The 223987-nt window shown below is 72.4% G+C and carries 213 protein-coding genes, 9 tRNA genes, 1 other RNA gene and 1 pseudogene (2 of these 224 cut by a window edge); 78 read left to right on the forward strand and 146 right to left on the reverse strand.

What is annotated here, in order from left to right:
- The 5 genes in view from carA to pyrR are tightly spaced (at most 5 nt apart) and all read right to left on the reverse strand, a layout consistent with a single transcriptional unit that may run on beyond the window.
- Positions 1–633, reverse strand: partial view of a glutamine-hydrolyzing carbamoyl-phosphate synthase small subunit gene (carA, locus tag N3K63_RS08010; RefSeq protein ID WP_261579632.1) — the 5' portion only. 519 nt of this gene lie to the left of the window's left edge; only the first 633 of its 1152 coding nucleotides appear in the window; its start codon is at positions 631–633; the stop codon falls past the left edge of the window.
- Entirely contained in the window at positions 630–1139 is a 510-nt protein-coding gene (locus tag N3K63_RS08015; protein WP_261579633.1) for a PH-like domain-containing protein, read from the reverse strand. Before N3K63_RS08015 ends, carA begins: the two co-directional genes overlap by 4 nt.
- Positions 1136–2437 carry a dihydroorotase gene (locus N3K63_RS08020; RefSeq protein WP_261579634.1) on the reverse strand — a complete coding sequence of 434 codons (1302 nt, stop codon included), beginning with the start codon at positions 2435–2437 and terminating at the stop codon, positions 1136–1138. The genes N3K63_RS08015 and N3K63_RS08020 overlap by 4 nt, the downstream gene beginning before the upstream one ends.
- Positions 2434–3399 carry an aspartate carbamoyltransferase catalytic subunit gene (locus N3K63_RS08025; RefSeq protein WP_261580071.1) on the reverse strand — a complete coding sequence of 322 codons (966 nt, stop codon included), beginning with the start codon at positions 3397–3399 and terminating at the stop codon, positions 2434–2436. The genes N3K63_RS08020 and N3K63_RS08025 overlap by 4 nt, the downstream gene beginning before the upstream one ends.
- Before the next feature lie 5 nt (positions 3400–3404).
- Entirely contained in the window at positions 3405–3938 is a 534-nt protein-coding gene (pyrR, locus tag N3K63_RS08030; RefSeq protein WP_261579635.1) for a bifunctional pyr operon transcriptional regulator/uracil phosphoribosyltransferase PyrR, read from the reverse strand.
- A 191-nt stretch (positions 3939–4129) separates the two neighbouring features.
- Here pyrR and mvk point away from each other — a divergent pair, with 191 nt between their 5' ends.
- The 6 genes from mvk to N3K63_RS08060 are packed head-to-tail and all read left to right on the forward strand — an operon-like array spanning position 4130 to position 10534.
- Positions 4130–5176: a mevalonate kinase gene (mvk, locus tag N3K63_RS08035; protein ID WP_261579636.1), complete on the forward strand. Its 1047-nt coding sequence runs from the start codon at positions 4130–4132 to the stop codon at positions 5174–5176.
- Positions 5173–6132 carry a diphosphomevalonate decarboxylase gene (gene mvaD / locus N3K63_RS08040; RefSeq protein ID WP_261579637.1) on the forward strand — a complete coding sequence of 320 codons (960 nt, stop codon included), beginning with the start codon at positions 5173–5175 and terminating at the stop codon, positions 6130–6132. Before mvk ends, mvaD begins: the two co-directional genes overlap by 4 nt.
- A complete protein-coding gene (locus tag N3K63_RS08045) occupies positions 6129–7232 on the forward strand; it encodes a phosphomevalonate kinase (RefSeq protein ID WP_261579638.1) in 1104 nt (367 codons plus the stop codon). The genes mvaD and N3K63_RS08045 overlap by 4 nt, the downstream gene beginning before the upstream one ends.
- Positions 7222–8325, forward strand: coding sequence for a type 2 isopentenyl-diphosphate Delta-isomerase (fni, locus tag N3K63_RS08050; protein WP_261579639.1), 1104 nt, complete (start codon positions 7222–7224; stop codon positions 8323–8325). The genes N3K63_RS08045 and fni overlap by 11 nt, the downstream gene beginning before the upstream one ends.
- On the forward strand, positions 8322–9371 hold the full coding sequence (locus N3K63_RS08055) for a hydroxymethylglutaryl-CoA reductase (RefSeq protein ID WP_261579640.1): 1050 nt from the start codon (positions 8322–8324) through the stop codon (positions 9369–9371). The genes fni and N3K63_RS08055 overlap by 4 nt, the downstream gene beginning before the upstream one ends.
- The gene (locus N3K63_RS08060; RefSeq protein WP_261579641.1) at positions 9368–10534 is read left to right on the forward strand and encodes a hydroxymethylglutaryl-CoA synthase; all 1167 of its coding nucleotides are present in this window, start codon (positions 9368–9370) and stop codon (positions 10532–10534) included. The genes N3K63_RS08055 and N3K63_RS08060 overlap by 4 nt, the downstream gene beginning before the upstream one ends.
- A 94-nt stretch (positions 10535–10628) precedes the next feature.
- On the opposite strand, the gene N3K63_RS08065 is transcribed toward N3K63_RS08060, so the two are convergent.
- The 12 genes from N3K63_RS08065 to N3K63_RS08120 form a co-directional block, all read right to left on the reverse strand.
- A complete protein-coding gene (locus tag N3K63_RS08065) occupies positions 10629–12209 on the reverse strand; it encodes a Rieske 2Fe-2S domain-containing protein (protein ID WP_261579642.1) in 1581 nt (526 codons plus the stop codon).
- A gap of 89 nt (positions 12210–12298) precedes the next feature.
- Complete coding sequence (locus tag N3K63_RS08070) at positions 12299–15214, reverse strand: DEAD/DEAH box helicase (protein ID WP_261579643.1); 2916 nt, start codon at positions 15212–15214, stop codon at positions 12299–12301.
- Positions 15215–15258: 44 nt separating this feature from the next.
- A complete protein-coding gene (gene nusB / locus N3K63_RS08075; protein ID WP_261579644.1) occupies positions 15259–15669 on the reverse strand; it encodes a transcription antitermination factor NusB in 411 nt (136 codons plus the stop codon).
- A gap of 18 nt (positions 15670–15687) precedes the next feature.
- Positions 15688–16248 (reverse strand): elongation factor P, encoded by a 561-nt coding sequence (gene efp / locus N3K63_RS08080; protein WP_261579645.1) that lies wholly within the window; start codon positions 16246–16248, stop codon positions 15688–15690.
- A 90-nt stretch (positions 16249–16338) separates the two neighbouring features.
- Positions 16339–16797: a type II 3-dehydroquinate dehydratase gene (locus N3K63_RS08085; protein ID WP_261579646.1), complete on the reverse strand. Its 459-nt coding sequence runs from the start codon at positions 16795–16797 to the stop codon at positions 16339–16341.
- 623 nt (positions 16798–17420) lie between these two features.
- Positions 17421–17987, reverse strand: coding sequence for a dihydrofolate reductase family protein (locus tag N3K63_RS08090; RefSeq protein ID WP_261579647.1), 567 nt, complete (start codon positions 17985–17987; stop codon positions 17421–17423).
- A gap of 69 nt (positions 17988–18056) precedes the next feature.
- Positions 18057–19181, reverse strand: coding sequence for an epoxide hydrolase family protein (locus tag N3K63_RS08095; RefSeq protein WP_261579648.1), 1125 nt, complete (start codon positions 19179–19181; stop codon positions 18057–18059).
- Between the two features lie 86 nt (positions 19182–19267).
- Entirely contained in the window at positions 19268–20536 is a 1269-nt protein-coding gene (clpX, locus tag N3K63_RS08100) for an ATP-dependent Clp protease ATP-binding subunit ClpX (RefSeq protein ID WP_261579649.1), read from the reverse strand.
- Between the two features lie 162 nt (positions 20537–20698).
- Positions 20699–21364, reverse strand: a complete 666-nt coding sequence (locus tag N3K63_RS08105) for an ATP-dependent Clp protease proteolytic subunit (protein WP_261579650.1) — start codon at positions 21362–21364, stop codon at positions 20699–20701.
- 18 nt (positions 21365–21382) lie between these two features.
- Complete coding sequence (locus N3K63_RS08110) at positions 21383–21967, reverse strand: ATP-dependent Clp protease proteolytic subunit (RefSeq protein WP_261579651.1); 585 nt, start codon at positions 21965–21967, stop codon at positions 21383–21385.
- A 153-nt stretch (positions 21968–22120) separates the two neighbouring features.
- On the reverse strand, positions 22121–23686 hold the full coding sequence (gene tig / locus N3K63_RS08115) for a trigger factor (RefSeq protein ID WP_261579652.1): 1566 nt from the start codon (positions 23684–23686) through the stop codon (positions 22121–22123).
- A gap of 70 nt (positions 23687–23756) precedes the next feature.
- Positions 23757–23833, reverse strand: a tRNA-Pro gene (locus N3K63_RS08120).
- Positions 23834–23926: 93 nt separating this feature from the next.
- Between N3K63_RS08120 and N3K63_RS08125 the strand changes: the two genes are divergently transcribed.
- Both N3K63_RS08125 and N3K63_RS08130 read left to right on the forward strand, forming a co-directional pair.
- Positions 23927–24000: transfer RNA gene (locus N3K63_RS08125), tRNA-Gly, on the forward strand.
- A gap of 234 nt (positions 24001–24234) precedes the next feature.
- Complete coding sequence (locus tag N3K63_RS08130; RefSeq protein ID WP_261579653.1) at positions 24235–24552, forward strand: PASTA domain-containing protein; 318 nt, start codon at positions 24235–24237, stop codon at positions 24550–24552.
- A gap of 54 nt (positions 24553–24606) precedes the next feature.
- Here N3K63_RS08130 and N3K63_RS08135 read toward each other — a convergent pair whose 3' ends face one another.
- Positions 24607–25143: a gamma carbonic anhydrase family protein gene (locus N3K63_RS08135; protein ID WP_261579654.1), complete on the reverse strand. Its 537-nt coding sequence runs from the start codon at positions 25141–25143 to the stop codon at positions 24607–24609.
- 141 nt (positions 25144–25284) lie between these two features.
- On the opposite strand from N3K63_RS08135, the gene N3K63_RS08140 reads away from it, so the two are divergent.
- A complete protein-coding gene (locus N3K63_RS08140) occupies positions 25285–25767 on the forward strand; it encodes a Dps family protein (RefSeq protein WP_261579655.1) in 483 nt (160 codons plus the stop codon).
- A 70-nt stretch (positions 25768–25837) separates the two neighbouring features.
- Here the strand turns inward: N3K63_RS08140 and N3K63_RS08145 are convergent, their stop codons facing one another.
- Genes N3K63_RS08145 through N3K63_RS08160 form a run of 4 tightly spaced genes read right to left on the reverse strand, consistent with a single transcriptional unit; the run spans position 25838 to position 29544 of the window.
- On the reverse strand, positions 25838–27334 hold the full coding sequence (locus N3K63_RS08145) for an amidohydrolase (RefSeq protein WP_261579656.1): 1497 nt from the start codon (positions 27332–27334) through the stop codon (positions 25838–25840).
- The gene (locus N3K63_RS08150) at positions 27331–27981 is read right to left on the reverse strand and encodes an FMN-binding negative transcriptional regulator (protein WP_261579657.1); all 651 of its coding nucleotides are present in this window, start codon (positions 27979–27981) and stop codon (positions 27331–27333) included. The genes N3K63_RS08145 and N3K63_RS08150 overlap by 4 nt, the downstream gene beginning before the upstream one ends.
- Before the next feature lie 46 nt (positions 27982–28027).
- Positions 28028–29032, reverse strand: coding sequence for an Fpg/Nei family DNA glycosylase (locus N3K63_RS08155; RefSeq protein WP_261579658.1), 1005 nt, complete (start codon positions 29030–29032; stop codon positions 28028–28030).
- The gene (locus tag N3K63_RS08160; RefSeq protein WP_261579659.1) at positions 29032–29544 is read right to left on the reverse strand and encodes a ribose-5-phosphate isomerase; all 513 of its coding nucleotides are present in this window, start codon (positions 29542–29544) and stop codon (positions 29032–29034) included. The genes N3K63_RS08155 and N3K63_RS08160 overlap by 1 nt, the downstream gene beginning before the upstream one ends.
- A gap of 166 nt (positions 29545–29710) precedes the next feature.
- Between N3K63_RS08160 and pepN the strand changes: the two genes are divergently transcribed.
- The 6 genes from pepN (at position 29711) to N3K63_RS08190 (ending at position 37422) form a co-directional block, all read left to right on the forward strand.
- Positions 29711–32257: an aminopeptidase N gene (pepN, locus tag N3K63_RS08165; RefSeq protein WP_261579660.1), complete on the forward strand. Its 2547-nt coding sequence runs from the start codon at positions 29711–29713 to the stop codon at positions 32255–32257.
- Between the two features lie 96 nt (positions 32258–32353).
- Positions 32354–33265 carry an ABC transporter ATP-binding protein gene (locus N3K63_RS08170; RefSeq protein ID WP_261579661.1) on the forward strand — a complete coding sequence of 304 codons (912 nt, stop codon included), beginning with the start codon at positions 32354–32356 and terminating at the stop codon, positions 33263–33265.
- Positions 33262–34065 carry an ABC transporter permease gene (locus tag N3K63_RS08175; protein ID WP_261579662.1) on the forward strand — a complete coding sequence of 268 codons (804 nt, stop codon included), beginning with the start codon at positions 33262–33264 and terminating at the stop codon, positions 34063–34065. Before N3K63_RS08170 ends, N3K63_RS08175 begins: the two co-directional genes overlap by 4 nt.
- A 69-nt stretch (positions 34066–34134) precedes the next feature.
- Entirely contained in the window at positions 34135–35241 is a 1107-nt protein-coding gene (locus N3K63_RS08180; protein WP_261579663.1) for a mechanosensitive ion channel family protein, read from the forward strand.
- A gap of 1 nt (position 35242) precedes the next feature.
- The gene (locus N3K63_RS08185) at positions 35243–35737 is read left to right on the forward strand and encodes a globin (RefSeq protein ID WP_261579664.1); all 495 of its coding nucleotides are present in this window, start codon (positions 35243–35245) and stop codon (positions 35735–35737) included.
- A complete protein-coding gene (locus N3K63_RS08190; protein ID WP_261579665.1) occupies positions 35737–37422 on the forward strand; it encodes an FAD-binding dehydrogenase in 1686 nt (561 codons plus the stop codon). The genes N3K63_RS08185 and N3K63_RS08190 overlap by 1 nt, the downstream gene beginning before the upstream one ends.
- 40 nt (positions 37423–37462) lie before the next feature.
- On the opposite strand, the gene N3K63_RS08195 is transcribed toward N3K63_RS08190, so the two are convergent.
- A complete protein-coding gene (locus N3K63_RS08195; protein ID WP_261579666.1) occupies positions 37463–38470 on the reverse strand; it encodes a magnesium and cobalt transport protein CorA in 1008 nt (335 codons plus the stop codon).
- Positions 38471–38505: 35 nt separating this feature from the next.
- On the reverse strand, positions 38506–39177 hold the full coding sequence (locus tag N3K63_RS08200) for a hypothetical protein (RefSeq protein ID WP_261579667.1): 672 nt from the start codon (positions 39175–39177) through the stop codon (positions 38506–38508).
- A 95-nt stretch (positions 39178–39272) separates the two neighbouring features.
- Here N3K63_RS08200 and N3K63_RS08205 point away from each other — a divergent pair, with 95 nt between their 5' ends.
- Positions 39273–40112: an acyl-CoA thioesterase gene (locus N3K63_RS08205; RefSeq protein WP_261580072.1), complete on the forward strand. Its 840-nt coding sequence runs from the start codon at positions 39273–39275 to the stop codon at positions 40110–40112.
- 40 nt (positions 40113–40152) lie between these two features.
- On the opposite strand, the gene N3K63_RS08210 is transcribed toward N3K63_RS08205, so the two are convergent.
- The 4 genes from N3K63_RS08210 to ssb all read right to left on the reverse strand — a co-directional run bounded on the left by N3K63_RS08210 (position 40153) and on the right by ssb (position 43417).
- Positions 40153–40629 (reverse strand): acyl-CoA thioesterase, encoded by a 477-nt coding sequence (locus tag N3K63_RS08210; protein ID WP_261579668.1) that lies wholly within the window; start codon positions 40627–40629, stop codon positions 40153–40155.
- The gene (gene ettA, locus N3K63_RS08215) at positions 40622–42301 is read right to left on the reverse strand and encodes an energy-dependent translational throttle protein EttA (RefSeq protein ID WP_261579669.1); all 1680 of its coding nucleotides are present in this window, start codon (positions 42299–42301) and stop codon (positions 40622–40624) included. Before ettA ends, N3K63_RS08210 begins: the two co-directional genes overlap by 8 nt.
- Before the next feature lie 74 nt (positions 42302–42375).
- Entirely contained in the window at positions 42376–42858 is a 483-nt protein-coding gene (locus N3K63_RS08220; RefSeq protein ID WP_261579670.1) for a DUF6993 domain-containing protein, read from the reverse strand.
- A gap of 19 nt (positions 42859–42877) precedes the next feature.
- Entirely contained in the window at positions 42878–43417 is a 540-nt protein-coding gene (gene ssb / locus N3K63_RS08225) for a single-stranded DNA-binding protein (protein WP_261579671.1), read from the reverse strand.
- Between the two features lie 230 nt (positions 43418–43647).
- Here ssb and N3K63_RS08230 point away from each other — a divergent pair, with 230 nt between their 5' ends.
- Positions 43648–43899 carry a hypothetical protein gene (locus N3K63_RS08230; protein WP_261579672.1) on the forward strand — a complete coding sequence of 84 codons (252 nt, stop codon included), beginning with the start codon at positions 43648–43650 and terminating at the stop codon, positions 43897–43899.
- Positions 43900–43952: 53 nt separating this feature from the next.
- Here the strand turns inward: N3K63_RS08230 and yczR are convergent, their stop codons facing one another.
- Positions 43953–45386: a MocR-like transcription factor YczR gene (gene yczR, locus N3K63_RS08235; protein ID WP_261579673.1), complete on the reverse strand. Its 1434-nt coding sequence runs from the start codon at positions 45384–45386 to the stop codon at positions 43953–43955.
- Positions 45387–45447: 61 nt separating this feature from the next.
- Between yczR and yczE the strand changes: the two genes are divergently transcribed.
- Complete coding sequence (yczE, locus tag N3K63_RS08240; RefSeq protein ID WP_261579674.1) at positions 45448–46044, forward strand: membrane protein YczE; 597 nt, start codon at positions 45448–45450, stop codon at positions 46042–46044.
- A 9-nt stretch (positions 46045–46053) separates the two neighbouring features.
- On the opposite strand, the gene N3K63_RS08245 is transcribed toward yczE, so the two are convergent.
- Both N3K63_RS08245 and N3K63_RS08250 read right to left on the reverse strand, forming a co-directional pair.
- Positions 46054–46263, reverse strand: a complete 210-nt coding sequence (locus tag N3K63_RS08245) for a methyltransferase (protein WP_261579675.1) — start codon at positions 46261–46263, stop codon at positions 46054–46056.
- Between the two features lie 99 nt (positions 46264–46362).
- Positions 46363–46435, reverse strand: a tRNA-Arg gene (locus N3K63_RS08250).
- A 61-nt stretch (positions 46436–46496) separates the two neighbouring features.
- On the opposite strand from N3K63_RS08250, the gene orn reads away from it, so the two are divergent.
- From orn to N3K63_RS08275, 5 genes are all read left to right on the forward strand, one after another.
- Positions 46497–47120, forward strand: coding sequence for an oligoribonuclease (gene orn, locus N3K63_RS08255; RefSeq protein WP_261579676.1), 624 nt, complete (start codon positions 46497–46499; stop codon positions 47118–47120).
- A gap of 34 nt (positions 47121–47154) precedes the next feature.
- A tRNA-His gene (locus N3K63_RS08260) sits at positions 47155–47230 on the forward strand.
- A gap of 25 nt (positions 47231–47255) precedes the next feature.
- Positions 47256–47606 carry a metallopeptidase family protein gene (locus N3K63_RS08265; RefSeq protein WP_261579677.1) on the forward strand — a complete coding sequence of 117 codons (351 nt, stop codon included), beginning with the start codon at positions 47256–47258 and terminating at the stop codon, positions 47604–47606.
- Complete coding sequence (gene clpS / locus N3K63_RS08270; RefSeq protein ID WP_261579678.1) at positions 47603–47893, forward strand: ATP-dependent Clp protease adapter ClpS; 291 nt, start codon at positions 47603–47605, stop codon at positions 47891–47893. Before N3K63_RS08265 ends, clpS begins: the two co-directional genes overlap by 4 nt.
- On the forward strand, positions 47890–48378 hold the full coding sequence (locus N3K63_RS08275) for a DUF2017 domain-containing protein (protein ID WP_261579679.1): 489 nt from the start codon (positions 47890–47892) through the stop codon (positions 48376–48378). Before clpS ends, N3K63_RS08275 begins: the two co-directional genes overlap by 4 nt.
- Positions 48379–48417: 39 nt before the next feature.
- Here the strand turns inward: N3K63_RS08275 and N3K63_RS08280 are convergent, their stop codons facing one another.
- The 6 genes from N3K63_RS08280 to gatC all read right to left on the reverse strand — a co-directional run bounded on the left by N3K63_RS08280 (position 48418) and on the right by gatC (position 54091).
- On the reverse strand, positions 48418–48987 hold the full coding sequence (locus tag N3K63_RS08280; protein ID WP_261579680.1) for a hypothetical protein: 570 nt from the start codon (positions 48985–48987) through the stop codon (positions 48418–48420).
- Positions 48971–49291 (reverse strand): hypothetical protein, encoded by a 321-nt coding sequence (locus N3K63_RS08285; protein ID WP_261579681.1) that lies wholly within the window; start codon positions 49289–49291, stop codon positions 48971–48973. Before N3K63_RS08285 ends, N3K63_RS08280 begins: the two co-directional genes overlap by 17 nt.
- 85 nt (positions 49292–49376) lie before the next feature.
- A complete protein-coding gene (locus N3K63_RS08290; RefSeq protein WP_261579682.1) occupies positions 49377–50630 on the reverse strand; it encodes a DNA polymerase IV in 1254 nt (417 codons plus the stop codon).
- Between the two features lie 139 nt (positions 50631–50769).
- Complete coding sequence (gene gatB, locus N3K63_RS08295; RefSeq protein WP_261579683.1) at positions 50770–52284, reverse strand: Asp-tRNA(Asn)/Glu-tRNA(Gln) amidotransferase subunit GatB; 1515 nt, start codon at positions 52282–52284, stop codon at positions 50770–50772.
- Positions 52284–53795, reverse strand: coding sequence for an Asp-tRNA(Asn)/Glu-tRNA(Gln) amidotransferase subunit GatA (gatA, locus tag N3K63_RS08300; RefSeq protein ID WP_261579684.1), 1512 nt, complete (start codon positions 53793–53795; stop codon positions 52284–52286). Before gatA ends, gatB begins: the two co-directional genes overlap by 1 nt.
- Positions 53792–54091: an Asp-tRNA(Asn)/Glu-tRNA(Gln) amidotransferase subunit GatC gene (gatC, locus tag N3K63_RS08305; protein ID WP_261579685.1), complete on the reverse strand. Its 300-nt coding sequence runs from the start codon at positions 54089–54091 to the stop codon at positions 53792–53794. Before gatC ends, gatA begins: the two co-directional genes overlap by 4 nt.
- Positions 54092–54147: 56 nt before the next feature.
- Between gatC and N3K63_RS08310 the strand changes: the two genes are divergently transcribed.
- Positions 54148–55848: a long-chain-fatty-acid--CoA ligase gene (locus N3K63_RS08310; protein ID WP_261579686.1), complete on the forward strand. Its 1701-nt coding sequence runs from the start codon at positions 54148–54150 to the stop codon at positions 55846–55848.
- 914 nt (positions 55849–56762) lie between these two features.
- Here N3K63_RS08310 and ligA read toward each other — a convergent pair.
- The 3 genes from ligA to N3K63_RS08325 form a co-directional block, all read right to left on the reverse strand.
- Positions 56763–58922: an NAD-dependent DNA ligase LigA gene (gene ligA, locus N3K63_RS08315; protein WP_390895156.1), complete on the reverse strand. Its 2160-nt coding sequence runs from the start codon at positions 58920–58922 to the stop codon at positions 56763–56765.
- A gap of 208 nt (positions 58923–59130) precedes the next feature.
- Positions 59131–60228, reverse strand: a complete 1098-nt coding sequence (gene mnmA / locus N3K63_RS08320) for a tRNA 2-thiouridine(34) synthase MnmA (protein WP_261579688.1) — start codon at positions 60226–60228, stop codon at positions 59131–59133.
- A 9-nt stretch (positions 60229–60237) separates the two neighbouring features.
- Positions 60238–61425, reverse strand: coding sequence for a cysteine desulfurase family protein (locus tag N3K63_RS08325; protein WP_261579689.1), 1188 nt, complete (start codon positions 61423–61425; stop codon positions 60238–60240).
- 112 nt (positions 61426–61537) lie between these two features.
- On the opposite strand from N3K63_RS08325, the gene glgX reads away from it, so the two are divergent.
- From glgX to glgB, 3 genes are all read left to right on the forward strand, one after another.
- The gene (glgX, locus tag N3K63_RS08330; protein WP_261579690.1) at positions 61538–63601 is read left to right on the forward strand and encodes a glycogen debranching protein GlgX; all 2064 of its coding nucleotides are present in this window, start codon (positions 61538–61540) and stop codon (positions 63599–63601) included.
- Positions 63602–63790: 189 nt separating this feature from the next.
- Complete coding sequence (locus N3K63_RS08335; protein ID WP_261580073.1) at positions 63791–65758, forward strand: maltotransferase domain-containing protein; 1968 nt, start codon at positions 63791–63793, stop codon at positions 65756–65758.
- Entirely contained in the window at positions 65755–67890 is a 2136-nt protein-coding gene (gene glgB / locus N3K63_RS08340; RefSeq protein ID WP_261579691.1) for a 1,4-alpha-glucan branching protein GlgB, read from the forward strand. The genes N3K63_RS08335 and glgB overlap by 4 nt, the downstream gene beginning before the upstream one ends.
- A 94-nt stretch (positions 67891–67984) precedes the next feature.
- Here the strand turns inward: glgB and N3K63_RS08345 are convergent, their stop codons facing one another.
- Both N3K63_RS08345 and N3K63_RS08350 read right to left on the reverse strand, forming a co-directional pair.
- The gene (locus N3K63_RS08345) at positions 67985–68929 is read right to left on the reverse strand and encodes a tetratricopeptide repeat protein (protein WP_261579692.1); all 945 of its coding nucleotides are present in this window, start codon (positions 68927–68929) and stop codon (positions 67985–67987) included.
- The gene (locus N3K63_RS08350; protein WP_261579693.1) at positions 68929–70710 is read right to left on the reverse strand and encodes a glycosyl transferase; all 1782 of its coding nucleotides are present in this window, start codon (positions 70708–70710) and stop codon (positions 68929–68931) included. Before N3K63_RS08350 ends, N3K63_RS08345 begins: the two co-directional genes overlap by 1 nt.
- A gap of 180 nt (positions 70711–70890) precedes the next feature.
- Here N3K63_RS08350 and N3K63_RS08355 point away from each other — a divergent pair, with 180 nt between their 5' ends.
- Positions 70891–71970 carry an AI-2E family transporter gene (locus N3K63_RS08355; protein WP_261579694.1) on the forward strand — a complete coding sequence of 360 codons (1080 nt, stop codon included), beginning with the start codon at positions 70891–70893 and terminating at the stop codon, positions 71968–71970.
- 9 nt (positions 71971–71979) lie between these two features.
- On the opposite strand, the gene N3K63_RS08360 is transcribed toward N3K63_RS08355, so the two are convergent.
- The 9 genes from N3K63_RS08360 to rpsB all read right to left on the reverse strand — a co-directional run bounded on the left by N3K63_RS08360 (position 71980) and on the right by rpsB (position 78697).
- On the reverse strand, positions 71980–72699 hold the full coding sequence (locus tag N3K63_RS08360; RefSeq protein WP_261579695.1) for an alpha/beta hydrolase: 720 nt from the start codon (positions 72697–72699) through the stop codon (positions 71980–71982).
- A 50-nt stretch (positions 72700–72749) separates the two neighbouring features.
- Positions 72750–73031, reverse strand: coding sequence for a hypothetical protein (locus tag N3K63_RS08365; RefSeq protein WP_261579696.1), 282 nt, complete (start codon positions 73029–73031; stop codon positions 72750–72752).
- A 4-nt stretch (positions 73032–73035) separates the two neighbouring features.
- Positions 73036–73770 carry an aggregation-promoting factor C-terminal-like domain-containing protein gene (locus tag N3K63_RS08370; RefSeq protein ID WP_261579697.1) on the reverse strand — a complete coding sequence of 245 codons (735 nt, stop codon included), beginning with the start codon at positions 73768–73770 and terminating at the stop codon, positions 73036–73038.
- A 91-nt stretch (positions 73771–73861) separates the two neighbouring features.
- Positions 73862–74419 carry a DivIVA domain-containing protein gene (locus N3K63_RS08375; RefSeq protein ID WP_261579698.1) on the reverse strand — a complete coding sequence of 186 codons (558 nt, stop codon included), beginning with the start codon at positions 74417–74419 and terminating at the stop codon, positions 73862–73864.
- The gene (locus tag N3K63_RS08380) at positions 74416–75447 is read right to left on the reverse strand and encodes a phosphatidate cytidylyltransferase (RefSeq protein ID WP_261579699.1); all 1032 of its coding nucleotides are present in this window, start codon (positions 75445–75447) and stop codon (positions 74416–74418) included. The genes N3K63_RS08375 and N3K63_RS08380 overlap by 4 nt, the downstream gene beginning before the upstream one ends.
- Before the next feature lie 22 nt (positions 75448–75469).
- On the reverse strand, positions 75470–76024 hold the full coding sequence (frr, locus tag N3K63_RS08385) for a ribosome recycling factor (RefSeq protein ID WP_261579700.1): 555 nt from the start codon (positions 76022–76024) through the stop codon (positions 75470–75472).
- A gap of 55 nt (positions 76025–76079) precedes the next feature.
- Entirely contained in the window at positions 76080–76799 is a 720-nt protein-coding gene (gene pyrH / locus N3K63_RS08390; RefSeq protein ID WP_261579701.1) for a UMP kinase, read from the reverse strand.
- Positions 76800–76890: 91 nt separating this feature from the next.
- On the reverse strand, positions 76891–77718 hold the full coding sequence (gene tsf / locus N3K63_RS08395) for a translation elongation factor Ts (protein WP_261579702.1): 828 nt from the start codon (positions 77716–77718) through the stop codon (positions 76891–76893).
- 94 nt (positions 77719–77812) lie between these two features.
- Positions 77813–78697, reverse strand: a complete 885-nt coding sequence (rpsB, locus tag N3K63_RS08400) for a 30S ribosomal protein S2 (RefSeq protein WP_261579703.1) — start codon at positions 78695–78697, stop codon at positions 77813–77815.
- Positions 78698–79086: 389 nt separating this feature from the next.
- On the opposite strand from rpsB, the pseudogene N3K63_RS08405 reads away from it, so the two are divergent.
- Positions 79087–79377, forward strand: a pseudogene (locus N3K63_RS08405) (peptidoglycan DD-metalloendopeptidase family protein); the annotation flags it as partial.
- A 117-nt stretch (positions 79378–79494) separates the two neighbouring features.
- On the opposite strand, the gene N3K63_RS08410 reads toward N3K63_RS08405, so the two are convergent.
- From N3K63_RS08410 to N3K63_RS08455, 10 genes are all read right to left on the reverse strand, one after another.
- Positions 79495–80064: a hypothetical protein gene (locus N3K63_RS08410; protein WP_261580094.1), complete on the reverse strand. Its 570-nt coding sequence runs from the start codon at positions 80062–80064 to the stop codon at positions 79495–79497.
- A 77-nt stretch (positions 80065–80141) separates the two neighbouring features.
- Positions 80142–81044, reverse strand: a complete 903-nt coding sequence (locus tag N3K63_RS08415) for a tyrosine recombinase XerC (RefSeq protein WP_261579704.1) — start codon at positions 81042–81044, stop codon at positions 80142–80144.
- Between the two features lie 149 nt (positions 81045–81193).
- Entirely contained in the window at positions 81194–82333 is a 1140-nt protein-coding gene (dprA, locus tag N3K63_RS08420; RefSeq protein ID WP_261579705.1) for a DNA-processing protein DprA, read from the reverse strand.
- Positions 82330–83871, reverse strand: a complete 1542-nt coding sequence (locus N3K63_RS08425) for a YifB family Mg chelatase-like AAA ATPase (protein WP_261579706.1) — start codon at positions 83869–83871, stop codon at positions 82330–82332. The genes dprA and N3K63_RS08425 overlap by 4 nt, the downstream gene beginning before the upstream one ends.
- Complete coding sequence (locus tag N3K63_RS08430) at positions 83868–84230, reverse strand: YraN family protein (RefSeq protein ID WP_261579707.1); 363 nt, start codon at positions 84228–84230, stop codon at positions 83868–83870. Before N3K63_RS08430 ends, N3K63_RS08425 begins: the two co-directional genes overlap by 4 nt.
- A gap of 95 nt (positions 84231–84325) precedes the next feature.
- Positions 84326–84649 (reverse strand): DUF2469 domain-containing protein, encoded by a 324-nt coding sequence (locus N3K63_RS08435; protein ID WP_261579708.1) that lies wholly within the window; start codon positions 84647–84649, stop codon positions 84326–84328.
- Positions 84650–84672: 23 nt separating this feature from the next.
- Positions 84673–85332, reverse strand: a complete 660-nt coding sequence (locus tag N3K63_RS08440; RefSeq protein ID WP_261579709.1) for a ribonuclease HII — start codon at positions 85330–85332, stop codon at positions 84673–84675.
- Positions 85329–86084, reverse strand: a complete 756-nt coding sequence (gene lepB / locus N3K63_RS08445; RefSeq protein WP_261579710.1) for a signal peptidase I — start codon at positions 86082–86084, stop codon at positions 85329–85331. The genes N3K63_RS08440 and lepB overlap by 4 nt, the downstream gene beginning before the upstream one ends.
- 146 nt (positions 86085–86230) lie before the next feature.
- A complete protein-coding gene (rplS, locus tag N3K63_RS08450) occupies positions 86231–86578 on the reverse strand; it encodes a 50S ribosomal protein L19 (protein WP_261579711.1) in 348 nt (115 codons plus the stop codon).
- A 176-nt stretch (positions 86579–86754) separates the two neighbouring features.
- A complete protein-coding gene (locus N3K63_RS08455; protein ID WP_261579712.1) occupies positions 86755–87246 on the reverse strand; it encodes an MFS transporter permease in 492 nt (163 codons plus the stop codon).
- Positions 87247–87298: 52 nt separating this feature from the next.
- Between N3K63_RS08455 and map the strand changes: the two genes are divergently transcribed.
- The gene (gene map, locus N3K63_RS08460) at positions 87299–88081 is read left to right on the forward strand and encodes a type I methionyl aminopeptidase (protein ID WP_261579713.1); all 783 of its coding nucleotides are present in this window, start codon (positions 87299–87301) and stop codon (positions 88079–88081) included.
- Positions 88082–88096: 15 nt separating this feature from the next.
- Here map and trmD read toward each other — a convergent pair whose 3' ends face one another.
- Positions 88097–88783 (reverse strand): tRNA (guanosine(37)-N1)-methyltransferase TrmD, encoded by a 687-nt coding sequence (gene trmD, locus N3K63_RS08465; protein ID WP_261579714.1) that lies wholly within the window; start codon positions 88781–88783, stop codon positions 88097–88099.
- Positions 88784–88963: 180 nt separating this feature from the next.
- On the opposite strand from trmD, the gene N3K63_RS08470 reads away from it, so the two are divergent.
- Positions 88964–90379 carry an MFS transporter gene (locus N3K63_RS08470; protein ID WP_261579715.1) on the forward strand — a complete coding sequence of 472 codons (1416 nt, stop codon included), beginning with the start codon at positions 88964–88966 and terminating at the stop codon, positions 90377–90379.
- Positions 90380–90482: 103 nt separating this feature from the next.
- Here N3K63_RS08470 and N3K63_RS08475 read toward each other — a convergent pair whose 3' ends face one another.
- From N3K63_RS08475 to rpsP, 4 genes are all read right to left on the reverse strand, one after another.
- Positions 90483–94628, reverse strand: coding sequence for a bifunctional nitrate reductase/sulfite reductase flavoprotein subunit alpha (locus N3K63_RS08475; RefSeq protein WP_261579716.1), 4146 nt, complete (start codon positions 94626–94628; stop codon positions 90483–90485).
- 100 nt (positions 94629–94728) lie between these two features.
- Positions 94729–95346: a ribosome maturation factor RimM gene (gene rimM / locus N3K63_RS08480; RefSeq protein ID WP_261579717.1), complete on the reverse strand. Its 618-nt coding sequence runs from the start codon at positions 95344–95346 to the stop codon at positions 94729–94731.
- Positions 95346–95576 (reverse strand): RNA-binding protein, encoded by a 231-nt coding sequence (locus tag N3K63_RS08485; protein WP_121058496.1) that lies wholly within the window; start codon positions 95574–95576, stop codon positions 95346–95348. Before N3K63_RS08485 ends, rimM begins: the two co-directional genes overlap by 1 nt.
- A 4-nt stretch (positions 95577–95580) precedes the next feature.
- Positions 95581–96003: a 30S ribosomal protein S16 gene (gene rpsP, locus N3K63_RS08490; protein ID WP_261579718.1), complete on the reverse strand. Its 423-nt coding sequence runs from the start codon at positions 96001–96003 to the stop codon at positions 95581–95583.
- Between the two features lie 186 nt (positions 96004–96189).
- Between rpsP and N3K63_RS08495 the strand changes: the two genes are divergently transcribed.
- Positions 96190–97344 carry a glutamate--cysteine ligase gene (locus N3K63_RS08495; protein WP_261579719.1) on the forward strand — a complete coding sequence of 385 codons (1155 nt, stop codon included), beginning with the start codon at positions 96190–96192 and terminating at the stop codon, positions 97342–97344.
- 47 nt (positions 97345–97391) lie between these two features.
- On the opposite strand, the gene ffh is transcribed toward N3K63_RS08495, so the two are convergent.
- From ffh to N3K63_RS08515, 4 genes are all read right to left on the reverse strand, one after another.
- Positions 97392–98945 carry a signal recognition particle protein gene (gene ffh, locus N3K63_RS08500; RefSeq protein ID WP_261579720.1) on the reverse strand — a complete coding sequence of 518 codons (1554 nt, stop codon included), beginning with the start codon at positions 98943–98945 and terminating at the stop codon, positions 97392–97394.
- Positions 98946–98988: 43 nt separating this feature from the next.
- Positions 98989–99483, reverse strand: a complete 495-nt coding sequence (locus N3K63_RS08505) for an RNA polymerase sigma factor (protein WP_261579721.1) — start codon at positions 99481–99483, stop codon at positions 98989–98991.
- Positions 99480–100157 (reverse strand): hypothetical protein, encoded by a 678-nt coding sequence (locus tag N3K63_RS08510; RefSeq protein ID WP_261579722.1) that lies wholly within the window; start codon positions 100155–100157, stop codon positions 99480–99482. Before N3K63_RS08510 ends, N3K63_RS08505 begins: the two co-directional genes overlap by 4 nt.
- Before the next feature lie 76 nt (positions 100158–100233).
- Complete coding sequence (locus tag N3K63_RS08515) at positions 100234–100842, reverse strand: TetR/AcrR family transcriptional regulator (RefSeq protein ID WP_261579723.1); 609 nt, start codon at positions 100840–100842, stop codon at positions 100234–100236.
- Positions 100843–100911: 69 nt separating this feature from the next.
- Between N3K63_RS08515 and lipB the strand changes: the two genes are divergently transcribed.
- Both lipB and lipA read left to right on the forward strand, forming a co-directional pair.
- Positions 100912–101553, forward strand: coding sequence for a lipoyl(octanoyl) transferase LipB (gene lipB / locus N3K63_RS08520; RefSeq protein WP_261579724.1), 642 nt, complete (start codon positions 100912–100914; stop codon positions 101551–101553).
- Positions 101550–102587, forward strand: a complete 1038-nt coding sequence (lipA, locus tag N3K63_RS08525; protein WP_261579725.1) for a lipoyl synthase — start codon at positions 101550–101552, stop codon at positions 102585–102587. The genes lipB and lipA overlap by 4 nt, the downstream gene beginning before the upstream one ends.
- Positions 102588–102594: 7 nt before the next feature.
- Here lipA and N3K63_RS08530 read toward each other — a convergent pair whose 3' ends face one another.
- The 3 genes from N3K63_RS08530 to smc all read right to left on the reverse strand — a co-directional run bounded on the left by N3K63_RS08530 (position 102595) and on the right by smc (position 107551).
- Positions 102595–103095: a DUF2004 domain-containing protein gene (locus N3K63_RS08530; RefSeq protein WP_261579726.1), complete on the reverse strand. Its 501-nt coding sequence runs from the start codon at positions 103093–103095 to the stop codon at positions 102595–102597.
- A 72-nt stretch (positions 103096–103167) separates the two neighbouring features.
- Positions 103168–104040 carry a signal recognition particle-docking protein FtsY gene (gene ftsY, locus N3K63_RS08535; RefSeq protein ID WP_261579727.1) on the reverse strand — a complete coding sequence of 291 codons (873 nt, stop codon included), beginning with the start codon at positions 104038–104040 and terminating at the stop codon, positions 103168–103170.
- A gap of 19 nt (positions 104041–104059) precedes the next feature.
- Positions 104060–107551 (reverse strand): chromosome segregation protein SMC, encoded by a 3492-nt coding sequence (smc, locus tag N3K63_RS08540; protein WP_261579728.1) that lies wholly within the window; start codon positions 107549–107551, stop codon positions 104060–104062.
- 406 nt (positions 107552–107957) lie between these two features.
- Here smc and N3K63_RS08545 point away from each other — a divergent pair, with 406 nt between their 5' ends.
- Positions 107958–108212, forward strand: coding sequence for a hypothetical protein (locus N3K63_RS08545; protein WP_261579729.1), 255 nt, complete (start codon positions 107958–107960; stop codon positions 108210–108212).
- A gap of 67 nt (positions 108213–108279) precedes the next feature.
- Positions 108280–109359 (forward strand): GNAT family N-acetyltransferase, encoded by a 1080-nt coding sequence (locus tag N3K63_RS08550; protein ID WP_261579730.1) that lies wholly within the window; start codon positions 108280–108282, stop codon positions 109357–109359.
- A gap of 6 nt (positions 109360–109365) precedes the next feature.
- On the opposite strand, the gene mutM is transcribed toward N3K63_RS08550, so the two are convergent.
- The 6 genes from mutM to N3K63_RS08580 are packed head-to-tail and all read right to left on the reverse strand — an operon-like array spanning position 109366 to position 114532.
- Positions 109366–110298 (reverse strand): bifunctional DNA-formamidopyrimidine glycosylase/DNA-(apurinic or apyrimidinic site) lyase, encoded by a 933-nt coding sequence (mutM, locus tag N3K63_RS08555; RefSeq protein WP_261579731.1) that lies wholly within the window; start codon positions 110296–110298, stop codon positions 109366–109368.
- 23 nt (positions 110299–110321) lie between these two features.
- Entirely contained in the window at positions 110322–111014 is a 693-nt protein-coding gene (gene rnc, locus N3K63_RS08560) for a ribonuclease III (RefSeq protein ID WP_261579732.1), read from the reverse strand.
- Positions 111015–111026: 12 nt separating this feature from the next.
- Complete coding sequence (gene rpmF, locus N3K63_RS08565; RefSeq protein WP_018188062.1) at positions 111027–111236, reverse strand: 50S ribosomal protein L32; 210 nt, start codon at positions 111234–111236, stop codon at positions 111027–111029.
- A 2-nt stretch (positions 111237–111238) separates the two neighbouring features.
- The gene (locus tag N3K63_RS08570; protein WP_261580074.1) at positions 111239–111787 is read right to left on the reverse strand and encodes a YceD family protein; all 549 of its coding nucleotides are present in this window, start codon (positions 111785–111787) and stop codon (positions 111239–111241) included.
- A gap of 24 nt (positions 111788–111811) precedes the next feature.
- Positions 111812–112312, reverse strand: coding sequence for a pantetheine-phosphate adenylyltransferase (gene coaD / locus N3K63_RS08575; RefSeq protein WP_261579733.1), 501 nt, complete (start codon positions 112310–112312; stop codon positions 111812–111814).
- Positions 112313–112354: 42 nt separating this feature from the next.
- Positions 112355–114532: an ATP-dependent DNA helicase RecG gene (locus N3K63_RS08580; RefSeq protein ID WP_261579734.1), complete on the reverse strand. Its 2178-nt coding sequence runs from the start codon at positions 114530–114532 to the stop codon at positions 112355–112357.
- A 60-nt stretch (positions 114533–114592) separates the two neighbouring features.
- On the opposite strand from N3K63_RS08580, the gene N3K63_RS08585 reads away from it, so the two are divergent.
- Positions 114593–115174, forward strand: coding sequence for a 1-acyl-sn-glycerol-3-phosphate acyltransferase (locus N3K63_RS08585; protein ID WP_261579735.1), 582 nt, complete (start codon positions 114593–114595; stop codon positions 115172–115174).
- A gap of 22 nt (positions 115175–115196) precedes the next feature.
- Entirely contained in the window at positions 115197–115751 is a 555-nt protein-coding gene (gene rsmD, locus N3K63_RS08590) for a 16S rRNA (guanine(966)-N(2))-methyltransferase RsmD (RefSeq protein ID WP_261579736.1), read from the forward strand.
- A 13-nt stretch (positions 115752–115764) separates the two neighbouring features.
- Here rsmD and thiL read toward each other — a convergent pair whose 3' ends face one another.
- Positions 115765–116760, reverse strand: coding sequence for a thiamine-phosphate kinase (thiL, locus tag N3K63_RS08595; protein WP_261579737.1), 996 nt, complete (start codon positions 116758–116760; stop codon positions 115765–115767).
- Between the two features lie 22 nt (positions 116761–116782).
- Here thiL and N3K63_RS08600 point away from each other — a divergent pair, with 22 nt between their 5' ends.
- Entirely contained in the window at positions 116783–117271 is a 489-nt protein-coding gene (locus tag N3K63_RS08600; RefSeq protein ID WP_261579738.1) for a DUF3515 domain-containing protein, read from the forward strand.
- 18 nt (positions 117272–117289) lie between these two features.
- Here N3K63_RS08600 and N3K63_RS08605 read toward each other — a convergent pair whose 3' ends face one another.
- From N3K63_RS08605 to N3K63_RS08635, 7 genes are all read right to left on the reverse strand, one after another.
- Positions 117290–118372 (reverse strand): D-alanine--D-alanine ligase family protein, encoded by a 1083-nt coding sequence (locus N3K63_RS08605; RefSeq protein ID WP_261579739.1) that lies wholly within the window; start codon positions 118370–118372, stop codon positions 117290–117292.
- On the reverse strand, positions 118278–119405 hold the full coding sequence (locus N3K63_RS08610) for an NAD(P)H-dependent glycerol-3-phosphate dehydrogenase (RefSeq protein ID WP_261579740.1): 1128 nt from the start codon (positions 119403–119405) through the stop codon (positions 118278–118280). The genes N3K63_RS08605 and N3K63_RS08610 overlap by 95 nt, the downstream gene beginning before the upstream one ends.
- The gene (locus N3K63_RS08615) at positions 119395–120153 is read right to left on the reverse strand and encodes a lysophospholipid acyltransferase family protein (protein WP_261579741.1); all 759 of its coding nucleotides are present in this window, start codon (positions 120151–120153) and stop codon (positions 119395–119397) included. Before N3K63_RS08615 ends, N3K63_RS08610 begins: the two co-directional genes overlap by 11 nt.
- 8 nt (positions 120154–120161) lie before the next feature.
- Positions 120162–121523, reverse strand: a complete 1362-nt coding sequence (gene murA / locus N3K63_RS08620; protein ID WP_261579742.1) for a UDP-N-acetylglucosamine 1-carboxyvinyltransferase — start codon at positions 121521–121523, stop codon at positions 120162–120164.
- Between the two features lie 69 nt (positions 121524–121592).
- Complete coding sequence (gene leuD / locus N3K63_RS08625) at positions 121593–122189, reverse strand: 3-isopropylmalate dehydratase small subunit (RefSeq protein WP_261579743.1); 597 nt, start codon at positions 122187–122189, stop codon at positions 121593–121595.
- 1 nt (position 122190) lies between these two features.
- Positions 122191–123672, reverse strand: coding sequence for a 3-isopropylmalate dehydratase large subunit (leuC, locus tag N3K63_RS08630; protein ID WP_261579744.1), 1482 nt, complete (start codon positions 123670–123672; stop codon positions 122191–122193).
- Between the two features lie 240 nt (positions 123673–123912).
- Complete coding sequence (locus N3K63_RS08635) at positions 123913–125064, reverse strand: TerC family protein (protein ID WP_261579745.1); 1152 nt, start codon at positions 125062–125064, stop codon at positions 123913–123915.
- A 311-nt stretch (positions 125065–125375) separates the two neighbouring features.
- Between N3K63_RS08635 and N3K63_RS08640 the strand changes: the two genes are divergently transcribed.
- Together N3K63_RS08640 and N3K63_RS08645 are read left to right on the forward strand one after the other, a co-directional pair.
- Positions 125376–125954 carry an RNA polymerase sigma factor gene (locus N3K63_RS08640; protein ID WP_261579746.1) on the forward strand — a complete coding sequence of 193 codons (579 nt, stop codon included), beginning with the start codon at positions 125376–125378 and terminating at the stop codon, positions 125952–125954.
- Entirely contained in the window at positions 125951–127099 is a 1149-nt protein-coding gene (locus tag N3K63_RS08645; RefSeq protein WP_261579747.1) for a DUF4349 domain-containing protein, read from the forward strand. The genes N3K63_RS08640 and N3K63_RS08645 overlap by 4 nt, the downstream gene beginning before the upstream one ends.
- 60 nt (positions 127100–127159) lie before the next feature.
- Here N3K63_RS08645 and N3K63_RS08650 read toward each other — a convergent pair.
- Positions 127160–127235: transfer RNA gene (locus N3K63_RS08650), tRNA-Glu, on the reverse strand.
- 123 nt (positions 127236–127358) lie between these two features.
- Between N3K63_RS08650 and N3K63_RS08655 the strand changes: the two genes are divergently transcribed.
- Complete coding sequence (locus N3K63_RS08655; protein ID WP_261579748.1) at positions 127359–128009, forward strand: MBL fold metallo-hydrolase; 651 nt, start codon at positions 127359–127361, stop codon at positions 128007–128009.
- A 93-nt stretch (positions 128010–128102) separates the two neighbouring features.
- On the opposite strand, the gene N3K63_RS08660 is transcribed toward N3K63_RS08655, so the two are convergent.
- Genes N3K63_RS08660 through N3K63_RS08675 form a run of 4 tightly spaced genes read right to left on the reverse strand, consistent with a single transcriptional unit; the run spans position 128103 to position 132220 of the window.
- Complete coding sequence (locus N3K63_RS08660; RefSeq protein ID WP_261579749.1) at positions 128103–128375, reverse strand: HPr family phosphocarrier protein; 273 nt, start codon at positions 128373–128375, stop codon at positions 128103–128105.
- A gap of 54 nt (positions 128376–128429) precedes the next feature.
- Positions 128430–130466 carry a PTS fructose transporter subunit IIABC gene (locus tag N3K63_RS08665; protein ID WP_261579750.1) on the reverse strand — a complete coding sequence of 679 codons (2037 nt, stop codon included), beginning with the start codon at positions 130464–130466 and terminating at the stop codon, positions 128430–128432.
- Between the two features lie 24 nt (positions 130467–130490).
- Positions 130491–131441 (reverse strand): 1-phosphofructokinase family hexose kinase, encoded by a 951-nt coding sequence (locus N3K63_RS08670; RefSeq protein ID WP_261579751.1) that lies wholly within the window; start codon positions 131439–131441, stop codon positions 130491–130493.
- A complete protein-coding gene (locus tag N3K63_RS08675; RefSeq protein ID WP_261579752.1) occupies positions 131438–132220 on the reverse strand; it encodes a DeoR/GlpR family DNA-binding transcription regulator in 783 nt (260 codons plus the stop codon). Before N3K63_RS08675 ends, N3K63_RS08670 begins: the two co-directional genes overlap by 4 nt.
- A gap of 298 nt (positions 132221–132518) precedes the next feature.
- On the opposite strand from N3K63_RS08675, the gene N3K63_RS08680 reads away from it, so the two are divergent.
- On the forward strand, positions 132519–134045 hold the full coding sequence (locus tag N3K63_RS08680) for a hypothetical protein (RefSeq protein ID WP_261579753.1): 1527 nt from the start codon (positions 132519–132521) through the stop codon (positions 134043–134045).
- A 69-nt stretch (positions 134046–134114) separates the two neighbouring features.
- Here the strand turns inward: N3K63_RS08680 and N3K63_RS08685 are convergent, their stop codons facing one another.
- The gene (locus N3K63_RS08685; protein WP_261579754.1) at positions 134115–134888 is read right to left on the reverse strand and encodes a hypothetical protein; all 774 of its coding nucleotides are present in this window, start codon (positions 134886–134888) and stop codon (positions 134115–134117) included.
- A gap of 122 nt (positions 134889–135010) precedes the next feature.
- Between N3K63_RS08685 and N3K63_RS08690 the strand changes: the two genes are divergently transcribed.
- Positions 135011–137053, forward strand: coding sequence for a DUF262 domain-containing protein (locus N3K63_RS08690; RefSeq protein ID WP_261579755.1), 2043 nt, complete (start codon positions 135011–135013; stop codon positions 137051–137053).
- A 4-nt stretch (positions 137054–137057) separates the two neighbouring features.
- On the opposite strand, the gene N3K63_RS08695 is transcribed toward N3K63_RS08690, so the two are convergent.
- The 5 genes from N3K63_RS08695 to N3K63_RS08715 all read right to left on the reverse strand — a co-directional run bounded on the left by N3K63_RS08695 (position 137058) and on the right by N3K63_RS08715 (position 142103).
- Positions 137058–138728, reverse strand: coding sequence for an ABC1 kinase family protein (locus N3K63_RS08695; RefSeq protein WP_261579756.1), 1671 nt, complete (start codon positions 138726–138728; stop codon positions 137058–137060).
- Between the two features lie 38 nt (positions 138729–138766).
- Positions 138767–139336 carry a PadR family transcriptional regulator gene (locus N3K63_RS08700; protein ID WP_261579757.1) on the reverse strand — a complete coding sequence of 190 codons (570 nt, stop codon included), beginning with the start codon at positions 139334–139336 and terminating at the stop codon, positions 138767–138769.
- A gap of 121 nt (positions 139337–139457) precedes the next feature.
- Positions 139458–139529: transfer RNA gene (locus N3K63_RS08705), tRNA-Gln, on the reverse strand.
- Between the two features lie 107 nt (positions 139530–139636).
- Entirely contained in the window at positions 139637–141151 is a 1515-nt protein-coding gene (gene gltX, locus N3K63_RS08710) for a glutamate--tRNA ligase (protein ID WP_261579758.1), read from the reverse strand.
- A gap of 10 nt (positions 141152–141161) precedes the next feature.
- A complete protein-coding gene (locus N3K63_RS08715; protein ID WP_261579759.1) occupies positions 141162–142103 on the reverse strand; it encodes a LysR family transcriptional regulator in 942 nt (313 codons plus the stop codon).
- 80 nt (positions 142104–142183) lie between these two features.
- On the opposite strand from N3K63_RS08715, the gene N3K63_RS08720 reads away from it, so the two are divergent.
- The 4 genes from N3K63_RS08720 to N3K63_RS08735 are packed head-to-tail and all read left to right on the forward strand — an operon-like array spanning position 142184 to position 146535.
- Complete coding sequence (locus N3K63_RS08720; protein WP_261579760.1) at positions 142184–143239, forward strand: aminotransferase class V-fold PLP-dependent enzyme; 1056 nt, start codon at positions 142184–142186, stop codon at positions 143237–143239.
- A gap of 56 nt (positions 143240–143295) precedes the next feature.
- Positions 143296–144912: an N-acyl-D-amino-acid deacylase family protein gene (locus N3K63_RS08725; protein WP_261579761.1), complete on the forward strand. Its 1617-nt coding sequence runs from the start codon at positions 143296–143298 to the stop codon at positions 144910–144912.
- A gap of 22 nt (positions 144913–144934) precedes the next feature.
- Positions 144935–145321: a RidA family protein gene (locus tag N3K63_RS08730; protein WP_261579762.1), complete on the forward strand. Its 387-nt coding sequence runs from the start codon at positions 144935–144937 to the stop codon at positions 145319–145321.
- Positions 145322–145323: 2 nt separating this feature from the next.
- On the forward strand, positions 145324–146535 hold the full coding sequence (locus N3K63_RS08735) for an amino acid aldolase (RefSeq protein WP_261579763.1): 1212 nt from the start codon (positions 145324–145326) through the stop codon (positions 146533–146535).
- 27 nt (positions 146536–146562) lie between these two features.
- Here N3K63_RS08735 and N3K63_RS08740 read toward each other — a convergent pair whose 3' ends face one another.
- From N3K63_RS08740 to N3K63_RS08760, 5 genes are all read right to left on the reverse strand, one after another.
- Positions 146563–147834 carry an MFS transporter gene (locus N3K63_RS08740; RefSeq protein WP_390895137.1) on the reverse strand — a complete coding sequence of 424 codons (1272 nt, stop codon included), beginning with the start codon at positions 147832–147834 and terminating at the stop codon, positions 146563–146565.
- A gap of 18 nt (positions 147835–147852) precedes the next feature.
- Positions 147853–148620 (reverse strand): fumarylacetoacetate hydrolase family protein, encoded by a 768-nt coding sequence (locus N3K63_RS08745; protein WP_261579764.1) that lies wholly within the window; start codon positions 148618–148620, stop codon positions 147853–147855.
- Positions 148617–149738, reverse strand: coding sequence for a branched-chain amino acid aminotransferase (locus N3K63_RS08750; protein WP_261579765.1), 1122 nt, complete (start codon positions 149736–149738; stop codon positions 148617–148619). Before N3K63_RS08750 ends, N3K63_RS08745 begins: the two co-directional genes overlap by 4 nt.
- 63 nt (positions 149739–149801) lie before the next feature.
- A complete protein-coding gene (locus tag N3K63_RS08755; RefSeq protein WP_261579766.1) occupies positions 149802–150854 on the reverse strand; it encodes a 3-isopropylmalate dehydrogenase in 1053 nt (350 codons plus the stop codon).
- Between the two features lie 28 nt (positions 150855–150882).
- Positions 150883–152436 carry an MFS transporter gene (locus N3K63_RS08760; protein WP_261579767.1) on the reverse strand — a complete coding sequence of 518 codons (1554 nt, stop codon included), beginning with the start codon at positions 152434–152436 and terminating at the stop codon, positions 150883–150885.
- Positions 152437–152498: 62 nt separating this feature from the next.
- On the opposite strand from N3K63_RS08760, the gene N3K63_RS08765 reads away from it, so the two are divergent.
- Complete coding sequence (locus tag N3K63_RS08765) at positions 152499–153098, forward strand: TetR/AcrR family transcriptional regulator (protein WP_315943085.1); 600 nt, start codon at positions 152499–152501, stop codon at positions 153096–153098.
- Here the strand turns inward: N3K63_RS08765 and serA are convergent.
- From serA to N3K63_RS08815, 10 genes are all read right to left on the reverse strand, one after another.
- Positions 153074–154678 carry a phosphoglycerate dehydrogenase gene (gene serA, locus N3K63_RS08770; RefSeq protein WP_261579768.1) on the reverse strand — a complete coding sequence of 535 codons (1605 nt, stop codon included), beginning with the start codon at positions 154676–154678 and terminating at the stop codon, positions 153074–153076. The genes N3K63_RS08765 and serA overlap by 25 nt on opposite strands.
- A 147-nt stretch (positions 154679–154825) precedes the next feature.
- Complete coding sequence (locus N3K63_RS08775) at positions 154826–155197, reverse strand: bacitracin resistance protein (RefSeq protein ID WP_261579769.1); 372 nt, start codon at positions 155195–155197, stop codon at positions 154826–154828.
- Positions 155194–155706 carry a DNA polymerase III subunit gamma/tau gene (locus N3K63_RS08780; protein WP_261579770.1) on the reverse strand — a complete coding sequence of 171 codons (513 nt, stop codon included), beginning with the start codon at positions 155704–155706 and terminating at the stop codon, positions 155194–155196. The genes N3K63_RS08775 and N3K63_RS08780 overlap by 4 nt, the downstream gene beginning before the upstream one ends.
- 80 nt (positions 155707–155786) lie before the next feature.
- The gene (locus tag N3K63_RS08785) at positions 155787–156500 is read right to left on the reverse strand and encodes a copper homeostasis protein CutC (protein WP_261579771.1); all 714 of its coding nucleotides are present in this window, start codon (positions 156498–156500) and stop codon (positions 155787–155789) included.
- Positions 156501–156677: 177 nt separating this feature from the next.
- A complete protein-coding gene (ilvC, locus tag N3K63_RS08790; protein ID WP_261579772.1) occupies positions 156678–157703 on the reverse strand; it encodes a ketol-acid reductoisomerase in 1026 nt (341 codons plus the stop codon).
- A 47-nt stretch (positions 157704–157750) separates the two neighbouring features.
- The gene (ilvN, locus tag N3K63_RS08795; protein ID WP_261579773.1) at positions 157751–158260 is read right to left on the reverse strand and encodes an acetolactate synthase small subunit; all 510 of its coding nucleotides are present in this window, start codon (positions 158258–158260) and stop codon (positions 157751–157753) included.
- Between the two features lies 1 nt (position 158261).
- A complete protein-coding gene (locus N3K63_RS08800) occupies positions 158262–160070 on the reverse strand; it encodes an acetolactate synthase large subunit (protein WP_261579774.1) in 1809 nt (602 codons plus the stop codon).
- 38 nt (positions 160071–160108) lie between these two features.
- Entirely contained in the window at positions 160109–161815 is a 1707-nt protein-coding gene (gene ilvD / locus N3K63_RS08805; protein WP_261579775.1) for a dihydroxy-acid dehydratase, read from the reverse strand.
- 9 nt (positions 161816–161824) lie between these two features.
- Entirely contained in the window at positions 161825–162583 is a 759-nt protein-coding gene (gene otsB / locus N3K63_RS08810) for a trehalose-phosphatase (RefSeq protein WP_261579776.1), read from the reverse strand.
- Positions 162580–163986 (reverse strand): alpha,alpha-trehalose-phosphate synthase (UDP-forming), encoded by a 1407-nt coding sequence (locus tag N3K63_RS08815; RefSeq protein ID WP_261579777.1) that lies wholly within the window; start codon positions 163984–163986, stop codon positions 162580–162582. The genes otsB and N3K63_RS08815 overlap by 4 nt, the downstream gene beginning before the upstream one ends.
- A 92-nt stretch (positions 163987–164078) precedes the next feature.
- Here N3K63_RS08815 and N3K63_RS08820 point away from each other — a divergent pair, with 92 nt between their 5' ends.
- The 3 genes from N3K63_RS08820 to N3K63_RS08830 all read left to right on the forward strand — a co-directional run bounded on the left by N3K63_RS08820 (position 164079) and on the right by N3K63_RS08830 (position 166080).
- On the forward strand, positions 164079–164336 hold the full coding sequence (locus N3K63_RS08820) for a hypothetical protein (RefSeq protein ID WP_261579778.1): 258 nt from the start codon (positions 164079–164081) through the stop codon (positions 164334–164336).
- Positions 164337–164398: 62 nt separating this feature from the next.
- Positions 164399–164830 (forward strand): MarR family winged helix-turn-helix transcriptional regulator, encoded by a 432-nt coding sequence (locus N3K63_RS08825; RefSeq protein WP_261579779.1) that lies wholly within the window; start codon positions 164399–164401, stop codon positions 164828–164830.
- Positions 164827–166080: an MFS transporter gene (locus tag N3K63_RS08830; protein WP_261579780.1), complete on the forward strand. Its 1254-nt coding sequence runs from the start codon at positions 164827–164829 to the stop codon at positions 166078–166080. Before N3K63_RS08825 ends, N3K63_RS08830 begins: the two co-directional genes overlap by 4 nt.
- Before the next feature lie 100 nt (positions 166081–166180).
- On the opposite strand, the gene N3K63_RS08835 is transcribed toward N3K63_RS08830, so the two are convergent.
- Positions 166181–166253, reverse strand: a tRNA-Lys gene (locus N3K63_RS08835).
- A gap of 93 nt (positions 166254–166346) precedes the next feature.
- On the opposite strand from N3K63_RS08835, the gene N3K63_RS08840 reads away from it, so the two are divergent.
- From N3K63_RS08840 to N3K63_RS08850, 3 genes are read left to right on the forward strand one after another with little or no spacing between them, the layout of a single operon-like run.
- Positions 166347–167177, forward strand: coding sequence for an inositol monophosphatase family protein (locus N3K63_RS08840; protein WP_261579781.1), 831 nt, complete (start codon positions 166347–166349; stop codon positions 167175–167177).
- Positions 167178–167194: 17 nt separating this feature from the next.
- Complete coding sequence (locus N3K63_RS08845) at positions 167195–167794, forward strand: hypothetical protein (protein WP_261579782.1); 600 nt, start codon at positions 167195–167197, stop codon at positions 167792–167794.
- Positions 167794–168333, forward strand: a complete 540-nt coding sequence (locus N3K63_RS08850; protein WP_261579783.1) for a YaeQ family protein — start codon at positions 167794–167796, stop codon at positions 168331–168333. Before N3K63_RS08845 ends, N3K63_RS08850 begins: the two co-directional genes overlap by 1 nt.
- A 231-nt stretch (positions 168334–168564) precedes the next feature.
- On the opposite strand, the gene ssrA is transcribed toward N3K63_RS08850, so the two are convergent.
- Positions 168565–168936: a transfer-messenger RNA gene (ssrA, locus tag N3K63_RS08855) on the reverse strand.
- Positions 168937–169076: 140 nt separating this feature from the next.
- On the opposite strand from ssrA, the gene N3K63_RS08860 reads away from it, so the two are divergent.
- Positions 169077–169727, forward strand: a complete 651-nt coding sequence (locus N3K63_RS08860; protein ID WP_261579784.1) for an SIMPL domain-containing protein — start codon at positions 169077–169079, stop codon at positions 169725–169727.
- 27 nt (positions 169728–169754) lie between these two features.
- Here N3K63_RS08860 and smpB read toward each other — a convergent pair whose 3' ends face one another.
- From smpB to prfB, 4 genes are read right to left on the reverse strand one after another with little or no spacing between them, the layout of a single operon-like run.
- Positions 169755–170231, reverse strand: coding sequence for an SsrA-binding protein SmpB (gene smpB, locus N3K63_RS08865; RefSeq protein WP_261579785.1), 477 nt, complete (start codon positions 170229–170231; stop codon positions 169755–169757).
- A gap of 50 nt (positions 170232–170281) precedes the next feature.
- Positions 170282–171196, reverse strand: a complete 915-nt coding sequence (gene ftsX / locus N3K63_RS08870; RefSeq protein WP_261579786.1) for a permease-like cell division protein FtsX — start codon at positions 171194–171196, stop codon at positions 170282–170284.
- Complete coding sequence (gene ftsE, locus N3K63_RS08875) at positions 171193–172299, reverse strand: cell division ATP-binding protein FtsE (RefSeq protein WP_261579787.1); 1107 nt, start codon at positions 172297–172299, stop codon at positions 171193–171195. The genes ftsX and ftsE overlap by 4 nt, the downstream gene beginning before the upstream one ends.
- A 47-nt stretch (positions 172300–172346) precedes the next feature.
- Complete coding sequence (gene prfB / locus N3K63_RS08880) at positions 172347–173456, reverse strand: peptide chain release factor 2 (RefSeq protein ID WP_261579788.1); 1110 nt, start codon at positions 173454–173456, stop codon at positions 172347–172349.
- 61 nt (positions 173457–173517) lie between these two features.
- Between prfB and N3K63_RS08885 the strand changes: the two genes are divergently transcribed.
- Entirely contained in the window at positions 173518–174762 is a 1245-nt protein-coding gene (locus N3K63_RS08885; protein ID WP_261580077.1) for an MFS transporter, read from the forward strand.
- Between the two features lie 65 nt (positions 174763–174827).
- Here N3K63_RS08885 and N3K63_RS08890 read toward each other — a convergent pair whose 3' ends face one another.
- From N3K63_RS08890 to N3K63_RS08920, 7 genes are read right to left on the reverse strand one after another with little or no spacing between them, the layout of a single operon-like run.
- Entirely contained in the window at positions 174828–175259 is a 432-nt protein-coding gene (locus N3K63_RS08890; protein WP_261579789.1) for a pilus assembly protein TadG-related protein, read from the reverse strand.
- Positions 175256–175729, reverse strand: a complete 474-nt coding sequence (locus N3K63_RS08895) for a TadE/TadG family type IV pilus assembly protein (protein WP_261579790.1) — start codon at positions 175727–175729, stop codon at positions 175256–175258. The genes N3K63_RS08890 and N3K63_RS08895 overlap by 4 nt, the downstream gene beginning before the upstream one ends.
- Complete coding sequence (locus tag N3K63_RS08900; RefSeq protein ID WP_261579791.1) at positions 175704–176108, reverse strand: TadE family protein; 405 nt, start codon at positions 176106–176108, stop codon at positions 175704–175706. The genes N3K63_RS08895 and N3K63_RS08900 overlap by 26 nt, the downstream gene beginning before the upstream one ends.
- 28 nt (positions 176109–176136) lie before the next feature.
- Complete coding sequence (locus N3K63_RS08905; RefSeq protein ID WP_261579792.1) at positions 176137–176331, reverse strand: hypothetical protein; 195 nt, start codon at positions 176329–176331, stop codon at positions 176137–176139.
- Between the two features lie 46 nt (positions 176332–176377).
- Entirely contained in the window at positions 176378–177292 is a 915-nt protein-coding gene (locus N3K63_RS08910) for a type II secretion system F family protein (protein WP_261579793.1), read from the reverse strand.
- Positions 177289–178146: a type II secretion system F family protein gene (locus tag N3K63_RS08915; RefSeq protein ID WP_261579794.1), complete on the reverse strand. Its 858-nt coding sequence runs from the start codon at positions 178144–178146 to the stop codon at positions 177289–177291. The genes N3K63_RS08910 and N3K63_RS08915 overlap by 4 nt, the downstream gene beginning before the upstream one ends.
- A complete protein-coding gene (locus N3K63_RS08920) occupies positions 178143–179306 on the reverse strand; it encodes a CpaF family protein (RefSeq protein ID WP_261579795.1) in 1164 nt (387 codons plus the stop codon). The genes N3K63_RS08915 and N3K63_RS08920 overlap by 4 nt, the downstream gene beginning before the upstream one ends.
- 128 nt (positions 179307–179434) lie before the next feature.
- Here N3K63_RS08920 and N3K63_RS08925 point away from each other — a divergent pair, with 128 nt between their 5' ends.
- The 3 genes from N3K63_RS08925 (at position 179435) to N3K63_RS08935 (ending at position 181183) form a co-directional block, all read left to right on the forward strand.
- Positions 179435–180262 (forward strand): formate/nitrite transporter family protein, encoded by an 828-nt coding sequence (locus N3K63_RS08925; protein ID WP_261579796.1) that lies wholly within the window; start codon positions 179435–179437, stop codon positions 180260–180262.
- A gap of 12 nt (positions 180263–180274) precedes the next feature.
- Positions 180275–180356 (forward strand) — tRNA-Leu (locus N3K63_RS08930).
- A 35-nt stretch (positions 180357–180391) separates the two neighbouring features.
- Entirely contained in the window at positions 180392–181183 is a 792-nt protein-coding gene (locus N3K63_RS08935; RefSeq protein WP_261579797.1) for a DedA family protein, read from the forward strand.
- A 23-nt stretch (positions 181184–181206) separates the two neighbouring features.
- Here N3K63_RS08935 and ku read toward each other — a convergent pair whose 3' ends face one another.
- Positions 181207–182124: a non-homologous end joining protein Ku gene (gene ku / locus N3K63_RS08940; RefSeq protein WP_261579798.1), complete on the reverse strand. Its 918-nt coding sequence runs from the start codon at positions 182122–182124 to the stop codon at positions 181207–181209.
- Between the two features lie 57 nt (positions 182125–182181).
- On the opposite strand from ku, the gene N3K63_RS08945 reads away from it, so the two are divergent.
- Positions 182182–184596 carry an ATP-dependent DNA ligase gene (locus tag N3K63_RS08945; RefSeq protein WP_261579799.1) on the forward strand — a complete coding sequence of 805 codons (2415 nt, stop codon included), beginning with the start codon at positions 182182–182184 and terminating at the stop codon, positions 184594–184596.
- Positions 184597–184602: 6 nt separating this feature from the next.
- Here N3K63_RS08945 and N3K63_RS08950 read toward each other — a convergent pair whose 3' ends face one another.
- From N3K63_RS08950 to murI, 4 genes are all read right to left on the reverse strand, one after another.
- Positions 184603–185511: a cation diffusion facilitator family transporter gene (locus N3K63_RS08950; RefSeq protein ID WP_261579800.1), complete on the reverse strand. Its 909-nt coding sequence runs from the start codon at positions 185509–185511 to the stop codon at positions 184603–184605.
- Positions 185512–185587: 76 nt separating this feature from the next.
- Entirely contained in the window at positions 185588–186187 is a 600-nt protein-coding gene (gene rdgB, locus N3K63_RS08955; protein WP_261579801.1) for an RdgB/HAM1 family non-canonical purine NTP pyrophosphatase, read from the reverse strand.
- 73 nt (positions 186188–186260) lie between these two features.
- On the reverse strand, positions 186261–186998 hold the full coding sequence (gene rph, locus N3K63_RS08960) for a ribonuclease PH (RefSeq protein WP_261579802.1): 738 nt from the start codon (positions 186996–186998) through the stop codon (positions 186261–186263).
- Positions 186995–187822, reverse strand: a complete 828-nt coding sequence (murI, locus tag N3K63_RS08965) for a glutamate racemase (RefSeq protein ID WP_261579803.1) — start codon at positions 187820–187822, stop codon at positions 186995–186997. Before murI ends, rph begins: the two co-directional genes overlap by 4 nt.
- A gap of 49 nt (positions 187823–187871) precedes the next feature.
- Between murI and N3K63_RS08970 the strand changes: the two genes are divergently transcribed.
- Positions 187872–189233 (forward strand): nicotinate phosphoribosyltransferase, encoded by a 1362-nt coding sequence (locus N3K63_RS08970; RefSeq protein ID WP_261579804.1) that lies wholly within the window; start codon positions 187872–187874, stop codon positions 189231–189233.
- Between the two features lie 22 nt (positions 189234–189255).
- Here the strand turns inward: N3K63_RS08970 and N3K63_RS08975 are convergent, their stop codons facing one another.
- From N3K63_RS08975 to N3K63_RS15185, 3 genes are read right to left on the reverse strand one after another with little or no spacing between them, the layout of a single operon-like run.
- Positions 189256–189522: a DUF3039 domain-containing protein gene (locus N3K63_RS08975; protein ID WP_261579805.1), complete on the reverse strand. Its 267-nt coding sequence runs from the start codon at positions 189520–189522 to the stop codon at positions 189256–189258.
- A gap of 35 nt (positions 189523–189557) precedes the next feature.
- A complete protein-coding gene (locus N3K63_RS08980; RefSeq protein WP_261579806.1) occupies positions 189558–191120 on the reverse strand; it encodes a hypothetical protein in 1563 nt (520 codons plus the stop codon).
- Positions 191096–192967: an ATP-binding cassette domain-containing protein gene (locus N3K63_RS15185; protein WP_315943086.1), complete on the reverse strand. Its 1872-nt coding sequence runs from the start codon at positions 192965–192967 to the stop codon at positions 191096–191098. Before N3K63_RS15185 ends, N3K63_RS08980 begins: the two co-directional genes overlap by 25 nt.
- A 196-nt stretch (positions 192968–193163) precedes the next feature.
- On the opposite strand from N3K63_RS15185, the gene N3K63_RS08990 reads away from it, so the two are divergent.
- From N3K63_RS08990 to N3K63_RS09005, 4 genes are all read left to right on the forward strand, one after another.
- Positions 193164–193856: a phosphocholine cytidylyltransferase family protein gene (locus tag N3K63_RS08990; protein WP_261579807.1), complete on the forward strand. Its 693-nt coding sequence runs from the start codon at positions 193164–193166 to the stop codon at positions 193854–193856.
- An 81-nt stretch (positions 193857–193937) separates the two neighbouring features.
- Positions 193938–194873, forward strand: coding sequence for a hypothetical protein (locus N3K63_RS08995; protein ID WP_261579808.1), 936 nt, complete (start codon positions 193938–193940; stop codon positions 194871–194873).
- Positions 194874–194948: 75 nt separating this feature from the next.
- Positions 194949–195236 (forward strand): hypothetical protein, encoded by a 288-nt coding sequence (locus N3K63_RS09000; RefSeq protein ID WP_261579809.1) that lies wholly within the window; start codon positions 194949–194951, stop codon positions 195234–195236.
- Positions 195237–195292: 56 nt separating this feature from the next.
- A complete protein-coding gene (locus tag N3K63_RS09005) occupies positions 195293–196579 on the forward strand; it encodes a maltokinase N-terminal cap-like domain-containing protein (RefSeq protein WP_261579810.1) in 1287 nt (428 codons plus the stop codon).
- A gap of 11 nt (positions 196580–196590) precedes the next feature.
- Here N3K63_RS09005 and N3K63_RS09010 read toward each other — a convergent pair whose 3' ends face one another.
- The gene (locus N3K63_RS09010) at positions 196591–197862 is read right to left on the reverse strand and encodes a CDP-glycerol glycerophosphotransferase family protein (protein ID WP_261579811.1); all 1272 of its coding nucleotides are present in this window, start codon (positions 197860–197862) and stop codon (positions 196591–196593) included.
- A 54-nt stretch (positions 197863–197916) separates the two neighbouring features.
- Here N3K63_RS09010 and N3K63_RS09015 point away from each other — a divergent pair, with 54 nt between their 5' ends.
- Positions 197917–199008: a glycosyltransferase family 2 protein gene (locus N3K63_RS09015; protein ID WP_261579812.1), complete on the forward strand. Its 1092-nt coding sequence runs from the start codon at positions 197917–197919 to the stop codon at positions 199006–199008.
- Positions 199009–199083: 75 nt separating this feature from the next.
- Here the strand turns inward: N3K63_RS09015 and N3K63_RS09020 are convergent, their stop codons facing one another.
- From N3K63_RS09020 to N3K63_RS09030, 3 genes are all read right to left on the reverse strand, one after another.
- Positions 199084–200586 carry a CDP-glycerol glycerophosphotransferase family protein gene (locus tag N3K63_RS09020; RefSeq protein ID WP_261579813.1) on the reverse strand — a complete coding sequence of 501 codons (1503 nt, stop codon included), beginning with the start codon at positions 200584–200586 and terminating at the stop codon, positions 199084–199086.
- The gene (locus tag N3K63_RS09025; RefSeq protein WP_261579814.1) at positions 200583–201824 is read right to left on the reverse strand and encodes a CDP-glycerol glycerophosphotransferase family protein; all 1242 of its coding nucleotides are present in this window, start codon (positions 201822–201824) and stop codon (positions 200583–200585) included. Before N3K63_RS09025 ends, N3K63_RS09020 begins: the two co-directional genes overlap by 4 nt.
- 68 nt (positions 201825–201892) lie before the next feature.
- A complete protein-coding gene (locus N3K63_RS09030) occupies positions 201893–203431 on the reverse strand; it encodes a S1C family serine protease (RefSeq protein ID WP_261579815.1) in 1539 nt (512 codons plus the stop codon).
- A 97-nt stretch (positions 203432–203528) separates the two neighbouring features.
- Here N3K63_RS09030 and N3K63_RS09035 point away from each other — a divergent pair, with 97 nt between their 5' ends.
- The gene (locus tag N3K63_RS09035; RefSeq protein WP_261579816.1) at positions 203529–204737 is read left to right on the forward strand and encodes an aminotransferase class I/II-fold pyridoxal phosphate-dependent enzyme; all 1209 of its coding nucleotides are present in this window, start codon (positions 203529–203531) and stop codon (positions 204735–204737) included.
- Positions 204738–204794: 57 nt separating this feature from the next.
- Here the strand turns inward: N3K63_RS09035 and N3K63_RS09040 are convergent, their stop codons facing one another.
- Positions 204795–205616, reverse strand: coding sequence for a carbon-nitrogen hydrolase family protein (locus N3K63_RS09040; protein ID WP_261579817.1), 822 nt, complete (start codon positions 205614–205616; stop codon positions 204795–204797).
- Complete coding sequence (locus N3K63_RS09045) at positions 205613–206140, reverse strand: DUF6328 family protein (RefSeq protein ID WP_261579818.1); 528 nt, start codon at positions 206138–206140, stop codon at positions 205613–205615. Before N3K63_RS09045 ends, N3K63_RS09040 begins: the two co-directional genes overlap by 4 nt.
- A gap of 71 nt (positions 206141–206211) precedes the next feature.
- On the opposite strand from N3K63_RS09045, the gene N3K63_RS09050 reads away from it, so the two are divergent.
- Positions 206212–206285, forward strand: a tRNA-Met gene (locus N3K63_RS09050).
- A 100-nt stretch (positions 206286–206385) separates the two neighbouring features.
- On the opposite strand, the gene N3K63_RS09055 is transcribed toward N3K63_RS09050, so the two are convergent.
- Entirely contained in the window at positions 206386–206883 is a 498-nt protein-coding gene (locus N3K63_RS09055) for a MarR family winged helix-turn-helix transcriptional regulator (RefSeq protein WP_261579819.1), read from the reverse strand.
- Between the two features lie 133 nt (positions 206884–207016).
- On the opposite strand from N3K63_RS09055, the gene idi reads away from it, so the two are divergent.
- The 7 genes from idi to N3K63_RS09090 are packed head-to-tail and all read left to right on the forward strand — an operon-like array spanning position 207017 to position 212532.
- On the forward strand, positions 207017–207547 hold the full coding sequence (idi, locus tag N3K63_RS09060) for an isopentenyl-diphosphate Delta-isomerase (RefSeq protein ID WP_261579820.1): 531 nt from the start codon (positions 207017–207019) through the stop codon (positions 207545–207547).
- Positions 207544–208599 carry a polyprenyl synthetase family protein gene (locus tag N3K63_RS09065; protein ID WP_261579821.1) on the forward strand — a complete coding sequence of 352 codons (1056 nt, stop codon included), beginning with the start codon at positions 207544–207546 and terminating at the stop codon, positions 208597–208599. The genes idi and N3K63_RS09065 overlap by 4 nt, the downstream gene beginning before the upstream one ends.
- The gene (locus tag N3K63_RS09070) at positions 208596–209450 is read left to right on the forward strand and encodes a phytoene/squalene synthase family protein (RefSeq protein ID WP_261579822.1); all 855 of its coding nucleotides are present in this window, start codon (positions 208596–208598) and stop codon (positions 209448–209450) included. Before N3K63_RS09065 ends, N3K63_RS09070 begins: the two co-directional genes overlap by 4 nt.
- Positions 209447–210988, forward strand: coding sequence for a phytoene desaturase family protein (gene crtI, locus N3K63_RS09075; RefSeq protein ID WP_261579823.1), 1542 nt, complete (start codon positions 209447–209449; stop codon positions 210986–210988). Before N3K63_RS09070 ends, crtI begins: the two co-directional genes overlap by 4 nt.
- 1 nt (position 210989) lies before the next feature.
- On the forward strand, positions 210990–211337 hold the full coding sequence (locus tag N3K63_RS09080) for a lycopene cyclase domain-containing protein (RefSeq protein ID WP_261579824.1): 348 nt from the start codon (positions 210990–210992) through the stop codon (positions 211335–211337).
- Positions 211334–211672, forward strand: a complete 339-nt coding sequence (locus tag N3K63_RS09085; RefSeq protein WP_261579825.1) for a lycopene cyclase domain-containing protein — start codon at positions 211334–211336, stop codon at positions 211670–211672. The genes N3K63_RS09080 and N3K63_RS09085 overlap by 4 nt, the downstream gene beginning before the upstream one ends.
- Positions 211669–212532 carry a prenyltransferase gene (locus N3K63_RS09090; protein WP_261579826.1) on the forward strand — a complete coding sequence of 288 codons (864 nt, stop codon included), beginning with the start codon at positions 211669–211671 and terminating at the stop codon, positions 212530–212532. The genes N3K63_RS09085 and N3K63_RS09090 overlap by 4 nt, the downstream gene beginning before the upstream one ends.
- A gap of 75 nt (positions 212533–212607) precedes the next feature.
- Here the strand turns inward: N3K63_RS09090 and N3K63_RS09095 are convergent, their stop codons facing one another.
- Positions 212608–215526, reverse strand: coding sequence for a UPF0182 family membrane protein (locus tag N3K63_RS09095; protein WP_261579827.1), 2919 nt, complete (start codon positions 215524–215526; stop codon positions 212608–212610).
- Positions 215527–215588: 62 nt separating this feature from the next.
- On the reverse strand, positions 215589–216710 hold the full coding sequence (locus N3K63_RS09100) for a YlbL family protein (protein WP_261579828.1): 1122 nt from the start codon (positions 216708–216710) through the stop codon (positions 215589–215591).
- 134 nt (positions 216711–216844) lie between these two features.
- Here N3K63_RS09100 and N3K63_RS09105 point away from each other — a divergent pair, with 134 nt between their 5' ends.
- The gene (locus N3K63_RS09105) at positions 216845–218287 is read left to right on the forward strand and encodes a zinc-dependent metalloprotease (protein ID WP_261579829.1); all 1443 of its coding nucleotides are present in this window, start codon (positions 216845–216847) and stop codon (positions 218285–218287) included.
- A 763-nt stretch (positions 218288–219050) separates the two neighbouring features.
- Here the strand turns inward: N3K63_RS09105 and N3K63_RS09110 are convergent.
- On the reverse strand, positions 219051–220763 hold the full coding sequence (locus N3K63_RS09110; protein ID WP_261579830.1) for an ATP-dependent helicase: 1713 nt from the start codon (positions 220761–220763) through the stop codon (positions 219051–219053).
- The gene (gene nudC, locus N3K63_RS09115) at positions 220760–221683 is read right to left on the reverse strand and encodes an NAD(+) diphosphatase (protein ID WP_261579831.1); all 924 of its coding nucleotides are present in this window, start codon (positions 221681–221683) and stop codon (positions 220760–220762) included. The genes N3K63_RS09110 and nudC overlap by 4 nt, the downstream gene beginning before the upstream one ends.
- Before the next feature lie 64 nt (positions 221684–221747).
- On the opposite strand from nudC, the gene N3K63_RS09120 reads away from it, so the two are divergent.
- Complete coding sequence (locus N3K63_RS09120) at positions 221748–222992, forward strand: phosphotransferase (protein ID WP_261579832.1); 1245 nt, start codon at positions 221748–221750, stop codon at positions 222990–222992.
- A 118-nt stretch (positions 222993–223110) separates the two neighbouring features.
- Here the strand turns inward: N3K63_RS09120 and N3K63_RS09125 are convergent, their stop codons facing one another.
- A protein-coding gene (locus tag N3K63_RS09125; protein ID WP_261579833.1) for an ATP-dependent DNA helicase crosses the window boundary here: on the reverse strand, positions 223111–223987 show its end. The gene runs 2369 nt beyond the window's last position; the window shows 877 of its 3246 coding nt (coding positions 2370–3246); the start codon falls outside the window, past its right edge — the gene reads right to left on this strand; its stop codon occupies positions 223111–223113.

The raw sequence follows: 223987 nt of genomic DNA on the forward strand, positions 1-223987 counted from the left end.
CACGTGCACGTCGAACCCGCGGGCGGCGAGGTTGTCGACGGTGGCCTGCTTGACGCCGAGGTCGAGCACGGCGAGGTTGCCGATGCGCTCGGCGGTGGCGGGGGTGACCTCGGCGGCCGACACGGAGACCTGCGCCGAGAGGTTCTGGCCGGCCATGAGCGGGGCCTCCCGCACGATGCGCAGCTGCTCCTCGGCATCCAGGTCGGCGGCCTCGCCCGAGAAGATGCCGCCGCGCATCGATCCGGCCGAGCGCAGCACGCGGGTGACGGCGCGGGTGTCGATGCCGGAGATGCCGACGATGCCGTCGCGCTCGAGGGCGTCGTCGAGCGACTCCTCGGAGCGCCAGTTCGACACCACCCGCGAGGGGTCGCGCACGATGTAGCCGGCCACCCAGATGCGTCGCGACTCGACGTCTTCGCTGTTCATGCCGGTGTTGCCGATGTGCGGCGCGGTCTGCAGCACGATCTGGCCGGCGTAGGACGGGTCGGTGAGGGTCTCCTGGTAGCCGGTCATGCCGGTGGAGAAGACGACCTCGCCGAGGGTCGTGCCGCGGGCGCCGTAGGCGCGGCCGGGGTGGCGGGTGCCGTCTTCGAGGACGAGCACGGCGGGGTCGAGGGACAGGGTGAAGGTCATGCGTCGGTTCCCGTCGGGGTCGGAGCGGGCAGGATCTCGGCGATGGCGGCCACGAGGGCGCCGGTGGAGATGTCCTGCGGTCGGAGGTAGGTGTCGACGACGGTGTCGCCGATGCGCCAGACCAGGCGCGCGAGGCCGTCCTTCTCCACGACCCGGTCGATCGCGACGGTGGCGCGGTCGACGGCGAGGAGGTCGGAGGCGGGGACGAACATGCGCGGCTGGCCGGTGAGGTCGAGCGCCATGCCGCGGTCGGTGAGCACCACGTCGGCCTTCGAGCGGAACCCGAGGCCGCGGATGGCGAGCCGCTCGAGCGGCTCGTCGTGGCGGGTGGTGGCGACGTAGAGCACGCTGTGCACCGACAGCTCCGCGGCGCCGGCGGGCGCTTCGCCCACGGGGGCGACGAGGCCGCCGTCGCGGCGCGTGCGGCGGCGCCAGGCCAGCAGCCCGAGGGCCACCAGCACCACGGCCACGCCCGCCATCACCAGCAGTGCACCCTCGCGGGTCATGCGTGCACCTCGTCGACGACGTCGCCCTCGGCGACGGTCACGCGGCCGCGGAAGAGCGTCCAGCGCACCTCGCCGGGCAGCTCCCGGCCGAGGTAGGGCGAGTTCACGCTGCGGCCGCGCAGGTCGGCGACCGAGAACGACCGGGTGGGTGCCGGGTCGTAGAGGGTCAGCGACGCGGGGCGTCCGACCGTCAGCGGCGTGCCGGCGTCGTCGAGGCGGCCGATGCGGGCCGGGGCGGCCGACATGACCCGGGCCACGTCGTCCCAGCCGAGCAGTCCGGTGTCGACCATCGCCTGCTGCACGACGCGCAGCGCCGACTCCAGGCCGACCATGCCGTTGGCGGCGGCCTGCCACTCGCACGACTTCGCCTCGGCGGGGTGCGGGGCGTGGTCGGTGGCGACGATGTCGATCGTGCCGTCGGCGAGCCCCTCGCGCACCGCCTGCACGTCCTCGTCGCGGCGCAGCGGCGGGTTGACCTTGAAGCGGGCGTCGTAGCCGCGCACCAGCTCTTCGCTCAGCAGCAGGTGGTGCGGGGTGACCTCCGCGGTGACGTTGACGCCGCGGCGCTTGGCCCAGCGGATGATGTCGACCGACCCGGCGGTGGAAAGGTGGCACACGTGCAGGCGCGAGCCGACGTGCTCGGCCAGCAGCACGTCGCGGGCGATGATCGACTCCTCCGCGACGGCGGGCCAGCCGGCCAGTCCGAGCTCGGCCGAGACGGTGCCCTCGTTCATCTGGGCGCCCTCGGTGAGGCGCGGGTCCTGCGCGTGCTGGGCCACGACACCGTCGAAGGCCTTCACGTACTCCAGCGCCCGGCGCATGATGAGCGGGTCGAAGACGCAGAACCCGTCGTCGCTGAACACCCGCACGCGCGCCCGTGACGAGGCCATCGCGCCCAGCTCGGCCAGGCGCTCGCCCTTCTGCCCGACGGTGACGGCGCCGATGGGCTGCACGTGCACGAACCCCGCGGCCTCGCCGAGCGCGAGCTCCTGCTCGACGACCCCGGCGGTGTCGGCCACCGGCGAGGTGTTGGGCATGGCGAACACGGTGGTGTAGCCGCCGGCGGCGGCGGCGCGCGATCCGGTGAGGATCGTCTCGGATGCCTCGTAGCCGGGCTCGCGCAGGTGCGTGTGCAGGTCGACGAGGCCGGGCAGGGCGAGGAGGCCGTCGGCGTCGACGACGCGGGCGCCGGCCCGCGAGAGGCCGCTGCCGGTCTCGACGATGACGCCGTCCTCGACGATCAGGTCGGTCGCCTGGCCGCCGGCGATCTGCGCGCCGCGGATGAGGGTCGTGCTCACCGGTGGTCCTCCTCGTTCGTGTCGCGCTCCCCCGCCAGCAGCAGGTACAGCGCCGCCATGCGCACCGAGACACCGTTGGCGACCTGCTCCAGCACGGTCGAACGCGGTGAGTCGGCGGCGTCGGCAGAGATCTCCAGCCCCCGGTTCATGGGGCCGGGGTGCATCACAATGCTATCGGCCGGCAGCGCGGCCAGCCGCGCGGCATCCAGCCCCCAGCGGCGGGAATACTCCCGCTCAGTGGGGAAATACGCCGCGTTCATGCGCTCCAGCTGGATGCGCAGCATCATGAGCGCATCCGGACCGGCCGCCACGGCCTCGTCGAGGTCGTAGACGATGTGGGCCGGCCATGCGCTGACATCCTGCGGCACGAGGGTGGGCGGGGCGACGAGGGTGACGTCGGCGCCGAGGGTGTGCAGCAGCCACACGTTGGAGCGCGCGACCCGCGAGTGCAGCACGTCGCCGACGATGGTGACCGCCATGCCGCTGAGGTCGCGGCCGCGGCTGTCGTCGCCGAAGCGGCGCTTGCGCATCGTGAACGCGTCCAGCAGTGCCTGGGTCGGATGCTCGTGCGTGCCGTCGCCGGCGTTGACCACGCCCGCGGTGATCCAGCCGCTGGTGGCGAGGGTCTGCGGGGCGCCGGACGCGCCGTGGCGGATGACGACGGCATCCGCGCCCATCGCCTGCAGGGTCTGGGCGGTGTCTTGGAGAGACTCCCCCTTGCTCACCGACGAGCCCTTCGCGGAGAAGTTGATGACGTCGGCCGAGAGGCGCTTGGCGGCGGCCTCGAACGAGATGCGGGTGCGGGTGGAGTCTTCGAAGAACAGGTTGACGACGGTCTTGCCGCGCAGCGTCGGCAGCTTCTTCACCTCGCGCGACTGCGTGTCGCGCATGTCTTCGGCGACGTCGAGGATGCGGAGGGCGTCGGCGCGGGTGAGCGTCTTGGTGTCGAGCAGATGCCGCATGCCGCTCACCGCCCCTCGATCGTGACGGCGTCCTGGCCGTCGACCTCGCGCAGCAGCACGTTGACGCGCTCGTCGCGGGCGCTGGGGAGGTTCTTGCCGATGAAGTCGGGGCGGATCGGCAGTTCGCGGTGACCACGGTCGACGAGGATCGCCAGGCGCACGGCGGCGGGGCGGCCGATGTCCTGCAGCGCGTCGAGGGCGGCGCGGATCGACCGGCCGGAGAAGAGCACGTCGTCCACCAGCACCACGGTGCGCCCGTCGATGCCGCCGGGCGGGATCTGGGTGGGCCGCGGGGTGCGGGTGGGGTTGCGGTGCAGGTCGTCGCGGTACATCGTCACATCGAGTGCGCCGACCGGCACGGGCCGGCCGCCGAAGTCGGAGACGAGTGCGGCGATGCGTTCGGCGAGGGCGACCCCGCGGGTGGGGATCCCGAGGACGACCAGATCGTCGGGCCCCTTCTCGGACTCGAGGATCTCGTGGGAGATCCGAGTCAACGCTCGGGCGATGTCGGGCTCGTGCAGCACGGTTCGCGTGCTCATCCGCCGCTCCCTTCTCCGCCTCACGGGACGGGGTTAAAGGTTGCTGTGATTGCGGTGCCACTCTACCGGATCGCCCCGCCCGGATCGGGCCGTCCGCCCGCGTCGAGGTGATTCGCAGGTGGAGGTGATGAGGTATCCGATGGGCCATCGCCGTGCCCGTTCCGGTCTACGCCCGATACGCTCCAACCTGCATGACTTCTTCAGCTTCCCTTGATGCGCCCGCGCCTGCGCGCGGCTTCGCGCACCCCGCGATCGGCCGCGCGGGCGGCAAGGCGATCCTGTTCGGCGAACATTCCGTGGTCTACGGCCACCCCGCCATCGCGGTGCCGCTGCCCGAGGTGGCCGTGCGCGCCGCGGTGCAGCTGACCACGGGTGCCGGGCGCCTGCGCAGTGCGCTCTACACCGGGCCGCTCACCCGCGCCCCGCAGCGTCTGCTGCCCACCGTGACCGCCCTGGATGCCGCGCTGAGCGCGCTCTGCCCGCCGGGCACGTCGGCGCTGCTCGAGGTCGAGAGCGACATCCCCGCCGAGCGGGGGCTCGGCTCCAGCGCCGCCGTCGCCGCCGCCGTGATCTCGGCGGTGGCCGAGGCCGCGGGCGTCGCCCTCAGCCGCGACGAGCGCTTCGAGCTCATCCAGATCGCCGAGCGGGCCGCCCACGGCCGCCCCAGCGGACTGGACGCCCGCGCGGTATGCGCCACCCAGCCGCTGTGGTTCCAGGCCGGCGCCGTGCGCGATCTGCCCCTGGGCGCGCCCCTGCACCTCGTCGTCGCCGACACCGGCGTGCGCGGCCGCACCGGCGAGGCCGTCGCCGCCGTGCGCGAGCGGCTCGCCGCCGACCCCCACGACACCGGCGCCCAGCTGGGCGAGCTCGGTGCCCTCGCCGACGCCGCCGGCGCGCAGCTGCGGGTGGGAGACCTCCCCGCCGTCGGCGCCGCGATGGACCGGGCCCACGCCGTGCTCGACCTGCTGGGTGTCAGCGACCCCGCCCTCGACCGGCTCGCCTCGGCGGCCCGACAGGCCGGCGCGCTGGGCGCCAAGCTCACCGGCGGAGGTCGCGGCGGCTGCGTCGTGGCCCTCGCCCCCGGCCGGGACGAGGCCGACCGCATCGCCGGTGCGCTGCGCCGCACCGGCGCAGCGGCCGTGTGGACCACCACCGTCCCCAGGGCGGCCGAGGTCTCCGGCACCGGGGCCGCAGAGCACACCGACAGCGCAGAACGAGCCGTGGAGGCCACCGCATGAGCGTCGCGACCGCCGTCGCCCATCCCAACATCGCCCTGGTCAAGTATTGGGGCAAGGCGGATGCCGCCCTGAACCTGCCTGCCACCGGCAGCCTGTCGATGACCCTCGACGTCTACCCCACCACCACCACGGTGCGCGTCGACCCCGACGCCACCGCCGACACGCTGCGCCTCAACGGCTCGGAGCGCGACGAGCAGGCCACCGGACGGGTGACCCGCTTCCTCGACGTCGTGCGGGAGCTCGCCGGCAGCACGCACCGCGCCCACGTCGACTCGGTCAACACGGTGCCCTCTGCGGCGGGCCTGGCCTCATCGGCGTCGGGCTTCGCGGCACTGGCCGGTGCGGCTGCGGCCGCCTACGGCCTCGACCTCGACGCCCGCGCCCTCAGCCGCCTGGCCCGCCGCGGCTCCGGATCGGCGTCGCGGTCGATCATCCCCGGGTTCGCGGTCTGGCACGCCGGCACCGACGAGGAGTCGTTCGCCGAGCCCCTGCCCGCACCCGACCTGGCGATGGTCATCGCCGTCGTCGACAGCGGCCACAAGCCGGTCTCCAGCCGCGAGGGCATGCGCCGCACCGTGCTCACGTCGCCGTTCTACCCGGCGTGGGTCACCTCCACCGCCGAGACCCTGACCGCCGCCGTCACCGCGTGCCGGGAGGGCGACGTCGACCGGCTGGGCCGCATCACCGAGACCAACGCGCTGCGCATGCACGCCGTCATCCAGGCATCCGACCCGCCCCTGCGCTACCTCACCGCCACGAGCCACGAGATCTTCGACCGCGTCGAGCGGCTGCGCGCCGACGGCGTGGGCGCGTGGGCGACCGCCGACGCCGGACCCAACGTGGTCGTGCTGTGCCGGGCGGCCGACGCCGAGACGGTGCGCGCCGCCCTGGCGGGACTCGTCGAGCTCGTCGTGGCCCACCCGGGCCCGGGCATGCGTGTCGTGGAGCGCGCATGAGCCCCGAGACCATCCAGACCCGCGCCCCCGGCAAGCTGTTCGTCGCCGGCGAGTACGCGGTGGTCACCCCTGGCGAGCCGGCGGTGCTGGTGGCCGTCGACCGCTACATCACCGTGCGGCTGACGGCGGCCCAGGATGCCGGACGCATCCACTCCCCCGAGTTCGGGCGTGCACCGCTGCTGTGGCGCCGCGACGCCGACGGCCTGACCATCGACCGCGACCGACATCCGTACGACTACGTGCTGGCGGCCGTCACCCTCTGCGAACGGCTCCGCGCCGAGCGCGGTCTCGCGCCCCGGTTCTACGACCTGCACATCGACAGCGGCCTCGACGACGTGACCGGCCGCAAGTTCGGGCTCGGCTCGTCGGCGGCGGTGACCGTGGCCGCCGTGCGCGCCATCGACGCGTTCTACGACTTCGGCCTGGACGGGCTCGAGATCTTCCGGCTGTCGCTGCTGGCCACCGTGCAGGTCGCCCCGCAGGCCTCCGGCGGCGACGTGGCCGCCTCGGCGTTCGGCGGCTGGATCGGCTACCGCTCCCCCGACCGCGCCCTGCTGCGGGCCCGGTCGGAACAGGGCCCCATCGACGGCCTGCTGCACTCCGACGCCTGGGCCGGGAGCGAGGTCACCCGCCTGCCGCCGCCCGACGCGCTGCGCTTCCTCGTGGGCTGGACCGGGTCGCCCGCCTCCACCGTGCGCCTCGTCGACGACGTCTCGCGGCAGGTGCGCAGCGGCGAATCGGCCCACGACACCTTCCTGCTGCGCTCGCGCGCCGTCGTCGACGACCTCTGGCGGGGCCTCCAGCAGGGCGATGACGCGGCCGCGCTGACCGCGGTGCGCGACGCGCGCCGGCTGCTGCAGGGACTCGGTGCGTCGGCCGGGGTCGCCATCGAGACCGAGCGCCTCGCCGCACTGTGCGACATCGCCGAGGCCGCCGGCGCGGCCGCCAAGCCCTCGGGTGCCGGCGGCGGCGACTGCGGCATCGTGCTCGCCCCGCCGTCCGCCGACGTCAGCGGCATCCTGCGCGCCTGGGAGGCGCATGACATCCGTCACCTCACCATCGCCGTCCACCCGCCCCGAGGAGGCGTCCATGAGCAGTGAGGGTGCCGCCGCCCGCAAGGACGACCACCTGCGCCTGGCCGCCGGCCAGCAGGAGGGTGGTCCGCGCCGCAACGCCTTCGACGACGTCGCCTTCGTGCACCACGCGCTGGCGGGCATCGACGCGGCCGGGGTCGACCTCGGCGTGGAGGTGGCAGGCGCGCACTGGCCGCTGCCCTTCTACATCAACGCCATGACCGGCGGCAGCGCGCGCACCGCCCAGGTCAACCGCGACCTCGCCGTCGCCGCCCGCGAGACCGGTGTCGCCATCGCGTCGGGCTCGATGAGCGTCGCACTCGACGATCCCGCGGCCCTGCCGTCGTTCCAGGTCATCCGCGACGAGAACCCCGGCGGGTTCGTCATGGCCAACATCGGCGTCGAACGCAGCGCCGACGACGCCCGCCGCGCCGTGGCCGCCCTCGGCGCCGATGCCCTGCAGGTGCACCTCAACAGCATGCAGGAGACGGTGATGCCCGAAGGCAGCCGCGCCTTCTCGTCGTGGCCCGCGTCGCTGGAGGCGATCCTCGACGCCGCCGAGGTGCCGGTGATCGTCAAGGAGGTCGGCTTCGGCCTCAGCCGCCGCACCCTGCACACCCTCGCCGCACTCGGCGTCGCCTGGGCCGACGTGTCGGGCACCGGCGGCACCGACTTCGTGCGCGTCGAGAACGACCGCCGCGCCGCCGGCGACCTGGACTACCTCGTCGGGTGGGGGCAGTCGGCCGTGGCGAGCCTGATCGACGCCCCGCGCGACCCCGGCGCCTCGCCGGCGCTGCTGGGCTCGGGCGGCGTGCGCACCCCGCTCGACGTCGCCCGCGCGCTCGCGCTGGGCGCCCGCGGCGTGGGCGTTTCGGGCTCGTTCCTGGCCGTCGTGCTCGACGGCGGCGCCGAGGCCCTCATCGAACGCATCACCACCTGGCGCGAGCACCTGACGGCCCTGCTGGCCGTGCTCGGCGCCCACGACCCCGCCGCCCTGCAGGCCTGCGACGTGGTCGTCACCGGCGGCACCGCGCAGTTCGCCGGCGCCCGCGGCATCGACGTCACCCCCCTGGCCCGGCGCTCCGACGCCCTGCCCCTCCCCGGAAGGAGCCGGTCATGACCGCCGGAACCGTCACCCCCATCCCCACCCGCTGGGTGGGCCCGCTGCACCTCACCGGCGACGTCGTCGGCGCCCAAGAGGTGCCGCTGGCCACCTACGAGTCGCCGCTGTGGCCCTCGGTCGGGCGCGGCGCGCGAGTCTCGCGCCTGGTGCCCGACGGCATCCGGGTCACCGTGGTCGACGAGCGGATGACGCGCTCGTCGCTGTTCGTGGCGCAGACCGCCGCCGAGGCCGTGGCCGCCGGACGCGACCTCGAGGCGCGCATCGACGAGCTCGGCGAGGCGGTGACCGCCCGCAGCCGGCACGCCCGTCTCATCGAGGTGCACACCGAGGTCGTCGGCAACCTGCTGTTCGTGCGGTTCGCACTGACCACCGGCGACGCCTCCGGTCACAACATGGTCACCCTCGCCGCCGAAGGCCTCATGGAGCGCGTCCTGACGTGGCATCCCGAGCTGGAGTACGGCTCGATCTCGGGCAACTACTGCTCCGACAAGAAGGCCACCGCCGTCAACGGCATCCTCGGGCGCGGCCGTTCGGTCATCGCCGAGATCCTCATCCCCGCGGCCCTCGTCGACGAGCAGCTGCGCTCGACCGCGGCCCGCATCGTGGAGCTGAACACGCGCAAGAACCTCGTCGGCTCGACCATCGCCGGCGCGCTGCGGTCGGCCAACGCGCACTACGCCAACATGCTGCTCGCCTTCTACCTGGCCACCGGCCAGGATGCCGCGAACATCGTCGAGGGCTCGCAGGGCATCACCTACGCCGAGGTGCGCGGCGACGGCGACCTGTACTTCTCGTGCAGCCTGCCCAACCTCATCGTCGGCACGGTCGGCAACGGCAAGGACCTGCCGTTCGTCGACGAGACGCTGGAGCGCCTCGGCTGCCGCGAGGAGCGCGAGCCCGGCGGCAACGCCCGGCGCCTGGCCGCCCTGATCGCGGCCACCGTGCTGTGCGGCGAACTGTCGCTGCTGGCCGCCCAGACCAACCCGGGCGAGCTGATGCAATCCCACATGCTGCTGGAGCGGCGGAACGGAGAGACCCGATGAGCGCGGTGCGTGTCGGCATCCACGACCTCTCGGTCGCCACGGCGGGTCACGTGCTCGCCCTCGATGACCTGGCCGCCTACGACGGCACCGACCCGGCGAAGTACCGGGTCGGCCTCGGGCAGGAACAGATGAGCGTCCCGGGCCCCGACGAGGACATCGTCACCATGGGCGCCGCCGCCGCGCTGCCCATCCTGCACACGCACGGTGCCGACGGCATCCGCACGCTCTTCTTCGCCACCGAGTCGGGCGTCGACCAGTCCAAGTCGGCGGGCGTGTTCGTGCACGAGCTGCTGGGTCTGCCGGCCACCTGCCGCGTCGTAGAGCTCAAGCAGGCGTGCTACTCGGCGACGGCGGCCCTGCAGGCCGCCGCCGGCCTCGTGGCCCGCAACCCCGCCGAGAAGGTGCTCGTCATCGCCAGCGACGTGGCCCGCTACGAGCTCGACTCCGCCGCCGAGGCCACCCAGGGCGCCGGCGCCGTGGCGATGCTCGTCACCGCCGACCCCGCCCTCGCGGAGATCGAGCCGGTCAGCGGCGTGCACACCGCCGACGTCGACGACTTCTGGCGCCCGAACGACAGCGTCAACGCCGTCGTCGACGGCAAGCTCTCGATCGTGGCCTACCTCGACGGGGTCATCGGCGCGTGGGAGGACTTCCGGGCCCGTGGCGGGGCGCCGCTGGGCGAGATCGACCGGTTCTGCCACCACCAGCCCTTCACCCGCATGGCCGTTAAGGCGCACCGGCGCCTCGCCGAGCACGAGGGCGTCGCACTCGACGAGGAGCTGCTGGCGGTGACCACGGGCTACAACCGCCGCATCGGCAACTCGTACACCGCCTCGCTCTACCTGGCGCTGGCCGCCCTCATCGACGCCGACGACGACCTCGCCGGGCGCCGCATCGGCATGTTCAGCTACGGGTCGGGGTCGGTCACCGAGCTGTTCACCCTCGTCGTGCAGCCGGGCTACCGCGCGCACACCCGCGGCGCCGAGACCGAGCGCGCCCTCGCGGCGCGCACGCCCCTCGACATCGCCCGCTACCGCGAGCTGCACGCCGCGACTCACCTCGACAGCCACGCCGATCTGCAGACCGCGCACGAGTCGTCGGGGCCGTTCCGCTTCACCGGCCTCACCGGCCGCGCCCGCCGCTACGCACGTACCGACGCCTGACCGCTCTGCCTCGCTCGCGCAAGATGGCGCACCATCTCGCGCGAGACGGGCGCGCAGCTGCGCCGCGCTGCGCTGAACGCGGGTGCAGCGGGGCTCAGGCGGAGGCGGCGGGGGCGCCGGTCTCGATGATCGCGCCCTCACCGGCGCGGGTGGCTCGGATCGGGTGACCGGGGCTGGTGAGGCACTTGCCGGTGGCGAGGTCCCACTTCCAGTCGTGCAGCGCGCACGTGAGCACGCCGTCCTCGATCTTGCCGGTCTTGGTGAGGTCGGCGCGCAGATGCGGGCAGCGGCGCTGCACGGTCCAGTCGCCGATCTCGGCATCCTCGGTCTGGTCGGACTGCTCGGCGTACCAGTTCTCGACGTACTCGATGCGGTCGCGCGAGAGGCACTTCAGGAACGTGGTGAGGAACTCGTTGAACTTGCCCGAGCGGCCCACCTCGAACTGCATCGACAGGAAGATCGAGTTCGACCAGTCGATCTCGTGGTCGGCGATGTTCGTCGAGACGAGGTCGGCGGGGATCGTGTACCAGTAGATGCACTCCTCCCCCGCGTACTCGCGCACCTTGGCCTTGGGGAAGTCGACGACCATGTCGAGCTCGCCGATGCGGAAGCGCACGTTGCCGCCCACCCCGTTGCGGATGGTGCGGGCCCGGCGCAGCAGCGGCTCCCACCACTCCTTGATCGCGGCGAGGATCTCCTCCGGGGGCAGCACCGGCGCCCGCGAGATCACCTCGGCCTGCACCTCGGCCTGCCGACTGTCGCGCTGCTCGGCCAGATAGGCCCACTTGTCACCGAAGATGCGGGCGATCTCGGCATCCGTGTAGAGGGTCTGGGTGATCTCGATCTCGCCGCCGGCGAGGTCGATCTGCGTGCCCGGCACGAACAGGTAGCCCTTCTGGTCGGGGCTCTCGGCGGCCATGTGCTCGAGGAACTGCGCCTGATCGGTGAAGATCGAGTCGTCTTCCAGCCCCCAGCCGTTGAAGCGGAAGAGGTCTTCGCGCAGGAACATCGGCGGGCCGGCCATCGGGAACACGTGCGGGGCCTGCACCTTGTCGATGTAGTACATCGCGCGCTTGTTCTGCGCGTCGCGCTTGAGCTGGGCGAAGTTCTGCTTCGCGTCCTGCGGCAGGTCGTAGACCATCGGCCACCAGATGGCGCCGGACACCTGCGTGAAGTACGCGTCGGGCGCCGAGAACGACAGCAGCTTCTCGAGGTCGAGCGGATGCGAGTCGTTCTGGTTGAGGACGGATGCCGTGCCGTCGTCGACCGACAGCGAGGAGTCGCCGATCGGTCCGTCGCTGGGCGCGCGCAGCGGGGTCACCATGACGCTCACCCCGCCGAGGTCGAGGGGCACGCCCGCCTGCGTGTAGACGATGTTCTCGTAGCCGAGCCGGCGCAGGTCCTGCTCGAGGTCGTCGGTGGGGTACTCGGGCAGCAGCACCGGGATGTCGGCGCGCACGTGGCGGCGCAGCAACGCCGGGTCGAAGTGGTCGCGGTGGCGGTGCGAGATGTAGAGGTAGTCCGCGGCGCCGAAACGCTCCCAGTCGAGGGAGCGGTTGTCGGGGAAGGGGAACCAGGAGCCGAAGAAGCTCGGTCCGACGACCGGGTCGCAGAGGATGCTGCCGCCCGCCGTCTCGATGAACATCCCCGCGTGGCCCAAGCCCGTGATCCGCATGAAAACCTCCTGTCGAGCCCGACGAGTCTACGCGAGGGGTCCCGGCAGTCCGCCGTGACGGGCCGCACGCCCCGCAGCGCGGGCGGGCGTCAGCCGAGGAGCTCGCGGATGTCGTCGGCGCTGAGGGCCGCCGAGAACGCGCCGTCGGCGTCGAGCACCGCGCTGAACAGCCGCGCCTTGCGCTGCTGGAGCTCCCGCACCTTCTCTTCGATGGTGCCCGACGCGATCAGCCGGTACACGGTGACGGGCCGAGTCTGCCCGATGCGGTGCGTGCGGTCGACGGCCTGCTGCTCGGCAGCCGGGTTCCACCACGGGTCGAGGAGGAACACGTAGTCGGCCTCGGTGAGGGTGAGGCCGACGCCTCCCGCCTTGAGGCTGATGAGGAACACCGGGTCGTCGCCGGAGCGGAACCGCTCGATGACCTCGGGGCGGCGCGCGGTCGAACCGTCGAGGCGCACCACCCCCATGCCGTGGGTGCGCAGATCCTGCTCGACGATGTCGAGGTAGGAGGTGAACTGGCTGAACACCAGGGCGCGGTGCCCCTCGGCGGCCAGCTCGGTGAGGCGGTCGCGCAGCGCGTCGAGCTTGCTGGAGCCGAGGCCGGGGCCGCCGGCATCCACCAGCGCCGGCGCGAGGGCCAGCATCCGCAGCAGCGTCAGCGAGCGGAAGACGATGAACCGGTGACTGTCGAGATCGTCGAGCAGTCCCAGCACCTTGCGCCGCTCGCGCTGCAGCACCCGCTCGTACACGGCGCGGTGGCCGCTGCTGAGCTCGACACGCAGGTCCTGCTCCTGCCGCGGCGGCAGGTCGGCGGCCACCAGGTCTTTCGTGCGGCGCAGCAGGAACGGGCGGATGCGGCGGCGCAGCCTCGACAGCCGGCGTTCCCGGAACGGCCCGCCCTCGGCGTTCTCGGGCACCTTGCCGTGCTCGATGGGCTTGACGTACTCGTCGCGGAACCGCCGTGCCGACGGGAACAGCCCCGGGCAGGTGAGGGCGAGGATCGCCCACAGGTCGGTGAGGCTGTTCTCCAGCGGGGTGCCGGTGACGGCGAACACCGCGCGCGCCCGCAGCGCCTGCGCCGCGCGGTGCACGCGGGTGCGCGGGTTCTTCACCGCCTGGGCCTCGTCGAGCACGACCACCGACCACGCGCGGGCGGCGAAGGCCGCCTCGTCGAGGCGCAGCACCGCGTAGGAGGTCACGACCACATCGACGTCGAGGTCGGCGGGGCGGTGCCCGGTGGCGCCGACGATCTGCACGCGCAGGCCGGGGGCGTGACGGGCGGCCTCGTCGCGCCAGGCCGACAGCACCGAGGTGGGGGCCACCACGAGCGCGGGGGCGGTCTCGCCGGCGTCGCGGACGTGCTGCAGCAGCGTCAGCACCTGCACGGTCTTGCCGAGCCCCATGTCGTCGGCCAGCACGCCGCCCAGTCCCGCCTGCCACAGCGTCGCCAGGCGGCGGAACCCGTCGACCTGGTAGGGGCGCAGCGTCGCGGTGATGCCCGCGGGAACAGCCGGGGGCGCCGCGCCGGTGCCGCCGGGTGCGCTGGAAAGCGCGGCGGCCGCCTCCCGCCATGCGACGGCCGGCGCAGCCTGGTCGGCGAGGTCTTCGAAGTCCTCCCAGAACTCGACGTGGTGCCGGCTGATGCGGGGGCCGGCCTCCCACTCGACGAGGTCCCGGGAGTCGTCGATGAGCTCCCGCAGCCGGTCGAGTGCCGCGTGCGCCAGCGAGAAGTAGGCGCCGTCGGAGAGCAGGATCTTCTTCCGCCGCTGCGCGAGCGCGGTGAACAGCGGCGTGAACGGGATGCGGCGGCCGTCGACTTCGACGATGACGCCCAGGTCGAACCAGTCGGCGTCGGTGGTCTCCACCGTCGTCACGGTGATGCGCGGGTCGCCGGTGAGCTCGCGATAGTCGCGTCGGATGCCGGACAGCTCGATGCGCGCGCCGTCGATCTCGCCGACGGTGGGGAGCACCCGGGTGGTGAACTCGGCCGCGGCGACGCCGGTGAGCCGGCCCGCCGGCGCGAACGGCTCATCGATCGCGCTCTCCCAGGCATGTTCGAGCGCGGTGCGCAGCATCCGGCGGTCGTCGTCGGTCTCGGCATCGGTGCTGAGCGCCACCCGTCCGGTGCCGGGCACCTGCCACGAGAACGCGTAGTCGAGCACGTCGCGCGGCTGCTGGTCGACCGCGAGCACGAGCGCGGTGCGCGCCGGCGGCGGCAGCCGCACCCCGCGGGCGGGGGCGAGGGCCGCCTCGCGCACGAGGCGCGGGTACGCGTCGCGGTAGAAGTCGTCGACGTCGTCGCGCGGGATGGTGAGCGCCCCGGCCAGCAGGGTGCGCACGGCGTCGCCGAGGGTCGCCGGGGCCAGCCGCACGTGCAGCGACTCCCCCTCCCGGTCGACGGTGTAGACCCCGACGTGCCCGATGGGCCGGGCCAGGCCCGCCGGCGATCCCCCGTCGATGCGCACGCTCGCCGAGAGGCGCAGCGCCCCGGCGGGCGCCTCCACCGGCACGGTGACCTCGGCGGCTCCCCCGAGGGTGACGCGCTGATCGGGGCGGGTGGACACGAGCGGGATGCCGAGGGCCGCGGCGGCTCGCAGGTGCGGCCAGAGCAGCTCCGAGTCGACGCCGTCGAGGGTGAGCCAGTCGGAGTCGCCGAAGCCGCCGAACACGCGCACGTCGTGGGCGATGCCGTAGAGGGTCGTGAACCAGCGCAGGCGCGCCGGGTCGGTGCGCCAGGCGCCGCGGCGCAGCGACTCCCACGTAGCGTCGGACTGCACCCACTCCCCGCTGGCGGCGCTGCGGCCGAGGGGGCGCACGGCCAGGCGCAGGTCGGCGGAGCCGGTGGCCACGCTGCGCGCGGTGGCGGGCTGGATGCGACGGGGCCCCCAGTGCGCGTCGTCGCCGCCCTCGCGCTGTCGCAGCTGCACGCCGAGCGCGAGAGGCTCGCCGTCGCCGGCCGGGGCGGCCAGCAGTGCGCGCCAGGAGGAGGTGCGATCAGCCGTCACGGCTTCGATCCTGCCCGCAGGTTCCGACGTCGGCGTCGCCGACGTCAGCTGGAGCGGGCGATGCGGGCCAGGACGCCGTGGATGAACGAGCCCGACTCGTCGGTGGAGAACTCCTTGGCGAGCTCCACCGCCTCGTCGATGGCGACCGCGGTGGGCACCTGCTCGTTGTGGAGGATCTCCCAGACGCCGATGCGGAGGATGGCGCGGTCGACGGCCGGCATCCGCTCGATCTTCCAGTCGCGCGCGTGCGTGACGATCTGCTCGTCGATCTCGTCGCGGGTGTCGATGACACCGTCGACGATCTCGCGGGCGTACAGCCACGAGGCCTCGCGGGCCGGTTCGCTGGCGGCGCGCTTGGCTTCGGCGGCGAGCGTCACGGCGAGGTCATCGCCGCGCACGTCGCTCTGGAAGAGGATGTCGAGGGCGCGCTTGCGCGCTTTGGAGCGGGCGCTCATAGGATCCGGCGCCCCGCGTCAGTTGACGCGGCCGAGGTAGTCGCCCGTGCGGGTGTCGACCTTGACCTTGGTGCCGGTCTCGAGGAATAGGGGCACCTGGATCTCGTAGCCGGTCTCGACGGTGGCCGACTTCGTGCCCGCCGACGAGCGGTCGCCCTGCAGGCCGGGCTCGGTGTAGGTGATCTCGAGCACGACGGAGGCGGGCATCTCGACGTAGAGCGGGTTGCCGTTGTTGAGCGCGATCTGCACCTGCTGGTTCTCGAGCAGGAAGTTCGCCGCGTCGCCCACGGTGGCGGCGCCGACCGTGATCTGGTCGTAGTCGGCCACATCCATGAAGACGAAGCCGTCGCCGTCGTTGTACAGGTAGGTGAAGTCGCGACGGTCGACGTTCTCGGTCTCGATCTTCGCGCCGGCGTTGAACGTCTTGTCGACGACCTTGCCGCTGAGGACGTTCTTCAGCTTGGTGCGCACGAACGCGCCGCCCTTGCCGGGCTTCACGTGCTGGAACTCCACGACGCTCCAGAGCTGTCCGTCGATGTTGAGGACGACGCCGTTCTTGATGTCTGCGGTGGATGCCATGAGTGTGGAGTTTCCGTTCGTCTGGGGTGCGGAGCGCGGCGCCGACAGCGTCCAGCGCGGGCCGACAGTCGATTCTACGTGATGAGGGTCTCAGCCGTCGGCGCGGCCGCTGATCACGTCGAGGAGCAGTCGCGTCGCGCGGGCGTAGCCGGCGACCCCTTCGCCGACGACGTGGATGACGGCTACGTCGCGCACGTACGAGAAGTGCCGGAACTGCTCGCGCTGGGTCACGTCGGAGATGTGCACCTCGGCGACGGGCAGGGCGACCGCGCTGAGCGCGTCGCGCAGCGCCACCGAGGTGTGGGTGAACCCGCCGGGGTTGATGACGATGCCGGCGCAGTCCTCGCGCGCGTCGTGGATCGCGTCGATGAGCACGCCCTCGTGGTTGGACTGCAGGGCGCGCACCTCGTACCCGGCGCCCGCGGCGGTGTCGGTGACGAGCACCTCGACGTCGTGCAGGGTCTCGGTGCCGTAGATGTCGGGCTCGCGCAGGCCCAGGAGGTTGAGGTTCGGTCCGTTGACGAGCAGTAGGCGGCGGGGCGAGGTCACGTGAGCACCCTACCGTCGCGCCCGGCCTGCTCCCGCCGGGAGCGCGGGCCGCGCTGCCGCCCGGCGCCCTGTTCGCTAGCTCCCTGTTCGCTCGCGCCGTGTCAGCTCGCGCCCTGTTGCGGCCTAGCGGCCTGTTCGCTCGCGCCCTGTTGCGGCCTCGCGGCCCGGCATCCTGCATCTGGGCGCCAGCGAACGGGTCGAGGGGCCGCGTAGGCGCACACGGGCTCAGGGCGGCGCGGTCGGAGGTCGGGGTGGCCCGGCCCGTTCGCTCGCGCCTTGTGGTGGCTTCCTGGGGCGGTGAGGGGCAACTGGGCACCAGTGAACCGGGATGGGCCTGGCTGTCCCGATGTTCCCGATCGGCACGCCTCGAACCTCGACCTCACGATCCGCTCGCCCGTGAGCGTCTGCGCAGTCAGCCGGTTCGCCGCTTGCGGACAGTCGCGAGGAGCATCCCGGGCCGGTCACGGTCGGCGCCGCAGATCGAGGATCGCCCCGGCTCCCGGCAGCACTCTGAGCGTCGCGGGCTGACGAACGAGCACACCGCCGGATCGTGGCACGCTGCCGACGCCCGGAGGACCCACCGAACTGTCGCGCCGAACGCGGAGAAGGCGCGCGGGAGCTGATCAGGGCGTCGCGGCGGGGAGCACCTCGTAGACGAGCCGGGCGAACTGGCCGACGGCCCGCGCTGAGACCAGACGCAACCGGTCGGACTCGAGCCGACGGGGCAGCAGCGGCGCTCCCCCGGTGAGCAGCACGGGGGCGATCGACACGGCGATCTCGTCGAGGACCCCGGCGTCGAGGAACTGGCCGGCGAGCTCTCCCCCGCCCACCACCCAGATGTCGCTGTCGCCCGCTGCGGCCCGCAGCTGCGGCACGATGTCGGCCACGGGCCCCGACACGAAGGTGACGTCGGCGCCGTCGGGCACCGGCAGGTCGCGCGTGGTGAACACGAACGTCGGCCGCTCGCCGTGGAACTCCCGCCACTTCTCGGGGTGCGCGAGGATGTCGGACTCGTCGAGCACCCATTCGTACGTCGTCGACCCCTCGACCAGCACGCCGGCGTTCTGCGGCAGCACCTCGGCGTCGGGCGTGGTGCCGCCGTCGACGGCGAACAGCCAGGCCAGTGAGTTCTGCTCGTCGGCGATCCAGCCGTTGAGCGTGGTCGCCGTGTCGAAGATGATCCGTCCCATGCGCGCGACGCTACCTGAGGCCCCCGACATCACGACAGGTCATGCCCCGCTGCAGCAGCCCGGCGACGCTCACGCCGGCGCGAGCAGCCCCAGCTCTCGCGCGAAGCGGCGCACGTGGTCGGCCAGCTGCTCGGGCACCTCGGCGGCGGCGAAGTGTCCACCCACCGGCATCCGCTCGAAGCCGCGCAGATCGCGGTAGAACGCCCGCGCCACCGACTCGGGGTAGTCGGCCTCGTGCCGCTGGATCGCCACGAACGCCGGCACCGCGGTCGGGGCGATGCCGCCCGGCTGGTCGGCGCCCTCGTAGTAGGGCCGGAACGACGTGCCGATCGACTGGGTGACCCAGTAGATCATCGCTTCGGTCAGCAGCCGGTCGCGCCCGATCAGACGCTCGAGGTCGGCGGGGTCGTCGGTCTCGGCGTCGCTCCACTCGACGAGCTTCTCGACGAGCCAGACCAGGAGCCCCGCGGGCGAGTCGTTGAGCGCGGTCGCGAGAGTGTCGGGACGCGTGGCCTGCACGTGCCCGTAGGCACCGTCGGCCTCGTGGTCGGCGGCCAGCCGTGCGAAGAAGGCGACCTCGTCGGGGGCGGTGAGCTCGGCGCGCTCGGCGCGGGTCGGGAAGTGCGCATGGGTGGCGATGATGCCCTGCACGTGCTGCGGGTGGCGGGAGGCGAGCAGGTCGCTGACATTGGCCGACACGTCTTCGCCATAGGTGAGGTAGCGCGAGTACCCGAGCGTCTCGGTCATGAGCAGGTGCATCGTGCGGGCCAGTTCGTCTTCGCTGACGGGACGGTCGGGGTAGGCGGGCGAGAAGGCGAAGCCGGGCAGGCTCGGGACGACGACGTGGACGTCGGGCAGGGCCGCAGCCAGCTCGAGCTGCAGGGCGAATGTGTGGGGCCAGCCGTGCATGATCAGCAGCGCAGGGGCGTCGGCGCGCGCGGCGCGCCGGTGCGCGAGATGCACGGTGGTGCCGTCGACCTCGGCGAGGAACTGCGGCACGGCGTTCAGTCGCCGCTCCTGGGCGCGCCAGTCGAGCGCGCGCCACGAGGCGAGCAGCTCGTCTCGATAGGCGGCCGTCATCCCCGACCGCGGCCGGCGCGGCGCGTCGGGCAGGGTGCGGGTGCGGGTCAGGCGCTCGTGCAGATCGTGCAGCACGGCGTCGTCGACGTGGATCTCGAAGGGCCGGATGCTCATGCGGCCACGCTAGGCGCGGCCTCCGACATCGACCCGATCGGACCGGACGCCGGCCTCCAGCCGCGCCGGCCCCGGGAGCCCCGCCCTCAGGCGCTCTTGCGCTTCTGGCGCAGCACCAGAGTGGGCGCGGCCCGCTCGACGACGCTCGCGCGCGTGACGACGACCTTGTCGACGTCTTCCATCGACGGGATCTCGAACATGATCGGTCCGAGCACGTCTTCGAGGATGGCGCGCAGGCCACGGGCGCCGGTCTTGCGCGCGACGGCGAGGTCGGCGATGGCCAGCAGTGCCTCGTCGTCGAACTCGAGCTCGACACCGTCGAGCTGGAACATGCGCTGGTACTGCTTGACGAAGGCGTTCTTCGGCCCGGTGAGGATCTCGACGAGCGCGTCCTGGTCGAGCGGGGCGACCGAGGTGACGACGGGCAGGCGGCCGATGAACTCGGGGATGAGGCCGAACTTGTGCAGGTCTTCGGGCTCGACGTCCTTGAACAGGTCGAGGTCCTGACCCTTGTCATGCAGCGGGGCGCCGAAGCCGACACCGTGCTTGCCCACGCGCGAGGAGATGATCTCTTCGAGCCCGGCGAACGCACCCGCCACGATGAACAGCACGTTCGTCGTGTCGATCTGGATGAACTCCTGGTGCGGGTGCTTGCGCCCGCCCTGCGGCGGCACCGAGGCCACCGTGCCCTCGAGGATCTTCAGCAGCGCCTGCTGCACGCCCTCGCCCGACACGTCGCGGGTGATCGACGGGTTCTCGGCCTTGCGGGCGATCTTGTCGACCTCGTCGATGTAGATGATGCCCGTCTCGGCGCGCTTCACGTCGAAGTCGGCGGCCTGCAGCAGCTTCAGGAGGATGTTCTCCACGTCTTCGCCGACGTAGCCGGCCTCGGTCAGCGCGGTGGCGTCGGCGACGGCGAACGGCACGTTCAGGCGCTTGGCGAGGGTCTGGGCCAGGTAGGTCTTGCCGCAGCCGGTGGGGCCCAGCAGCAGGATGTTGCTCTTGGCGATCTCCACCTCATCGGCACGCTGCTCGGCCGACTGGAGCGTGCCGTGCGCGCGGGTGCGCTTGTAGTGGTTGTAGACCGCGACGGCCAGCGCGCGCTTGGCGGGCTCCTGGCCGACGACGTACTCCTCGAGGAAGGAGAAGATCTCGCGCGGCTTGGGCAGATCGAAGTCGGCGACCTCGCCCTCGCCGGACTCGGCCATGCGCTCTTCGATGATCTCGTTGCACAGCTCGACGCATTCGTCGCAGATGTACACGCCGGGACCGGCGATCAGCTGCTGGACCTGCTTCTGGCTCTTGCCACAGAAGGAGCACTTGAAGAGGTCGGCACTCTCACCGATGCGAGCCATGGCCCTTCTCCTTGATCTGGGGACGAGACTGTTCGAGCCTAACCGGTCGCGGGGACATCGCGGCGGATTGGGTCACCGCGTGTGGACGGCGACGGGGAGGGAGCACGAGAGCCCCGGCGGCCGAAACGCGCCGGGGCTCTCGTGATCGCAGGATCGGGCCGGTCAGGCCGTGATCGCGGCGGGCGTGCGCTTGCGCGAGGTGAGCACCTGGTCGACCACGCCGTACTCGAGCGCCTCCTGGGCGGAGAGGATCTTGTCGCGGTCGATGTCCTTGTGCACCTGCTCGGCGCTGCGGTTGGTGTGCACGGCCATCGTCTCTTCGAGCCAGGTGCGCATGCGGAGGATCTCCGCCGCCTGGATCTCGATGTCCGACGCCTGCCCGTGACCGGCCTCGCCGACGGCGGGCTGGTGCATGAGGATGCGGGCGTTGGGCAGGGCCAGACGCTTGCCGGGCGCGCCGGCGGCCAGCAGCACGGATGCCGCGGAGGCGGCCTGACCCAGCACGACGGTCTGGATCTGCGGCGACACGTACTGCATCGTGTCGTAGATGGCCGTCATCGCCGTGAACGAGCCACCGGGCGAGTTGATGTACATGATGATGTCGCGGTCGGGATCCTGGGATTCCAGCACGAGCAGCTGCGCCATCACGTCGTCGGCCGACGCGTCGTCGACCTGCACGCCGAGGAAGATCACGCGGTCTTCGAAGAGCTTGTTGTACGGGTCCTGGCGCTTGTAGCCGTAGGCCGTGCGCTCTTCGAACTGGGGCAGGATGTAGCGGCTCGAGGGCATCGCGACGCCGGGGACGCTGCCGAAGGCGGGGGTGTTCATTCTCGTGTTCCTCCGGTGTCAGTTCTCGGTGCCGCCGCCGCCGATGACGTCGGAGGCCGATTCGCGGATGTGGTCGACGAAGCCGTACTCGAGGGCCTCCTCGGCGGTGAACCAGCGGTCGCGGTCACCGTCGGCATTGACCTGCTCGACCGACTTGCCGGTCTGGGCGGCCGTGATCTCGGCGAGGCGCTTCTTCATGTCGAGGATGAGCTGCGCCTGGGTCTGGATGTCGCTCGAGGTGCCGCCGAAGCCGCCGTGCGGCTGGTGCAGCAGCACGCGGGCGTTGGGCGTGATGTAGCGCTTGCCCTTGGTGCCCGCCGTCAGCAGCAGCTGCCCCATCGAGGCGGCCATGCCGATGCCGACGGTGACGATGTCGTTCGGCACGAACTGCATCGTGTCGTAGATCGCCATGCCGGCCGTGATCGAGCCACCGGGCGAGTTGATGTAGAGGTAGATGTCCCGCTCGGAATCCTCCGCTGCGAGGAGCAGGATCTTGGCGCAGATCTCGTTGGCGTTCTCATCACGCACCTCCGAGCCCAGCCAGATGATGCGGTCCCGCAGCAGCCTGTCGAAGACACTCTGTGCGACAAGCGGTTCAGCCATGTTCACTCCTGTGTTGGTCGTGGTTCGAATCTACCGACGACAACGCGCCACCCCGGCCGTGTTCGCCGTCGGCATAGCGCCGTGGCGCGCGTCGCCCGCAGACGACGAAGGGGCGGATGTCGTGGCATCCGCCCCTTCGCAGGTGCAGTGGTCTTACTCTGCGTCGGCCTTGGCCGCGGGCGCCTTCTTGGCGGCGGGCTTCTTGGCGGGGGCCTTCTTGGCGGCCGGCTTCTCGTCGGCCTCGGCGGCCTCGGCGGCGGGCGCCTTCTTGGCGGCGGGCTTCTTGGCCGGAGCCTTCTTCGCGGCCGGCTTCTCGTCGGCCTCGGCGTCGTCGGCCTTGGCGGCGGCGGCCTTCTTGGCCGGAGCCTTCTTGGCCGGGACCTTCTTGGCGGGAGCCTTCTCGGCCGCCTCGTCGGCGGTCTCGTCAGCGGCATCCTCGTCGTCCACGGCCACGAAGCCGGTCAGGTCGACGGCGGCACCGTTGGTGTCGACGACGGTGACCTTGCCGAGGGCGATCGCGAGCGCCTTGTTGCGGGCGACCTCGCCGACCATCGCGGGCAGCTGGTTGCCCTGCTGCAGCGCGTCGACGAACTCCTGCGGCGCCATGCCGTACTGCGCGGCCGACTGGATGAGGTACTGGGTGAGCTCCTCCTGGGAGACCTGCACCTCGTGCGCCTCGGCCAGCTTGTCGAGCACCATCTGGGTGCGGAACTGCTTCTGGCTGGCCTCGGTGACCTCGGCGCGGTGCACGTCGTCCTCCAGGCGACCCTCTCCCTCGAGGTGCGCGTGCACCTCGTCCTCGACGAGCTGCTCGGGCACGGGGATCTCGATGGTCTCGATCAGGGTCTCGACGAGCTTGTCGCGCGCCGCGGCGCCCTGCGTGAACACCGACTGCTCGGCGACGCGGGCCACGAGGCTCTCGCGCAGCTCGGCGATGGTGTCGAACTCGCTGGCCATCTGGGCGAAGTCGTCGTCGGCCTCGGGGAGCTCGCGCTCCTTGACGGCGGTGACCGAGACGGAGACCTCGGCCTCTTCGCCGGCGTGGTCGCCGCCGACGAGCTTCGAGCGGAACGTGGTGTCCTCACCGGCGGTGAGCGACTCGACGGCCTCGTCGATGCCCTCGAGCAGCTCGCCCGAGCCGAGCTCGTACGACACGCCCTGGGCGCGGTCGATCTCGGTGCCGTCGATGGTGGCGACGAGGTCGAGCTCGACGAAGTCGCCGGTGGCGGCGGGGCGCTCGACGGTGGTCAGGGTGCCGAAACGGCCGCGCAGGCGGTCGAGCTCGGCGTCGACGGCGGCGTCATCGGTCTCGACGGCGTCGATCTCGACGGTGATGCCCGAGAGCTCCGGCAGGTCGAACTCGGGTCGCACGTCGACCTCGACCTCGACCTTGAGGTCGCCCGAGAAGTCCTTCTCGTTGGGCCATTCGACGATCTCGGCGGCCGGGCGGCCGACGATGCGCACCTCGTTGGCGGTGACGGCCTCGCGGTAGAACGCGTCGAGACCCTCGCTGACGGCGTGCTCGAGCACGGCCGTGCGGCCGATGCGCTGGTCGATGATCGGCGCCGGCACCTTGCCCTTGCGGAAGCCGGGGATCTGCACGTCCTGGGCGATGTGCTCGTACGCGTGGGCGATGCTGGGCTTGAGCTCGTCCGGGGTGACCGTGATGTGCAGCTTCACCCGGGTCGGGCCGAGCTTCTCGACGGTGCTGGTGACCATGCCTGTTCGTTCTCCTCAGTGTCCGGTCGCGCACATGCGCGTCCGTTGTCGGTCTGGGTCTGTGGGGCCGTGGTCGGGGCGACAGGATTTGAACCTGCGGCCTCCCGCTCCCAAAGCGGGCGCTCTACCAAACTGAGCTACGCCCCGGGGAGGGCGCAGCGCGTGCGCCGAAACCGGCCGCGTCGAGTCTAGCCGACATCGCCCTGTAGACTGTCAGGGTTGCCGCGGCCACGCCGCTGCGGGGATGTAGCTCAATGGTAGAGCCTCAGTCTTCCAAACTGATGGTGCGGGTTCGATTCCCGTCATCCCCTCCAAAGCCCCGACGATCCGCGCGTTGCGCGGGCACGGGGCTTTCCGATGGGTGACGGCGCCTCTCGATGCGCCCGCCGTCGGATTGGTCCGGAGACCGGCGCCTCTCGCCCGGCCCGCGCGGAGGGATCCCCGATCCCGCCGCCGTAACCGTTCCCTGTCGCACATGACACGCGCGCTGCGCGTGACCTCGTCGCGCCCCGCGTGCGGCGGGTCGGCCCGATCGAAAGGAATCCCCCATGTTCAAGCGCCTCACCGCCGGTGCCGGCATCGTCCTGCTCGCCCTCACCGTCTCTGCCTGCGCCACCCCCGCCGGCTCGTCGGTGGAGACCACCCCCAGTGCTACGGCCACCACCGCCGCCGACCGCGTCGAGATGCCCGACGTCGTGGGCAAGACCCTCGCCGAGGCCGAGACCACCCTCGCCGACGCCGGCCTGGTCGCCACCTACCCGAACGGCGTCGACATGACCCGCATCGTCGAGTCGCAGGGCATCACCGCGGGCCTGCAGGTGCGCATCGACACCGAGGTCTTCCTCTCCCCCGCCACCCATGGCTGAGGTGGGGTCCGCCCGGCCCGCGTGGTCGGGCGGACACTCCTGTCGACGGACCCCTCACTCCTCCAGCGCGGCCGCGTGCGCCGCGCTGTGGTCCAGATAGACGCGGGCATTGCGCCGGATGCCGTCCCGCTCGGCCTCGGTGAGCGCACGGCGCACCTTCGCGGGCACCCCCGCCACGAGCGAACCCGGCGGCACCTCGGTGCCCTCGAGCACCACCGCCCCCGCCGCCACGAGGGAGCCGGCCCCGATGACGGCGCCGCTCAGCACCACCGCGCCCATCCCGATCAGCGCGCCGTCGCCCACCGTGCAGCCGTGCACGACGGCATTGTGGCCGACCGAGACGTCGGCGCCCAGCACGACCGGACTCCCGGCATCCACGTGCACGGCCACCCCGTCTTGCAGGTTGCTGCGCTCCCCGACGACGATCGTCGCATTCTCGGCGCGCAGCACCGCGTTGTACCAGACGCTCGTCTGCGCGCCCAGGGTCACCGCCCCGACGATGCGCGCTCCGGCGGCCACGAACGCCGACGGCGCGATCTGCGGGATGTGGTCGCCCACGCGGTGGATGCCGGCCTCGTCGCTGATGGTCATGGCCCGACGTTACCGGCCCCGTCGCGGCCACGCGGGCGCGGGTAAGCCCAGCCTGGTCTTGCTTGCGGAATAGTCCAGCGTGAGTAGCGTTTGAGCAGACGCGGGCCGTGCATGCCCGCGACGGAAGCAGAGGAGCAGAACATGAGCAAGACGCAGACCATCCCCATGACCGCCGCCGGCCCCGAGGCCGCTGCCGGCACTGCCCAGTTCCTCACCCCTGTCGTCCTGGGCCTGCAGGCTCTCGCCGTCAACGGCAAGCAGGCGCACTGGAACGTGCGCGGCGCGAACTTCATCGCGATCCACGAGCTGCTCGACCAGGTCGTCGCCTCGGCGCAGGCCTCGGCCGACCTCGCCGCGGAGCGGATCGTCGCCCTCGGGCTGCCGGTCGACGCGCGCGTGAGCACGGTCGCAGCCAAGACCAGCTCGGGTGTGCCGGCCGGCTTCGCGCAGTGGCAGGACGAGATCACCGCGGTCGTCGCCGACATGGACGTCGTGATCGCCGATGTGCAGGCCGCCATCGACGGACTCGACGAGGTCGACCTCACCAGCCAGGACGTCGCGATCGCCATCAAGGCCGACCTCGAGAAGCAGCGCTGGTTCCTCTCGGCGCACCTCGCCGCCTGAGGCTCCCGCACCACGACACGGCCCCGGATGCTCGCATCCGGGGCCGTTCGTCATGTCGGGGTGCGCCCGCTCACACGTGGGTGAGTCGGCCCTCGATCATCGTCGCGGCCACGCGTGCCCCGCGCAGCGCCGTCTCCCCCGCCGTCAGCGGGTCGACGTCGACGACGACGAGGTCGGCGATGTCGCCGGGCATCAGCGCGGCACCGGTCGCCGACCCGCCGGCGGTCGAGGCCGCCAGTGCGGTCGCGGCATCAAGCCCCTGCTCGGGGCGCCAGGCGGGCCGGCCGTCGCGGGTGCGGTGCACGGCGGCCGCCATCGCCGCCCACGGATCCAGCGGCGAGACCGGCGCGTCGGAGCCGAACAGCAGGTTCGCCCCGGCATCGGCCAGCGCGCGCAGCGGATAGGGCACGGCCGTCTGGGTGCCCCAGATGGTGTCGGTCATGTCGCGGTCGTCGACGGCGTGTTCGGGCTGCACGCTCGCAGCCACCCCGAGTCGCGCGAAGCGCGGGACGTCGGCGTGGGCGACCAGTTGCGCGTGCTCGATCGTGCCGGTGGCCCCGGTCGCCGCGAACGCGTCGAGGGCATGGCTGCCGGCGACGTCGCCGATGGCGTGCACGGCGCAGGCGAGTCCCCCGCCGGTGGCCCGGGTCATCAGCTCCCGCAGTTCGTCGGGGGCGATGGTGAGCACGCCGAAGTTGAGCGGGTCGCCCGGATAGGAGTGCGAGCACGCCGCCGTGCGGGTGCCCAGCGAGCCATCGGTGATGACCTTCAGCGGTCCCATCCGCACGAGGCCGGCCGCGTCGAGGGCGTCGCCGGTGGCCAGCCCCTCGTCGAGGGCACGGCCGAGGAGTGCGGGGTAGACCCCGAACGACACGCGCGTCGTGTCGAAGCCCGCGGCCAGCCGCCGCGCCCATGCTTCGGCGTTCCACGCCATGTCGAGGTCGACGATGCCGGTGATGCCGCGGGCGGCGGCATCCTGCAATGCCCGCCCCACCCGCACGTCCGACGCGGACGGGTCGACGGCGTTCAGGCGGCGCGAGATCTCGAACGCCGGCTCTTCGCGCAGCAGTCCGTCACCGGTGGCGGGGAACCCCTCCCGGCGCAGCGCAGCGGAGTTGAGCCACACGCTGTGCACGTCGGCGTTGATGAGATAGGTCGGGATGTCGCCGGTGGCCGCATCGAGCAGCGCGAGGCTCGGCGTGTCGGGCCAGAGCGCGTCGCGGAAGCCGGTGCCCACGCGCCGTCCGTCGGCCAGCACCGGCGCCGTCGACATCGCTGCGGCCGCCGCTGCGGCATCGGCGGCACCGCCCAGCGGCACCCGCTCGGCCACGAGCGCCCACTGCACCGTGTGCACGTGGTGGTCCCACAGGCCCGGGATCACCCAGCCGCCGCCCGCGTCGAGCACGGCGCCGCGGCGGGGCAGGGCCTTGGCCGGGGCGATGTCGACGATGCGGCCGCCCCGCAGATGCAGGTCGACCGGGTCGTCGCCGAACGGGTCGAGCCGGTCGGCGCCGGTCAGGCGGGCATCGGCGATGACGGCGACGTGCTCGCCGCGCGCCAGGCTCATCTGCCGCCTCGAGCGGTGCGCAGCGCGTCGTGCGCCCGGCGCATCTCGGCGGGAAGCCGCGGGTCGGCGTAGGGACCGGGCCCCGCCTCCAGTGCGGCGATGACGGTGTCCACGACCTCGTCGGGCCGGTTCTGGCTGAGCTTGCGCTTGGCGGTGACCCGCGTCGGGGTGAGCCGGAAGCCGACCGTGCCGCGTTCGAGGCGGCTGATGAACTCCTCGTCGTTGGGGGGCGTCCACATCAGGCGGGGCTGCGGCATCGTCCCCTCGAAGCGGGCCACGAGGCGTTCGAGCACGACGAGGTTCTCCTCGCGGGAGAGGACCTCGGGGACACCGCTCAGGTGCACGGCCACGAAGTTCCAGGTGGGCACCTCCGGCCCCGGCGGGTACCAGCCGGGCGAGATGTATCCGTGCGGGCCCTGCACGACCACGAGCAGTTCGCGCTCCCCCAGGCCGAGGATGGCATCGTCGGGGCGGCCGACGTGCCCGACGATCGTGAGGTCGTCGCGGTCTTCATCGAGGAGCACCGCGTAGTGGGACGCGACCATGCCGTCATCGCCGGCGGCGACGAGCGTGACCCACGGGTTCTCGTCGATCACGCGGCGCAGCTCCGCCAGGTCGGTCATCGTGAAGCTGGGGTTCTGTCTCACGGCATCCTCTTCTCGGGACGGGTCTCGGCGGCGCGTGCGGGGCCGGTCAGCGCTGGCAGGACGGGCACCAGTAGAGCTTCCGCGACGCCATCTCCTCGAGCACGATCGCCGTGCCGCACACGCGGCACGGAAGCCCGGCCCGGTGGTAGACCCAGTGCCGGTCGTCACGGTGCGCCATCGCCCGGCGGTACGCCTCGGGGTCGAGATCGTCCATCGTCATCATCTGACCGGTCTCCACCCCGATCGCCAGCAGACGCACCCAGTCGCGCCAGAGGCCGCGCACGACCTCCTCGGGGACCTCCCGCCCGGGGGTGTGCGGGTCGAGGCGCGCGCGGAACAGCAGTTCGGCGCGGTAGACGTTGCCGATGCCGCTGACGACGGCCTGATCCATCAGCAGCAGGCCGATCGGGGTGGGCTTGCGCCGCACCACCGCGGTGAAGCGCTCCTCGCCCGTGTCGGGGTCGTCCACGAGCGGGTCGGGCCCGAGGCCGGCGACGGTGGCCGCCATCTCGTCGGGGGTCTGCAGCGCGCACGCCGTCGGTCCGCGCAGGTCGGCGCAGGTCGCCGCCGTCAGCAGCCGCAGCCGCACCTGTCCGACCACCGGCGGCGGCCACTGGTCGAGCTCGTCGTCGTCGCCGCCGAGCCCCCGTGTCTGCTCGCTCATGCGCACGTGCACGCGCGCGCGCCGGGGCGCCCCGATGGAGCTGAGGGAGTTCTCACCGGCGCTGTCGAAGACCGGGTCGACCACGGTGCCGCGCTGGTTGGTCTGCCCCATGCGCCCGTTGGCGGCGGCGATCGTGGGGTCGACGACGATCTCGCCGGCGAAGTCCCACGCGCCGTACATGCCCAGGTGCACGCGCAGCCAGATGTCGTCGTCGAACTCGAGGAACATCTGCTTGCCCACGGCCCGCACCTGCGTGGGCGTGCGCCCGTCGAGCACGGCGGCGCCCTCGGCGAAACGGCCCTGCGGGCTGGACGCGCTCACCTGCCGTCCCACGATGTTGCGGGCGAACTGCCGCGCGATGCGGTGGACGGAATGCCCTTCGGGCATCAGCCCGCTTCCGGGTCGAACGAGGAGACCTCGCGCGGGTCGGGCAGCAGCGAACCGGCCGTCTCGTATGCGGCGAGCTGGGCGATGCGGCGGGCGTGGCGCTCCTCGCCGCTGAAAGGCGTGGCGATGAAGCGGTCGATGAAGGAGACCGCCTCGTCGAAGGTGTGCTGGCGGGCGCCGATGGCGATGACGTTCGCGTCGTTGTGCTCGCGGGCGAGCTCGGCGGTCGCGATGCTCCACACCAGGGCCGCGCGGATGCCGTGCACCTTGTTGGCCGCGATCTGCTCGCCGTTGCCCGAACCGCCGAAGACGACACCGAGCGTCTCGATGCCGGCGGCCTGGTCGGCGGCGACGGCCTGGGCGGCGCGGATGCAGAAGGCGGGGTAGTCATCGAGCGGGTCGTACTCGATGGGGCCGTGGTCTTCCACGTCGTGGCCCTGGGCGGCCAGATGGTGCTGCAGCTGGGTCGAGAACTCGAGACCCGCGTGGTCGGTCGCGATGTGGATGCGCATGCTCACATCCTAGAGTCGGGGCGCGCCCTCGTTCCGAGGCGGCATCCGGCCCCCACGCGCGTAGGCTGGTGGGGTTGTCGCGGGCGCCAGCAGCGCCGCGATGGCCGTCGGGATGCGGCATCCGCCCGTCCCCGCCATCCCACCCACACCCACGGGAGCAGCCGCAGTGCCTGGAGAGAACCTCACCCGCATCGAGGCGCAGGAGCGCCGCGCGATCGTCGACACCGACGCCTACGACATCGCGCTCGACCTCACGAAGGGTGCCGAGGTCTTCCGCTCGCGCACCGTCATCCGCTTCTCGGCCACGGCCGGCGCCTCGACGTTCATCGATCTCATCGCGCGCGACGTGCACGAGATCACCCTCAACGGCGTCGCCCTCGACCCCGCGGCGGTCTTCGCCGACTCGCGCATCGCCCTGGAGGGGCTGGCCGAGTCCAACGAGCTGATCGTCGACGCCGACTGCCTCTACACCAACACCGGCGAGGGGCTGCACCGCTTCGTCGACCCCGTCGACGGCGAGGTCTACCTCTACTCGCAGTTCGAGGTGCCCGACTCGCGGCGTGTGTTCGCCGTGTTCGAGCAGCCCGACCTGAAGGCCACCTTCCGCTTCACCGTCACCGCCCCGGCGGCGTGGAAGGTCGTCTCCAACTCCCCCACCCCCGAGCCGGTGCCGGCGGGCGAGGGCACCGCGACGTGGAGCTTCGAGCCCACCCCGCGCATCTCCTCCTACATCACCGCGCTGGTCGCCGGTCCGTACGAGGCCACCTTCTCCGAGCTCACCAGCGCCTCGGGCCGCGTGGTGCCGCTGGGCGTCTACGGTCGCAAGAGCCTGTGGCAGCACCTCGACGCCGACTACATCTTCGACAAGACCCGCGAGGGCTTCGCCTACTTCGAGTCGAAGTTCGACGTGCCCTACCCCTTCGCCAAGTACGACCAGCTGTTCGTGCCGGAGTTCAACGCCGGCGCCATGGAGAACGCGGGCGCCGTCACCTTCACCGAGACCTACGTCTTCCGCAGCAAGGTGACCGACGCCGTCAAGGAGCGTCGCGTCGTCACGATCCTGCACGAGCTCGCCCACATGTGGTTCGGCGACCTCGTCACCATGAAGTGGTGGAACGACCTGTGGCTGAACGAGTCGTTCGCCGAATGGGCCTCCACGATCGCGACCGCCGAGGCCACCGAGTGGACCGAGGCGTGGACGACCTTCAACGCGATGGAGAAGACCTGGGCCTACCGCCAGGACCAGCTGCCGTCGACGCACCCCGTCGTGGCCACCATCAACGACCTCGAAGACGTGCAGGTCAACTTCGACGGCATCACCTACGCCAAGGGCGGGTCGGTGCTCAAGCAGCTGGCCGCCTGGGTGGGCATCGAGGAGTTCTTCGCGGGTGTCTCGGCCTACTTCAAGAAGCACGCGTGGGGCAACACCGAGGTGGGCGACCTGCTCGCCGAGCTCGAGGCCACCAGCGGCCGCGACCTGTCGACGTGGGCCAAGAAGTGGCTCGAGACGGCGGGAGTGAACACCCTCTCCCCCGAGCTGCGCGTCGACGGCGCCGGCGTCATCAGCCGGTTCGCCATCGTGCAGACCGCGCCCGCCGACTACCCCACCATCCGGCCGCACCGGCTGGGCGTGGGCTTCTACTCGCTCGAGGGCGACGCGCTGGTGCGCACGCACCACGTCGAGATCGACGTCGACGGCGACCTCACCGAGGTGCCCGAGCTCGCCGGCATCGCCCAGCCCGACCTCATCCTCCTCAACGACGAAGACCTCGCCTACGCGAAGATCCGTCTCGACCCGCGCTCCCTGCAGACCGCGATCGCCCACCTCGGCAAGATCTCCGACCCGCTGGCCCGTTCCCTGGTGTGGGGTGCGGCGTGGGATCAGACCCGCGACGCCGAAGCCTCGGCATCCGACTACGTCGACCTGGTGCTCGGCAACATCGGCGGCGAGACCGAGTCGACCACGGTGCGCACGACCCTCGCGCAGCTGCAGCTCGCGGCGAGCTCGTACGTCGCCCCCGAGCGGCGCAGCGCCACCCGCGAGAAGGTCGCCGACGCCCTGTGGGCTCTCGCCCAGGCCGCCGAAGGCGGCAGCGACAGCCAGCTGCAGTTCGTCACGGCCTTCGCCTCGGCGGCGGCCACCGCGCCGCAGTGGGAGCAGGTGCGCAGCCTCCGTGACGGGCGCACCCAGCTGGACGGGCTGGAGATCGACGCCGACCTGTCGTGGGCGCTGCTGGTGTCCCTCGCCGCCGGCGGCGTGGTCTCCGCCGACGAGATCGACGAGGCGCTGGCCGCCGACAACACCGCCAAGGGCGGGGAGTTCGCCGCGCAGGCCAAGGCCGCGCTGCCGGATGCCGCGGCCAAGCGCCTGGCCTGGGCCTCGCTCATCGACAGCGCCGACCTGCCCAACACGGTCGTGCGCTCGGCGGCGGCCGGGTTCGTGCACCCCGCGGGTGTGGCGGCGCTCGAGGAGTTCATCGCCCCGTACTTCGAGATGCTGCTGCCGATCTGGGAGTCGCGCACGTACCAGATCGCGAACTACCTGATCACGGGGCTCTACCCGGCGCCGCTGGCGTCGGCGCAGCTGCGCGACGCCACGCGCGGCTGGCTCGACGTGCACACCGACGCGCCGCCGGCGCTGCGTCGCCTGGTCAACGAGAACCTCGCGGGCGTCGAGCGCGCCCTCGCGGTGCAGGAGGCCGACGCGCAGTAGTCACGCTGCAGCTCATCCTTTCGGGGGATGCGGGGACGCCGGATCTACGACTTCCGGTCGATTCCGCGCATCCCCCTTCCGCGTAGCGTGGGACGCATGATCGTTGCAGAAGGCCTCACGAAGAGGTACGGAGACAAGACCGCGGTGACCGATGCCACCTTCACGGTGCAGACCGGCAAGGTGACCGGCTTCCTCGGGCCCAACGGCGCCGGCAAGTCCACCACGATGCGCATGATCGTCGGGCTCGACAAGCCCACGGTCGGCCGCGTCACCATCGACGGCCGCGACTACCGCTCGCTGCGCTCCCCGCTGACCGAGGTCGGCGCGCTGCTGGACGCGAAGGCGGTGCACACCGGGCGCTCGGCCCGCGACCACCTGCGCGTCATGGCCGCCACCCACGGCATCCCCCGCTCGCGCGTGGACGAGGTGATCGAACTGGCCGGCCTCACCGCCGTCGCCGGCAAGCGCGCCGGCAAGTTCTCGCTCGGCATGGGGCAGCGCCTCGGCATCGCCAGCGCGCTGCTCGGCGACCCGCACACCCTGATCCTCGACGAGCCCGTCAACGGCCTCGACCCCGAGGGCGTGCGCTGGGTGCGCAGCTTCGTGCGCCACCTGGCATCCGAAGGGCGCACCGTGCTGCTGTCGAGCCACCTGATGAGCGAGATGGCGCAGACCGCCGACCACGTCATCGTGCTCGGTCGCGGCCGCGTGCTCGCCGACGCCCCCCTCGACGACCTCGTGCGCGACTGGACCCAGCGCGGCGTGACCGTCGCCTCGCCCCGGCTCACCGAGCTGGTCGACCTCCTCCGCGGCCCGGACGTCACCGTCGCCGCCACCGCCCCCGGCACCGCCCACGTGACCGGCCTCGGCGCCCCCGCCATCGGCGACCTCGCCGCTGTGCACGGCATCCCCCTCCACGCGCTGGTCGAGACGACCGGCTCGCTCGAGGACGCCTACATGGCCCTCACCGCGGACGCCGTCGAATACTCCTCGAAGGAACTCGCATGACCGCCGTCACCGCCCCCGCCACCCGCACCCGGACCGCCCCGGCGGCACCGGCCCATCACCTGAGCTTCCTGCGCGTGCTGCGCGCCGAGTTCCTCAAGCTGCTGACGCTGCGCTCCACCTGGTGGTCGCTGATCATCACCGCTCTGCTGACCGTCGGCATGGCCCTGCTCATCACCTCCGCCTCCAGCGGTGGCCTGCAGCCGGTGTCTGCGGCCGTGCTGCCGATGCAGTTCACGATGCTGCTGGCCGGCATCCTCGGCGCGATCGCCGTCAGCGGCGAGTACTCGACCGGCATGATCCGCTCGACCCTCACCGCCGAGCCCCGCCGCGGCGCGGTGCTGCTGACCAAGGCCCTGGCCGTGGCGCTCACCGTGTTCGTCGCGACCCTCATCACCTTCGCCGCCGCCGCGCTGGTCTCCGCCGCCGTCTCGGGCGCGAGCATCCCGTGGGACGACGCCGCGCAGTCGTGGCTGCCGCTGGTCAGCGCCGCCGCCGCGATGGCCGTCTTCGCCCTCATCGGCGTCGGCTTCGGGTTCATCCTGCGCAACGGTCCCGCCGCCATCGCGGCGACGGTGGGCGTGCTGTTCGTCCTGCCGATCGTTGCCTCGATCTTCAGCACCGTCGCCGCCGGCTGGCAGTGGATCGGCGACCTCGCCCAGTACCTGCCGATGAGCGCCGCCCAGGCCTTCATCCTCCCCGGCGGAAGCCTGGACCAGGGCGTGGCCGGCCTCACCCTCGTGGGCTGGATCGTCGCGGCGCTCGGCACCGCCTGGCTGGTGCTGCGCTCGCGCGACGCGTGACCTGCACGACCCGCCGACAGACCGCCGATGCCCAGGGAGGGCATCGGCGGTCTCGGTAGGATCGGGACGATGATCGCTCCCTTCGAACCGACCGACCCGGCCCCCGCCTCCGCCTGGAGCGAGCTGGGCGAGGAAGCCCTCCGCTTCCTCGGCACGGTCGGCCTCACGGTCGGCAGCATCGCCCTCATCATCGCCGCCGCGTTCGTGCTGTCGTGGCTGATGCGGCGCCTCATCCGCCGCGTCGTCGACCGCATCGTGAAGGGTGCGAAGTCGCGGGCAGCCACCGACGACACCCGCGCGATCGACAACTCCCCGCTCGCGCAGGTGCGCATCATCCAGCGCACCCGCACACTCGGCTCGATCCTCACCAACGTGGTCAACACCACGATCGTGATCGTCGCCCTCATCCTCGTCGTCTTCACCATCAACGCCGACGTGCTGGGCTCGTTCACCCTGCTGACCGCCGCAATCGGCGCCGGCCTCGGCTTCGGGGCGCAGAACATCGTCAAAGACGTGCTCAACGGCATCTTCATCGTCGCCGAAGACCAGGTCGGCATCGGTGACGTGGTCGATCTCGGCCTGGCCACCGGCATCGTCGAGTACGTGAGCGTGCGGGTCACCCACGTGCGCGATGTCAACGGCACCCTCTGGTACGTGCGCAACGGCGAGATCACCCGCATCGGCAACATGTCGCAGGGCTGGTCACGGGTCATCATCGACCTCGCCGTGCCCGCCGACGCCGACATCGCCGCCGTCGAGAAGGCGATGCTCGAGACCGCCAAGGGGCTCAGCAAGGATGCCAAGTGGCGCTCGCGCATCATCGAGCAGCCCGAGATGTGGGGTCTGGAGTCCATCAGCGGCGACGCCCTGGTCATCCGGCTCGTGCAGAAGACCCGCGCCAACGCGAAGGACGACGTGGCCCGGGAGCTGCGGATGCGCCTCAAGCATGCGATGGACGAACTCGACATCACGCTGCCGCAGCTCAACTCGATCGTGCTGTCGGGCATCGACGGCGCGCAGCGCGTGCGCGGCGCCAACCCGCCCAAGACCAAGCCCACCCCGGTGGCGCCGGAGATCGTGAAGCCGGTGTGGAAGCCGCGGCGCACGTCGAAGAAGTCGCACACCGCCCCCGAGCCGCCCGCCGGGGATGCGGCCGCCGCCGGCCCCGAGGAGTGACATGACCGACCCCACCCCGGACAGCTCGTTCTACGACCAGATCGGCGGCCACGACACCTTCGTGCGCCTCGTCGACACGTTCTACCGCGGCGTCGCCGACGACGAGGTGCTGCGGCCGATGTATCCCGAGGAAGACCTGGGGCCGGCCGCCGTGCGCCTCACGATGTTCCTCGAGCAGTACTGGGGAGGCCCTGCCACCTACAGCGCGCAGCGCGGCCACCCCCGGCTGCGGATGCGGCACGCACCCTTCCACGTCAACCCCGACGCGCGGGAGCGGTGGCTGCGGCACATGCGCGTCGCGGTCGACGATCTCGGCCTGTCGTCGCTGCATGAGGCCACCCTGTGGGATTATCTGGAGCGGGCCGCCCACGCGATGGTGAACACCTTTGAGCCGACCGGTATCGGCCCGGAGCGCGCGGCCCCCGCCGTCTCGCTCCCGGTGCACCCCCGCATGCCGGAACCCGATCCGGTGGAGACCTCGACGAAGGAGTCGTGATGACCGCATCCCCCCACGCCCGATCCGCGCAGACCCATGCCGCAGACGTCCTCGTGATCGGATGGGGGTTGGCGGGGCTCGTGGCCGCCGCCGAGGCGGTCGCCGCCGGCAAGAACGTCGTCATCGTCGACCAGGAGCCGCGCACGAATCTCGGTGGCCAGGCGCACTGGTCGTTCGGCGGGCTGTTCTTCATCGACTCCCCCGAGCAGCGGCGGATGGGCATCCGCGACACCTACGAGCTCGCCCGCCAGGACTGGTTCGCCACCGCGGGCTTCGACCGCGACGACGACGCGTGGGCGCGGCAGTGGGCCGAGGCCTACCTGCAGTTCGCGCACCAGGAGAAGCGGGCGTGGCTGCGCGAGAAGGGCGTCGGCTTCTTCCCCGTGGTCGGCTGGGCCGAGCGCGGCGGCTACACCGCCACCGGCCCCGGCAACTCGGTCCCCCGTTTCCACATCACGTGGGGCACCGGTCCCGGCATCGTGGCACCGTTCCAGGCGGCCGTCGAGCAGGGCGAGCTGGCCGGCCTGGTGCGGGTGCTCCCCCGCCACAAGGTCACCTCCCTCCTCACCGTCGACGGCACGGTCGTCGGCGCCGCCGGCGACGTGCTCGCCCCCTCCGGCACCGCGCGCGGCGTCGCATCCGGTCGCGAGGTGGTCGGAGCGTGGGAGGTGCGCGCCGGTGCGACGGTGGTCTCCTCGGGCGGCATCGGCGGCAACCACGACCTCGTGCGCGCGCAGTGGCCCGAGCGGCTCGGCACGCCGCCGCAGACCATGATCAGCGGCGTCCCCGCCTTCGTCGACGGGTCGATGCAGCCGATCGTCGCCGGCGCCGGTGCGCGGCTGGTCAACGGCGACCGCATGTGGCATTACGTCGAGGGCATCCAGAACTGGAACCCGATCTGGCCGCAGCACGGCATCCGCATCCTCCCCGGCCCGTCCTCGATCTGGCTCGACGCGACCGGCCGCCGACTGCCGGTGCCGCTGTTCCCCGGGTTCGACACGCTCGGCACCCTCGCCCACCTGCGCGAGACCGGCTACGACCACTCCTGGTTCGTGCTGTCGCAGTCCATCGTCGAGAAGGAGTTCACCCTCTCCGGCAGCGAGCAGAACCCCGACCTCACCGGCAAGGACGTGCCGCTGCTGCTCAAGTCGCGGCTCGGCAAGGGCGCGGCGGGGCCCGTGCAGGCCTTCCTCGACCACGGTGTCGACTTCGTCGTGCGCCCCACCCTCGACGAGCTGATCGCCGGGATGCAGGCCCTCCCCGGCGGCGACGCACTCGACGCCGAACTCGTGCGCACCGAGGTCGAGGCGCGCGACCGCGAGATGGACAACGACTTCACCAAGGACGCCCAGATCGCGATGCTGCGTTCGGCGCGCGCCTACCGCGGCGACAAGCTGATCCGCACCGCCGCGCCCCACCGCATCCTCGACCCGGAGCAGGGACCGCTCATCGCCGTGAAGCTGCACGTGCTGACGCGCAAGTCGCTCGGCGGCGTGCAGACCGATCTGGCCGGTCGGGCCCTCGGCGCGGGCGGCGAGCCGGTGCCGGGCCTGTACGCGGCCGGCGAGGCCGCCGGGTTCGGTGGCGGCGGGGTGCACGGCTACCGCGCGCTGGAGGGCACCTTCCTCGGCGGATGCCTGTTCTCCGGGCGCACCGCCGGGCGCAGCGCCGCCGCTGCGGTCTGAGGCGCGCGCCGCGGGGGATGCGCGCCGCGGCGGCTGCGCGCTACAGCCAGCTCTTGGAGCGGAAGACGAAGAACAGGGCGAGGGCGAACGCGAGCATCGCCCCGAGGGCGAGCGGGTAGCCGATCGGCCATTCCAGTTCGGGCATATGGGTGAAGTTCATCCCGTAGATGCCGGTGATCAGCGACGGCGCGAAGATGATCGCCGCCCAGCTGGAGATGCGCTTGGTCTGCTCGGACTGGGCCAGGCTCGTCTCCGCCTGCCGCTGGGCGACGAGGGTCGCGTGCACCGTCAGGGCGTTCTGCAGGGTGTCGCGGTATTCGTCGACCTGCTGCACGATGCCGATCACGTGGTCGAGCACGTCGCGGAACGAACGGCGCAGCTCGAGCAGGTCGGCATCCTCGGCGTCGTCGGACTCCAGCTCGGCGCGCAGTGACGCGATCATCCCCTGCAGCGGCCGTACGGCGCGCTGGATCTCCATCACCTCGCCGGACAGGTCGTAGATGCGCTTGGTGACGGCGGGGTCGCCGCTGAACAGCTGCGCCTCGATCTCGTCGATGTCGTTCTCCAGACCCGACACGACCGGCGCGTAGTCGTCGACGACCTGGTCGAGCACCGCGTAGAGCACCCCCAGCGTGCCGCGGCGCAGCAGTTCGGGTGCCGCTTCCAGGCGGCCGCGCACCGCGGCGAGGTCGGGCGACTCGGCGTGGCGCACCCCGATGACGAAGTCGTCGCCCACGAACAGCGCGATCTCGCCGAACTCGACCGTCTCCTCGGCATCCAGGTAGCGTGCCGGGCGCAGCACGAGGAAGCGGGTCTGCCCGTAATGCTCGAGCTTGGCCCGCTGATGGCCGAGCAGCGCGTCTTCGACGGCGAGCGGATGCAGATCGAACTGCCGGGCGAGGATGGCCAGCTGCACCGGGTCGGGCCGGTACAGGCCGATCCACGCGAAGCCGCCGGCGGTCTGCAGGGCCGCGGCCGTCTGGGAGAGGGTCGTCGGCGAGGCGACCCGCCGACCGTCCACGTAGATCGCGTTGTCGATGACCGTCACCGGCCCAGTGTGGCACCGCCGCCCGGTGCTCCCCCTCAGGCGCTGCGGCCGGTCGTGCGAACCGCCGTCATACCCACGCGCGAGGTCTCGCGGGTGATGACGTGACCGCGGGCGAGCGACAGGCGCGTCCACGGGCCGCACCGGCGCACCGCGGCCGTCTCCTCGCCTCCGATGAAGCCCAGCGCGAAGGCCGCGAAGGCGACGCCGCGCGGCAGGCCGAGCAGTGCATCGTCGGGGACGCCCCACACGTGCGCGCGCACCGCCTGCACGGCCTCGGCACCGGCGTCGGTGGGAACCGCTTCGGCGACCGCCGCGATCCCCCACTGCGCGCGGGCGGCCAGGGTCGCCGCCGCGACCTCGCCGGCGGGCTCCCACCCCGACCGGGGCGGCGAGATGCCCGCCCACGACGCGGTGACGGCGGCCTCGGGAAGTCCCACCCAGGTCGGCTCGTCACCGGGGGTCAGCGCATCCGCCGTGACGACGAGGTCGCACACGAGTTCGGGGTCGACCGGAAGGAAGCGCATCGCGAGGATCGTCGGAGTGTCATCAAGCAGTCCGTCGGCGGCCAGGACGGACGCCGTCATCGCCAGCACGCCGCCCTCGGCGCGCAGCCGCACCGCCCCGTCGCCGGCGCGACCGGCGCGCTGCGCGAACGTGAGGGCGTCGGCGGCGGCGGGGGCATGCGGGAACAGCAGGCGCGGGGACATCCGCCCTAAACTACCAAGGTGGATGCGGAGAGCGCGTGAGCGGCGACGAGAACGCGGTCGGGACGACGCCGGCGGACACCGACCCGGTCGGGCAGATGCTGCGGGTGCTGGACCTCGCCGACAGCCGGGCCCGCACGACCGAGGACATCTTCCTCGGCGCCTCGCATCCGATGCCCGGCGGGCGCATCTTCGGCGGGCAGGTGCTGGGGCAGGCGATCATCGCGGCCGAGCGCACCACCGACGACGACCGGGTGCCGCACTCGATGCACGGCTACTTCCTGCGGCCCGGCGACTCGGCCCGGGGGCTGACCCTCTCGGTGGATCGCATCCACGACGGCCGCTCGTTCTCGACGCGTCGCACGCAGGCCTACCAGGACGGCGTCCCGATCTTCTCGATGATCGCCTCCTTCGAGCACGAGACCCCGGGACTGGCCCATCAGGCGCAGATGCCGACGGGGATCGCCGATCCCGACGAGATCGTCGCCGCCGCCGAGGGCTCCCATCCGCTGTCGAGCCGGCTGCTGGCCGACAGCCCCATCGAGGTGCTGCACGCCGAAGGCCCGCTCTACCGCTCGGCGCCCGAACCGCACGTGGCCCGTCAGCACGTCTGGGTGCGCACGCGCCGTCGCATCGGCGACGATCCCGCCCTCCACCGCGCCGTGCTCGCCTACCTCAGCGACCTCACCATCCAGGAGTCGGTGCTGCGCGCGCACGGCGTGCCGTGGGCGCTGCCGGGACTGAAGGTCGCCAGCCTCGACCACGCGATGTGGTGGCATCGGCCGGCGCGTGTGGACGAGTGGCTGCTGTACGCCCAGGAGTCCCCGTCGGCCGGCGGCGGCAGAGGACTCTCGACCGGCCGCATCTTCACCCGCGACGGTGTGCTGGTCGCCTCGGTGGCGCAGGAGATCATGGTGCGCGCCGCCGGCGCCCACTGACCGGGGTCCGCCGCGCGGTGCGCTCAGCGGCGCGTGAACGTCAGCGGCGTGTGAACGTCAGCGGCGCACCGACGTACGGCTGCCAGGCCGCGCGCATGCGCGGTGACAGCCGCACGGGGCGGAACGTCTCGGCATCCACCATCACCAGCGTCGACGCCGCACGTGCATAGAGTGTCTGCGGGATCACGCCCAGCGGGCTGAACACCTCGTAGCAGATCTCCACGCTCGAGCCGCCGAGCCGTCCGAACCACATCTGCACGTCGAGCGGCTCGCGCCGGTACGGGACCGGCGCGAGGTACTCGATCTCCTGACGGGCGATGAGCGAGAGCTCGCCCGCGGCGAACCCGGCATCCATCACCGCGGTGTCGGGAGCGTGCTCGCCCGCCTCCGGCGTCCAGAAGACGCGGATGCGGGCCTCTTCGAGCAGCTTGAGCATCGTCGCGTTGTTGACATGGTTGAACGCGTCGAGGTCGCCCCATCGCAGATGGATGGGAACGTGGATGCGGGTGTCAGTCACGCGTGAGCTTGCGGTAGGTCGACTTGGCGGGGTTGGCCGCGTCGGCTCCCAGTCGCTCGACCTTGTTCGCCTCGTAGGCGTCGAAGTTGCCCTCGAACCAGTACCAGCGGTCGGGGTTCTCGGCCGTCCCCTCGTAGGCGAGGATGTGCGTGGCGATGCGGTCGAGGAACCACCGGTCGTGGGTGATCACCACGGCGCAGCCCGGGAACTCGAGCAGGGCGTTCTCCAGCGACGACAGCGTCTCGACGTCGAGGTCGTTGGTGGGCTCGTCGAGCAGCAGCAGGTTGCCGCCCTCCTTGAGGGTGAGGGCCAGGTTCAGTCGGTTGCGCTCACCACCGGAGAGTACGCCCGCCTTCTTCTGCTGGTCGGGACCCTTGAAGCCGAACTTCGACACGTAGGCGCGCGAGGGGATCTCGGTCTTGCCGACGGTGATGATGTCGAGGCCGTCGCTGACGACCTCCCACAGCGTCTTGGTCGGGTCGATGTTGGAGCGCGACTGGTCGACGTAGCTGATCTTGACCGTCTCGCCGATCTTCAGGTCGCCGCCGTCGAGGGGCTCGAGGCCGACGATCGTCTTGAAGAGCGTGGTCTTGCCGACGCCGTTGGGGCCGATGACGCCGACGATGCCGTTCGGCGGCAGGCTGAAGGTGAGCCCGTCGATGAGCGAGCGGCCGTCGAAGCCCTTCTGCAGCTTCTTGGCCTCGATCACGACGTTGCCCAGGCGCGGCCCCGGCGGGATCGTGATCTCTTCGAAGTCGAGCTTGCGGGTGCGGTCGGCCTCGGCCGCCATCTCCTCGTAGCGGGCCAGACGCGCCTTCGACTTGGTCTGGCGGCCCTTCGCGCTGCTGCGGACCCACTCCAGTTCGTCCTTGAGGCGCTTGGCGAGCTTGGCGTCCTTCTTGCCCTGGATGTCGAGGCGCTCGGCCTTCTTCTCCAGGTAGGTCGAGTAGTTGCCCTCGTAGCCGATGAGCCGGCCGCGGTCGACCTCGGCGATCCACTCCGCGACGTTGTCGAGGAAGTACCGGTCGTGGGTGATCGCGATGACCGCGCCCTTGTAGGCCTGGAGGTGCTGCTCGAGCCAGAGCACGCTCTCGGCGTCGAGGTGGTTGGTGGGCTCGTCCAGCAGCAGCAGGTCGGGCTTCTGCAGCAGGAGCTTCGCCAGCGCGACGCGACGGCGCTCACCACCGGAGAGCGGGGCGATCGCGGCGTCGGCCGGCGGGGTGCGCAGGGCGTCCATCGCTTGCGACAGCTGCGAGTCGAGGTCCCAGCCGTCGGCGGCGTCGATCTCCTCCTGCAGCGTGCCCATCTCGGCCAGCAGCGCGTCGAAGTCGGCGTCGGGGTCGGCCATCTGCGCCGAGATCTCGTTGAAGCGGTCGAGCTTGGGCTTGATCGCCACACCGTCCTGGATGTTCTCCAGCACCGTCTTGGACTCGTCGAGCTCGGGCTCTTGCATGAGGATGCCGACGGTGAACCCGGGCGAGAGCTTGGCTTCGCCGTTGGACGGCGTGTCCAGGCCCGCCATGATCTTGAGGATCGTCGACTTGCCGGCGCCGTTCGGGCCGACCATGCCGATCTTGGCACCGGGGAGGAAAGCCATCGTGACGTCGTCGAGAATGAGCTTCTCGCCGACCGCCTTGCGGGCGCGGACCATGGAGTAGATGTATTCGGCCATAACCCGTCAAGTCTACGGGGCCGCTCCGCCCGCCCGGCGCCGATCCGAGGAGGGCGGTGGCAACGGCGGCGCGCTCACCAGTCGATCGCGCGCGTGTTCCCGATGAGGCAGTCGCCGGCAGGCAGCTCCGGCATCACCAGCGCCGTCGGCGCCGGCGTGGACGGACCCACCTGGCCGACGAGGCATTCGCCGGCCCACACCACCGAGAACTGGATGCTGTCGGCGGGGTTTCCCACGCTCGTCGCGTCGTTGGTCACCTGCATCGCCGTCTTCGGAAAACCGGCGGCGACGAGCGCGTCGACGTAGGCCCGGCCCTGCACCCGCGCATCGGTGGCCCACACGTCGTTCATCACGGTGGTGAACAGCGGCAGGTTGTCGGTGGCCGAACCCTCGGGCACCAGCACCGGTCCGGTGGGCGTCGGCGTGGGAGTCGAGGTGACCGTCGCCGACGGGGTCGTGGGCTCGGGGGCGGGGGCCTGCGTGCACCCGGCCAGCAGCAGGGCGCCGGCGCCGACGAGTCCGAGCGCGGTGAGGGTTCGGAGACGGTTCAGGCGCACCCGTCGAGTCTACGGGCGCTTAGAACGGCACCGGATCCTTCTCCGCCTCCGCCTCGGCCTCCGCCTCGGTGGGGGCCGGTGACGGGAGGTCGGGCTGGTCCGCCGGCGACGGCGCCAGCGACGGAGCCCAGTCCTGCGCGGCCGCGGGCGCACCGGTGCCCGACCCGGGCGCCTCGCCACCGGCGGCTGCGTACGTCGCGGGCGACTGGGACCGCTGGAACGAGCTGGTGCCCCAGCGCAGGTCGTGGCCGAGGGCGCTGGCGTCGACGTCGGCGGCGGTGCCGTGACGGTTGCCGCTCTCCCACGTGCGCACGCGCAGCGATCCGGTGACGATGACCCGCTCCCCCAGCCGCAGCGAGGCGAGGGCGTGCTCTGCCAGGGCGCGGTAGGCCGACACCGAGTAGAAGCTCGTGTGGCCGTCGACCCAGGCGCGGGACTGCTCGTCGAACTTGCGCTCGGAACAGGCGATCCGGAAGTTCGCGATGGGGATGCCGGCCGCGGTGGTGCGCCGCTCGGGCGTGGTGGCGATGTTGCCGACGAGGGTGATCTGCTCGCTCATGACTGCTCCCTTCCGCCGGCCGGTCCTTCCGGCCGGCGATGCTTCGGCATCCGCGTGCCGAACGGATGCCGAAGCCCTCACAGACTCGCGCTCGGCGCACGGGCGCGGCGGCCCGGACCGTCGATCTGGGGACGGATGCGCGCAGCGGCGGGCTGGGGAGGAAGTGATGAGCGGGCGTTCGTCAGCGTGTCGGAGGTCGAAGATATGTTCGCCTCAGAAGGGGGAAAGACATGGAGACGAGGTTCGATTCACCGCCCGCACCGGCACTGCCGGGAGGACTGCGCCCGATCGCCGTGGGGGCGCGGCTCTGGCGGGTGCTCGACGGCGCCGGCCGCGCACTCGGCCACCTGGAGGTGCGCGGCGACGGCCCGCAGCGCCGATACGTCGCGCGGCGCTTCCACGCCGCATCCGGCACCCTGCGCGCGCTCGGCGCGTTCTGGTCGGCCGACGAGGCCGCCGACTGCCTGCGCTGGAGTCGGTGAGACGCAGGCGCCGGCCGCGTGCGCGGGCGCGGAGGGCGTCGAACGCGGCCCGGTCAGATCACCGCGTCGACGAACTCGGTCACCGCGGTGGGCGCGGCGGAGCGCACCCGCGGCCAGGCGTCCGCGAGGATCTCCACGGCCCGGCGCAGCTGCTCTGGGGGCGCGGTGAAGGGCAGGCGCAGGCGCCGGTCGTGACCGCCGTCGACCGCGAAGCGCGCTCCCGGCGAGAGGTACAGGCCCTCTGCGCGCACAGCCATCACCAGGGCGGAGCTCAGCGGCGCATCGAGTTCGGCCCAGAGCGCCACGCCCCCGGCGGGAGCGGGAACGCCCCATTCCGGCAGGTGCGCGTGCAGCCCCCGCACCAGGGCGTCGCGTCCCACCCGCAGCAGGTCGGAGCGTTGGGCGAGGATCTCCGGCATCCGCGCCAGCAGACGGGTCGCCACCTGCTGCTCGAACTCCGGCGTCCCGAGGTCGCGCGGGGCGCGGGCGGCGACCAGGCGTCGGATCACGTCGGCGTCGGCGCGGATCCATCCCACCCGCAGGCCGCCCCACACGGTCTTGCCCAGTGAGCCGATGTGGATGACCTCGGCATGCGGGTCGCGGAACGCGGCCACCTCCCTCGCCCCGCCCGCGGTGGTCTCGATGTCGAGCTCGGCGGTCGTCTCATCGATGATGAGCACCGTGCCGGCGCGGGCCGCCGCGTGCAGGACGACGTCCTGATCGAGGGCGGTCATCGACCGCCCTGTCGGGTTCTGGAACGTCGGCATGAGGTAAGCCGCCACCGGACGGGTGCGCTCGAACGCCTGCACCGCCCGATCGAGGTCCCACCCGGTCGCGGTGTCGACGGGCACGCCCACCAGCCGCGCGCCGGCCCCGCGCAGCGCCTCGGCGGCGTGCGGATAGGTCGGCGTCTCGATGAGCACCCGTTCACCCCGGCGCACGAGTGTGGCGGCGAGCAGGTGGATCGCGCTCTGGGCGCCCGTGGTGACGATCACCTCGTCGGGCGCGGTCGGGATGCCGCGGGCGGTGTAGCGGTCGGCGATCGCCGCGCGCAGGGCGGGGTTGCCGACGACGTCGTAACCGGCGCGGGCGACGAGGGCCGCCGCATCCTGGGCGACCTCCGAGATCACCCCCGCCAGCCCCGGCCACGCTGCCGGACTGGCCTGCTGCAGGTCGATGTCGTCGTCGGCGACGTGACTGCGGGCGAAGGCGCGGCGTCCGAGCGGAAGGGTCACGGTGCCCGACCCGCGCAGACTCTCGACGTGCCCCGTGCCCCGCAGGCTGCGGTAGGCGGCGGCGATCGTGGCGCGACTGAGTCCGAGTGCGGCCGCCAGCTCGCGCTCGGCCGGAAGCGTGGTGCGCGGGGCGAGACGGTTGTCGAGGCAGAGCAAACGGATGCCGTCGGCCAATGCCTCGTAGGCCGGCTCGCGCGTGCGCCATCCGCCGAGAGCGACCGACAGCGCCCGGGCGGTGATCCGAGAGTCCATCAGGCCACCTTAGAGGGATTGGACCGGTGCGCGCAGTCCAATCATGCGGTCAAATGGTGACATGACGATGCGTGTGGTGCAGCTGCTGGTCGGACTCGTGGTGTTCGGCGCGGGCTGTGGACTCATGATCCAGGCCGGACTGGGCCTGGACCCGTGGACGGTGCTCGCCGAGGGCGTCTCCCTGCACACCGGCATCGGCATCGGGTGGGTCGCCAACATCCTCGGCTTCCTCGTGCTGCTGCTGTGGATCCCGCTGCGTCAGCGACCGGGGCTCGGGACCGTGATGAACATCCTGCTCGTGGGCACGAGCATCCAGGTGACGATCTCGGTGATCCCGCCGGTCAGCGGGTTCCTGCTGCAGCTGGCCACGCTCCTCGCGGGCATCGCGGTGGTGGCGGTGGCCTCCGGCCTCTACATCGGCGCGAACTTCGGTCCGGGGCCCCGTGACGGCCTCATGACCGGCATCCACAACCGCTTCGGCACGCCGCTGTGGGCGGCCCGCCTCGCGGTGGAGGCGACGGTGCTGCTGATCGGGTGGCTCCTCGGGGGCACGGTCGGTCTCGGCACGGTGCTGTTCGCAGCCCTCATCGGCCCCGCGGTGCACCGCACGCTGCCGTGGTTCGACCGCAGCCGCCGGGTGGCGATGCGGACGGCGTGAGCGCCGGGCTCAGTGCTCGACGAACCGGGGCCAGTCGGCGCCCGGAGTGAGGTGACTGTGCAGTGCGTTCTTGGCGACGTCCATCGTCGGGTACGTCCCGACCGACGCATCGGCTCCGGCGATGGTGACGGTGTAGCCGTCTCCGTCTTTGCGGATGCTGCCGACGACGTTGCCTTCGGCTCCCTGTGCGACCCAGAGGGTCGAAGCGGTGGTGCTCATGGGCGTTCCCCTTCCGACGTCTCGACGCTACGCCGGTCGTCGGTGCACCGCCAGACCCGGTGTCATCGGGGGACGCGTCGCGATCTTCGCGACACGGAGTGCCCCCGGCAGGATTCGAACCTGCGACCCACGGATTAGAAGGCCGTCGCTCTATCCACTGAGCTACGGGGGCGCGGCATCCAGCGTAGTCGGCCCGCCCTCGGGGTGTCGTACCCGACCGATACGATGGCGGGATGGTGTCAGCTGCAGAGAACGACCGACTCGTCTGGATCGATTGCGAGATGACGGGTCTCGATCTCGGGGTCGACGAACTGGTCGAGATCGCGATCGTCGTGACCGACTTCGAGTTGCGCGTGCTCGACCCGGGCTTCCAGATCGTGATCAAGCCGCACGACAGCGCCCTCGAGAACATGGGCGAGTTCGTCACCCGCATGCACCAGAGCTCCGGGCTGCTCGACGAGATCCCCCATGGCGTCAGTGTCGAAGAGGCGGAGTTCCAGGCGCTGGCCTACATCCAGCGCTTCGTGCCCGAGGGCAAGGCGCCGCTCGCGGGCAACACCATCGGAACCGACCGCATGTTCCTCGCGCGGTACATGCCGCTGGTCGACCGCTGGCTGCACTACCGCAACGTCGACGTGTCGAGCATCAAGGAGCTGTCGCGCCGCTGGTACCCGCGCGCCTACTTCAACGCTCCCGCCAAAGACGGCGGCCACCGTGCCCTCGCCGACATCCTCGAGTCGATCCGTGAGCTCGCCTACTACCGTCAGGCGGTGTTCGTGCCCGAGCCGGGTCCGACCAGCGACGAGGCCAAAGACGCCGCGTCCTCGGCGGTGTCGTCATATGCTTCCGGACTGTAATACAATCGGATGGTTGCCCGGAAACGGGAACATGGTGGCTATAGCTCAGTTGGTAGAGCACCGCGTTGTGGTCGCGGGGGTCGCGGGTTCAAGTCCCGTTAGCCACCCCACTTCTCCCCCGGTCGAGGTCTCCCGATGATCGACATGGACGCTGATGCGTTCGAGGATCTCGTCGCCGACGAGCTCGACCGTCTTCCCGACGACATGGTCGCCGGGCTCGACAACGTGATCTTCGTCGTCGAGGACCGCCCCGAAGACGGCTCCCTCGATCTGCTCGGGCTCTACGACGGGCTCGCCCTCACCGAGCGTGACCGGTACGGCATGGGAGAACTGCCCGACCGCATCATGGTCTACCGCGAGCCGCACCTGCACGCCTGCGACTCCGAGGACGAATTGCGCGACGAGGTGCACACGACCCTCGTCCACGAGATCGCGCACTTCTACGGCATCGACGACGCCCGTCTGCACGAGCTGGGGTGGGCATGAGCATCGCGCTCCCGCAGGAGGACATCGACCTTCACCTGGATGCCACATCGGCGGGCCCGTGGCAGGCGGTGGTCTGGAACGACCCGGTCAACCTCATGAGCTACGTGTCCTACGTCTTCCGCACGTACTTCGGCTACACCGCGGAGCGCGCGCAGCAGCTGATGCTCGCCGTGCACCACGAGGGTCACGCCGTGGTCGCCGAGGGCGCGCGGGAGCAGATGGAGCTGCACGTGCAGGCGATGCACGACTACGGCCTCTGGGCGACTGTGCGAGAGTCAGCCGCATGACCGAGCGCACCGTCGTCGTCGACCTGGCGCTCATCGAAGCGGCCCACCTCTCCGACCTCACCGCCCAGTTCGTCGAGCTGCTGGAAGGTTCTCCCGCCGTCGATCCCGCGATCGCGCGCCTCGTGCCCGATGCGTATCCGTCGGATGCCGAGGCCGGCACCGAGTTCCGCCGGCTCACCGAAGGCGACCTGCTGGGGCGGCGCCGCTCCGACGCCGACGCGATGCTCGCGACCCTGCGGGGCGAGCGGGAGCGGCTCGCACCGGGCGATGTCGCCGACGACGAGGCGACCGACCGGGTCACCCTCACGCTCAGCCTCGCGCAGGCGATGTCGTGGCTGCGCACCCTCAGCGCCGTGCGCCTCGTGCTGGCCACCCGGCTGGGCATCGTCGACGAGGACGACCACGACCTCGACGACCCGCGCTTCGGCGTGTACGACTGGCTCGGCTATCGCCTCGACGGACTGGTGCAGGCCCTCGACGCCTGAACCTCACACCCCCGGAGTGCCATGCGCTCCTGGAGGGGGTCAGCGCACCTCGAACGGCAGTGTGGCCAGAGTCGCCGGGTCGTGACGGGCGATGTGGTCGTCTTCTTGGGCCGCCCATCGGTCCCAGAAGGGCCGGTAGGTCTCGCCGTCGCGGGTGAGCGCGCGGTGACGCCGCACGTCGGTGGGGCACGACAGCCACACCCGCACGGGGGCCAGCGGTGCGCTCTGGGCGGTGAGCACCCCTGCGCCCTCCACGATCAGCGGACGATCCGGGTCGACGGTGTGCGCTTCGGCCCTCGCGTGCGCGGCCCAGTCCCACCGGTGCCAGCGCGACGGCATCCCCGCCGCGAACGGCGCGATCACGTCGCGCCGGGCGATCTCCGCGCCGTCGCGGAGCCCGTCCCATCCCGGATAGATGTCATCGAGCGCGACGATCTGGGGCTCGCCGTCCAGCCGCCGCGCGACCAACGCCGCGAGGGTGGTCTTGCCCGAACCGGATCGTCCGTCGATCAGCACGAGGGCGCGACCCCCGGCCGACTGCGCGTCTCCGGTGGCGGCGACGATCGCGTCGGCCGCCGCCGTCAGTGCGCGTTCAGCGCTTGAGCGCACGGATGATGCGCACGAACACGCGACCGGCGACCCACACGAGCGGGATCGCGACCGCGGCCAGCGAGACGAGGTTCGGCTCGAAGCGCAGATCGTCGCCCTTGCGGATGTATGCGCCGACCGGGATGGCGTAGCCGCCCCCGCCGCCGCCGGCGTTGCCGGTGGCGTCTTCGCCGCCGCCGAAGCCCGACCACGTGAGGGCGACGGGGATGAGACGGAGGCCGTCGACATCCTGCTGCTCGCCGTACACGCTCTTGACACCGAGGGAGGCGACCTGCTTGCCGAGGTCGAGCACGAAGTTGGCCATGCCCCCACCGTACCCCGCCGAGGCGCGCCCCGCCCAGGGTGGCGTGCAGCGCGGCATCCGTCGGCGCGGTGCGAACCGGCGGCGATCAGTCCCGGGGCAGTCGCGGAGCCGTCGGCAGCGCATCGACGTCGCGTCGCGGCCCCAGCACGCTGGCCCGGGTCACGGCGCCGCGTCCGAACCGGGCGCGCGCGTCGTCGAGGGCGTCGTCGACACGGCGCCAGTCTTCGTCGTCGTCCCACAGCGCCATCGCTCCCCCGGCGGCGCGCAGCTTCTCGCCGCGCACGCCGATCAGGCGCACCGCCTGGTCGAGCGGCAGCTGACCGAGCAGACCGATGGCGACCTCGCCGATGCGATGGCCGACGTTGGTGGGCTCGGGGAGCGTAGACGAGCGCGAAACAGTCGTGAAGTCGGCGTAGCGCAGCTTCAGGGCGACGGTCGCCGCCTCCCATCCGCCGCTGCGCAGGCGCGACGCGACGTTGTCGGAGAGTCGTCGCAGCTCGCTGCGGAGCACTGCGACGTCGGTGACGTCGACCATGAACGTCTCCTCGTGGCCGACGCTCTTCTCGACGCGCTCGGTGTCGACGCGGCGCGGGTCGACGCCATGGGCCAGCTGCCACACCTGTGCGCCGCCGGCCGGCCCCAGCGCGCGCTCGATCACCGCGCGCGGCGCGGCGAGGATGTCGCCGACGAGACGGATGCCGCGCCCTTCGAGCGCTTCGGCTGCCTTGGGACCCACACCCCACAGCGCGCGCACCGGAAGGCCCGCCAGGAAGGAGGCCATCTCGGGCTCGCTGACGATGAGGAGCCCGTCGGGCTTGGACAAGGTCGAGGCGATCTTCGCGACGTGCTTGGTGGGGGCCACCCCGATGCTGCAGGTCAGCCCCGTCTGCGCGCGCACCGTGCGGCGCAGCGTGCGCGCGATCTCGCCCGGCGACCCCCAGAGCCGGCGGGCGCCCGACACGTCGAGGAAGGCCTCGTCGATGGACAGCGGCTCGACCAGCGGCGTCACCTCGTGGAAGAGATCCATGACCTGCCGCGACAGCGCGACGTAGCGCTCGAAGTGCGGTGGGACGACGATCGCCTGCGGGCACAGCCGCAGGGCCTGAGCCACCGCCATCGCCGAGCGCACGCCGTAGCGACGGGCCTCGTAGGAGGCGCTCGAGACGACCCCGCGGCCCTCGACACCACCGACGATCAGCGGCTTGCCGGCCAACGTGGGGTCGTCGAGCACCTCGACGGCGGCGTAGAAGGCATCCATGTCGACGTGCAGGATGCGCGTGCCGGTGTCGTCGGCATCGGGCGCCGACACCCGCCGCCCTCGCCCGTCACCCCGACCCATCCCCCTATTGTCCCCCGCGGCGCCGACACTGCGGCATCCGGAACGCGACGGGATTCCGCGCCCACGGCCGGGTAACGGAACCGGCGCACCGGAGCGGCATCTGCCGTCTCGGTGCGCCGGAATTCCGTACGCGCGGGGGTCAGCCGGCGGCGCGCTCGAGCACCAGCTCGCGCACGCGCGCGGCGTCGGCCTGCCCGCGCATCGCCTTCATCACGGCACCGATCACGGCGCCGGCGGCCTGCACCTTGCCGTCGCGGATCTTGGCGAGCACATCGGGCTGGGCGGCCAGCGCCTCGTCGATCGCCGCGATGAGAGCGCCATCGTCGGAGACCACCGCGAGCCCGCGGGCGTCGACGATCTGCTGCGGCGTGCCCTCGCCGGCGATCATGCCCTCGAGCACCTGGCGGGCCAGCTTGTCGGTGAGCGTGCCGGCATCCACGAGCTTCTGCAGCTCGGCGACGGCGGCCGGCTCCACCAGCGACGACGCCTCGACGCCCTGCGCATTGGCCAGGCGCGTGATCTCGCCGGTCCACCACTTGCGGGCGGCCGCGGCGGGGGCCCCGGCGGCGACGGTGGCCTCGACCTCGGCGAGCAGGCCGCCGTTGGCGACGTCCTGGAACTCGAGGTCGGTGAAGCCCCAGTCCGTCTTCAGGCGCCGGCGGCGCACCGCGGGAGCCTCGGGGAGTTCGCTGCGCAGCTGCTCGATGAGTTCGTCGGAGGGGACGACGGGCAGCAGGTCGGGCTCGGGGAAGTACCGGTAGTCGTCGGCATCCGACTTCGGACGGCCCGGCGAGGTGCGCCCGGTGTCTTCGTGCCAGTGCCGCGTCTCCTGCGTGATCGAGCCGCCGGCGGCGAGGATCGCGGCCTGCCGCTGGATCTCGTAACGCACGGCACGCTCGACCGAGCGCATCGAGTTGACGTTCTTGGTCTCGGTGCGGGTGCCGAGCTTCTCCTGGCCGCGAGGCCGCAGCGACACGTTGGCGTCGCAGCGCAGGTTGCCGCGCTCCATGCGCGCCTCCGAGATGCCGAGCGAGAGCACGATGTCGCGGATCGCGGCGACGTAGGCCTTCGCGACCTCGGGAGCGCGGTGCTCGGTGCCGAAGATCGGCTTGGTGACGATCTCCACCAGCGGCACGCCGGCGCGGTTGTAGTCGACGAGCGAGTACTCGGCACCCTGGATGCGACCGGTCGCGCCTCCCATGTGGGTGAGCTTGCCGGCGTCCTCCTCCATGTGCGCGCGCTCGATGGGCACCTCGATCAGGGTGCCGTCGGCCAGTTCGATCTCGACCTGCCCCTCGAAGGCGATCGGCTCGTCGTACTGCGAGATCTGGTAGTTCTTGCCGAGGTCGGGGTAGAAGTAGTTCTTCCGCGCGAACCGGCTTGACGGCGCGATCGAGCAGCCGAGGGCCAGGCCCAGGCTGATCGAGTACCGCACCGCGGTCTCGTTGACCACCGGCAGCGACCCGGGCAGGCCCATGTCGACGGGGGCGACGAGCGTGTTCGGCGCCGCACCGTGGTTGCTCTCGTGGGCGGGGTTACCGGCGCCCGAGAACATCTTGGTCTCGGTGTTCAGCTCGACGTGCACCTCGAAGCCGAGCACGGGCTCGTACAGCTCGAGGGCCTTATCGAAGTCCATCAGCGCATCCTTGGCCATCAGCGGGTCCCTCCCAGAGCCGGAGCCTTCGCGAGCAGCGGCTCGCCCCATTCGTCCAGCAGCAGCGCCTCGACGGCCGCGCCGACCCGGTAGAGCCGGGCGTCTTCGCGAGCGGGCGCGATGAACTGGATGCCGACCGGCAGGCCGTCTTCGGCCGCGAGGCCCGACGGGATGGAGATGCCGGGAACGCCGGCGAGGTTCACCGGGATCGTGGTGACGTCGTTGAGGTACATCTGCAGCGGGTCGTCGATCTTCTCGCCGAGGCGGAAGGCCGTGGTCGGCGCCGACGGCGTGGCGATGACGTCGACCTGCGCGAACGCCTGGTCGAAGTCGCGCTGGATGAGCGTGCGCACCTTCTGGGCGCTGCCGTAGTAGGCGTCGTAGTAACCGGCCGACAGCGCGTAGGTGCCGAGGATGACGCGGCGCTTGACCTCGTCGCCGAAGCCGGCGTCGCGGGTGGCCGCCATCACGTCCTCGACGGTGCCGCCGGGCACCTCGACCCGCATGCCGAAGCGCACCGAGTCGAACTTGGCGAGGTTGCTCGAGGCCTCCGCGGGCAGGATCAGGTAGTACGCGGCGACGCCGTACTCGAAGTGCGGGGCGCTGATCTCCACGATCTCGGCGCCCTGGGCCTGCATCTTGTCGAGCGCGGCGCGGAACGACGCCGACACGCCGGCCTGGAAGCCGCTGTCGGGGAGCTCCCGGATGACGCCGACCTTCAGGCCCTTCAGCACCTGACCGGTCGCGCCCTCGCGGGCGGCGGCGGCGAAGGAGGGCCAGCGGTCGGTGAGGGAGGTGGCGTCGTTGGCGTCGTGGCCGCCGATCACGTCGTGCAGCAGCGCCGAATCCAGCACCGTGCGCGAGACCGGACCGACCTGGTCGAGCGAGGAGGCCAGCGCGATCGCGCCGTAGCGGCTGACGCCGCCGTAGGTCGGCTTCATGCCGACGGTGCCGGTGACATGCGCGGGCTGACGGATCGAGCCGCCGGTGTCGGAGCCGAGCGCCAGCGGTGCCTCGAAGGCGGCGACGGCAGCCGCCGACCCGCCGCCCGAGCCGCCGGGGATGCGGTCGAGGTCCCACGGGTTGTGGGTGGGGCCGTAGGCGGAGTGCTCGGTGGAGGAGCCCATCGCGAACTCGTCCATGTTGGTCTTGCCCAGCGGCACGAGGCCGGCGGCGCGTGCACGGGCGACCACGGTGGCGTCGTAGGGCGACATGTAGCCCTCGAGGATCTTCGATCCGCTCGTGGAGGGCATGTCGGTGGTGACCAGCACGTCCTTGATCGCCAGCGGCACGCCGGCCAGGGCGCCCAGCTGCTCGCCGGCGGCGCGGCGGCGGTCGATGTCGGCGGCGACGTCCAACGCGTGGTCGCTGACGTGCAGGAACGCGTGCACGTCGCCGTCCACGTCGGCGATGCGGTCGAGGTGGGCCTGCGTGGCCTCCACCGACGACACCTCGCCGGCGGCGAGACGGTCGGCGAGGTCGGCTGCGGTCAGCCGGATGATGTCGCTCACTGCTCCTCCCCCAGGATCGCGGTCACCTTGAAACGGTCCTCCGTGGCATCCGGAGCGTTCTGCAGCACCTGCTCGACGGTCAGCATCGCGCCGACCTCGTCGGTGCGGAACACGTTCTGCAGGGCGATGGGGTGGCTCGTGGCGGGCACGTCGGGGGTGGCGACCTCGGAGACCTTCGCGATGTTGTCGACGATGACCGACAGCTGACCGGTCAGGCGGGTCACCTCGTCATCGTCCAGTCGGATCCGGGCGAGCACACCGAGATGGCGCACGAGTTCGGGGGTGATTTCAGACACCCGCACAGTCTAGTTGCGCCCCCTCGCGCGCGACGCCCGCGGGCTAGGCTGGCCGCGTGACGACGTATGACCCGCCGCGCCCCTGGATCGCCAGCTATGCCGATGGCGTCCCCGCCGACCTCGAACCGGTGACCGGTTCGCTCTGGGACATCGTCCTCGCCTCGGCGCGCGACTATCCCGACGCCCCGGCGCTGCAGTTCTTCGGCCGCACGACCTCGTACCGCGAACTGCAGGATGCCGTCGAGCGGGCCGCCGCCGGTCTCGCCGCCCTCGGCGTCGGCGCCGGCGACCGCGTCGCGATCGTGCTGCCCAACTGCCCCCAGCACATCGTGGCGTTCTACGCGATCCTGCGGCTGGGCGCCGTCGCCGTGGAGCACAACCCGCTCTACACGCCGCGCGAGCTGCGCAAGCAGTTCGAGGACCACGGCGCGAAGACGGCGATCGTGTGGAGCAAGGTCGTGCGCACGGTGCAGGAGTTCCCCGCCGACCTGACCGTCCCCAACCTCATCTCCGTGGACATCACCACCGCGATGCCGGTGTCGATGCGAATGGCGCTGCGCCTCCCCATCGCCAAGGCCCGCGAGTCGCGCGCCGCGCTCACCGAGCGCGTCAGCCGCGCCACCGCGTGGAACGACCTGCTGCGCGCCGAGCCGCTCCCGGCATCCGCCCCCAGCCCGTCGACCGACGACCTCGCGATCATCCAGTACACCAGCGGCACCACCGGCACCCCGAAGGGCGCCCTGCTCACCCACCGCAACCTGCTCGCCAACGCCCGGCAGTCGCAGGCCTGGGTGCCGTCGATCCAGCGCGGCAAGGGATGCGTGGTCTACGCCGTGCTGCCCATGTTCCACGCCTACGGCCTCACGCTCTGCCTGACCTTCGCGATGTCGATGGGGGCGCGGCTGGTGCTCTTCCCGCGGTTCGAGCCGGCCATGGTGCTGGCGGTCACCAAGAAGCACCCCGCCACGTTCCTCCCGCTCGTGCCGCCCATCGCCGACCGGCTGCTGCAGGCGGCCCGGGCCGAGGGCGTGTCGCTGGCGGGCACCGAGGTCGCCATCTCGGGGGCCATGGCCCTGCCGCACGAGCTCGTCGTGCCGTTCGAGGAGGCCACCGGCGGTTACCTCGTCGAGGGGTACGGCCTGTCGGAGTGCTCCCCCGTGCTCATGGCCAACCCCGTCGCCGAGCACCGCAAGGCCGGCACCATCGGCCTGCCGCTGCCCGGCACCGAGTGCCGCGTGGTCGACCCCGACGATCCGCGCACCGACGTTCCCGACGGTGAGCGCGGCGAGCTGCTCGTGCGCGGCCCGCAGGTGTTCCAGGGCTACTACGGCAAGCCCGAAGAGACGGCATCCGTCTTCGTCGACGGGTGGTTCCGCACCGGCGACATCGTCACGATCGACGAGGACGGGTTCGTCCGCATCGTCGATCGCATCAAGGAACTCATCATCACCGGCGGCTTCAACGTGGCCCCCACCGAGGTCGAGAACGTGCTGCGACAGCATCCGCGCGTCGTCGACGCCGCCGTCGTCGGACTCCCCCACGAGCACTCCGGCGAGGAGGTCGTCGCGGCCGTCGTGCTCGACGGCTCCGGCGACGTCGACGTCGAGGCGATCCGCGAGTTCAGCCGCGGCATCCTCACCCCCTACAAGGTGCCGCGCCGCATCTATGTCGTCGACGAGCTGCCCAAGTCGCTCATCGGCAAGGTGCTGCGCCGTCAGGTGCGCGAGTCGCTTCTGCAGCTGACCCAGGGCGGCTGAGCCGGGAGTTTCGGGCGGTGGTGTCTGGGGCGGGGGCGCTGGCTGGGGCGGGGCGCTGGTCGCCTGGGGCTTGGCGCGGGTCGCTGGTGGGACGCGGGTGTGAGGCGGGTCCCGTGATGTGCGGGTGCGTGAGCCTGACGTCGCTGTTCGCGTGACCTGCGCGAGGAGCGCGTCCCGCATCCGGTGGGTGCAGCGGCCGCAACCCGTCGGTTGAGGGACATGCCAGGGACGCACGTCCCCCGATCCGCGGATGATCACGGATGCCGCAAGGAGGCCCGCAGAATGCGGGACGTGCCGCCGGTCGGTGTCCCGGAGTTGGTGGGTGATGGGGCCAACACTCACAGGTCGCGGGACGTGCCCGGAGTCGGTATCCCGGAGTTGGTGGGTGGTGGGGTGACGACCCGCAGGTTGCGGGACGTGCCGGAGTCGGTGTCCCGGAGTTGGTGGGTGGTGGGGTGACGACCCGCAGGTTGCGGGACGCGGAGTCGGTGTCCCGGAGTTCGTGGGTGGCGGGGACAACACTCACAGGTTGCGGGACGTGCCGGGCCCATGCCTCGGAGACGGCGGAGGCGCGGCCTCAACGCTCCGCTTGCGGGACCTCCTCAGCCACCTAGTCACACGATGATCGGCTACCAGCCTGCCGAACCCGCACATAGCGGGACATGCCCGGCCACCGCGTCCCGCGAACAGCGGGTGCCGCCGCCCGAAGCCGCATATAGCGGGACCTGCCCGGCCACCGCGTCACACGAACTGTGGGTGCCGCCCCCCGAACCCGCACATAGCGGGACATCCCCAGGCGGCGCGTCACACGAACCGCGGATGCCGCAGCACCGCGCGCGACGCCACCACCGCGCACCGCACGACCACGCGTACCGCAGCACACGCGCGCCCGGCGCGCCGAACCGCGCACCCCGTCAGGCGTCGAGCGCGGCGGGGCCCTGTTCGACGAGGATGCGGAACTGGGCGGCGTCGATGATGCGCACGCCGAGGTCTTCGGCCTTGGCGAGTTTGGAGCCGGCGCCGGGGCCGGCGGCGACGAAGTCGGTTTTCTTCGAGACGCTCGAGGCGGCTTTCCCGCCCGCGGCGAGGATGGCCTCCTGCGCCCCCTCGCGGGTGTAGCCCTCGAGTGTTCCCGTGGCGACGACGGTGATGCCGACGAGCACGCCGCCCGCCGCGGCGGCGGCGCCGGGGCCGGGGTGTCCGGGGATCTCGAGGCGGGCGCCCGCGGCCTCCCAGCGGTCGATGATCTCGCGGTGCCAGTCGACCTCGAACCACTCGATGAGGGAATCCGCGATGATGCCGCCGACGCCCTCGACCGCGGCCAGCTCGTCGCGCGAGGCCGCGCGGATGGCGGTGAGCGATCCGAACCACTGTGCGAGAGCGCGGGCGGCGACCGGTCCGACGTGACGGATGCTGAGGGCGACGAGGAACCGCCAGAGGTCTTTCGTCTTGGCCTTCTCGAGCTCGTCGAGCAGCGTGAGCGCCTGCGCGGACGGCTGCGGACCGGTGAGCCCGGCCTTGCGCTCGGCGGCGGAGGGGTTGCGACGGAAGGGGGCGCGGGTCTTCACGACGCCGTCGTCGTCCTCCCGCGGGAGCCCGGTCTCGGCATCGCGTACGACCACCTCGATGGGCACCAGCTGGTCGAGGCCGAGCTCGAACAGCCCGGCCTCGGTGGACAGCGGCGGCTCAGCGGGCGACGACGGCTGGGTGAGCGCGGCGGCGGTGACCTCGCCGAGCGCCTCGATGTCGAGCGCGCCGCGCGAGCCGATGTGCTCGACGCGCCCGCGCACCTGTGCGGGGCACGCGCGCGTGTTCGGGCACCGCAGGTCGATGTCGCCTTCCTTCGCGGGCGCCAGCGGCGCGCCGCACTCGGGGCAGGCGTGGGGCATGACGAAGGCGCGCTCCGAGCCGTCGCGCAGCTCGACGACGGGGCCGAGCACCTCGGGGATGACATCTCCCGCCTTGCGCAGCACGACCGTGTCGCCGATGAGCACGCCCTTGGCCTTCACGACGTCTTGGTTGTGGAGGGTGGCCTGGCGCACGACGGATCCGGCCACGAGCGCGGGCGCCATCACGGCGAAGGGCGTGGCCCGTCCGGTGCGCCCCACCGACACGACGATGTCGAGCAGCTTCGTGTTCACCTGCTCGGGCGGGTACTTGTAGGCGATCGCCCACCGCGGGGCGCGGCTGGTGGCGCCGAGCTCGTCGTGCAGGGCCAGCTCGTCGACCTTGACGACCACCCCGTCGATCTCGTGCTCGACGTCGTGACGGTGCTCGCCGTGGTGGCTCACGTAGTCGACCACGCCGTCGATGCTCTCCGTGGTGGCGAAGTACGGGCTCGTGGGCAGACCCCACTCGGCCAGCAGCGCGTAGACCTCGCTCTGCGAGTCGACCGGCGGGTCGGGCCACGCGCCGATGCCGTGCACATAGAGACGCAGCGACGACAAGCGGGCGCGCCCGGCTTCGAGCTCGAGACCGCTCTTCTTGTCGAGCTGCTGACGCAGGCCGCCGCTGGCGGCGTTGCGGGGGTTCGCGAACGCCGGGAACCGCCGGGCGGCGCTGCGCGTGGCCTTCTCGTCGTCGACGCCGCGATCACGCGCCTCGTCGACGACGCGCTCGCGCAGCCGCGCCTGCAGGGCGTTGAGCTCGTCGAACGCGGCGACGGGGATGAACACCTCGCCGCGCACCTCGACCAGCGCCGGGTGGCCGGAGCCGGTGAGCCGCTCGGGGATGCCGGCGACCTGCAGGGCGTTGTGCGTGACGTCTTCACCCACCCGTCCGTCGCCGCGCGTGGCGGCGGAGGTGAGCACGCCGTTCTCGTACCGCAGGCTGATGGCGAGGCCGTCGATCTTCAGCTCGGTGAGCCACCGCACGGCACGGCCGGCGCCGGCTGCGGTCTTGGCGCACCAGTCGCGCAGTTCGTCGGGGCTGAACACGTTGTCGAGGCTCAGCATGCGCTCGGCGTGGGTGACCGGCGCGAACATCGTGCTCTGGGCGGCCCCGACACTGAGCGTCGGCGAGTCCTGGCCCTGCAGCACCGGGTGGGCCCGCTCGATCTCTTCGAGGCGGCGCATCCACCCGTCGTAGGTGGCGTCGTCGACCAGCTCGGCGTCGGCGCCGTAGTAGGCGTCGCGCGCGTCGACGATGAGTGCGGTGAGACGCTCGGCCTCGAGGCGTGCCTCGTCGAGGGTCAGCGGGAGGATCTCGTCGGGTGCGCTCACCCGGCCAGTGTAGGACGCGCCACCGACACGACCGCGGCGCCCACCCGGGCGCCCACCGGCCTCAGACCGGCGCGGGAACGGCGGACACGGTGCGATCGACCGTGAACTGGCCGAGCACCCGGGTGCCGATGTACAGCACCGCCGTCTGCCCGGGCGCGACGCCGTCGAAGGGGCGGTCGGGGGTCACCGTGATGCGTCCGTCGGCCACGACGGCGTGCGCGGCCACCGGATCGGCGTGCGCGCGGATCTGCACCTCGCACGCGAACGCGGCATCCGTCGGCGCCGCACCCGCCCAGCTGTGGCGCTCTCCGGAGATCTCGGCGGTCGCCAGCGCCTCTTTCGGGCCGACGACGACCGTGTTGGTCACCGGTCGCACCTCGAGCACGAACCGCGGCTTGCCGTCGGCGGCGGGCACGCCCAGCTTGAGGCCGCGGCGCTGCCCCACGGTGAAGGCGTGGGCTCCCTCGTGGGTGCCCACCACGGCGCCGCCGCGGTCGACGACCTCGCCGGTGGCGGTGCCGACCTTCTCGGCCAGCCAGCCGCGGGTGTCGCCGTCGGGGATGAAGCAGATGTCGTGGCTGTCGGGTTTCTGCGCCACGCTCAGCCCGCGCTCGGCGGCCTCGGCGCGCACCAGCGCCTTGGACGGGGTCTCCCCCAGCGGGAAGTAGGTGTGGGCGAGCTGCTCGGCGGTGAGCACTCCCAGCACGTAGGACTGGTCTTTGGCGGCGTCGGAGGCGCGGTGCAGCTCACGCCCGCCCGCACCGTCGACGAGGATCGCGTAGTGGCCGGTGCAGACGGCGTCGAAACCGAGCTCGACGGCGCGCTCGAGCAGCGCGGCGAACTTGATCTTCTCGTTGCACCGCATGCACGGGTTGGGGGTGCGCCCGGCCTGGTACTCGGCGATGAAGTCGTCGATGACGTCGTCGCGGAACCGCTCGGAGAAGTCCCACACGTAGAACGGGATGCCGAGGAGGTCGGCCGCCCGCCGCGCGTCGAGCGCGTCTTCGATGGTGCAGCAGCCGCGGCTGCCGGTGCGCAGGGTGCCGCCGGCCCGCGAGAGCGCCAGGTGCACGCCCACGACGTCATGTCCGGCATCGACCGCCCGGGCCGCCGCCACGGCGGAATCGACGCCACCGCTCATCGCCGCCAGGATCCGCATGGTCCCAGTCTACGAAGCCCCGCCTGACCGGGCGCCGGATGCGACGGCCCGCTCGTACGCGCCGGGGAGCGCGGCGAGCAGGGCGTCGACGTCGGCCGCGGTGGTGGTGCGGCCGAGTGTGATGCGCAGCACCGAGCGCGCCGCACGCTCGTCGCGGCCGAGCGCCCGCACCACGTGCGAGGGCTCGGTGACCCCCGCCTGGCAGGCGGCCCCGGTGGACACGTCGATGCCCGCCATGTCGAGGAGGAACAGGAGCGTCTCCCCCGCGGCATCCGGAAAGAGCAGGTGCACGTTGCCGGGGAGGCGCCGCACGGGATCGCCCAGCAGCTCGGCCGCCGGCACCCCCTGCCCGACACCGGCGACGAGGCGCTCGCGCAGCGACTGCAGCCGCGCGGCCTCTCCCTCGCGCTCGGCGACGGCGGCGCGCAGCGCGGCGGCGAAGGCGACCGCCCCCGCGACGTCCTGCGTGCCCGGGCGGATGCCGCGCTGCTGCCCGCCACCGTGCAGCAGGGGCGTGAGACGGGCGTGCCGCGACACCACGAGCACGCCTGTGCCGACCGGCGCCCCCACCTTGTGACCCGAGACGCTGAGGGCGACGAGGCCGGTGGCGGGTTCGGCGGGGGCGCCCCGCCAGGCGGCGAAGGCGACCGGCAGGATGCCGGCGGCACCGACCGCGTCGAGGTGCAACGGCGCCCCGGCGGCCGCGGCGGCCGCGGCCATCCCGGCGGCGTCGTTGACGGTGCCGACCTCGTTGTTCGCGATCAGGGCGGTGGCCAGCGCCGCGCCCGGCAGTGCGGAGGCGAAGGTCTCGGCGGGCACGGAGCCCGCGGCGTCGAGGGCCACGCGGCGCAGCTGCGCGCCGCGGCCGGAGGACAGCCACTCCGCGGTCTCGGTGGTGGCGTGGTGCTCGCCGTCGGGCAGCACGATCGCGTCGCGACCGTCGGCCCGGGCCTCCCACAGACCGCGGATGGCGAGGTTGATGGATTCGGTGCCGCCCGAGGTGAACACGACCTCGATGGGGTCGCATCCGAGGGCGGCCGCAACGTCTTCGCGTGCCTGCTCGAGCAGCCGCCGGGCGCCCTGGCCGGCGCCGTGCACCGACGAGGCGTTGCCGACCGTCTCGGTCGCGGCCAGCCACGCGGCCCGGGCCTCGGCGCGCAACGGCGTGGTCGCGGCGTGGTCGAGGTACACCCGCATGCCGCTCCCCGTCTCCCGTGGGCGTTCCGCGCCCGTTCCGCGAGCGTTGCCGCCCGTTTGCCCCGCCCGCCGCTGCCGAGGGCCGGTGCGGCGCCTTACTACTGTAGATCGCATGCCCGACACCCCTCCGCTGCTTCTCTCGCCGCACCTGGACGACCTCGGGGTGACCCTGGGCGAGGGCGCCGCCACACTGCGGGTGTGGTCGGAGCGCGCCACCAGCGTGACCCTCGTGCTCTTCGACGAAGAGGACCTCGACTGGATCATCGACGAGCTGGAACTGGAGCCCGTCGGCGGCGGCGTCTGGAGCGTGACGACCCCGCGGCTGCGCGTGGGCACGCCCTATGCCGTGCGGGTCGACGGCCCCACCCGCGCCGGGAGCACCTTCAATGCGGCGACGCTGCTGCTGGACCCGTACGGCCGCGGCATCGTCTCGGGCCGCATCGGCGATGTGCGATCGGTGGTCGTCGACGACGCCTTCGACTGGGAGGGCGTCGAGCGCCCGCAGGTGCCGCTGGACCGCACGGTCGTCTACGAGGCGCACCTGAAGGGCCTCACCAAGCGCCACCCCGACATCCCGCCCGCGCTGCACGGCACCTACGCCGGACTCGGCCACCCCGCGATGATCGCGCACCTCACGCGGCTCGGGGTCACCGCGGTCGAGCTGCTGCCGATCCACGCGTTCGAGACCGAGCCGCGGCTGCTGCACCTGGGGCTCACGAACTACTGGGGCTACAACACGCTGGGCTTCTTCGCCCCGCACGCCGACTACGCCACCGCCGCGGCCCGCACCGCCGGTGCGACCGCGGTGCTGCGCGAGGTCAAGCAGATGGTCAAAGCGCTGCACGCCGCCGGCATCGAGGTGATCCTCGACGTCGTCTACAACCACACCTCCGAGCTCGAACTCGGCGGGCCCCGCTCGAGCCTGCGCGGCATCGACAACCGCGCCTACTACCGCCAGCACGACGACGGCGCCTACATCGACGTGACCGGATGCGGCAACTCGGTGAACACCGCCACCCCCGCCGCCGCCCGGCTCGTGCTCGACTCGCTGCGCTACTGGGCGCAGGAGCTGCACATCGACGGCTTCCGCTTCGACCTGGCCGCCACCCTCGGCCGCGACGCCGGCCACGGCTTCGACCCGCAGCATCCGCTGCTGCGCGCCATCGTCGACGACCCCGCGCTGGCGGGCGTGAAGAAGATCGCCGAGCCGTGGGACGTCGGGATGGGCGGCTGGCAGACCGGCAACTTCGGCGACGGCTGGCACGAATGGAACGACCGCTACCGCGATCGGGTGCGCAACTTCTGGCTGAGCGACGTCGACTACGCGCGCCGCGCCTCGCACTCCCCCGCCGGCATCGGCGGCTTCGCCACACGCCTGGCCGGGTCGTCGAACACCTTCAGCACGGAGCGCGGACCGCTGGCCGGCATCAACTTCGTCACCGCCCACGACGGCTTCACCCTGCGCGACCTCGTCTCGTACGACGTGAAGCACAACATGGGCAACGGTGAGCACGGCCGCGACGGCGCCGACACCAACCGCTCGTTCAACCACGGCGTCGAGGGCCCCACCGACGACGAGCGCATCCTCGCGCGGCGCCGCAAGGCGATGCGCAACCTGCTCGGCACCCTGCTGCTGTCGGCGGGGGTGCCGATGATCACCGCCGGTGACGAGTTCGGGCGCACCCAGCGCGGCAACAACAACGCCTACTGCCATGACTCCGCGCTCACGTGGGCCTCGTGGGAGCATGCGCCCTGGCAGCGCGACCTGCAGGCGCACGTGGAACGGCTCATCGCCCTCCGCCGCGACAACCCGGCGCTGCGCCCCGCACGGTTCGCCCATGCCGCGCAGGACGTGCCCTCGGCCTCGGCGATCGACTGGTACGACCGCCACGGGCACACGATGACCATCGAGCGGTGGAACGACGCGGCCAACCGCACCCTGCAGTACGCCGCGCGCTCCACGCCCGAGAGCGAGGACGCGAACGGCGTGCTGCTGATCGTGCACGGCAACGAGACCCACGTCGATGTGCGCCTGCCCGAGATCGCGGGGGTCAGCCGCTTCGTGTCGCTGTGGTCGAGTGTCGACGAGCGCCCCGCCACCGACGAGACGACGTACGCACCGGGTGAGATCGTGTCGATCCCCGACACCGGAATGCACTTGTTCCGGATGGAGTGAGTGTCCGCGCTCCGCTGCGCGGGGTAGGTTCGGAACGTGGCCACGAAGAAGCGCACGCCCACCGTCCGTCCCGCCGCCGAGGCACCCGCCGCCACCGCGGCACCCTCGGTCCGCAGCACCGCCGAGATCCCCTGTCGTCCGGTGACGGCGTGGACCCCCAGCGCCGCGACGCGCAACGGCCGACTGCCGCTGTCGGGCGCGCGCCCGAGCGTTCCCGGGGGCCGGTTCCCGGCCTCGGCGTTCGTCGGCGAGGCGGTGCCGTTCCAGGTGACGGCCTTCCGCGAGGGCCACGATCTCATCGGCGTGCACGTGCGGCTCACCTCGCCCAGCGGGGCGCAGACGCTGCACCGGCTGACGCCGCTCGGCGACGGCTTCGACCGCTGGCGGGTGCTGGTGGCGCCGCTGGAGCAGGGACTGTGGACGTTCCGCTTCGAGGCCTTCGCCGATGACGTGGCCACCTGGGAGCACGCCGCCGACCTGAAGATCGCCGCGGGGGTCGACACCGCCCTCATGCGCGAGAGCGGCGCCCTGCTGTTCGACCGCGCCGTGGCGGAGCCCTCGCGACCGGATGCCGAGAAGGCGGCGCTCACCGCCGCCGCCGAACGCCTGCGCTCGGACGCCGTCAGCGACGCCGCCGCGCTCGAGATCGTGCGCGACCCGGCCCTGGCCGCCGTCTTCGCGGCGCGGCCGCTGCAGTCGCTGGTGACCATCGGCGACGAGCAGCAGCTGCTGGTGGAGCGCGAGCGCGCCGGCGTCGGCGCCTGGTACGAGTTCTTCCCCCGTTCCGAGGGCGCCCGCCGCTCCGCCGACGGCACGATCGTCAGCGGCACGTTCCGCACCGCCGCCCGCCGCCTGCCCGAGGTCGCGGCGATGGGGTTCGACGTGCTCTACCTGCCGCCGATCCACCCCATCGGCGTGACCAACCGCAAGGGCCCCAACAACACCCTCGTCGCCGGCGCCGCCGACCCCGGCTCGCCCTGGGCGATCGGAGCCGCCGCCGGCGGTCACGACGCGGTGCACCCCGACCTCGGCACCCTCGCTGACTTCCGCGCCTTCGTGCGGGCGGCCACGGCGGCAGGGCTCGAGGTGGCGCTCGACCTCGCGCTGCAGGCCTCCCCCGACCACCCCTGGGTGAGCGCGCACCCCGAGTGGTTCACGACCCTTCCCGACGGCACGATCGCCTTCGCCGAGAACCCGCCGAAGAAGTACCAGGACATCTACCCGATCAACTTCGACAACGACCCCGAGGGCATCTGCGCCGAGGTGCTGCGGATCGTGCGCCACTGGATCGCGCAGGGCGTGAAGATCTTCCGGGTCGACAACCCGCACACCAAGCCGCTGTGGTTCTGGGAGTGGCTCATCGCCGAAGTGAACCGCGTCGACCCCGACGTGGTCTTCCTCGCCGAGGCCTTCACCCGTCCCGCCGCGCTGCAGGCCCTCGCATGGAGCGGGTTCCAGCAGAGCTACTCCTACTTCACCTGGCGCAACACCAAGGCCGAGCTCGAGGAGTTCCTCGGATGGGTCAGCGACGAGACCGCCGACTTCATGCGGCCCAACCTGTTCGTGAACACCCCCGACATCCTCACCGAGTACCTGCAGTACGGCGGGCGCCCGGCCTACCGCATCCGCGCCGCGATCGCCGCGACCGCCGGCGCCAGCTACGGCGTCTACGCCGGCTACGAGCTGTACGAGAACGTGGCGCGCCCGGGGTCGGAAGAGAACATCGACAACGAGAAGTACGAGTACAAGGTGCGCGACTGGGCGGATGCCGAGGCTCGCGGCGATTCGCTCGCGCCCTACCTGCGGCGGCTCAACGAGATCCGCCGCGCCCATCCGGCGCTGCGGCAGCTGCGGGGCCTCACGCTGCACTGGAGCGACGACGAGGCGATCCTCGTCTACGCCAAGCATCTGCCCGCCGCCGTGTCGCCCGACGGCGTCGCCGACACGATCCTGGTGGTCGTCAACGTCGACCCGCACTCGATGCGCCAGACCACCGTGCACATCGACAGCACGGTGTTCGGCATCGCACGCGGGGCCGACTACGAGGTCGAAGACCTCCTCACCGGCGCGCGGTGGACCTGGAACCAGGACAACTTCGTGCGGCTGGACGCCTTCCACGAGCCCGTGCACATCCTGCACGTGAAGGGAACCCGATGACCGCTCTCTCCGACCAGGTGCTCGACACCGTCGCCACCGGCTCGTACCACGCCCCGCACGACGTGCTCGGCCCGCACCAGACCGCCGACGGGTGGGTGATCCGCACGCGCCGTCCGATGGCCGGCACCGTCTCGGCGATCTTCGCCGACGGCACCTCCGCCGACTTCGCGCACCTGCGCGCCGGTGTCTGGGAGGCGGCCGTGCCCGCCCAGCCGGGCGCGTACACCGTGCACACCACCTATCCGAGCGGCCCCGACTTCGTCGCCGACGACCCCTACCGGTTCCTGCCGACGGTCGGCGAGCTCGACCTGCACCTCATCCGCGAGGGGCGCCACGAGCAGCTGTGGGACGTGCTCGGCGCGCACGTGCGCGACCTCGGCGGCGTCGTCGGGGTCTCGTTCTCGGTGTGGGCGCCCAACGCGCGCGCCGTCCGCGTGGCCGGCGACTTCAACTCGTGGGACGGGCAGGGGCACTCGCTGCGCTCGCTCGGATCCAGCGGCGTCTGGGAGCTGTTCGTTCCGGGGCTCGGCACCGGCTCGGTGTACAAGTTCGAGCTGCTCACCGGCGACGGCCGCTGGATCATGAAGGCCGACCCCATGGCGCGGGCCGCCGAGGTGCCGCCGGCGACCGGGTCGGTGGTCACGGCATCCGACTACACCTGGCAGGACGCGGAGTGGATGACCGCGCGCGCCGGGCGGTCCCCGCTCGACCAGCCGATGTCGACCTACGAGATCCATCTCGGCTCGTGGCGACCGGGACTGGGCTATCGCGACGCCGCCGACCCGCTGGTGGACTACCTCACCGCGCTCGGCTACACGCACGTCGAGTTCCTGCCGCTCTCGGAGCACCCCTTCGGGGGCTCGTGGGGCTACCAGGTGACCGGGTACTACGCGCCCACCAGCCGGTTCGGCTCCCCCGACGACCTGCGCTACCTGATCGACCGCCTGCACCAGGCGGGCATCGGCGTGATCATGGACTGGGTGCCCGGACACTTCCCCAAGGACCAGTTCGCCCTGGCCCGCTTCGACGGTCAGGCGCTGTACGAGCACCCCGACCCGCGGCGCGGCGAGCACAAGGACTGGGGCACCCTGATCTTCGACTACGGCCGGCGCGAGGTGCGCAACTTCCTCGTCGCCAACGCGCTGTACTGGATCGAGGAGTTCCACGTCGACGGGCTGCGGGTGGATGCCGTCGCCTCGATGCTCTACCTCGACTACTCCCGCGAGGCCGGCGAGTGGGAGCCCAACATCCACGGCGGCCGCGAGAACCTGGAGGCCATCGGCTTCCTGCAGGAGGTCAACGCGACCGCGTACAAGCGCAACGCCGGCATCGCGATGATCGCCGAGGAGTCCACGAGCTACCCGGGGGTCACCGCCCCCACCGATCAGGGCGGTCTCGGCTTCGGGTTCAAGTGGAACATGGGCTGGATGAACGACTCGCTCGAATACATCAAGCGCGACCCCATGTACCGCGGCTGGCACGAGGGCGAGCTGTCGTTCTCGTTCGTCTACGCGTTCAGCGAGAACTTCGTGCTCCCCATCAGCCACGACGAGGTCGTCCACGGCAAGGGGACGCTGTTCACCCGCATGCCTGGCGACCACTGGCAGAAGCTCGCCAACATGCGCACCTACCTCGCCTACATGTGGGGGCACCCGGGCAAGCAGCTGCTGTTCATGGGCCAGGAGTTCGGCCAGATGTCGGAGTGGTCGGAGGGACGGGGCCTGGACTGGTGGATCCTCGACCAGCCCGCCCACCGCGAGCTGCACGACTTCGTCGGCACCCTCAACCACACCTACCGCGGCCTGTCGCCGCTGTGGGCGCGCGACTCGGACGGCGAGGCGTTCACGCGCCTGGGCGGTCCGGCGTGGAACCCGACCGTCGTCGCCTTCGCCCGCCGCGACCACCACGGCGGCACGGTCGTGGTGATCAGCAACTTCTCGGGCAACCCGGTCTACGACTACGAGCTCGACCTGCCCGAGCGCGGCGAGTGGGCCGAGGTGCTCAATTCGGATGCCGTCGAGTACGGCGGCTCGGGCGTGGGCAACTTCGGCGCGGTGCACACCGACGACAGCGGTCGGGCCCGCATGACGGTGCCGCCGCTGGGCACGCTCTGGCTGCAGCACCGCCGTTGAGTCCCACGCGCACGCGATGAGAGCGGGCCGACGAAGACATGGTCTCCGTCGGCCCGCTCTCGTGGCATGGGCGCCCCGTGCGGGGCCGCGGGGCTCAGAACAGCAGGCTCGCCAGCCGCCCGCGGGCACGGCCCACGCGGGGGTCGGCGTCGCCGACCAGGCCGAACAGCTCCAGTAGCCGCTCGCGCACCGGACCACGCTCGTCGGCGGGGAGGGCGGCGAACAGATCGAGCAGGCGCTCGAACGCGTCGTCGACGTGACCGCCGGCGAGGTCGAGATCGGCGACGGCCAGCTGCGCGTCCACGTCGAGGGGCGCCGCGGCGGCGGCGGCGCGGGCGGCGGCGAGGTCGGCGCCGTCGACGCGCAGCAGCAGCCGCACCTGGCCGAGGCCGGCGCGGGCCTGCTCGTCGCGGGGGTTCTCAGCGAGGGCGCGCTCGTAGGCGCTGACCGCGGCGGCGTAGTCGGCGGCCTCGATCGCGTCGAAGGCCTCCTGGTGCAGCGGCGGCAGGGGCGGCTCCGCGGGCTCCTGCGCCTCCTCGCCGGGCGCGCCGACCGGCACGGTGCCGGTGACGCCGTGCTGGGCGGCCAGCTGCAGCAGCTGGGTGAACACCTCGCGCACCTGCTGCTCGGGCACGGCGCCGTTGAACAGCGGCACCGGCTGGCCGGCGACGAGTGCCACGACCATCGGGATCGACTGCGCGCGGAAGCCCTGGGCCAGCTGCGGATTCGCGTCGACGTCGACCTTGGCCAGCACCAGGCGTCCGCCGAGCTCTTCGACGAGCTTCTCGAGGATGGGGCTCAGCTGCTTGCAGGGGCCGCACCACTCGGCCCAGAGGTCGACGACCACGGGCACGGTGCGCGAGAGCTCGAGCACCTGCGGGAAGGTGGCATCCGTCGCGTCGAACACGAGCGGCAGGGCGCCGTCGGCTGCGCCCGGCGCGGTCGCGGTGGCCGCACCGGCGGGAGCGGCGGGACGGGAGCGCAGCGACGACAGGTCGACTGCACCTCTCAAGACGGCACCGGGAGCCTGATCGCTCATCACTGCTTCACTTTCGCTTCGAGGATGTTGGACGAATAGCCGAGGAACTCGATGCGCTCGCTCGAGCTCTGGGCGGGGACGAAGAAGAACAGCTGGTCGGAGTAGGTCGTCGTGAACCCGCTGGCCGACTGGGTCTGCCCGGTGAGCGTCTTCACGACGGCGTTGTCATCGACCTTGATCACCGCGTCGGTGGTGGTCGGTGCGACCGTCTCGGTCTCGTTCACCGTCACGGCCACGATCGCCCCGCTGTCGAGGGTCGCCAGCGACAGCGGCGGCTGCGTGCCCGCCGACGCGTCGAAGCTGATCGTGCCGGTGCTGGCACCGGTCTGATCGAAGGTCTGCTTCTGGCTGTCGCGGTTGGCGATGACCTGGGCGCGGAAGCTGTCGTCGGCGAAGAGGCCGGCGTACTGGCTGGCGTCGCCGTTGTCGATGACGTCGGCGTAGGCGGCGGCGAGCTCTTGCGGGGCGATCATCAGGAACGGCGAGTCGGGCTGCACCTGCTGCGCGCCGATGTAGGCGGGGGCGACGTTGCGCGCGGCCTCGGTGACGAGGTCGGCGATCGACGAGAGCTTGTAGTTCGACCAGGGATCGGCCTGGGTGACGGCCATCACCTTGTCGGTGCCGGTGGTGGCATCGGCGACGACGGCGAAGAAGCTGCGCGGCCAGCCGGCGTAGGCCTCCGGCAGCAGCAGCTTGATGTCGGAGTCGGGGATCGCGGTGGGAGCGGCGTACTCGGGGATCTGGCTGCGCAGCGTGTAGTTGGTCGTGCGCGCGGCCAGCTCCGGTCCGTCGAGCCGCGTCGCGGCCAGGTCGGCGTCGTTGGCCTCGTCGGCGGAGGCGACCTGCTCGGCGATCTTGCCGATGATGCGCGCCGCCTGCTGCTCGGTGACCGCCGGCGGGGCGTCCTGGCCCTCGGGAACGACGACCGTGGCCGTCGGGCTGGGGCTCTCGGCGGCGGGCAGCTGCGGCCAGGCGTCGGCCGAGCAGCCGCTGGCCAGCAGGCCCACGACGGCGACGACCGGCAGGATGACCATCTTGCGGTTGCGGGGGGTGAGCTGGCGACGGCTCGGCGAGGCGCTGATGACGCCCTTGTCGGCGCCGTCGCCGCCGGCGACGGCGATGGGCTCGGTCACCGGCATCGGCAGACCGCGGCGGCGCGGGCCGCGCGAGCGGCGCACATGGCGCACGGCCAGCACATAGAGCACGAGTCCGACGGCCATGAGGATGGCGCCGCCGAGGATCAGGGGGCCCGCCCACGGCGTCGTCTGCGTGATCGGCCAGGTGACCGACATCGTCTGGGGTGCGTCCTCGACGCCGTCGGTGGCCACGAGCAGGCTCATGTCGGCGGGGAGGCTCACCGAGGCGATGAGCACGTCGTCCTGCTGGAACTGGTCGAGCCAGAGGTCGGACTCCAGCGGGCTCAGCGGCACCGGGGCGCCGTCTTCACCGATGACCGGCTCGTCGGCATTCACGTGCGCGGTCGTGACCTCGGTGCCGTCCATCGACACCTCGGCGTAGTCGGTGCGAGCCAGCCACGCCTTCAGGTCGTCGGTGCGTCCGTAGGCGGCGAAGATCGTGCCGTCGGCGGTGGCACGGAAGGTCTGGGCGCCGGCCTGGCTGCTGAGCACCGCGCCGTCGACGAGCACGTACGGCGCCGAGTCTTCGACGGAGATCGCCTGGGTCTGCGACGTCGGACCCTGCATCACGGTGCGCTGGGCGATGCCGGCCCCGATCATCAGGGTCGCGAGCACGAACGCGACCACCGCCCATACGAAACGCACGAAACGAAACCTCTCTCCGCTCCCCGCGCTCGGCGTGGCCGCCGCGGCGCACGCGGGGGAAGCACATTCGACGTTCCAGACTAGCGAAATCGCCTGAATGTCGCCCGGGAGGGGCCTGTCGCGCGGTCCGGGGCGCGCGGCGTGGCTATTGTCGAAGAACCGAGGGAAGGCAAGGCTCGCGTGAAACTCCAGCATCCGTTCCGCACCGCTCTGGTGGCCACCCTCGGGGTGGGCGTCGGGGTGCTGCTGATCAACAGCGTCAACTCCCTGTCGACGATCCTGCTGTACGTGGGCACGGCGCTGTTCCTGTCACTCGGACTCGACCCGCTGGTCACCTGGCTCACCCGACGCGGTCTGCCGCGCTGGGCGGCGCTGCTGGTGACCTTCGTGTTCGTGCTCGGCGTGTTCGCGGCGATCATCCTCATCGTCGTGCCGGTGATCGTGCAGCAGATCGGTCAGCTCGTGCAGCAGATCCAGACGCTGATCGAGAACGTCGTCGAGGGCGACTTCGACCCCGTCGAGACGCTGCGGCAGTGGCTGACCGACACCTTCCCGATGCTCAACGTCGACGAGGTCTTCCGCTACATCTCCGACTGGTACGCGAGCCTCGACCTCGCCCAGGTCGGCACCGCCGCCGGCGGCGCGATCATCAGCATCGGCGCGGCGATCGCGGCCGGGTTCACCGGCGCGCTGATCGTGCTGATCCTCACGATCTACTTCACCTCCTCCACCCCGTCGCTGAAGGCGTCGGTGTACCAGCTGGTGCCCGCCTCCAAGCGGGAGCGGTTCATCGACCTCTCGGAGCAGATCACCGCATCGGTCGGCTACTACGTCATGGGTCAGGTCACCCTCGGCGTCATCAATGGCGTGTTGAGCGCGATCTTCCTCACGATCATCCAGGCGCCCTTCCCCGCGGTGCTGGCCGTCATCGCCTTCTTCTTCTCGCTGATCCCGCTGGTGGGTACCCTCACCGGCTCGGCGATCATCGTGCTGGTCTGCCTCATCCCGGGCCTCGGGTCGCCGCTGACGGCGCTCGTGGCCCTCATCTGGTACGTCGTCTACATGCAGGTGGAGGCGTACTTCCTGTCGCCGCGCATCATGAACCGCGCCGTCTCGGTGCCCGGCGCGGTCGTCGTGATCGCGGCGCTGGCCGGCGGCTCGCTGCTGGGCCTGCTGGGCGCGCTCATCGCCATCCCGGTGGCCGCGAGCATCCTGATCATCTACCGCCAGGTGCTGATCCCGCGGCAGAACGAGCTCTGACCCGGGCGGTCAGGCCGGCTCGCCGTCCCATTCCTGCGGCAGCGGGAGAGCGTCGGGGTTCACCGCGGCGACGATCTCGGTGAGCACGCGGCGGGTCTGGTTCTCGCCGACCCAGAGGTGCTTGCCGCCCTCGACGGCGATGACCTGGGCGTGCGGCACGGCGGCGAACCGCTCGCGCGCCTCGTCGGGGCGCAGGTAGTCGTCGAACTCGGGCACGAGCACGATCAGGGGGCGGGTGTCCCCCGCCCACGCCGCGACCTCCTCGGCGGTGGCGCGGTGCAGCGGCGGCGACAGCAGGATGATCCCCGCCACGTCGTGGTCGCGGCCGTACTTCAGCGCGAGCTCGGTGCCGAAGGACCATCCCACCAGCCACGGCCGCGGCAGTCCGCGCTCCCGCGCGAAGTCGACGGCCGCCGCGACATCGAGCGCCTCGGACGCGCCCCCGTCGAAGGTCCCCTGGCTGGTGCCCCGGGGCGAGGTGGTGCCACGGGTGTTGAAGCGCAGCACGGCCAGGTCGGCGAGGGCGGGAAGACGCCCCGCGGCCTTGCGCAGGATGTGGGAGTCCATGAACCCGCCCGCCGTGGGCAGCGGGTGCAGCGTCACGAGCGTCGCGACCGGGTCGCGGTCGACGGGCAGGGCCAGTTCGCCCACGAGGGTGAGGTCGTCGAGGGTGTGCAGCTCGATGTCTTCACGGCGTGCGGGCAGCAGCACCGGTCCACGGATCTCCATGGGTCTCCCGTCGAGGTTGGGGTGGGGCGGCGGGTCGGGCGCCCGCGTCGTCAGGCGGTCTTCCAGCAGGCGGCGTGCCAGTGGCGTCGCGCGGCGAGGTCGGCGGTGTCGCCGAGCACGCCGTCGGCGCGCCACACCACCACGTGGGCGGTGCCGGGACCGATCGTGCGCGCGCATCCCGGGCAGATGTAGTCCTTCTGCGCCTGCGCCGCCGAGACCGGCTGCACGGTCCACTCGCGCCCGCGGCGGGTCTCGGTGCGCTTCCAGCCGCTCAGCAGGCGCTCGAACGACTCGTCGCCGCCGGAAGGCCGGCGACGGTTCGCGCGAGGCATGAGGTCAGTACCAGCCCTTGCGCTGGGAGTGGTCCCACGCGCCGCAGGGGGTGCCGTAACGTCCGCCGACATATCCCAGACCCCACGAGATCTGCGTGGCCGGGTTGGTCTCCCAGTCGGCGCCGGCGGAGGCCATCTTGCTGCCGGGAAGGGCCTGCGGGATGCCGTAGGCGCCGCTGCCCTTGTTGTAGGCGTTGACGCGCCAGCCCGATTCCTTCTTCCACAGCGCGACGAGGCAGGCGAACTGGTCGTCGCCCCAGCCGCGGGCGCGCACCATCTCGTAGGCGATGGCCTGCGCGCTGCCCGGGTCGGGCGAGACGAACGGCGGGGCCCAGCCCGACGAACCGGACGAACCCGACGAGGTCGACTTCTTCGCCGCCGCGACAGGGGTCGGGGTGGGGGTCGGCTTGGGGGTGACGTACACGGTGTAGCTGAGGGCGTCGCGCTGCAGGGTGGTGTCGGGTTCGTCGGATGCCGCGACGAGGGCCTGCGCGTCGGCGATCGTGCTCGCATAGAGCGAGATCGGCTCGAGCTCGGCGGCGTGCGCCTGCGACGTGACGGCGCCCAGCGGCGCGATCGCGGACGCGGCGAAACCGGCCACGGCGACGGCGGCGAACACACCCAGCACACCGCGGCGACGCGACCAGCGCTGCCTCGTGCGCACCGGCGGACGCGCGGCGGAGCGACGGGCGGGGGCCGTCGACGAGGAGGCGGGAGTCAGCTCGTTTCCGGAAGTCACAGTCGGGCCAGTCTAGCGGGAGGGGCGGACGCTGTCATCGGTGGCGTCTCGGCGCGTCTCGCCGCGGCGCTGGAGCGGTGGGACACGGGGGTCATCCGACGGCGAGCATGACCTCGACGACGGCATCCAGCACCGCGTCGACCTGCGTCTCGTCGTAGCCGCGCCGCTGCATACGGAAGGCGACGCTGCGGATCTGGTCGGGGGTGAGGGGCTCGCCCGACTCGAGGTGGGCGGCGATGCGATCGGCGACGATGTCGACCTCGTCGATGCGGTAGCCGAAGTGCAGGAAGCCCGCCCGACGGAACCGGTGCCGCTCGGGACGGCTCACCCGGTCGAGGATCTCCTGGGCGAGCTTGCGCGACTGACCGACCCAGGCCCGTGCGCCCGCACGCGAGAGAGCGCCCTCGCGCTCGCGCGCGGCGAACGCGTCTTCCAGACGGCCGAGGGCGGCGTCCACGGCTCCCACGTCGTACCCGCGGCGCACCAGCCGGAACGCCGTGCGACGGATCTCCGCGGAGGTGAGCTCCCCCTCGCGCGCCTCGAACGCGTCGCGCGCCCGCAGCAGGAACGCATCGACCGCCTCGGGGTCGTATCCCTTCTGCCGGCCCGGGGCCAGCGGGAAGGTCGTCGTCGGGCTCTCCAGGGTCATGCCACCACCATCGGGAAGAACAGGATGTACAGGCCGAGCGCCACCGGCGCCGACGGGAGGATGCTGTCGAGCCGGTCGAGCACGCCGCCGTGGCCGGGGAGCCACGAGCTCATGTCCTTGATGCCCATGTCGCGTTTGATCATCGACTCGCCCAGGTCGCCGATGGTCGCCGTCACCAGCACGAGCACGCCGAAGACCGCGCCGGCCCAGATGGGCAGGTGCAGCAGGAAGACGCTCATGAGGATCGCGGCGATCAGCGAGGCGGCCAGTGCACCGGCGAAGCCCTCCCAGGTCTTCTTCGGGCTGATCTTGGGGGCCATCGGATGCCGGCCGAAGGCCAGCCCGCTGGCGTAGGCGCCCGTGTCGGCGGCGACGACGACGACCAGCATGGTCAGCACCCACAGCTCGCCCTGCTCCTGACGCAGCAGCACGAGGGCAAGGCTCGCCAGGAACGGGACGTACATCGGGATGAGACCGGCCACGAGCACGTCGGAGAGCACGTCGGCGTAGCGGCGACCGTCCTGCGTCGCCATCTGGGCGATCATGCGCCAGATCACGACGATCGCCACGGCGGCGAAGGTGAGCACCCAATGGGTCCAGTGGCCGAGGAAGGCCGCGCTCAGCATGATCACCGCACCGACGGCCAGCTGCGCCCACACGTCGACCTTGCGCCCCGCGCCCTGCAGCGCGCGGGCGAACTCGAACACCCCGAGCAGGCACAGCGGGATGGCGAACACCAGGAACAGCCACTTGATCCACAGCAGCGACCCGAGCACCAGCAGCCCGATGCCCACGCCGATCGCGGTGGCGAGGAACAGGTTGCGGCCGGTGCGGGCGTTGATGCGCTCGTTGGCGTGCTCGAAGTCGGCGCGGGCGCGGTCGATCTGCTGCTCGAACTCTGAGCGCGCCGCCCGCACGTGCGACTGGAACGATGACGACGCGGCGGCGTCGCCGGCGCGTCGCGCCTCGGCACGCGTGAGAGGGACGTCGCCTTCGGGCGACGTCCCGTCCGCGGGATCCGGTGTCATCGGTGAACCTGGGTCATGGGTGTCAGACCTCGAGGAGCTCGGCCTCTTTGCGCTTGAGCGCCTCGTCCACCTCGTCCACGTGCACGCGGGTGAGCCCGTCGAGCTCCTTCTCCGCACGCACCAGCTCGTCCTCGCCGACGTCGCTCTTGAGCGCGTCGAGCTCGTCCTTGGCCTTGCGACGGATGCCGCGCAGGTGCACCTTGGCATCCTCGCCCTTGGAGCGCACGAGCTTCACGTACTCCTTGCGGCGCTCCTCGGTCAGCTCGGGCAGCGTCACGCGCACGATGTTGCCGTCGTTGGTCGGGTTGGCGCCGAGGTTCGGCGTGTCGCGGATGGCCTGCTCGATCGCCTTCAGGGCGGACTTGTCGTAGGGCGTCACGACGATGGTGCGCGCCTCCGGGTTGTTGAGCGAGGCGAGCTGTGCCAGCGGCGTGGGCGTGCCGTAGTAGTCGACCAGGATCTTCTGGAACATCTGCGGGTTCGCGCGTCCGGTGCGGACGGTCGCGAAGTCTTCCTTCGCCGCCTCCACGGCCCGGGCCATGCGCGTTTTCGTGTCGGCCAGGATGTCGGCGATCACGGTCACTCCATTCGTCGTAGCGTCGGTCAAGTCTAGTGGGCGGGCCTGCGCCGCCTCAGATGGTGACCAGCGTGCCGATGCGCTCGCCCAGCAGTGCCCGGGTGACGTTGCCGGCCGGCTCCATGCCGAACACGCGCATGTCGATGCCGTTGTCCATGCACAGGCTGAACGCGGTCGAGTCGACGACCTTGAGGCCCTGCTGCAGCGCGTCGCTGTAGGTGATGCGGTCGATGCGGGTGGCCGTCGGATCCTTCTTCGGATCGGCGGTGTAGACCCCGTCGACGCCGTTCTTGGCGACCAGCACCTCGTCGGCGCCGATCTCGAGGGCGCGCTGGGCGGCGACGGTGTCGGTGGAGAAGTAGGGCAGGCCCGCACCGGCGCCGAAGATGACGACGCGGCCCTTCTCCATGTGACGCTCGGCGCGCCGCGGGATGTAGGGCTCGGCGACCTGGGTCATCGAGATGGCCGACTGCACGCGGGTCGCGGCGCCGGCCTGCTCGAGGAAGTCCTGCAGCGCGAGGGCGTTCATGACGGTGCCGAGCATCCCCATGTAGTCGGCGCGGCCGCGGTCCATGCCGCGCTGGCTCAGCTCGGCGCCGCGGAAGAAGTTGCCGCCACCGACGACGATCGAGATCTCGACCTCGTCGGCCGCTGCGGCGATCTCGCGCGCGATCTGACCGACGACATCGGGATTGACCCCGAGTGCGCCACCCCCGAAGGCCTCACCGGACAGCTTCAACAGGACGCGACGGCGTCCGGTGTTCTCATCGATCACTCAGGGGTTCCTCTCGTCGGTTGCACATTAGCGGAAGGCGGGCATGGAAAAGGGGCCCGCATCACGGATGCGATGCGGGCCCCTGAACGACTTACGCGCCGACCTTGAAGCGGGCGAAGTCGGTGATGGTGATACCGGCGGCCTCGGCGACCTTGGCGACGGACAGCTTGTTGTCCTTCGCGTAGTCCTGGTCGAGCAGGGCGACCTGCTTGTAGAACGCGCCGACACGGCCTTCGACGATCTTCGGCAGGGCGGCCTCGGGCTTGCCCTCGTTGCGCGAGATCTCGGTGACGAGCTGGCGCTCCTTCTCGACCTCGTCGGCGGGGACGTCCTCGCGCGTGAGGTAGGTGGGGTTGGCGAACGAGATGTGCTGCGCGATGCTGCGCGCCGTCTCGGCGTCGTCACCCGTGTAGGCCAGGACCACGCCGACCTGCGGGGGCAGGTCCTTGCTGGTCTTGTGCAGGTAGATCTCGAACTTCTCGCCGGAGATGGTGCGCACGCGGCGCAGTTCCACCTTCTCGCCGATGATGGCGGCCTCGTCCGAGATGAGCTGCGAGACGGGCTGGCCGTCGGCGTCGGCGACGAGCGCCTCGTCGACCGACGCGGCCGAAGCGGCAGCGGCGGCGGCGAGCACCTTGTCGGCCAGCGCGATGAAGCGCTCGTTCTTGGCGACGAAGTCGGTCTCGGTGTTCAGCTCGAGCAGCGTGACGGCGCCGCCGTGCTCCTTGGCGGCGACCAGGCCCTCGCTCGTGGAGCGGTCGGCGCGCTTCGCGTTGCCCTTGGCGCCCTTCAGGCGCAGGATCTCGACGGCCTTCTCGAGGTCGCCGTCGGCCTCCTCGAGCGCCTTCTTGGTGTCGACCATGCCCGTGCCCAGCTGCTCGCGCAGGGCCTTGATGTCGGCGATGGTGAAGTTGGCCATTCTGTTGGCTCCCTTGGTGTCGTGTCTCGTGGATGACAGGCGTGGGCCGGGGTGGTGGCCCCGGCCCACGCCGGGCAGAAAGAGGTGGTCGGGCTTACTCCGCGGCCTTCTCGGCCTCGGTGGCGGCCTCGGCGCCGGCGACGTCGGCGTCCGACTCGGTGGCGACGGTCTCGACCTCGGCGACGTCGGTGACGACGGGCTCCTCGGCGGCGGCCTCAGCCGGCGTCTCGAGCAGCTCGCGCTCCCAGTCGGCCAGCGGCTCAGCCTCGGCCGACTCGTCGGTCGGGTTGTGGCGCTGGATGAGGCCCTCGGCGGCGGCGTCGGCGATGATGCGGGTGAGCAGGCCCACCGAGCGGATCGCGTCGTCGTTGCCGGGGATCGGGAACTGGAACTCGTCGGGGTCGGCGTTGGTGTCGAGGATGCCGATCACCGGGATGCCGAGCTTCTTGGCCTCGTCGATGGCGAGGTGCTCGCGCTTGGCGTCGACGACCCAGATGGCCGACGGGGTCTTCTGCAGGTTGCGGATACCGCCGAGCGACTTGTGCAGCTTGTCGAGCTCGCGCTTCTTGAGCAGGAGCTCCTTCTTGGTGAAGCCGCTGGCAGCCGGGTTCTCGAAGTCGAGCTCCTCGAGCTCCTTCATGCGGGCGAGGCGCTTGCTCACCGTCGAGAAGTTGGTGAGGAGGCCACCCAGCCAGCGCTGGTTGACGTAGGGCTGGCCGACGCGGGTCGCCTGCTCGGCGATGACTTCCTGGGCCTGCTTCTTGGTGCCGACGAACAGCACGGTGCCGCCGTGGGCGACCGTCTCGCGCACGTACTCGTACGCCTTGTCGATGTACGACAGCGACTGCTGCAGGTCGATGATGTGGATGCCGGAGCGCTCGGTGAGGATGAAGCGCTTGACTTTCGGGTTCCACCGGCGGGTCTGGTGTCCGAAGTGGACGCCGCTGTCGAGCAGCTGGCGAATGGTGACGACGGCCATGGTCGTACTCCTGATTCTGTTGCGGTTGATCTCGCCGCACCGAAGGGTGCGGCGTGCCTGGTACCCGGCACACACACCGCTCGTCGTCACGGGATCGTGGGACGAGACCTGGGATGTGGATGCCGCACCGGACGCGGGGCGCCGCGGTGCTCTGGGCACGCGTAGTCACCCCGACCTGCGAGGTGCTCCTCCAGTGTAGCAGTGGCGGGGCTTCCTCCCCCGCGGCGTGTCCGGCCGATTCCTCCACCGTTGCGCCCCTCCGCCGCCCACCCGCGGCGCCGGCGGCGCACACTCGGGGCATGCGCCCCGTCATGATGCTCACCTGGGTCCTGCTGCTGTTCGCGACGCCGGCGTCCGCGGCATCCGAACCGCGGCCGGCCCCCTGGACGATGCCGCTGGCGGGCGGGGTGATCGTGGCGCCCTATCGCGAGCCCGCGCACGAGTACGGCCCGGGTCACCGCGGCGTCGACATCGCGGGGCCGCAGCCGGCGGGGGCGGTGCCGGTGCTCTCCCCCGCGCCCGGCACGGTGGCCTTCGCCGGGGCGGTCGCCGGCCGCGGCGTGGTCACGATCGCCCACGACGGCGGACTCGTCTCGACGCTCGAGCCGGTGGACCCGGCGGTCGCCGCCGGCTCGAGGGTGGCGGCGGGCTCCCCTGTCGGCACGCTGTCCACGGGCGGTCACGCCGCCGCGGGAACCGTGCACCTCGGGGTGCGCCAGGACGGCCGCTACCTCGATCCCACTCCGCTGCTCAGGGAGCGGGTGCGGGCGGTGCTGCTGCCGTGCTGCGAGGCGCGCTCAGCGCGAGCCGATGATGTTCCCGTCGCCGTTGTCGGTCACGCTGCCGACCTGGCCGGCCTGGATGCTGTTGGTGTTGCCGTTGACGGTGACGAACGACAGCGCCTGGTCGACGATGGCCTGATTGGCGTTGCCGCGCACCTCGAGCGTGCCGATCGAGACGGCATCCACGGTGTTGCGCTGGCCCTCGATGATCACCTGCGAGGGGTCGGCGACCTCGACGGTGTTGCCGTCGCCGCGCACGATGACCTCGCCGATCTCCACGCCCGCGGCGGCCACCTCCACGTCGGCGCCGGAGACCTCGAGGCGGGGGCAGTCGGCGGTGACGGCGAAGACCTGGGAGGAGGCCCCGATGCGCACCACGCCGTCGATGCATCCGGGCACGACACCCGGCCCCGCCGCGTCGGTGGACGCGTCATCGGCGTCGGTGGCGCCGGGACGCGGCACCTCGGGCGTGGCGGTCAGCCGCGGGCCCACGGGGGCGGGCTCGGGTGCGCAGCCGGCGAGGGCCATGCTCCCGGCCAGGGTGGTGAGGGCGAGCAGACACGAGGCGAGGCGGCGACGGGACATGCGTTCCACGTTACGGCCCCGCTGCGCGCGCGGCGACCGCCCGACGGATGCGGTCGGCCGGGGGCGCGGGGAGGCCGTCAGGCGCGGGGGTGGGCGAGGCGGTAGGCCGCCTGGAGCTTCTCGGCCGAGACGTGGGTGTAGATCTGGGTGGTGCCCAGGCTCGCGTGGCCGAGCAACTCCTGCACCGTGCGCAGGTCGGCCCCGCCGTCGAGCAGGTGCGTGGCCGCGGAGTGGCGCAGCGCGTGGGGGCCGACGCGCTCCTCGCCGATCGCGGGGGCGACCCGGGCCGAGACGACGTCGTAGACGGCGCGGGTGCCGAGCCGGGCGCCCCGGACGCCGAGGAACAGCGCCGGGGTGGGCGCCGCGGCGCGGGCCGCCAGCGCGGGTCTGCCGCGCACGAGCCAGTGGTCGAGCGCGGTGGCCGCCGGGCCGCCGTAGGGGACCACGCGCTCCTTGTCGCCCTTGCCGACGACGCGCACGGTGCGTGCGGCGGGGTCGAGGTCGTCGATGTCGACGCCGCAGATCTCCGACACGCGCAGCCCGGCGGCGTAGAGCAGCTCCAGCACGGCGGCGTCGCGCAGAGCGATCGGGTCGCCCTCGTCGGCGGCGGTCCGGGCGTCGTCGAGCAGGTGCGCCATCGTGTCGGCGGCGGCCACCTTCGGCAGTGAACGCCCGCGCTTGGGCGCGACCAGGCGCAGCGACGGGTCGCCGTCGATGATGCCCTCGGCATCGGCCCAGGCGAACAGCCCGCGCACGCAGGCAGTGCGCCGGGCCAGGGTGCTGCGGGCCAGTCCCCGCTGCGTGGCCACCCACAGCCACTCCCGCAGCGACTCGAGGTCGACGTCGCCCGCGTCCGGGTCGCCGAGCGTGGCGGCGAGGTCGTCGAGGTCGGAGCGGTAGGCCCGCACCGTCGCCGCCGACAGCCGACGGACCTCGCGCAGGTGCGCCGTGTAGCGCTGCGCCGCCTCGGAGATCCGCATGGTCCCAGCATGCGACACGGTGGCCGCGGCCGGCGCGCGGCGCACCGGTGACGGGGCGTGGCGAGGACGCGACGGGGCGGGGCGCAGCGGTGACGGGGCGCAGCGCGATGCGGTCTCGGTGGCGGGGCGCAGCCGCGACGGGGTCGGGTTCACCCCGCCGCGGAGACCGCCGTCCATCCGGCATCCGCGCGTCGCGCCGCGCCGGTGAGGGCGAGGAGGCCGAGGACGGACTGCACGGCGCCCGCCGACAGCCCGCTGCGCCGTGCGATCTCGTCGACCGAGCGCGCCGTGCGCACACTCAGCGCGTCGCGCACCCGCGTCTGGTCGCCGCCCGGCTCCGGCCCCGCGGGGACTGCCGCTGTCGCGGTGCTCTCGCCGATGAGCTCGAGCACGTCGTCGGCGCCGGTGATGCACACCGCGTCGTGGGTGCGCAGCAGCCGGTGGCAGCCCGCCGAGGCGCTGCTGGTGATGGGGCCGGGCACCGCGCCGAGGGGCCGGCCGAGCGCGGCCGCGTGCGACGCCGTGTTGAGCGACCCGCTGCGCCACCCGGCCTCGACGACGACGGTGGCGTCGGAGGCGGCGGCGATCACGCGGTTGCGCGCCAGGAACCGCCACTTGGTCGGTGCCGAGCCGCACGGCACCTCCGAGACCACCGCGCCGTGTGCGCAGATGCGTCGCAGCAGCTCCTGGTGACCGGCGGGATAGGCGCGGTCCACTCCCCCGGCGAGGAAGGCCACGGTCGAGCCGCCGGAGCCGAGGGTCGCATGGTGTGCGGCCCCGTCGATGCCGTAGGCCGCCCCGGAGACCACCGTGATCCCGGCCGCCGCCAGCGCGGCGGCGAGCTCGCCGGCGACGTGCTCGCCGTAACCGGTCGCCGCGCGGGCTCCGACGACGGCGACCGCGGCGGGGGCGACGAGGGCGGCCGTGTCGCCGCGCACCCACAGGCACAGCGGCGCATGCGGGCCGAGGTCGTCGACCCGTCGCGGCCAGTGCGGATGATCCGGCGTGACGAGGGCGGCGCCCACGCGCGCGGCATCGGCGAGGGCCGCCCCGAGGTCGCCGCGGCGCGGCTGCCAGCGGCGCCGCCCGTCGGCGAGGGCGGCGCCGTCGAGGCCGGCGGCGTGCGCCTCGGAGGGCAGCGGCGCGCTCCCGAGGGCGAGCTCGAGCGCGCGCGGGGCTCCGAGCGCACCCACCATTGCGCCGAGCGCGCCGTCGCCGGGTTCGCCGAGCACGCTCAGGTGAGCCCGCGCCTCGGCGTCGGCAGAGGGCGCGGCCGGGGCGGGGCTCATGCGTAGCCGCCCTTCTTGAGGAACAGCGCCCGCCCGACGTCGTCGACCTCGAGGCTGCCGCGTTCGGCCATGTCGGCGAGGGTCCACGCCACCCGCAGCACGCGGTCGTAGCCGCGCAAGGTGAGTGCGCCCCGGCTGAGCGCCGCGTCCAGCGGTCCGCGCACGGCCGGCGGCGGGGCGCCCGGGCCGGTGCGCAGCCACGTGCCGCTCACCTCGGCATTGGTGCGCCAGGGCGTGCCCCGCAGGCGGGCCGCGGCGTGGGCGCGGGCCCGGGCGACGCGCTCGCGCGCCTCGCCCGTGGCCATCGCGGTGCGGGTGCTGTGCAGCTGGGCCAGCGACACCCGCCGCAGGGCGAGTTCGATGTCGACGCGATCGCGCAGCGGCCCGCTGAGCCGCCCGAGGTAGCGGCGCACCGCCGCGGGCGGGCACACGCACTCCCCGCCCGGCACGCCGTGGTTGCCGCAGGGGCAGGGGTTGGTGGCCAGCACGAGCTGGAACCGTGCCGGGAAGCTCGCCCGGAACCCGGCGCGGTGGATCTCGATGCACCCCTGCTCCAGCGGCTGGCGGAGCGCATCGAGCGCGTGGGCGGCGAACTCCCCCGCCTCGTCGAGGAAGAGCACCCCGCCGCTGGCCCGGGCGATGGCGCCCGGACGAACCACGCGGCTGCCGCCGCCGACGAGCGAGGCCACGCTCGCGCTGTGATGGGGCGCCTCGAACGGCGGCGTGCGTCGCAGGCGATCGACCGGCAGCCCCGACAGCGACCGGATGGCCGCGGCCTGCAGCGCCTCGTCGTCGTCCAGCGGTGGCAGGATCCCCGGCATCCGACGGGCGAGCATGGTCTTGCCGGCCCCCGGCGGGCCGCTCATCAGCAGGTGGTGGCCGCCGGCGGCGGCGATGACGAGAGCCTCGACCGCGTCGCGCTGCCCGACGACGTCACCGAGGTCGGGTATCTCGCTCTCCTCGACCACCTCCCCCGCCGTCGGCGGCGGTACCGACTCGTCGACGGCGGGGTCGTCGCCGTCGAGGGCGAGGCCGTGTCGGCGGGCGACCTCACGCAGGGTGCGCGCCCCGACGACCTCGATACGGTCGACGAGTGCCGCTTCGGCGGCGCACTCGGCGGGCACCACGACGCGCTCGTACCCGGCCCGTGCGGCCGCCATGACCGCGGGCAGCACACCGGGCACCGGTCGCAGCCGCCCGTCGAGACCCAGCTCGCCCAGGTGCACCGTGCGCGCGATCGACCGTTGGTCGAGGGGGTGCTCGGTGGCGACGGCGGCCACGGCGATGCCGACGTCGAGGATCGACCCGTGCTTGGGCAGGCTCGCCGGTGACAGGTTCACGGTGAGGCGGCGGCGGCCGAGCCGCAGCCCGCTGTTGGCGCAGGCGTTGGACACCCGCTGCTGCGCCTCTCCGACGGCCCGGTCGCCGAGACCGATGATGCGGAAGTCGGGGGTGTGACTGGAGAGGTCGGCCTCGATCTCGACGAGGTCGCCGACGAGCCCGGTGAGCACGACCGACCAGGTGCGCCCGATGGTCACCGCAGGTCCTCGAGGTGCTCGAGCGCGGCGACGGCGGGGTCGTCGCCGATGATGCCGATCAGGTCGAGCCGCAGCACGCGGGCGTGGGCGAGGTCGGGGTGGGCGAGGCACCACGCCCGCGCGAGCTTCCACAGCCGCCGGCGCTTGCGCTCGTCCACTGCCGCGAACGGATGCCCGTAGGCCTCGCTCCGCCGCGTCTTCACCTCCACGACGATGAGGTCGCGGCCCTGCTCGGCGACGATGTCGATCTCGCCGATCGGGCAGCGCCAGTTGCGGTCGAGGATCCGCCACCCGCGGGCGTGCAGGTGCGCCGCCGCGCGGTCTTCGCCGGCGCGCCCGCGCTCGTCTTTGTCAGCCATCCCCCGATGGTGGCCACCGGGGTGCGCGCGTGGGAGACGGATGCGGCGATCGGGGGACGGATCCCCGGATCAGCCGCCTGTGGAGGAGGCTGTGCTCAGGAGTCGAGCGAGAGCTCGTCGGGCAGCTGGAAGTCGCGACGCTGCAGTTCTTCGACGTTGACGTCCTTGAACGTCAGCACGCGCACCGACTTGACGAAGCGGTCGGCGCGGTAGATGTCCCAGACCCACACGTCGGTCATGGAGATCTCGAAGTAGAAGTCGTGCTCGGTGTCGCGGCGCACGACGTTGACGTCGTTGGCCAGATAGAACCGGCGCTCGGTCTCGATGACGTACTGGAACTGCGACACGACGTCGCGATACTCCTTGTACAGCGCCAGCTCGAGCTCGCGGTCGTAGTCCTCGAATACTTCGTCGTCCATGGTGTTCCCAGTCTAGGCGCGGGTCAGAACAGCGTCGGTGCGTCTGCGATCGCCCACGACGAACGGTGGTGGGCGCTGAGCCCGTGCGAGCGGATGGCGGCGCGGTGCTCGGCGCTGGCGTAGCCCTTGTTGCGCGACCACTCGTACACCGGCGCGTCGTCGTGGAGGCGCACCATCAGATCGTCGCGGGCGACTTTGGCCACCACGGAGGCGGCGGCCGCCGAGGCGCAGTCGCGGTCGGCCTTGATGATCGGACGCACGGTGAGCCCCGGCCCGGCGATCGGGGTGATGTAGTCGTGGTTGCCGTCGAGGATGACGATCGCGTCCTCGGGCACGATGCCCACGGCGCGCAGCTCGGCGATGGCACGGGTGGCGGCGGTGCCGAGCGCCCGGATGATGCCGATCCGGTCGATCTCGTCGGCGGAGCACCAGCCCACGGCGGTGGCCATCGCCCACGCCGCGGCGCGGTCGGCGACGGCGGGCCGCTTGGCGGCGGCGACGAGCTTGGAGTCGCGGAGCCCCTCGGGCACCCGGCGCCGCGCCCGCGCGGCATCCACGGCGGCCACGCCGACCGCGACGGGGCCGGCGAGAGCCCCGCGCCCCACCTCGTCGCAGGCGATCACGAGCGCGTGCTCGCGCAGCAGCCGGCGCTCGACGGTGAGGCGGGGCTCGACGACGGTCACTGGGTGTCCGGCTCGGGCACTCCCGAGAACACGTCGTGGTGGAAGTCGATGAGTCCGAAGCGGGCCACCGGCCAGGTGATGATGAAGGCGCGCCCCACGACGTTGTCCAGGGGCACGAACCCCTTCGAGGGCTGCTCCATGTTGTAGCGGGAGTCGCGCGAGTGGTCGCGGTTGTCGCCCATCACCCACAGCGCGTCGTCGGGCACGGTCACGTCGTAGGGCACCGGTTCGGGTGCGTTCTGACCGGGCTCCAGGTTGAGGTAGGGCGTCTCGTCGATGGGCACGCCGTTGACGGTGGTCTTTCCGAGGGCGTCGCAGCACACCACGTGGTCGCCGGGCACGCCGATGATGCGCTTGATGAGGTGCTCATCGCTGTCGGATGCCGAGATGCCGACCATCGACAGCACCCAGTCCACGGCCTCGACGATCACCGACCGCTCCGGCTCGGGCGGGGTGTCCAGCCATCCGCCCGGGTCGCGGAAGACGACGACGTCGCCGCGTTCGTAGCCGGTGAAGTGCGGGGTCAGCTCGTCGACGAGGATGCGGTCGTCCTTCTGCAGCGTCTGCTCCATCGACCCCGACGGGATGTAGAACGAGCGCACGAGGAAGGCCTTGACGACCACCGAGACGACGACGGCGATGAGGAGGATGACCAGCACGTCGCGCACGAGCGGCCAGAGGCCGCGGCGGGCGACCGAGCGGCGCGGCACCGGGGAGGGATGATCCGCCGGGGCGGGGGTGGTCGAACTCATTGCATCCTTCTCTACGGCGGGGCGTCTGCGAAGCGCGCGCGTCGACTCTCAAGGGTCGCACACGCGCCGGGCGCATGCGTCGCGCACCGCCCGGAAAACGACGGATGCCCCGGGGTTCTCCCCGGGGCATCCGTCTGAGTCGCGCGTCAGTTGTCGCGCTTCTCCTTGATCTTGGCCTTCTTGCCACGCAGCTCGCGCAGGTAGTAGAGCTTCGCGCGGCGCACGTCACCGCGGGTGACGACCTCGATGTGGTCGATCACCGGGCTGTGCACCGGGAAGGTGCGCTCCACGCCCACCTGGAAGCTGATCTTGCGCACCGTGAAGGTCTCGCGCACGCCGTCGCCGGAGCGACCGATGACGACACCCTGGAACACCTGGATGCGCGAGCGGTTGCCTTCGGTGATGTTGACGTGCACCTTGACGGTGTCGCCGGCGTTGAAGGAGGGGATGTCGGAGCGCAGGGATGCTGCGTCGACGGAGTCGAGGATCTGCATGATCGTCACTTCCTGCGACCGCCACAGGTCGATCGCGAGAGGGTGGATGAAAGGATGTGGTGTGCCCGGGCGCCGGAGGCCGACGCCGTGCTCCCCTGAGGCAGAGACCTGTCAGGGCACAAACAGCTATTCTGCCACGGATACGGGGCCGCTCCAAACCACCGGCCCGCGCGAGCTCAGCGCTGGTCGTCGCGTTCGGTGATGATGAACACGCCCGGGTCCGCGTCGCGGCGGGGCGCCTGCTGCTGCGGCGGGATGTAGGCCACGCCCTCGGAGGTGCGTCGCACGACGGCGACCGACCCGCGCGCCTCGAGCCACAGCTGCCGGAAGCCCATCCACAGCAGCGCCACGCCCACGGCCATCGTCAGGCCGAACACGGCCCACCACGCCGGGTTGTCGAAGAAGCCGAGCGCGATGATGAGCACGTGCCACGCGCCCATGAGACCGACGTCGGTCCACGAGACCGCACGGTCGGTGCGCACCGTGCCGCGGGCGCGCACGAGGAGGGTGAGGATGAGCTGGCCGACGAAGACGATCGGCGCCGACAGCAGGACCCACAGCAGCGTCCAGGGGTTGGATCCGGTGGCGATCCACGCGATGACCAGCCACAGCGGCAGAACGAAGGCGGCCGGGATCAGCCAGAGGAAGAATGCGCGTCGCAGCCACATGACTTCGATGCTACGCCGGTCGGGGAGAATGGAACCTGAAGAAGGGATCAGGATGATCGAGTTGCGCACCCCTGCCGAGATCGAGGCCATGCGCCCCGCGGGCCGTTTCGTCGCCGAGACGCTGGCGACCCTGCGTGCCGAGACGAAGGTGGGCACGAACCTGCTCACGATCGACAAGCGCGCCCACGAGATGATCCGTCGGGCCGGAGCGGAGTCGTGCTACATCGACTACCACCCGTCGTTCGGGGCGAGCCCGTTCGGCAAGGTGATCTGCACGTCGGTCAACGACGCGGTGCTGCACGGCCTGCCCTTCGACTACACGCTGCGCGACGGCGACCTCGTCTCGCTCGACTTCGCCGTCTCGGTCGACGGCTGGGTGGCCGATTCGGCCGTCTCGTTCGTGGTCGGCACGCCGCGCGACGAAGACCTGCAGCTCATCGACACGACCCAGCGCGCGCTGGATGCCGCGATCGCCGCGGCCGTGGTGGGCGGGCGCGTGGGCGACATCTCGCACGCGATCGCCGAGGTCTCCCGCGGCGGCGGGTACGAGATCAACACCGACTTCGGTGGGCACGGGGTGGGACGCATCATGCACGGCGACCCGCACATCCCCAACGACGGCAAGCCCGGTCGCGGCTACCCGCTGCGCGCCGGTCTGGTCGTCGCACTCGAGCCGTGGCTGCTGCAGACCACCGACGAGCTGATCACCGACCCCGACGGGTGGACGCTGCGCAGCGCCGACGGTTCGCGCGGAGCGCACTCCGAGCACACCGTCGCCCTCACCGCCGACGGCCCGATCATCCTGACCGACCGCTCGTTCCTCGGCGTCGACTGACGACGCCGCCCGCGGTCAGTCCGCGAGCAGGTCGGGGCGACGCTCGCGCGTGCGCTCGACCTGCTGGTCGTGCCGCCACTGCGACACCCGCCCGTGATGGCCGCTGAGCAGCACGTCGGGCACGTCGTAGCCGCGCCATGAGGCCGGCTTCGTGTACGAGGGGTACTCGAGCAGCCCCGCCTCGTGGGACTCCTCGACCAGGCTCTCGGGGTTGCCCACGACACCGGGGACGAGACGGCCGACGGCCTCGATCATCGCCATCGCGGCGACCTCTCCCCCGTTGAGCACATAGTCGCCGAGGCTCATCAGCCGCACGCGCCCGCGGGTGGCCGCGTAGGAGAAGACGCGCTCGTCGATGCCCTCGTACCGACCGCATCCGAAGACCAGGTGACGCTCCTGGGCGAGCTCGCGCGCGGTGGCCTGGGTGAAGACCTCGCCGGCGGGCGAGGGGAAGATGAACACCGGGTCGTCGGCATCGGCGGCGATGGCGTCGATCGCCTCGCCCCACGGCTCGGGCTTCATGACCATGCCCGCCCCGCCGCCGTAGGGGGTGTCGTCGACGGTGCGGTGGCGGTCGTGGGTGTGGTCGCGCAGATCGTGCACGCGGATGTCGAGCAGACCGTTGCCCCGGGCACGCCCCAGCAGCGAGACCTCCAGGACATCGAAGAACGAGGGGAAGATCGAGACGACGTCGATACGCACCCGAGAAGTCTAGGCAACCGGGGCGTGTTTCCGATCTGTGACGGGACGCTAACCACCCTCCTCGGCGCGGCGTGACCGTGGCGTCTTCGAGAGGTAACCGCGGCGGCGGTGCTGCCGAAACACGCGATCCCTAGCGTGGGCCGGGCAGTCACCCATCCTTTCCCCCACCCGGGAGGCGTCATGACCACCGAACTCACCCCGCCCGCGACCGGCATCGCGCCCCCGCCGTCGTCGTCCACCGTGCTCACCCGTCGTCCCGGCCGGTGGATCGACGGCTGGAACGCCGAAGACCCGGCCTTCTGGGCCGGCGAGGGGCGTCCGGTCGCCCGGCGCAACCTCGGGTGGTCGATCTTCGCCGAGTTCCTCGGCTTCATCGTCTGGCAGCTGTGGAGCATCGTGGTCGTGATGCTGCCGGGCGCCGGCTTCACCCTGTCGAGCTCGGAGTCGTTCTGGCTCATCTCGCTGCCGAGCCTCGTGGGCGCCACGCTGCGCTTCCCCTACACGTTCATGGTCGCCCTCGTCGGCGGTCGCAACTGGACGATCATCTCGGCCGCGCTGCTGCTGATCCCGACCACGCTCCTCGGCTTCGCGGTGCAGAACCCCGAGACCCCGTTCGGCGTGCTCCTGCTCATCGCGGCGCTGGGCGGTGTGGGTGGCGGCAACTTCGCGAGCTCCATGGCCAACATCACCTACTTCTTCCCGCAGAAGGAGAAGGGGTGGGCGCTCGGGCTCAACGCCGCCGGCGGGAACCTGGGCACCGCCGTCGCCCAGCTCGCGGTGCCGCTGGCGGTCACCATCGGCGCCGGGGCGACCCACAACATCGCCCTCGCCGGCTGGATGTGGATCCCGCTGATCCTGCTCGCCATGTGGGGCGCGTGGCGCTACATGGACAACCTGTCGTCGGCCAAGGCCGACTTCGCCGGCTCGGCGGCGGCGCTGCGCGAGCCGCACCTGTGGCTGATGGCACTGCTCTACATCGGCACGTTCGGCTCGTTCATCGGCTTCGCGAGCGTGTTCCCCAAGCTCATCGCCGACCAGTTCCCCGAGTTCGCCACCTTCCAGGTCGGCCAGGCCGCGATCACCCTCGCCTTCCTGGGGGCGCTGCTGGGATCGCTCGCCCGACCCTACGGCGGCCGGATGGCCGACCGCATCGGCGGGGCCCGCATGACCGTGATGGCTTTCGCGGTGATGGCGCTGGGCGCGCTCGCACTGATCTGGACCCTCCCCCTGCAGAACTTCTGGGTGTTCCTGGCCTGCTTCCTGGTGCTGTTCACCGCGACCGGCTTCGGCAACGGCGCGACCTACCGCATGATCCCGAGCATCTTCGCGGCGCGGGCGGCGGCCCAGGGCATCGAGGCGGGCACGCCGGCGGCGGCCCGGATGCAGCGCAAGTCCGCCGCGGCCCTGGGCATCATCTCGGCCATCGGCGCCTACGGCGGCTTCCTCATCCCGCAGGTGCTCAACGCCTCGCAGCTGGCCACCGGCGCCTACACGGCCGCCTTCTACGGGTTCGTCGCCGCCTACGCGGTGCTGCTGGTGATCACCGCGGTGGTCTACATCGTGCCGCGTCCCTCGCTGGCCGGGCACCGCATCTGACGGCATCCGCACCCCACGACGGGGCCGCTTCACCCGGGGAGCGGCCCCGTCGTCGTGCGCGGCTGCGTCGCGGGGATGGTGAGGGCGGGCGGTGCCCGGCGCGTCAGTAGACGTCGCGGACGTAGCGGCCCTCCTGGGCCAGCATCCGCTTGTACTCCAGCGCGGCCTCCTCGCCCATGCCGCCGTGCTGGCGCACCACGGCCACCAGGGTGGCGTCGACGTCGGATGCCATGCGGCCGGCGTCGCCGCACACGTACAGGTGCGCGCCGCGCTCGAGCCATTGCCAGAGCACCGCGCCGTGCTCGACCATGCGGTCCTGCACGTAGATCTTGGCGCGCTGGTCGCGCGAGAAGGCGAGGTCGAGTCGGGTGAGGAAGCCGTCGTCGCGCATACCGAGCAGCTCGTCACGGTAGTAGAAGTCGGTGGCCTCGTGCTGTTCGCCGAAGAAGAGCCAGTTGGCGCCGGTGTGGCCGTCGGCGCGGCGGTCGTGGAGGAACGCGCGGAACGGGGCGATGCCGGTGCCGGGACCGATCATGATCATCGGCGCGGCGGGGTCGCGCGGCGGCCGGAAATGGGCAGAGCGCTGCAGGAAGATCGGCGCCGCCGAGGCCTCGGCGACCTCGCGGGTCGGCATGCCCGTCGGGTGTGCCAGCGCATCGGCGAGGAAGGTGGACCCCACCCCGCCGCGGCGGGCGCCGCCCTCGCCGTCGAAGCGCACCACCGAGACGGTCAGCTGCACCTCGTCGGGCGAGGTCTTCGGACTCGACGAGATCGAGTACTGCCGCGGCTGCAGGCGCCCGAGCACGCCGATCCACTCGGCGGCGGTGGCGCGCACCGGGAAGCGCTGCAGCAGGTCGACGGCCTGCATGCCCCACAGGTACTGCGCGAGGCGCTGGGCGGCATCGCGCCGCAGCAACGCGTGCAGCTCGGGGTCGGGGTTGCGCTCGGCGAGGAAGGCCAGCAGCGCGGGCGTCACCCGGGTGATGTCGAGCTTGCGGCGCAGCGCGTCGCCCAGGTAGCGCTCCTGGCCGTCGAGCTCGACCACGGCACGGGCCGACAGCCCCGTGAGGGCGAGCCACTCGGCCACCAGCGGCGCCCGGTTCACGCACACGACTCCCAGCGAGTCGCCCGCCTCATAGCGGGCGGCGGTGTCGGTGAGGTCGAAGCCGAAGCGGCGCACCTCCTTGGCCGATCCCGGCCCCGACAGCAGTTCGTCGGTCACCAGCGGCGCCAGCACCGGGTTGCCGCGGGTGAAGAGCCGCTTGGTGGCAGCCGGCGCCGCAGCGGCCGTCGGGGCCGACCCGGCCGGTGACAGCGCCGCCGTGACGGCGTCGATCCACGCGGCCGCCGGTGCGTCGTAGTCGGGCTCGCAGTCCACCCGCGGCAGCAGCACGGTGGCGCCGAGCGCGTGCAGACGCTCGTGGATGCCGCGGCCGTGGCCGCAGAAGTCGTCGTAGCTCGGGTCGCCGATGGCGAAGACGGCGAAGGTGAGGCCCGCCAGGTGCGGCGCCTCATCGCCGCGCAGCTGCTCCCACAGATCGGCCGCGTTGTCGGGCGGTCCCCCGTCGCCGAAGGTGGAGGTGATGACCAGCACGCGTTCCAGGGCCGGGAGGTCGGCGGCGGCCGTGGTGGCCATGCTGCGCGTGCGCGCGGGCAGGCCACGGGCGGTGAGGGTGGCGGCGGTGAGTTCGGCGAGCTCTTCGGCGGTGCCCGTCTGCGACCCCCACAGCACCGTGATCGGAGAGCCGCCGGGGGCCTCGGCGGCCCGTGCGGCGAGCCCCGCGAGCACGCCGTCGAACCAGCCGCGCACCACCGCGCGCAGCGGTGCGCCCGGCGGCAGCACCGGCACCGTGCCCGCCGCCGGCGGTGCCGCGTCGAGGGCGGCGGCGATGCCCGCGAGGAAGGCGGACTCCGTGTCGTCGAGCTCGGGGGCGCCGGCTGCACCCAGGGCCCGCCGGAGCGCGTCGCCGGTGAGGGCCCCGGCCGTCAGCGCGGTCGCACCGAGGGGGGTCGTGCCGTCGGCATCCGCTGCGGTGGCCGTGGCGGCGGGCGCCGGGCCGATCCGCCGCAGCGACACCGCCGCGAACTTGAACTCGGGCTGCAGCGACGCCGGGTCGACGGCGTCGCTGGTGACCGCGTTGACCGTGACGTACTCGCCGTGCTCGTCGTTCCAGTGGAACGGCGCGAACAGGGTGCCCGCGGCCATCCGGTCGGTCACCGCCGCCGGCACGACGAGGCGGCCGCGCCGGGAGGCGACCTCCACGAGATCGCCGTCGTCGATGCTCAGCGCCACCGCATCCTCGGTGTTCACCTCGACGAACGGACCTCCGCTCAGCCGCAGCAGCTTGTCGATGCGCCCGGTCTTGGTCATCGTGTGCCACTGGTGCGGCAGCCGCCCGGTGGTCAGCACGAGCGGGTAGTCGTCGTCGGGGCTCTCGGCGGGACCGCCGTGCGGACGGGGAAGGAACTGCGCGCGCCGCGTGGGCGTGGGGAACGCCAGCCGCGGTGTCGTGCCGTCGGGGTCGATGTGCAGGCTCTGGCTGACGCCGTCGTTGAGGTAGCGGATGGGGTGGCGCGGCTCGGTGTCGCCGGCCGGGGCCGGCCACTGCACGGGGCCGCCGCGCAGCCGCTCGTGGCTGACGCCGCGCACATCCCAGCCCGTCGCCGGGTTCCAGAACCGGCGCAGTTCGTCGAACACCGCCGCCGCGTCGGGGAAGTCGAACCCCTCGTCGAAGCCCATGGCCTGCGCCATGCGGCAGATGAGCCACCAATCGGGGGCGGCCTCCCCCGGGGCCGTCGCGATGCGGGGCACGAGGGTCATGGTGCGGTCGCTGCCGACCATCACACCCTCCGCCTCCACCCACAGCGTCGCCGGCAGCATGATGTCGGCGTAGGCGTTGGTCGCCGTGTCGGTGTAGACGTCCTGCGTGATGACGAGCTCGGCGCGCTCGAGTGCCGCGATCACCTCGCGACGGTTGGCGACCGAGGCCACCGGGTTGGTGCAGATGATCCAGGCCGCCTTGATCTCGCCGTCGGCCATGGCCCGGTACATGTCGATGGTGCCGGTGCCGCCCTCGGCGCGGATGCTGCCCGGCGCCAGCCCCCACAGCGTCTCGGCGACGGCTCGATCGTCGGGGACGAACACCGAGCGCTGTCCCGGCAGGCCCGGGCCCATGTAGCCCATCTCGCGCCCGCCCATCGCGTTGGGCTGCCCGGTGAGCGAGAAGGGCCCGCTCCCGGGGCGGCAGATCGCGCCGGTGGCCAAGTGCAGGTTGCAGATCGCGTTGGTGTTCCAGGTGCCCTGCGTGGACTGGTTGAGGCCCATCGTCCACAGCGTCATCCACTCGCCGGCCTCGGCGATCCACCGCGCAGCGGTGCGGATGTCCTCCTCGGCGATGCCGGTGATCTGGGCCACGCGGTGCGGCGGATAGTCGGCGAGGAAGGCCGGCATCGCCTCCCAGCCGTCGGTGTGGGCGGCGATGAACGCGTCGTCGATCGCCCCGGCCGCCACGAGCACGTGCAGCAGCCCGTTGAGGAGGGCGAGGTCGGTGCCGGGCCGGATCTGCAGAAACAGGTCGGCGCGCTCGGCGGTCGCGGTGCGCCGCGGGTCGACGACGATGAGCCGCGCGCCCTGCTTGAGACGGTCGGCCATCCGCAGGAACAGGATGGGGTGGCAGTCGGCGGTGTTCGAGCCGATCACGAAGAACAGGTCGGTCCGCTCGAAGTCCTCGTAGGATCCTGGCGGACCGTCGGCGCCGAGCGACTGCTTGTAGCCCGTGCCCGCCGAGGCCATGCACAGCCGCGAGTTCGACTCGATGTGCTTGCCCCGCAGATAGCCCTTCACGAGCTTGTTCGACAGGTACTGCGCTTCGATGGACATCTGTCCCGACACGTAGAGCGCGACGGCATCCGGACCGTGCTCGTCGACCAGGGCGCGCAGTCGCGCGCCCGCCTCGGCGATGGCGGCGTCGAGGGCGACCGGGACGGCGGCCTCGCCGCGCGCCGGGCGGCGCAGCGCGGTGGTCATGCGCCCCGGCGCGGCCATCAGCTCGACGTGGGTGGCGCCCTTCGTGCACAGCCGGCCGGCGTTGGTGGGGTGCGCGCGGTCGCCGGTCGCCTTGGCGAGCGCGCCGTCGGCGTCGGAGGTCACCGAGATGCCGCAGCCCACGCCGCAGTACGAGCACACCGTGCGCGTGGTCGTGGTGCCCACGACGGTGCGCTCTGCGCGTGCTTCGACGATCGGACCCATGTCCCGATGATCGCCGACCGATGTTCCGCGGTCGCTCCCGGCGTGTTACCGGGGGATCACACCGCATTCACGGCGCCGCCGCGTCGGGTGTGAGGGGGCGTCAGGACGCGGCGTCCTCGTCGGCGGACTCGTGCGCCGGTGCCGCGTCGGCCTCGTCTGCGCTGTCATCGGGCAGCGCCTCGAACAGGCCGGCGGGCGGGGTGACCACGACACGGCCGGCGGCCACGTCGACCTCGGGCACGATCGCCTTCACGAAGGGGACCAGCACCTCGTCGTCGGTGCCGGCGAGGCGCACGATCAGCAGGTCCTGCGAGGGCAGGTGGTCCACGCGGGCGACACGGCCGACCACATCGCCGCCGCGCACCACGTCGAGTCCGACCAGCTGGTGGTCGTACCAGGCGTCGTCTTCGGGAGCGTCGGTCTCGTCCTGGTCGATCCACAGGATCGCCCGCACCAGACCCTCGGCGGCCTCGCGGTCGTCGATGTCCTGCAGGAAGACGACCGGATGCGAGTTCATCCAGCGGAAATCGCGCACGGTGACGGTCTTGCCGTGCCACGGAGATGCCTCGGGCACCTGCAACGTGAACACGGCACCCGGGGTGAACCGGCCGTCGGGGTCATCGGTGTACAGCTCGAGCTTCAGCGCGCCCTTGAGGCCGTGCGCTTTGACGAGACGCCCGACGCGCAGCTGCGCACGGGCGGCGGCGGAGCCTGCCATCAGTCGTCCGCGACGTCGACGCGCACGCGGCGGCCGTCGGCGAGGGCGGTCACGACGGTGCGCAGGGCCCGAGCCGTGCGGCCGCCGCGCCCGATCACACGTCCCCGATCCTCGGGGTGCACGCGCACCTCGAGGACGTCACCGCGAGGCGACGTGGAGGAACGGATGACGACGTCGTCGGGGTGATCGACGATCCCCTTGACGACGTGCTCGAGCGCAGCGGCAAGCACGGTCTTACTCGGCCTCGACGGCGTCGGCCTCGGGAGCCTCGGTCTCGGCAGCGGCGGCGGGCTCTTCAGCCTTCTTCTCCGCCTTGGGCTGGACGACCGACTTCTTGTCGGCCGGCGCGACGAACTCGGCCTTGGCCTCGCGGGTCTTCACGGTCGAGACGGCGTTCTTGTCGCCCTTGAAGGTGCCCCAGTCGCCGGTGAGCTTGAGGATCGCGGTGACCTGCTCGGTCGGCTGCGCGCCGACGGAGAGCCAGTACTGCGCGCGCTCGGAGTCGACCTCGATGAACGAGGGCTCCTCGGTCGGGTGGTACTTGCCGATCTCCTCGATGACGCGACCGTCGCGCTTGGTGCGCGAGTCGGCGACGACGATGCGGTAGTAGGGCGCGCGGATCTTGCCGAGGCGCTTGAGACGGATCTTGACAGCCACAATTCTCCTGAATGGTGTGAATGAAGTGATGAACGTCGCCTGGAGCGTGGGGTGCACACCCGGCGGAAGCTCTGATGGTGGGTGCCGCGCCGGATAGAGGGTCGAGCGCAGCGGTCCAACCATCAATTCTGCCAGATCGTGACCGCCCTCGCGAACCGGGCGCGCGCGCCGTGTCAGACTGTGCCCATGACGGTGCCCTTCGCGACATCCGCCCGTTCGTCCGTGGGTCTGGAGTGGGAGCTCATGCTCGCCGACGAAGAGACCGGCGACCTGGCCCCCCGCGCCCCCGAACTGCTCGAGGCCCTCGGCTCCGACGCCGACCACGAACGGCACACGATCACCGGCGAGCTGCTGACCAACACCATCGAGGTCACCAGCGGCATCGGCGACACCGTCGGGGCCGCCGTCGACGACATCGCCGACGCGATCGCCCAGCTGCGCGAGCTCTCCGACCCCCGCGGCATCGGCCTGCTGTGCGCGGGCAGCCACCCGTTCGCCCAGTGGTACGACCAGCAGGTCACCGACAAGACCCGCTACCACAAGCTCATCGAGCGCACCCAGTGGTGGGGGCGCAACATGATGATCTGGGGCATCCACGTGCATGTCGGCGTCGACGACGTCAACAAGGTCTTCCCCATCATCAACGCCCTGGCGATCTACCTGCCGCATCTGCAGGCCCTCTCCGCCTCCAGCCCGTTCTGGGCCGGTGAGCGCACCGGGTACGCCTCCAACCGGGCCCTCGTCTTCCAGCAGCTGCCCACCGCGGGCCTGCCGTGGCCGCTGACCGACTGGGCCCAGTTCGAGGGGTACCTCGACGACATGGTGCGCACCGGCGTCATGGAGGACGCGAGCGAGGTGCGCTGGGACATCCGCCCCGCGCCGCGCTGGGGCACCATCGAGGTGCGCGCGTGCGACGGGATGTCGACGATCACCGAGCTGGCAGCGATCGCGGCGCTCGTGCAGACCCTCGTGGAGTACTTCTCGCGGGAGCTGGACGAGGGGCGGCAGCTTCCCAGTGTGCAGCCCTGGTTCGTGCGCGAGAACAAGTGGCGCGCCGCCCGCTACGGCCTGCAGGCGCGGGTGATCGTCGACGACAAGGGCACGCAGCGCCTGGTCACCGAGCACCTGCGCGAGATGCTCGAGGTGCTGGCCCCCATCGCGGAGGACCTGCACTGCGTGCGAGAGTTCGCCGGCATCGAGACGATCCTCGCCGGCGGCGCCTCCTACGCGCGCCAGCTGGCCGTCGCCGACGCCGCGGAGGGCGATCTGCACGCGGTGGTGCATCACCTGCTGCGCGAGTTCCGCACCGGACCGGCGCGCACCCTCGACCTCGCGCCCTGAGCCGCCCTGAGCAACCCTGCGGCGGTCTGAGCCGGAGGCGGGGCGGATCAGCCCTTGCCGAAGAGCTTCTGGATCTCGGCGAGGTCGGCCTCGCTCGGTGCGCCCGCACCGGCGCCGAGGCCGAAGCCCGAGCCGGTCGGGGCTGCGGGGGCCGTGGCGATCCCCGCGTTCTCGGCGGCGCGCTTGGCGGGGTTGCCCGACCGCGAGCCGGACTTGGCCTTCTGCTTGCCGCCGCGCTTGCTCGACGCGCCGGGCTTGCCGCCCATGGGCCCCATGCCGGGGATGTTGGGCACGCCGCCGCGGGCGACGGTCTTCATCATCTTGGCGGCCTGCTCGAAGCGCTGCACGAGCTGGTTGACGTCGGTGACGGTCATGCCCGAGCCGCGGGCGATGCGCAGGCGCCGCGAGCCGTTGAGCACCTTGGGGTTGCGGCGCTCCCCCGGCGTCATCGATCGGATGATCGCTTCGGTGCGGTCGATCTCGCGCTCGTCGAAGTCGTCGAGCTGCTGCTTCATCTGCCCCATGCCCGGGAGCATCCCGAGCATCTTCTTCATCGACCCCATCTTCTTCATCTGCTGAAGCTGGTCGAGGAAGTCTTCGAGGGTGAACTGCTCCTTGGCGAGCTTCTCGGCGACCTTCATCGCCTCTTCCTCGTCGAAGGCCTGCTGGGCCTGCTCGATGAGGGTGAGGATGTCGCCGAGGTCGAGGATGCGGCTGGCCATGCGGTCGGGGTGGAAGACCTCGAGGTCGTCCAGTCCCTCGCCCGTGGACGCGAAGATGATGGGGCGCTCGGTGATGCTGGTCACCGACAGCGCCGCGCCGCCCTTCGAGTCGCCGTCGAGCTTGGAGAGCACGACACCGGTGAAGTCGACGCCCTCCTGGAAGGCCTTGGCGGTGTTGACGGCATCCTGGCCGCTCATCGCGTCGATGACGAACAGCACCTCGTCGGGGTCGGTGGCCCGGCGGATGTCGGAGGCCTGCTTCATGAGCTCGGCGTCCACGCCGAGGCGGCCGGCGGTGTCGATGATGACGACGTCGTGCTGCTGGCGGCGCGCGTGCTCGACGCCGTCGCGGGCGACCCGCACCGGGTCGCCGACGCCGTTGCCGGGCTCGGGCGCGTAGATGGCGGCACCGGCCTGCGTCGCGACGACCTGCAGCTGGTTGACGGCATTGGGGCGCTGCAGGTCGCAGGCGACCAGCAGCGGGGTGTGGCCGTCCTTCTCGAGCTGCTTGGCGAGCTTGCCGGCGAAGGTCGTCTTGCCCGAGCCCTGGAGGCCGGCGAGCATGATCACCGTCGGGGGGTTCTTGGCGAACTGCAGCCGGCGCTGCTGGCCGCCGAGGATCGCGACGAGCTCCTCGTTGACGATCTGCACGACCTGCTGGGCCGGGTTGAGGGCGCGGTTCACCTCGTCGCCGAGTGCGCGCTCGCGCACCTTCGCGGTGAACTCCTTGACGACCGGGAGCGCCACGTCGGCCTCGAGGAGAGCCCGCCGGATCTCGCGCACCGTGCCGTCGATATCGGCGGGCGTGAGCTTGCCCTTGGTGCGGAGGTTGCGGAAGGTCTCGGTGAGCCGGTCGGAGAGAGTGCCGAAAGTCGCCATGATCCGCCAAGTTTACGCGAGCCGCGCGCCCTTCTCCGCCCGCTCAGGTGGGCGTCGGCACGGCGAGGGCGACCCGCAGCGCCTCCTTGGCCCGGGCGTAGCGCGATCGCGCGGTCGAATCGGGGATGCCGAGCAGTTCGGCGGCCTCGACGATCGTCATCCGCTCCCAGTGCACCAGCTGCACGAGTTCGGCCAGATCGGGGTCGAGACGGGCGATGGCGTCGCGCACCTCGCTCCCCTCGTCGGCCGGCGGCGCGACCGGCTGCGGCCCGTCGAGCCGGATGCGGTCGGCCAGCGCCCAGCGTCGGCTCTGACCGCGCACGTGGTTGCGCAGCGTGCCGCGCGCGATGCCGAACAGCCACATCCGCGCGCGCTCCGGGTCGGCGGGCAGCTCGGCGACCCGCCGCCAGGCGACGACCATGGTCTCCCCGAGGAGGCCGGGGGCATCGTCCAGTCCCGCCCGGCGCTGCAGGTAGGCGAGCAGATCGGCCGACGACGCGGTCAGGGCGGTCGTGAGCAGGGCGTCGCGCCGGGTCACGATCCGGCGCCCGCGCGGGAGGTGTCGCCGTGCGCGTCACGGCATTGGATCTGTCCGGACCGCTCGCTGCCGGCCATCCGCGCGTCGGACACGTCGAGCCCGGCGGCGTCCAGTGCCACCTGCTCGGCGTCGGCGACGGCCGCGTCCCACGCGCTCCACTCCAGCGCCCAGGCGCGGTGGGCGATCTCGGCGGGGCGGTCTTCCGGTGCGAGCAGTGACAGGTCGGCGCCGGGGTCGAGCGGGGCGGCGGCGGCCTGCGCCTGGAACAACGCGCGGTGCTCGGGCACGAGCGCGGCGGCCGCGGCGACCACGTCGGCGCTGCGGTACCAGGCCTCGAGCGCCCGGTTGACCTCGCTTACGAAGACGGCGTCGCCGCCGGTGTAGTCGGTGTAGCGCAGCTCGCACGACATGCCGGTGTCCATCGTGAACGCGACGGCGCCGAGCGGGTCCTGTGCCCACGGCGCCCAGGTGAAGCCGTCGGTGGCGGCGGCGACCCCGGCGCCGCCGCACAGCACGAGGGCCAGCGCACCGGAGGTGACGGCGATCCGGCGGCGTCGCCGCTGCGGGCGATGCCCGCGGGCCTCGGCGACCATGCCCGCCAGCGCGTCACCGGGCACCGTGCGGGTGGCCGGGGCGGAACGGTCCAGGATGTCGTCGAGCGGATCGGTGATCATGATGCCTCCATCGTCGGGTGATCTCACCCTTGACGTGTCCGGCAGCGGCGGTTCCGTCCACGCCGGTGCGATCCGATCAGTCCCCTCGCGTCGGACCGGGCCCGGCGGTCAGGCCGGAGACGATCTCGGCCGCGCGTACGAGGTGCTGCGCCAGCGGGGCGCGGCCCGCGCCCTCGCGCGCCCAGGCGTCGATCGCGGCGAGCACGGCCCCGCCCCACGCGGCGCCGGTGATGTCGGCGGCCAGACGGTCCCGTCCGCAGCGCACCAGCGCGCCCGACGCGGCCCCGGCGATGTGCGCGGTGCGCTGCGCCGCCTCGCGGGCGAGCTCGTCGGCAAGGCCCATCTGGTCGGCGTTGACGACGGCCAGGGCCAGGCTGTCGGGCGCGAACCCGTCGGCCAGGCGCAGGATCTCGCGGCGCACCGCGGTGTCGGCATCCGCCCCGTCCGCCGCCGTCACCGCACCCAGCCGGTCGTCGAGGGCGGCCAGGCGCAGGTCGAGCCCCGCCCACAGGATGTCGGCCTTCGACGAGAAGTAGTTGAAGAAGCTCGACCGGCTCACCCCGGCCCGCGAGGCGATGTCGGTGATCGCGACGTGTTCGTACCCCTGCTCGAGGAACAGCTCGCACGCGGCCTCGGCGATGCTCTCGCGGGAGGTGGCCCGCGGCCGGCCGGCCCGCGCTGTCATACCGCCAGCGTAGCGAGGCCTATTGTTGGACGCAGTGCAACAACCGCTCGCTTCGTGAGGGAGACTGCGATGCCCGACATCTTGACCGTGGGCCTGGCGCCCGACCTGGTGCCCTACCACCGCGCCTGGGCGCTGCAGCGCGAGCTGCACGCCGAGATCGTCGCGGGCACCCGCGTCGACACGCTGCTGCTGCTCGAGCACGAGGCGGTCTACACGGCCGGTGCGCGCACGGCCCGCCACGAGCGCCCCGTCGACGGCACGCCGGTGGTCGACGTCGACCGCGGCGGCAAGATCACCTGGCACGGTCCGGGGCAGCTCGTGGGGTATCCCCTGATGCGCCTTCCCGAGCCGGTCGACGTGGTCGCGCACGTGCGCCGCCTGGAGGCGGTGCTCATCGCCGCGCTGGCCACGCTCGGGGTCGAGGGCTACCGCGTCGAGGGCCGCAGCGGCGTGTGGGTGCGTCGCCCGCTGTCCGAAGACAAGATCGCCGCCATCGGCGTGCGCGTGCAGCGCGGGGTGACGATGCACGGCTTCGCGCTCAACTGCGACAACTCGCTGCGGCCGTTCCAGAACATCGTGCCGTGCGGCATCTCGGATGCCGGGGTGACGACCATCAGCGAGGTGGTCGTCACCGACGTCTCCCCCGCCGACGTGCTGGCCACCGTCTCCGACGCCTTCCGCGCCGCCTACGCCGACGAGGCCGCCGCGTGAGCGCCTGCGGCACCGGCGGCACCGCCGCCCCCACAACAGCCCCCGACGGGCGGCGTCTGCTGCGGCTCGAGGTGCGCAACGCCCAGACCCCGATCGAGCGCAAGCCGGAGTGGATCAAGACCCGCGCCAAGCTCGGCCCGGAGTACCAGGAGCTGCACGCCCTCGTGAAGACCGAGGACCTGCACACCGTCTGCCAGGAGGCGGGCTGCCCCAACATCTACGAGTGCTGGGAGGACCGCGAGGCCACCTTCCTCATCGGCGGCTCGCAGTGCACGCGGCGCTGCGACTTCTGCCAGATCGACACCGGCAAGCCGGCGGCGTACGACATCGACGAGCCGCGGCGCGTGGCCGAGAGCGTGCAGCGGATGCGGCTGCGTTACGCGACGGTCACCTGTGTCGCGCGCGACGACCTCCCCGACGGCGGTGCGTGGCTGAACGCCGAGACGGTGCGGCAGATTCACGCCGTGAACCCGGGCACCGGGGTGGAGCTGCTGGCCACCGACTTCAACGGCGAGCCGGCGCTGCTGGACGAGGTGTTCGCGGCCCGGCCCGAGGTGTTCGCCCACAACGTCGAGACCGTGCCGCGCATCTTCAAGCGCATCCGGCCCGCCTTCCGCTACGAGCGCTCGCTCGACGTGCTCACCCAGGCCCGCCGCGCGGGCCTGATCACCAAGTCGAATCTCATCCTCGGCATGGGCGAGGAGCCCGAAGAGGTCGTGCAGGCGCTGCAGGATCTGCACGACGCCGGCACCGACATCATCACGATCACCCAGTACCTGCGCCCGACGCCGCGCCACCTCCCCGTGGCGCGCTGGGTGAAGCCGCAGGAGTTCGTCGAGTTCAAGGAGGAGGCCGAGCGCATCGGCTTCCTCGGTGTGCTGGCCGGCCCCCTGGTGCGCTCGTCCTACCGCGCGGGGCGCCTGTGGGCGCAGTCGATGGTGTCGAAGGGGCGCGAGATCCCGCCGCACCTGGCGCACATCGCCGCCGCGCAGAGCGCGGAGGTCGCCGAGAAGGGCTTCGCCCAGGCGGTCTGAGCGGCGCCTACTCGGCGCTGGTGACCGACAGCACGGCGGCCTCGGAGTCGAGGTTCACGAGCAGCACGTCGTCGGTCGCGTCGCGGTCGAGGGCGTACTCGAGCACCGCGAACGGGTCGGATCCGCCGTGCTCGTCGGCGAGGATCGTGACGCTGACCAGCTCCAGCGAGCGGATGACGTCGATGTGCACGTCACCGGAGATGTCGACGAGCATCTCCTCGAGGTCGTCGCCGAGCACCTCCTGCTGCTGCAGGATGTACTCGGTCACCTCGCTCGTGCGGTCGTCGAGTTCGGAGACCATCGCGCCGCGGGCGCGCAGGTCGATGGCCTCGAGGCCGGAGATCATGGCCGCCGCGACGTCGAGGGCCGCCTCGGACACGTCGTCCTGATCGGGCGCGGTGAGGTCGACGGTGACACGCTGATCGCCGAGGTCGACGACCTCGGTCCAGAAGATCGACCCGTCCGGACCGGACGCCAGCACCCCGAAGTAGTCGTGCTCGATGGCCATGGCCCTATGCAACCATTCCGGCCGCCGGTGCGCGACCCCCGGGGGTGAGCATGACGCGTGCGGACGCGATCATCAGTCGACCAGGGCCGCGGCGAACACGTGCGGCGTGAAACCGGTGAGGTCGCCGATGCCCTCGCCCTGGCCGAGCAGCTTGACCGGGATGCCGGTGCGCTCCTGCACGGCCAGCACGAAGCCGCCCTTGGCCGAGCCGTCGAGCTTGGTGAGCACCAGTCCCGTCACCCCGGCGTGCTGCAGGAACGCCTCGGCCTGCATGACGCCGTTCTGACCGGTCGTGGCGTCGAGCACGAGCAGCACCTCGCTGATGGGGGCCTGCTTCTCGATCACGCGTCGGATCTTGGTGAGCTCGTCCATGAGCCCGCCCTTGGTGTGCAGGCGCCCGGCGGTGTCGACGAGCACGATCTCGGTGCCGTGCTGCTTGGCGTACTCGATGGTCTGGAAGGCCACCGAGGCCGGGTCCTGTCCTTCCTGCTGCGGGCGCACGATGGTCGCCCCGCCCCGTTCCGCCCACGTCGCCAGCTGGTCGACGGCGGCGGCGCGGAAGGTGTCGGCGGCGCCCACGACGACCGAGCGGCCGTAGCGCTGAAGGAACTTGGCGAACTTGCCGATGGTGGTGGTCTTCCCCACGCCGTTGACGCCGACGACCAGCACCACCGCGGGGCGCTCGGTGAGGCGCAGGGTGGTGTCGAACTTCGCGAAGTGCTCTTCGAGGGTCTCCTTGAGCATCCGCTGCAGGTCGCGCGGGTCGGTGGTGCGGTAGCGCTCCACCTTGCCCTGCAGCTCCTCGACGATGCGCTCGGTGATGTCGGGACCGAAGTCGGCCGTCAGCAGCGCGGTCTCGAGGTCTTCCCACGTCGTCTCGTCGATGGTGGGTTTGACGAACATGCCGCGCAGGGCGCGACCGAGGGACCAGGACTTCTCCACCATGACTCCAGGCTACCGGCGGTCAGGAGGCGGCGCGCTCGCGCACGCGCTGGCCGACGACGGCCGACACGCCGTCCTGGCGCATCGAGACCCCGTAGAGGGCGTCGGCGATCTCCATCGTGCGCTTCTGGTGCGTGATGACGATGAGCTGGCTCGACGCACGCAGCTGCTCGAACACGCCCAGCAGGCGACCGAGGTTGGCGTCGTCGAGTGCCGCCTCGACCTCGTCGAGGATGTAGAAGGGGCTCGGCCGCGCCTTGAAGATGGCCGTCAGCAGCGCGACGGCCGCCAGCGACCGCTCGCCGCCCGACAGCAGCGACAGCCGCTCGATCTTCTTCCCCACCGGGCGCACCGACACCTCGATGCCGGTGGTGAGCGGATGCTCGGGGTCGGTGAGCGAGATCGACCCGGTGCCGCCGGGGAACAGGATCGGGAACACCTCGTGGAACGCCGTACGGGTGTCTTCGAAGGCGGCGAGGAAGATCGTCTGCATCCGCTCGTCGAGCTCTTCGATGATCGTGAGCAGGTCGGTGCGCGTCTGGGTGAGGTCGGCGAGCTGCTCGGTGAGGAAGGCGTGGCGCTGTTCGAGGGCGGCGAACTCCTCCAGAGCGAGCGGGTTGACCCGGCCGAGCTGGGTGAGCTTGCGCTCGGCATCCTGCAGACGTCGGCGCTGGGCGGCGCGGTCGTAGGGTTCCGGTTCGGCGTCGTCGCCGTTCGGGATGAGCTGGTCGGGGCCGTATTCCGAAACCAGAATATTCTCGTCGAGGCTCAGCTCGCTGGCGACCCGCTCGAGCAGGCTCGTCACATGCAGGCGCTTCTCGTGCATCTGCAGTTCGAGACCGTGCACGCTCTCGGTCAGCCGTGCCAGCCGCTCGCGCACCGCGGCGTCCTGCGCGCGCAGCTGCACCAGCTCGTCGGTGACGGCGGTGCGCGCCTGTTCGGCGAGCTCGAGCTCCACGCGCGCCTGGGTGACCGACCGGTCGACCGAGGCGAGTACGGCGGGCAGCCGCTCCGCGACCTCTTCGGCCAGCTCCCGCTGCGCCCGGCGGATGACGGCGCGCCGGGCGGCCTCGGCGGCGGCGGCACGCTCGCGCTCGCGCTGGCGCTCCAGCTGCACGACGCGCCCCTCCCCCGCGCGCACCCGCTCCTTGAGCGTCTCCACGTCGAGGCGGGCGCGCATCTCGGCGTCACGGGTGGCCTCGAGGGCGTCGAGCAGCCCGTCGCGGGCGGAGGCGTCGAGGATCGGCCGCGGGGCGGCCTGTGCGCGCTCCAGCGCGTCGCCGGCGGTGCGCGCGGCGGCCTCGGCGTCGGCGACGGCGGCCTGGGCCTGGGTGAGTCCGGCCTCGAGCCGCTCGCACTCGGCGAGGGCGGCCTCGTGGCGCACGGTGGCGCGGTTGACCTTCTCGGAGTGCGCCGCCAGCGCGGCGTCGTGCTCGCGCAGGGTCTGCAGGGTCTGCTTGGTGCGCGCGCGGGCGTCGTTCCACCCGCTCTGCGCCTCGGCGAGGGCCTCGCGCAGCGAGTCGACGATGACCGTGACCTCCGACAGCCGCAGGGCAGCCGCGTCGCGCTCGGCGGCCAGCTCCAGTCGGGAGCGCCCGCCGCCCGAACCGGCGTGCACCGTGTAGGCGGTGGCGACCTCTCCGGCGCGGGTGACGAGCACGACGGCGGGGTCGAGCGCGGGCAGCAGCTGCCGGGCCGCGGCGAGATCGTCGACGATGTGCACCGCGGCCAGCACGCCGAGCACACCGGCCGGCGCGGTCACGACCTCGCGCGCCGGGACGGTGCCGGCGAGCCGCGCCACGGGGGACGACGCCGGGCCCTCGGCCAGCGCGATGTCGACGCTGCCGAGATCGGCGCCGGCCGCAGCCAGTGCCAGTTCGACGGCCGCATCGGCATCGTCGACGAGCACGCCTTCGGCGAGGGCGCCGAGAGCGGCCGCGACCGCCGCCTCGTACCCCGGGGTCACCTTCACCGCGTCGCCGACGAGTCCGCGGATGCCGCGGCCACCGCGCTCGATGAACGCGGCCGCCGCATTGCGCACGTCGAGCGCGCGGCCGAGGGTCGCCGTCTGCGCCGTGAGCGACTCGGCCTCGCGCTCGGCGGCGTGCAGGCGCTCCCGCAGTGCACCGACCTCGGTCTCGGCGTCGGCGGCGTCGCGCTGCGCGCGGTCGTACGCCGCGGCGTGCTCGGCCGAGGACGCCTCCGGGATGAGGTCGGGATCGACGCCGGCGAGCACCTCCTCCGCCTCGGCGCGGCGCTGCAGAGCCGCATCCAGCGCGCGCTGCTGTCGTTCGACGGCCGCACGCACGGCATCCAGCCGCGACGAGGCGGCGTCGGCGGCGCCGCGCAGCGACGTCAGGCGCATGTCGTGCTCGGACACCAGAGCGCTCTGGGCGGCGATGTCGACGTCGAGCGCGTCGAGCTCGGCGCGGGCGCGGATGACGTCGCGGGACGCGGCGGCGGCGGCGTCCTGGGCGTCGCCCAGCCCCGCCGAGATCATGTCGATCTCGCCGCGGGCCTCGTCGATGGCGGCCTGGCTGACGGTGGCGACCTCGAGGGCGAGCTGGCCGTCGTCTTCGAGGAAGGCCAGACGCTGGGTGGTGAGGGTCGACAGCCCTCGCACGCGCTCCTGCACCTGCTCGAGCGCGAAGGCGGTGGCCCGCGCGCGGTCGACCGCTTCGGAGCGCTGGCGCGACTCGAGGTCGTCGATGCGCAACTTGAACTGCTCGGCCTGGTCCTGCAGCACGACCCGCTCGGCGTGCCGCTCCCGCTCGCCGCGGGCGTGGTCGGCCAGCTGAGTGCGCAGGGCGACGAGGTCGTCGGCGTACAGCCGCGCCTTCGCGTCGCGCACGACGGCGGCGATCGTGGCGGCCTCGCGGGCGATCTCGGCCTGCTTGCCCAGCGGCTTCAGCTGGCGGCGCAGCTCGCCGGCGAGGTCGCTCAACCGGGTGAGGTTCGCCTCCATCGCCTCGAGCTTGCGGAGGGTCTTCTCCTTGCGACGCCGGTGCTTGAGGATGCCGGCGGCCTCCTCGACGAAGCCGCGCCGGTCTTCCGGGCTGGCCTGCAGCACACTGTCCAGGCGCCCCTGCCCGACGATGACGTGCATCTCGCGCCCGAGGCCGGAGTCGCTGAGCAGCTCCTGCACGTCGAGCAGACGGCATCCCTCGCCGTTGATCGCGTACTCGCTGGAGCCGTTGCGGAACAGCGTGCGACTGATCGTCACCTCGCTGTACTCGATCGGCAGCGCGCCGTCGGAGTTGTCGATCGTCAACTGCACCTCGGCGCGGCCGAGCGGCCCGCGGGTGGCGGTGCCGGCGAAGATGACGTCTTCCATCTTGCCGCCGCGGAGGGTCTTGGCACCCTGCTCGCCCATCACCCACGCCAGCGCGTCGACCACGTTCGACTTGCCCGACCCGTTGGGGCCGACGATGCAGGTGACGCCGGGTTCGAGGGCGAAGGTCGTCGGCTGCGCGAACGACTTGAAGCCTTTGAGCGTGACGCTCTTCAGGTGCATGCGACGTGCCTCCGCGCGGGTCGGTGTGGCACCACGCTAGCGGACGGCAGGCCCGGTTCCGCGGCGACGCGCGCGGACTGCTCTTGACGCGACACGCCCGGGATGCTAGTTTCACTGATCGCGTCAGAAGTCGAGAAAGGAGGTCCCGAAATGATGCACATGAACACCACCGGAAGAATCGCTCCGCGTATCGCGGCGTTCGGCGTGTGCACCGGGATCCTCTCCTTCGGCGCCACGCAGGCCGCTCCCACCGTCGGCTGACCTTCCTCGGGGAGGACTCCGCCCGTTCTCGGGCGCCGGGTCCCTCGATCACGGTCGCCGGCTCCGCCTGCCCGTCCCCGTGCTGCGGCACGTCCTCCGCCGGATCTCCGGCTCCTTCGCTCACCCTTTCCGAGAAGAGACCATCGTGAACACCCTCCTCGCGCCGCAGCGCTCCGCTGCGCCGCCCGAACAGCTGCCGCTCGCACCGCTGCAGACCCGCACGCTCCGCACCCGCCCGCTCGACCGCGTCGCCATGCGCGTGGCCCTGGCGCTGCTGATGTGGAGCACCCGCGCCGAGCCCGAACGGGCCGCACGCCAGCAGACCCACCGTGTCGCCGCCGACCGGCGCGCGCGGGAGCACAGCTGGCTGCGGGCCGCCCAGCGGTTGCCGCTGCGCTGACCGCCTTCTATCTGACGCCCGGGGTCCCGGCTGCGGCCGGGGCCCCACCCCGAAAGGACACACCACCATGAGCACCACCACGACGGCCGAGTTCCGGCCGATCGTCATCCCGGCCACCACCGCCGACGCCGACGCGGCCGACTTCCTGGCGATGACAGCCGCCCGCAACGAGATCTACCGCGAGATCGGGGGCGACGACGACGACGCGATGACGCCCGAGCAGCTGCTCCCCCACTACCAGCCGGGCCCGGACGAGATCCGGCTCAGCTGGGCGATCGACGTCGACGGCACCGTCGTCGGCCGCGTCGGGGTCGACCTCCCGCTGGAGGACGGCTCGAAGAACGCGTTCTGGCTGATCGAGCTGCTGCGCGCCCATCAAGGGCAGGGCATCGGCTCGGCGGCGTACGAGCTCGTCGAGCGCACCGCCCGTGAGCACGGCCGCACCGTGCTGCAGTCGTGGGCCGACCACCCCGACGCACCCGGTGACCGCCTCGAGGCCCCCACCGGCTTCGGGTCGATCCCGGCCGACCGGGCCGCCCGGTTCTATGGCCGTCACGGCTACACGCTCGAGCAGATCGAACGCAAGAGCGCGCTGACGCTGGCAACCGCGGGCGACGAGGTGGCCCGCCTGCTGCAGGCGGCCACCGCCGCGGCATCCGGCTACCGCGTCGTGCAGTGGACGCTGCCGACCCCCGAGGAGCACCTCGAGGGCTACGCGTGGGCGAAGTCGCGCATGTCGACGGATGTGCCGGCGGCCGCGATGGAGTTCGACGAGGAGACGTGGGACGCCGATCGGGTGCGCCGGCACGACCAGCGCTACCTCGACGGCGGGCAGACGGCGCTGGTCACCGTCGCCGTGGAAGAGGCCACCGGCACGATCGTCGCGTTCAACGAGCTCGTCATCGGCTCCGACCTGACCGCCGCCACCCATCAGGAGGACACGCTCGTGCTCAAGGAGCACCGCGGCCACCGGCTGGGTCAGCTGGTCAAGTGCGCCGGGCTCACCCGCTGGCGTGAGATCGCGCCGCAGTCGCCGCGCGTGATCACCTACAACGCCGAGGAGAACCGGCCGATGCTCGACATCAACGAGGCCATCGGCTTCGCGCCGGCCTCGTACAGCGGCGCCTGGAAGAAGACGCTCGCCTGAGCGGGTTCACCGTCGCTTCTGACAGTGCGCGCAGTAGTGGCTGGAGCGGTTGGTGAACGACACCCGCACGATCGGACGGCCGCATCGGGGACACGGTTCCCCGGTGCGGCCGTACGCGTTCAGGGAGTGCGCGAAGTAGCCGGCCTGGCCGTTGACGTTGACGTACTGCGCATCGAAGCTCGTGCCGCCCTCGGCCAGCGCCTTGGCGAGCACCCCGCGCACCTCGGCCAGCAGCCGCGTGACGGCGCGGGCCGGCAGCTGTGCGGCGGGGGTCTCGGGGTGGATGCGGGCGGCCCACAGCGCCTCGTCGGCGTAGATGTTGCCGATGCCGCTGACCACCGTCTGATCCAGCAGCACGCGCTTGACCGCCGAGGCGGTGCGCGCGAACCGGGCCCGCAGCGCCGCCTCGTCGAAGGCCGGGTCGAGCGGGTCGCGGGCGATGTGGGCGACCTGGGCGGGAACCAGCGCCGCGTCGGTGCCGAAGCCGCCGGGGGCGCCGTCGGCGGTGGGCAGCAGCGGATCGACGGCGAGTGAGCCGAACGTGCGCTGGTCGGCGAAGACGACCGCCAGCTCGCCGTGCACCGGATGCTGGATGTCGAGGCGCACGCGCTCGTGGCGCTCGGCGGGGGCGCCGGGGGCGCGCAGCAGCAGCTGCCCGCTCATGCCGAGATGCCCGACGAGCGCCTCGGCCTCGCCGCCCTGGGGCGCGCGGTTCTGGGGCGCCGGCTCCTCCCCGTCGAGGGGCAGCCAGAGGAACTTGCCCCGGCGCGCGGCACCGTCGATGAGACGTCCGGTGAGGGCGGCGGCGAAGTGCGCGGCGCCGCCGGTGTGGCGGGTGAGGGCCCGCTCGTCGCGCACGTCGACGGCGACGATGCGCGCGCCGGTGACGGCGGGGGCCAGGCCCGCGCGCACGACCTCGACCTCGGGGAGTTCAGGCACGTCGTGGGGGTTCGCTCGTCGGGTCAGGCCGGGGAGGACAGCTCATGCCAGAGGGCGAGGGCGCCGGCCATCTCGGCCTGCTTCTTGCTGGAGCCGGTGCCGGTGCGCGCGGCGTCGCCCACGGTGACCGTCGCCGTGAACGAGCGGTTGTGGTCGGGGCCCGAGGCCTCGACGACGTAGACGGGCGGGGTGAGACCGCGCCGGGCGGCCAGCTCCTGCAGGCTGGTCTTCGGGTCCATCGCCGCGCCGTAGCGTTCGGGGTCGGCCATGAGCGGCGCGACCAGCCGCAGCACCAGCGCGGTGGTGGCCTCCGGTCCGGCCGACAGGAACGAGGCGCCGATGACGGCCTCGGTCGCATCGGCGAGGATCGAGTCCTTGTCGCGGCCGCCGGTCTGGTCTTCGCCGCGGCCGAGCCGCAGGTAGGCGCCCAGGCCGATGCCACGGGCCACTTCGGCCAGCGCGACGGTGGACACCACGCTCGCGCGGCGCTTGGCCAGCGATCCCTCTTCGAGGTCGGGGTTGCCGACGAAGAGGTGCACGGTCACCGCCTGCCCGAGGATGGAGTCCCCGAGGAACTCCAGACGTTCGTTGTGGGCGATGCCGCCGTTCTCATACGCGAACGAGCGATGTGTGAGGGCGAGCAACAGAAGCTCGGGGTCGATATCGACCCCGAGCTTCTCGACGAGCGTTGCGTGCTCGACCGCGACGTCTGTCACGACGTGGACCGATCAGATGTCGGCGACCTTGCGGCCCTTGTATTCGAGGAACAGCTCGGTGCCCTGCGAGTCGGTGACGACCTTCGCCTGGTGCGGACGGCTGTAGACGACCTTGCCGTTCTCGATCGTCTTGACGAGCGTGGGGGCCTCGGCCTTCCACTGCGCGCGGCGCGAACGGGTGTTGGAGCGGGAGACCTTCCGCTTCGGGGGGTTACCTGCCATGGTCAGCTCTTCTCTGTGTCATCGGCGGCGCGGCGCTGTGCCGTGTCGTCGTGGTCTGGGGTGAGGGCCTGCAGCGCGGCCCAGCGCGGGTCGATCGGGGTCTCCGGCTCGGCGCTGTCTGTCAGCTTCACACCCGTGCTCGGGTCGAGCCCTGGGCAATCCGGCTGACACACCGGCTGGAACGGAAGCGACAGGACGATCGAATCCCTGACCGGAGTTTCAAGATCCACGTGGTCGTCTTGAACCTCGAAGTCGTTCGCTTCTCCCCCAGGATACCCGAAGAGCTCCTGAAACTCGACTTCGACAGGCTGGGCGATGTCGGTGAGGCACCGGCCGCAGACGCCGACCATGCGGGTGGCGACCTCGGCGGTGACGAGGATGCCCTCGTGCACCGACTCCAGCCGCACATCGATCTGCACCGGTTCGCCCTGCGGCACCGACACCAGACCCTCGCCCCACTGCTCGGGGGCGGCGACCTCGATGTCGTGCTCGCGCATCTCACCGGATCGGTGCGCGATCTCGCGCACGGGGATCAGGAACGGGGAGTTCAGATGCTTCTTGGCCACCACGACATGCTAGCCGCCGTGATGACCGCTGGGGTCGAGGAAGCGCGCCACGGCCGGCGGCACGAACGGTGCGACATCGCCGCCGAGGGCGGCGACCTGCCGCACGAGAGAGCTCGACACCAGCGCGTGCGACGGGTCGGGCAGCAGGAACACGGTCTCCACCGCCGCCAGGTGGCGGTTCACGATCGCCATCGGCGTCTCGTAGGCGACGTCGACCTGCGAGCGGATGCCCTTGACGAGCACTCCTGCGCCGACGTCGGTGACGTAGTCGACGAGCAGGCCCATGCTCCAGGAGGCCACCACGATGTCGCCCTCGATGCCGGCGTCGGCGATGGACTGCTCGATGAGGCTCAGCCGCTGGGCGATGGGCAGCATCGCCTCTTTGCCGGGGTTGTGCACCACGAGCACGTGCAGGCGGTCGTAGAGCGCGGCGGCGCGCCGGATGACGTCGAGGTGACCGAGCGTCGGGGGGTCGAAGGAGCCGGGCACGACCGCGATGCGGTTGTTCATGCGCTCAGCCTAGTCACTCGCGGCGGGCCGGTTCGGGCGGGCTCAGTTGCGGGCGAGCGCGGCCCGCTCCTGCTGTCCCACGCGCCGCTCGATGGTGGCGGCCAGCCCCGGATGCCGGTCGAGACCGGGGTCGTCGGCGAGCACGCGTGCCGCCTCGCTGCGGGCATGGACGATGAGGTCGGCGTCGGCGACGACGCGCAGCAGCCGTAGCGACGAACGGGCCCCCGACTGCGCGTCGCCGAGCACGTCGCCCTCGCCGCGCAGCTCGAGGTCGACCTCGGCCAGGAGGAAGCCGTCGGTCGTCGCGGCCACCGCCTCCACGCGCGCCCGCGCCGGCGTGAGCTCTTCGGCCTCGGTGACCAGCAGGCACAGCCCCGGCACCGACCCGCGGCCCACCCGGCCGCGCAGCTGGTGCAGCTGCGAGACGCCGAAGCGCTCGGCCTCCAGCACCACCACCGTCGAGGCGTTGGGCACGTCGACGCCGACCTCGATCACCGTCGTGGCCACCAGCACGTCGATCTCACCGCGCGCGAAGGCCTGCATCACGGCATCCTTCTGCTCGCCCGGCATCTTGCCGTGGAGGATCTCGACGGTGATGTCGGCGAACGCGGGATGCCGTGAGAGCAGGTCGGCGGCCTGCACGACGCCCCAGCGCACCCGGGCCGGCCCCTCGCCCTCGGCTGCCGGCGGCGCCTCGGGCGGTTCGACGCCGGTGTCGGCCTCGGGTTCGTCGCCGGACGCGTCGATCGCGGGGCAGACCACGAACGCCTGCCGGCCCTGGCCGACTTCCTCGGCCACGCGGTCCCAGACGCGCGCGAACCAGCCCGGCTTCTCGGCGATGGGGGCGACGAACGACGAGATGCCCGCGCGCCCGGCGGGCAGGGTGCGGATGGTGGAGACGTCGAGGTCGCCGAAGACGGTCATGGCCACCGTGCGCGGGATGGGGGTGGCGGTGAGCACCAGCACGTGCGGCGAGGTGCCCTTGGCGCGCAGCGTCTCGCGCTGCTCGACCCCGAACCGGTGCTGCTCGTCGACGACGACCAGGCCCAGGTCGGCGAAGGTGGTCGATGCGCTCAGCAGCGCGTGGGTGCCCACGACGATGAGCGCCTGCCCCGCTGCCGCGCGCAGGGCCGCTTTGCGGCGCTCGGCGGCCGGCAGCTGACCGGTGAGCAGGGTGGGCATGAGCTCGGGCGCCAGCTGCGGGCCGAGCATGCGGGCGATGGAGCGCACGTGCTGGGCGGCGAGCACCTCGGTCGGGGCGATGAGCGCCGACTGCCCGCCCGACTGGGCCACCTGCAGCATGGCGCGCAGGGCCACGAGGGTCTTCCCCGACCCCACCTCGCCCTGCACGAGCCGGTTCATGGGGCCCTCGCCCACGAGGTCGGCGGCCACCACGTCGCCCACGGCCGACTGGTCGTCGGTGAGCGCGAAGGGCAGGGCCGCGTCGAACCGCTCCAGCAGCGCCCCCGCAGGCCGCGGGGTGGCTGCCAGCTCGCGCACCTGCGCGCGCTGTTGCAGGAGCGCCGCCTGCAGCACGAACGCCTCGTGCATGCGCAGCGTGCGGCGCGCCGCGTCGATCTCGTCGAAGCTCTGCGGGGCGTGGATGCCGCGCAGCGCGGTGGCGGCCTCGAGCAGGCCCTCGGCCTCGCGGAGAGCGTCGGGCAGCGGGTCGGGGACCGCGGTCACCGTCGGCAGCACGACCCCGACCGCCTTGTGCACCTGCCAGCTGGGCACGGTGCTGGTGGCCGGATAGATGGGGATCGGCACGTGCTGACGCGCCTGGGCGTTCTGGCGGGCGGTCTCGTCGTCGTCGAAGAGCTCGTAGTCGGGGTGGGCGAACTGCTTCTGGTTCTTGAACTGGCCGACCTTGCCCGAGAAGATCCCCTGCCGCCCCGGCACGAGTTCGTTCTGCCGCCATGCCTGGTTGAAGAAGGTGAGGCTCACGGTGCCGGCGCCGTCGCTGATGACCACCTCCAGCAGCGACCCCTTGCGCCCGCGCATCGGGCGGCTCGATGCCGAGCGCACCTCGGCGACGATCGTCACCTGCTCCCCCACCGGCAGCGACGCGATGGGCGTCAGCTCGCCATGGCGGGCGTAGCGGCGCGGGTAGTGGTCGAGCAGGTCGCCCACCGTGGTCATGCCGAACGCCCGCGAGAACGAGCCGGCGGTCTTGGCCCCGAGCACGGCTTCCAGCGGGGAATCGAGGGTCACCGGCGGCATGGGTCGAGTCTAGGCACCACCGGCGACGTCGCCGGCGGGACGACCACGTACTCTCGAGTGGTGATCCGACGCCTCCTCGCCCGCACCTACTGGGCCTTCAGTCGCTGGCGGTTGGTGACCGAACCCGCTCCCACCGTGCCGACGGTGCTCATCGGTGCGCCGCACACCTCCAACTGGGACTTCGTGTTGATGCTCGCCATCGCCTGGCGGCTGGGCATCGACGCGCGCTGGCTCGGCAAGGAGAGCCTGTTCGCCGGGTGGCGCGGCCCCCTGATGCGGCGCCTGGGCGGCATCCCGGTCGACCGCAGCGACGCCGGTCGGGTCGTGGCCGAAGTCGTGGCGCGCGTGCACGCCGGCGAGGTGTTCGGCCTGGTCGTGACCCCCGACGGCACCCGCGGGGCCACCACGCACTGGAAGAGCGGCTTCTACCGCATCGCCACCGAGACCGGCATGCCGGTGACCCTCGGCTACGTCGACCGCACGACGATGACCACCGGCCTCGGCCCCACCCTCGCCCTCACCGGCGACGTGGGAGCCGACATGGACCGCATCCGCGCGTTCTACGCCGACAAGGCGGGGCTGCGCCCGCACCTGCGCACCGAGCCGCGCCTCACCTCCGAAGACGCGCCGCCGACGGCGTGACCCGCATCGGTATCGTGAAGCTGTGACGCGCATCATCTCCGGCGCCGCCGGGTCGCTGGCCCTGGCCGTTCCCGACGCCGGCACCCGACCCACGAGCGACCGCGTGCGCGAGTCGCTGTTCGGCGCGCTGGATGCGGCGGGCCTGGTCGAGGATGCCGCGGTGCTCGACCTCTACGCCGGCTCGGGGGCGCTGGGGCTGGAGGCCGTCAGCCGCGGTGCCCGCAGCGCCGACCTCGTCGAGAAGGCGCCGCGGGCGGCGACGGTCGCCCAGCGCAACGCGCAGGCCGTGGCGCGGGCGGTGCCGGGCGCTGCCGTGCGCGTGCACCGCGCCGCCGCCGACGCCTTCCTGCGCTCTGACGGTCGCAGCTACGATCTGGTCTTCCTCGACCCGCCCTACGACGTCGGCGAGAGCGAACTGGCGGCGACCCTGGCGCTGCTGGTGCCGCGGCTGGCCGCGGGCGCGGTGGTCGTCGTCGAGCGCGCGTCGCGCTCGGGCGAGCCGTCGGCGCCGGAGGGCCTCGCGCACGAGCGGGCCAAGAAGTACGGCGACACCACCCTGTGGTGGTTGCGGGCCTGACGGCCGGCGCGACTCAGCCGCGCTGCGCGTCCCAGTCGCGGTAGGGGTCCCAGCCGCCGCGGCCGCCGCCGGCGGCGCCCGCCACGGTCACCGGCTCCGCGCCCGCCGCCACGACCTCGCCGATCGGCCGGAAGCCCGGCGGAAGGGCGGCATCGGGCGGGAAGGTCGCCAGCAGCGCGTGGTCCTCGCCGCCGCGCAGCGCGGCGTCGGTCCACGCCGTGCCACCCGGGGCGGCCGCCAGGACCAGGGTCACCCCCGAGGCGCGCGCGAGCCGTCCGGCATCCAGCAGCAGCCCGTCGGAGACGTCCATCATCGCCGTCGCGCCGGCGCCGGCGGCGACCACGCCCTGCGCCACCGGCGGCCGAGGGCGCAGCTGCGCGTCGAGGTCGGCGGTCTCGGCCGCGGTCAGCTGCGCGCGGTCCACGGGGATGGGCGCGCCGCCGGGGCTGCGGAAGCGGTCGAACAGCACCGCCAGGCCGCGGGCGGCGGCGCCGAGCTCGCCGCACACCGCGATCACGTCGCCCACCCGGGCGCCGCTGCGCAGCACCGGCGCCCCGTCGAGCACGCCGATGGCCGTCACCGCGATGGTGAGGGTGTCGGAGACGGTGAGGTCGCCGCCCTCCACCGCGCAGCCGGGCGCGAGCTCGTCGCAGGCCGCGCGGAAGCCGCCCGCGAGCTGCGACACGAAGTCGAGCTCCGTGTCGTCGGGCAGGGCGAGCGCCACGAACAGCGCCGTGGGGCGCGCGCCCATCGCCGCGACGTCGGCGAGGTTGACGGCCGCCGACTTGGCGCCGAGATCCTGCGCCGACGACCACGCGAGGCGGAAGTCGGGCCCGTGCACGAGGGTGTCGGTCGTCACGACCACCCGTCCGCCGGGCGCGGCGAGCACGGCGGCGTCGTCGCCCGGGCCGACCAGCGCCTGCGACGAGCCCTGGAGCGCGTCGAGGATGCGGCCGAGCACCTCGGCTTCGGAGGCCGCGCCGACGGTGGAGGGGGCGGGGGTGGGCATCCCTCCACGGTAGCCTGGACAGGTGATCCGCCGACCCCGACGAGCCCTGTTCGCCCTCGCCCTGGTCGCCGCCCTCCCCCTCGCCGCGTGCAGCGCGACCGTGTCGATGCAGCCGGCGGCCGCGTCGAACGACCCGGCCTGCGCCGCGGTGATCACGAGGCTTCCCGCCACCGCCGACGGCCAGGACCGCCGCTGGACGGATGCGCAGGCCACCGGCGCCTGGGGCGACCCGGCCGACGTGCTGCTCACCTGCGGGGTCAGCGAGCCCGGGCCGTCGGAGCTCGTCTGCCAGAGCGTCGACAACGTCGACTGGATCATCGACGACTCCGAGGCGCCCAACTACCGGTTCACCACCTTCGGCCGCTCACCCGCCGTCGAGGTGTACCTCGACTACGACGACGTGAGCGCCCGCGCCGTGCTGAGCGCGCTCGGGCCCGCCGTGGGCACGCTGCCCACCACCGGATCGGTGTGCACCGACCGCGTCGACACCCCCGAGCCCGACGCCGGCTGAGCCGGCCCGGGCGGACGCTCAGCGGGCGCGGGCGAGTTCGATCAGCTCGGTCAGCAGGTCGTCGTAGCTCATGCCCGACGCGATCCAGCACTTCGGGAACATGGAGATCGGCGTGAAGCCGGGCATCGTGTTCACCTCGTTCACGAAGAACTCCGTGCCGGTGTAGAAGAAGTCCACGCGGGCCAGCCCCTGCCCGCCGACGGCCTCGAAGGCGCGGGCGGCGATGCGCTGCATCTCGGCCAGTTCGCCGTCGCCCAGCTCAGCCGGGCAGACGAGCTCGATGCCGTCGGCGCCGAGGTACTTCGCGTCGAAGTCGTAGAAGTCGCGACCGCTGATGACGATCTCGCCCGCCACGCTCACGCGCGGGGCGCCGCCGTCGCGGCCCTCGAGCACGCCGCACTCCACCTCACGGCCGACGACGGCCTGCTCGACGAGCACGGTGCCGTCTTCGGCGAACGCGACGTCGAGGGCGGCGTCGAGGTCGGCCCAGTCGTCGACCTTCGACACGCCCACGCTCGAGCCGGCGCGGGCGGGCTTGACGAAGGCGGGCAGGCCCAGCGAGCGGATGCGGCGACGCCAGAGCTCGCCGTCGCGCTCGAGGGCGCTGCGGGTCACCGTCACCCACGGCACGACGGGCACGCCGGCGGCCTTCAGGATGCTCTTGGTGGTGTGCTTGTCCATGCCGATCGCCGACATGAGCAGGCCCGCCCCGACGTAGGGCAGGTCGAGCAGTTCGAGGAAGCCCTGCACGGTGCCGTCCTCGCCGAAGCGGCCGTGGAGGATCGGGAACACCACGTCGACGTCGCCGAGCGAGCGCTCCCCCGCAGCGTCGCGCACGCGCAGCTCACGGCTGCGGGTGGAGTCGGGCCAGACGATGCGGGTGCCGTTGTCGACGACCTCGGGCAGGTGCGCCGGGTCGAGGCCGAACTTGCCGGGATCGTCGTCTTCGAGGACGAAGGCCCCGTCGCGGGTGATCCCGATCGGGATGACGCGGTAGCGGTCGCGGTCAAGCGTGCCCAGCACGCCCCCGGCCGTTGCGGAGCTGATCGAGTGCTCGCTGGAGCGACCGCCGAAAAGCACCGCCACTGCCGCCTTGTCCATTCTGGGTCCTCTCGCCGGTGGGCTGATCGTCTTCGGTGGTCAGGTGCGGGGCGATGTCGCGCGGGTTCATGGTGCCGTCGAGCACCATCTTCACCTGCTCGACGATGGGCATCATGACCCCCGCCTCGCGTGCCAGCTGCAGCACGGGTGCGACAGAGGCCAGACCTTCGGCGGTCTGGTTCATCTGCTTCACGACGTCCTGGAAGCTGTACCCCTGGCCGAGCAGGCGCCCGGCGGTGTTGTTGCGACTGAGCGGCGACTGGCAGGTGGCGATGAGGTCGCCCAGCCCCGCCAGGCCCTGCAGCGTCTCGGGCTGTGCGCCCTGCGCGACGGCGAAGTCGGTCATCTCCACGAGCCCGCGGGTGATGATCGAGGCCTTGGTGTTCTCGCCGTAGCCGACGCCGTCGACGATGCCGATCGCGACGGCGATGAGGTTCTTCAGCACGCCGCCGAACTCGGTGCCGATCACGTCGGTGTTCACGAAGGTACGGAAGTAGGCGTTGCGGGCGCGTCGGGCGACGGCCTCGGCGGTCTCCTGGCTCACCGACGAGATCACCGCGGCGGTGGGCTGCTCGCGGGCGATCTCGAGAGCGAGGTTCGGACCGGATGCGACGGCGATGCGCGCCGGATCGCAGTGCAGCTCCTGCTCGATGACCTGGCTCATGCGCAGACCGGTGCGCTTCTCGACGCCCTTCATGAGCGAGACGATGGGCGCGTCGCTCTTGGCGATGAGGGGGCGCACCGCCTTGAGGTTCTGGCGCAGCGCCTGACTGGAGATGGCCAGGTAGATCTGGTCGGCGCCGTCGAGCGCCTCTGACAGATGGGTGGTCGCCGACATCGCCCGCGGCAGGTTGACACCCGGCAGGTACTCGGTGTTGCGGTGGCCCTCGTGGATCTCCTGGGCGAGCTCGGCGCGCCGCGCCCACATCACCACGTGCGCGCCGCCGTCGGCGAGCACCTTTCCGAAAGTGGTTCCCCAGCTGCCTGAGCCGATCACGGCGACCCGCGGCAGCCCGACCGGACTACGACTCAAGGCGACCCGTCTCCCTCTGCCCGTGCACCGACGGGTTCCAGCGCTCTGCCGGCGGCGCCTCACCGCGCAGCCCGCCGAGCAGGCCCGAGATGTCGGCCATCACGGCATCCGTCGCCGCCGCCAGCTGGGCCGGGGCGTTGGCGCCGGCGAAGGCGCTGAGGTCGACGGCCGGGCCGAGCACCAGACGCACCCGACGGCGCGGCGGGAAGACCCGCAGCTTGCCGTAGCGCGGCATGATCTGCTGCACGCCCCACGTGGCCACGGGGATCACCGGGATGTCACCGGCGAGGGCCAGGCGCACCGCGCCGCTCTTGCCGCGCATCGGCCACATCCCGGGGTCGCGGGTCAGCGAGCCCTCGGGGTAGACGATCACGCCGCGCCCGTGCTCGACCAGCTGCCGCGCCTGCTCCATCGTCTGCTTGGCCGATGCCGCCGAGGCGGTCCGCGCGACGGGCACCATGCCGGTGGCCCGCAGCGCCGCGCCGAGCACCGGAACGCGGAAGAGGCTCTCCTTGGCCATGAAGCGCGGCGCGCGCCCCAGCCGCCAGGTCGCCACCGCGAGGATCAGCGGGTCGAACTCGCTGTAGTGGTTGGGCGCCAGCACGTAGGGCCCCTCGGCCGGCATGTGCTCGGCTCCGGAGATCTCGATCTTGGCGAACCAGCCGACGGCGGGGACGACGACCGCGGCGAGCGGCCAGAACACAGTCGGGCGCGACTTCTCTGCCGTGGCCCGGCGACGGGAGCTCATCGACGGCCTCAGGCGACGACGTCGAAGTCGGCGCCCAGGGCGGTGAGCTTGTCGAGGAACTTCTCGTAGCCGCGGCGGATGATGTCGACGTTGCGTACCGTCGACTCGCCGTCGGCGGCGAGGGCCGCGATCACGTAGCTGTAGCCGCCGCGCAGATCGGGCACGACGACCTCGGCCGCGTGCAGCGGCGTGGGGCCGTTGATGACGGCGGCCTGCTCGAGCGCGCGACGGGGCACCCGGCGCGCGGGGTCGGCGATGCCCTCGGGGTGCACGACGATGTCGGCGCCCATCTGGACGAGCGCGCGGGTGAACCCGAGACGGTTCTCGTACACCGTCTCGTGCACGACGGACTCGCCGGTGGCCTGGGTGAGGGCGACGATGAGCGGCTGCTGCCAGTCGGTCATGAAGCCCGGGTGCACGTCGGTCTCGACCGTGACGGCCTTCAGCTCGCCGCCGCGGCGGAAGGCGATGCCGTCTTCGCGCACGTCGAAGTCGCCGCCGACCTTGCGGAAGACGTTGAGGAACGTGAGCATCTCCTGCTGCTTGGCCCCGGCCACGAAGATGTCGCCGTCGGTGGCCAGCGCGGCGCAGGCCCACGACGCGGCCTCGTTGCGGTCGAAGATGCAGCGGTGGTCGTAGCCGCGCAGGCTCTCGACGCCCTCGATGAAGATGACGCGGTTCGGCTCGTAGGAGATGATCGCGCCCATCTTCTGCAGCACCGCGATGAGATCCATGATCTCGGGCTCGATCGCCGCGCCGCGCAGCTCGGTGGTGCCCTTGGCGCGCACCGCCGTCAGCAGCACCTGCTCGGTGGCCCCGACGCTCGGGTAGGGCAGCTCGATGTCGGCGCCGTGCAGACCCTCGGGCGCCGACAGGCGGATGCCGCTGGGCAGCTTCTCGACGACCGCGCCGAACGCGCGGAGCGCGTCGAGGTGGAAGTCGATGGGGCGGTCGCCGATGCGGCATCCGCCGAGGTCGGGGATGAACGCCTGACCGAGCAGGTGCAGCAGCGGACCGCAGAACAGGATCGGGATGCGCGACGCGCCGGCGTGGGCGTCGATCTCCTCGAAGTGGGCCGAGACCGCACCGCTCGGGTCGAGGCGGAGCACGCCGTCGCCTTCGTCGGTGATGGCCACACCGTGCACGTCGAGCAGCGACCGCACGACCTGCACGTCGCTGATGTCGGGCACGTCGCGCAGCACCGAGGCGGTCTCGCCCAGCAGCGAGGCCACCATCGCCTTGGTGGCGAGGTTCTTCGCGCCCTTCACGTCGACCGTGCCCCGCAGGGGCCGGCCGCCGCGGATGCGCAGCGCGTGGACGGCGTCGCCCTCGGGGCCCGACGTTGCGGACTCGCTGAGCAGGGTATTCATCCGGTGGACCTCACTTGTGTCTCGAGGAAGCGAACTGCATCCACCCCGGATCGCGGGGCGGACATCGGGCTAGCGGACGGGCAGTGTCCGCGGCCGCCACGCCTCGCGGCGCGCCTCGAATTGCGCGATGGCTTGTTCGTTGCGCAGGGTGAGCCCGATGTCGTCGAGCCCTTCGAGGAGGCGCCACCTAGTGTAATCGTCGATCTCGAAAGCGACCCGGAGGTCGCCGATCCGCGCCTCGCGCGCCTCGAGGTCGACCGTCATCGAGATGCCCGGCTGCGCGTCGATCGCGGCCCAGATCGCCTCGAGGTCGCTCTCGGAGATGACGCCGGTCACCAGGCCCTGCTTTCCCGCGTTGCCGCGGAAGATGTCGGCGAACTTGGGGCTCAGCACGACCCGGAACCCGTAGTCGCGCAGCGCCCACACGGCGTGCTCGCGGCTGGAGCCGGTGCCGAAGTCGGGGCCGGCCACCAGCACGGATGCCGCGGCGAAGGTCGGCTGGTTGAGGAGGAACTCGGGGTCCTGGCGCCAGTTGGCGAACAGGGCGTCTTCGAAGCCCGTCTTGGTGACGCGCTTGAGGTAGACGGCCGGGATGATCTGGTCGGTGTCGACCGCCGAGCGCTTCAGCGGGGCGGCGATGCCGGTGTGCGTCGAGAACTTGTCCATGTCAGGCCTCCACCGGGCTGTTCGCGTCCACCGGGCTGTGCGCCTCGGCAGGTCCCTGCGCGACGAGGTCGCCGGGGCTGGCCAGTCGGCCGAGCACGGCGGTGGCCGCAGCCACCAGCGGCGAGACGAGGTGCGTGCGCCCGCCCTTGCCCTGGCGTCCCTCGAAGTTGCGGTTGCTCGTCGAGGCGCACCGCTCCCCCGGGGCGAGCTGATCGGGGTTCATGCCCAGGCACATCGAGCAGCCCGCGAAGCGCCACTCGGCGCCGAAGTCGACGAACACCTTGTCGAGGCCTTCCGCCTCCGCCTCCAGGCGCACCCGCGCCGAGCCGGGGACGACCATGACGCGCACGCCCTCGGCCTTGGTGCGGCCGCGCACGATCGAGGCGAACTGGCGCAGGTCTTCGATGCGGCTGTTGGTGCACGAGCCCATGAAGACGGCATCCACCGGCACGTCCTTCAGCGGCGTGCCGGGCACGAGGTCCATGTACTCCAGCGCCCGCTCGGCGGCGGCGCGCTCATTGGGATCGGTGAAATCGGCCGGGGCGGGCACCACGCCCGACAGCGACACGCCCTGACCGGGGTTGGTGCCCCAGGTCACGAACGGCTCGAGCTCGTCGGCGTCGAGGAAGACCTCGGCGTCGTAGACGGCGCCCTCGTCGGAGGGGAGCGTGCGCCAGTAGGCGACCGCGTCGTCCCAGTCCTGGCCCTCGGGCGCGTGCGGGCGACCCTTGAGGTAGGCGAACGTCGTCTCGTCGGGGGCGATCATGCCGGCACGGGCACCGGCCTCGATCGACATGTTGCACATCGTCATGCGCCCCTCCATCGAGAGGGCGCGGATGGCGCTGCCGCGGAACTCGAGCACGTAGCCCTGGCCGCCGTTGGCGCCGATCTTGGCGATGATGGCGAGGATGATGTCCTTGGCCGAGACGCCCTCGCGCAGGGTGCCCTCCACGGTGATCGCCATCGTCTTGAACGGCTTGAGCGGCAGCGTCTGGGTGGCCAGCACGTGCTCGACCTCGCTGGTGCCGATGCCGAAGGCCATCGCCCCGAACGCCCCGTGCGTGGAGGTGTGGCTGTCGCCGCACACGACGGTGACACCCGGCATCGTCAGGCCCAGCTGCGGCCCGACGACGTGCACGATGCCCTGTTCCTTGTCGCCGAGCGAGTGCAGGCGCACACCGAACTCCGCGGCGTTGCGGCGCAGCGTCTCGATCTGCGTGCGGCTGGTGAGGTCGGCGATCGGCTTGTCGATCTCGAGCGTCGGGGTGTTGTGGTCTTCGGTGGCGATCGTCAGATCGAGTCGCCGGACCGGGCGTCCCTCGGCGCGCAGGCCGTCGAAGGCCTGGGGGCTCGTGACCTCGTGCACCAGGTGCAGGTCGATGTAGATGAGGTCGGGCTGACCGTCTTCGCCTTTGACCACCAGGTGGTCGTCCCACACCTTCTCCGCCAGCGTGCGGGGGTGATCGGGGATCTGGATGTTCATATGTCTCGTTCTCCTGTTCGGCTTCGTGCCCGTGTCGGACTCCGCGACGAGAGGGGGCTCAGAACGAGATCTCGCCGCGGCCGCTAAGGAGAAGGTGCACGAACCGCATCGGCTCAGATTACCACCGGCGGGGATGCCGACGGCCCGGTGCCCCGTCACCGCGGCCCGCCACGGACCGCGGCCCGCGGCATCCGGGTGAGGGATGCCGCGGGCCGTGGTGGTGGTGCGGTGCCGGCGCGCTCAGCCGCGCGACTCGTCGCCGCCGCGGTGGTCGACGGGCAGGTTCTGCTCGGTGGTGCGGGGCTGCTCGACGGTGGGCGGGGTGCCCTTCTCGTCGGCCACGGCCTCGGCGGCGGCGACCGCGGGGCCCTGGTCGGCGGGGCTGTCGGCGGGGCCCGCGGCCGGAACGCCGGCGAGGCGGCGCTCCTTGGCGGAGGCCATGAGGCTCGCGATGGTGGCGACCGCCATCGACAGCACGATGACGCCCAGCGACATCCAGGTCGAGATCTCGGGCACCCACGTGATGTGCTCGCCGCCGTTGATGAACGGCAGCTCGTTCTCGTGCATGGCGTGGAAGAACAGCTTCACGCCGATGAAGGCGAGGATGAACGCGATGCCGTAGTGCAGGTACTTGAGGCGGTCGAGCAGGTCGCCCAGCAGGAAGTAGAGCTGGCGCAGACCCATCAGTGCGAACAGGTTCGCGGTGAACACGATGAACGGGTTCTGCGTGATGCCGAAGATCGCCGGGATCGAGTCGATGGCGAACAGCAGGTCGGTCATGCCGATCGCGGCGAACACGATGATCATCGGGGTGAAGATCTTCTTGCCGTCGACCACGGTGCGCAGCTTCGAGCCGTCGTAGTGGTCGGCGATGTCGATCGTGCGACGCAGCAGCCGCACGATGAACGACTCCTGCTTCACATCGGAGTCGTGGTCGCCGCCCGGGAACGCCTGGCGCCAGGCGGTCCAGATGAGGAACGCGCCGAAGATGTAGAACACCCAGCTGAACTGCTCGATGATCGCGGCGCCCGCGAGGATGAACAGGCCGCGCAGGATGAGCGCGATGATGATGCCCACCATCAGCACCTCCTGCTGGTAGCGGCGCGGCACCGCGAACTGGCTCATGATCAGCACGAACACGAAAAGGTTGTCGATCGACAGGCTGTACTCGGTGAGCCAGCCGGCGATGAACTGCCCGGCGAACTCGTGACCGGCGAACAGCCACAGCAGGCCCGCGAAGATGAGCGCGAGGGTCACGTAGAACACGACCCACAGGGTCGATTCCTTCGTGGAGGGGATGTGAGGGCGCTTGAGGATCAGCAGCAGATCGCCGACGAGGATCAGCACGAGGACGACGAGGGAGCCGACTTCGAACCAGACAGGGAGGTCCATAGGGGCCTTTCGGGAGGGACGACGGAGGTTCGAAAGTCTCTCCCCCGCAGACTGCGGTGTGCACCCGGGGCCTCGACGACGGAGCCCGTGATGACGGGTGCACGATACCGGGATACTCCCTCTCGCTCGGAAAAGGATACAGGTCCCGCGCGGGCATCCGGCGCACGGTGCGACATCGTTTCCGCAGGTGCGGTTTCCGGATGCGATGAGACGATCGGCCGTACCGCGACACTGCCCGGGTGAGAGACGATGATGCTGGGCCGCAGGGCCCACGGCGATCGGCGGCGCGAGCCGTCACCGGGCGAGGGGATATGACCGACACCGCAGAGCGAGGCGACACCGCGCCGCAGGGCGACGCGGCGCTGGTCGCCGCGGCCGGCGCCGGCGACGGCGAGGCCTTCCGCGCCCTCTTCCGCGCCTACTCCCGGCCGGTGTACTGGCTGGCCCACGGCCTGGTGGGCAACGCCGCCGATGCCGAGGACGTGCTGCAGGAGACCTTCCTCGCGGCCTGGCGGAAGCTGCCCGGCCTGCAGCTGGCGGGCGACTCGCTGCTGCCCTGGCTGGTCACGGTGTGCCGTTTCCAGGCGGCCAACCGCATCCGCCGCATCCGCCGGGACCGCGAGCACGCCGGCGGCGAGGCCGACGAGACGCTGCCGGCGACGGTGGACGTGGAAGCCCAGGTGATCGGGGCGCAGCTCGTGGAGCGGGTCATCCAGGAGGTCGGCGACCTCAGCCCCCTCGACCAGCAGATCTTCCGGCTCTGCGCCACCGAGGGCTACGCCTACCAGGCGGCAGCCGAGCAGCTCGGGGTCAGCCACGCCGTGGTGCGCACGCGTCTCTCCCGCATCCGAACCCGCCTGCGGGCGGCCATGCAAGGAGAGGCGCTATGAGCGGGCACAACGACACCGGGGCCGTCGCCCTGGCACCCATCGGCGACGATCGGCTCGCCGAGATCGAGACGGAGCTGATGAGGGCGGTCGGGCGCGAACGCGACGACCGGGAACGGCGGGAGCGCCGGGACGCCCTGGCGGCGCGCTCCCGGCGCCGCCGCGCCTGGACCTGGGGCGTCGGCGCCGCCGCGGCCGTCACGCTGGTCGCGATGGTGGCGCCCTATCTCGGCGGCGGGTTGACGGCGACGGGGGGCGCCGACGCCGGCGATATGCCGGGCGTGACGGTCATCCCCGACCAGGCCTTCGACCAGGGTGCCCTGGCGCCGGAGACCCTGCCCGAGAGCGCGGCCGGCGGCATGGCCCCCGAGGGATCGACCGACGGCGACCTGTCGGGTGCGCGGGAGATCGTGGCCACGGCATCCGCGGTCGTCGAGGTCGACGACGCGACGGCGGCCGCGGCGACCATCACCGTCACCGCCGAAGACGCCGGCGGCTACGTCGAGACGATGAGCATCGGGGCGACCGGGCCGATGCCCGCCCAAGAGGGCGTGATGGCCCCCGATGCCATGACGACGCCCACCTTCGCCGACGGGTGGATCACGGTGCGGGTGCCGGCGGACCGGCTGAGCGCCGTCACCGCCTCCCTCGGCGACCTGGGTGCGGTGACCTCGTCGCAGATCGACCGGCGCGACGTGACGGGCGAGGCCGTCGACCTGCGCGCCCGGGTGGAGGCGCTGGAGGCGTCGGTGGCTCGCCTGACCACGCTGCTGGCCGATGCCGACTCGACCGCCGACCTCGTGGCGGCCGAGTCGGCGCTCGCGCAGCGGCAGGCCGAGCTCGCCTCGTTGCAGCAGCAGCTGCAGATGCTCGACGACCAGGTGGCGATGTCGGCGCTGACGGTGACCCTCATCGAGCCCGAGCAGGCCGTCGAGCCCGATCCGACCGGCTTCGGCGACGGGATCGCCGCCGGCTGGAACGGACTGCTGGCGACCCTCAACGGCCTGGTCGTCGCGCTGGGGTTCCTGCTCCCCTGGATCGCCATCGGCGCCGTCGTCGTCGTGATCGTGCTCGTGGTGCGGCGCCTCGTGCGCCGGCGCGGTGCGCCCCGATCCGGCGACGCCGCGGGCGGGCAGCCGCAGCGCTGAGGCGCTCGCCTGCCCCGCAGACGACAGAAGCCCGGTCCGTGTGGACCGGGCTTCTGCGGTTGGTGACCCCAGCGGGATTCGAACCCGCGTTACCGCCGTGAGAGGGCGGCGTACTAGGCCGCTATACGATGGGGCCGTCTCCTCCGATGTCTCGGAGGCAACCGTTACAGTATGCCATGCCCTGCGCGGCTGCGACAAATCGAGGCCGGAACCGGTGTCGCGGCTTGCCGCGACGTGCCCGCGGGCGTTGACTGGGGCCATGCGCGTCACCAAGCACGAGCACGCCTGCCAGCGACTCCAGAAGTCCGGCCGCACGCTGCTCATCGACCCCGGTTCGTTCACCCTCCCCCTCATCGACGTGGAAGGACTGGTGGCGGTGCTGATCACCCACCAGCACGCCGACCACTGGACCCCCGAGCACCTGGAGCGTCTGCGGCGCGACGCCCCGGGTGTGCCCGTCTACGCCCCGGCAGGCGTGGCGGCGGCGGTGGCCGAGAGCGACATCGACCTGGAGGTGACGGTGGTCTCCCCCGGCGACGAGATCGACCTCGACCCGTTCACGGTGCGCTTCTTCGGCGGCCGGCACGCCGTGATCCACGAGTCGATCCCCGTCGTGGACAACGTGGGCGTGCTCGTCGACGGCGCCTACTACTACCCGGGCGACTCATACGCGGTGCCCGAGGGGGTCGAGGTCGAACTGCTGGCCGCCCCCGTGGGCGCGCCGTGGCTGAAGATCGGCGAGGCGATGGACTTCGTGCTCGCCGTCGCGCCGCGCCGCGCGTTCGCGGTGCACGACATGACCCTGTCGCGCAGCGGTCTCGACATGGGCCGCGGCCGGCTGGAGTGGGCCACAGCCCAGGGCGGCGGCGAGTTCGTCACGCTCGAGCCGGGCGAGTCGACCGACCTCTGAGCGTTCCCGGGCCGCCGGCCCGGGACAGCACATCGGGCGGATGCCGGAGCGTGAGGCTCCGGGCATCCGCCCGATGTGCGTGTGTGCGGAGGCTCAGGCCTCGGCGTCGTGGTCGGTCTCGAGGAACGCCACGAGGGTGTCCAGCGCCTGCTCGGCACCGTCGCCCTCGGCCTTCAGCGTGACGACCGTGCCCTGCGTGGCGCCCAGGCCCATGAGGGTGAGGATGCTGCCCGCGTTGAGGTCGGGTCCGCCGTCGACGGCGATCGTGACGGGGACACCCGTCTGCTGCACCGCCTGCACGAACAGCTTGGCGGGGCGGGCGTGCAGGCCCGACTGGCTGGCGACGGTGGCCTGGCGTTCTGCCATGGTGTTTCTCCTAAGTGTGAGCTCGAGGATCGTGCCTCAGGTCGTCCTTCGAGCCTAGGCGGTCGCGACCGACGGGGAAACTCCCACGGGCTGTGCCAATTCGGCCTCGGTGACCCCGCGGCGGTGGGCGAAGCGCTTGAGGAGCACCACCGAGAACGCGCTGACCACGGTGCCGGCGGCGATGGCCACCACCCAGAGCCAGAAGTTGTCGATCGCGAAGAAGACGAACGCACCGCCGTGAGGGGCCTTGCTCGTGACGCCGAAGAGCATCGAGAGGCCACCGGTGACGGCGCCGCCGAGCATCATCGCCGGGATCACCCGCAGCACGTCGGCGGCGGCGAACGGGATCGCGCCCTCGGTGATGAAGGCCGCACCCAGCAGCCACGCCGCCTTGCCGTTCTCGCGTTCGGGCTCGGTGAACAGCGTGCGCCCGAGCACCGTCGAGGCCAGCGCCATCGCCAGCGGCGGCACCATGCCCGCGGCCATGACGGCGGCCATGATCTCGAGGTAGCGGGTGTCGCCGGCGATGCCGGCGGCGAGGTTGGCGGTGGCGAAGCCGTAGGCCACCTTGTTGACCGGGCCGCCGAGGTCGAAGCACATCATGAGACCCAGCACGACGCCCAGCAGCACGACGCCGACGCCGGTGAGGCTGCCCAGCCAGTCGTTGAGCACCTGGGTGAGCCAGGCGATCGGACCGCCGAGCACCAGCAGCAGCAGGCCCGATGCGAAGATGGACGCCAGCAGCGGGATGATCACGACCGGCATGAGGCCGCGCAGCCAGCGGGGCACATCGAGGCTGTTGAGCCACCAGGCGGCCAGACCCGCCAGCAGACCGCCGACGATGCCGCCGAGGAACCCGGCGCCCATGAACGACGCCACCGCACCGGCGACGAATCCGGGGGCGATGCCGGGGCGGTCGGCCAGGCCGTAGGCGATGTAGCCGGCCAGCGCCGGCACGAGGAAGCCGAACGACAGGGCACCGATCTTGAAGAGCACGGCGCCGAGGTAGATGTTCAGCGGCACATCGCCGAGGTTCCAGATGGTGGTGCTTCCCAGCACCGCGTCGGCGTCGAAGGCGATCTCGTAGCCGCCCAGGAGGAACCCGAGGGCGATGAGCAGACCACCGCCGGCGACGAACGGGATCATGTAGCTGACGCCGGTGAGCAAGGCTCTCTTGACCGAGCCGCCCAGCGACGAGGGTGCTCCCCCGGCGGCGACGTCGGCGGCGGCGGCCGAACCGCTCACGCGCGGGGCGAGCGGGTTGCCGACGGCGGCGACAGCCTCGTCGATGAGGGCGGCCGGCTGCTCGATGCCGCGCTTGACGGCGGCGCGCACGACCGGCTTGCCGGCGAAGCGCTGCGGGTCGCGGACGTCGACGTCGACGGCGAAGATCACCGCGTCGGCGTCGTCGATGGTCTGCTGCGGCAGGGCCTTGTAGCCCGACGAGCCCTGCGGCTCGACGATGAGGTCGACCCCGGCCTTCTGCCCGGCGGCGGTCAGGGCGTCGGCGGCCATGAAGGTGTGGGCGATGCCGGTGGCGCACGCGGTGACGGCGACGATGCGGGCGGGCCGCCCGTCGACGAGCAGGTCGGTGCCGCCCGCGGCGGGCGCGGCCGCCGGGGCCGCCGCCGTGGCGGGGGTGTCGCTGACGGCCTGCAGCACCAGGTCGACGACGTCCTGCGCCGTGCCGGCGGCGCGCAGGCCCGCGGTGAACTCGTCGCGCATGAAGGCGCGCGCCAGGCGCGACAGCACGGCGAGGTGCTCTTCGGCGGCGGTGTCGGGGGCGGCGATGAGGAAGACGAGGTCTGCCGGGCCGTCGTCGGCACCGAAGTCGACGCCGGGGCGCAGGCGGGCGAAGGCGAGCGTCGCCTCGCGCACGGCGGGACTCTTGGCGTGCGGGATGGCGATGCCACCGGGCAGCCCGGTCTCGTCGGTCTGCTCGCGCTTCCAGGCGTCGGCGGCGAGGGCCCCCGCGTCGGTGGCACGGCCGGCGGCGGCCACGCGGGCGGCGAGGGCGTCGATGACCGCGCGCTTGTCGGTGCCCAGCGGCTCGTCGAGGCTGACGAGGTGTGGGGTGATGATGTCGGACACGATGACCTCCAGTGGTCGAGTGGTTCAGGCGGTGAGGCGGGTGACCGGCACGTCGCCGGTGGGCAGATCGGCCGGGGTGGGCGGTTGGGTGCCGGGAAGGGCCGCCGCGGCCGATCCGTAGCGGATGCCGAGGCGCACGCACTCCTCGGGTGCGGCGCCGGCGGTGCGGGCCAGCAGGAAGCCGGCCAGCGAGCTGTCTCCGGCGCCGACGGTGCTGCGCACGCGGATGGGCGGCGGGGTGCCGTGCCAGGCGCCATCGCGGTCGACGAGCACCGCGCCCGCCGCGCCGAGGGTGACCAGTGCAGACCCGATGCGGTCGGCGACCAGGTTCGCGGCGGCACGGCGCACGGCGTCGATGCCGTCGCGCGAGAGGTCGATGGGTTCCCCGGTGAGCGCGGCGAGTTCTTCGTCGTTGGGCTTGATGAGGTCGGGGGCGCCGGCAGCGACGACCGCATCGAGGGCGGGGCCGGAGGTGTCGACGGCGATCTTCGGGGCGGCGGCGCCCCAGTGGGCGCGGACGGCGCGGATGACCGACACGTAGTAGTCGTCGGGCAGGCCCGGCGGCAGGGAGCCGGCCAGCACGAGCCAGTCGGCCCCGGCGCACGCGGTGACCACGGCCTGGCGGAGCGCGTCGCCGTCGGCGTCGCTGCGCACGGCGCCGCCGAGGTTCAGCTTGGTGGTGGTGCCGCCCGGATCGGTGACGGTGAGGTTGGCCCGCGCTGCTCCCGCGACGGGCACCGCGCGCACCGGCAGCCCGGTCTGGTGCACGGTGGCGCCGAAGGGGTCGGCCGGGTCGAGCGGCAGAACGGCCAGCGTGCTGCCGCCGGCTGCGGCGACGACACGGGCGACGTTGAGGCCCTTGCCGCCGGCATCCTCGCGAGACGACAGCGCCGCCTGCACCTCGCCGGGCCGCAGCGGCGCGGCCAGCGCGATCGTGCGGTCGAGAGCGGGGTTGGCGGTGAGGGTGACGATCATGCGAGCACCACCTCGACGTCGGCCGCCGCGAGGGCGTCGGCGAGCGGACCGGTGGGGGCGGCGTCGGTGACGAGCACGTCGATGTCGGACAGCTGCGCGAAGGAGACCAGCAGCTCGGCGTCGAACTTCTCGCTGTCGGCGAGCACGACCACCCGGCCGGCGCCGCGCACGATGGCCTCTTTGACCGCCGCCTCGTCGGGGTCGGGCGTGCTGAGTCCGAACCCCGCCGAGAGACCGTTGGTGCCGAGGAAGGCGATGTCGGGGCGCAGGCGCCCGACGGCGGCCACCGCCCCGGCGCCGACGGCGGCGGCGGTGAGGCCGCGCACCCGTCCGCCGATCGCGGTGACCTGCAGGCCCGGCGCCCCGGCCAGCAGATGCGCGACGGTCATGGAGTGGGTGACGACTTCGAGCGGCGCGGTGGACACGGTCGCCGCGGCGAGGTAGGTGGCCAGGGCCGCGGTGGTGGTGCCGGCGTCGAGGTAGACCGAGCCGCGCAGCTCGGCGGGCAGCAGATCGACCGCCGAGCGGGCGATGGCGTCCTTGGCCTCGCTGCGCACGAGGGAGCGCTCGGCCAGGGACGACTCGGCGGTGCTCACCCGCGTGCGCGAGACGGCCCCGCCGTGCACCCGGCGCACCAGGCCGGCGCGCTCGAGCTGGTCGAGGTCGCGGCGCACGGTCTCGGTGGTGACCTCGAAGCGGCGGGCCAGATCGACCACCGACACGCGTCCGTCGGTGGTGATGAGCTGAGCGATGTGCTCGTGGCGCTCCGTTGCGTACATGTGATCCTCCTCGACAACACCCACACAGTACAACAGAAACACAGATCTGCAAAGCATCCGAAGATCAACATCGCATGCGGGCGGGCCTTGTAGCACTCGCACAAGACACCGGGTATCACGCCCCGCGGTATCTGGTTCCAGGTGCCAGAACTTGGCGGCGGTCCTCGTCACCGCCCGTGCCGGTTGTTACCGTCGAGCCACTTCGACCACCCGGCATCCCGACCGCGGTCGCGCTCCCCCCGGAGCACCCCACCCGCACGCGCGACGATGCGCGTGCTCGAGCACGGAGTTTTCACCGATGAGAACCGACGTACACACCCATGGCTGGGGGATGCGGGTCACCGTCATCGTCCTCGCCATCCTGCTGGCGGCCATGACGGGCCTCTACCTGCTGACCGCCGCCAAGCTGAGCGCCGGCGCCGCCGAACTCGACGACGGCGCCACGCGCGCCGCCGCCGGCGCGGGCGACCTGTCGGCGGGCGCCGTGCAGCTGTCGGCTGGCGCGGGCGATCTGGCCGACGGCGCCGCGCGGCTGGATGCCGGGGCCACCAGCGCCGCCGACGGCGCGGCACGCGTATCGGCGGGATCGACGTCGGCCTCCGAGGGGGCCGCGCGGCTGTCGGCGGGCGCTGCCAGCCTCGCCGCCGGCGCGAACTCGGCGGCCACCGGCGCCGGCAAGGTGCGCGACGGCGCCGCCTCAGCGGCCTCGGGCGCCTCGCGCCTCGCCGCCGGTGCGCAGTCGGCCGCCGCGGGTGCGCAGACCCTCGCCGCCGGAACCGCCACGGCTGCCGCCGGCGGGGCGACCCTCGCCGACAAGGCCGGGCTGCTCGCGCAGGGCGTGGGCGGCGCCGACGCCTATGCGCGGGGCGTGCTCAGCAGCAGCCAGGGGTTCGCGGGACTGCTGGCCTCGAAGGTCACGGCCGACGTCGTCGCCCTCGGCGCGAACGGCGCCGCGATCACCGGAGCCGCCGACGCGGTCACCGCGAACGCCGCCGCTCTCGCCGACAAGATCGGTCTGCTCACCGACGCCGACCCGGCCAACGACCCCGCGGCGACGGAGCTGGCCCAGCTGGCCGCCCTCGTGAAGGGACAGACCGCGGCCATCGCGGGCCCGGCCAAGGCCGCGCCGCAGCTGTCGGCGGGGCTGCAGCAGGCGGCCGGCGGCGCCGCCCAGGTGGCCGGCGGCGTCTCGAACATCATCAACGGCGACGCCGCCCGGCAGTGGCCGGGAACGGTCGCGCTCGTCGACAAGGACAAGGGCGCCCCGGCACTGGCCGCCGGCGCGCGCGACCTGTCGGCGGGCCTGGTCGCCCTGCGCGACGGCGCGGCGCGCCTGCAGGGCGGCACCGGGGACCTCGCCACCGGAGCGCAGTCCCTGGCCAGCGGCACGCAGACCCTCGCCACGGGGGCGCTCGCCCTCGACGGCGGCGCGCGCAACCTCGCGACCGGTGCCGACACGCTCTCCACCGGGGCCACCTCGCTCGCCGACGGCACCAGCACGCTGGCGGCCGGGGCGAGCTCGCTCTCCGACGGCCTCGGCGAGCTCTCGGCGGGGGCCGCCACCCTCGCGGAGGGCACCGTGAGCCTCGACGAGGGCGCCGCCACCCTCGCAGCCGGGTCCACCGAACTCAGCGACGGCAACACCGCCATCGCCGGTGGCACCGGGCAGCTGGCGTCGGGCACGCAGGCACTGACGCCCTCGCTGGTGCCGTGGCTGCTGGGGGCGGCACTGGCCGCGCTCATCGCCGCCGGCCTGTGGGTGGGGCACCGCGTCAACCACCGCAGCCGCACCGTCGACCGCGTGGGCGCCGCCGGTATCGCCTGAGCCTCCCCCGACAGACGTCGCCCCGACCGGATGCGGTCGGGGCGACGTCTGTCGTGCGGATGCGCGGGCTCAGGCCTCGCTCATCACCGCCACGTCCTTCTGGCCGCGGGCGGCCAGGGCGGCGGCGCGGGCGGCCAGACGGCGGGCCTGCTCGGCCTGTCCCTGGTCGAGCACCTCCTGGTCGACGGCGACCGACTCGACGCGGTTCACGCCGTTGTACTTCTCGATGTAGGCGTCGAGCTCGGGGCCACTGGTCCACGACGTGATGAGGCAGTAGCGCGGCTCGTCGCCGTAGTGGGTGGCGGCGTGCCAGAGGCGCTGCGTGTCGATGATCAGCTGGGCGCCGGCCGGCAGGGCGATGCGCGTCTCTTCGCTGGGGTCGGTGCGGTTCTCCCGCAGCACGAAGAAGCTGTCCTTGTCGTCGGTGAGGTTGAAGAAGCTGCGCACGACCCAGCCGGTGCCGTCGGGGTTCAGCCGGTTGTTGTCGTCCTGGTGCAGGTTGTAGAGGCAGTCCGCGTAGGTGTTGGGCTGCAGCTCGATGATGCGGCAGCGCCCCACGTTGGCGCCGGGCTCCTTGGCGCGCTCGGTGAGGGTCGGCGCGATGGCGGTCTGCGCATCGATCCAGATGCCGTCCTTATCGGTGCGCGGCGGCTTGTGGTTCCAGAAGCCGTTGCACTCGATCTCGCCCTTGGCCGAGGCCAGCGGCGCGAAGCGCGTGTCGCCCGAGGACTTCCAGTCGACGTACTCGATGTCGAGCCATTCCTTGGGGTCGATGTGCTTGCCGTACGAATCGAGGACGACGTAGCCGGTCTCCTCGAGAGCTGCGCTCTTGATGTATCCCATGACGAATCATGCCCTTTCCGCGGACCAGCGAAGTTTTTACAGGTCCGACTTAGGCAAGCCTACAGAGGCCGTCTCGAGGGCCGAATAGACTCGTCGGGGTTTGCGAGGAACGAAGAACACACATGAGCACTGAGACGACGAACAGCCCGGATGCCGTGGCGGCGCGCAACGTGGCGGCGACCGCGGTCAACACGATCGGGTGGCTCTCGGCATCCGAGACCACCATCGTCGTCCCGGTGTATCAGCGGCAGTACCGGTGGGACATCGGCGCCTGCGAGCAGCTGCTCGGCGACATCCGCGCCGTCGCCGACACCGACGACGGGCAGACCCACTTCCTCGGCTCGATCCTCTCCACGGCCGCGCCGGTGGGCGACGACCCGCATCTCGTGCTCATCGACGGGCAGCAGCGCCTGACGACCCTCATGCTGCTGATCGCGGCCCTGCACCACACGCTGCGCAGCGACGACCCCGCCCTGGCCGCCGAGCTGGAGCGCGTGCTGGTGCGCCACGGCGACCCCGCCCGCACGAAGCTGCGTCCCCACCGCGCGTGGGCCGAGGTGTTCGAGAGCGTCGTGCTCGACCGCCGCTCCCCCGCCGATGCGCAGCGCGAGTCGCGCTTCGACGACAACTACGCATTCTTCCGCAGCCAGATCCGCCCCGACGAGGCGGCGCACATCTGGCGAGGGCTGCAGAAGCTCGAGCACGTTTCGATCACGCTCGGCGGCGAGGCCAACGCGCAGCAGATCTTCGAGAGCCTCAACTCCACCGGCGAGCCGCTGCGCGATCACGAGCTCATCCACAACTACGTGCTCATGGGCCTCTCGCACGCCGAGCAGACCGAGATCGAACGCGACTACTGGCTGCCCATCGAGGCGGCCACCGGTGAGCAGATCGGCTCGTTCTGGCGGCACTACCTGGTGATGCGCACCGGCCGCGAGGTGACCGTGGCCGGGGAGCGCGGCGTGTACGACACGTTCCGCCACGAGTTCCCGCGGCTGGGCATCGAGGCGCTGCGCGCGCACGCGGTGCAGTGGCGCGAGTACGCCGACATCTACCGCCTGCTGCTGGAGCCGTCCGATGCGCCCGATGCCGGCATCGGCGAGCAGTTCGCGTTCCTGGGCACGTTCGGCCGCGGCACGTATCCGCTGGTGATGCGCCTCTACGCCGATCACCTGCACGCGCTGCTCGGCCGCGCCGCGCTGATCGAGCACCTCGAGCAGCTGCAGTCGCTGCTGCTGCGCCGCGCGATCGTGGGCCTGCCCGTCGACCGGCTCGTGGCGCGCCTGTGCCGGGCGGCCGACGACGGCGCCGAGGCCCTCGTGCACGCGATCGCCCGCATCACCCCGTCCGACGAGCGCACCCGCATCGGCCTGAAGTACAGCGAGCTGCCCCACCCGGCCTATGTGCTCACGCGGCTGGCCGGGCTCGGCTCGCCTGCCGGATTCGACGTCGAGCACATCGTCCCCCTCTCCCCGTCGGATGAGTGGACCGGCGACGGCGTCCGGCGGTGGGCCGAGTACACCGACGACGAGCAGAACGCGCACCGCGCGCTCACCCACACCCTCGGCAACCTCGCCCTGCTCGAGCACGATCTCGCCGATCGCGCCTTCGACGCGTCGTTCCCCGACAAGCGGGCGCTCTATGCGGCCTCGGCCGCCGGCCCGACCGCGGCGCTCGGCTCGGTCGAGGCGTGGGGCACCGCGGCGATCGCCGCGCGCACCGAAGAGCTCACCCGCCGCTTCGTCGAGGTGTGGCGCCGCCCGGCGGTCGTGGGCATCGACGACGACAACCTCACACCGGTGCTCGACGCGAAGAAGCGTCGCGGCTGGCCCCGGGGCTGGCAGCGCGAGTTCGACTACGTCGAGTTCCGCGGCGAGCACTGGGAGGTCTCCGACGTGAAGTACCTCTTCCACCGCGTCTTCCAGCGCCTGTGGGCCGACTCTCGGGAGAGCGTCATCGACTTCAGCGCGCGCCGCGGCGGGCCGGTCTACCCGGCCAAGGCGTGGAACGGGCACTGGGACGAGATCGCGGAGGGTCAGTTCCTCTACCTCGGGTGGGACTCCAAGTACATGCTCAGCGCCGTGCAGGGCGTGCTCGACGAGGCCGGCTGGGCCAGCGAGGTGTTCGTCAAGTACTCCTACATCGGCGACGCGATGGGCGACTGAGCGGCTACGGGCGGGTGCGACGCCCGCCCCACAGGGCGTAGCCCAGCGGCAGCACCGACAGCCCCATCAGCACGCCGCCCAGGGTGGGAAGGCTCAGCTGCAGCAGCACGCCGCCCAGCAGCACGCCGGCGAACAGCACGCCGCCGAGCACGCGGTGCGCCAGCCGCTCGAGCGCGTCGATCTTGCGCTCCAGACGGCCGAGATCGACCGAGACGCGTCCCTCTTCGAAGCGGGTGATCAGCCGGTCGACGCGCTGGGGCAGTCGCGCGGCGACGGCCATGGTCTCCATCGCCTGACGGGCGAGGTCGGCGGCCATGTTGCCGCCCTCTTCGCGCAGCACCTTCGCCGCGTACGGTTCGACGGCATCCCACACGTTGAACGACGGGTCGAGGCTGCTGCACACGCCCGAGGTCAGCGACATGGCGCGCACGACCAGCAGGAAGCTCTCGGGGAGCTGGAAGGGCATCGTGCGCACGACCTCGCCGAAGTCGCCCGCGAAGTCGCGGAACTCGCGCGGGTCGACGTCGCGCAGCTGCGCGAAGCCCATGCCTCCGAAACGGGCGAACAGCGCGGTCATGGCGCGCTCGAGCTCGACGGTGTCGGCCGAGGGCAGCAGCACGCCGACGTCGCGCATGGCCGTCACCAGCCCGGCACCGTCGCGCGAGGCGACCGCCAGCAGCACCTTGCGCAGCCCCCGTCGCAGGGTGTCGGAGACCTCGCCCATCATGCCGAAGTCGACGAAGGTGAGTCGCCACTGCCCGCCCGCGAGCGGCGTGACGAAGACGTTGCCCGGATGCGGGTCGCCGTGGAAGAAGCCGTGCTCGAACAGCTGGTCGAACATGACGGCGGCGAAGCCCTGCGCGACCTCGTCGGGAGCGATGCCCGCCGCCCGCAGCGCGTCGACGTCGGTGATCTTGATCGCGGTGACGTCTTCCAGGGTCAGCACGCGGCGCGTCGAGCGCTCCCAGACGACGGCGGGCACGGCCACCCGCCTGTCGTCGGCGAAGTCGGCGGCGAACCGCTCGGCGTTCTGGGCTTCGTGCAGGTAGTCGATCTCTTCGCGGCTGGTCGCGGCGAACTCGGCCAGCAGCGCGTGCAGGTCGACGCGCTTGCGGATGGCCCCCATCCGCGACACCCAGTCGGCGACCTTGTCGAGGGCGGCGAGGTCGACCTCGACGATGCGCTCGATGCCGGGGCGCTGCACCTTGACGACGACGGCATCCAGCCCGGTGTCGGCGGCGTCCTGCGCGGCCAGTCGGGCACGGTGGGCCTGCCCGAGGGATGCCGCGGCGACCGGCACCGGATCGAACTCGGCGAACACGCTCGACAGCGGTGCCCCCAGTTCCGCCTCGGCGCGCGCGCGGATGAGCTCGAACGGAACCGGCGGCACCTCGTCCTGCAGACCCTCGAGCTCGGCGGTGATCTCGGGCGGCAGCACGTCGAGGCGGGACGACATGAACTGACCGACCTTGATCATCAGCCCGCCGAGGTCGAGGGCGAGCGCGCGGAAGCGCTCGGCGATGCGCCGGGTGCGGCGGGTGCGCGAGCGCTCCGACACCCGGCCGAGGCCGAGCCGCGGCAGCAGCACCTCGAACCACCACACCTCGACGAGGTAGCGCGCGGCGAAACGCAGGATGCGTCGGTAGCGGGCGCTCGTACCGGCGGCGTCGGTCATCGGATCTCCTGGACCCCGACGTGCCGGGGCGGGGCGGTTCAGTCCTGGGCGAGGATCGAGTAGAGCTTACGGCGTGCGTCTTCGAGCACACCGATGGCCTCCTCGACCTGCTCCGCAGAACCCGTGCGACCGACCTGCGCGATGACCTGGGCGAGCTCGACGCCCGCCTTGGGCAGCGCCGAGAGGCGACCGCTGTCGCTGAGGCCCGTCGACTCCCACGGCGGGGTGCCGGTGCTCTCGTCGGCGACGGCCCGGCCGGCCTCGGTGAGGGCGTAAGTCTTTCGACCGCCGGCCTCGGTGGCGGCGATGAGCCCCTCGTCGGCGAGGAGCTGCAGGGTCGGGTACACCGAACCGGCGCTGGGCTTCCAGAAGCCGTGGCTGCGCTCGGAGATCTCACTGATGATCTGGTAGCCGTGCATGGGCTGCTCGGCCAGCAGCGCCAGCACCGCGGCGCGCACGTCGCCGCGCCCCATGCGCGCGCCCACGCGCTTGTCGAAGGAGGTGCGCAGCTGCTCCATCGCCTCCCACATGGCGGCGGGGTTGGGGAAGCCGTCGCCGAATCCCTTGCCGAAGCCGCCGCCGAAACCACTGCCGAACGTTGCGCCCATGATGCCCTCCTCGAAAGTGAACGATACTCAACGATATATCGTTGAGCGCCGTCGGGGAAGGGGGCGGGGCATTGCTCTGCAGAAACAAGAAAACCCCCGCTCTCGCGGGGGTTTTTCCTTGCTGGGGTACCTGGACTCGAACCAAGAACAACGGAACCAGAAACCGCCGTGTTGCCAATTACACCATACCCCATCGGGCCGAACCGGAGTCTGGCGCCGAGGATCGAGTCTACCTGACCGAACGGCCCTCGCCAAACCGGCGCACCGATCGGCGAGCCGTGGTGGCCGCCGGCACCGTCGTCAGCCGAGGTGGCGTACGAGGGCGCCCAGCCGGTCGATCGACTCGCCCTTGCCGAGCAGCTCCATCGACTCGAACAGCGGCGGCGACACGCGCCGGCCGCTGACGCCCACCCGCAGCGGACCGTACGCGACGCGGGGCTTCAGGCCGAGACCGTCGATGAGCGCGGCAGACAGTGCCTCCTGCACCGCGGCCGCGGTGAACCCCTGCTCGGGCACCGACTCGAGCGCGCCGACCGAGGCCGCCAGCACCTCACCGGCATTTGCCGGCAGGCCCTTCAGCGCGTCGTCGTCGTAGGCGACGACGTCGCGGAAGAGGAACCCCAGCAGCCCCGGGGCCTCCCCCAGCAGCTGCATGCGCTCCTGCACGAGCGGCGCCGCCGCATCCAGGATCTGCTGCTGCTGCGCCGTCGGCGGCTCGGCCACGAGGCCCGCCGCGGCCAGGTAGGGAACCAGCCGCGCGGCGAAGTCGGCGGGAGCGAGCATGCGCACGTGGTCGCCGTTGATCGACTCGGCCTTCTTCTGGTCGAAGCGCGCCGGGTTCGGGTTGACGTCGGCGATGTCGAAGGCGGCCACCAGCTCGTCGCGCGAGAACACGTCGCGGTCGGCCGCGATCGACCAGCCCAGCAGTGACAGGTAGTTGAGGAGGCCCTCGTGGATGAAGCCCTTGTCGCGCAGCAGGAAGAGGTCGGCCTGCGGGTCGCGCTTGGAGAGCTTCTTGGTGCCCGTCTCCCCCAGCACGAGGGGCATGTGCCCGAAGCGCGGCACGAAGGCGGCCACGCCGGCATCGTTGAGCGCGGCGTAGAGCGCGAGCTGACGGGCCGTGGAGGGCATGAGGTCTTCGCCGCGGATGACGTGGGTGACGCCCATGAGCGCGTCGTCGACCGGGTTGGTGAAGGTGTAGAGCGCCTGGCCACCCGCGCGCACGACGACGAAGTCGGGGAACGAGCCGGCCGGGAAGGTCACCTCGCCGCGGATGAGGTCGACGTAGGTGAGGTCGTGGTCGGGCACGCGCACGCGCCACGCGGGCTCGCGCCCCTCGGCACGGAAGGCGGCCTTCTGCTCGTCGGTGAGGTGGCGGTCGAAGTTGTCGTAGCCGAGCTGCTTGGCACGGCCGGCGGCCTCGTTGCGGGCGTCGATCTCGTCGGCGGTCGAGTACGACTCGTAGACGGCCCCCGAGGCGATGAGCTGCTGCAGCACGTCGGCGTAGATCTCGCGGCGCTGCGACTGGCGGTACGGCGCGTGCGGCCCGCCCTTCTCCACGCCCTCGTCCCAGTCGATCTCCAGCCACGTGAGCGCGTCGACGAGCTGCCGATAGCTCTCCTCGCTGTCGCGGGCGGCGTCGGTGTCTTCGACGCGGAAGATGAGCTTGCCGCCGGTGTGCCGCGCGTAGGCCCAGTTGTAGAGGGCCGTGCGGATCATGCCGACGTGCGGCAGACCCGTCGGCGACGGGCAGAACCGCACGCGGACGTCGGTTCCGGAGGCGGTTGTGGTGCGGGGATCGATCGCTGCAGACATCCCGTCCAGTCTAGGCCGCGGGTGCGCCGCCCACGGTGGCCGCGGCGACCGCTTCGCGCACCGCAGCCAGCACGACGGCCACCGCGGGCACCCGTTCGGCGCCGCGTGCGGTCACGGCGTGCAGGGTGCGTCCGTGCGCCAGCGGCACGGTGTGGATCCCGGGCAGCGGCGGGAAGGATGCCACGGCCAGACGCGGCAGCGTGGCCACTCCCGTGCCGTGGGCGACGAGGCTCTCGACGGCGGCGATGTTGTCGGTCTCGAAGGCGATGCGCGGGGTGAAGCCTGCGCGCCCGCACACCGCGAGCAGGTGCCCGCGGCAGCGCGGGCACCCGGCGATCCAGTCGTCGTCGGCGAAGTCGGCCAGCCGCGGGGGCGCGACGCCTGCCCGCGGATGCCCGGCGGGGAGCACGAGCAGCAGCTCGTCGGCGCCGACGTCGGCGACGGCGAGGCCGCGGGCGCTCGCCCCGTGCGGGTCGTGCGGATCGCCGGGATAGCTGAAGGTCAGCGCGATGTCGGCGCGGTCCTCGCGCACGGCGGCCACCGCCTCGGGCGGCTCGGCCTCGACGTAGGTGAGGGTGATGCCCGGGGCGGTGCGTGCGAGGCGGGCCACGAGCGGCGGCACCACCGTCGGCGAGGCCGAGGGGAAGCCCACCAGACGCACCGTGGCCTGGTGCAGGCCACGCAGCGCCGCCAGTTCGCCGGCGGCGGCGTCGAGGGCGGTGGTGACCGCCGGGGCGTGGCGGGCGAGGATGCGGCCCGCCTCGGTCAGGCGCAGCCGACGCCCCGCGCGCTCGACCACCGCCACCCCGAGCCGCTGCTCGAGGCGCCGCATCTGCTGACTGAGGGCGGGCTGGCTGTAGCCGAGCTGCGCGGCGGCGGCGGTGAGCGATCCGGCGTCGGCGATGGCGCGCACCACCCGCAGCGCCTGCACGTCGAGGTCGGGGTCGGTCATCCGCTCACATAAGCACACGGCATCCATTGCATGCAACACCTGCCATAGACGCATGGGTGTTACCGGCGGATGCTGGAGACATGAGCCTCGCGACCCCGCTTCCGCCCGCCCCGGCACTGCGTGCCGAGTTCGGCGACGCGCGCGGGTACCTCGCCGCCTGCACGGCGGGCCTCGTCACCGAGGGCACGCGCCGCGCCCTGCGCGCCGAGCTCGACCGGCGCCCCGACGTCGCCGCCTACTGCAGCGCGGTCGAAGCCTCGCGCGCCGCGTTCGCCCAGCTGGTGGCCGTCACCCCCGACCGCGTCGCCATCGGGTCGCAGACCTCGGTGCAGCTCAGCGTGCTGGCCGCCGCCCTGCCCGACGGGGCGACCGTGCTCGTGCCCGACGGCGAGTTCTCGTCGGTGGTGCTGCCGTTCGCCCACGCCGGGCGCGGCATCCGGGTGCGCACCGCGCCCCTGCACGCCCTCGCCGCGGCCATCGACCCCACGATCGCGCTCGTCGCCTTCTCGCTCGTGCAGTCGGCCACCGGCGAGATCGCCGACGCCGACGCGATCGTCGCCGCCGCCCGGCGCGTCGGGGCGCGCACGGTGTGCGACGCCACGCAGGCCGTCGGATGGATGCCGGTGGATGCCGCCGCCTTCGATGCCCTGCTGTGCCACGCCTACAAGTGGCTGTGCTGCCCGCGCGGGGTGGCCTTCATGACCGTGACCGCGGACTATGCACGGGCGCTCACTCCCGTTCAGGCGGGCTGGTACGCCGGCGATGACCCGTGGGCGTCGTGCTACGGCGGCGAGGTCGATCTCGCCGGGTGCGCGCGGCGCTTCGACGTCTCCCCCGCCTGGCAGGCGTTCGTCGGGGCGGAACCGGCCCTGCGCGCCTTCGCCGCCGCCGACATCGACGAGGTGCACGCGCACGTCACCCGCCTCGCCGGCGCGTTCCGCGAGCGGCTCGGCCTGCCGGCGCCGCAGCGCGAGAGCGCCATCGTGACGTGGGCCGACCCCGACGGCGCCGCCCTCGCCGCCCTGACCGCCGCCGGCATCACCGCGTCGGGACGCCGCGGGCGGGCGCGCGTCGCGTTCCACGTGTTCAACGACCGCGACGACCTCGAGCGTGCCGCCGCCGCACTCGGTCGCTGAGCCCAGCGGGCGCCGTCGCTCGCATATCTGGAAACCTTCCTTCTAGAATCGTCGGCATGACGCGGATCGTGATCCACGGCGGCGACGTGGCCGACGGGCTCGGCGATGCCGTGCGGCGCGCCGATGTGCTCGTCGACCGCGGGCGCATCGTCGAGGTCGGCGCCGTGCGCGCGGCACCGGGCGACACGGTCATCGACGCGGCGGGACGCATCGTGCTCCCCGGCTTCGTCGACGCGCACTCGCACGTCGACGGCGCGGTGTTCCGCCCCGAGGTGCAGCGGGCGTTGCTGCGGCAGGGTGTGACCACGGCCATCGCCGGGCAGGACGGCGTCTCGTACGCCCCGGGCGACGGCGTCTGGGCGTCGCAGTACTTCGCGGCGATCAACGGCCCGCACCCGACCTACCGGGGCGGCGGCGTCGCCGCGCTGCTGGCGGGGTACGACGGGGCCCTCCCCCTCGACGTCGGCTATCTCGTGCCGGCCGGCACGGTGCGTCACGAGGTCATGGGCATGCGCCCGGGGGCGGCCACGCCCGCCGAGATCGCCGCGATGCAGCAGCTCGTGGCGGCGGGACTGGCCGAGGGGGCGCTGGGGCTCTCGAGCGGTCTGGACTACGTGCCCGGCATCTTCGCCGACGCCGGCGAGCTGGCGGCGCTGTGCGCCCCCGTGGCGGCAGTCGGCGGCCTGTACGTCACCCATATGCGCGGCGGGTACGAGACCAACACGGCGGCGGGCCTGGCCGAGGTGGCCGAGATCCACCGTCGCAGCGGCGTGCGCACGCACGTGTCGCACTTCCACGTGGCCGCGGCCGACGGCATCCGGCTGATCGACGAGCTCCTCGCCGCCGGCGTCGACGTCGGCTTCGACATGTACCCCTACACGCGCGGCTGCACGATCCTGGCGATGGCGGTGCTGCCGCCCGCGTACAGCGCGCTGCCGGTGGCTGCGGCCGTGGCGCGGCTGTCGGATGCCGTCGAGCGCGAGCGCCTGCGCCGCGACTGGTTTCCGACCGTCGCGCACAAACCGAGCCTCGGTGCGCGGTGGCCGGAGATGATCCGCATCGCGCACGCCCCCGCCACGCCGGGCGCCGCGGGGCGGACGCTCGCCGACCTCGCCGCGCACGCCGGCGGCGACCCGGGCGCCACCGGTGACGTCGTCGCGGCGACCCTCGACCTGCTGGTGGCCAACCGCCTCGAGGTGAGTGCGGTGATGGCGGTGCGCGACGAGCGGCCGGTCGCCGACCTCGCCCGGCTCTTCTCGCACCCCGCCCACACCGGCGGCTCGGACGGGATCTTCATCGGCGAGGCGCCGCATCCGCGCGCGTGGGGCACGTTCGCCCGCTTCCTCGGCACGTACGTGCGCGAGGTCGCGGCCTACTCGTGGCAGGACGCCGCCCGGCACCTCGCTGCCCGCCCCGCCGCCCGGTTCGGGCTGCACGACCGCGGCATCATCGCGCCCGGGCGCCGCGCCGACCTCCTCCTCGTCGACCCGGCGTCGGTGCGCGACGCGGCGACCTACGCGCACCCCACCGCGCCGGCGGTCGGCATCGACGACGTGCTCGTGGCCGGCGTGCCGGTGCTGGCCGGCGGGGAGCTCACCGGTGCGCGCCCCGGCGGCGCCGCCCGGCGCGCTCCGGCGGCGCCCGTCGACCCGACCCGCGATCCCCGCTTCTGACCACCATCGAGAGGACTCCCCCATGACCCGTGACGCCGTGATGATCGAGAACGCCCCCGCCCCCGCCGGCCCCTACAGCCACGGCGTGGTCGCCGGCGGCCTGCTGTTCACCGCCGGCTTCGGCCCCCAGGATCCCGCCACCGGCCAGGTGGTGCCCGGGGGCGTCTACGAGCAGACCCGCCAGGTGCTGCGCAACGTGCAGGCGGTGCTGGCCGCGCGCGGGGCCACGATGGCCGACGTCGTCAAGGTGACCGCGCACCTCGAGCACCTCGGCGACGACTTCGCCGAGTACAACCGCGCCTACGGCGAGTTCTTCACCGCGCCCTACCCGGTGCGCACGACCGTCGGCTCGACGCTGGCCGACATCCTCGTCGAGATCGACGTCGTCGCCCAGCTGCCCGGGGCGTGACCATGACCTGGCAGCGCGTGCCGGCGGGACGGGTGCTGAGCGGCGACGACAAGGCCCTGCCGGCGTGGGCGACGGGCATGAGCGCCGAGGCGTTCCTCGCCGCCGGTGCGCGCCTCAGCGACCTCTGGACGCCGGCGCTGGTGCTCGACGAGTCAGCGCTGCTGTCCAACGCCGCCTTCGTCGCCGGCTGGACCGCGGCCCACGGCCTGGAGCTGATGCCGCACGGCAAGACGACGATGGCCCCGCAGCTGTGGCGCCTGCAGCGCGATGCCGGGGCGACCGGTCTGACCGTGGCCACCGGCTGGCAGCTGCGCGTGGCCCGGGCGGCGGGCCCCGGGGATGTGATGCTCGCCGGGCAGATCGCCGACGCCCGCACCGCCGGCTGGCTGGCGGGTGAGCTCGCCGCCGATGCCGGCCGCGTGTGGAGCTGGGTCGACAGCGCCGACGGCATCCGCCTCCTCGCCGCCCACGCGGGCGCGCGCCCGTTCGAGGTGCTCGTCGAGCTCGGCCGGCCCGGGGGCCGCACCGGCGCGCGCGGTCGCGACGCCGCGCGCCGACTCGCCGCCGAGGTGCGCGCCACTGCGGGGCTGCGTCTGGCCGGGGTCGCCGGCTACGAGGGCGCCATCGCCCACGGGCGCGGGGCGGGGGCCCTCGACGACGTCGCCGCCTTCACCGCCGACCTGGTGGGGCTGCACGAAGAGCTGCTGGCGGATGCCGACGACCCCGGCGACCTGATCGTGACCGCCGGCGGCAGCGCCTACCCCGACGTCGTCGCCGAAGTGCTCGCCGCGGCCGCCGCGCGCCTGCCGGGACGGTTCGTGTTGCGCTCGGGAGCCTCGCTCGTGCACGACGAGGGCTACTACGCGTCGGTGTCGCCGTTCGAAGGGGCCGGTCTGCGCGCCGCCGCCCGCGCCGTCGCCCGGGTCGTGTCGGCGCCCGAGCCCGGGCTGGCGCTGCTGGATGCCGGCCGCCGCGATGTGCCCTACGACATCGACCTGCCGGTGCCGCTCGGCATCGGCGCGGCCGAAGTGACCGCCCTCAACGACCAGCACGCGTTCGTGCGCACCGATCATCCCCTCGCGCTCGGCGACCGGGTGATGCTCGGGCTGTCGCATCCGTGCACGATGTTCGACAAGTGGCGCCTCATCCCGGTGGTCTCCTCGTTCGCGCACGACGACCCGCCGCTGGTGGGACTGGTCGAGACGCGGTTCTGACGGGGCCCCGAGCCCGCCGCGGACGGGTCAGCGGCGAGGGCGTGCGTACAGCGCCAGCACCGTGACGGCCACGACGATCACGAGCGCGACCAGCGCCAGCCCGCCGTAGCCGATCCACGAGAGCACGACACCGGCCAGCACCGCGCCGACGGCGGCCGAGAGCGTCATGATCGTGTCGCTGCGGCCCTGTCGCCGCGGGCGGAGCGCCGACGGCGTGCTCTCGGTGAGAAGCGCGGCCCCCGACACGGTCGCCGCGCTCCACCCGAGACCCAGCAGCAGCAGCGCCACGATCACCGCCGGGGGCCAGTCGGGGGCGAGGGCGGCGAGGGTGAGCGAGGCTGCCAGCAGCAGCTGGCCGAGCAGCACCGTGCGCACGCGCCCCCACCGATCGGCGAGCAGGCCGAACACCGGCGAGAGCCCGTACATGCCGAACACGTGCAGGGCGATGGTCACCCCGACGATCAGCGTGACGTGGTCGGGAGCGAGGTGGGCCAGATGCACCGGGGTCATGGCCATGACCGAGGCCATCACCACGTGCGAGCCCGCCACGGCGAACACCGCGTAACGCGCCGTGCCGGGGGCGTCGCGTTCCACGATGCCCTCGCGCGCCGCCGCGCCGCTGAGCGCCAGGCGCTGCGCGGTGAGCAGCGGGTCGGGGCGCAGGGCCACGATGTAGAGCACGAAGGCGGCCGCCTGCGCCACGATCGAGAACGCGTAGGCGCCCGTCAGCGGCGGCATCCCGATCGCCTGGCCGAGGGCCTCGCCGGGGGTCAGCAGCAGCGGCCCGAGTACGCCGCCCACGGTCGTCGCCCACACCACGGTGCCGAGGTCACGGCCCCGGCGGGCGCTGACGGCGAGGTCGGTCGCCGCGAAGCGGGACTGCAGGTTGCCGGCGTTGCCGACGCCGATGAGGATGACCCCCGCCAGCAGCAGCGGGAACACGCGCCCGGCCGCGGCGAGCAGCACGATGCCGATGCCCACCAGGGCGAACAGGTTGCCCAGGGTGAGCGCCAGCCGGCGGCCGCGCCGGGCGGCCAGCGCCGCCAGCGGGATCGCCGCGAGCGAGGCGCCCAGCGTCACCGAGGCCGTCGCCAGGCCCGACAGTGCGTCCTGCCCCGAGATGTCGGCGGCCAGCAGCGCGCCGAGCGACACCGTGGCCCCGAAGGCGATGCCGCCCAGCACCTGACCGGCGGCGAGCACGCCGACGGTGCGCCGCTGCACGGCCGCGATCTCCCCCGCGCCGATCTCCCCCGCGCGCTGCGGAGCGCCGGGCTGGTCGGCGTCGGGCGCTGCCGTCATCGCCGTCAGGCCCGTCGTTCAGGCATCGCGCACGGGGTTGCGCAGCACGCCCAATCCGGTGATCTCCACCTCGACGCTCTCGCCCGCCACGATCGGCCCGACCCCGGCGGGGGTCCCCGCGAGGATCACGTCGCCCGGGAGCAGGGTGAAGGCGTGCGAGGCGTAGGAGATGAACTCGGCCACCGAGTGCACCATCTCGCCGAGCGTGCCGTCCTGCCGCACCTCGCCGTCGACGCGGGTGATGATGCGCACGTCGGCGGTCGGCTCGAACTCCGTCTCGATCGCCGGTCCCAGCGGGCAGAAGGTGTCGAACCCCTTGGCGCGGGCCCACTGGCCGTCGGTCTTCTGCAGGTCGCGGGCCGTCACGTCGTTGCCGATCGTGTAGCCGAACACGTAGTCCAGCGCATCCTCGACGGCGACGTTCTTGGCGACGCGACCGATGACCGCGGCCAGCTCCCCCTCATAGTCCACGCGCTCCGAGACCGCCGGGCGCACGATCGTGTCGCCCGGCCCGATCACCGAGGTGTTGGGCTTGAGGAACATCATGGGCTCGGGCGGAACCTCGTTGCCGAGCTCCGCCGCGTGGTCGCGGTAGTTGCGTGCGATCCCGATGATCTTCGAGCGCGGGATGACGGGGGCCAGCAACGCCACCTCACCCAGCGGCACCCGCTCCCCCGTGGTGTCGAAGCCCGCGAACAGCGGGTCGCCCGAGAGCACGACGAGCTCGGTGCCGTCGACGACGCCGAAGCCGATGCGGTCCTGGTGGCTGAAGCGCGCGATCCTCACGCGGCGCCCGCCGTGTCGGCATCCAGGCGCTCGAGCCAGCCGTGCGTGTCGGCGCGTCGGCCGTACTGGATGTCGGTGAGCTCGGTGCGCAGCGACTGCGCGAGCTCGCCGAGGGGCTGCTCGTCGACGAAGTCGGCGCCCTTGAGCACGCCGATGGGGGCCACCACGGCGGCCGTGCCGCACGCGAACACCTCGACGATGTCGCCGGAGGCCACGCCCTCGCGCCACTCCTGCAGCGACACCGCGCGGCGCTCGACCTTGTGACCGCGGTCGGCGGCCAGCTGCAGGATCGAGTCGCGCGTGATGCCCTCGAGGATCGATGCCGAGTGCGGGGTGACGATCGTGCCGTCCTTGTAGACGAAGACGATGTTCATGCCGCCGAGCTCTTCGACGTTGCGGTCCTGGTCGAGGAAGACGACCTGGTCGCAGCCCTGCTCGTAGGCCTCCGCCTGCGGCAGCAGGCTGGCGGCGTAGTTGCCGCCGGTCTTGGCCGCACCGGTGCCGCCCTTGCCGGCGCGGGCGTAGTCCTCGCTCAGCCAGATCGAGACCGGCTTGGCGCCGCCCTTGAAGTAGGCGCCCACGGGGCTGGCGATGAGGTAGTAGGCCACCTTGTTCGCCGGGCGCACCCCGAGGAAGGCCTCCTTGGCGAACATGAACGGACGCAGGTAGAGGCTCTGGTCCTCACCCGAGGGCACCCACGCGCCGTCGACGGCGATGAGCGCCTTCAGAGACTCCAGGAAGTACTCCACGGGCAGCTCGGGCAGCGCCAGGCGGCGCGCGCTGCGCTGCAGGCGCAGGCCGTTCTGGCGCGGGCGGAACGTGTGGATCGATCCGTCGGCGTGACGGTAGGCCTTGATGCCCTCGAAGATCTCCTGGCCGTAGTGCAGCACCGCGGCGGCGGGGTCGAGGGAGATGGGGCCGTAGGGCTGCACGCGGGGGCGATGCCACCCGCCGCGCACCGACCAGCAGATGTCGACCATGTGGTCGGTGAAGGCGGTGCCGAAGGCGGGGTCGGCCAGCAGCGCATCGCGCTCGGCCGGGCTCTTGGCGGCGAGGTTCTTCGTGACCGCGAACTCGAGCGGGGCGAGGGCGGCGTCGGGGTCGTACGTGAGGCTCATGATGGGTTCCTGAAGGGTCGTGGCGCTGTTCCTGAAGTCGTGGGCCGGGCGCGTGGCTCCAGGCTACGCCTGCAGGGCGGCGACGATGGCGTCGCCGATCTCGGCGGTGCGGCGGGCGGCCGTGCCGCGGGTCGCGATGTCGTCCTCCACCGCGCGGGTGACGCGCTGTGCGGCGTCGCCGAGCCCGAGGTGGTCGAGCAGCAGGGCGACGGACAGGATCGCGGCCGTGGGATCGGCCTTCTGCTGTCCTGCGATGTCGGGCGCGGATCCGTGCACGGGCTCGAACATCGAGGGGGACGCGCCGTCGGGGTTGATGTTCCCCGAAGCGGCGAGGCCGATGCCACCGGTGACGGCGCCGGCCAAGTCGGTGAGGATGTCGCCGAAGAGGTTGTCGGTGACGATCACGTCGAAGCGGCCCGGGTTCGTGACCAGGAAGATCGTCGCCGCGTCGACGTGCAGATAGTCTACGGCGACGTCCGGGTGCTCGGATGCCACCTCGTCGACGATGCGCTTCCACATGCCCCCGGCGTGCACGAGCACGTTGGTCTTGTGCACGAGGGTGAGCTTGCCGCGGCGCTTCCCGGCCTGCGCGAACGCGTACCGCACGACGCGCTCGATGCCGTAGGCCGTGTTGACGCTGGTCTCGTTGGCGACCTCGTGCACCGTGCCGGTGCGGATCGACCCGCCGTTGCCGACGTAGGGGCCCTCGGTGCCCTCGCGCACCACGACGAAGTCGATGTCGCCCGGGGCGGCCAGCGGCCCCGGCACGCCCGGGTAGAGCTTCGAGGGCCGCAGGTTCACGTAGTGGTCGAGCTCGAAGCGCAGCTTGAGCAGCAGGCCGCGCTCGATGTTGGCATCCTTCAGCCGCGGATCGCCGGGCACCCCGCCGACCGCCCCGAGCAGGATGGCGTCGTGGCCCTTGATGGCGGCGAGGTCGTCGTCGGTGAGGGTGTCGCCGGTCTCGAGGTAGCGACCGGCACCGAGCGAGAAGCGCGTGCGCGAGAAGGTCACGTCGCTGCCGGCGGTGACGGCGTCGAGCACCTTCTCCGCCTCGGCGACGACCTCGGGGCCGATACCGTCACCGGGGATGACGGCCAGGGTGACGACACGCGACATTGCTCTCCTTCAGCTGAGGGGGCGCCGCTCAGTGCACAGGCGGCGCGGTGCGGGAGGCTTCCCGCGTTCCTCTCAGCGTAGTGGCCGCGATGACCGCTGCCACGGCGACCAGGGCCGCGCCGATGAGGGCCGTGACCACCACACCCGAGTCGAACGCGTGGGCGGCGGCGGTGCGCAGCGCCTCCGCGGTGGCGGGGGCCAGCGTGTCGGCCACCGTCATCGCGCCGGCCAGCGTCTCGCGGGCGGCGGCGGCCGCCGCATCCGGGATGCCGGCGGGCATGACCAGTCCGCTGCGGTAGGCGGCGGCGAGGATGCCGCCCAGCACGGCCGTGCCCAGCACGGCACCCAGTTCGTAGGCGGTCTCGGACACCGCGCTGGCAGCCCCCGCCTTCGCCGGCGGCGCCGTGGCCAGCACGAGCTCGTTCGAGACGGTCTCGGCGGCGCCGATGCCGACGCCCAGCAGCGTGAAGGCGGCCACCAGCAGCGGCACCGAGTCGACGGCCAGCGGCACGAGCAGGTAGGCGGCGACCGACAGGGTGAGGGCCACCGGCACGACCACGCGCGGCGAGACGCGGCGCGAGATCGGCACCACGAGCAGCCCGGCGACGATCATCGCCGCCATGCCGGGGACGAGCGCCAGCCCCGCCGTCATGGGGGTGAGCCCCACGATCAGCTGCAGGTGCTGGGCGACGAAGTAGAGGAAGCCCACGAGCGCGATGACGCTCAGCAGGTTCACCAGCAGGGCGCCGGTGAAGGCGCCGCGCGAGAACAGGCGCATGTCGAGCATGGGCGACGACGAGGCCAGCTGCCGGCGCACGAAGACGACGCCGAAGCCCAGCCCAGCCACGGCGAGCACGACGGGGATCGCCCCGAACCCGTGCACCGCGACCTCCTTGATCGCGTAGACGATCGGCAGCATGGTCAGCATCGACAGCACGATGCTGAGCGGGTCGATGCGGCCCGGGTGCGGGTCGCGGCTCTCGGGAACGAGGAACGGCGCGAGCACGAGCAGCGGAATGAGCACCGGCACCGACAGCAGGAACACCGAGCCCCAGGCGAAGTGCTCGAGCAGCAGGCCGCCGACGATGGGGCCGAGGGCGGCACCGGCCGAGAACATCGACGCCCAGACGGCGATCGCCAGGCGCCGCTGGTCGCGGTCGGTGAAGATCGAGCGCAGCAGCGACAGGGTGGAGGGCATGAGCATCGCGCCGAACACGCCCATGGCCGCGCGGGCCGCGATCAGGGCCGCGGCGGTGGGGGCGAAGGCGGCGAGCACCGACACGGCGGCGAAGCCGGTGGCGCCGATCAGCAGCATCCGCCGCCGGCCGAACCGGTCGCCGAGGGTGCCCATGGTCACCAGCAGCCCCGCGAGCACGAGCGGGTAGGCGTCGATGATCCACAGCTGCTCGATGCTGGTGGGCTGCAGGTCGCGGGCGATGTCGGGCAGCGCGAAGCTCAGCACCGTGTTGTCCACCGAGACCAGCAGCACGGGCAGCATCAGCACGATCAGGGCCGCCCAGCCGCGGGCGCCCACGCGCCGGCCGGCCTTCTCGGCGATTCGCAGCTCTTCTGTCAATGTCATTTCTTCACCGTCCAGCCGGTATAGTAACACGGAACAGCCCCGCGATCCGAAGGATGCCCACCATGAGTCGACCGCCGCGTGCCCGTGACCTCGTGCTCGACGCCTTCGAATCGCTCATGCTCGCCGACGGCGGGCGGGCCACCCTGGATGCCACCGCTCACGCCGCAGGCGTGTCCAAGGGCGGCCTCCTCTACCACTTCCCCAGCAAGGAGGCCCTCGAAGCCGGGTTGGTCGACCGGCTCGAGGCGCTGGTCACCGACGACATCACGCGCATCGAGAGCGCCCCCGAGGGCCCGGTGGCCTACTTCCTGCAGTCATCGGTCATGGACGACGACCCCCTCGACCGCGCGATCGTCGCCGTGTCGCGCCTGGCCCAGGCCGGCAACGCCGCCGCCGGCGCGGCGCTGCGCACCATGCGCACGCGGTGGGAGGACGTGCTGCGTCCGCACGTGCGCGATCAGGCGGCGCTGGACCTCGTGATCCTCGTGAGCGACGGGCTCTACTTCAACAACGCGCTCAGCCTGCACGACGCGCTCGGGGTCGCCGAGGCGACGGCCGCCGTCCCCCGCGGGGCGGCGCTGGACGCGCTCATCGCGCTGGTCGTGCGCACCGCGGCCCTCCCGGCCGTGGACGACGATCAGGCCTCGGTGAGCTCGATCTGACGGAAGAGGTCGCCGGCGACGGCATCCCGCATCTGCTCGAGGATCTCGTCGGGAACCGGCGACGAGACGGTGAGCACCGAGAGGGCGCGGCCGCTCGCGTCGGGACGGGCCACCTGCAGGCTCTCGATGTTGATGCCGGCGGCGCCGAGCTTCTGACCGTAGATCGCCACGATGCCGGGGCGGTCGGCGTAGCGCATCACGACGTGGTGGCGCTCGATCGGCACCTCGAGCTCGTACCCGTTGATCCCGACGACCTTGGGGATCATGCGGGTGCCCGCCAGCGTGCCGGCGACCGTGAGCTCGCTGCCGTCGGCCAGCGTGCCGCGCAGGATCGTGATGTTGCGGTACAGCGGGCTCTCGGCCTCGACGATCAGGCGGGTCTCGATGCCGCGCTGCTCGGCGAACAGGGGCGCGTTGACGTAGGAGACCTTCTCGCTGACGATGTTGGTGAAGATGCCCTTGAGGGCGGCCAGCTTGTAGACGCTGACGTCGTACTCGGCCAGCTCGCCGCGCACCTCGATGTCGAGGCTCGTCAGCGCACTGGCGGCCAGGCCCGTGAAGATCTGGCCCAGCTGCTCGACGAGCGCGATGCCGGGGCGCACGAACGGGTCGATGATGCCGCCGGCGACGTTGACCGCGTCGGGCACGAGGTCGCCCTCGAGAGCGAGCTTGACCGACTTGGCGACCGAGACGCCCGCCTTCTCCTGCGCCTCTTCGGTCGACGCGCCCAGGTGCGGGGTGACCACGACGTTGGGCAGGGCCAGCAGCGGGAACGCGGTGCCGTCGGGGCGCGGGGGCTCGGAGGTGAAGACATCGAGGCCGGCGCCGGCGATCTCGCCGGTGGTCAGCGCGGTGTACAGCGCCTCCTCGTCGATGAGGCCGCCGCGGGCGACGTTGACGACGTAGGCCGTGGGCTTCATGATCGCGAACTGCTCGGTGCCGATCATGCCGGTCGTCTCGGCGGTCTTGGGCATGTGGATCGTGACGAAGTCGCTGGTGCGCAGCAGCTCGTCGAGCGAGAGCAGCTGCACGCCGAGCTGCTGGGCCCGCGCGGGGGTGACGTAGGGGTCGTAGGCGACCACCGAGACGCCGAAGGCCTGCAGGCGGGCGGCGATGAGGGCGCCGATGCGGCCGAGGCCGATGATGCCGACGGTCTTCTCGAACAGTTCCGCACCGGTGAACGAGCTGCGCTTCCACGCGCCCGCGGCCAGCGACGCGTGCGCGGCGGGGATGTGGCGGGCGAGACTCAGGATGTGGCCGACGGTCAGCTCGGCGGCCGAGATGATGTTGGAGGTCGGGGCGTTGACGACCATGACGCCGGCGGTGGTGGCCGCCTTGATGTCGACGTTGTCGAGGCCCACGCCGGCACGGGCGATCACCTTCAGGCTCGGGGCCGCGGCGATCGCCTCGGCATCCATCTTCGTCGCCGAGCGGATGAGCACCGCGTCGACGTCGGCGAGGGCCGGCAGCAGCTGCGCACGGTCGGCGCCGTCGACGTGGCGCACCTCGAAGTCGGGACCGAGCGCATCGATCGTGGCGGGAGAGAGTTCTTCGGCGATGAGGACGACGGGCTTGGACACGGCAGAACCTTCGTGTTGGTGCACAGGGGTGAGATCCACAGAGTGGGGCCACGCCGCACGACGTCGGGGCGGGTGCAGCCAGCCTACCGGGCCGGGCCGCCGGCCTCGAACCGTGTGACGTCGTGTGCGGGCAGCCGCCCGCGGGGCTCAGCCGCCCAGCAGCGAGGCGCCCGCGACGACCGAGTAGGCGAGCACGTCGAGCCAGAAGACGGCCACGACGCCCAGCCCGGCCAGCAGCAGCAGGGCGAACCGCCCGGGCGAGCGCTTCCACCCCAGCGCGAACGCGGCGCCGAACACGATCACCGGCAGCACGGCGGCGAACAGCAGCACGCCCCACCCCAGCGCGTTGAGGCCGAGGGCCCCGGATGCCTGGGTGATGAGGAACGCGATGGCGTTCCACACCGCGTACGCGTAGAGCAGGCCCAGCGTTCCGGCGATGGTGACCACGGCCCACACCGGTGTGCGCGGGGTGGCGGGCGTGCGGGGCGTGACGGGGGCGCCGGGCGTGAGGGAGCTCATGCGACGACCCCGATCATCAGCAGCGGCCACGGCACGAGCAGCAGCGCCCCGCCGATCAGCCAGGCGAAGCGCACCCACGTCGCCGACGTGCGGGTGAGCAGGAACACGGTGACGAACCAGAGCGCCGGTGCGGCCACGGCGAACCAGTGGAACGGCGCGAACGCGGCGTCGGCCACGAGGAAGCGCGCGACGCCCTGCAGCCGCAGGCCGCCGAGGATCCAGCCGAGCGTGTAGAGCAGGTACACGCCGCCGAGCACGCCCACGCCGATGAGCGCCGCGTTGCTCAGCTGCGCCTCGTCGTCGCCCTCGTCGGGCGCGGCGGCCACGTCTGCCGCCGCGGCCGTGGCGTCGGGTGCGGGCGCCGCCGCCGGGGCGTCACCCAGGGCCTGGCTCCCCTTGCCGGCGGCCGTGAAGCCGGCGGGCAGCCCGGGGGCCGGTGCGCCGGTGTCGAGGGTGGGATCGTCGTCGCCGCCCCAGCTCAACGCGTCGTCGTCGCGGTCTTTGTGCACCCGGCCAGCCTATCCGCCACCCCGTCGCACCCCGCGCCCCGCGTCCCGCAGCCAGGGGTCCGGCGGGGGTCCGGCGGGGCTCAGGCGGCGGCGGCCACGGCCGCGGCGACGATCGCCGCGCTCGTCACGTCGTGGCCCTCGGCGCCGCCGCCGGGGCCCGAGGGGATGCCTTCGCCGGCGCGCGCCCGGGCCGACAGGTGCACGGCGGGCACGCCGGCCGCCCGGAGCGCCGGGATGTCACCGGGCCGCACCCCGCCGCCGGCCTGGATCTCCAGGGCTCCGCCGGCACGGGCGACGAAGGCGCGCAGGGCGGGGATGCCGTCGGCCGAGCGGGCCGCACCCCCCGAGGTGAGCACGCGGTCGACGCCGGCCGTCACGAGAGCGTCGAGCACCGCGACGGGGTCGGCGGCGGCGTCGATGGCGCGGTGGAAGGTGAGCGTGGCGGTGCCGGCGGCATCCCGCCAGCGGCGCACCGCATCGGCATCGAGCAGGCCGTCGGCGGTGAGGGCTCCGACCACCACTCCCCCGACGCCGCGGGTCACGCACGCCGCGATGTCGGCGGTGACGACGGCGACCTCGTCGGCGTCGTAGACGAACCCGCCGCCCCGCGGCCGCACGAGCACGTTGACCGTGCGCGGGTCGACGGCGGCCAGCACCGACTCCAGCAGGCCCAGCGACGGGGTGAGACCCCCGACGTCCAGCGCCTGGCACAGCTCGAGGCGGGTGGCCCCGGCCCCCAGCGCGACGGCCGCTCCCGCGGCATCCTGCACGGCGATCTCCACGACGATGCTCACCGCGCCAGCATAGGACGCCGAAGCGCGCCGGCCCCGCGCGTGTGCCGGGAGAATCGGGCGCACGAGAAGGAGCCCGACCCCTTGTGGGGGCCGGGCTCCGCGTGGCTCATGAAAGCCGTCCCCGGCGGATCGCCGGGAGTCTCGATGGGCGCCGTGGGCGCCGCGGGAGACCGGGGGTCAGCGCGCGGCCGAGCCCTCGGTGTAGTCGGCGTCCTGCTGCTTCCAGGCGAACAGGGCGCGCAGGTCGCGGCCGACCTCTTCGATCGGGTGCTGGGCCGCCTTCTCGCGCAGGGCGAGGAACTCGGTGGCGCCGCCGTCCTGGTCGTCGATGAAGCGCTTGGCGAAGGCACCCGACTGGATGTCGCCGAGAACGGCCTGCATGTTCTCCTTGACGCGCTCGTCGATGACGCGGGGGCCCGACACGTAGTCGCCGTACTCCGCCGTGTCGGAGACCGACCAGCGCTGCTTGGCGATGCCGCCCTCCCACATGAGGTCGACGATGAGCTTGAGCTCGTGGAGCACCTCGAAGTAGGCGATCTGCGGCTGGTAGCCCGCCTCGGTCAGGGTCTCGAAGCCGTACTGCACGAGCTGCGACACACCGCCGCAGAGCACGGCCTGCTCGCCGAACAGGTCGGTCTCGGTCTCTTCGGTGAACGTGGTCTTGATGACGCCGGCGCGGGTGCCGCCGATGGCCTTCGCGTAGGCGAGGGCGACGTCCCAGGCCTGACCCGACGCGTCGCTCTCGACGGCGATGATGTCGGGGATGCCGCGACCGGCGACGAACTCGCGACGCACGGTGTGGCCGGGGGCCTTGGGGGCGACGAGGATGATGTCCACGCCCTCGGGGGCCTCGATGTAGCCGAAGCGGATGTTGAAGCCGTGCGCGAAGGCGAGGGTCTTGCCCGCGGTCAGGTTCGGCTTGATGTGGTCGTTGTAGATGCCGCGCTGGTGCTGGTCGGGCGCGAGGATCATGATGAGGTCGGCCCACGCGGTGGCGTCGGCGACGGTCTTGACCTCGAAGCCCTCGTCGGTGGCCTTCTGGGCCGACTTCGAGCCGTCCTTGAGCGCGATGACGACCTCGACACCCGAGTCGCGCAGGTTGAGCGCGTGGGCGTGGCCCTGCGAGCCGTAGCCGACGATGGCGACCTTCTTGCCCTGGATGAGCGACAGGTCGGCGTCGGAGTCGTAGAAGATCTCGGCCATGGTGTGTGTTTCTCCTTGATTCTTTCGGTCTGTGAGGTGTGGGGTGGTCAGCCGCGCAGGACGCGCTCGGTGATGGACTTGCCGCCGCGGCCGATGGCGAGCAGCCCCGACTGGGCGAGCTCTTTGATGCCGAACGGTTCGAGGGCGCGCAGGATCGCGTCGATCTTGCCGCGATCACCGGTGACCTCCACCACGAGGGCGTCGGTGGCGTAGTCGACGATCGAGGCGCGGAAGAGGTTGACGACCTCGATCACGTTCGATCGCGTCTGGTTGTCGGCGCGCACCTTGATGAGGATGTGCTCGCGCTGCACGGATGCCGCGGGCTCGAGCTCGACGATCTTGATGACGTTGATCAGCTTGTTCAGCTGCTTGGTCACCTGCTCCAGCGGCAGGTCTTCGACGTCGACGACCACGGTGATGCGGGACAGGCCCGGCACCTCGGTGACGCCCACGGCGAGCGACTCGATGTTGAAGCCACGGCGGGCGAACAGGCCCGCGACGCGGGTCAGCAGACCGGGCTTGTTCTCCACGAGGAGGCTCAGCACATGACGGCTCATCTCAGTCCTCCTCCACATCGAACGCCGGCGCGTGATCGCGTGCGTACTGCACGTAGCTGTTGCTGACGCCCTGCGGCACCATCGGCCACACCATCGCGTCGGCGCTCACGACGAAGTCGATCACGACGGGGCGGTCGTTGGTCTCCAGCGCCGTCTTGATCGCGGCATCCACGTCCTCTTCCTTCTCGACGCGGATCGCGAGGCAGCCGTAGGCCTCGGCGAGCTTGACGAAGTCGGGGATGCGGATCGAGTCGTGACCGGTGTTGAGGTCGGTGTTGGAGTACCGGCCGTCGTAGAACAGCGTCTGCCACTGGCGCACCATGCCGAGGCTCGAGTTGTTGATGATGGCGACCTTGATCGGGATGTTGTTGATCGCGCAGGTGGCCAGCTCCTGGTTGGTCATCTGGAAGCAGCCGTCGCCGTCGATGGCCCACACGACGCGGTCGGGCTGGCCGACCTTCGCGCCCATGGCCGCCGGCACGGCGTAGCCCATCGTGCCCGCGCCGCCCGAGTTGAGCCAGGCGTTGGGGCGCTCGTACTTGATGAACTGCGCCGCCCACATCTGGTGCTGGCCGACGCCGGCGGCGTAGACGCCCTCGGGCCCGGTCAGCTCGCCGATGCGGGAGATGACGTACTGCGGGGCCAGCAGGCCGTCGCTGGGCTGCGAGTAGCCGAGCGGGAACTCGGTGCGCAGGCCGTCGAGGAACGACCACCACTCGGTGGTGTCGGCCGGCTCCCCCGCGGTGCGGTAGGCCGCGTCGAGGTCGACGAGCACCTCGCGCAGGTCGCCCACGATCGGCACGTCGGCGGTGCGGATCTTCGAGATCTCGGCGGGGTCGATGTCGACGTGCACCACCTGCGCCTTCGGGGCGAACAGCGCCGCCTTGCCGGTGACGCGGTCGTCGAAGCGGGCGCCGAGGGCGACGATGAGGTCGGCCTCCTGCAGGGCGAGCACGGCGGGCACGGTGCCGTGCATGCCGGGCATGCCCAGGTGCTGCGGGTGCGAGTCGGGGAACGCGCCGCGCGCCATCAGCGTCGTGACCACGGGCGCGCCGGTGGTCTCTGCCAGCACGGCGAGCTCGTCGGAGGCGTGGGCGCGGATGATGCCGCCGCCGACGTAGAGCACCGGCTTCTTGGCCGCGGCCAGCAGCTGGGCCGCGGCCTGGATCTGCTTGCCGTGCGCCTTGGTCACCGGGCGGTAGCCGGGAAGGTCGATCTTGGGCGGCCACACGAAGGGCACCTCGGCCTGCTGCGCGTCCTTGGTGATGTCCACCAGCACCGGGCCGGGACGGCCGGTCGAGGCCACTTCGAACGCCGCGGCGATCGCGCCGGGGATCTCGCTGGCGTCCTTCACGAGGAAGGAGTGCTTGGTGATCGGCATCGTGATGCCGACGATGTCGGCCTCCTGGAAGGCGTCGGTTCCCATCAGGGTCGAGAACACCTGCCCCGTGATGCAGACGATCGGCACCGAGTCCATGTAGGCGTCGGCGATGGCCGTCACGAGGTTGGTGGCGCCGGGGCCGCTGGTGGCGATGGCCACACCGGTGCGGCCGGATGCCGAGGCGTAGCCCTCGGCGGCGTGCCCGGCGCCCTGCTCATGGCGCACCAGGATGTGCCGCAGCTCGGTGGAGTCCATGAGCGGGTCGTAGACGGGCAGGATCGCACCGCCCGGCAGACCGAACACGTCGGTGACGCCGAGCAGCTCGAGCGAGCGGACGACGGCCTGTGCTCCCGTCAGGACGGGAGCGGATGCCGAAGCGGCACCGCGGGCCGGTGGACGCGGCAGAGCCGCAGAGATGTCGGACGACATAGGTTGACCTCGCAGGTGATCTGACAGTGTCGGGGGCCTCACCCCGTGGTCGCGCCCTCCGCAGCGGAGCGCACGAGCTTGGAGTACTTGGCCAGGACGCCACGGGTATAGCGCGGGGGAAGGGGCTCCCAGCCGGAGCGGCGGGAGCTCAGCTCAGCCTCGTCGACGAGTAGGTCGAGAGTGCGAGCCGCGATATCGACCCGTATCAGATCACCATCGCGCACGAAGGCGATGGGACCAGCGTCCACCGCTTCGGGTGCTATGTGGCCGATGCACAGGCCGGTTGTGCCGCCTGAGAATCGTCCGTCCGTCAAGAGTAGTACATCTTTTCCGAGCCCCGCGCCCTTGATGGCGGCCGTGATCGCGAGCATCTCGCGCATGCCGGGGCCGCCCTTGGGGCCCTCGTAGCGGATGACCACGACGCTGCCCGCCTCGATGTCGCCCTCGGCGAGGGCGTCGATGGCGGCGCGCTCGCGCTCGAACACACGGGCGGGGCCCTCGAAGACGGCGGCGTCGAAGCCGGCCGTCTTCACGACCGCGCCCTCGGGGGCGAGCGAGCCGTGCAGGATCGTCAGGCCGCCGGTGGCGTGGATGGGGTTGTCGAAGGTGTGGATGACCGTGCCGTCGATGGGGTCGGGGTTGAGCTCTTCGAGGTTCTCGGCGAGCGTCTTGCCGGTGACCGTCAGCGCGTCGCCGTGCAGCAGCCCCTCGTCGAGCATCGCCTTCATGATCACCGGGATGCCGCCGTGGCGGTCGACGTCGTTCATGACGTACTTGCCGAACGGCTTCATGTCGGCCACGTGGGGCACCTTGTCGCCGATGCGGTTGAAGTCCTTGAGGCTCAGCTCGAGCTCGGCCTCGCGGGCGATCGCCAGCAGGTGCAGCACGACGTTGGTCGAGCCGCCGAGGGCCATCGCCAGGGCGATGGCGTTCTCGAACGCCTGCGGGGTGAGGATGTCGCGGGTCGTGATGCCCTGACGCAGGAGGTTGACGACGGCCTCGCCGGAGCGGTGCGCGAAGTAGTCGCGGCGGCGGTCGGCCGACGGCGGGGCGGCCGAGCCCGGCAGCGACAGGCCGAGCGCCTCGGCGACCGAGGCCATCGTGTTGGCGGTGTACATGCCGCCGCAGGCGCCCTCGCCCGGGGCGATGGCGCACTCGATGCGCTTGAGGTCCTCTTCGCTCATCTTGCCCGCGAGGCACGCGCCGACGGCCTCGAACGAGTCGATGATCGTGACATCCTTCTCGGTGCCGTCGCTGAGCTTGACCCAGCCCGGCGCGATCGAGCCGGCGTAGAGGAACACGCTCGACAGGTCGAGGCGGGCCGAGGCCATGAGCATGCCGGGGATCGACTTGTCGCAGCCGGCCAGCAGCACGGTGCCGTCGAGGCGCTCGGCCATGACGACGGTCTCGACGGAGTCGGCGATGACCTCGCGGCTCACGAGCGAGAAGTGCATGCCCTCGTGCCCCATGGAGATGCCGTCCGAGACCGAGATGGTGCCGAACTGCAGCGGGTAGCCGCCGCCGGCGTGCACGCCCTCCTTCGCGCCCTGCGCGAGCCGGTCGAGGCTCAGGTTGCAGGGCGTGATCTCGTTCCAGCTCGACGCGATGCCGATCTGGGGCTTGTCCCAGTCCTCGTCACCCATGCCCACGGCGCGGAGCATGCCGCGTGACGTGGTGGCTTCGATGCCGTCGGTGACCGCGCGACTGCGGGGCTTGATGTCGATGGTTTCGTCGGACTCAGGCATTCTCGAAGTCTATTGCCGCGCGGCGACCCGCTCGTGCGCCAGGTCGACGAGGACCGAGGCCAAACCTTGGATGTCATCGACACGCATCGACGCCGCCGAGGCCCCTGCGCCCACCCGGATGCCGAGGTCGTCCGCCCCGAGGCTGGCCAGCGCGTCCTCGTCGGTGACGTCGTCGCCGGCGAAGACCACGGCGGTGGCGCCGGTGAGCGCGCGCAGGTGGGCGACGGCGTCGTCTTTGCCGGCCGCGCGTGCGGAGTACTCGGTGAGGTCGTGCCCGCGCCGCCGCCGCCACCGCGGGGCGCGCTTGGTCACGAGTGCGGCGATCGCTTCGTGGGCGCGGGCGCCGTCGGCATCCGATGCCAGCCGGGTGTGCACGGCGAAGCCGAACGGCTTCGTCTCGACCCAGACCCCGTCCAGCCCGGCGACGGCCGCCGTGGCGGCATCCGACAGCGCGCGCACCTCGTCGGCGTCGATCGGCTGGTCGTCGGCGGCGGCGGGGTGGAACTCGGCGCCGTGGGAGCCGGCCAGCAGGATGCCGGACGCCTCGTCGTACTCGGAGATCACCCGCAGGTCGGCGAGGCTGCGCCCCGACACGAAGGCGACGTGCGTGTCGGGCGCGGCCCGCAGTGCGGTGACGGCAGCCCGTGCCTGCGCGGTCATGCGCGCCGACATCGGCTCGTCCACGAGCGGGGCCAGGGTGCCGTCGAAGTCGAGGGCGACCAGCAGCACCTCGGTGGCCGCCACCCGGGCCAGGGCGCCCGCGCTCACTGCTGCGTCTCCGCCCGCGCCGCGGCGAGGGCGTCGATGAACGAAGCCGACCAGGCCTGCACGTCGTTGTCGCGCACCTTGCGGCGCAGCGCCCGCATGCGGCGGCTCTGTTCGGCGGGGCTCATCTCGATGGCGCGGACGATGGCGTCCTTCATGCCGTCGATGTCATGCGGATTGATCTGCACCGCGGTGGTGAGCTCGTCGGCGGCGCCGGCGAACTCGCTCAGCAGCAGCACGCCGCGATTGTCGACGCGGCTGGCGACGTACTCCTTGGCCACGAGGTTCATGCCGTCGCGCAGGGCGGTGACGAGCATGACGTCGGCGGCCAGGTAGAGGGCCACCATCTCTTCGCGGGGGAACGCCTGGTGCAGGTAGCGGATGGCGGTGTGACCCATGGTGTCGTAGTCGCCGTTGATGCGCCCGACGGTGAGCTCGATCTCGTCGCGGAGGTGCTGATAGGCGTCGACGCGTTCGCGGCTGGGACTTGCCACCTGCACGAGCGTCACGTCTTCGACGGCCACCCGGCCGTCTTCGAGCAGCTCGCCGAACGCCTTCATGCGGTGGCGGATGCCCTTGGTGTAGTCGAGCCGGTCGACGCCGAACAGGATCGTCTTGGGGTTGCCGAGACTCTCGCGGATCTCGGCGGCGCGTGCCCGGATGTCGTCGCGCTGGGCCAGCTCCTCGTACATCTCGGCGTCGATCGAGATGGGGAAGGCGCGGGCGATCGCGGTGCGCGAGCCGCCGTCGGGAGCGGGCACCGTGATGCCGCTCGACTTCGTCGGGTAGCGCAGCTGCCGCCGCACGGCGCGGGCGAAGTTGCTCGCGTCGGCCACCCGCTGGAAGCCGATCACGTCGGCGCCGAGCAGCCCCTCGAGCACCTGCTTGCGCCACGGCAGCTGCGAGTAGAGCCCGTATGCCGGGAACGGGATGTGATGGAAGTAGCCGATGGTCAGGTCGGGGCGGCGCTCCCGCAGCATCCGCGGCACGAGCTGCAGCTGGTAGTCCTGCACCCACACGGTGGCGCCTTCGGCGGCGACGTCGGCGGCCGCGGCGGCGAACCGCTCGTTCACCTTGACGTAGGCATCCCACCAGACGCGCCGGTAGCGCGGCTCGGCGATCACGTCGTGGTAGAGCGGCCAGAAGGTGTCGTTCGACATGCCCTCGTAGTAGTTGGCGACCTCGTCTTCGCTCAGGGCGATGGGGACGAGATGGATGCCGTCGGCGTCGAACGGCTCGAGTTCGAGGTCGGCCTGACCGGGCCAGCCGACCCACGCGCCGTCGGCCCGCTGCATGACGGGCTCGAGCGCCGCCACCAGTCCGCCGGGCGACGGGCGCCACTCGTTCTCGCCCACCCGGTCGACCGGAAGTCGATTGGCCACCACGACGAAGTCTGCTCTGCTCACACGCGCATCCGATCACTGTTCCGTTGGCTCCAGGCTATCGGGCGGGCTGCGTCGCACTCGCCCGGCGGGCGGGGCTCGGGTAGCGTGGCGCCATGCGCAAGTACTTCTTCGGAACCGGCATCATCGGCGCGGTCACCAGCGGCGCGACCCTGCTGCGGGCCCTGCGCAACAGCGACGAGCCGTTCACCTGGCGCACGGCACTGGCCTGGCTGAGCTGGGGCATCTCGTTCGCCCTGGCCATCGGCGCCATCGTCGACACCCGCCGCGCCTCGCGCGGTCGTCTCATCGCCTCCGACTCGAAGATCTCCGGCAAGGAGACCGAGCTGCTCGCGCGCCGCGTGCGTCGCTGACGCTCGCCGCCGCGAGGCAGATGAAACATACCCACGTTATATAACGGTGGTATGTTTATGTAGTGACCGACCACGACGAGATCCTGCGCCTGCTGCTGGCCGCGCACACCCTCACCCGGGTGGCCGCCCTCGACACGGCATCCGACGCCCCCTCGGCGCAGTGGCGCACCCTCACGCTGCTGCGCGACCACGGGCCGCAGCGACTGGGTGACCTCGCGCACCTCAGTCGCGTCAGTCAGCCGGGGATGACACGACTGGTGCGCCAGATGGTGCAGGCGGGGCTGCTCGCGCGCACCACCGATCCGGCCGACTCGCGCGCCACGGTGCTCGCGGCCACCCCCGAAGGGCTGGACGCCCTCGACCAGTGGCGACACGATCTCGGCGTCGCCCTGGCGCCGCGCTTCGCCGACCTCGACGACCAGGAATGGACGAGCCTGCGCCGGGCCGCCCGCATCCTCGAAGACCGCATCGGCGCAACGAAGGAGGACAAGTGAGCACGGGTGCCAAGAGCACGGGCGGAACGACGGCGGGCAGGGTGAACGTCTGGCGACAGCCGGCCCCCGTGTGGGCGGTGGCCTTCGCGTGCGTCGTCGCCTTCATGGGCATCGGCCTGGTCGACCCCATCCTCCCGGCCATCGCCGAGTCGCTGCAGGCGACGCCGGTGGAGACCGAGCTGCTGTTCACCAGCTACCTCGTGGTCACCGGACTCGCGATGCTCGTCACCAGCTGGGTCTCCAGCCGCATCGGCGCCAAGCGCACGCTGCTGATCGGGTTGGCCCTCATCGTCGTGTTCGCGCTGCTGTGCGCGGTGTCGGGCTCGGTCGAGGCCGTCATCGGCTTCCGCGCCGGCTGGGGCCTGGGCAACGCGCTGTTCATCTCCACGGCGCTGGCCACCATCGTCGGCGCGGCCTCCGGAGGCTCGGCGGCGGCGATCATCCTCTACGAGGCCGCCCTCGGCCTCGGCATCGCCATCGGGCCGCTCCTGGGCGGCATCCTCGGCGAGATCAGCTGGCGCGGACCGTTCTTCGGCGTCGTGGCGCTCATGGCGATCGCGTTCGTCGCGATCCTCGTGCTGCTGAAGATGCCCGACGAGAAGCGCACGCCCATCCCGCTGTCCGCTCCGCTGCGGGCGCTGCGCACGCCTGCCCTGGCGGTGCTGGCCATCACGGCGCTGTTCTACAACATCGGCTTCTTCGTGCTGCTCGCCTTCTCGCCGTTCCCCCTCGGCTTCGGCGCGATGGGCATCGGCCTCACGTTCTTCGGCTGGGGCGTGGCCCTGGCGGTCACGAGCGTCTGGGTCGCGCCCATCCTGCTGCGGCGGATGCGGCGCACGACGGCGATGCTCGTCGTGCTGCCACTGCTGGCCCTCGACCTCATCGCCGCCGCGCTCGTCGTCGCCGACCCGGCGGGTCTGGTGGCCTGCATCATCGTCGGCGGCCTGCTGCTGGGCCTCATGAACACGATCCTCACCGAGTCGGTCATGGAGGCCACCGATCTGCCGCGCTCGGTCGCCTCGTCGGCCTACTCGGCCGTGCGCTTCCTCGGCGGTGCGGCCGCTCCCCCGCTGGCGGCGCTGCTGTGGCACGCCTACGGCGCGGCCGTGCCGTTCGTCTTCGCCGCCGCCTCGGTGCTCGTCGCCGCCGCGACGCTGCTGATCGGCCGTAAGGCGCTCCGGCGCATCGACGAGGCCGAGGCCTCCGAGGCCGATGAAGCCGCCGCGATCCTCGTGGGCGACGCCGCCTGAGACGGCGCGCAGACACGACAAAGCCCCCGGGAGACCGGGGGCTTTGTCGTGCGAAGCGAAAACGCCCCGGAGGCTGGCGAGAGCTTCCGGGGCGGTTCCGTGCACCCCCTGGGACTCGAACCCAGAACCCACTGATTAAGAGTCAGTTGCTCTGCCGATTGAGCTAGAGGTGCGTGATTCGCAACGTGGCGAACCGAGGGTCAACGTTACCATCTCGATGCCGTTCACCGCCAATCGAGGCAGGAACCGCTGACTATCCTGGTGAAGTGACCTCCCCCGCCGCCACGACGCCCTGGAGTGCGCCGTTCGACGGCGACCTGTCCGACGACCTCCGGCTGGCCCTGCGACTGGCCGATGCGGCGGACGCCGTGGCGATGGCGCGCTTCGATGCGCCCGACCTCGACGTGCGCACGAAAGCCGACGCCTCGCACGTGACCGAGGCCGACCTCGCCACCGAGCGCGCCATCCGCGCGATCCTCGCCGACGAGCGCGCCGGCGACGGCATCTTCGGCGAGGAGTTCGGCTCGGCCGGCGACAGCGCGCGGCGCTGGATCATCGACCCGATCGACGGCACCGCCAACTACCTCAAGGGCATCCCGATGTGGACGACCCTCATCGCCCTCGAGATCGACGGGGTGCCGCGCGTGGGGGTGGCCAGCCAGCCCGCGATCGGGCGGCGCTGGTGGGCGGCATCGGGCCAGGGCGCGTGGACGAACGTCCCCGGCGGCGAGCCGCGTCGCATCCACGTCTCCGGCGTCGACACGATCGCCGAGGCCAGCGCGAGCTTCCAGAGCATCACCCAGTGGCGCGACGCCGGCCGCACCGAGGCCCTGCTGCGCCTGGCGGACGCCGTGTGGCGCGACCGCGGGTACGGCGACGCCTGGCCGTACATGCTGCTGGCCGAGGGCCGTCTCGAGTTCGTCGCCGAGTTCGACGTCAAGGAGTACGACATCGCCGCTCTCGTGCCGATCATCCACGAGGCCGGCGGAAGGTTCACCGACGTCGACGGGGCCGACTCGCTGTCGTCGCTGTCATCGCTGGCGACCAACGGCATCCTGCACGACGACTTCCTCCACCTCCTCCACTCCCCCCGTTGAACCGGAGACCCCACCGCATGACCTCTCTCCCCCGCGCCTCCGCGCTGCTGCGCTCGAGCGTCGCCGTCTCGGCATCCGTCGTGCTCGTGGCCGCCCTCGCCGCCTGCTCGTCGACGCCCGCCCCCGCCGAGACCGCGTCGGCGTCGCCGAGCCCGTCGCTGTCGGCGGTCGGCCCGACGTCCACCCCCACCGCCACTTCCACGGCCGTCGCCGTCGGCGACCTCACCTGCGACACGCTGGTCGGCCCCGACACGCTGGCCGAGCTGCAGGGGCAGGGTTGGAGCTCGCAGCAGGGACCCTTCGCCATCGGCGACATCGAGTACCCCGACGGGATCTCGTGCTCGTGGGGCGACTTCTCGGTCGCCAGCGGCAACGTGCTGCTGTTCGGGTGGGCGCCCATCGAGGACGACGAGGCCGCCTCGGCGCGCACCGCGCTGCAGGCCGAGGGGTGGCGCATCGAGGAGGGGCCCGACGGCGACTACCTCACCGAAGACCCCGACCAGGCCCTCACCGTCGACGAGAACGGCTACGGCATGACCTACCTGTTCGGCGACGGCTGGGTGACCATGTCCGACACCAAGCAGGGTCTGCTCCTCATCGAACGCCCCGCCGCCTGATGGCCGCCGGCGCCACCGTCCACACCTTCACGGTGCAGCTGGCCGACGTCGACCGCGGCGTCTACGACGAGCTCGCGCTGCGCGTGGCCCGCCATCCGTCCGAGACCGACGCGTTCATGATGACCCGCGTGCTCGCCTACTGCCTCGAATACGAGGAGGGCATCGCGTTCAGCGACGGCATCTCGGCCACCGATCAGCCGGCGGTGCTCGTGCGCGACCTCACCGGGGCGCTGCGCGCGTGGATCGAGGTCGGCTCTCCGGATGCCACGCGGCTGCACTCCGGCAGCCTCCAGGCCGACCGGGTCGCCCTCTACACGCTGCGCGACCCCGCCAAGCTCGTGCCCGCCTACGCCGGCAAGCGCATCCACCGCGCCGACGAGGTGCTCGTGCACGGCTTCGAGCCCGGCTTCCTCGACGCCGCGGCCGACGCCGTGACGCGACGGAACGAGATGACCCTGTCGATCACCGAGCGCCGGGTGTACCTGGAGCTCAACGGCACCACCGCGACGTCGGAGATCGTGACGGAGCGGCTCGGCTGACGGCGGGGGGTCGGGCGGGGCGGGGGCGTTTCGACTCGCTGCGCTCGCTCAACGACCGGTGTGGGGGAGGGCGTTTCGACTCGCTGCGCTCGCTCAACGACCGGTGTGGGGGCGTGTGGGGGCGGGGCGTTTCGACTCGCTGCGCTCGCTCAACGACCGGTGTGGGGTGGCGGGGACGACGAAGGCCCGGCGTCCGCGAAGCGGGGCCGGGCCTTGGTCGGTGACAGTGGTTCGTGGAGATGGGGGGAATCGAACCCCCGTCCATCGCTGAAAAGCGTCGTCTTCTCCGGGCGCAGTCTGTGGAAGTCGTTCTGCTCGGCCCCGACCCTTTGTCACAGACACCAGAATCGACGAGCCCAGTCTGAAAGAGTCCCGCGCGGCGTTCAGACGCCACCGCGCAGCAAGATCCCTAGATGACGCCAGTGACCGTGAGGGGATCAATCACGGACTGACGGACTCGGGCTCGCTACTTACGCAGCGAGGGCGAAGTCAGACTGCTTCTTTTCGGCAGTTATTGGTTCGCAGAGATCGTTTACGAGATAACCCTGCATCCTCGGCCCGCTTCCCGTCGCATCACAGGCGATGTCGAAACCGATCATCCCCGTGCGCCTGACGGCAGGGCCACTGTCACGCTATGGAATTGTCAACCCGGATGCCGCGCACCCGAGCGTTACAGAATACATCGGATCGCAGCCCGGCGCTACTCCCCGAGCGCCACAGGGAGCCGCGCGTAAAGTCGTGCCATGAGCGATGTCGTCATCACCCTCCGCGGCGACCACGAGGTGCGACTGGCACCCGAGCGCGCGGTCGCCGTCGTCACCGTGGCCGTCGAGGGCCCCGAACGCGGGCGCGTCGTCGACCGGCTCGCCACCGCTGCCGAGCCGCTGCGCGCCGACCTCGAGGCGCGCCGCGCCGCCGGCGGACTGGCCGCCTGGCATAGCGGCCGCGTCGCGGTGTGGACGGAGCGGCCGTGGAACGCCGACGGCCGGCAGCTCGACCCCGTGCACCACGCGTCGGTCGAGCACACCGCGACGTTCACCGACATCCCCGCCCTGTCGGCGTGGCTCGATGTCGTCGCGCAGAACGGCGCTGTGCAGGTGGGCCGCATCGACTGGCAGCTGACCCCCGAGACGCGCCGCACCCTGGAGCGCGAGACGGCCGCCGCGGCGGTCACCGCCGCTGTCGAGCGTGCCACCGCCTACGCGGCCGCCATCGGGCACGCCGAGGTGGAGCCGATCGAGATCTCCGACGTGGGGCTGCTCGCCCCCGCCGGCGCCGCCCCGCTGATGGCCCGCGCGGCGTTCGCCGCCGATGCCGCCGGCCCCGCGATCGACCTCCGACCCGACGACATCGTCGTCACGGCATCCGTCGAGGCGCGCTTCCGCGCACGCTGACCCTGCCGGCTCCGGGGGCGGCTCGGGTCAGTCGCCGAGGCGGTTGCGCGAACGCATCGCGCGCTCGGCCTCGCGCTTGTCTTCGCGCTCGCGGATCGTCTGCCGCTTCTCGAACTCGCGCTTGCCCTTGGCCACCGCGATCTCGACCTTCGCCCGACCGTCCGAGAAGTAGAGCTTGAGCGGCACGAGGGTGTACCCGCCCGCGCTGACGGCGTGGGAGAGCTTGACGATCTCGTCTTTGTGCAGCAGCAGCTTGCGGGTGCGCTTGGAGGCGTGGTTGGTCCAATGCCCCTGCGAGTACTCCGGGATGTGCACGGCGTCGAGGTAGGCCTGCCCGCCGTCGATGTAGGCGTAGCCGTCGGTCAGGTTCGCGCGCCCCTGGCGCAGCGACTTGACCTCGGTGCCGGTGAGCACGAGCCCCGCCTCATACGTCTTCTCGATCGCATAATCGTGGCTTGCGCGACGGTTGGTCGCGATGACCTTCTCCCCGCGTTCCCTGGGCATGATGACTCCTTGCTCTGACGGCAGCCTGTCAGTCTATCCGACGGGAAGCCTCAGGCGCGCAGCCAGCGGCGGATCGCGAAGCCGGCCGACACCGCCGCCAGCACGAGCCCGATCGCGATGACCACCGGCACCACCAGCAGCGCATCGCCGAGATCCACCCAGGTGGTGATGAAATCGACCCGCTCCTGCAGGTAGCCGCCGACGCCGAACTGCACCCCCGCGACGATCGCCGCCGAGGCCAGGAGCGACCCGATGAACGCGGCGAACACCCCTTCGAGGATGAACGGCGTCTGGATGAACCTGTTCGAGGCGCCCACGAGCCGCATGATGCCGAGCTCCTTTCGGCGCGCGAACGCCGACAGCCTGATCGTCGTGGCGATCAGCAGCACCGCGGCGATCAGCATCAGCACGGCGATGCCGATGGCGATGTAGGTGGCGACGGTGAGCGCGGAGAAGAGCGGCTCGAGGTACTTCAGCTGGTCCTTGACCTGTTCGACGCCGTCGGTGTTGCCGAACGCCTCGGCGATGACATCCGACTGGGTCGGGTCGACGAGGTTCACCCAGAACGTCTCGTTGAGCTGCTCGGGGGTGACGAAGTCGGCGTAGTCGTCGCCGTAGAGCGACAGCACGTTGGCGTACGCCTCGTCGCGGGTCTCGAACCGGTAGTCGCGGATGACCGACTGCAGCGCCTCGCTGTCGAGCTTGTCGCGCACCGACTGCACCTGCTCGTCGTCGGCCACGCCGTCGGCGCAGCTGGGAGTCGACGAGATCGACGAGCACATGAACACGGCGACCTGCGCGCGGCCGACCCAGTAGTCGCGCATCTCGCCGATCTGCATCTGCATGAGCATCGCCGCGCCCACGAACGTGAGCGAGACGAAGGTGACCAGCACGATCGAGATGACCATGGAGATGTTGCGGCGAAGGCCCGTGAGCGCCTCGCCGAGGATGAGACGCACTCTCATGACGTGGGACCCACTTCGTCGTCGTCGGAGCCGAGGCCCAGGCGGCGCACGTCGACGCCCGACAGCCCGAGTTCGTCGAGGTCGACGGGACCGGTCATCAGCGGCACGCCGCGGGTGCTCGTGTCGGGCTCGCGCTGCTCGTCGGCGGCGTCCTGCTCGGTGGCCGCAGCGGCGGCCGGGGCGCCTGCGGATGCCGGGGCTGATGCCGGGATGGACGCCGCGGCGGCGGCCGGTGCCGGCTCCGCGGCGCGGGCGGGCTCCGCCGGGCGCGCGGCCGTGGCCGGCGACTCCTCGGCGGGGGTGGCCACGACGCCGCCCTGTTCGCGGGCGATCTGCTTCTGCAGCTCGAGCACCGCGGTCAGCGCCGCGGTGGCCGAGGCGCCGCGTTCGGGCTCGGGGGCCAGGCTCGGCAGCTGCGAGGTGTCGCCGTAGCCGCCGTGGCGGTCGTCGCGCACCATCACGCCGCCGCGCAGCTCGATCACGCGGCGCTGCATCTGGTCGACGAAGCCGGCTTCGTGGGTGGCCATGACGATCGTGGTGCCGCCGTTGTTGATGCGGGCCAGCAGCTGCATGATGTCCACCGAGGTGGCGGGGTCGAGGTTGCCGGTGGGCTCGTCGGCGAGGAGGATCTGGGGCCGGTTCACGATGGCGCGCGCGATGGCGACGCGCTGCTGCTCGCCGCCCGACAGCTCATGCGGCATCCGCTTCTCTTTGCCCTTCAGTCCCACCAGCGCGAGCGCTTCGGGCACGGCCTGGGTGATGAAGGCGCGCGACGAGCCGATCACCTGCAGGGTGAACGCGACGTTCTGGAAGACGGTCTTGCCGGGCAGCAGGCGGAAGTCCTGGAACACCGACCCGACGTGGCGCCGGAAGTAGGGCACCTTGCGTGAGGCCAGCGTGCGCAGGTCGCGCCCGAGCACGATCACCTTGCCGTCGGAGGGGGTGTCTTCGCGGAGGATGAGGCGCAGGCACGACGACTTGCCCGACCCGGAGGCCCCGACGAGGAAGACGAACTCTCCGCGCTGGACCTCGAAGCCGACATCGTTCAGCGCCGGCTTGGTCGTCCCGCGGTAGTGCTTGGTGACGTGTTCGAACCGGATCATGACCCGTCGAGCCTACGTCTGTCGGTGGGCGATCAGCCCAGCGACACTCAGTCCTCGTCTTTGCGCTTGCGCCACCGGATGCCGGCGGCAATGAACGCGTCGAGATCGCCGTCGAACACGGTGGCGGGGTTGCCCGACTCCTGTCCGGTGCGCAGGTCCTTGACCAGCTGCTGGCCGTAGAGGAAGTAGGAGCGCATCTGGTCGCCCCAGCTCGCGGTGATCACACCGGCGAGCTCCTTCTTCTTCGCCGCTTCCTCTTCCTTCTGCAGCAGCATCAGGCGGGTCTGCAGCACGCGCATGGCCGCGGCGCGGTTCTGGATCTGCGACTTCTCGTTCTGCATCGACACGACGATGCCGGTCGGGAGGTGCGTGATGCGCACGGCGGAGTCGGTGGTGTTGACCGACTGGCCGCCGGGGCCCGACGAACGGAAAACGTCGACGCGGATGTCGCCCTCGGGCACATCCACCTCTTGGGCCTCTTCCATCACCGGGATGACCTCGACGGCGGCGAAGCTCGTCTGACGCTTGTCGGCACCGCCGAACGGGCTGATGCGCGCCAGGCGGTGGGTGCCGGCCTCGACCGACAGCGTGCCGTAGGCATAGGGCGCGTCGACCTCGAAGGTGGCCGACTTGATGCCGGCGCCTTCGGCATAGGAGGTGTCCATCACCTTGACGGGGTACTTGTGACGCTCGGCCCAGCGCAGGTACATGCGCATGAGCATCTCGGCGAAGTCGGTGGCGTCGTCGCCGCCCGCGCCGGAGCGGATCGTGACGACCGCCGAGCGGGAGTCGTACTCGCCGTCGAGCAGGGTCTGCACCTCGAGCTGGCCGATGGCCTTGTCGAGGTCGGCCAGCTCGCGCTTGGCCTCCTCGACCGAGTCCTCGTCCTCCATCTCGTTGGCGAGCTCGACGAGCACGTCGAGGTCGTCGAGCCGCTGCTCGATCTCGGTGATGCGCTTGAGGTCGGCCTGGCGGTGGCTGAGCGCGCTCGTCACCTTCTGGGCCTTCTCGACGTCGTCCCACAGGTCGGGGGCGCCGGCCTCTTCGGAGAGCCGGGCGATATCGGCGGTGAGCGCCTCGACGTCGACCACGGCCTTGATGTCGGCGAACGTGGAACGCAGGGCCTGGATGTCGGCAGACGGATCGAATTCGAGCATGACAGTCCAGACTAACGTGGAACGGGTGGCTGGCACCGACTCCCCCGAACCGATCCGGCGGATGCTGTGGCGTCTGGCCCCCATGATCTACGGTCCGACGGTGCTGTTCGGCCTCGGTGAGGGCGCGGTGATCCCCCTCATCCCGGTGATCGCCTCCGAGCTCGGCGCCGATGTGCCGATGGCGGCGCTCGTGGCCTCGGCCCTCGTCGTCGGCCAGCTGTGCGGCAACATCCCGGCCGGGTGGGCGGTGGCCCGCATCGGCGAACGCGCGACGATGGCGCTCGGTGCGGTGATCGCCTTCGCGGGGGTGGTGGGGCTGCTCGTGGCGCCCAGCCTGCCGGTGCTGGCGGCATCCGTGCTGCTGATCGGGTTCTGCGCGGCGGCGTTCGGGCTGGCGCGGCACTCGTTCATGACCACCCGCGTGCCGCTGGCGTTCCGCGCGCGGGCGCTGTCGCTGCTGGGCGGGTCGTTCCGCCTGGGCATGTTCGTGGGCCCGTTCATCGCCGCCGGGCTGCTCGCGCTGTTCGGCGACGAGCACGCCGCGGTGTGGTTCTTCGGGGCGTGCCTGGTGGCCACCGTCGCCCTCGTGCTGCTGGGGCCCGACCCCGAGACGCGCATCGACGCCCGCACCGCCGACGAGGCGCTGGGCGAAGACACCGGCGAGGCGGTGACCGGCCCCATCGGCACCCACGCCCCCACCGGGGTGGTGCGCACGATGTGGCGCAACCGCGCCGTGCTGTCGCGGCTGGGCCTGGCGGCGGCGTCATTGTCGGCCGTGCGCTCGGCGCGCCAGGTGGTGCTGCCGCTGTGGGGCGTGTCGATCGGCCTCGACGCGCAGACGATCGCCCTGGTGGTGGGCATCTCGGGGGCGATCGACTTCGCCCTGTTCTATGCCAGCGGACAGGTGATGGACCGCTTCGGGCGGCTGTGGGCGGCGCTGCCGGCGATGGTGCTCATGGGCACCGGCTTCCTCGCGCTGGCGCTCACCCACGACCTCGACCAGGCGGCGATGTGGTTCGCGATGTTCGCCGCCGTGCTGGGGGTGGGCAACGGCCTGTCGAGCGGCATCCTGTTGACCCTGGGCGCCGACGTGGCACCGCAGTCCGAGCCGGCCGCGTTCCTCGGGTCGTGGCGCACGCTGTCGGATGCCGGTGGGGCGGTCGCCCCGCTGCTGGTCTCGGGCATCGCGGCGCTGTTCTCGCTGTCGATCGCGACGGCTGCCATGGGCGTGGTGGGGCTGCTCGGCGCCGGGGCGTTCCTGCGCTGGGTGCCGCGGTTCGTGCCGCGCGCCCGCGGCGGCGCGTAGCGGGCTGCGGCCGCGTCGCCCGGGCGGAACCACCGGTCGGGGCCGGGTCTCCGCGCCGTCGCTCGTCAGCGCAAGGCGGTGCGGCTGGTGGCCGTGGCCTGCAGGGTGAGTCCCTCGGGCACGAACAGGGTCAGCACCGGCGGGTGCCACACCGTCTCGACGGTGACCCGCGCCGAGACGCCGTCGGGCGTGTCTGCGGCGATGACGACCGCAGCGCCGTCGGCGGCCACCATCTGCTCGGCCTGCGCGCGCACGTCGGCATCGGTGAGCCGGGCGACCGGCACCCCGCCGTCGACGCGCAGCTCGAAGCCGTCGGCCCCGGCGAGGGCGGCGGCGTCGGCGACGGCATCCGCGCGCTTCTGCTGCAGGTAGAGGCTGGTCGCGTCGACGCAGACGAGCACGAGCACCAGCGCGAGCACGGCGTAGCCGATCGTGAGCAGCAGCACGCTGCCCTCGTCGTCCGCGGCGCCGGCGCGTGGTCGGGGCGCGGTGCTCATGGGCTCACCGGGTAGCGCGAGACCTTCTGCACCGCGGATGCCTCGACGGGCACCGCGACCAGGTCGTCGAGCCCGAGCACGGGCGGCACGAGCGGCAGCGCGACACGGGTCGACACCGTCACCCGCAGCGTCGCCCCCGCCGACGGGCACGCCGCCCCGGCGGGCGCGCACCCGATCCGCACCCGCAGGTCGGCCGGCGCCATGCCGTACTCGTCGGCGATCGCCGCGACCACCCGCTCGGCACGGCCGTCGGCGTCGCCGGGGTCGGGCGCGGTCGCGATGGTGCGCGCCAGCTGGCGGGCGGCGGCCTGCGTGCCCATCGCCTGCCCCTGGATCGTGCCGAGCGCGACGATCAGGTAGACGATCGGCACGAGCAGCACGAGCCCGGCGAAGATGAACTCGATCGCGGCCGACCCCGTCTCGGCGTCTGCGGGCGCCGCCCGGTCAGTCGAAGCTCTCGGCCGGCGCATGGGCGCTCACCTCCCAGCCGCGCGGGGCACCCAGTAGGCCGACCAGCGGCAGGGTCGCCGTGACCGTCACCTCGATCGTCGCAGCGCCGGGCGCCCCGGCATCCGCGATGGCCACCTCGGCGACGAAGCCCGCCCCGACCGTTCGCTCGATGATCTGCCGCGTGCGCGCGGCGCCCTCCTCGAGTGAGACGTCGGCGAGGGCCGCGTGGTAGGCGCCGTCGACGGCGGCGTCGTGCACGACGTTGCGCACGTACACCGCCAGCGCGAACTGCAGCACGGCGAGGGTGAGGATCGTCAACATCGACCCCACGAGCACGAACTCCACGGTGCTCGACCCCGCGTCTTCGGCAGCGCCCTGCGGTCGTCGACTCCTCGGCATCCGCGGTCCTCGATCCGGTGGCCGACGCTCAGAATGCCGAGACGCGCGAGATCGCCTGCTCGAACAGATCGGCCAGCGCGGGCCCGGCCAGGGCCCAGATCGCGATGACGAGTCCCGCCGTCATCAGCGTGACCAGCACCCATCCCGGCACGTCGCCACGTTCGTCGTCGATCAGCCGCAGGCGCTGCCGCGCCCCGAGTCTGCTCCGCCACGTTCCGTCCATGAACCGCTCCTTCCGTTCGGCGCGACCGCGCCGTGAGTGAGATGACCTATCCGAGCCCGAGCCGCAGCATGACCACGCCGGGGAACACCGCGAAGACGACCGACAGCGGCAGGATCAAGAACACGAGCGGCAGCAGCATGACGATCTCTTTGCGCCCCGCCTGTTCGATGAGCGACCGCTTGGCGTCTTCCCGGGCGTCGGTCGCCTGATCGTGCAGCACCTGCGCGAGCGGCGCGCCCCGGTCGAGCGCGGCCACCACGTGATCGGTCGCGCGCGACAGTGCCGGCAGCCCGATGCCCGTCGCCATCTCCTGCAACGCGTCGGCGAGGTTCGAGCCGGTGCCGCTGGCCAGCACCGCCCGGCGCAGCTCGTCGGGAAGCACCCCCGTGCCCACTTCTCCCACCCGCGCGAGCGCGTCGCGAAGACTCTCCCCCGCCGCCAGGCACAGAGCCAGGAACTCCAGCACGGTCGGGAGTTCTTCGTGCACGCGTCGCTGCCGCCGGCGCAGCGCGGCGGTCAGGTGCATGTCGCAGAGCACCGCGCCCAGAGCGCCGGCCACGACCGGGAGGATGCCGGCGACCGGCGTCGCCCGTCCCGTGACGCCCCACACGACGACCACGGCGCCGCCGAGGGCCACCCCCGCGCCCGCCCAGGCGAGCTGCCGGCCGCGGAAGCCGACCGCGTCGATGCTCCACCCTGCCTGCCGCAGCCGCGTTCCGAGGGCATCGGCCCCGCCCAGCCGCGCCAGCAGCGCGTCGCGGCGCCGCCGCCACGCGACAGCGGGCACGGCGGCCACGGGTGTGAGGCCGCGGGGGTCGATGATGTCGCGCAGGTAGGGGGCGAGCCGCCGCGAGAGGGTCGGCGCCGCCCAGCGCGGCACCCGCGTGGCCACCAGCAGCAGGCCGGCGGCCACCCCGCCGCCCAGCACGACCGCGTAAGCCAGGTGGGTGAGGGCGTTCATGCGAACCACCGCTGAGGTTCGGGCAGCCGGCCGAGGCGCATCATCAGCCGGTAGGCGACGACCGAGACGCCGGCGCCGATGAGCATGAGAAGGACGCCCGCCGGGCTCGCGTACGCCGTGGCGCCCTCGGGCCTTGTCGCCAGCAGGGCCACGATCGCCCACGGCGCGACCACGCCGAGCACCGCCGCCCCGCGGATCCACGACTGCCGCGCCTCGACCTCCGCCCGCAGCGCCGCCTCGGCGCGCACCGACGACGAGAGCGAGCGCAGCACCGTGGTCAGCTCGCTCCCGCCCACCTGGCGCGCCATCCGCAGGGTCTCGACGATGCGGTCGCCGACCGGATCGCCGAGCACCGCCTTGAGCCGCAGGATGCTGGAGTCGAAATGCCCCGACGCGGCGACGTCCGCCGCGAAGCCGGCGAACGCGGGGCGCAGCGCGGCCGGTCCGGTGTCGGCGAGGGCGGCGACCGCTTCGGGGAGGGCGACCCCGGAGCGCACGCCCGACACGAGCAGGTCGCACACTCCCGGCCACAGCAGTCGGCGGGCGCGCTGCAGGCGCCGGGCGCGGGCGCGCAGGTAGGCCCACGGCGCCCAGCCGCCGGTGAGAGCTGCCAGGAGCGCGAGCGTCGGCAGCGCCGTCACCAGCCAGGCCAGGGCCGCAGCCGCCACCGCGCAGCCGGCCGCGATCACGCCGATGCGCGCCGTCGGGGCGTGTGCGTAGCCGGCGGCGTCCAGGAGCCGGCGGGCGCGCCCGGTCGGCGCACCGTCGCGGACGCCCATGCCCGCCGGCCACAGCCACGGGGCGGCCGTCAGCAGCACGCCCGCGGCGAGCAGCACCCCCAGCACGACGATCATGCGGCATCCGCCCGGTAGACGCTGCGCACCTCGACGGCCCCGGCGACCACCGCGCCGGTGGTCTCGACGATCTCGGCGACATAGCGCCGGCCGCGCGGCGACCGCTCGCAGTGCACGACGGTGTGCACAGCGCCAGCGACGGCGGGCAGGATGAACGCCGCGTCGATGTTGCGGCCCGCCAGCAGCGGCAGCGCGGCGAGCTTGCGCAGCGCCTCGGTCGCGGAGTTGGCGTGCACGGTGGCCGCCCCCGGCACGCCCGTGTTGAGCGCCAGCAGCAGATCGAGCGCTTCGGCGTCGCGCACCTCGCCGACGACGATGCGGTCGGGCCGCATGCGCAGCGCCTCTTTCACGAGGCGGCGCATCGTCACCTCGCCGGCGCCCTCGAGCGACGGCTGCCGGCACTGCAGCGCGACCACGTCGGGGGCGCGCACCGCGAGCTCGAACGTCTCCTCGACGGTGACGATGCGATGCTCGGGCGGACACGCGCCCACGAGCGCCGACAGCAGCGTGGTCTTGCCCGCGTGGGTGGCCCCCGAGACGATCACGCTGCGCCCCTGCGCCATCTGCGTGCGCAGGTGCCGCGCCACCTCGGGCGGCAGCGAGCCCGCAGCGACGAGGTCGTCGAGGCTGCGGTGGGTCGTGAGGAACTTGCGGATGTTGACCGCCCAGTGCTGCCGGGTGATGTCGGGGATCACCACGTGCAGGCGCGATCCGTCGGGAAGCGACGCGTCGACGAACGGCATGCTCATGTCGATGCGACGGCCGGTGGACTGCAGCATCCGCTCGACGAGGTCGCGCACCGCCGCCGCGGTGAGCACGAGCGGCACCCGCTCGCTGCGGCCCGCGCGGGCCGCGTAGATGCGGTCGGGCGCGTTGATCCAGATCTCCTCGACGCCCGGGTCTTCCAGCAGCGCCTGCAGCGGCCCGAACCCGGCGACCATCGCGAGCACCTCGTGCGCAGCGGCGGCCTCGTCGTCGATGAGGTCGAGGCCGCGCGCGAGGGCGACGTCGTTGTGCGCGCGCACCTCGGCCTGCGCGATCTGCGCTGCCCGCTCGGGCTCGCGCGCCGGATCGGTGCGCTCGCTGCGCAGCCGATCGCGCACACGCTCGGCGACCGCACGGGTGGCGGTGCCGGGCGCTGCGGGGGCGGCGAGGCTCATGCCCGGCATCCTCACAAAGCCCGGCCGCACAGGAGCGAGTTGTCCACAGCGCGCCGCGCCCAGGCGGCGGTGTTTTTGCACAGCCCGGCCGCCGGCACGCTGGTCAGACCACAGAGGATCATGGGGGCATGCTCACGATCGCCCAGACGCTCGACCTGCAGCAGGATGCCGCCGTGCACAAGGCCACCGCGGTGCAGTCGGTGGGTCGCTTCACCGTCTCGGCGATGTTCGCAGGCGCCTACATCGGCGTCGGCGTCGTGCTGATGGTGTGCACGGCCGGGCCCCTCATCGCGGCCGGCGACGGCATGGCCAAGCTCGTCTCGGGCCTCGTGTTCGGCGTCGCGCTCACCATCGTCGTCTTCGCCGGCGGCGACCTGCTCACCAGCGCGATGATGACCCTCACCCAGGGCGCCCTCATGCGCGTGGTGTCGTGGTGGCGCTGGGCGCTGGTGCTGGCGGCCACGTTCGTCGCCAACCTGCTGGGCGCCGTCGTCTTCGCCGGCCTGGTCGTGGTCAGCGGCGTGCTCGAGTCCAACGCGCCGGCCGGGGCGATGATCGCCGACATGCTCGCGGCGAAGGCGCACGAGACGCCCGCCGAGATGTTCGTGCGCGGCATCCTCTGCAACGTGCTGGTCTGCCTCGCCATCTGGATGTGCGCGCGCGTCAAGAGCGAGATCGCGCAAATCGCGCTGATCTTCGCCGCCATTCTCGCCTTCATCTCGTCGGGCTTCGAGCACGTCGTGGCGAACATGACGACCTACAGCATCGGCCTGTTCACCGGCGACCCGCACGCCACCCTGGGCGGCATGGCGGTGAACCTGCTATGCGTCGGCGCCGGCAACCTCGTCGGCGGCGGCGCGGTCGTGGGGGCCGGCTACTGGTTCCTCGGCGGATCGCCCCGCGTGCTGCCCGCATCCGTCACCGCGCTCCCAGGTGCCGCACACGCCCACGACTAGACTGATCCGCGCGCGGGAGTGGTGAAATCGGCAGACACGCAGGATTTAGGTTCCTGTGCCTTCGGGCGTGTGGGTTCAAGTCCCACCTTCCGCACGATCTGACTCACGCCATCGACCGACGGGAACCCCGTGCACTCCATCGCCCTCATCCCCTGGCTGGATCCGACCACGATCATCGAGGCGGCAGGCCCGTGGGCGCTGCTGGTCGTCTGCTTCATCGTGTTCGCCGAGACCGGCCTGCTCGTGGGGTTCCTGCTGCCCGGCGACACGCTGCTGATCATCTCGGGCCTGCTCACCCACACCAACGAGATCTTCGGCGTCAACATCTGGGTCGTCTCGCTGCTGATCGCCCTCGCCGCCTTCGTCGGCGGTGAAGTGGGCTATCTGATCGGCCACAAGGGCGGCCCTGCGGTGTTCGAACGCAAGGAATCGGGCCTGTTCAGCCGCAAGAACGTCGAGCGCACCAACGCCTTCTTCGAGCGCTACGGCGGTCTCACCGTCATCCTCGCCCGCTTCGTGCCGATCGTGCGCACCTTCGCACCGGTCGCCGCGGGCGTGGGCCACATGCCGTGGCGCCGCTACTCGCTCTACAACTTCATCGGCGCGATGGTCTGGGGCTTCGGGCTCACCTTCGTCGGCTTCCTCGTGGGCTACATCCCGTGGGTCGCCGACCTGGTCACCAACTACATCGACGTCATCCTGCTCGTCGCCGTGGGCGGCACGGCCCTCGTGACGATCTGGCACTACTTCGCCGAGCGCCGCAAGGCCAAGAAGGATGCCGCGGCCGGCATCGACGTCGTCGACCACGCCGAGGCCGAGGCCATGGCCCTCTCCCCCGAGGTGTTCGACAAGGAGCCCGACTTCGGCGGCTCCGACACCGCGCACCGCACCGACCCGGGCGGTCCCGCGCCGCGCGCCTGACGAAGAGCCTCCTGCCCCTCGGGTCAGGAGGCTTTCTTCTTGGCGGGCGCCTTCTTGGCGGGCTTGTCGGCCGTCGCGGCCTTCTTCGCCGTGGTTTTCGCCGCGGTCTTCGTCGCGGTCTTCTTCGCCGGGGCGTCGTCGGTCACCCCGCGGGCGGCACGAGAGCGCTCGACGCTCTCGCGCAGCGCCGCCATCAGATCGATCACCTCGCCGCCGGTGTCGCCCTCGCTCTTCTCGCCGAATGTCTCGGACGTGTCGAGCGCATCGCCCTTCTCGAGCTTCGCGTCGATGAGCGTGCGCAGCTCCTGCTGGTACTCGTCGCCGAACTGCGACGGATCGAAGTCGCTCGAGAAGCTCTCCACGAGGGATGCCGACAGCTCGAGCTCCTTCTCGGACACCTTCACCGGCTCGTCGAGCTTGGGGAACGCGGCCTCCCGCACCTCGTCGGCCCACAGCAGGGTCTGTAGCACCAGCACGTCGCCGCGCACCCGCAGCGCCGCCAGGCGCGTCTTCTGGCGCAGCGAAAAGCGCACGATCGCGGTGCGGTCGGTGCGCTCGAGGGTCTGCCGCAGCAGCACGTACGCCTTCGGCGACGCGGAGTCGGGCTCGAGGTAGTAGGCCTTGTCGAGGGTGAGCAGATCCACCTGGTCGCTGGGCACGAACTCCACCACGTCGATCTCGCGGCTGCGCTCCGAGGGGAGCGAGGCGAGATCGTCGGAGGTGAGCACGACGGTGCGCTCGCCGTCGTCGTAGGCCTTGTCGATGTCGGCGTACGGCACGACCTCGCCGTCGATCTCGCAAATGCGCTGATAGCGGATGCGGCCGCCGTCCTTGTTGTGCACCTGATGCAGCGGCACGTCGTGGTCTTCGGTGGCCGAATAGACCTTCACCGGCACGTTGACGAGGCCGAAGGTCAGTGCGCCCTTCCAGATCGCTCTCATCACACCAGTACACACCGGTCACACCCGCCCGCGGTAGTGCCCCGTATTCTGGCGCACATGGCGACGGACGCGGTGGAGGTGCGGGTCGAGGGCCGGCGCCTGCGCCTGACGAACCTCGACAAGGTGCTCTACCCCGCCACCGGCACCACCAAGGGCGAGGTCATCGACTACTACTCGCGCGCCGCATCCGCCCTGCTCCCCCACGTCGCCGGCCGTCCGGTCACCCGCAAACGCTGGCCGGAGGGCGTGGACCACGAACCCTTCTTCGCCAAGGACCTCGAGCGGGGTGCGCCGGCGTGGATCCGCCGCCTCCCCATCTCCCACTCCACCGGGGCCAAGGACTATCCGCTGGTGGGCGACCTCCCCACCCTCATCCACCTCGCGCAGGTGGCGAGCCTCGAACTGCACGTGCCGCAGTGGCGCTTCACCCCCGACGGCGCGCGGGGCACCCCCGATCGCCTCGTGCTCGACCTCGATCCCGGCCCGGGCATCGGGCTCGCCGAGTGCGCGCAGGTGGCCCGCTGGGCCCGCGAGGTGCTCGAGGGCGTGGGGATGACGGCCTATCCGGTCACCAGCGGCAGCAAGGGCATCCACCTCTACGCGCCCCTCGACGGCGCGCGCACGAGCGACGAGATCTCGGCGTTCGCCAAAGAGCTCGCCCGCCTGCTGGAGGCCGACCACCCCGACCTCGTCGTCAGCCAGATGGCCAAGTCCGCCCGCGGCGGCAAGGTGTTCCTCGACTGGAGCCAGAACAACGGGTCGAAGACGACCATCGCCCCCTACTCGCTGCGCGGGCGCGCCGAGCCCACGGTCGCCGCGCCCCGCACGTGGGACGAGCTCGACGACCCGCACCTGACCCAGCTGACCTTCGACGAGGTGCTCCGCAGGCTCGACGACATCGGCGACGTGCTGGCGCCCCTCGCCCCCGCGACACCCGGGCCCCTCGAGCCCTACCTCGCCAAGCGGTCGGCGCACCGCACGCCCGAGCCGATGCCCGCCACCACCGCCCCGGGGCCGTCGGCGACGGCATCCGCCCCCCGCTTCGTCGTGCAGGAGCACCACGCGCGCCGGCTGCACTACGACCTGCGGCTGGAGCGCGAGGGAGTGCTCGTCAGCTGGGCGGTGCCGCGCGGCATCCCCGCCGATCCGTCCCGCAACCACCTCGCCGTCATGACCGAACCGCATCCGATGGAGTATCTGACCTTCGCCGGCGACATCCCCGCCGGCGAGTACGGCGCCGGCGCGATGACGGTGTGGGACACCGGCACCTACGCCCTCGAGAAGTGGCGCGACGACGAGATCATCTTCACCCTCACCGGCGCCGCGGGCGGGCCGGTCGGCACCGGTCGGTTCGCCCTCATCCGCACCTCGGGCGACGGCGAGAAGTCGCAGTGGCTGCTGCATCGCATGAAAGCGGATGCCGCGGCGGCGCGCCCCGCGCCGGCACCGCGACCGGTCGAGCACGCGGCGGAGGCGGGCTCGGCTCCCGAGGCGCCGGCGGGCCCGGCCGCGCCCGACCCGATGCTCGCGACGACGGCCACCCCGGTGTTCGCCCGCGGGCGCGCGGCGGCGTGGGGCGAGCCATGGGTGGAGTTCAAGTGGGACGGCATCCGCGCCCTCGCCTCCTGGGACGGCGAGCACCTCGCGCTGCGCGCACGGTCGGGCACCGACATCACCGCCCGCTACCCGGAGCTGACCGGGGGCGACCCCGGGCTCGGCGCGGCGCCGGCGGTCTTCGACGGCGAGATCGTCGCCCTCGACGGGCGCGGCCGGCCGAGCTTCCCGCTGCTGCAGGGGCGCATCCACCTCACCGGCCCGCGCGACATCGCGCGCGAGGCCGAGCGCACCCCGGTCGCGCTGTTCCTCTTCGACCTGCTGAGTCTCGACGGCTCCGACACCACGTCCCTGCCGCTGGCGGACCGGCGCGAACTGCTGGAACGGGTCACCGTCGACGCCATCCCGGCGATCACCGTGCCGCCGGTCGCCGGCGACGTCGACGACGCGCTGGCCACGGCGCGCAGCCTCGATCTGGAGGGCGTCGTGGTCAAGAACCCGGCCGCCCGCTACCGGCCCGGGCAGCGCAGCGACGACTGGCTCAAGGTCAAGCTCACCCGCACGCAGGACGTGGTCGTGTGCGGCATCCGGCCCGGACACGGCGGCCGCAGCGGCGAGATCGGCTCGCTGCTGCTGGGCATCCCCGACGCCGACGGCCTGCGCTATGTCGGGCGGGTGGGCACCGGATTCACCGACGCCGAGCTGCGGCGCCTGCAGGCCGCGCTCACGCCGCTGCGCACCGACATCTCACCGCTGCACGGCGTTCCCCGCGCCGACGCCGCCGACGCGCTGTGGCTGCGTCCCGAGATGGTCGGCGAGGTCGAGTACGCCGAGATGACCCCGAGCGGGTCGCTGCGCCACGCGCGGTGGCGGGGGCTTCGTCCCGACGTGTCGCCGGACGAGGTGCGCCCCGAGTGAGGGGCCTCACTCGTGGGCGTGGTGCTCGCGGTGACCGGCGGGTTCGAGCTGGATGGTGGAGTGCTCCACGTCGAAGTGCTCGGCCAGGCACGACTGCAGCCCGGCCAGCAGCGGACCCGCGCCCCGCGCGAGCACCTCGGGGCTGACGACGACGTGCGCCGTGAACACCGGGGCGCCGCGGGTGAGCTGCCACACGTGCACGTCGTGCACGTCGGCGACGCCGTCGGCATCCAGCAGGTGCGCGCGGATCTGCTGCACGTCGGTGCCGTGGGGCACCGTCTCCCCCAACACCGAGAACACTTCGCGCAGCAGCGTGAGCGCGCGCGGCACGATCAGCGCGGCGATCACGAGCGAGGCCAGGGCATCGGCGGGAAGCCAGCCCGTGGTGGCGATGACGATCGCCGCGATGATCACGAGCGCCGAGCCCAGCAGGTCGCCCATCACCTCGAGGTAGGCGCCGCGCACGTTGATGCTCGTGCGCTGGGCGGCGCTCAGGAGCCAGAGGGAGACGGCGTTCGCAACGAGACCGACCGCCGCGATCACGAGCATGAGCGGGCCGTCGACGTCGGCCGCTGCCGGCTCGAGCAGCCGCTGCACGCCTTCGATGGCGATGCCCACCGAGAGCACGATGAGGATGATCGCGTTGATCAGGGCGCCGAAGACCTCGGCGCGGCGGTAGCCGTAAGTGTTGCGGTCATCGGCAGGGCGGGCGGCCACGGCCGCCGCGATCAGCGCGATGACCAGCGCCGAGGCATCCGCGAACATGTGGGCGGCGTCGGCCAGCAGCGCGAGCGAGCCCGACAGGATGCCGCCGACCAGCTGCACCGCCAGCACCGTGGCGGTGAGGGTCAGCGAGATCGCGAGCAGCCGGCGGTGGCCGGCGCCGCGGATGCCGGTGGGCGCGTGATCGTGCACACCTCGAGGCTAGGGCGCCGCCGGCGCCCACGGCGCCGTGGCGGCCTAGTCGGGAATGAGTATCAGTCGGCCCCGGTCACAGCTCGGCCAGCAGCGGCACGAGCGCGGTGAACGCGCGCGCCCGGTGCGAGTGGGTGTTCTTCTCCTCGGCCGACCACTCCGCGACGGTGCGCTCGGCGCCGGCGGGCTGGCCGTCGGGGATGAAGATCGGGTCGTAGCCGAACCCGCCCACCCCGGCGGCCTCGCGGGCGAGGCGCCCGGGCCAGCGGCCCTCGACGACCGTGCCGCGCCCGTCGGGGCGCACGAGCGCGATCGACGAGACGAACTGCGCCGACCGGTGCGGGTCGGCGATGTCGCTCAGCTGGTCGAGCAGCAGCTCGAGGTTGGCGACGGCGTCTTTGCGGTGCCCGGCCCAGTAGGCCGAGAACACGCCCGGCGACCCGCCCAGCACGTCGACGCAGACTCCCGAGTCGTCGGCCAGGGCGGGCAGCCCGGTGTAAGCGCACGCGGTGCGCGCCTTGATCAGGGCGTTATCGGCGAAGGTGGTGCCGTCTTCGACCGGCTCGGGTCCGTCGTAGCCGATGACCTCGATGTCGGGGCGGGTCGCCGCGACGATGGCGCCGAACTCCTCCACTTTGTGCGGATTGTGGGTCGCGAGCACGATGCGGAGGGTCATGGGCGCCTTTCTGGAGGAGTTTCGCGGGGCGAGGCCGGAAGACCCGCCCGCGGGAGACGGGTCGGAAGGCGGGTCAGGAGGCGGCGAGGGCGGCGGTCTGCGCGTCGCGCAGGTCGGCACAGCCGGCGACACCGAGCTCGAGCAGGGCGTCGAGCTCCCGCTTGTCGAACGGGGCGCCTTCGGCGGTGCCCTGCACCTCGACGAACAGGCCGCGGCCGGTGACCACGATGTTCATGTCGGTCTCGGCGCGCACGTCCTCGACGTAGGCGAGGTCGAGCATCGGCTCGCCGTCGATGATGCCCACCGAGACGGCGGCGACCGAGTCGATCAGCGCCTGCGCGTTCTTGGGCACGTGGCCGCGGGCGCGACCCCACTCGATCGCGTCGGCGAGGGCGACGTAGGCGCCGGTGATCGCCGCGGTGCGGGTGCCGCCGTCGGCCTGCAGCACGTCGCAGTCGATGACGATGGTGTTCTCACCCAGCGCCTTGGTGTCGACCACGGCGCGCAGGGCGCGGCCGATGAGGCGCGAGATCTCGTGCGTGCGGCCGCCGACCTTGCCCTTGATCGACTCGCGGTCGTTGCGGCTGTTGGTGGCGCGGGGCAGCATCGCGTACTCGGCGGTCACCCAGCCCTTGCCCTTGCCGTTGAGCCAGCGCGGCACGCCCGCGGTGAACGAGGCGGTGCACAGCACCTTCGTCCCGCCGAACGAGATGAGCGCCGAGCCTTCGGCGTGGGCGCTCCAGCCGCGCTCGATGACGACCGGACGCAGCTGGTCGGTGGCGCGGCCGTCGGCACGGGTGATGTCGGTCATGCGATTCCCTTCGGGAGGTCGATGGCGCCGGTCTGCACCAGACGCACGGAGTCGACGCCGCGGCCCATCAGCCGCTGCGCGAGGTGGATGAAGTCGTCGGCGGAGTCGCCGGTGGCTTCGTAGACGTGGGTGGCGACGGCATCCGGCCCGGCGAGCAGGTCGCGCGAGACGAGTTGCCGGTAGACGTCCTTGGCCGTCTCGGTGTCGCTGGAGACGAGCGAGACGCCCTCGCCCATGACGTAGCTGATGGCGCCCTCGAGGAACGGGTAGTGGGTGCAGCCGAGCACGAGCGTGTCGACGCCGGCGTGGCGCAGCGGCGCGAGGTACTCCTCGGCGACGGCGAGCACGTCGGTCGAGTCGGTGACGCCCGCCTCGACGAACTCGACGAACCGCGGGCAGGCCTGGGCAACCACCTGCAGCCGCGCGTCGACGCCGAGCATGTCCTGGTAGACGCCCGAGCCGATCGTGCCGGCGGTGCCGATCACGCCGATGCGCCCGGAGCGGGTGGTCGACACGGCGGTGCGCACGGCCGGTCCGATCACCTCGACGACGGGCACGTCGTAGCGTTCGCGCGCGTCGCGCAGCATGGCCGCGGATGCCGTGTTGCAGGCGATCACGAGCATCTTCACGCCCTCGTCGACGAGCGTGTCGAGCACGTCGAGGGCGTAGCGGCGCACGTCGGCGATGGGCTTGGGCCCGTAGGGCGAGTGCGCGGTGTCGCCGATGTAGAGCACCGATTCTCGAGGCAGCAGCTGCGACACGGCCCGGGCGACGGTGAGACCACCCACCCCGGAGTCGAAGATGCCGATGGGCGCGTCGTTCACCGGTCCAGCCTACCCGCAGCACCCGGAAGGCTCCCGGTAGGGTGACCGCATGGCCCAGCGCACGACCCCGCCCGCACGAGATCGGCACGAGCCGTCGACCGCTCTGCTCACCGACCGGTACGAGCTGACGATGCTCGAGGCCTCGCTGCGCGACGGCACCGGATCGCGTCGCTGCGTGTTCGAGCTGTTCGGGCGGCGACTGCCGGGCGGCCGCCGCTTCGGCGTGGTGGCCGGCACCGGGCGGCTGCTGGAGGCGATCGCCGACTTCCGCTTCGACGACGACGAGCTGCGCTTCCTGCGCGACGGGAAGGTCGTGGATGCCGCGACGCTCGACTTCCTCGCCGACTACCGCTTCACGGGGTCGGTCACCGGCTACCGCGAGGGCGAGCTCTACTTCCCCGGCTCCCCCGTGCTCACCGTGGAGGCGAGCTTCGCCGAGGGCGTGATCCTCGAGACGCTGGCCCTCAGCATCCTGAACCACGACTCGGCGGTGGCCACCGCCGCCGCGCGCATGTCGATCGCCGCCGGCGACCGGCCGCTGTCGGAGATGGGTTCGCGCCGCGCCCACGAGCGGTCGGCGGTCGCCGCGGCCCGCGCCGCGCACATCGTGGGCTTCACCGCCACGAGCAACCTCGAGGCCGGACGGGCCTGGGGCGTGCCGACGATGGGCACCGCGGCCCACGCGTGGACGCTGCTGCACGACTCGGAGGAGGACGCCTTCCGCGCCCAGGTGGCGACCCTCGGCACCGGCACGACGCTGCTGGTGGACACGTACGACATCGCCCACGGGGTCGAGACGGCGGTGCGGGTGGCCGGCACCGGGCTCGGCGGCGTGCGCATCGATTCGGGCGACCTGCCCACGGTGGCCGCGTCGGTGCGCGAGCAGCTCGACGCGCTCGGCGCCCGCGAGACCCGCATCACGGTCACCAGCGACCTCGACGAGTACGCGATCGCCGCGCTGGCGGCCTCACCGGTGGATGCCTACGGGGTGGGCACATCGGTCGTCACCGGGTCGGGAACCCCGACGGCCGGCATGGTCTACAAGCTCGTCGCCCGCCAGGACGACGCCGGCTCGTGGGTGTCGGTGGCGAAGGCCTCGGCCGACAAGGCGTCCACCGGCGGGCGCAAGGCGGCATTCCGCACCCTGGAGCGCGGCACGGCCACCAGCGAGCTGATCGTGGTCTCCGACGGCTTCGAAGAGGTCGACACGGCCGCCTCCCACCCCGATGCCCGGGCACTGCAGGCCCCGCTCATCGTCGCTGGCGAGGCGGATGCCGCGTTCCTGGGCGCGGCCGGCGTGGCCGCCGCGCGCAGCCATCACGCGCAGGTGCGGGAGGAGCTGCCGATCCGGGCGCTTGCGCTCAGCAAGGGCGACCCGGCGCTGCCGACGGTGTTCGTCGACCGCGACTGAGCGCAAGGCGCGGTGGTGGGCGTCAGCCCATCAGGGATTCGTAGATCTCCTTGCACGACGGGCACACCGGGAACTTCTCCGGGTCGCGCCCGGGGGTCCACTTCTTGCCGCACAGCGCGCGCACGGGCTTGCCGGTGATCGCCGACTCGAGGATCTTCTCCTTGCGCACGTAGTGCGAGAACCGCTCGTGATCGCCCGGTTCGATCTGCTCTTCGCGCAGGAGCTCCTCGAGCTCGCGGTCGAGGGTGGCGATCCCGCCTTGGTCGGGGGCATCCAACGGCGTGCTCATGGTCTTCGAGTGTACCCGCGGCCGGGGACGGCGGGTCAGGTCGCTTCGACGAACTCCATGAGCCGCCCCGAGCGGCGCCGGAAGACGGCCCCGCCCACGAGGATGCCGACGACGAGCACCGCGATGCCGACGCCCAAGCCGGTCCACAGCGTCGCCCACGAGGCATCCGCGTCGCCGCCGAGGGCGAGCCAGCCGCCCCACAGGGTCGGGATGCTGAGCACGATCGCGGCGACGAGCACGACACCCTGTGCCAGTCCCCCGCCGGTGCGCTGCGGCTGCTGGAAGGCGCCGTCGCCGGGGCGCGAGGCGGCATAGGGGGCCGCGGCCGACGAGATGGAGCTGAGGCCGAGCCCGGTGAGCAGCAGCGACGCGCAGACGCCCGCCATCGCCGGCAGCAGCGACCACGCGCCGTGCACTGAGATGACGATGGGGATGGAGATAGCCAGCATGGGGATCGAGATCAGCAGCACGGGCGCCAGGCGACCGGCGCGGTCGGCGCTGCCGCGCACCGAGCTGGCCACGTGCAGCCACAGCGCCGTCGAGTCGTAGGCGAGGTCGTTGTGCGCGAGCCAGCCGAAGAACAGCGCCATCACGGGCACCGGCACGAGCACGGCGACCGGCAGGGGCACCCCGACCACCAGCAGCGGCACCATCGTGACGACGGCGGCGATCGGCACGATCACGATGTTCACGAGGTAGCGCGGGTCGCGCAGCCAGTAGGTGAGGCTGCGCGCGGCGATGACGCCGGTGGCGGTGCCGGGCATGACGAGGAACCAGCCGAGGCCGCGGCGGCCGCGCGCGGCGGCGGGGCGCTCGGTGGTGGTCAGCAGCACCTGCACGAGCCACACCCACGCGGCCACGAGCACGGCGACGGTGGCGAGGGCCACGAGCAGCTCGAGGGCGAACGAGCCGCCCGCGCCGAGGAACGCGCCGGGCAGGGCCCAGGCGGCACCGAGCGGGGTGACCGCCAGCACGTCGACGGCGCTCGTGAGGGCGGTGGGCACCCCGTCTCCCCACTCCAGCGAGGCGAGGAAGACGACGACCGGCACGACGACGACGAGGATGCCGACGAGGAAGAGTCCCGTCAGCTCGCGGGACCGACGCTCGCGCAGCACGAGGGCGGCAACGGCGAAGGCCACGCGGCTGAGCAGCACGCAGGTGATCAGCCCCAGCACCGCCGACAGCGCGGCAATGCCCACGGGCACGCCCTGGGCGGTCCACATGATCGCGGCGCACACGGCGCCGACGGCCAGGGCGAGCACGGGCACGCTGATGAGGGCGGCCGGCAGCAGCGCGAACGCCAGCGGGCGCGGCGCCGCCCCGAACACGCCGAAGCGCCGCGGATCGAGCAGGTCGTCGGCGCCCACCACGAGCGGCGCGACGAGGAAGCCGAGCGCCACGGCGGCGCCGGCGACCACCATCACCGTCAGGGCGGTCTCGGAGGCCACCCCGCGCAACCGCAGGATGCCCCACCCCGCAGCGGCGACGAGCACGACCAGTCCGACCAGCGACAGCGCGGTGCGCAGGCGATGACGACCGTCACCGCGCAGCGAGCCGAGCAGGAGATCGAGCCTCAGCCGGAGAACGTGTGCAGCCATTCGAGGCCCTCCACGTCGGCGGCGCCGCCGGTGAGCTCGAGGAAGCGCTCCTCGAGCGTGCGGCCCGCGCGCACCTCGTCGACGGAGCCCGACGCGAGCACCTTGCCGGCCACGATCACCGCGACGCCGCTGCAGACCCGCTCGACCAGGCCCATGCCGTGGCTGGAGAGGATGACGGTGCCGCCGTGGGCGACGTAGGCCGAGAGGATGTCGAGGATGACGGCGCTGGAGACCGGGTCGACCGACTCGAACGGCTCATCGAGCACGAGCACCCGCGGCGAGTGGATCATCGCGCCGGCGAGCATGACCTTCTTCGTCATACCCGCGGAGTAGTCGGACACCGGGCGGCCGAGCGCGTCGACGAGGTCGAACGCGCGTGCGAGGTCGGCGGTGCGGCTCTCGACCACGGCCGGACGGAGCCCCCGCAGCACGCCGTAGTAGTGGAGCAGCTGACGGCCGGTGAGCCGGTCGAAGGTGCGCAGACGATCGGGCAGCACGCCCATCAGGCGTTTGGCGCCGGCGGGGTCGGCGGCCAGGTCGCGCCCGCCCACCTCGATCGTGCCGGCGTCGGCGCGCAGCAGTCCGGTGATCATCGACAGCGTCGTGGTCTTGCCGGCACCGTTGGGGCCGACGAGGCCGTAGAACGTGCCGGCGGGAACCGACAGGTCGATGCCGTCGACGGCGAGGGCGTCGCCGAAGGTCTTGACGAGACCGCGCACCCGGATGGCCGCGGGCGCGTCGTCGGGGTCGACGGCGGGCAGCTCGTCGAGCAGGTCGGAGGTCATCGCGGCGGCCGCGAGCGGCGCGTCGTCCGCCGGCTCACCGGCGAGCGGCTCGTCGGTGATCGTGTCGTCGTCGATCGGCTCGCCGACGATCGGCTCGTCGGTGATCGTCTCGTCGGTGACCGGGGAGTCGGTGACCGGGGCGCTGTCGGCCGCGGGGTCTTCGACCTGCGGGTCGGCGACGACCGCGTCGTCGGAGGACGCCGCGGCGGCCTCGAGCTCCTCGAGGTCGAATCCGACGGCGGCGAGGTCGGCTTCGGTGTCGGGCACGGTGTCGACGGATGCCACAGCGTCCGGCTCGAACACGGGAGGCTCGCTCGGCGCCGAGGCGACAGCGGGCGGCTCGACGGCAGCGGGCTCGGCTTCGACGGCATCCGGCTCGACGACCGTCGGCTCGACGACCTCTGCCTCGACAGCCACTGCCTTAGGCTCGACCGCCGGCTCGACGACCTCAGCCTCGACAGCCCCTGCCTCAGCCTCGACAGCCGACTCGACGACGATCGGTGCTGCCACAGCGGCGGGTGCCGCCGGGCGCTTGGCGCGGGAGGGCCGCTTCTTCGCGGCGGGCTTCTTGGCGACCGGGGCGGGCGTGGCCGACTCCGTCGACGAGGCGGACTCCGCGGCCGTCGCCGTGGGCAGCGGCGGCACGGGAGGGACCGGAGGCGCGGGCGGGACCGTATCGGCGGACGTCTTCGCCGGCGACGCCGGGGCGGACGGGGTCCGCGGCGTCTTGGCACGCGGTGCCCGCGGCTTCGGCGAAGCGGGCTTGCGCGGCGTGGGCGCGGCGGGCTCTCGAGACGATGTCGTGAGCGTCGCGGCCACGACGGCGGCGGGCACGTCGGGCTTGGGCGGCAGCGGCGCAGCCGCGGCGGTGTCTTTCACGGTCGCGGCATCCGCGGTCGCAGCATCGACGGTCGGTACCTCTTCAGGGTCTGCGTGACCACCCGGACGCTGCGCGGCGGCCTCGGCGGCGGGGGTGGCGGGAACGGGGGGCGGCGGCGCGAGCGTGCCCACGACGCGGACCGAGTCCGAGTCGTCCTGCGGGGAGTGCAGAGCGGCAGCCACCCGTCCAACCTAGCAAGCCCGCAGGCCTCCCGACCCGGCGGATTCACAGCGTTACGACGGCCCCGCAGGTCACGAAACGGCAACTACCGGGCACTTTCCTGAAACTCACAGGGGACCCTTCGATACCATCGACAACGGCACGAAGAGGTGTCCATTGGTCGAACCGACAGTGAACAACCATCTCCAGGAGCACCCCTTGACTCTTCAGACCGTCATCCTCGCCGCCGGCATGGGCTCGCGGCTGGGGCGCAGCCTGCCCAAGCCCCTCACCGAGCTCAACGACGGACGCTCGATCATGCAGCAGCAGCACGACAACATCCGTGCCGCATTCGGCAAGCGCGCCCGCATCACCACGGTCGTCGGCTACCGCGCCGAGGCGATCGTCGAGGCCTTCCCGCGCGTCGACTACGTCTACAACGACCGTTACGACCAGACCAACACCTCCAAGAGCCTGCTGCGCGCCCTCACCGCCACCGGCAAGGGCGGCGTGCTCTGGATGAACGGCGACGTCGTCTTCGACCCGCGCGTGCTCGGCCGCGCGACCCACCTGATCGAGAACGACCAGTCGTTCGTCACGGTCAACACCGCCAAGGTCAGCGACGAAGAGGTCAAGTACACCGTCGACGCCGAGGGCTTCATCAAGGAACTCTCCAAGACCGTGCGCGGCGGCATCGGCGAGGCCGTGGGCATCAACTACATCTCCAGCGCCGACAAGAAGGCCTTCATCTCGCAGCTCGGCCGGGTCGACGACCAGGACTACTTCGAGCGCGGCCTCGAGCTCGCGATCGTCGAGAACGGTGTGCGCCTGCAGCCGCTCGACATCTCCGACCTCTACGCCGTCGAGGTCGACTTCGCCGAAGACCTCGAGCGCGCCAACCTCTTCGTCTGACCCCTTCGCCACCCCGGGGTCTGTTCCTGGGGACTGTCCCCGGGGCCACTCCCAGGGTGGCGTGGTTAGGATCGCGGTGACATGGCCAAGGTCCACCGCATCCACTCCCTTCCCGAAGACGCGCCCTGGACGGGCGGGCTGCCTCCGGAGGGCCCCAGCGAGCATCCGTTCGGCATCCGCGCGCTCGACCGCGTGCTCGCGGTGCAGCGCCCCGCCGTCATCGCGCACCTGCGCAGCATCCGGCTGCGCCACCCGGATGCCTCGACGGCGCACATCGTGCGGATGCTCGAGCGCCGCTACCTCGCGGCCGTGACCACGGGTGGCGCCGCCGTGGGAGCCACCGCGGTGGTGCCCGGCATCGGCACCGGGGTCACCCTCGCCCTCAGCGGCGTGGAGACGGTGGCCTTCCTCGAGGCGACCGCGCTGTTCTCGCAGTCGCTCGCCGAACTGCACGGCATCCGGGTCGACGACCCCGACCGTGCCCGCGCGCTCGTGCTGACCCTCATGCTCGGCAAAGAGGGCGTCGACCTCGTCTCGCAGCTCGCGCGCCAGGCGGCCGGCACCGGCGGCGCCCGCACGGCCTACTGGGGCGACCTGGTGACCAAGTCGCTCCCCCGCGCCGCGGTGGGTCCGCTCGTCGACCGCCTGAAGACGGTGTTCCTGCGGCGCTTCGCCGCGGCGGGCGGCGCCTCGGTCATCGGCAAGGCGCTGCCGTTCGGCATCGGCGCGGCCATCGGCGGGGCCGGCAACAACGTGCTCGGTCGGCGCGTGGTCGTCGGTGCACGACGCGCGTTCGGGGTGCCGCCGGTCGGCTACCCGGGCGAACTGGAGCCCAAGCCCGGGGCGGTGCGCCTGGAGCACGGCGCCGTGCGCGCGGTGCGCCGCACCGGCGGCTCCCTCGCCGGCACCGGACGCCGGGTGGTGCGCGTCGTGCGCCCGCGCCGCGCCGTCGATCCCGCCGCACCCCCGGCGCCGGTCGACCCGCCCGACGCCGCCCGCCCCGACGCCGATCGGTGACACGGGCGGCAGCGCCGCACCCGCGATCGCCGCGCCCCCCACCCCGCACGCAGGCGCGCGGGGCACAATGACAGCATGGGAATCTTCCAGCAGCGCCCCGAAGACCAGAACGAGTGGGCCGGCCTGCCGTCCGAGCCGTGGGAGCCGCGCGCCGACGCCGAGGTGCTCCCCCCGGCCGTCGACGACCTCGGCCTGTTCGCCGCCGGCACCTCGGTGTCGGTGCCGCTCGAGGTGCGGGAAGAGACGCTCGACGACGTCATCCCCGACCCCGATGCGCCCGGCACCGCCCGCACCACGGGCGTCGAGGTCATCGCGTCGCAGGCCGGCGCGGCGGAACTGTCGGCCGTCGAGGACGGCGACTGACCCGCCACCCGGCGCGCGCGTAGCCCCACACCCCGTCGACGTCCTACGCTCGGAGGATGGACAGCACTGCGGCGTGCCTCGAGGCGTGGATGCCGCAGCAGCGCTGGTACTCCGCGAAAGCGACCGTGCCCCGGCTGCGCACCCTCGCGGTGCACGAGCTCGCCTCCCCCGATCCGCACGCCCGGGTGCGCGTGCACGTGGTGGTCGATGACGCCGTCGATCCGGCGGTGACCTACCAGGTGCCCGTCGTCGCCCGCCCCACCGCCGTCACGGCCGAGCCCGAGCACATCGTCGGCACGCTGCCCGACGGCACCGTGCTGATCGACGGGCCGCACGACCCCGCCTACGCGGCCGCACTGCTGGATGCCATCGCGCCGGGCACCGCCGCACCGGGCACGGCCGCACCGGCGACGGTGCTGGCCGGGGAGCAGTCGAACACCTCGGTCATCTACGCCCCGGCGGCCGGCACGCCCGTCATCGTCAAGGTCTTCCGACGCCTGCAGCCGGGCCCGAACCCCGAGGTCGAGCTGCAGTCGGCCCTCGCCGAGGCCGGCTCACCCCACGTCCCCCGTGCCGTGGGACACCTCGAGACGACCTGGACGGATCCGGGCGACGCGCACCGCACCGCGACCGGTGTCGCCGCGTTCGCCCAGGAGTTCTTCCCCGACGTCGAAGACGCCTGGCGGGTGGCCCTCGTCGCCGCGGCCGCCGGCGAGTCGTTCTCGGCGCCCGCGCACGCACTGGGGGCGGCGACCGCCGAGGTGCACCTCGACCTCGCCCGCCTGCTCCCGGTGGTGCCCGCGGGCGAACAGGAGCGCGGCGGGGTGCGCGCCGCGTGGGCGCGCCGCCTGGGGATCGCCATCGCCGAGGTGCCGGCGCTGGCCGCGCACCGCGAGGCGATCGCCGCGGTGTACGCGCGGGCCGACGGCATCCGATGGCCGGCGCTGCAGCGCATCCACGGCGACTACCACCTCGGGCAGGTGCTGCAGGTGCCCGGACGCGGATGGGTCGTGCTCGACTTCGAGGGCGAGCCGATGCGCCCCATCGACGAGCGCCGGGCGCCGGATGCCGTCGCCCGCGACGTGGCCGGGATGCTGCGCTCCTTCGACTACATCGCGGGGGCGCTGCCGGAGATCCCCCACGTCGCCGAGTGGGCGGCCACCGCGCGCCGCGCGTTCCTCGGCGGCTACGAAGACCGCACCGGCATGCCGGCCACCGGTCCGCTGCTGGACGCGTTCGAGCTCGACAAGGCCGTCTACGAGGCGATCTACGAGGCGCGCAACCGCCCCGACTGGCTGGGCATCCCCCTGGCCGCCGTCGAGCGCATCATCGCCCGCGACTGACCGGGCCCGGCTCAGTCGTCGCCGAGGTCGGCCTCGTCGGACTCGTCGTCGTCCTCGTCACCGGTGCGGGTGTGCCACTGCTCCCACTCCGACATCAGGCGGTCGATCGCCGCATGGAACCGCGCCGTGGCGGCGCCGGGCGCGGTGTCGCCGAAGTAGTGCCGCACCCAGCCCGACAGACGGCTGACCGCCTCGCCGTCGGAGAGCACGCGCTGGGCGGCGGCGAGGATGTCGGGCGCGTCCTGCGCGGTCAGCCACTCGGCATCCGAGAGGTACCCGTGCGTGTCGACGATGGCGGCCGGATCGACCGGGCGGGTCACCATGAGCGGCTTGTCGGCGGCGAGACGGTCGTAGACCATCGCCGAGATGTCGACGATCGCCACGTCGGATGCCGCCAGCTGCCAGCCCAGGTCAGGTGTGTCGTCGAACACGTGCTGCGCGGTGGGGTCGGCCGCGTTGGCGGCGCGGATCGCGTCGATGATGCGCCGGTTGGCGGCGCCGTACTCGTGGTCGACGACGCCCGAGCGCGGGTGCGGCCGGTAGACGAGCCGGTGCTCGGGCGAGGCCAGCACGGCCGCCGCGAGGGCCTCGCCGTGACTGCGGATCGAGCCGTAGTGCGCCGAGGGGCGGTCGCCCTCCCACGTCGGCGCGTACAGCACCACGGTGCGCCCGTCGGGCGTGTAGGGCAGCACGCCGGAGTAGTGGTCGGCCTGCGGGCGGCCGATGGCGATGGTGCGCGCGTCGAGGTCGTAGTCCCACAGCACCCGCGACAGTCGCTCCCGGGCGGCGTCACCGGCGACCAGCGCGTAGTCGTAGGCCTTGAACTGGTTGGTGGTCATGTACATCTTGTCGGACTCGCCGTGGTTGATGAACACGTGCCAGCGCCGCCCGTAGCGGAACATCTGGAAGTTGCGGGTGTTCTGGTTGACGTACAGCACGATGCGGATGTCCTGGGTGGCGATGTAGCGCTCCAGGTCGCGCACCGTCGGCACGAAGGCCACCGGAAGAGCACCGTCGTCGAGCAGCGCCCGCGCGCCGGTGGCGTTGCGGCTGAGCACCACGACCGGCTGGATGCGGGCGAGCTCGGCCAGCGGGCGGTACCACTGGCGCATCTGGTACATGTTCACCGCACCGTCGGCGAAGTACACGGCGACCCGGAAGTGGTGCGACGGATGCGGGGGGCGCTGGCCGAGGCGGCGACGCACCTCCTGCACGGCCGCGCGACCGACGATCGCCTTGCGCAGCAGCGCCCCCGCCTTGCGTGCGTCACGGACGATTCCCATCCCTCCAGCCTACCCAGCGCACGTCCGCGGCCCCCGTCGTGGGAGGATCGAAGGATGCACGACACCCCGCCCCCGACCCGGGACGCCCCCGTTCCGGCGCCCGGATCCGGGGTGACCTTCGTGATGCCGGTGCTCAACGAGCGGGCCTACCTCGCCCGCGCCGTCGCCGCGGTGCTCGCCCAGCAGTTCGACGGTCCGCGCGAGGTGATCCTCGCCCTCGGGCCGTCCACCGACGGCACCACCGAGATCGCGCACGAGCTCGCCGCCGCAGACGAGCGCGTGCGCCTGGTCGACAACCCGGCCGCCGACATCCCCGTCGGGCTCAACCGCGCGATCCGCGCGGGGGCGCACCCCACCGTCGTGCGCGTGGACGCGCACTCCGAGCTCGACGCCGGGTACACGGCGCGGGCCCTGGCGACCCTGGCGCGCGTGCGGGCCGCGAACATCGGCGGCGTGATGCGCGCCGAGGGCCGCACCCCCTTCCAGCGGGCGGTCGCCCGCGCCTACAACTCCCCCATCGGCCTCGGCGGCGGCGCCTACCACGGCTCCCGCGACGAGGGCCCGGCGGAGTCGGCCTATCTCGGCGTCATGCGCCGGAGCGTGCTGGACGAGGTCGGCGGGTTCGACGAGACCATCCGCCGAGGCGAGGACTGGGAGCTGAACCTGCGCATCCGCGCCGCCGGCTACCGGGTGTGGTTCGACCCGGCGCTGGCCGTGACCTACTGGCCGCGCGAGAGCTGGGCCCGCCTCGTGCGCCAGTTCCATGCCACCGGCACGTGGCGCGGCGAACTGGTGCGACGGTTCGGCCGCCGCAACTCGCTGCGCTTCTTCGCACCGCCGCTGCTCGTGCTGGCCGTCGCGCTCGCCGTGGTGGTCGCCGTGCTGCAGCTGACCGGCGTGCTGTCGGGGGTCGCGGCGCTGATCGGCAGCCTGGCCTACGTGCCCATCGCCGCCTACCTGGCACTGCTCGTGGTCATCGCCGCGGGGCCCGCCGGCGGCCGCGGCTGGCGCGACCGACTGTGGACGGCCGCCGTCATCCCCTCGATGCACCTCCCCTGGGGGGTCGGCTTCATCGGCGGGCTGCTGCGCGGTGCCCACGGCACCGTCGACACGTCGCGGCTGGCCCGCAACACTCCGCTGCCCTGACCCGGGCGGTCAGGTGTCGGCCGTCCCGGCGGGCGGCGCTCCTCCCGGCATCCGCGGTGCCGGGAGATCCGGGGGTCAGCGGCTGACGAAGCCCTGGTCGAGCAGACGGGCCACTACGCGCTCGGCGGCGCGGCCGTCGTCGCGTGCGTTGAAGCGGGCCCGCCACTGCGCGTAGCGGGCGCTGAACCGGGCGGGCACGTCGGGGTCGGCCAGGGCCGCTTCCAGCGCGTCCTGCGTGTCGACGACCGGTCCCGGGGCGCGGGCGGCCAGGTCGAAGTAGAACCCGCGCAGCCGGCCGCGGTAGTGGTCGAGGTCGGGCACGAAGAAGTAGACCGGCTTCCCGGTGACGGTGAAGTCGAACATCACCGACGAGTAGTCGGTGATGAGCGCGTCGGCGGCGCGCAGCAGCCCCGCGATGTCGGGGAACGCGGTCACGTCGAGCACACGGGGCCCCTCGGCGTCGGCTCCGGGCGCGAGGGTGCGCGAGTGGCCGCGCACGAGCACGACGGCCCCCGCCCGCTCGGCGAGCCGGTCGAGGTCGAGGAAGTCGACCATCTGCTCGCGGTCGTCGCGCCACGTGGGGGCGTAGAGCAGCACGCGCTCGTCGGGGCGGATGCCGAGGGCTGCGCGCACCGCGGCGCCGCGGTCGCCGTCGGCACCACCCGCGCCCACCGCGGTGAGCACGTCGTTGCGGGGATAGCCCTCGACCCAGATCGGCCGGCCGAGGAAGGCGTAGGCGCGGCGCAGCACCCCCGCGGCGTAGGGGCTCTGCGCCAGCAGCACATCCCACCGGCGCGACTCGCGCGCCACGGCCACAGCGCGGCGCGGATCGAAGCCGGGGCGATGCAGCGCGAGGCGCTTGAGCGGCGTGCCGTGCCAGGTCTGCAGCACGCGCTGCCCCGGTCGGCGCACGAATCGGCGCCGCAGCCAGTCGTTGACCACCAGCAGCCGGGCCGCCGCCCGCGCCTGCCACCACTCGGGCGAGCCCTCCACCACCGGCACGGCGCCGCTGGGCACCGGCACAGACAGGTCGACGACGCTCCAGTACCGCACGACACCGGGGGCGACCCGGGCGAGCTCGCGGTCGATCGCCAGCGGGTTGCAGCCGACCGTGCGCCCGTAGAAGCTCTCGAAGAACACCGCGTTCTCGGTGGCCGGCACCGTGCGCTGCGACACGTAGGCGGCCTCCAGCGCGGCCTGACCGGGGGCGGCCAGCGTGTCGGCGGCCACCGGCGGCGCCACCGACACCACCCCGTCGGTCAGGCTCGCCCGCAATCCGGTGAGCAGGTGGTCGGGCAGCGAGTGCGCCACCGGCACGGCCGTGCCCGCGGCATCCGCCAGACGCAGCCGGTAGGTGCCGGTAGGGAGCGGCAGCGCCGGCGCGCCGAAGCGCGCCGCACGCAGCGGCAGCCGCACCCGCCACGCGCCCGCCTCGACGGTGACCTCGCCCGCCACGCGCGCACGGGCGCCGATCAGCTCGGCGCGCACGGGCACCCCGGACGCGGCCGGGTCGCCGGGGGCGGGCCCGTCGATCACCAGCGCGTCGGCGCCGTCGTCTGCCGTGAAGCGCGCGGTCATCGTCCTGCTCTCTCGGGGTGGCGGCGCGCGGTGATAGCGCGGTAGACCCGCTCGGTGGCGCCGCCGTCGCGATAGGCGTGCACCCGCGCGTCGAGCTGCTGCGCGTGGGCGGTGCGCCGGGCGCGCTCCGCATCGTCGGTGAGCACGGCGCGCAGCTGCGCGACGGCGCCGGTCCAGTCGGTCGCCGGCGCGGCGGCCACGTCGGCCAGCGTGCCGTAGAACCCGCGCTCGAGCGCGTAGGCGGCCCCATCGGGGGCCAGCAGCACCGCGGGGACGGGCACGAGCGACGCGTCGAACACGAGCGACGAGTAGTCGGTGACGAGCACGTCGAACGCGGGCAGCAACGGGGTGACGTCGGGGGTGACCGCGCTCCCCAGGGCGCGCACGCGCGGCGAGTCGGTGCGGTAGTCACCGGCGCCCAGCGGGTGCGAGCGGATGTAGAGCACGGCCCCGGTCTGCGCGAGCATCTCGTCGAGCAGCGCCCAGTCGGCGGCAGTGGGCACGGCGGGGTCGGCGGCGCCGTCGCGCCACGTCGGTGCGTAGAGGATCGCGCGGGTGTCGTCGGCGAGCGGGCCGGTCAGCGCACCCAGCTGCTCCCGCGCCGTGCGTCGGCGCCCGGCCACGTCGCCGCGGGCGAGCACGTCGACGCGGGGCTCGCCCGTGACGGGCACGCGCCCGTCGGGCAGGGCGAACGCCGACTCGAGGCGACCCCGCACGAGGTGCGAGGCGGCCGGCAGCAGCGAGATGCGACGCTGCGTGCGCCGGTAGAGCGCGCGCAGCAGCGGCTCGGTGACCGCCGGCAGGATCGGACTGCGGGTGGTGACGGGGGCGTCGAGGCCGATGCGCTTGAGCGGGATGCCGTGCCACAGCTGCACGACGAACGCGCCCGTCGTGGCGTACCGGTTGGCGTCGCCGAAGCCGTGCGTGACGACGACCACCCCGGCGCGGGCCGTCTCCCAGAATCCGCGCAGCGAGTCTTTGCGCACCGTCGGGATGCCGCGGGCCCGGGCGGCGGCATCCTGCGCGGCGTCGGCGGTGAGCCAGCGCGCGTTCTCGCCGTGCGTGTCGACGGCGCATTCCCACAGCGCCAGCGCCCCGTCGGCGATGCCGACCGCGCAGCCGAAGACCCAGCGTCCGCGCGAGCGCGGCACGAGAAGGGTGGCCAGGCGCCCCGCCAGGTACAGCGGGATCCGCGCGAGCTTGGCGACGTTGCCCGCGCCGAACGAGAAGGACGCCACCCCGCGAGCCTATCGCGGGGTGGCGTCCTTCTCTGATCAGCGGCGCCGGGGCTGCCGGCGCGCGGGGCTCACTGGGTGAGCGTGCCGAGGGTCACATCGGTCGAGGCGGTCTTGCCGTCACGGATGTAGACGACCTTCGCGTCGCTGCCGGCGGCGAGGGCGCGCACCTGGGCGGTGAGGTCGGTGGCGTCGGTGATCGGGAAGCCGTTGAACTCGGTCACCACGTCGCCGGCCTTGAGGCCGCCGTCGGCGGCGGCGCCGCCACTGGTGACCTCGGCGATGTAGGCGCCGGAGTTGGTGGCATCCTCCTGGCTCGCGGCGTTCTGCACCATCGCGCCCAGCAGGCCGTGGGTGGCCTCACCGTTCTCGCGGATCTCGTCGGTGACGCGCTGGACGACCACCGAGGGGATCGAGAAGCCGACGCCGATGGAGCCCGAGGCGCTCGAGCTGGAGCCGCCGGCGGTGGCGATGGCGACGTTGATGCCGATGAGCTTGCCCTCGCCGTCGACGAGCGCGCCGCCGGAGTTGCCCGGGTTGATGGCGGCGTCGGTCTGGATGACGGCGATCGAGATGCTGCCCTGCGAGCCCGACTGCTGCTGCTGGCCCTGCCCGAAGTCGAACTGGAAGGGCGACTGGCCCTGACCGTTCTGCTCGTCGTCGCCGCCGGTGTCGCCCTCTTCGGGGGCGGCGGAGGAGGCGATCTGGATGGAGCGGTTGAGCGCGCTGACGATGCCGGTGGTGACGGTGTTCGACAGGCCGAGGGGCGCACCCACGGCGACGGTCTGGTCGCCCACGTTGAGCTTCGACGAGTCGCCGAACTCGATCGGGGTCAGCCCCGACGCGTCGGTGAGCTTGATGACGGCCAGGTCGTAGGTGGGGTCGGTGCCGACGATCTCGGCCGCGTAGACCTTGCCGTCGGAGGTGGTGACCGACAGCGCCGCGTCGCCGGTGGCGCCGTCGAGCGTGACGACGTGCGTGTTGGTGACCACGTAGCCGTCTTCGCTCAGCACGACGCCCGATCCGGTGCCGCCCGACGAGCCCGACGAGGCGCTGATCGTGACGACGCTCGGGGTGACCTTCGCCGCGATGGCGGTGGTGGCGTTGACCTTGCCGGTGTCGTTGACCGTGACGGTGGTGGGCCCGGCGGTGACCACCGAGGAGGCGCTGGGGAACAGCGACGCGCCCGCGGCGGCGCCGCCCAGTCCGGCCGCTCCCCCGACGAGGGCGGCGGCGACGAGGATGGCCACGACCCGGCCGGCTCCGACCTTGCCCGACGGCTCGTCGGTGGCGGGGGCTGTGGCGGGCAGCGGCGCGGTGCCGAACGCGTTGGTGTGGGCGTAGGGCTGCGTGGGCTGCGTGTGGTACGCCGGGGCGGCGGGCGCCGTGTACGGCGCGTCATCGCGCACCGTCGGGGCGGCGGCGGGCAGCGGCGGACGCGGCGGGATGCCGGCGGTGGGGGCGGCCTGGCCGACCTGGTCGGCGGCGGCGGGCGCAGGCCACTGCGCGCTCGACGTGGCGGCGGAGTTCTCGGGGCGCGCCGACGTCTCGGGGGCGTCGGATCCGCCGGTGGGGACCTCGCCCTGGGGGGTGTTGTCGGTGTCGCTCATGATTGCTCCTTCTCTCAGGCCCCTTCAGGATGCCCAGCGATTCTGTGCGTTTCTTATGGCGAACCCGCGACCAGCCTATGCGTGTAGCCTGAGCGCGATGAGCGTGATCCCGGGGGCGTGGCAGCGTGCCGCGCGGGGTGCCGGACTCCTCTCCGCAGACGGGGTGCCGGCGCCGACGATCTTCGCCGAGATGAGCGCCCTGGCCGCGCGCACCGGCGCCATCAACCTCGGTCAGGGCTTCCCCGATGAGGACGGTCCGGCCGAGGTGCTCGAGGCGGCACGGGCCGCGATCGCGCACGGTGGCAACCAGTACCCGCCCGGCCGCGGCACCGCCGACCTGCTCACGGCCGTCGCCGAGCATCAGGAGCGCTTCTACGGGCTGCGCCTCGACCCCGAGCGCGAGGTGCTCATCACCGCCGGGGCGACCGAGGCCCTCGCCGCCGCGCTCCTGGCGCTGCTGGGCGACCCCGACGACGAGGTCGTCGTGTTCGAGCCGTTCTACGACGCCTATGCGGCGCTGGTGGCCCTCGCCGGTGCGCGCCTGGTCACCGTGCCGCTGCGCCGCCCCGACTTCCAGCCCGACATCGACGAGCTGCGCCGCGCGGTGGGCGATCGCACCCGCGTGATCCTGGTCAACGACCCCCACAACCCCACCGGCACCGTGCTGTCGGCGGAGGTCCGGTCCGAGATCGTGCGCCTCGCGCACCACCACGACGCGCTCATCGTCACCGACGAGGTCTACGAGCACCTCGTCTTCGACGGCGCGCACGTGCCCATCGCCACGCTGCCCGGCGCCGCCGAGCGCACCCTGACCATCTCGTCGGGCGGCAAGACCTTCGCCACCACCGGCTGGAAGATCGGGTGGCTGAGCGCACCGGCGCCGCTGGTGGACGCGGTGCTGGCGGTCAAGCAGTGGCTCACCTACGTCAACGGCGCCCCGTTCCAACCCGCCATCGCCGTCGGGCTGCGCCTGCCCGACGACGTCTTCACCGGCATCGCCGCGCGCCTGCGCGAGAAGCGGGACGTGCTGGGGGCAGGGCTCACCGCTGCGGGCTTCGAGGTGTCGGTGCCGCGCGGCTCGTACTTCACCGTCGCCGATGCCGCGCCGCTGCTGCGCACGGGTGAGGATGCCGCGGACTTCTGCCGCGCGCTGCCGGGCCGCACCGGCGTCGTCGCGATCCCGCTCACCGCGTTCGTGACGCCCGCCCAGCGGGCCGACTATGCGACGCTCGTGCGCTTCGCCGCGTGCAAGCGCCTCGACGTCATCGCCGAGGCCTCCAACCGGCTGGCCGGCCTCGGCGCCTGACCACGGGCGGGTGCACGCCCCGCGGCATCCGCCCCGCGGCCCGCGCTGCGCGTCGGGCTATTCGCGCGGCACGACCCGGAACCGGCGCAGCGCCAGAGCCGGGTTCACCCGGCGCACCCGCGCGACCGCGTCGGCGTCGACGAACGCGACGGCTGTGTCGGTGGCGGTGCCCACGGCGGCGATCTCGACACCCTGCGGGTCGACGATCATCGACGTGCCCACCCCCAGGGGCGGCGGGTGGTCGGCCGCGGCGACGAAGAGCGTGTTCTCGATGGCGCGGGCGTGCAGCAGCGTGCGCCAGTGGTGCTCCTTCAACGGGCCGCGCACCCACTCCGCCGCGACCAGCACCACGTGCGCGCCGGTGTCGGCGAGCGTGCGCGCCACTTCGGGGAAACGCAGGTCGTAGCAGGTCATGAGCGCGAAGCGAACGCCGTCGACCTCGAACGTCTCGGGTGCGACGAGGGCGCCGGGCTCGACCCAGTCCGACTCGCGCTGCCCGAACGCGTCGTACAGGTGCAGCTTGCGGTAGACCGCGCGCACGCCGTCCGGCCCCACGGCGACCACCGTGTTGCGCACCCGCGCGTGCCCCCCGGGCGCCGCCTCCCCCGCGCGCTCGAGCAGACCCGCGACGACGACGAGGTCGTGCGCGGCCGCGAGCTCCCGCAGCGCCGCGGTGAACGGTCCGTCCACCGGCTCGGCGTGCGCCGCCAGCGACGCGTCGAAGGGGTCGACGAAGAAGCTCGAGTACTCCGGCAGCAGCACCACCCGCGCGCCGCGTTCGGCGGCCGTGGCCACGAGTCCGGCGATCGCCTGCAGGTTGGCCGTGCGATCGGCGGTCGGCGCGAACTGCGCCACCGCGATCCCCAGCGGCGCCGTCATCGGCCGGCCCCCGGCGCCTGTCGGCGGCGCACGCGCAGCACCAGCGGGATGACCACCCACAGCACCAGCAGCACACCGCCCAGCACGACGGCGGCGGTGGTGGCGGCATCCGGGCTCACGACGACGTCGAAGACGAACGCGACGACCCCCACCAGCAGGGCCGCGACCGTGACGAGCGCGGTGACCAGCGCCGCGTGCCCGTAGGCGACGACGGCGCGCTTGGCGCGGTGACGGAACAGGGCGCGGTGCAGGGCGACGGGGGCGAGGGCGATGATCGCGCTGAGGGCGGCCAGCACGATCAGCACCAGGTAGAAGGTGCGCTGCGCGGCGTCGAGGTCGCCGAACCCCGACTGGAAGGCCAGGGCCAGCAGGAACCCGGTCAGGATCTGGGTGCCGGTCTGCAGCACGCGCAGCTCTTGCAGGATCTCGTTCCAGTTGCGATCGGCCCGTTCGTCCTGGGTCTCGTCGCGGCCGTCGGCGATAGCATCGGCCGTCGGATGCTGCGCTGCGACGTCGTCGGACATGCCCTCATCCTCGCCCGCGGGCACCCCGTGTCGCAAGCGCCCGAAATCCGTGCTAGGCTAACTTCTTGTGCCGCGGGGTGGAGCAGCTCGGTAGCTCGCTGGGCTCATAACCCAGAGGTCGCAGGTTCAAATCCTGTCCCCGCAACAAATGGAGAAGGCGTCCCGGAAGGGGCGCCTTCTTCGCTTTCCCCCCACGGGACGCCGAACGCACCGGTCCACGGCCCGCGCAGCGCGGATGCCGCGGCTCAGCCGGCGGCCTCGTCCCGCCCCCACTCGCGACCGGCCAGGGCGACCTCCATGTCTTCCAGGAAGCGCACCACCGCGCGCAGCTCGTCGTCGGAGTAGGGCGTCATCGCCTCCCGCATCCGCCGCATCCGCTCGGCCATGTGGCGGAAGAAGTCGGCGCGCGCCGCCGCGGTGATGGCCACCACGCGGGCCCGGCGGTCGGTGGGGTGCGGCAGCCGCTCCACGTATCCGCTCTCGGTCAACCGGTCGAGCAGCTTCGTCGTGGAGGCGGTCGTGATCGCCAGATGCTCGGCCAGGCGGTGCGGGGTGACCGGCTCGCCGCGCCCCTCCCGCACGATCAGCATCCGCAACGCCGCGAGGTCGGTCGCGTTCATGTCCATGTCGCCGCGCAGCCCGCCGTGCATCCGGTCCATGGCGTCGGTGAACGAGCGCACCGCCTCCATGGCGGCGAACACGACCCGCTCCCGATCGGTCTGCGGCCCTCGCCGTTCACTCACCTGGACACCTCCTCCGGCGCTCTTGTAGTATGGCTGAACTTCGCTAGTTTAACTAGCAATCACCGGAAGACGGTCGCGACGGATCACGTCACGGCTGGTCCCGGTGGCCCGCCCACGTCCCACAGGAGCAACAATGCCCGACGAAGAGCGCGTCGTGCTCGTCGCCGAGGACGGGACGCCGATCGGCACGGCGCTGAAGGCGGAGGTCCACACCGACCGCACGCCTCTGCACCTGGCCTTCTCGTGCCACGTCGTCGACACCGAGGGGCGCCTGCTGGTCACCCGCCGCGCCCTCGACAAGCGCACCTGGCCGGGGGTGTGGACCAACTCGTTCTGCGGTCACCCACTGCCCGGCGAACCCCTGGCGGAGGCCGTGCTGCGGCGCGCCCGGCACGAACTCGGACTCGAGCTCACCGACGTGCACCTGGCCCTGCCCGACTTCCGCTACCGCGCCGTCGACGCCGGCGGCATCGTCGAGAACGAGATCTGCCCGGTGTACACCGCCGTGGCCACCGCCCAGCCGCTCCCCCGCGCCGACGAGGTGGCCGAGTACCGGTGGGTCGACGCGGCCGACCTCGCCGTGGCCGCCCGCGCCACCCCGTGGGCGTTCAGCCCGTGGCTCGTGATGCAGGCCGCGCAGCTGTGGGCGGAGGCGCCGGCATGATCCGCGTCGACGACGACACCCGCGCGCACATCGACGCGGCGATCTCCTCGTCGCTGGCCCGGCTGGCCGCGCGCACGCAGACCCGCGGCGAGTCGGCGCAGGCGCTGGTGGCGGCCATCGAGCGTGCGGCCGCCGGCGGCAAACGCCTGCGACCGGCGCTCGTGGTGATGTCGTTCGACGCGCTCGGCGGCGACCGCGCCGCGGTGCCCGCGCTGTGGCAGGTCGCCGCGGCCTTCGAGCTGCTGCACACCGCCTTCGTCGTGCACGACGACGTCATCGACCGCGACACCGCCCGCCGCGGCGTGCCCAACGTCGGGGGCGAGTTCCGCACCCGCGCCGAGCGCTCCGGCGCCGACCGCGCGTCCTCCGCCATCGTCGGCGACGCCGCCGCCATCCTCGCCGGCGACCTGCTGCTGCACGAGGTCTCCCGCCTCATCGCCACCGCCGACCTCGGCACACGCGAACGCGCCACGGTCCTCGACATCCTCGACGAAGCCGTGCTCGTCTCGGCGGTCGGCGAACTCGCCGACGTCGAGAACGCGGCCGGTTCCGACGTGCCCGACGAGACGATCCTGCTGGGCGCCGCGCACGACAAGACCGCCGTCTACTCCTTCCGCGCCCCGCTGCAGGCCGGCGCGGCCCTGGCCGGAGCCTCCGCCGCCGACCAGGCGGCCCTCGCGGCCGCCAGCGCCCAGCTCGGCCTGGCCTTCCAGCTCGTCGACGACCTCATCGGCACCTTCGGCACGCGCGCGCAGGCCGGCCGCTCCCCCGGCGCCGATCTGCGCGAGGGCAAGCGCACCCCGCTCATCGCCTTCGCCCGCGCCACCCAGGCCTGGCCCGAGGTCTCGTCGGCCCTCGCCGTCGCCCACACCGGACCGATCGCGGTGCGGCGTGCCCAGCGCGAGCTCACCGCCAGCGGCGCCCGCACGCGTATGGTCGATCTCATCACCGACACACTCGACGAGGCTCACCACCAGGCCGCCGCGCTGCCGCCTGGCGCACGGGAGCTCCTGGACACCATCGCCGTCGCCATCCGGAAGCGCATCCCGTGACCGGCGACACACTGTACGACCGCGCCGCCTCCGACGCCGCCGCCCGGGTGATCTCGGCCTATTCCACCTCGTTCGCCCTCGCCTGCCGGCTGCTGGGTCCGCGCGTGCGGGCGCACGTGCGCAACGTCTACGCGCTGGTGCGGGTCGCCGACGAGATCGTCGACGGCGCCGCCGAGGCGGCAGGTGTCGCCGCCGACGGCCGCCGCGCCGTGCTCGACGACCTCGAAGCGCAGGTGCGGGAGGCCCGGGAGCGCGGCTTCAGCACGAACCTCGTCGTCCACGCCTTCGCCTCGACGGCGCGCTCGTGCGGCATCGGCGACGACCTCGTCGCGCCGTTCTTCGCCTCGATGCGCACCGACCTCGACACGACCAGCCACGACGACGCCTCGCACGACGCCTACGTCTACGGGTCGGCCGAGGTCGTCGGCCTCATGTGCCTGCAGGTGTTCGTCAGTGCCGGCACCGGCCGCGTGCGCACCCCCGCACCCGCCCTGATCGACGGCGCCCGCCGCCTGGGTGCGGCCTTCCAGGACGTCAACTTCCTGCGCGACCGCGGCGACGACCGCGAGCGGCTGGGGCGCGAGTACCTGCCGTCGGATGCCGTCGTGGTGCTCGACCGCATCGATGACGACCTCGACGCGGCCGCCCGTGCCATCCGCATCCTGCCGCCGGACTGCCGTCGCGCCGTCACCGCCGCGCACGACCTGTTCGCCGAGCTGTCCGTGCGACTGCGCCGCACGGTGGCGGCCGGCGGCGACCCCGCCGGCCGCGTGCGGGTGCCGACGCCGGTCAAGCTCCTCATCGCCGCCCGCGCCGCCCTCGGTCTGCCGCCGCGCCGGGTGACACGGTGACCGGCCGCGGCACGGTCGCCGTCATCGGCGGCGGCATCGCAGGCCTGGCCACGGCCGCCCTGCTGGCCGAGGACGGCCACGACGTCGAGGTCTTCGAGGGACTTCCCACCACCGGCGGCCGCGCCGGCAGCTGGGAGCGTGACGGGTTCCGCTTCGACACAGGTCCCAGCTGGTACCTCATGCCCGAGGTGTTCGACCGCTTCTTCGCGCTGCTGGGCACCTCGGCGGCGGCAGAGCTCGACCTGGTGACCCTCGACCCCGCCTACCGCGTGTACGGCGAGCCCGACCCCGGCTCCCCCGCCGACCGGGTCGACGTGGTGTCGGGGCGGGAGGCGGCGACGGCGCTGTTCGAGTCGCGCGAGCCCGGAGCCGGTGCCCGCATCGATGCCTACCTCGACTCCGCGGGCGACGCCTACGACCTGGCGGTGTCGAAGTTCCTCTACGACGACTACGCCACCCTCGCCGCCGCGCGCGACCCCGCGCTGCTGCGACGCCTGCCGCGCCTGCTGGCGCTGCTCACCGAGCCCCTCTCGCGACGGGCGGCGCGCACCGTGCGCGACCCGCTGCTGCGCCAGGTGCTCGGCTACCCCGCGGTGTTCCTCGGCGCCTCGCCGTTTCGCACCCCGGCGCTGTACCACTTGATGAGCCACCTCGACCTCGACGACGGCGTGCAGTATCCGCAGGGCGGGTTCACCCAGGTGATCGCCGCCGTCGAGCGCCTCGCCCGCGCCCGGGGCGTGCGCATCCGCACGGGCGCCGAGGTGACCGCCATCCTCACCGAGGGCGGCCGCGCCACCGGCGTGCGCCTGGCCGGCGGCGAGACCGTCGCCGCCGACCGCGTGGTCTCCACCGCCGACCTGCACCACACCGAGACCGCGCTGCTTCCGCCGGCGCTGCAGAGCCGCCCCGAGAAGTCGTGGCGGAAGCGCACGCCGAGCCCCGGGGCGCTGCTGATCCTCCTCGGCATCGATGGCGAGCTTCCCGCGCTCACCCATCACACGCTGCTGTTCGCGCGCGACTGGAAGGCCAACTTCGGCGCGATCTTCGGACGCCGCCCGCGCATCCCCGACCCGGCCTCGCTGTATGTGTGCCGCCCCAGCGCGACCGACGCCTCGGTGGCCCCCGCCGGCGCCGAGAACCTCTTCGTGCTCGTCCCGGTGCCCGCCGACCCGTCGATCGGACGCGGCGGCGTCGACGGGTCCGGCGACCCCGCCGTCGAGGCCGCCGCCGACCGCGCGATCGCCCAGATCGCCGCGTGGACGGGCACGCCCGACCTCGCCGAGCGCATCCGGGTGCGCCGCACGATCGCCCCCGGCGACTTCGAGGCCGACTTCCACGCCTGGCGCGGCAACGCGCTGGGTCTGGCGCACACCCTCGCCCAGAGCGGGCCGTTCCGACCGCGCACGTTCTCGCGCAAGGTGCGCGGGCTCTCGTACGCCGGTCAGACGGTGCTCCCCGGCATCGGCCTGCCGATGTGCCTCATCTCGGCCGAACTCGTGCGCGACCGCATCCGGGCCGGCGAGGACCTGGGGTCCTGACGTGCCGGGACTCTACCTCGCCGCCATCCTCTTCTCGGCTCTCGGCGTGGGCCTGCTCGACGCCCGCTTCCGTCTCGTGATCGCCCCGGCCCCCGGGCGCGCGGCGGCAGCGGTGGCCATCGGCACCGCGTTCTTCCTCGCGTGGGATGCCGTCGGGATCGCGGCGGGCGTGTTCGTCAAGGGTGACAGCCCCCTGCTGATCGGCGTCGACCTGGCCCCGCACCTGCCCCTGGAAGAGCCGGTCTTCCTGGCCTTCCTGTGCTACCTCGCCCTCGTCGTGCACGCCGCGGCGCTGCGTGCCGGGCGGCGCCGCCGGGGCGAGCCGGACGCCGAGGCGGATGCCGCATGACCTACGCGCTGCTGATCGTGCCCTTCCTCGTGGTGACCATCGTCGTCACGGCCCTCTCGGCCCGCGTGCCAGGATGGCCGGCGCGCCTGCGCGCCTCCCTGGTGACCGCGGCGGCACTGGTCGTGCTCACCGCCGTGTTCGACAACGTCATGATCGCGCTCGACCTGTTCACCTATCCGAAAGAGCACCTCAGCGGCCTGCGGATCGGGCTGGCGCCCCTCGAGGACTTCTCCTACCCGCTGTGCGCCGCGTTCCTGGTGCCCGCCGTCCACGCCCTGCTCCGCCGCGACCGGCCCCGCGCCGCGCGCACGCCCGCCCCGAAGAAGGCCGCATGAACACCCTCCGCCAGCTGCTGCTCGCCTCCCGTCCGGTGAGCTGGATCAACACGGCCTACCCGTTCGCCGCCGCGTACCTGCTCACCACCCGCCAGATCGACGTGACGTTCGTGGTGGGAACCCTCTTCTTCCTCGTGCCCTACAACCTCGCGATGTACGGCATCAACGACGTGTTCGACTACGAGTCGGATCTGCGCAACCCGCGCAAGGGCGGGGCGCACGGCGCAGTGCTCGACCGCCGCTTCCACCGGGTGACACTGTGGGCCGCGGGCCTGTCGTGCCTGCCGTTCGTCGTGTTCCTCGTGATCGTGGGCTCGCCGTGGTCGTGGCTGGTGCTGGCGGCGAGCCTCTTCTTCGTCGTGTTCTACTCGGCCCCGCCGCTGCGCCTCAAAGAGGTGCCGTTCGCCGACTCGATCACCAGCTCCATCCACTTCTTCTCCCCCGCCGTGTACGGCTTCGTGCTGGCCGGCACCACCTGGACCTGGCAGCTGGGGGTCATCGTGGTGGCCTTCGCCCTGTGGGGCGTCGCCTCCCACGCCTTCGGCGCCGTGCAGGACGTCGTCGCCGACCGCGAGGCGGGGATCGCCTCCATCGCCACGGTGCGCGGCGCGCGCTGGACCGTGCGCTTCGCGCTGGTCTGCTACGCCGCCTCGGGCGCGGCGATGCTGTTCACGCCGTGGCCGGGCCCGCTGGCGGCGCTGGTCGCGGTGCCCTACCTCGTGGCCGTCTGGCCCTACCGCAACCTCGCGGATGCCGACTGCACGGCCGCCACCGCCGGCTGGCGCCGCTTCCTCTGGCTGAACCAGCTGGGCGGATTCCTCGTGACCCTGCTGCTCATCTGGTGGTGGCTGCTCGGCTGACACGCCGGCCCCGCAGACGAACGCCGGTGGTGGCTCCGCATCGCGGGAGCCACCACCGGCGTTCGGTGGGAAGGGTCAGCCTCCGAGCGAGATCAGCTTCTCGACGGCGGCGGTGAGGGCCTCATCGGCCGCGGCGAAGGCGGTGAGGTCACCGGCCTTCAGTGCCGCGTCGCGGGCGGCCATGGCCTGCTGGGCCTCCTGCAGCGCCGCCTGGAAGGCCACGTTCGTGCCGTCACCGGTGCTGCCGCCCGTGCCGTCCCCCTCGCCCGTTCCCGGGTCGGGGGTCTCGGTCTCGCCGGGTGCCGGCGTCGGGGTCACGTTGTTGTCGCCCGTGCTGGCGCCGGACTCACCGCCGAAGAGGGAGTCGAGCGCTTCCTGCAGGGTGTCCTCGAAGGCGACCTCGTCACCGAAGGCGACCAGGATCTTGCGCAGGGTGGGCAACTGCGTGCCGCTGGAGGCCTGCACGAACACCGGCTGAACGTAGAGCAGACCGCCGCCGACCGGCAGGGTGAGCAGGTTGCCGTTGAGCACCTCGGACTGGCCCTGCTTGAGCAGGTTGATCTGCGCCGAGATCTGCTCGTTCGAGTTGAACGTGTTCTGCACCTGGCCGGGGCCGGGAACGCTCACGTCGGCGCTGATCTCCAGCATCCGCAGCTTGCCGTATCCCTCGCCCTTCACGCCCGCCTCGGAGCCGGCGTTGGAGTCGACGGCGAGGTAGCCCATCAGCACGTTGCGCGCTCCGTCGCCCTCGGATGCCGGGATGAACGAGGTGAACATCGAGTAGGTCGGCGCCTCCTGGCCCGGCATCTGCAGGGTCAGGTAGTACGGCGGCTGCAGCAGGTCGCGCTCGATCGGGTCGTTCGGGGTCTTCCACGCGTTGTCGCGGGCGTAGAACGAAGCCGCGTCGTCGACGTGGTAGGTGCCGAGCATGGCGCGCTGCACCTTGAACAGGTCGGTCGGGTAGCGCACGTGGCTCATCAGCTGCGCCGACATGTCGGAGACCGGCTTGACCGTGGCGGGGTAGACCTTCTGCCATGCCTGCAGCAGCGGGTCGGTCTCGTCCCACGCGTACAGCGTGACCTTGCCGTCGTAGGCGTCGACGGTGGCCTTGACCGAGTTGCGGATGTAGTTGATGTCATCCAGCGCCACCCGCGGCTGCGCGTTGGTCGTGTCGCTGATGGCGTCGCGGAGGCTCACGATCGACGAGTACGGGTAGTTGGCGCTGAGCGTGTACCCGTCGATGATCCACACGATGCGCCCGTCGACCACCGAGGGGTACGGGTCGTTGTCGAGCTCGAGGTACGGCGCGACCTTCTGCACGCGCGCGGCGGGGTCGCGGTCGTAGAGGATCTGAGAGTCGTCGTTCACGGCATCCGAGAACAGGATGTCGGTGGACTGGAACTTCAGGGCGTAGATGAGACGGCTGAAGATGTTGCCGACGTTCGGGCCGCCCTCACCGGAGAAGGTGGTCTTGGTCTGCGCCGCGCCGTCTTCACCGCGCGGGTAGTCCAGCTCGATGTCTTCACTGGCATCGCCCGCGCCCACGATCGAGTACGGCGGCGAGGACTCGCCGAAGTAGATGCGCGGCTCGTACTCCTCTTGCGTGGTGAGGTCACCGGCGGTGGGGATGCCGCGCTCGAGGAAGACCGGGTTGCCGTCGCTCGTGCGGTCGTTGCCCTTGGCGGCGACCATGCCGTAGCCGTGCGTGTAGACGAGGGTCGTGTTGTACCACGACGCCGCGGCGCCCAGCTGGTCGAGGTTGAGCTCGCGCACCGCCACGACCGTGTCCTGCGAGGTGCCGTCGATCTCGTAGCGGTCGACGTCGAGGGTCGCGGGGAACTGGTAGTACGAGCGGTACTGCTCGAGCTGGCGCACCGTGGGCGGGATGATCGCCGGGTCCATGATGCGGATCGACGCGGTGGTGTCGGCGTCGGCGCGCAGCTGACCGGGCTCGGCGTCGGTGACGGCCTGGAAGTCCTCCTTCTCGAGGCCGTCGATGCCGTACGCCGCCTTGGTCGCGTCGATGTTGCGCTGGTAGAACTCGCTCTCGTAGTTCTCCTGGTTGGGCACCACCTGGAACTGGTTCACGAACCACGGGTAGGCCACGCCCAGCAGCAGCGCCGAGACGATGAGCAGACCGGTCGCGATCAGCGGGAAGCGCCAGCGGCCGATGACGGCGGTGACGAAGAACAGCAGGGCGACGATGATCGCCGCGATCGAGAGGATCGTGAGGCCCGGGATGATCGCGTTGACGTCGGTGTAGCCGGCGCCGGTGATGCGCTCGCCCTTCTCGACCAGGGTGCGGTAGCGGTCGAGCCACAGGCTCACCGCCTGCACGAGCAGGTAGAGGCCGGCGATGATGGCCAGCTGGATGCGGGCCGACTTCGAGATGCGCAGCTCCCGCTGACCGACGCGCACGGCGCCGTAGAGGTAGGCGACCAGCACGGTCACGCCCAGGCACACCAGCAGCACGGCCGAGGCGAACCCGAGCACCGCGGTGTAGAACGGCAGCTCGAACAGGTAGAAGCCGGTGTCGAGACCGAACTGCGGGTCGAGCGTGCCGGTCATGACGCGGTTGGCCCACAGCCACGCGGTCTCCCACTGGGCCGACGAGGCGAACCCGGCGAAGAAGCCGAAGAAGACGGGGATGCCCCACATCGCCAGGCGGCGCAGCGGCTCGACGACCTCCTGGTAGTGGTCGAGCTGGGAGCTCAGCCGCGCGTAGACGGGGCGCAGGCGATAGGCCAGCTGGATGGCGGCGAACACGGGGACCGCCATGGCGAGGAAGCCGACGGCGAACATCGCCACCCGCGCCACCCACTGGGTGACGAGGACCTTGTCGAAGCCCAGCTGGTCGTACCAGAGCCAGTCGGCGAACAGCGTCGCGAAGATGAAGAAGCCCACGACCAGCGCAGCGATCACCGCGAAGGTGATGCCGACGGCGCGGCGGAGCGGACTGGGTGTGGCCGGGTTCGGTGCAGAGGTCGAGGTCACCCGTCCATCCTAGGCGGGGCCACCTGCGCAAGATCCCCGCCCGGGCATATTCACGGACTCGGTCAGCTCCCACAGGTGGGGAGGGCCGCCAGGTCGCCGTCGTCGCGCAGGGCGCTGAGCACGTCGAGTGCATCGTCGAGGGTGGCCACCGAGAAGACCTGCAGACCGTCGGGGATGTGTCCGACGACCTCGTCGCAGTTGGCCTCGGGGGCCAGGAAGTACTCCGCCCCGGCATCCTTCGCGCCGTAGAGCTTCTGGCGGATGCCGCCGATCGGGCCCACCTCGCCGGCGGCGTCGATCGTGCCGGTGCCGGCGATGTCCTTGCCGGCGTTGAGCTCGCCCTCGGTGAGGGTGTCGATGATGCCGAGCGCGAACATCATGCCCGCGCTCGGGCCGCCGACGTTGTTGAGCTGGAGGGTCACATCGATCGGGAACGTGTAGTCGTGGAGCGTCGTGATGCCCACCAGCCACGTGGTGGCGCCGTCGATCTCGGTCTCGCGGGGCGTGACCGTCTCGGTGAGGGTCTCCTCCCCCCGCTCCACGGTCAGCTCCACCGGCGCGCCGTCGGCGGCGTTGACGATGGTGCGCAGCTGATCGGTGTCGGTGATCTCCTCGCCGTGGGCGGCGCGGATGATGTCGTCGGGCTCGAGCAGGCCCTGGGCGGCGGAGTCGTCGGTGAGCGAGTAGACCCGCACGACGGGCTGCACGTCGTAGCCGAGCTCGGTCAGCGCGGCGGCGGTCGCCTCCTTCTGCGAGTCGACCATCTGGGCGGCGCTCTGCTGGCTGCGCTGCTCGGTGGTCAGCCCCTGCGGGAAGACGTCCTCCAGCGGCAGCACCGCGCGCGACGGGTCGAACCACGCTCCCGCCAGCTCGATCCACGACGGGGTGCGCTCGCGACTGCCGACGACCTGCACGGTCAGCAGGTCCAGCGCGCCCGCGGTCGGGAAGGTCTCGGCCCCCGACACCGAGATCAGCGGCACCTCGTCGCCGTCGGAGTTCTTCGCGGTGCCGAGCGTGTTGAACACCGGTCCCGGCTGCTGGATCACGAAGGAGGTGGGGAGGATCGTCAGCAGCAGCATCGCGATCAGCGCGATCGACAGCGCCCAGATGCCGGCGACGGTGCCGCGCGACAGGCGGCGGCGCGGGGCGGGACGAACCTCGACGTTCTCGTCGAACAGTGCCACTGGAGACCTCTCTGGCCGGACGTTCGCGACCGGCGTACACGGGACATCCTCGCGGACGCCGTTTCCGGCCGTTGCGAGAGAACGTGCGACTAGCGTAGAACGCGCCGTCATCTTCCTGCTGAAAGGCGCCTGACATGACCGACGACGACCGCTCCCCCGAAGACGAGTTCCAGGAGATGCTGCGCAACCTGCTCGGTGGCCAGGGCGGCATCGACCCGGCCCAGCTCGAGCAGCTGCGCGGCATGGGCATCGACCCGGCCATGGCCCAGCAGCTCATGCGCCAGCTGCAGGGCGCGTTCGCGGCCGCCGGCGACGGCGACGGCGAGATCGACCTCAGCTCCGCCAAGACCCACGCGCTGCACCTGGCCAACAAGGACGGCCACGGCATCACCACCGGCGACAAGCAGGACTTCGACCAGGCGTTCGCCCTGGCGGGACTGTGGCTGGGCGAGGCCACCGCCATCTCCGACATCTCCACGCCGCCGCGCGCGATCACCCGCGGGCAGTGGGTCGAGGCGACCCTGCCGGTCTGGGAGGAGCTCGCCGAGCCGGTCGCCGCCTCCATCGCCGACGCGATGACCGAGGCCATCGGCGCGCAGCTGCCCGAGGAGATGAAGGGCGCGACCGCCGGCGCGGGCCGGCTCATGCGCACCGTCGGCGGGCAGATGTTCGCCGCGCAGCTCGGCTCGGTCGTGGGCCGGCTGTCGCTGGAGGTCGTCTCCGGCGGCGATGTCGGCATCCCCGTCATGCCCGACGGCGAAGCGGCCATCCTGCCCCAGAACTTCGCCGACTTCGGCCGCGACCTCGAGATCGCCGACGACCAGTTGGCGCTCTACCTCGCCACCCGCGAGCTGGCGCACGTGCGCCTGTTCCGCCACGCGAAGTGGCTGCGCCTGCACGTCATCTCGCAGGTGACCGAGTTCGCCCGCGGTCTGCACGTCGACATGGACGCGCTCGAAGACCTCGCCTCCCGCTTCGACCCGTCCTCGCCCGACGAGCTGCGCGCCGCCCTCGAGAGCGGCGCCCTGCTGCCGCCGCGCACCGAGGCGCAGACGGCGGCGCTCACGCGCCTGGAGAACCTGCTCGCCACCATCGAGGGCTGGGTCGACGTGGTCACCACCGACGCCACCAGCCGCCTCCCCGCCGCCGAGCGGGTGGCCGAGGCGGTGCGCCGACGCCGCGCCGTGGGCGGCCCCGCCGAGCGGGCGATGGGGGCCCTGGTCGGGCTCGAGCTGCGGCCCCGGCGCCTGCGGGAGGCGGCGGCCATGTGGCGCGCGGTCACCGACGCCGTCGGCACGGCGGCCCGCGACAGCCTGTGGGACTACCCCGACCTCATGCCCGGCGCCGACGACATCGACGACCCCGCCGCCCTCATCGCGCGGCTGCAGGCCGCCGCGCGCGGCGACGCCCCGGTGCGCGACGAGTTCGACGACGCCCTCGACGCCCTGCTCGCGCAAGAGGCCGGCGAGACCCCGCGGGGCGACGGCGACGAGGCACAGCCCGGCGAGGCGCAGGCCGGCGAGGCGCAGGCCACGGACGGCGACGACGACGCACCCGACGACCCGCGCCCGGTCTGATCGACTCGACCGGTCGCGGCGCCGCCGGGAGTCCCGGTCGGCTGTGGACAGTCTGCGCCCGGGGGCGCGCCGGCGGGCCATGATCGCAGCATGCTGCGCCTGGCCCCCTCGCATCCGCCGTTGTGGCGCACGCCCTCGTCGCTGCAGTTCGGCGCCGACGACGTGGCGCGCATCGACGAGGTCGCCCCCTGGCAGGAGCGGATGCTCGACGCCCTGGCCGGGGGCATCGCCGACGGCCTGCTCGTGCCGCTGGCCCTCGAGTACGGGGCGCCGCCGGCCGAGGCCGCGGCGTTCCTCGAGGTCATCCGCCCCGCGCTGCAGGTGACCCCCGCCCCCACCGCCGTCGCCGTCGACCTGCCCGGCGACCTGCCCGCGCACGAAGCGGATGCCGTCGCGGCGGGCCTGGCGGCCGCCGGGCTCACTCCGGCGCCGGCGGCGGCCCCGGGCGCACCCGTGGTGCTCGTCGCCCACCGCCTCGTGCCGCCGCACCAGGCGGCGAGGCTGCTGGCCGCCGACATCCCGCACCTGCCGCTGCTGCTGGCGGGCGACGCCGCCACCGTCGGTCCGCTCGTGCACCCCGGGCGCACCGCTTGCCTGGCGTGCGACCACGCGCATCGCCGCGATGCCGATCCCACCTGGCCGCTCGTGGCCTCGCAGCTGCTCGGGCGCCCGCCGGTGCCCACCGACCGCGCCGTGCTGGCCGAGGCCGCGCTGCTGGCGGGGCGGATGCTCGCCACCGGCACCACCGGCGCGTCGGTGACCGTCAGCGTCGGGAGCGTGCGGCGGAGCTGGCGCGGGCACCGGCCGCACGCAGGGTGCCTGTGCCGATCTCCTGCAGGAACCGCGACGCCTGACGCTCGCGACGCCCGCTCGTCCGTGCGAACGACAGCGACAGCGATCGCCCGGCGCGCGTGATGCCGACGTAGGCCAGGCGCCGCTCCTCGTCGATCTGCTCGAGGGTGGTCGCGTACGAGATCGGCAGCAGCCCTTCGGCCATGCCCGCCAGGTGCACGTGGTCCCACTCCAGGCCCTTGGCCGCGTGCAGGGTCGCGAGGGTCACCGTGCGCATCGCGGGCTCGTGCTGGTTGCGGGCGCGCGCGGCCAGCTCGTCGGTGAAACGGCGCAGCGACATGTCGGCGGGGGCCTGCTCGGCCAGGCGCAGCAGTGCCGAGCGGGCCTCCCACGCGTCGCGCAGCGCGCCGCCCGCCGGCGGCGGCTCGTCGGTGAGCCCGAGCGAGCGCAGCACGTCACGGACGGCATCCACGAACCCGCCCTGCAGCGGCGCGACCGACGCACCCCGCAGGGCCAGCAGCGCCTGGCGCACCTCGGGGATCTCGAAGAACCGGGTGCCGCCCAGCACCGTGGCGGCGAGCCCCTGCGAGGCCAGGGCCCCCAGCAGCGACGCCGACTGCGCGTTCGCGCGGTAGAGCACGGCGATCGTGCCGGGGTCGACGCCGGCGGCGACCTGCGCGGCGATGCGCGCGGCGATGCCGTCGGCCTCGGCCGCGTCGTCGGGGTAGGCGGTCACCTCGGGCACGTCGCCCGCGGCGGCGTCGGAGACCAGGCGCAGCGCGCCGGGCCGGCCGCGCATGAGCTCGTTGGCGGCGGCGAGGATCGACGGCGTCGACCGGTAGTTGTGTTCGAGCCGCACGACACGGGCATCCGGATGCCGGGTCTCGAAATCGAGCAGGAAGCGCGGGTCGGCTCCGGTGAACGAGAAGATCGTCTGACTGGCGTCGCCGACCACGCACAGGTCGTGCCGGTCGCCGAGCCACAGCTGCAGCAGGTGGTGCTGCAGCGGCGAGACGTCCTGGAACTCGTCGACGGTGAAGTGGCGGTACTGCTCGCGCACCTGCGCGGTGACGCGGGGCTCGGCCTCGAGCATCCCCGCGCACGCCAGCAGCACGTCTTCGAAGTCGAGCTGGCGCCGCTCGTCCTTGATGCGCTCGTAGGCGCGCATCAGATCGATCACCGCGGCCAGCGGCAGCCCCGCCACGCCCTGGGGGCGGGCCCGTGCATAGTCGTCGAGGGAGCGCATCGTGACCTTGCGCCATTCGATCTGCGCGGCCACATCGCGCAGCGTCGCCCGGTCGAGCCGCAGGTGCAGGTCGTCGGCGGCGTGGGCGAGCACGCGCACCTTGCTGTCGGCGATCGACGGGGCCGAGTCGCCCGCCACCTGCGGCCAGAAGTGGTTGAGCTGGGCGAGGGCGGCGGAGTGGAACGTGCGGGCCGAGACGCCCTCGACGCCGAGCGCCCGCAGGCGCCCGCGCATCTCGCCGGCGGCCTTCGTGGTGAAGGTCACCGCCATGATGCGGCCGGGCGAGTAGGCGCCGGTGTCGACGCCGTGCGCGATGCGGTGGGTGATCACCCGCGTCTTGCCGGTGCCGGCACCGGCCAGCACGCACACCGGTCCGCGCAGGATCGCGGCCGCTTCCCGCTGCCGTTCGTCGAGCCCCGCCAGTGCCCCCTCGCTCACCGCACCTGCCCCGACACCCAGTCGCGGATGAGGGCATGCGCGATCGAGGCGCCGCCGGGCAGCTCGACGTCGCCGGCACCGTCCAGGGCCGCGCGCAGCTCGTCGCGGGTGAACCAGCGCACGTCGATGATCTCCTCGCCGTCGGCGCGGGCCTGCCCGGGCTCGGCGGCCACGGCGGTGAAGCCGAGCATGAGCGAACGGGGGTAGGGCCAGGACTGCGAGCCCCGATAGTCCAGCCGCGACACCGCGACGCCGGCTTCCTCAGCCACCTCGCGCACGAGCGCCGACTCCAGCGACTCCCCCGCCTCGACGAAGCCGGCGAACGCCGAATAGAGCACCCGCTCGCCCCACAGGGCGTTGCGCCCCAGCAGCAGGCGGCCGCCCGCCGGGTCGGTGACCACCACGATGACGGCCGGATCGGTGCGCGGGAAGTGCTCGCGCCCGCAGTCGGGGCACGACCGCGACCAGCCGGCAGCGCGCGGCACGAGCCGGCCGCCGCATGCCGGGCAGAAGGGGGCGTCGACCAGCCACCGGGCCAGGGCGACCGCCTCGACGAGCAGCCCCGCCTCCTCGGCATCCAGGTCGCCGCCGACCGCGCGCAGCGACGACCACTGCGCGGCCTCGTCCGTCAGCTCGACGGGCGGCTCGTCGCGGGCGCCGGTGGCCGCCAGCAGCACGGCGTGGCCGTCGTCGGCGCGCGCCAGCAGCGCCCAGTGCACCGCGCCGACGATCTCGTCGGCGGCGACCAGGTGCAGGCGGCCGGCGCGCAGCGGCGCACGGTCGCCGTGCACGGCGAGCACACGGGTGCCGGGCTCGGAGCGCAGACGCTCCAGCAGACCGGGTTCGTGACGCAGTTCTGCGGCACGATCGAGCACGGCCCGCGCCAAGGCGGGCGGCTGCGGGGTGTCCTGCGGCGACATCGAGGACCTTCCTTGCCGGGCGTGGCGCGGCGGCGCCGACGCGTGCCCGACCTACCCTGGGGGCATGGCACGCTCACCCCTCACTCTAGCCGCGACGGTGACGTCGGCCCTTCCCCGCACCCAGGTCGTGCGGGTGGCCGAGCTGACCGAGCACGCCGCCGGCCGCTACGACAGTGCCATCGCCACGCTCGGCGACGGCAGCCAGGTCGTGGTGCGCGTGGCATCCGATGCCGAGGCGGCGGCCGACCTCGACGGCGACGCCCGCGCTTTGACGGCGCTCTCGGCGGGCGTGCGCGCGGTGCTGCCCTTCGCGGCGCCCGAGGTGCTCGGCCGCACCAGCCTCGACCGCTCCCCCGCGCTCGTGCAGAGCTTCCTTCCCGGCTACCGGGTCGACGCCGGCCATGTGCCCGCCGGCCCCGGCGTGGCCACGGCGCTGGCCGACGCCCTCGCCGCCGTGCACGCCCTTCCCGCCTCGGTCGTGCGCGACGCCGGCCTTCCGGTGCGCACCGCCGCGCAGGTGCGCGACGAGGCCGAGCGCCTGCTCGACCGCGCCGAGGCCACCGAGCGTCTGCCGTTCGGCCTGCTGCGCCGCTGGAGCACCGCGATCGGCACCGAGTCGCTGTGGCGTTTCGAGACGACCGTGACCCTCGGCGGCGCCGACCCCGCCTCGTTCCTGCTCACCGACGACGTCCACGGCATCCCCCGCGTGTCGGGTCTGCTCTCGTGGGCGGGTCTGGGCGTCGGCGACCCCGCGCAGGATCTGCGCTGGCTCGCCTCGGCGCCCGCGGCCCGCGACGACGTGCTGGCCGCCTACAGCGCCCGCACCCACCGCGCCACCGACACGATGCTCGCCGAGCGCGCGCGCCTGCACGCCGAGCTGGAGTTCGCGGCCTGGCTCGTGCACGGCCACGCCGCCGGTGCGGCCGGCGTCGTCGACGACGCGGTCGCGCTGCTGGAATCGCTCGCCGAGAGCGTGCGCGACGAGCCGCCGCTGGGCCGCGAGAGCGTGAGCGTGTCGGATGCCATGGCCGTGCTCGGCCGGGTGAGCACCGGCACCGACGTCATCGACACCTCGATGCAGACCGACACCTACGACCCGGAGCGCCTGGGCCTGTACACGACCGACGAGATCGACGCGATCCGCGCGAGCGATCCGGCCGCGGGCGGCCAGGAGACCGAGCCGATCGAGTTCTCGCTGTGGTCCGAGAAGGAGGGCGCCGACTCGCAGCGCTCCACCGACGACGACGCCGACCCCGACATCGACTCGGCGGCCCGCAACGCGCTGCGCCGCTGGACCGGCACCGACTGACGCGACCGCGCGCCCGGCGGGGCGATGGCGCGGCTTCGTCAGCTGCGCGGGCGTCAGCCCTTCGCGTTCGTCAACTGCGCAGGCGTCAGCCGCTGCGGATTCGTCGGCTGCGCGGGCGTCAGCCGCGCAGGATCGTGCCGTCGGACACGTAGTACAGCACCACGTCGATCTGCTCCAGCGGCACCCCGTGCTTCAGGTGATAGGCGCGGCGATACAGCTCGAGCTGCAGCATCCGTTCGGCGCGTTCGGCGGGGGTGCGCGGTGAGCGCCCGGTCTTCCAGTCGACGATCTCGATGCGCCCACCGCGGTCGTCGCGCAGGTACACGGCGTCGAGTTTGCAGATGACCACGTGCGAGCGGCCGTCGCCGAACAGGTCGTCGGCGGCGAAGTCGATCTCGGTCTCCACGGCGATCGGGCGGCGGTCGGCCCACTCCGAGGCGAGGAAGTTCTGCTGCAGCCGGGCGAGGTCGGCGGTGTCCACGCTCGCCGCCCCCTGCTCGTCGTCACTCTCCCACAGCGCGTCGTCGGTGACGGTGCCGGCCCCCACCAGCCCTGAGCGCTGCTCGACCCACGCGTGGAAGAGAGTGCCCAGCCGGGTCTGCCGGTAGGGCCGCTCCGGCAGGGGCCGGGCGGTCGCCGCCGCCGCGGCCGCGTAGTTGGCGGTGAACTCCTTGTAGCGGGAGGCGGGGATGCGCACCGGTGCGGGGTCGCCGCCGCCCGCCGCGCGTTCGTCGCGCTCGGCTAGCAGCAGCGCGAGGTCGCGCGAAGGGGCCGCTGCCGGTGCGTCCTGCGCCGCCTGCACCGCGGCGGCGGCCGCGGCCACCGCCGCCCGGCGGGCGCCGAGCGGATCGAGCGGCCACGACAGGTAGCGGTGGGTGTCGAGGTAGGGGTTCTCACCCGGGTCGCCGTCGAGCTGCGCACCCAGCGACAGCGCCTCGTCGATCTCGCGCAGGAAGGCGCCGGCCGCACGCGGCTTGACGGTCCCCGACCAGTGG

The sequence above is a fragment of the Microbacterium festucae genome, assembly GCF_025421715.1.
Classification (GTDB): domain Bacteria; phylum Actinomycetota; class Actinomycetes; order Actinomycetales; family Microbacteriaceae; genus Microbacterium; species Microbacterium festucae.

Bases quoted from the DNA above. Each gene is read 5' to 3' on its own strand.
- ilvC (WP_261579772.1), bottom strand. From the start codon at position 157,703: ATGGCCGAGATCTTCTACGACTCCGACGCCGACCTGTCGCTCATCCAG.
- rph (WP_261579802.1), bottom strand. From the start codon at position 186,998: ATGACCGACATCACCCGTGCCGACGGCCGCGCCACCGACCAGCTGCGT.
- lipB (WP_261579724.1), top strand. From the start codon at position 100,912: ATGCCCGACATCTTGACCGTGGGCCTGGCGCCCGACCTGGTGCCCTAC.
- clpX (WP_261579649.1), bottom strand. From the start codon at position 20,536: ATGGCTCGCATCGGTGAGAGTGCCGACCTCTTCAAGTGCTCCTTCTGT.
- N3K63_RS08895 (WP_261579790.1), bottom strand. From the start codon at position 175,729: ATGCGCCGGCCGAGAGCTTCGACTGACCGGGCGGCGCCCGCAGACGCC.
- N3K63_RS08655 (WP_261579748.1), top strand. From the start codon at position 127,359: ATGCGCGTCACCAAGCACGAGCACGCCTGCCAGCGACTCCAGAAGTCC.
- N3K63_RS08675 (WP_261579752.1), bottom strand. From the start codon at position 132,220: ATGTACGCAACGGAGCGCCACGAGCACATCGCTCAGCTCATCACCACC.
- fni (WP_261579639.1), top strand. From the start codon at position 7,222: ATGAGCAGTGAGGGTGCCGCCGCCCGCAAGGACGACCACCTGCGCCTG.
- dprA (WP_261579705.1), bottom strand. From the start codon at position 82,333: ATGAGCCCCGCCCCGGCCGCGCCCTCTGCCGACGCCGAGGCGCGGGCT.
- N3K63_RS08180 (WP_261579663.1), top strand. From the start codon at position 34,135: ATGATCGCTCCCTTCGAACCGACCGACCCGGCCCCCGCCTCCGCCTGG.
- N3K63_RS08980 (WP_261579806.1), bottom strand. From the start codon at position 191,120: ATGGCTGCACACGTTCTCCGGCTGAGGCTCGATCTCCTGCTCGGCTCG.
- mvk (WP_261579636.1), top strand. From the start codon at position 4,130: ATGACTTCTTCAGCTTCCCTTGATGCGCCCGCGCCTGCGCGCGGCTTC.
- smpB (WP_261579785.1), bottom strand. From the start codon at position 170,231: ATGCCCAGGGAACGCGGGGAGAAGGTCATCGCGACCAACCGTCGCGCA.
- N3K63_RS08885 (WP_261580077.1), top strand. From the start codon at position 173,518: ATGCTGTGGCGTCTGGCCCCCATGATCTACGGTCCGACGGTGCTGTTC.
- yczE (WP_261579674.1), top strand. From the start codon at position 45,448: ATGACGATGCGTGTGGTGCAGCTGCTGGTCGGACTCGTGGTGTTCGGC.
- N3K63_RS08200 (WP_261579667.1), bottom strand. From the start codon at position 39,177: ATGTCCCCGCGCCTGCTGTTCCCGCATGCCCCCGCCGCCGCCGACGCC.
- N3K63_RS08975 (WP_261579805.1), bottom strand. From the start codon at position 189,522: ATGAGCACGCCGTTGGATGCCCCCGACCAAGGCGGGATCGCCACCCTC.
- N3K63_RS09030 (WP_261579815.1), bottom strand. From the start codon at position 203,431: ATGAGCGACACCGACAACACCCCCCAGGGCGAGGTCCCCACCGGCGGA.
- N3K63_RS09005 (WP_261579810.1), top strand. From the start codon at position 195,293: ATGGACAGCACTGCGGCGTGCCTCGAGGCGTGGATGCCGCAGCAGCGC.
- N3K63_RS08470 (WP_261579715.1), top strand. From the start codon at position 88,964: ATGACCACCGAACTCACCCCGCCCGCGACCGGCATCGCGCCCCCGCCG.
- smc (WP_261579728.1), bottom strand. From the start codon at position 107,551: ATGCACCTGAAGAGCGTCACGCTCAAAGGCTTCAAGTCGTTCGCGCAG.
- N3K63_RS08175 (WP_261579662.1), top strand. From the start codon at position 33,262: ATGACCGCCGTCACCGCCCCCGCCACCCGCACCCGGACCGCCCCGGCG.
- mvaD (WP_261579637.1), top strand. From the start codon at position 5,173: ATGAGCGTCGCGACCGCCGTCGCCCATCCCAACATCGCCCTGGTCAAG.
- N3K63_RS08860 (WP_261579784.1), top strand. From the start codon at position 169,077: ATGAGCGATGTCGTCATCACCCTCCGCGGCGACCACGAGGTGCGACTG.
- N3K63_RS08415 (WP_261579704.1), bottom strand. From the start codon at position 81,044: ATGCGGATCTCCGAGGCGGCGCAGCGCTACACGGCGCACCTGCGCGAG.
- N3K63_RS08945 (WP_261579799.1), top strand. From the start codon at position 182,182: ATGGCGACGGACGCGGTGGAGGTGCGGGTCGAGGGCCGGCGCCTGCGC.
- N3K63_RS08740 (WP_390895137.1), bottom strand. From the start codon at position 147,834: ATGACGGCAGCGCCCGACGCCGACCAGCCCGGCGCTCCGCAGCGCGCG.
- N3K63_RS08365 (WP_261579696.1), bottom strand. From the start codon at position 73,031: ATGCCTCGCGCGAACCGTCGCCGGCCTTCCGGCGGCGACGAGTCGTTC.
- N3K63_RS09035 (WP_261579816.1), top strand. From the start codon at position 203,529: ATGAGCGTGATCCCGGGGGCGTGGCAGCGTGCCGCGCGGGGTGCCGGA.
- N3K63_RS08360 (WP_261579695.1), bottom strand. From the start codon at position 72,699: ATGGAGATCCGTGGACCGGTGCTGCTGCCCGCACGCCGTGAAGACATC.
- N3K63_RS08015 (WP_261579633.1), bottom strand. From the start codon at position 1,139: ATGACCCGCGAGGGTGCACTGCTGGTGATGGCGGGCGTGGCCGTGGTG.
- efp (WP_261579645.1), bottom strand. From the start codon at position 16,248: ATGGCATCCACCGCAGACATCAAGAACGGCGTCGTCCTCAACATCGAC.
- N3K63_RS08700 (WP_261579757.1), bottom strand. From the start codon at position 139,336: ATGGGCGCAACGTTCGGCAGTGGTTTCGGCGGCGGCTTCGGCAAGGGA.
- N3K63_RS09085 (WP_261579825.1), top strand. From the start codon at position 211,334: ATGACCTACGCGCTGCTGATCGTGCCCTTCCTCGTGGTGACCATCGTC.
- N3K63_RS08530 (WP_261579726.1), bottom strand. From the start codon at position 103,095: ATGGCCATCGAGCACGACTACTTCGGGGTGCTGGCGTCCGGTCCGGAC.
- glgX (WP_261579690.1), top strand. From the start codon at position 61,538: ATGCCCGACACCCCTCCGCTGCTTCTCTCGCCGCACCTGGACGACCTC.
- N3K63_RS08135 (WP_261579654.1), bottom strand. From the start codon at position 25,143: ATGACCATCAGCGACGAGGCCGGCATCCACCGCGTGGGCGACCACATC.
- N3K63_RS08110 (WP_261579651.1), bottom strand. From the start codon at position 21,967: ATGGCTGAACCGCTTGTCGCACAGAGTGTCTTCGACAGGCTGCTGCGG.
- N3K63_RS08185 (WP_261579664.1), top strand. From the start codon at position 35,243: ATGACCGACCCCACCCCGGACAGCTCGTTCTACGACCAGATCGGCGGC.
- N3K63_RS08995 (WP_261579808.1), top strand. From the start codon at position 193,938: ATGGCCAAGGTCCACCGCATCCACTCCCTTCCCGAAGACGCGCCCTGG.
- N3K63_RS08775 (WP_261579769.1), bottom strand. From the start codon at position 155,197: ATGAGCTCCCTCACGCCCGGCGCCCCCGTCACGCCCCGCACGCCCGCC.
- idi (WP_261579820.1), top strand. From the start codon at position 207,017: ATGCCCGACGAAGAGCGCGTCGTGCTCGTCGCCGAGGACGGGACGCCG.
- tsf (WP_261579702.1), bottom strand. From the start codon at position 77,718: ATGGCCAACTTCACCATCGCCGACATCAAGGCCCTGCGCGAGCAGCTG.
- N3K63_RS08760 (WP_261579767.1), bottom strand. From the start codon at position 152,436: ATGACATTGACAGAAGAGCTGCGAATCGCCGAGAAGGCCGGCCGGCGC.
- pyrR (WP_261579635.1), bottom strand. From the start codon at position 3,938: ATGAGCACGCGAACCGTGCTGCACGAGCCCGACATCGCCCGAGCGTTG.
- N3K63_RS08670 (WP_261579751.1), bottom strand. From the start codon at position 131,441: ATGATCGTCACCCTCACCGCCAACCCCGCTCTCGACCGCACGATCGCG.
- rimM (WP_261579717.1), bottom strand. From the start codon at position 95,346: ATGGCAGGCTCCGCCGCCGCCCGTGCGCAGCTGCGCGTCGGGCGTCTC.
- N3K63_RS08170 (WP_261579661.1), top strand. From the start codon at position 32,354: ATGATCGTTGCAGAAGGCCTCACGAAGAGGTACGGAGACAAGACCGCG.
- N3K63_RS08230 (WP_261579672.1), top strand. From the start codon at position 43,648: ATGGAGACGAGGTTCGATTCACCGCCCGCACCGGCACTGCCGGGAGGA.
- ftsY (WP_261579727.1), bottom strand. From the start codon at position 104,040: ATGGTGGAGAAGTCCTGGTCCCTCGGTCGCGCCCTGCGCGGCATGTTC.
- N3K63_RS08130 (WP_261579653.1), top strand. From the start codon at position 24,235: ATGTTCAAGCGCCTCACCGCCGGTGCCGGCATCGTCCTGCTCGCCCTC.
- gltX (WP_261579758.1), bottom strand. From the start codon at position 141,151: ATGTCTGCAGCGATCGATCCCCGCACCACAACCGCCTCCGGAACCGAC.
- N3K63_RS08750 (WP_261579765.1), bottom strand. From the start codon at position 149,738: ATGAGCCTCACGTACGACCCCGACGCCGCCCTCGCCCCGCTCGAGTTC.
- ftsE (WP_261579787.1), bottom strand. From the start codon at position 172,299: ATGATCCGGTTCGAACACGTCACCAAGCACTACCGCGGGACGACCAAG.
- N3K63_RS08045 (WP_261579638.1), top strand. From the start codon at position 6,129: ATGAGCCCCGAGACCATCCAGACCCGCGCCCCCGGCAAGCTGTTCGTC.
- N3K63_RS08715 (WP_261579759.1), bottom strand. From the start codon at position 142,103: ATGACCGACCCCGACCTCGACGTGCAGGCGCTGCGGGTGGTGCGCGCC.
- N3K63_RS08380 (WP_261579699.1), bottom strand. From the start codon at position 75,447: ATGACACCGGATCCCGCGGACGGGACGTCGCCCGAAGGCGACGTCCCT.
- N3K63_RS09065 (WP_261579821.1), top strand. From the start codon at position 207,544: ATGATCCGCGTCGACGACGACACCCGCGCGCACATCGACGCGGCGATC.
- N3K63_RS09045 (WP_261579818.1), bottom strand. From the start codon at position 206,140: ATGTCCGACGACGTCGCAGCGCAGCATCCGACGGCCGATGCTATCGCC.
- N3K63_RS08285 (WP_261579681.1), bottom strand. From the start codon at position 49,291: ATGGCCAACTTCGTGCTCGACCTCGGCAAGCAGGTCGCCTCCCTCGGT.
- N3K63_RS08155 (WP_261579658.1), bottom strand. From the start codon at position 29,032: ATGCCCGAAGGGCATTCCGTCCACCGCATCGCGCGGCAGTTCGCCCGC.
- N3K63_RS08325 (WP_261579689.1), bottom strand. From the start codon at position 61,425: ATGCGGGTGTACCTCGACCACGCCGCGACCACGCCGTTGCGCGCCGAG.
- N3K63_RS08900 (WP_261579791.1), bottom strand. From the start codon at position 176,108: ATGCCGAGGAGTCGACGACCGCAGGGCGCTGCCGAAGACGCGGGGTCG.
- N3K63_RS08905 (WP_261579792.1), bottom strand. From the start codon at position 176,331: ATGGACGGAACGTGGCGGAGCAGACTCGGGGCGCGGCAGCGCCTGCGG.
- N3K63_RS09020 (WP_261579813.1), bottom strand. From the start codon at position 200,586: ATGACCGCGCGCTTCACGGCAGACGACGGCGCCGACGCGCTGGTGATC.
- N3K63_RS08455 (WP_261579712.1), bottom strand. From the start codon at position 87,246: ATGTGGCTGCGACGCGCATTCTTCCTCTGGCTGATCCCGGCCGCCTTC.
- N3K63_RS08970 (WP_261579804.1), top strand. From the start codon at position 187,872: ATGGCCCAGCGCACGACCCCGCCCGCACGAGATCGGCACGAGCCGTCG.
- N3K63_RS08290 (WP_261579682.1), bottom strand. From the start codon at position 50,630: ATGGGTCGGGGTGACGGGCGAGGGCGGCGGGTGTCGGCGCCCGATGCC.
- N3K63_RS08765 (WP_315943085.1), top strand. From the start codon at position 152,499: ATGAGTCGACCGCCGCGTGCCCGTGACCTCGTGCTCGACGCCTTCGAA.
- N3K63_RS08275 (WP_261579679.1), top strand. From the start codon at position 47,890: ATGACCGAGCGCACCGTCGTCGTCGACCTGGCGCTCATCGAAGCGGCC.
- ssb (WP_261579671.1), bottom strand. From the start codon at position 43,417: ATGAGCGAGCAGATCACCCTCGTCGGCAACATCGCCACCACGCCCGAG.
- N3K63_RS08025 (WP_261580071.1), bottom strand. From the start codon at position 3,399: ATGCGGCATCTGCTCGACACCAAGACGCTCACCCGCGCCGACGCCCTC.
- N3K63_RS09040 (WP_261579817.1), bottom strand. From the start codon at position 205,616: ATGACGGCGCCGCTGGGGATCGCGGTGGCGCAGTTCGCGCCGACCGCC.
- N3K63_RS09010 (WP_261579811.1), bottom strand. From the start codon at position 197,862: ATGGGAATCGTCCGTGACGCACGCAAGGCGGGGGCGCTGCTGCGCAAG.
- rpmF (WP_018188062.1), bottom strand. From the start codon at position 111,236: ATGGCAGGTAACCCCCCGAAGCGGAAGGTCTCCCGCTCCAACACCCGT.
- N3K63_RS08615 (WP_261579741.1), bottom strand. From the start codon at position 120,153: ATGAGCTCCCGTCGCCGGGCCACGGCAGAGAAGTCGCGCCCGACTGTG.
- ligA (WP_390895156.1), bottom strand. From the start codon at position 58,922: ATGCGCCGCCTCGAAGAGATCGAGCGGGCCCACCCGGTGCTGCAGGGC.
- mnmA (WP_261579688.1), bottom strand. From the start codon at position 60,228: ATGCGGATCCTGGCGGCGATGAGCGGTGGCGTCGATTCCGCCGTGGCG.
- N3K63_RS08680 (WP_261579753.1), top strand. From the start codon at position 132,519: ATGAGAACCGACGTACACACCCATGGCTGGGGGATGCGGGTCACCGTC.
- N3K63_RS09015 (WP_261579812.1), top strand. From the start codon at position 197,917: ATGCACGACACCCCGCCCCCGACCCGGGACGCCCCCGTTCCGGCGCCC.
- prfB (WP_261579788.1), bottom strand. From the start codon at position 173,456: ATGCTCGAATTCGATCCGTCTGCCGACATCCAGGCCCTGCGTTCCACG.
- N3K63_RS08800 (WP_261579774.1), bottom strand. From the start codon at position 160,070: ATGTCGTCCGACATCTCTGCGGCTCTGCCGCGTCCACCGGCCCGCGGT.
- N3K63_RS08925 (WP_261579796.1), top strand. From the start codon at position 179,435: ATGCTCACGATCGCCCAGACGCTCGACCTGCAGCAGGATGCCGCCGTG.
- N3K63_RS08910 (WP_261579793.1), bottom strand. From the start codon at position 177,292: ATGAACGCCCTCACCCACCTGGCTTACGCGGTCGTGCTGGGCGGCGGG.
- rplS (WP_261579711.1), bottom strand. From the start codon at position 86,578: ATGCAGATCCTCGACTCCGTCGACGCAGCATCCCTGCGCTCCGACATC.
- N3K63_RS08725 (WP_261579761.1), top strand. From the start codon at position 143,296: ATGACGCGGATCGTGATCCACGGCGGCGACGTGGCCGACGGGCTCGGC.
- N3K63_RS08060 (WP_261579641.1), top strand. From the start codon at position 9,368: ATGAGCGCGGTGCGTGTCGGCATCCACGACCTCTCGGTCGCCACGGCG.
- N3K63_RS08720 (WP_261579760.1), top strand. From the start codon at position 142,184: ATGAGCCTCGCGACCCCGCTTCCGCCCGCCCCGGCACTGCGTGCCGAG.
- N3K63_RS08660 (WP_261579749.1), bottom strand. From the start codon at position 128,375: ATGGCAGAACGCCAGGCCACCGTCGCCAGCCAGTCGGGCCTGCACGCC.
- rpsB (WP_261579703.1), bottom strand. From the start codon at position 78,697: ATGGCCGTCGTCACCATTCGCCAGCTGCTCGACAGCGGCGTCCACTTC.
- N3K63_RS08635 (WP_261579745.1), bottom strand. From the start codon at position 125,064: ATGGACCTCCCTGTCTGGTTCGAAGTCGGCTCCCTCGTCGTCCTCGTG.
- N3K63_RS08265 (WP_261579677.1), top strand. From the start codon at position 47,256: ATGATCGACATGGACGCTGATGCGTTCGAGGATCTCGTCGCCGACGAG.
- leuD (WP_261579743.1), bottom strand. From the start codon at position 122,189: ATGGACAAGTTCTCGACGCACACCGGCATCGCCGCCCCGCTGAAGCGC.
- lepB (WP_261579710.1), bottom strand. From the start codon at position 86,084: ATGAGTTCGACCACCCCCGCCCCGGCGGATCATCCCTCCCCGGTGCCG.
- N3K63_RS08345 (WP_261579692.1), bottom strand. From the start codon at position 68,929: ATGAGCGATCAGGCTCCCGGTGCCGTCTTGAGAGGTGCAGTCGACCTG.
- N3K63_RS08055 (WP_261579640.1), top strand. From the start codon at position 8,322: ATGACCGCCGGAACCGTCACCCCCATCCCCACCCGCTGGGTGGGCCCG.
- N3K63_RS09105 (WP_261579829.1), top strand. From the start codon at position 216,845: ATGACCGACGACGACCGCTCCCCCGAAGACGAGTTCCAGGAGATGCTG.
- N3K63_RS08640 (WP_261579746.1), top strand. From the start codon at position 125,376: ATGACCGACACCGCAGAGCGAGGCGACACCGCGCCGCAGGGCGACGCG.
- N3K63_RS08190 (WP_261579665.1), top strand. From the start codon at position 35,737: ATGACCGCATCCCCCCACGCCCGATCCGCGCAGACCCATGCCGCAGAC.
- N3K63_RS08095 (WP_261579648.1), bottom strand. From the start codon at position 19,181: ATGAGCATCCGGCCCTTCGAGATCCACGTCGACGACGCCGTGCTGCAC.
- gatB (WP_261579683.1), bottom strand. From the start codon at position 52,284: ATGGCCAAGGATGCGCTGATGGACTTCGATAAGGCCCTCGAGCTGTAC.
- N3K63_RS08435 (WP_261579708.1), bottom strand. From the start codon at position 84,649: ATGGACGACGAAGTATTCGAGGACTACGACCGCGAGCTCGAGCTGGCG.
- N3K63_RS08890 (WP_261579789.1), bottom strand. From the start codon at position 175,259: ATGAGCACCGCGCCCCGACCACGCGCCGGCGCCGCGGACGACGAGGGC.
- ilvN (WP_261579773.1), bottom strand. From the start codon at position 158,260: ATGAGCCGTCATGTGCTGAGCCTCCTCGTGGAGAACAAGCCCGGTCTG.
- ftsX (WP_261579786.1), bottom strand. From the start codon at position 171,196: ATGAGAGTGCGTCTCATCCTCGGCGAGGCGCTCACGGGCCTTCGCCGC.
- N3K63_RS08510 (WP_261579722.1), bottom strand. From the start codon at position 100,157: ATGATCACCGATCCGCTCGACGACATCCTGGACCGTTCCGCCCCGGCC.
- coaD (WP_261579733.1), bottom strand. From the start codon at position 112,312: ATGAACAACCGCATCGCGGTCGTGCCCGGCTCCTTCGACCCCCCGACG.
- rdgB (WP_261579801.1), bottom strand. From the start codon at position 186,187: ATGACCCTCCGCATCGTGCTCGCGACCCACAATCCGCACAAAGTGGAG.
- glgB (WP_261579691.1), top strand. From the start codon at position 65,755: ATGACCGCTCTCTCCGACCAGGTGCTCGACACCGTCGCCACCGGCTCG.
- N3K63_RS08090 (WP_261579647.1), bottom strand. From the start codon at position 17,987: ATGGGACGGATCATCTTCGACACGGCGACCACGCTCAACGGCTGGATC.
- N3K63_RS08475 (WP_261579716.1), bottom strand. From the start codon at position 94,628: ATGGGTCCGATCGTCGAAGCACGCGCAGAGCGCACCGTCGTGGGCACC.
- N3K63_RS08205 (WP_261580072.1), top strand. From the start codon at position 39,273: ATGCTGCGGGTGCTGGACCTCGCCGACAGCCGGGCCCGCACGACCGAG.
- ettA (WP_261579669.1), bottom strand. From the start codon at position 42,301: ATGGCCGAATACATCTACTCCATGGTCCGCGCCCGCAAGGCGGTCGGC.
- N3K63_RS08140 (WP_261579655.1), top strand. From the start codon at position 25,285: ATGAGCAAGACGCAGACCATCCCCATGACCGCCGCCGGCCCCGAGGCC.
- yczR (WP_261579673.1), bottom strand. From the start codon at position 45,386: ATGGACTCTCGGATCACCGCCCGGGCGCTGTCGGTCGCTCTCGGCGGA.
- N3K63_RS08690 (WP_261579755.1), top strand. From the start codon at position 135,011: ATGAGCACTGAGACGACGAACAGCCCGGATGCCGTGGCGGCGCGCAAC.
- N3K63_RS09120 (WP_261579832.1), top strand. From the start codon at position 221,748: ATGGCACGCTCACCCCTCACTCTAGCCGCGACGGTGACGTCGGCCCTT.
- orn (WP_261579676.1), top strand. From the start codon at position 46,497: ATGGTGTCAGCTGCAGAGAACGACCGACTCGTCTGGATCGATTGCGAG.
- ffh (WP_261579720.1), bottom strand. From the start codon at position 98,945: ATGGCGACTTTCGGCACTCTCTCCGACCGGCTCACCGAGACCTTCCGC.
- ilvD (WP_261579775.1), bottom strand. From the start codon at position 161,815: ATGCCTGAGTCCGACGAAACCATCGACATCAAGCCCCGCAGTCGCGCG.
- N3K63_RS09000 (WP_261579809.1), top strand. From the start codon at position 194,949: ATGGGAATCTTCCAGCAGCGCCCCGAAGACCAGAACGAGTGGGCCGGC.
- N3K63_RS08820 (WP_261579778.1), top strand. From the start codon at position 164,079: ATGCGCAAGTACTTCTTCGGAACCGGCATCATCGGCGCGGTCACCAGC.
- clpS (WP_261579678.1), top strand. From the start codon at position 47,603: ATGAGCATCGCGCTCCCGCAGGAGGACATCGACCTTCACCTGGATGCC.
- N3K63_RS08065 (WP_261579642.1), bottom strand. From the start codon at position 12,209: ATGCGGATCACGGGCTTGGGCCACGCGGGGATGTTCATCGAGACGGCG.
- N3K63_RS08550 (WP_261579730.1), top strand. From the start codon at position 108,280: ATGAGCACCACCACGACGGCCGAGTTCCGGCCGATCGTCATCCCGGCC.
- N3K63_RS08685 (WP_261579754.1), bottom strand. From the start codon at position 134,888: ATGGGATACATCAAGAGCGCAGCTCTCGAGGAGACCGGCTACGTCGTC.
- N3K63_RS08430 (WP_261579707.1), bottom strand. From the start codon at position 84,230: ATGGCTGACAAAGACGAGCGCGGGCGCGCCGGCGAAGACCGCGCGGCG.
- N3K63_RS08410 (WP_261580094.1), bottom strand. From the start codon at position 80,064: ATGTCCCGTCGCCGCCTCGCCTCGTGTCTGCTCGCCCTCACCACCCTG.
- N3K63_RS08580 (WP_261579734.1), bottom strand. From the start codon at position 114,532: ATGCCGCCGGTGACCCTCGATTCCCCGCTGGAAGCCGTGCTCGGGGCC.
- N3K63_RS08515 (WP_261579723.1), bottom strand. From the start codon at position 100,842: ATGACAGCGCGGGCCGGCCGGCCGCGGGCCACCTCCCGCGAGAGCATC.
- ku (WP_261579798.1), bottom strand. From the start codon at position 182,124: ATGAGAGCGATCTGGAAGGGCGCACTGACCTTCGGCCTCGTCAACGTG.
- N3K63_RS08730 (WP_261579762.1), top strand. From the start codon at position 144,935: ATGACCCGTGACGCCGTGATGATCGAGAACGCCCCCGCCCCCGCCGGC.
- tig (WP_261579652.1), bottom strand. From the start codon at position 23,686: ATGGTCACCAGCACCGTCGAGAAGCTCGGCCCGACCCGGGTGAAGCTG.
- N3K63_RS08105 (WP_261579650.1), bottom strand. From the start codon at position 21,364: ATGAACACCCCCGCCTTCGGCAGCGTCCCCGGCGTCGCGATGCCCTCG.
- N3K63_RS08245 (WP_261579675.1), bottom strand. From the start codon at position 46,263: ATGAGCACCACCGCTTCGACCCTCTGGGTCGCACAGGGAGCCGAAGGC.
- thiL (WP_261579737.1), bottom strand. From the start codon at position 116,760: ATGCCCACCCCCGCCCCCTCCACCGTCGGCGCGGCCTCCGAAGCCGAG.
- N3K63_RS08160 (WP_261579659.1), bottom strand. From the start codon at position 29,544: ATGCGCATCCACATCGCGACCGACCACGCGGGTCTCGAGTTCTCGACC.
- N3K63_RS08850 (WP_261579783.1), top strand. From the start codon at position 167,794: ATGGCCGCCGGCGCCACCGTCCACACCTTCACGGTGCAGCTGGCCGAC.
- N3K63_RS08920 (WP_261579795.1), bottom strand. From the start codon at position 179,306: ATGAGCCTCGCCGCCCCCGCAGCGCCCGGCACCGCCACCCGTGCGGTC.
- leuC (WP_261579744.1), bottom strand. From the start codon at position 123,672: ATGAACATCCAGATCCCCGATCACCCCCGCACGCTGGCGGAGAAGGTG.
- nusB (WP_261579644.1), bottom strand. From the start codon at position 15,669: ATGAGCGCCCGCTCCAAAGCGCGCAAGCGCGCCCTCGACATCCTCTTC.
- N3K63_RS08915 (WP_261579794.1), bottom strand. From the start codon at position 178,146: ATGATCGTCGTGCTGGGGGTGCTGCTCGCCGCGGGCGTGCTGCTGACG.
- N3K63_RS08735 (WP_261579763.1), top strand. From the start codon at position 145,324: ATGACCTGGCAGCGCGTGCCGGCGGGACGGGTGCTGAGCGGCGACGAC.
- murA (WP_261579742.1), bottom strand. From the start codon at position 121,523: ATGAATACCCTGCTCAGCGAGTCCGCAACGTCGGGCCCCGAGGGCGAC.
- N3K63_RS08645 (WP_261579747.1), top strand. From the start codon at position 125,951: ATGAGCGGGCACAACGACACCGGGGCCGTCGCCCTGGCACCCATCGGC.
- N3K63_RS08695 (WP_261579756.1), bottom strand. From the start codon at position 138,728: ATGACCGACGCCGCCGGTACGAGCGCCCGCTACCGACGCATCCTGCGT.
- N3K63_RS09090 (WP_261579826.1), top strand. From the start codon at position 211,669: ATGAACACCCTCCGCCAGCTGCTGCTCGCCTCCCGTCCGGTGAGCTGG.
- N3K63_RS08605 (WP_261579739.1), bottom strand. From the start codon at position 118,372: ATGGACAAGGCGGCAGTGGCGGTGCTTTTCGGCGGTCGCTCCAGCGAG.
- N3K63_RS08495 (WP_261579719.1), top strand. From the start codon at position 96,190: ATGACGGTGCCCTTCGCGACATCCGCCCGTTCGTCCGTGGGTCTGGAG.
- nudC (WP_261579831.1), bottom strand. From the start codon at position 221,683: ATGTCGCCGCAGGACACCCCGCAGCCGCCCGCCTTGGCGCGGGCCGTG.
- N3K63_RS08845 (WP_261579782.1), top strand. From the start codon at position 167,195: ATGACCTCTCTCCCCCGCGCCTCCGCGCTGCTGCGCTCGAGCGTCGCC.
- map (WP_261579713.1), top strand. From the start codon at position 87,299: ATGATCGAGTTGCGCACCCCTGCCGAGATCGAGGCCATGCGCCCCGCG.
- N3K63_RS08755 (WP_261579766.1), bottom strand. From the start codon at position 150,854: ATGTCGCGTGTCGTCACCCTGGCCGTCATCCCCGGTGACGGTATCGGC.
- N3K63_RS08145 (WP_261579656.1), bottom strand. From the start codon at position 27,334: ATGAGCCTGGCGCGCGGCGAGCACGTCGCCGTCATCGCCGATGCCCGC.
- N3K63_RS08375 (WP_261579698.1), bottom strand. From the start codon at position 74,419: ATGACCCTGGAGAGCCCGACGACGACCTTCCCGCTGGCCCCGGGCCGG.